Source organism: Brevibacterium moorei (assembly GCF_024580735.1).
GTDB lineage: Bacteria > Actinomycetota > Actinomycetes > Actinomycetales > Brevibacteriaceae > Brevibacterium > Brevibacterium moorei.
Window position 1 is genome coordinate 56,840 of the sequence record NZ_JANIJX010000001.1, and the last position, 230,686, is coordinate 287,525.

General features: G+C 67.1%; 199 protein-coding genes and 8 tRNA genes (2 of these 207 cut by a window edge). 43 read left to right on the forward strand and 164 right to left on the reverse strand.

Annotation, left to right across the window (positions count from 1 at the left end; all coding sequences use genetic code 11):
* Both uvrA and NQ034_RS00285 read right to left on the reverse strand, forming a co-directional pair.
* Positions 1 to 1,409, reverse strand: partial view of an excinuclease ABC subunit UvrA gene (gene uvrA, locus NQ034_RS00280; protein ID WP_257046392.1) — the start only. 1,486 nt of this gene lie to the left of the window's left edge; only the first 1,409 of its 2,895 coding nucleotides appear in the window; the start codon lies at positions 1,407 to 1,409; its stop codon lies beyond the left edge, outside the window.
* Positions 1,410 to 1,418: 9 nt separating this feature from the next.
* Positions 1,419 to 3,941 carry a DEAD/DEAH box helicase gene (locus NQ034_RS00285; protein WP_373456813.1) on the reverse strand — a complete coding sequence of 841 codons (2,523 nt, stop codon included), beginning with the start codon at positions 3,939 to 3,941 and terminating at the stop codon, positions 1,419 to 1,421.
* A 106-nt stretch (positions 3,942 to 4,047) separates the two neighbouring features.
* Between NQ034_RS00285 and NQ034_RS00290 the strand changes: the two genes are divergently transcribed.
* Complete coding sequence (locus NQ034_RS00290; protein ID WP_257046394.1) at positions 4,048 to 4,341, forward strand: YciI family protein; 294 nt, start codon at positions 4,048 to 4,050, stop codon at positions 4,339 to 4,341.
* 68 nt (positions 4,342 to 4,409) lie between these two features.
* Here NQ034_RS00290 and NQ034_RS00295 read toward each other — a convergent pair whose 3' ends face one another.
* From NQ034_RS00295 to NQ034_RS00325, 7 genes are all read right to left on the reverse strand, one after another.
* Positions 4,410 to 5,387: a TerC family protein gene (locus tag NQ034_RS00295; RefSeq protein WP_257046395.1), complete on the reverse strand. Its 978-nt coding sequence runs from the start codon at positions 5,385 to 5,387 to the stop codon at positions 4,410 to 4,412.
* A 202-nt stretch (positions 5,388 to 5,589) separates the two neighbouring features.
* Entirely contained in the window at positions 5,590 to 7,773 is a 2,184-nt protein-coding gene (gene uvrB, locus NQ034_RS00300; protein WP_257046396.1) for an excinuclease ABC subunit UvrB, read from the reverse strand.
* A 75-nt stretch (positions 7,774 to 7,848) separates the two neighbouring features.
* Positions 7,849 to 8,559, reverse strand: a complete 711-nt coding sequence (locus tag NQ034_RS00305) for an ABC transporter ATP-binding protein (protein ID WP_257046644.1) — start codon at positions 8,557 to 8,559, stop codon at positions 7,849 to 7,851.
* Entirely contained in the window at positions 8,546 to 9,409 is an 864-nt protein-coding gene (locus tag NQ034_RS00310; protein ID WP_257046397.1) for an ABC transporter ATP-binding protein, read from the reverse strand. Before NQ034_RS00310 ends, NQ034_RS00305 begins: the two co-directional genes overlap by 14 nt.
* A gap of 1 nt (position 9,410) precedes the next feature.
* Entirely contained in the window at positions 9,411 to 10,601 is a 1,191-nt protein-coding gene (locus NQ034_RS00315; protein ID WP_257046398.1) for a branched-chain amino acid ABC transporter permease, read from the reverse strand.
* Entirely contained in the window at positions 10,601 to 11,581 is a 981-nt protein-coding gene (locus tag NQ034_RS00320) for a branched-chain amino acid ABC transporter permease (protein ID WP_257046399.1), read from the reverse strand. The genes NQ034_RS00315 and NQ034_RS00320 overlap by 1 nt, the downstream gene beginning before the upstream one ends.
* Positions 11,582 to 11,681: 100 nt before the next feature.
* Entirely contained in the window at positions 11,682 to 12,905 is a 1,224-nt protein-coding gene (locus NQ034_RS00325) for a branched-chain amino acid ABC transporter substrate-binding protein (RefSeq protein ID WP_257046400.1), read from the reverse strand.
* A 233-nt stretch (positions 12,906 to 13,138) separates the two neighbouring features.
* On the opposite strand from NQ034_RS00325, the gene NQ034_RS00330 reads away from it, so the two are divergent.
* Positions 13,139 to 13,573 (forward strand): OsmC family protein, encoded by a 435-nt coding sequence (locus NQ034_RS00330; protein ID WP_257046401.1) that lies wholly within the window; start codon positions 13,139 to 13,141, stop codon positions 13,571 to 13,573.
* Here the strand turns inward: NQ034_RS00330 and coaE are convergent.
* From coaE to rpsA, 3 genes are all read right to left on the reverse strand, one after another.
* Positions 13,570 to 14,772, reverse strand: a complete 1,203-nt coding sequence (gene coaE / locus NQ034_RS00335; protein ID WP_257046402.1) for a dephospho-CoA kinase — start codon at positions 14,770 to 14,772, stop codon at positions 13,570 to 13,572. The two genes, NQ034_RS00330 and coaE, sit on opposite strands and share 4 nt — an antisense overlap.
* A gap of 19 nt (positions 14,773 to 14,791) precedes the next feature.
* Positions 14,792 to 16,582, reverse strand: coding sequence for a hypothetical protein (locus tag NQ034_RS00340; RefSeq protein WP_257046403.1), 1,791 nt, complete (start codon positions 16,580 to 16,582; stop codon positions 14,792 to 14,794).
* 128 nt (positions 16,583 to 16,710) lie between these two features.
* Complete coding sequence (gene rpsA, locus NQ034_RS00345; protein ID WP_257046404.1) at positions 16,711 to 18,183, reverse strand: 30S ribosomal protein S1; 1,473 nt, start codon at positions 18,181 to 18,183, stop codon at positions 16,711 to 16,713.
* A gap of 205 nt (positions 18,184 to 18,388) precedes the next feature.
* On the opposite strand from rpsA, the gene NQ034_RS00350 reads away from it, so the two are divergent.
* Positions 18,389 to 19,246 (forward strand): class I SAM-dependent methyltransferase, encoded by an 858-nt coding sequence (locus NQ034_RS00350; protein ID WP_257046405.1) that lies wholly within the window; start codon positions 18,389 to 18,391, stop codon positions 19,244 to 19,246.
* Between the two features lie 7 nt (positions 19,247 to 19,253).
* Here NQ034_RS00350 and NQ034_RS00355 read toward each other — a convergent pair whose 3' ends face one another.
* Both NQ034_RS00355 and polA read right to left on the reverse strand, forming a co-directional pair.
* Positions 19,254 to 19,673 carry a MarR family winged helix-turn-helix transcriptional regulator gene (locus NQ034_RS00355; protein WP_257046406.1) on the reverse strand — a complete coding sequence of 140 codons (420 nt, stop codon included), beginning with the start codon at positions 19,671 to 19,673 and terminating at the stop codon, positions 19,254 to 19,256.
* A gap of 231 nt (positions 19,674 to 19,904) precedes the next feature.
* Positions 19,905 to 22,586 (reverse strand): DNA polymerase I, encoded by a 2,682-nt coding sequence (gene polA / locus NQ034_RS00360; protein WP_257046407.1) that lies wholly within the window; start codon positions 22,584 to 22,586, stop codon positions 19,905 to 19,907.
* A gap of 63 nt (positions 22,587 to 22,649) precedes the next feature.
* Here polA and NQ034_RS00365 point away from each other — a divergent pair, with 63 nt between their 5' ends.
* A complete protein-coding gene (locus NQ034_RS00365; protein WP_257046408.1) occupies positions 22,650 to 23,114 on the forward strand; it encodes a hotdog fold thioesterase in 465 nt (154 codons plus the stop codon).
* 12 nt (positions 23,115 to 23,126) lie between these two features.
* Here the strand turns inward: NQ034_RS00365 and NQ034_RS00370 are convergent, their stop codons facing one another.
* On the reverse strand, positions 23,127 to 23,741 hold the full coding sequence (locus NQ034_RS00370) for an ANTAR domain-containing response regulator (RefSeq protein WP_257046409.1): 615 nt from the start codon (positions 23,739 to 23,741) through the stop codon (positions 23,127 to 23,129).
* A gap of 119 nt (positions 23,742 to 23,860) precedes the next feature.
* On the opposite strand from NQ034_RS00370, the gene NQ034_RS00375 reads away from it, so the two are divergent.
* Positions 23,861 to 23,942 (forward strand) — tRNA-Leu (locus NQ034_RS00375).
* A gap of 60 nt (positions 23,943 to 24,002) precedes the next feature.
* On the opposite strand, the gene pyk is transcribed toward NQ034_RS00375, so the two are convergent.
* The 18 genes from pyk to NQ034_RS00465 all read right to left on the reverse strand — a co-directional run bounded on the left by pyk (position 24,003) and on the right by NQ034_RS00465 (position 43,560).
* The gene (gene pyk / locus NQ034_RS00380; RefSeq protein WP_257046410.1) at positions 24,003 to 25,487 is read right to left on the reverse strand and encodes a pyruvate kinase; all 1,485 of its coding nucleotides are present in this window, start codon (positions 25,485 to 25,487) and stop codon (positions 24,003 to 24,005) included.
* Positions 25,488 to 25,529: 42 nt separating this feature from the next.
* Positions 25,530 to 26,975, reverse strand: coding sequence for a glutamate synthase subunit beta (locus NQ034_RS00385; RefSeq protein ID WP_257046411.1), 1,446 nt, complete (start codon positions 26,973 to 26,975; stop codon positions 25,530 to 25,532).
* A complete protein-coding gene (gene gltB, locus NQ034_RS00390) occupies positions 26,968 to 31,614 on the reverse strand; it encodes a glutamate synthase large subunit (protein WP_373456812.1) in 4,647 nt (1,548 codons plus the stop codon). The genes NQ034_RS00385 and gltB overlap by 8 nt, the downstream gene beginning before the upstream one ends.
* Before the next feature lie 113 nt (positions 31,615 to 31,727).
* Complete coding sequence (locus NQ034_RS00395) at positions 31,728 to 32,093, reverse strand: hypothetical protein (RefSeq protein ID WP_257046413.1); 366 nt, start codon at positions 32,091 to 32,093, stop codon at positions 31,728 to 31,730.
* A gap of 8 nt (positions 32,094 to 32,101) precedes the next feature.
* Positions 32,102 to 32,926: a tryptophan synthase subunit alpha gene (gene trpA / locus NQ034_RS00400; RefSeq protein WP_257046414.1), complete on the reverse strand. Its 825-nt coding sequence runs from the start codon at positions 32,924 to 32,926 to the stop codon at positions 32,102 to 32,104.
* Positions 32,923 to 34,149, reverse strand: coding sequence for a tryptophan synthase subunit beta (gene trpB / locus NQ034_RS00405; RefSeq protein WP_257046415.1), 1,227 nt, complete (start codon positions 34,147 to 34,149; stop codon positions 32,923 to 32,925). Before trpB ends, trpA begins: the two co-directional genes overlap by 4 nt.
* A 45-nt stretch (positions 34,150 to 34,194) precedes the next feature.
* Complete coding sequence (locus NQ034_RS00410) at positions 34,195 to 34,980, reverse strand: indole-3-glycerol phosphate synthase TrpC (RefSeq protein ID WP_257046416.1); 786 nt, start codon at positions 34,978 to 34,980, stop codon at positions 34,195 to 34,197.
* Positions 34,981 to 34,991: 11 nt separating this feature from the next.
* A complete protein-coding gene (locus tag NQ034_RS00415; protein WP_257046417.1) occupies positions 34,992 to 35,276 on the reverse strand; it encodes an HGxxPAAW family protein in 285 nt (94 codons plus the stop codon).
* 88 nt (positions 35,277 to 35,364) lie between these two features.
* Positions 35,365 to 35,862 (reverse strand): Trp biosynthesis-associated membrane protein, encoded by a 498-nt coding sequence (locus NQ034_RS00420; protein ID WP_257046418.1) that lies wholly within the window; start codon positions 35,860 to 35,862, stop codon positions 35,365 to 35,367.
* Positions 35,859 to 37,310, reverse strand: a complete 1,452-nt coding sequence (trpE, locus tag NQ034_RS00425) for an anthranilate synthase component I (protein WP_373566571.1) — start codon at positions 37,308 to 37,310, stop codon at positions 35,859 to 35,861. Before trpE ends, NQ034_RS00420 begins: the two co-directional genes overlap by 4 nt.
* Positions 37,311 to 37,350: 40 nt before the next feature.
* Positions 37,351 to 37,722 (reverse strand): phosphoribosyl-AMP cyclohydrolase, encoded by a 372-nt coding sequence (gene hisI / locus NQ034_RS00430; protein ID WP_257046420.1) that lies wholly within the window; start codon positions 37,720 to 37,722, stop codon positions 37,351 to 37,353.
* On the reverse strand, positions 37,719 to 38,489 hold the full coding sequence (gene hisF / locus NQ034_RS00435; protein WP_257046421.1) for an imidazole glycerol phosphate synthase subunit HisF: 771 nt from the start codon (positions 38,487 to 38,489) through the stop codon (positions 37,719 to 37,721). The genes hisI and hisF overlap by 4 nt, the downstream gene beginning before the upstream one ends.
* On the reverse strand, positions 38,489 to 39,994 hold the full coding sequence (locus NQ034_RS00440; RefSeq protein ID WP_257046422.1) for a carboxyl transferase domain-containing protein: 1,506 nt from the start codon (positions 39,992 to 39,994) through the stop codon (positions 38,489 to 38,491). Before NQ034_RS00440 ends, hisF begins: the two co-directional genes overlap by 1 nt.
* Before the next feature lie 39 nt (positions 39,995 to 40,033).
* On the reverse strand, positions 40,034 to 41,236 hold the full coding sequence (locus NQ034_RS00445) for a CaiB/BaiF CoA transferase family protein (protein ID WP_257046423.1): 1,203 nt from the start codon (positions 41,234 to 41,236) through the stop codon (positions 40,034 to 40,036).
* Positions 41,237 to 41,261: 25 nt separating this feature from the next.
* Positions 41,262 to 41,714 (reverse strand): PH domain-containing protein, encoded by a 453-nt coding sequence (locus NQ034_RS16335; protein ID WP_257046424.1) that lies wholly within the window; start codon positions 41,712 to 41,714, stop codon positions 41,262 to 41,264.
* Complete coding sequence (hisG, locus tag NQ034_RS00455) at positions 41,698 to 42,537, reverse strand: ATP phosphoribosyltransferase (RefSeq protein WP_257046425.1); 840 nt, start codon at positions 42,535 to 42,537, stop codon at positions 41,698 to 41,700. Before hisG ends, NQ034_RS16335 begins: the two co-directional genes overlap by 17 nt.
* Positions 42,538 to 42,608: 71 nt before the next feature.
* Complete coding sequence (locus tag NQ034_RS00460; protein WP_257046426.1) at positions 42,609 to 42,872, reverse strand: phosphoribosyl-ATP diphosphatase; 264 nt, start codon at positions 42,870 to 42,872, stop codon at positions 42,609 to 42,611.
* A 31-nt stretch (positions 42,873 to 42,903) separates the two neighbouring features.
* Positions 42,904 to 43,560, reverse strand: a complete 657-nt coding sequence (locus NQ034_RS00465; protein ID WP_257046427.1) for a nicotinamide mononucleotide transporter family protein — start codon at positions 43,558 to 43,560, stop codon at positions 42,904 to 42,906.
* Positions 43,561 to 43,691: 131 nt separating this feature from the next.
* Between NQ034_RS00465 and NQ034_RS00470 the strand changes: the two genes are divergently transcribed.
* Positions 43,692 to 44,528, forward strand: coding sequence for a hypothetical protein (locus NQ034_RS00470; protein ID WP_257046428.1), 837 nt, complete (start codon positions 43,692 to 43,694; stop codon positions 44,526 to 44,528).
* A 10-nt stretch (positions 44,529 to 44,538) separates the two neighbouring features.
* Here NQ034_RS00470 and rpe read toward each other — a convergent pair whose 3' ends face one another.
* From rpe to NQ034_RS00630, 32 genes are all read right to left on the reverse strand, one after another.
* On the reverse strand, positions 44,539 to 45,204 hold the full coding sequence (gene rpe, locus NQ034_RS00475; protein WP_257046429.1) for a ribulose-phosphate 3-epimerase: 666 nt from the start codon (positions 45,202 to 45,204) through the stop codon (positions 44,539 to 44,541).
* 30 nt (positions 45,205 to 45,234) lie between these two features.
* The gene (locus tag NQ034_RS00480; protein ID WP_257046430.1) at positions 45,235 to 46,677 is read right to left on the reverse strand and encodes an RsmB/NOP family class I SAM-dependent RNA methyltransferase; all 1,443 of its coding nucleotides are present in this window, start codon (positions 46,675 to 46,677) and stop codon (positions 45,235 to 45,237) included.
* Positions 46,674 to 47,618 carry a methionyl-tRNA formyltransferase gene (locus tag NQ034_RS00485; protein WP_257046431.1) on the reverse strand — a complete coding sequence of 315 codons (945 nt, stop codon included), beginning with the start codon at positions 47,616 to 47,618 and terminating at the stop codon, positions 46,674 to 46,676. Before NQ034_RS00485 ends, NQ034_RS00480 begins: the two co-directional genes overlap by 4 nt.
* Before the next feature lie 49 nt (positions 47,619 to 47,667).
* Entirely contained in the window at positions 47,668 to 49,797 is a 2,130-nt protein-coding gene (locus NQ034_RS00490; RefSeq protein ID WP_257046432.1) for a primosomal protein N' family DNA-binding protein, read from the reverse strand.
* Positions 49,798 to 49,850: 53 nt separating this feature from the next.
* The gene (gene metK, locus NQ034_RS00495; protein WP_257046433.1) at positions 49,851 to 51,065 is read right to left on the reverse strand and encodes a methionine adenosyltransferase; all 1,215 of its coding nucleotides are present in this window, start codon (positions 51,063 to 51,065) and stop codon (positions 49,851 to 49,853) included.
* Between the two features lie 11 nt (positions 51,066 to 51,076).
* On the reverse strand, positions 51,077 to 52,312 hold the full coding sequence (gene coaBC / locus NQ034_RS00500; RefSeq protein WP_257046434.1) for a bifunctional phosphopantothenoylcysteine decarboxylase/phosphopantothenate--cysteine ligase CoaBC: 1,236 nt from the start codon (positions 52,310 to 52,312) through the stop codon (positions 51,077 to 51,079).
* 16 nt (positions 52,313 to 52,328) lie between these two features.
* Positions 52,329 to 52,658 (reverse strand): DNA-directed RNA polymerase subunit omega, encoded by a 330-nt coding sequence (gene rpoZ / locus NQ034_RS00505; RefSeq protein ID WP_257046435.1) that lies wholly within the window; start codon positions 52,656 to 52,658, stop codon positions 52,329 to 52,331.
* Positions 52,659 to 53,252 (reverse strand): guanylate kinase, encoded by a 594-nt coding sequence (gmk, locus tag NQ034_RS00510; protein ID WP_257046436.1) that lies wholly within the window; start codon positions 53,250 to 53,252, stop codon positions 52,659 to 52,661.
* The gene (gene mihF, locus NQ034_RS00515; RefSeq protein WP_257046437.1) at positions 53,252 to 53,566 is read right to left on the reverse strand and encodes an integration host factor, actinobacterial type; all 315 of its coding nucleotides are present in this window, start codon (positions 53,564 to 53,566) and stop codon (positions 53,252 to 53,254) included. Before mihF ends, gmk begins: the two co-directional genes overlap by 1 nt.
* Before the next feature lie 44 nt (positions 53,567 to 53,610).
* Entirely contained in the window at positions 53,611 to 54,447 is an 837-nt protein-coding gene (gene pyrF, locus NQ034_RS00520) for an orotidine-5'-phosphate decarboxylase (RefSeq protein ID WP_257046438.1), read from the reverse strand.
* Position 54,448: 1 nt separating this feature from the next.
* Positions 54,449 to 57,727 (reverse strand): carbamoyl-phosphate synthase large subunit, encoded by a 3,279-nt coding sequence (carB, locus tag NQ034_RS00525; RefSeq protein ID WP_257046439.1) that lies wholly within the window; start codon positions 57,725 to 57,727, stop codon positions 54,449 to 54,451.
* 11 nt (positions 57,728 to 57,738) lie between these two features.
* The gene (gene carA / locus NQ034_RS00530; RefSeq protein WP_257046440.1) at positions 57,739 to 58,896 is read right to left on the reverse strand and encodes a glutamine-hydrolyzing carbamoyl-phosphate synthase small subunit; all 1,158 of its coding nucleotides are present in this window, start codon (positions 58,894 to 58,896) and stop codon (positions 57,739 to 57,741) included.
* The gene (locus tag NQ034_RS00535; protein ID WP_257046441.1) at positions 58,893 to 59,387 is read right to left on the reverse strand and encodes a PH-like domain-containing protein; all 495 of its coding nucleotides are present in this window, start codon (positions 59,385 to 59,387) and stop codon (positions 58,893 to 58,895) included. Before NQ034_RS00535 ends, carA begins: the two co-directional genes overlap by 4 nt.
* Positions 59,375 to 60,694, reverse strand: coding sequence for a dihydroorotase (locus NQ034_RS00540; protein ID WP_257046442.1), 1,320 nt, complete (start codon positions 60,692 to 60,694; stop codon positions 59,375 to 59,377). Before NQ034_RS00540 ends, NQ034_RS00535 begins: the two co-directional genes overlap by 13 nt.
* Complete coding sequence (locus tag NQ034_RS00545; RefSeq protein WP_257046443.1) at positions 60,691 to 61,710, reverse strand: aspartate carbamoyltransferase catalytic subunit; 1,020 nt, start codon at positions 61,708 to 61,710, stop codon at positions 60,691 to 60,693. The genes NQ034_RS00540 and NQ034_RS00545 overlap by 4 nt, the downstream gene beginning before the upstream one ends.
* Entirely contained in the window at positions 61,710 to 62,255 is a 546-nt protein-coding gene (gene pyrR / locus NQ034_RS00550) for a bifunctional pyr operon transcriptional regulator/uracil phosphoribosyltransferase PyrR (RefSeq protein ID WP_257046444.1), read from the reverse strand. Before pyrR ends, NQ034_RS00545 begins: the two co-directional genes overlap by 1 nt.
* 138 nt (positions 62,256 to 62,393) lie before the next feature.
* Entirely contained in the window at positions 62,394 to 63,071 is a 678-nt protein-coding gene (locus NQ034_RS00555; protein ID WP_257046445.1) for an HAD family hydrolase, read from the reverse strand.
* A 6-nt stretch (positions 63,072 to 63,077) separates the two neighbouring features.
* Positions 63,078 to 63,476, reverse strand: coding sequence for a transcription antitermination factor NusB (gene nusB, locus NQ034_RS00560; protein ID WP_257046446.1), 399 nt, complete (start codon positions 63,474 to 63,476; stop codon positions 63,078 to 63,080).
* Positions 63,473 to 64,036: an elongation factor P gene (gene efp / locus NQ034_RS00565; RefSeq protein WP_257046447.1), complete on the reverse strand. Its 564-nt coding sequence runs from the start codon at positions 64,034 to 64,036 to the stop codon at positions 63,473 to 63,475. The genes nusB and efp overlap by 4 nt, the downstream gene beginning before the upstream one ends.
* A 64-nt stretch (positions 64,037 to 64,100) precedes the next feature.
* Complete coding sequence (aroB, locus tag NQ034_RS00570; protein WP_257046448.1) at positions 64,101 to 65,204, reverse strand: 3-dehydroquinate synthase; 1,104 nt, start codon at positions 65,202 to 65,204, stop codon at positions 64,101 to 64,103.
* Between the two features lie 4 nt (positions 65,205 to 65,208).
* The gene (locus NQ034_RS00575) at positions 65,209 to 65,886 is read right to left on the reverse strand and encodes a shikimate kinase (RefSeq protein ID WP_257046645.1); all 678 of its coding nucleotides are present in this window, start codon (positions 65,884 to 65,886) and stop codon (positions 65,209 to 65,211) included.
* A complete protein-coding gene (aroC, locus tag NQ034_RS00580) occupies positions 65,886 to 67,076 on the reverse strand; it encodes a chorismate synthase (protein WP_257046449.1) in 1,191 nt (396 codons plus the stop codon). Before aroC ends, NQ034_RS00575 begins: the two co-directional genes overlap by 1 nt.
* Positions 67,077 to 67,086: 10 nt before the next feature.
* Positions 67,087 to 67,791, reverse strand: a complete 705-nt coding sequence (locus NQ034_RS00585) for a prepilin peptidase (protein ID WP_257046450.1) — start codon at positions 67,789 to 67,791, stop codon at positions 67,087 to 67,089.
* Between the two features lies 1 nt (position 67,792).
* Positions 67,793 to 68,650, reverse strand: coding sequence for a shikimate dehydrogenase family protein (locus NQ034_RS00590; protein ID WP_257046451.1), 858 nt, complete (start codon positions 68,648 to 68,650; stop codon positions 67,793 to 67,795).
* Positions 68,643 to 69,809, reverse strand: a complete 1,167-nt coding sequence (gene mltG / locus NQ034_RS00595) for an endolytic transglycosylase MltG (RefSeq protein WP_257046452.1) — start codon at positions 69,807 to 69,809, stop codon at positions 68,643 to 68,645. The genes NQ034_RS00590 and mltG overlap by 8 nt, the downstream gene beginning before the upstream one ends.
* On the reverse strand, positions 69,806 to 70,300 hold the full coding sequence (gene ruvX, locus NQ034_RS00600) for a Holliday junction resolvase RuvX (RefSeq protein ID WP_257046453.1): 495 nt from the start codon (positions 70,298 to 70,300) through the stop codon (positions 69,806 to 69,808). Before ruvX ends, mltG begins: the two co-directional genes overlap by 4 nt.
* Positions 70,297 to 72,954 (reverse strand): alanine--tRNA ligase, encoded by a 2,658-nt coding sequence (gene alaS / locus NQ034_RS00605; RefSeq protein WP_257046454.1) that lies wholly within the window; start codon positions 72,952 to 72,954, stop codon positions 70,297 to 70,299. The genes ruvX and alaS overlap by 4 nt, the downstream gene beginning before the upstream one ends.
* Positions 72,955 to 73,113: 159 nt before the next feature.
* Positions 73,114 to 73,740, reverse strand: a complete 627-nt coding sequence (rpsD, locus tag NQ034_RS00610; RefSeq protein WP_257046455.1) for a 30S ribosomal protein S4 — start codon at positions 73,738 to 73,740, stop codon at positions 73,114 to 73,116.
* Positions 73,741 to 73,946: 206 nt separating this feature from the next.
* Complete coding sequence (locus NQ034_RS00615) at positions 73,947 to 75,329, reverse strand: replication-associated recombination protein A (protein WP_257046456.1); 1,383 nt, start codon at positions 75,327 to 75,329, stop codon at positions 73,947 to 73,949.
* A gap of 8 nt (positions 75,330 to 75,337) precedes the next feature.
* A complete protein-coding gene (gene aspS, locus NQ034_RS00620; RefSeq protein ID WP_257046457.1) occupies positions 75,338 to 77,113 on the reverse strand; it encodes an aspartate--tRNA ligase in 1,776 nt (591 codons plus the stop codon).
* A gap of 88 nt (positions 77,114 to 77,201) precedes the next feature.
* Positions 77,202 to 78,548, reverse strand: coding sequence for a histidine--tRNA ligase (gene hisS, locus NQ034_RS00625; protein WP_257046458.1), 1,347 nt, complete (start codon positions 78,546 to 78,548; stop codon positions 77,202 to 77,204).
* 61 nt (positions 78,549 to 78,609) lie between these two features.
* Positions 78,610 to 79,257, reverse strand: a complete 648-nt coding sequence (locus NQ034_RS00630) for an MBL fold metallo-hydrolase (protein WP_257046459.1) — start codon at positions 79,255 to 79,257, stop codon at positions 78,610 to 78,612.
* 138 nt (positions 79,258 to 79,395) lie between these two features.
* On the opposite strand from NQ034_RS00630, the gene NQ034_RS00635 reads away from it, so the two are divergent.
* Both NQ034_RS00635 and NQ034_RS00640 read left to right on the forward strand, forming a co-directional pair.
* Positions 79,396 to 80,757 (forward strand): DUF349 domain-containing protein, encoded by a 1,362-nt coding sequence (locus tag NQ034_RS00635; RefSeq protein ID WP_257046460.1) that lies wholly within the window; start codon positions 79,396 to 79,398, stop codon positions 80,755 to 80,757.
* A 111-nt stretch (positions 80,758 to 80,868) separates the two neighbouring features.
* Positions 80,869 to 81,438, forward strand: coding sequence for a hypothetical protein (locus tag NQ034_RS00640; RefSeq protein ID WP_257046461.1), 570 nt, complete (start codon positions 80,869 to 80,871; stop codon positions 81,436 to 81,438).
* Positions 81,439 to 81,448: 10 nt separating this feature from the next.
* Here the strand turns inward: NQ034_RS00640 and NQ034_RS00645 are convergent, their stop codons facing one another.
* The 9 genes from NQ034_RS00645 to NQ034_RS00685 form a co-directional block, all read right to left on the reverse strand.
* Positions 81,449 to 83,752, reverse strand: coding sequence for a RelA/SpoT family protein (locus tag NQ034_RS00645; protein WP_257046462.1), 2,304 nt, complete (start codon positions 83,750 to 83,752; stop codon positions 81,449 to 81,451).
* Positions 83,753 to 83,854: 102 nt separating this feature from the next.
* Positions 83,855 to 84,832: a protein translocase subunit SecF gene (gene secF / locus NQ034_RS00650; RefSeq protein ID WP_257046463.1), complete on the reverse strand. Its 978-nt coding sequence runs from the start codon at positions 84,830 to 84,832 to the stop codon at positions 83,855 to 83,857.
* The gene (gene secD / locus NQ034_RS00655) at positions 84,833 to 86,713 is read right to left on the reverse strand and encodes a protein translocase subunit SecD (protein ID WP_257046464.1); all 1,881 of its coding nucleotides are present in this window, start codon (positions 86,711 to 86,713) and stop codon (positions 84,833 to 84,835) included.
* A gap of 73 nt (positions 86,714 to 86,786) precedes the next feature.
* Positions 86,787 to 87,215: a preprotein translocase subunit YajC gene (gene yajC, locus NQ034_RS00660; RefSeq protein WP_257046465.1), complete on the reverse strand. Its 429-nt coding sequence runs from the start codon at positions 87,213 to 87,215 to the stop codon at positions 86,787 to 86,789.
* A 98-nt stretch (positions 87,216 to 87,313) separates the two neighbouring features.
* A complete protein-coding gene (gene ruvB / locus NQ034_RS00665) occupies positions 87,314 to 88,309 on the reverse strand; it encodes a Holliday junction branch migration DNA helicase RuvB (protein ID WP_257046646.1) in 996 nt (331 codons plus the stop codon).
* 62 nt (positions 88,310 to 88,371) lie between these two features.
* Positions 88,372 to 88,965, reverse strand: coding sequence for a Holliday junction branch migration protein RuvA (gene ruvA, locus NQ034_RS00670; RefSeq protein ID WP_257046466.1), 594 nt, complete (start codon positions 88,963 to 88,965; stop codon positions 88,372 to 88,374).
* An 80-nt stretch (positions 88,966 to 89,045) separates the two neighbouring features.
* Positions 89,046 to 89,642, reverse strand: a complete 597-nt coding sequence (ruvC, locus tag NQ034_RS00675; RefSeq protein WP_257046467.1) for a crossover junction endodeoxyribonuclease RuvC — start codon at positions 89,640 to 89,642, stop codon at positions 89,046 to 89,048.
* Between the two features lie 9 nt (positions 89,643 to 89,651).
* Positions 89,652 to 90,410: a YebC/PmpR family DNA-binding transcriptional regulator gene (locus NQ034_RS00680; protein WP_257046468.1), complete on the reverse strand. Its 759-nt coding sequence runs from the start codon at positions 90,408 to 90,410 to the stop codon at positions 89,652 to 89,654.
* A 68-nt stretch (positions 90,411 to 90,478) separates the two neighbouring features.
* Positions 90,479 to 90,997 (reverse strand): NUDIX hydrolase, encoded by a 519-nt coding sequence (locus NQ034_RS00685; RefSeq protein WP_257046469.1) that lies wholly within the window; start codon positions 90,995 to 90,997, stop codon positions 90,479 to 90,481.
* 125 nt (positions 90,998 to 91,122) lie between these two features.
* Between NQ034_RS00685 and lgt the strand changes: the two genes are divergently transcribed.
* On the forward strand, positions 91,123 to 92,019 hold the full coding sequence (gene lgt / locus NQ034_RS00690) for a prolipoprotein diacylglyceryl transferase (RefSeq protein ID WP_257046470.1): 897 nt from the start codon (positions 91,123 to 91,125) through the stop codon (positions 92,017 to 92,019).
* Positions 92,020 to 92,098: 79 nt separating this feature from the next.
* Here the strand turns inward: lgt and NQ034_RS00695 are convergent, their stop codons facing one another.
* The 12 genes from NQ034_RS00695 to NQ034_RS00750 all read right to left on the reverse strand — a co-directional run bounded on the left by NQ034_RS00695 (position 92,099) and on the right by NQ034_RS00750 (position 99,460).
* Entirely contained in the window at positions 92,099 to 94,075 is a 1,977-nt protein-coding gene (locus NQ034_RS00695; RefSeq protein WP_257046471.1) for an alpha/beta hydrolase family protein, read from the reverse strand.
* A gap of 1 nt (position 94,076) precedes the next feature.
* A complete protein-coding gene (locus NQ034_RS00700; protein ID WP_257046472.1) occupies positions 94,077 to 94,655 on the reverse strand; it encodes an HIT family protein in 579 nt (192 codons plus the stop codon).
* Entirely contained in the window at positions 94,652 to 96,643 is a 1,992-nt protein-coding gene (gene thrS, locus NQ034_RS00705; RefSeq protein WP_257046647.1) for a threonine--tRNA ligase, read from the reverse strand. The genes NQ034_RS00700 and thrS overlap by 4 nt, the downstream gene beginning before the upstream one ends.
* 61 nt (positions 96,644 to 96,704) lie before the next feature.
* Positions 96,705 to 97,502: a hypothetical protein gene (locus NQ034_RS00710; RefSeq protein WP_257046473.1), complete on the reverse strand. Its 798-nt coding sequence runs from the start codon at positions 97,500 to 97,502 to the stop codon at positions 96,705 to 96,707.
* A gap of 1 nt (position 97,503) precedes the next feature.
* Positions 97,504 to 98,568, reverse strand: a complete 1,065-nt coding sequence (locus tag NQ034_RS00715; RefSeq protein WP_257046474.1) for a DUF4190 domain-containing protein — start codon at positions 98,566 to 98,568, stop codon at positions 97,504 to 97,506.
* 172 nt (positions 98,569 to 98,740) lie between these two features.
* Positions 98,741 to 98,812: transfer RNA gene (locus NQ034_RS00720), tRNA-Val, on the reverse strand.
* Between the two features lie 26 nt (positions 98,813 to 98,838).
* Positions 98,839 to 98,909: transfer RNA gene (locus NQ034_RS00725), tRNA-Cys, on the reverse strand.
* 48 nt (positions 98,910 to 98,957) lie between these two features.
* A tRNA-Gly gene (locus NQ034_RS00730) sits at positions 98,958 to 99,030 on the reverse strand.
* Between the two features lie 31 nt (positions 99,031 to 99,061).
* A tRNA-Gly gene (locus NQ034_RS00735) sits at positions 99,062 to 99,134 on the reverse strand.
* Positions 99,135 to 99,172: 38 nt separating this feature from the next.
* A tRNA-Val gene (locus tag NQ034_RS00740) sits at positions 99,173 to 99,244 on the reverse strand.
* Positions 99,245 to 99,291: 47 nt separating this feature from the next.
* Positions 99,292 to 99,363, reverse strand: a tRNA-Val gene (locus tag NQ034_RS00745).
* A 24-nt stretch (positions 99,364 to 99,387) separates the two neighbouring features.
* Positions 99,388 to 99,460 (reverse strand) — tRNA-Gly (locus NQ034_RS00750).
* Positions 99,461 to 99,656: 196 nt separating this feature from the next.
* Between NQ034_RS00750 and NQ034_RS00755 the strand changes: the two genes are divergently transcribed.
* The gene (locus NQ034_RS00755; protein WP_257046475.1) at positions 99,657 to 100,181 is read left to right on the forward strand and encodes a TIGR02611 family protein; all 525 of its coding nucleotides are present in this window, start codon (positions 99,657 to 99,659) and stop codon (positions 100,179 to 100,181) included.
* 25 nt (positions 100,182 to 100,206) lie between these two features.
* On the opposite strand, the gene zapE is transcribed toward NQ034_RS00755, so the two are convergent.
* The 8 genes from zapE to hrcA all read right to left on the reverse strand — a co-directional run bounded on the left by zapE (position 100,207) and on the right by hrcA (position 108,024).
* The gene (gene zapE / locus NQ034_RS00760; RefSeq protein WP_257046476.1) at positions 100,207 to 101,223 is read right to left on the reverse strand and encodes a cell division protein ZapE; all 1,017 of its coding nucleotides are present in this window, start codon (positions 101,221 to 101,223) and stop codon (positions 100,207 to 100,209) included.
* 39 nt (positions 101,224 to 101,262) lie between these two features.
* Positions 101,263 to 102,198, reverse strand: coding sequence for a GTPase Era (gene era, locus NQ034_RS00765; RefSeq protein WP_257046477.1), 936 nt, complete (start codon positions 102,196 to 102,198; stop codon positions 101,263 to 101,265).
* Positions 102,195 to 103,487: a hemolysin family protein gene (locus NQ034_RS00770; RefSeq protein ID WP_257046478.1), complete on the reverse strand. Its 1,293-nt coding sequence runs from the start codon at positions 103,485 to 103,487 to the stop codon at positions 102,195 to 102,197. Before NQ034_RS00770 ends, era begins: the two co-directional genes overlap by 4 nt.
* A complete protein-coding gene (gene ybeY, locus NQ034_RS00775; RefSeq protein ID WP_257046479.1) occupies positions 103,488 to 103,967 on the reverse strand; it encodes an rRNA maturation RNase YbeY in 480 nt (159 codons plus the stop codon).
* A complete protein-coding gene (locus tag NQ034_RS00780; protein ID WP_306427828.1) occupies positions 103,964 to 104,935 on the reverse strand; it encodes a PhoH family protein in 972 nt (323 codons plus the stop codon). Before NQ034_RS00780 ends, ybeY begins: the two co-directional genes overlap by 4 nt.
* Positions 104,936 to 105,072: 137 nt before the next feature.
* Positions 105,073 to 105,822: a 16S rRNA (uracil(1498)-N(3))-methyltransferase gene (locus NQ034_RS00785; RefSeq protein WP_257046481.1), complete on the reverse strand. Its 750-nt coding sequence runs from the start codon at positions 105,820 to 105,822 to the stop codon at positions 105,073 to 105,075.
* 9 nt (positions 105,823 to 105,831) lie between these two features.
* Positions 105,832 to 106,965, reverse strand: coding sequence for a molecular chaperone DnaJ (gene dnaJ, locus NQ034_RS00790; RefSeq protein WP_257046482.1), 1,134 nt, complete (start codon positions 106,963 to 106,965; stop codon positions 105,832 to 105,834).
* Between the two features lie 48 nt (positions 106,966 to 107,013).
* The gene (gene hrcA / locus NQ034_RS00795; RefSeq protein ID WP_257046483.1) at positions 107,014 to 108,024 is read right to left on the reverse strand and encodes a heat-inducible transcriptional repressor HrcA; all 1,011 of its coding nucleotides are present in this window, start codon (positions 108,022 to 108,024) and stop codon (positions 107,014 to 107,016) included.
* Positions 108,025 to 108,186: 162 nt separating this feature from the next.
* Here hrcA and NQ034_RS00800 point away from each other — a divergent pair, with 162 nt between their 5' ends.
* The gene (locus NQ034_RS00800; protein ID WP_257046484.1) at positions 108,187 to 109,104 is read left to right on the forward strand and encodes a DUF3097 family protein; all 918 of its coding nucleotides are present in this window, start codon (positions 108,187 to 108,189) and stop codon (positions 109,102 to 109,104) included.
* A gap of 143 nt (positions 109,105 to 109,247) precedes the next feature.
* Positions 109,248 to 109,817: a DUF4870 domain-containing protein gene (locus NQ034_RS00805; RefSeq protein ID WP_257046485.1), complete on the forward strand. Its 570-nt coding sequence runs from the start codon at positions 109,248 to 109,250 to the stop codon at positions 109,815 to 109,817.
* A gap of 97 nt (positions 109,818 to 109,914) precedes the next feature.
* Here NQ034_RS00805 and hemW read toward each other — a convergent pair whose 3' ends face one another.
* Together hemW and lepA are read right to left on the reverse strand one after the other, a co-directional pair.
* Complete coding sequence (gene hemW / locus NQ034_RS00810; protein ID WP_257046486.1) at positions 109,915 to 111,138, reverse strand: radical SAM family heme chaperone HemW; 1,224 nt, start codon at positions 111,136 to 111,138, stop codon at positions 109,915 to 109,917.
* Between the two features lies 1 nt (position 111,139).
* Positions 111,140 to 113,014 (reverse strand): translation elongation factor 4, encoded by a 1,875-nt coding sequence (gene lepA, locus NQ034_RS00815; protein WP_257046487.1) that lies wholly within the window; start codon positions 113,012 to 113,014, stop codon positions 111,140 to 111,142.
* A 75-nt stretch (positions 113,015 to 113,089) separates the two neighbouring features.
* Here lepA and NQ034_RS00820 point away from each other — a divergent pair, with 75 nt between their 5' ends.
* Together NQ034_RS00820 and rpsT are read left to right on the forward strand one after the other, a co-directional pair.
* Positions 113,090 to 113,788: a type II toxin-antitoxin system PemK/MazF family toxin gene (locus NQ034_RS00820; RefSeq protein WP_257046488.1), complete on the forward strand. Its 699-nt coding sequence runs from the start codon at positions 113,090 to 113,092 to the stop codon at positions 113,786 to 113,788.
* Positions 113,789 to 114,010: 222 nt separating this feature from the next.
* Positions 114,011 to 114,271, forward strand: a complete 261-nt coding sequence (rpsT, locus tag NQ034_RS00825) for a 30S ribosomal protein S20 (RefSeq protein WP_257046489.1) — start codon at positions 114,011 to 114,013, stop codon at positions 114,269 to 114,271.
* A gap of 93 nt (positions 114,272 to 114,364) precedes the next feature.
* Here rpsT and holA read toward each other — a convergent pair whose 3' ends face one another.
* The 4 genes from holA to NQ034_RS00845 form a co-directional block, all read right to left on the reverse strand.
* A complete protein-coding gene (gene holA / locus NQ034_RS00830) occupies positions 114,365 to 115,375 on the reverse strand; it encodes a DNA polymerase III subunit delta (protein ID WP_257046490.1) in 1,011 nt (336 codons plus the stop codon).
* A gap of 35 nt (positions 115,376 to 115,410) precedes the next feature.
* Positions 115,411 to 117,687 (reverse strand): ComEC/Rec2 family competence protein, encoded by a 2,277-nt coding sequence (locus NQ034_RS00835; RefSeq protein ID WP_257046491.1) that lies wholly within the window; start codon positions 117,685 to 117,687, stop codon positions 115,411 to 115,413.
* A complete protein-coding gene (locus NQ034_RS00840) occupies positions 117,684 to 118,391 on the reverse strand; it encodes a ComEA family DNA-binding protein (protein WP_257046492.1) in 708 nt (235 codons plus the stop codon). The genes NQ034_RS00835 and NQ034_RS00840 overlap by 4 nt, the downstream gene beginning before the upstream one ends.
* A 127-nt stretch (positions 118,392 to 118,518) precedes the next feature.
* Entirely contained in the window at positions 118,519 to 119,412 is an 894-nt protein-coding gene (locus NQ034_RS00845) for a DegV family protein (RefSeq protein WP_257046493.1), read from the reverse strand.
* A gap of 82 nt (positions 119,413 to 119,494) precedes the next feature.
* On the opposite strand from NQ034_RS00845, the gene NQ034_RS00850 reads away from it, so the two are divergent.
* Positions 119,495 to 120,175, forward strand: a complete 681-nt coding sequence (locus NQ034_RS00850) for a hypothetical protein (RefSeq protein ID WP_257046494.1) — start codon at positions 119,495 to 119,497, stop codon at positions 120,173 to 120,175.
* Here the strand turns inward: NQ034_RS00850 and nadE are convergent.
* Both nadE and leuS read right to left on the reverse strand, forming a co-directional pair.
* The gene (gene nadE, locus NQ034_RS00855) at positions 120,172 to 120,999 is read right to left on the reverse strand and encodes an NAD(+) synthase (RefSeq protein WP_257046495.1); all 828 of its coding nucleotides are present in this window, start codon (positions 120,997 to 120,999) and stop codon (positions 120,172 to 120,174) included. The genes NQ034_RS00850 and nadE overlap by 4 nt on opposite strands.
* 150 nt (positions 121,000 to 121,149) lie before the next feature.
* Positions 121,150 to 124,038, reverse strand: coding sequence for a leucine--tRNA ligase (gene leuS, locus NQ034_RS00860; protein ID WP_257046496.1), 2,889 nt, complete (start codon positions 124,036 to 124,038; stop codon positions 121,150 to 121,152).
* 163 nt (positions 124,039 to 124,201) lie between these two features.
* Here leuS and NQ034_RS00865 point away from each other — a divergent pair, with 163 nt between their 5' ends.
* Positions 124,202 to 126,010: an AMP-dependent synthetase/ligase gene (locus tag NQ034_RS00865; protein ID WP_306428066.1), complete on the forward strand. Its 1,809-nt coding sequence runs from the start codon at positions 124,202 to 124,204 to the stop codon at positions 126,008 to 126,010.
* Here NQ034_RS00865 and NQ034_RS00870 read toward each other — a convergent pair.
* Entirely contained in the window at positions 125,986 to 127,095 is a 1,110-nt protein-coding gene (locus NQ034_RS00870) for an FUSC family protein (protein ID WP_257046497.1), read from the reverse strand. The genes NQ034_RS00865 and NQ034_RS00870 overlap by 25 nt on opposite strands.
* 69 nt (positions 127,096 to 127,164) lie before the next feature.
* Here NQ034_RS00870 and ppk2 point away from each other — a divergent pair, with 69 nt between their 5' ends.
* The 3 genes from ppk2 (at position 127,165) to NQ034_RS00885 (ending at position 130,768) form a co-directional block, all read left to right on the forward strand.
* Positions 127,165 to 128,106 (forward strand): polyphosphate kinase 2, encoded by a 942-nt coding sequence (gene ppk2 / locus NQ034_RS00875; protein ID WP_257046498.1) that lies wholly within the window; start codon positions 127,165 to 127,167, stop codon positions 128,104 to 128,106.
* Positions 128,107 to 128,164: 58 nt separating this feature from the next.
* On the forward strand, positions 128,165 to 129,247 hold the full coding sequence (locus NQ034_RS00880; RefSeq protein ID WP_257046499.1) for a YhjD/YihY/BrkB family envelope integrity protein: 1,083 nt from the start codon (positions 128,165 to 128,167) through the stop codon (positions 129,245 to 129,247).
* An 84-nt stretch (positions 129,248 to 129,331) separates the two neighbouring features.
* A complete protein-coding gene (locus tag NQ034_RS00885) occupies positions 129,332 to 130,768 on the forward strand; it encodes a glyceraldehyde-3-phosphate dehydrogenase (protein WP_257046500.1) in 1,437 nt (478 codons plus the stop codon).
* 66 nt (positions 130,769 to 130,834) lie between these two features.
* Here NQ034_RS00885 and NQ034_RS00890 read toward each other — a convergent pair whose 3' ends face one another.
* The 6 genes from NQ034_RS00890 to dusB all read right to left on the reverse strand — a co-directional run bounded on the left by NQ034_RS00890 (position 130,835) and on the right by dusB (position 138,771).
* On the reverse strand, positions 130,835 to 131,824 hold the full coding sequence (locus NQ034_RS00890) for a D-2-hydroxyacid dehydrogenase (protein WP_257046501.1): 990 nt from the start codon (positions 131,822 to 131,824) through the stop codon (positions 130,835 to 130,837).
* Positions 131,724 to 133,496, reverse strand: a complete 1,773-nt coding sequence (locus NQ034_RS00895; RefSeq protein ID WP_257046502.1) for an MDR family MFS transporter — start codon at positions 133,494 to 133,496, stop codon at positions 131,724 to 131,726. The genes NQ034_RS00890 and NQ034_RS00895 overlap by 101 nt, the downstream gene beginning before the upstream one ends.
* Complete coding sequence (locus tag NQ034_RS00900) at positions 133,493 to 134,170, reverse strand: TetR/AcrR family transcriptional regulator (RefSeq protein ID WP_257046503.1); 678 nt, start codon at positions 134,168 to 134,170, stop codon at positions 133,493 to 133,495. The genes NQ034_RS00895 and NQ034_RS00900 overlap by 4 nt, the downstream gene beginning before the upstream one ends.
* Positions 134,171 to 134,276: 106 nt before the next feature.
* Complete coding sequence (dnaG, locus tag NQ034_RS00905; RefSeq protein ID WP_257046504.1) at positions 134,277 to 136,202, reverse strand: DNA primase; 1,926 nt, start codon at positions 136,200 to 136,202, stop codon at positions 134,277 to 134,279.
* Positions 136,203 to 136,269: 67 nt separating this feature from the next.
* Positions 136,270 to 137,568: a deoxyguanosinetriphosphate triphosphohydrolase gene (locus NQ034_RS00910; RefSeq protein ID WP_373566572.1), complete on the reverse strand. Its 1,299-nt coding sequence runs from the start codon at positions 137,566 to 137,568 to the stop codon at positions 136,270 to 136,272.
* Between the two features lie 3 nt (positions 137,569 to 137,571).
* Positions 137,572 to 138,771 (reverse strand): tRNA dihydrouridine synthase DusB, encoded by a 1,200-nt coding sequence (dusB, locus tag NQ034_RS00915; protein ID WP_373566573.1) that lies wholly within the window; start codon positions 138,769 to 138,771, stop codon positions 137,572 to 137,574.
* A gap of 150 nt (positions 138,772 to 138,921) precedes the next feature.
* Between dusB and NQ034_RS00920 the strand changes: the two genes are divergently transcribed.
* Positions 138,922 to 140,580 carry a thiamine pyrophosphate-dependent enzyme gene (locus tag NQ034_RS00920; protein WP_257046505.1) on the forward strand — a complete coding sequence of 553 codons (1,659 nt, stop codon included), beginning with the start codon at positions 138,922 to 138,924 and terminating at the stop codon, positions 140,578 to 140,580.
* Positions 140,581 to 140,653: 73 nt separating this feature from the next.
* Here the strand turns inward: NQ034_RS00920 and NQ034_RS00925 are convergent, their stop codons facing one another.
* From NQ034_RS00925 to NQ034_RS00945, 5 genes are all read right to left on the reverse strand, one after another.
* A complete protein-coding gene (locus NQ034_RS00925; protein ID WP_257046506.1) occupies positions 140,654 to 141,484 on the reverse strand; it encodes an amino acid ABC transporter permease in 831 nt (276 codons plus the stop codon).
* Positions 141,481 to 142,143 (reverse strand): amino acid ABC transporter permease, encoded by a 663-nt coding sequence (locus NQ034_RS00930; RefSeq protein ID WP_257046507.1) that lies wholly within the window; start codon positions 142,141 to 142,143, stop codon positions 141,481 to 141,483. Before NQ034_RS00930 ends, NQ034_RS00925 begins: the two co-directional genes overlap by 4 nt.
* A 97-nt stretch (positions 142,144 to 142,240) precedes the next feature.
* Positions 142,241 to 143,134: a glutamate ABC transporter substrate-binding protein gene (locus tag NQ034_RS00935; RefSeq protein WP_257046508.1), complete on the reverse strand. Its 894-nt coding sequence runs from the start codon at positions 143,132 to 143,134 to the stop codon at positions 142,241 to 142,243.
* 46 nt (positions 143,135 to 143,180) lie between these two features.
* The gene (locus NQ034_RS00940; protein WP_257046509.1) at positions 143,181 to 143,951 is read right to left on the reverse strand and encodes an amino acid ABC transporter ATP-binding protein; all 771 of its coding nucleotides are present in this window, start codon (positions 143,949 to 143,951) and stop codon (positions 143,181 to 143,183) included.
* Between the two features lie 131 nt (positions 143,952 to 144,082).
* Complete coding sequence (locus NQ034_RS00945) at positions 144,083 to 145,459, reverse strand: glycine--tRNA ligase (protein WP_257046510.1); 1,377 nt, start codon at positions 145,457 to 145,459, stop codon at positions 144,083 to 144,085.
* 336 nt (positions 145,460 to 145,795) lie between these two features.
* On the opposite strand from NQ034_RS00945, the gene NQ034_RS00950 reads away from it, so the two are divergent.
* Together NQ034_RS00950 and NQ034_RS00955 are read left to right on the forward strand one after the other, a co-directional pair.
* Complete coding sequence (locus tag NQ034_RS00950) at positions 145,796 to 147,703, forward strand: DEAD/DEAH box helicase (RefSeq protein WP_257046511.1); 1,908 nt, start codon at positions 145,796 to 145,798, stop codon at positions 147,701 to 147,703.
* Between the two features lie 23 nt (positions 147,704 to 147,726).
* The gene (locus NQ034_RS00955) at positions 147,727 to 148,308 is read left to right on the forward strand and encodes an LURP-one-related/scramblase family protein (protein ID WP_257046512.1); all 582 of its coding nucleotides are present in this window, start codon (positions 147,727 to 147,729) and stop codon (positions 148,306 to 148,308) included.
* 3 nt (positions 148,309 to 148,311) lie between these two features.
* On the opposite strand, the gene NQ034_RS00960 is transcribed toward NQ034_RS00955, so the two are convergent.
* From NQ034_RS00960 to NQ034_RS00975, 4 genes are all read right to left on the reverse strand, one after another.
* Positions 148,312 to 149,097, reverse strand: coding sequence for an isoprenyl transferase (locus tag NQ034_RS00960; protein ID WP_257046513.1), 786 nt, complete (start codon positions 149,095 to 149,097; stop codon positions 148,312 to 148,314).
* The gene (gene recO / locus NQ034_RS00965; RefSeq protein WP_257046651.1) at positions 149,094 to 149,894 is read right to left on the reverse strand and encodes a DNA repair protein RecO; all 801 of its coding nucleotides are present in this window, start codon (positions 149,892 to 149,894) and stop codon (positions 149,094 to 149,096) included. The genes NQ034_RS00960 and recO overlap by 4 nt, the downstream gene beginning before the upstream one ends.
* 83 nt (positions 149,895 to 149,977) lie before the next feature.
* Complete coding sequence (gene leuA / locus NQ034_RS00970; protein WP_257046514.1) at positions 149,978 to 151,747, reverse strand: 2-isopropylmalate synthase; 1,770 nt, start codon at positions 151,745 to 151,747, stop codon at positions 149,978 to 149,980.
* 214 nt (positions 151,748 to 151,961) lie between these two features.
* Positions 151,962 to 152,873 carry a hypothetical protein gene (locus tag NQ034_RS00975; protein ID WP_257046515.1) on the reverse strand — a complete coding sequence of 304 codons (912 nt, stop codon included), beginning with the start codon at positions 152,871 to 152,873 and terminating at the stop codon, positions 151,962 to 151,964.
* An 84-nt stretch (positions 152,874 to 152,957) separates the two neighbouring features.
* Here NQ034_RS00975 and NQ034_RS00980 point away from each other — a divergent pair, with 84 nt between their 5' ends.
* Positions 152,958 to 153,767, forward strand: a complete 810-nt coding sequence (locus NQ034_RS00980; protein WP_257046516.1) for a L,D-transpeptidase family protein — start codon at positions 152,958 to 152,960, stop codon at positions 153,765 to 153,767.
* Between the two features lie 20 nt (positions 153,768 to 153,787).
* Positions 153,788 to 154,561, forward strand: coding sequence for a dihydrofolate reductase family protein (locus tag NQ034_RS00985; protein WP_257046517.1), 774 nt, complete (start codon positions 153,788 to 153,790; stop codon positions 154,559 to 154,561).
* On the opposite strand, the gene NQ034_RS00990 is transcribed toward NQ034_RS00985, so the two are convergent.
* Complete coding sequence (locus NQ034_RS00990) at positions 154,558 to 155,751, reverse strand: alpha/beta hydrolase (RefSeq protein ID WP_257046518.1); 1,194 nt, start codon at positions 155,749 to 155,751, stop codon at positions 154,558 to 154,560. The two genes, NQ034_RS00985 and NQ034_RS00990, sit on opposite strands and share 4 nt — an antisense overlap.
* 144 nt (positions 155,752 to 155,895) lie before the next feature.
* Here NQ034_RS00990 and msrB point away from each other — a divergent pair, with 144 nt between their 5' ends.
* Both msrB and NQ034_RS01000 read left to right on the forward strand, forming a co-directional pair.
* Complete coding sequence (gene msrB, locus NQ034_RS00995) at positions 155,896 to 156,351, forward strand: peptide-methionine (R)-S-oxide reductase MsrB (RefSeq protein ID WP_257046519.1); 456 nt, start codon at positions 155,896 to 155,898, stop codon at positions 156,349 to 156,351.
* A complete protein-coding gene (locus NQ034_RS01000; RefSeq protein WP_257046520.1) occupies positions 156,348 to 156,923 on the forward strand; it encodes a GNAT family N-acetyltransferase in 576 nt (191 codons plus the stop codon). Before msrB ends, NQ034_RS01000 begins: the two co-directional genes overlap by 4 nt.
* A gap of 100 nt (positions 156,924 to 157,023) precedes the next feature.
* Here the strand turns inward: NQ034_RS01000 and hemQ are convergent, their stop codons facing one another.
* From hemQ to NQ034_RS01020, 4 genes are all read right to left on the reverse strand, one after another.
* Positions 157,024 to 157,734, reverse strand: coding sequence for a hydrogen peroxide-dependent heme synthase (gene hemQ / locus NQ034_RS01005; protein WP_257046521.1), 711 nt, complete (start codon positions 157,732 to 157,734; stop codon positions 157,024 to 157,026).
* 52 nt (positions 157,735 to 157,786) lie between these two features.
* Positions 157,787 to 159,214 (reverse strand): protoporphyrinogen oxidase, encoded by a 1,428-nt coding sequence (hemG, locus tag NQ034_RS01010; protein ID WP_257046522.1) that lies wholly within the window; start codon positions 159,212 to 159,214, stop codon positions 157,787 to 157,789.
* A complete protein-coding gene (hemE, locus tag NQ034_RS01015; RefSeq protein ID WP_257046523.1) occupies positions 159,211 to 160,266 on the reverse strand; it encodes a uroporphyrinogen decarboxylase in 1,056 nt (351 codons plus the stop codon). Before hemE ends, hemG begins: the two co-directional genes overlap by 4 nt.
* 79 nt (positions 160,267 to 160,345) lie before the next feature.
* On the reverse strand, positions 160,346 to 160,840 hold the full coding sequence (locus NQ034_RS01020) for a flavin reductase family protein (protein ID WP_257046524.1): 495 nt from the start codon (positions 160,838 to 160,840) through the stop codon (positions 160,346 to 160,348).
* Between the two features lie 155 nt (positions 160,841 to 160,995).
* On the opposite strand from NQ034_RS01020, the gene NQ034_RS01025 reads away from it, so the two are divergent.
* Both NQ034_RS01025 and NQ034_RS01030 read left to right on the forward strand, forming a co-directional pair.
* Positions 160,996 to 161,589, forward strand: a complete 594-nt coding sequence (locus tag NQ034_RS01025) for a DUF3000 family protein (RefSeq protein WP_257046525.1) — start codon at positions 160,996 to 160,998, stop codon at positions 161,587 to 161,589.
* Positions 161,586 to 162,785: an HRDC domain-containing protein gene (locus NQ034_RS01030; protein ID WP_257046526.1), complete on the forward strand. Its 1,200-nt coding sequence runs from the start codon at positions 161,586 to 161,588 to the stop codon at positions 162,783 to 162,785. The genes NQ034_RS01025 and NQ034_RS01030 overlap by 4 nt, the downstream gene beginning before the upstream one ends.
* A 13-nt stretch (positions 162,786 to 162,798) precedes the next feature.
* On the opposite strand, the gene dxs is transcribed toward NQ034_RS01030, so the two are convergent.
* The 7 genes from dxs to NQ034_RS01065 form a co-directional block, all read right to left on the reverse strand.
* Positions 162,799 to 164,697 carry a 1-deoxy-D-xylulose-5-phosphate synthase gene (gene dxs, locus NQ034_RS01035; RefSeq protein ID WP_257046652.1) on the reverse strand — a complete coding sequence of 633 codons (1,899 nt, stop codon included), beginning with the start codon at positions 164,695 to 164,697 and terminating at the stop codon, positions 162,799 to 162,801.
* A 94-nt stretch (positions 164,698 to 164,791) separates the two neighbouring features.
* Positions 164,792 to 165,709 (reverse strand): sensor histidine kinase, encoded by a 918-nt coding sequence (locus NQ034_RS01040; RefSeq protein WP_257046527.1) that lies wholly within the window; start codon positions 165,707 to 165,709, stop codon positions 164,792 to 164,794.
* Positions 165,702 to 166,433: a response regulator transcription factor gene (locus tag NQ034_RS01045; protein ID WP_257046528.1), complete on the reverse strand. Its 732-nt coding sequence runs from the start codon at positions 166,431 to 166,433 to the stop codon at positions 165,702 to 165,704. Before NQ034_RS01045 ends, NQ034_RS01040 begins: the two co-directional genes overlap by 8 nt.
* Positions 166,434 to 166,438: 5 nt before the next feature.
* Positions 166,439 to 166,939 carry a DUF3060 domain-containing protein gene (locus NQ034_RS01050; RefSeq protein WP_257046529.1) on the reverse strand — a complete coding sequence of 167 codons (501 nt, stop codon included), beginning with the start codon at positions 166,937 to 166,939 and terminating at the stop codon, positions 166,439 to 166,441.
* 213 nt (positions 166,940 to 167,152) lie between these two features.
* Complete coding sequence (acnA, locus tag NQ034_RS01055; protein ID WP_257046530.1) at positions 167,153 to 169,834, reverse strand: aconitate hydratase AcnA; 2,682 nt, start codon at positions 169,832 to 169,834, stop codon at positions 167,153 to 167,155.
* A 215-nt stretch (positions 169,835 to 170,049) separates the two neighbouring features.
* Entirely contained in the window at positions 170,050 to 171,411 is a 1,362-nt protein-coding gene (locus NQ034_RS01060; RefSeq protein ID WP_257046531.1) for a class I SAM-dependent RNA methyltransferase, read from the reverse strand.
* Positions 171,408 to 173,444, reverse strand: coding sequence for an APC family permease (locus NQ034_RS01065; RefSeq protein ID WP_257046532.1), 2,037 nt, complete (start codon positions 173,442 to 173,444; stop codon positions 171,408 to 171,410). The genes NQ034_RS01060 and NQ034_RS01065 overlap by 4 nt, the downstream gene beginning before the upstream one ends.
* Positions 173,445 to 173,484: 40 nt before the next feature.
* Here NQ034_RS01065 and NQ034_RS01070 point away from each other — a divergent pair, with 40 nt between their 5' ends.
* The gene (locus NQ034_RS01070) at positions 173,485 to 174,153 is read left to right on the forward strand and encodes a potassium channel family protein (RefSeq protein WP_257046533.1); all 669 of its coding nucleotides are present in this window, start codon (positions 173,485 to 173,487) and stop codon (positions 174,151 to 174,153) included.
* Positions 174,154 to 174,193: 40 nt separating this feature from the next.
* Positions 174,194 to 174,871: a potassium channel family protein gene (locus NQ034_RS01075; RefSeq protein WP_257046534.1), complete on the forward strand. Its 678-nt coding sequence runs from the start codon at positions 174,194 to 174,196 to the stop codon at positions 174,869 to 174,871.
* A gap of 255 nt (positions 174,872 to 175,126) precedes the next feature.
* On the opposite strand, the gene NQ034_RS01080 is transcribed toward NQ034_RS01075, so the two are convergent.
* The gene (locus NQ034_RS01080; RefSeq protein ID WP_257046535.1) at positions 175,127 to 175,912 is read right to left on the reverse strand and encodes a DUF3710 domain-containing protein; all 786 of its coding nucleotides are present in this window, start codon (positions 175,910 to 175,912) and stop codon (positions 175,127 to 175,129) included.
* Positions 175,913 to 175,955: 43 nt separating this feature from the next.
* On the reverse strand, positions 175,956 to 176,393 hold the full coding sequence (dut, locus tag NQ034_RS01085; protein WP_257046653.1) for a dUTP diphosphatase: 438 nt from the start codon (positions 176,391 to 176,393) through the stop codon (positions 175,956 to 175,958).
* A gap of 90 nt (positions 176,394 to 176,483) precedes the next feature.
* On the opposite strand from dut, the gene NQ034_RS01090 reads away from it, so the two are divergent.
* The gene (locus tag NQ034_RS01090; RefSeq protein ID WP_257046536.1) at positions 176,484 to 176,957 is read left to right on the forward strand and encodes a DUF3093 domain-containing protein; all 474 of its coding nucleotides are present in this window, start codon (positions 176,484 to 176,486) and stop codon (positions 176,955 to 176,957) included.
* 97 nt (positions 176,958 to 177,054) lie between these two features.
* On the opposite strand, the gene NQ034_RS01095 is transcribed toward NQ034_RS01090, so the two are convergent.
* Entirely contained in the window at positions 177,055 to 177,354 is a 300-nt protein-coding gene (locus NQ034_RS01095) for a DUF4193 domain-containing protein (RefSeq protein WP_257046537.1), read from the reverse strand.
* 238 nt (positions 177,355 to 177,592) lie between these two features.
* On the opposite strand from NQ034_RS01095, the gene NQ034_RS01100 reads away from it, so the two are divergent.
* Positions 177,593 to 177,811, forward strand: coding sequence for a hypothetical protein (locus NQ034_RS01100; protein WP_257046538.1), 219 nt, complete (start codon positions 177,593 to 177,595; stop codon positions 177,809 to 177,811).
* A gap of 72 nt (positions 177,812 to 177,883) precedes the next feature.
* Here the strand turns inward: NQ034_RS01100 and NQ034_RS01105 are convergent, their stop codons facing one another.
* On the reverse strand, positions 177,884 to 178,954 hold the full coding sequence (locus NQ034_RS01105) for a ferrochelatase (protein ID WP_257046539.1): 1,071 nt from the start codon (positions 178,952 to 178,954) through the stop codon (positions 177,884 to 177,886).
* Positions 178,955 to 179,119: 165 nt separating this feature from the next.
* Between NQ034_RS01105 and sepH the strand changes: the two genes are divergently transcribed.
* Positions 179,120 to 180,163: a septation protein SepH gene (sepH, locus tag NQ034_RS01110; protein WP_257046540.1), complete on the forward strand. Its 1,044-nt coding sequence runs from the start codon at positions 179,120 to 179,122 to the stop codon at positions 180,161 to 180,163.
* On the opposite strand, the gene cydD is transcribed toward sepH, so the two are convergent.
* The 3 genes from cydD to NQ034_RS01125 are packed head-to-tail and all read right to left on the reverse strand — an operon-like array spanning position 180,160 to position 186,270.
* The gene (cydD, locus tag NQ034_RS01115) at positions 180,160 to 183,582 is read right to left on the reverse strand and encodes a thiol reductant ABC exporter subunit CydD (RefSeq protein WP_257046541.1); all 3,423 of its coding nucleotides are present in this window, start codon (positions 183,580 to 183,582) and stop codon (positions 180,160 to 180,162) included. The genes sepH and cydD overlap by 4 nt on opposite strands.
* 4 nt (positions 183,583 to 183,586) lie before the next feature.
* The gene (gene cydB, locus NQ034_RS01120; RefSeq protein WP_257046542.1) at positions 183,587 to 184,684 is read right to left on the reverse strand and encodes a cytochrome d ubiquinol oxidase subunit II; all 1,098 of its coding nucleotides are present in this window, start codon (positions 184,682 to 184,684) and stop codon (positions 183,587 to 183,589) included.
* Between the two features lie 11 nt (positions 184,685 to 184,695).
* Positions 184,696 to 186,270 carry a cytochrome ubiquinol oxidase subunit I gene (locus NQ034_RS01125; RefSeq protein WP_257046543.1) on the reverse strand — a complete coding sequence of 525 codons (1,575 nt, stop codon included), beginning with the start codon at positions 186,268 to 186,270 and terminating at the stop codon, positions 184,696 to 184,698.
* Positions 186,271 to 186,550: 280 nt separating this feature from the next.
* Here NQ034_RS01125 and NQ034_RS01130 point away from each other — a divergent pair, with 280 nt between their 5' ends.
* Complete coding sequence (locus NQ034_RS01130; RefSeq protein ID WP_306427798.1) at positions 186,551 to 186,946, forward strand: BlaI/MecI/CopY family transcriptional regulator; 396 nt, start codon at positions 186,551 to 186,553, stop codon at positions 186,944 to 186,946.
* Between the two features lie 40 nt (positions 186,947 to 186,986).
* On the forward strand, positions 186,987 to 187,799 hold the full coding sequence (locus tag NQ034_RS01135; protein WP_257046545.1) for a M56 family metallopeptidase: 813 nt from the start codon (positions 186,987 to 186,989) through the stop codon (positions 187,797 to 187,799).
* Between the two features lie 6 nt (positions 187,800 to 187,805).
* Here NQ034_RS01135 and NQ034_RS01140 read toward each other — a convergent pair whose 3' ends face one another.
* Entirely contained in the window at positions 187,806 to 189,917 is a 2,112-nt protein-coding gene (locus tag NQ034_RS01140) for a DNA gyrase/topoisomerase IV subunit B (protein ID WP_257046546.1), read from the reverse strand.
* 85 nt (positions 189,918 to 190,002) lie between these two features.
* Between NQ034_RS01140 and NQ034_RS01145 the strand changes: the two genes are divergently transcribed.
* Entirely contained in the window at positions 190,003 to 190,851 is an 849-nt protein-coding gene (locus tag NQ034_RS01145; protein ID WP_257046547.1) for an N-acetylmuramoyl-L-alanine amidase, read from the forward strand.
* A 70-nt stretch (positions 190,852 to 190,921) separates the two neighbouring features.
* Positions 190,922 to 191,677, forward strand: coding sequence for a VOC family protein (locus NQ034_RS01150; RefSeq protein WP_257046548.1), 756 nt, complete (start codon positions 190,922 to 190,924; stop codon positions 191,675 to 191,677).
* Between the two features lie 74 nt (positions 191,678 to 191,751).
* Here NQ034_RS01150 and NQ034_RS01155 read toward each other — a convergent pair whose 3' ends face one another.
* Together NQ034_RS01155 and NQ034_RS01160 are read right to left on the reverse strand one after the other, a co-directional pair.
* Positions 191,752 to 193,173, reverse strand: a complete 1,422-nt coding sequence (locus NQ034_RS01155) for an RNA polymerase sigma factor (protein ID WP_373456789.1) — start codon at positions 193,171 to 193,173, stop codon at positions 191,752 to 191,754.
* A 206-nt stretch (positions 193,174 to 193,379) separates the two neighbouring features.
* Positions 193,380 to 194,546 (reverse strand): DUF4192 family protein, encoded by a 1,167-nt coding sequence (locus tag NQ034_RS01160; RefSeq protein ID WP_257046550.1) that lies wholly within the window; start codon positions 194,544 to 194,546, stop codon positions 193,380 to 193,382.
* 132 nt (positions 194,547 to 194,678) lie between these two features.
* Here NQ034_RS01160 and NQ034_RS01165 point away from each other — a divergent pair, with 132 nt between their 5' ends.
* Together NQ034_RS01165 and NQ034_RS01170 are read left to right on the forward strand one after the other, a co-directional pair.
* Positions 194,679 to 195,470 carry a spermidine synthase gene (locus NQ034_RS01165; RefSeq protein ID WP_257046551.1) on the forward strand — a complete coding sequence of 264 codons (792 nt, stop codon included), beginning with the start codon at positions 194,679 to 194,681 and terminating at the stop codon, positions 195,468 to 195,470.
* Positions 195,471 to 195,540: 70 nt separating this feature from the next.
* Positions 195,541 to 197,790 (forward strand): HelD family protein, encoded by a 2,250-nt coding sequence (locus tag NQ034_RS01170; protein WP_257046552.1) that lies wholly within the window; start codon positions 195,541 to 195,543, stop codon positions 197,788 to 197,790.
* Positions 197,791 to 197,874: 84 nt separating this feature from the next.
* Here the strand turns inward: NQ034_RS01170 and nrdR are convergent, their stop codons facing one another.
* The 22 genes from nrdR to mraZ all read right to left on the reverse strand — a co-directional run bounded on the left by nrdR (position 197,875) and on the right by mraZ (position 223,606).
* Positions 197,875 to 198,369 carry a transcriptional regulator NrdR gene (gene nrdR / locus NQ034_RS01175; RefSeq protein WP_257046553.1) on the reverse strand — a complete coding sequence of 165 codons (495 nt, stop codon included), beginning with the start codon at positions 198,367 to 198,369 and terminating at the stop codon, positions 197,875 to 197,877.
* 50 nt (positions 198,370 to 198,419) lie between these two features.
* Positions 198,420 to 199,730: a histidinol dehydrogenase gene (hisD, locus tag NQ034_RS01180; RefSeq protein WP_257046554.1), complete on the reverse strand. Its 1,311-nt coding sequence runs from the start codon at positions 199,728 to 199,730 to the stop codon at positions 198,420 to 198,422.
* Positions 199,731 to 199,741: 11 nt separating this feature from the next.
* Positions 199,742 to 203,323, reverse strand: a complete 3,582-nt coding sequence (gene dnaE, locus NQ034_RS01185) for a DNA polymerase III subunit alpha (protein WP_257046555.1) — start codon at positions 203,321 to 203,323, stop codon at positions 199,742 to 199,744.
* A 16-nt stretch (positions 203,324 to 203,339) separates the two neighbouring features.
* On the reverse strand, positions 203,340 to 204,269 hold the full coding sequence (locus NQ034_RS01190) for an RluA family pseudouridine synthase (RefSeq protein WP_257046556.1): 930 nt from the start codon (positions 204,267 to 204,269) through the stop codon (positions 203,340 to 203,342).
* Entirely contained in the window at positions 204,266 to 204,805 is a 540-nt protein-coding gene (locus NQ034_RS01195) for a signal peptidase II (protein ID WP_257046557.1), read from the reverse strand. The genes NQ034_RS01190 and NQ034_RS01195 overlap by 4 nt, the downstream gene beginning before the upstream one ends.
* 100 nt (positions 204,806 to 204,905) lie before the next feature.
* Positions 204,906 to 205,730: a DivIVA domain-containing protein gene (locus tag NQ034_RS01200; RefSeq protein ID WP_257046558.1), complete on the reverse strand. Its 825-nt coding sequence runs from the start codon at positions 205,728 to 205,730 to the stop codon at positions 204,906 to 204,908.
* 173 nt (positions 205,731 to 205,903) lie between these two features.
* Positions 205,904 to 206,212, reverse strand: coding sequence for a YggT family protein (locus NQ034_RS01205; RefSeq protein WP_257046559.1), 309 nt, complete (start codon positions 206,210 to 206,212; stop codon positions 205,904 to 205,906).
* 103 nt (positions 206,213 to 206,315) lie between these two features.
* Positions 206,316 to 206,810 (reverse strand): cell division protein SepF, encoded by a 495-nt coding sequence (locus NQ034_RS01210; RefSeq protein ID WP_257046560.1) that lies wholly within the window; start codon positions 206,808 to 206,810, stop codon positions 206,316 to 206,318.
* A 121-nt stretch (positions 206,811 to 206,931) separates the two neighbouring features.
* Complete coding sequence (gene pgeF / locus NQ034_RS01215) at positions 206,932 to 207,690, reverse strand: peptidoglycan editing factor PgeF (protein ID WP_257046561.1); 759 nt, start codon at positions 207,688 to 207,690, stop codon at positions 206,932 to 206,934.
* 9 nt (positions 207,691 to 207,699) lie between these two features.
* A complete protein-coding gene (gene ftsZ / locus NQ034_RS01220; protein WP_257046562.1) occupies positions 207,700 to 208,854 on the reverse strand; it encodes a cell division protein FtsZ in 1,155 nt (384 codons plus the stop codon).
* A 208-nt stretch (positions 208,855 to 209,062) separates the two neighbouring features.
* On the reverse strand, positions 209,063 to 209,872 hold the full coding sequence (locus tag NQ034_RS01225; RefSeq protein WP_257046563.1) for a hypothetical protein: 810 nt from the start codon (positions 209,870 to 209,872) through the stop codon (positions 209,063 to 209,065).
* A gap of 5 nt (positions 209,873 to 209,877) precedes the next feature.
* Positions 209,878 to 211,344, reverse strand: a complete 1,467-nt coding sequence (murC, locus tag NQ034_RS01230) for a UDP-N-acetylmuramate--L-alanine ligase (RefSeq protein WP_257046564.1) — start codon at positions 211,342 to 211,344, stop codon at positions 209,878 to 209,880.
* Positions 211,341 to 212,456: a UDP-N-acetylglucosamine--N-acetylmuramyl-(pentapeptide) pyrophosphoryl-undecaprenol N-acetylglucosamine transferase gene (locus tag NQ034_RS01235; RefSeq protein WP_257046565.1), complete on the reverse strand. Its 1,116-nt coding sequence runs from the start codon at positions 212,454 to 212,456 to the stop codon at positions 211,341 to 211,343. Before NQ034_RS01235 ends, murC begins: the two co-directional genes overlap by 4 nt.
* Before the next feature lie 10 nt (positions 212,457 to 212,466).
* Positions 212,467 to 213,747: an FtsW/RodA/SpoVE family cell cycle protein gene (locus NQ034_RS01240; RefSeq protein ID WP_257046566.1), complete on the reverse strand. Its 1,281-nt coding sequence runs from the start codon at positions 213,745 to 213,747 to the stop codon at positions 212,467 to 212,469.
* Between the two features lie 3 nt (positions 213,748 to 213,750).
* Positions 213,751 to 215,313: a UDP-N-acetylmuramoyl-L-alanine--D-glutamate ligase gene (gene murD / locus NQ034_RS01245; protein ID WP_257046567.1), complete on the reverse strand. Its 1,563-nt coding sequence runs from the start codon at positions 215,311 to 215,313 to the stop codon at positions 213,751 to 213,753.
* Positions 215,303 to 216,397, reverse strand: a complete 1,095-nt coding sequence (gene mraY / locus NQ034_RS01250) for a phospho-N-acetylmuramoyl-pentapeptide-transferase (RefSeq protein ID WP_257046568.1) — start codon at positions 216,395 to 216,397, stop codon at positions 215,303 to 215,305. The genes murD and mraY overlap by 11 nt, the downstream gene beginning before the upstream one ends.
* Positions 216,394 to 217,842: a UDP-N-acetylmuramoyl-tripeptide--D-alanyl-D-alanine ligase gene (locus NQ034_RS01255; RefSeq protein ID WP_257046569.1), complete on the reverse strand. Its 1,449-nt coding sequence runs from the start codon at positions 217,840 to 217,842 to the stop codon at positions 216,394 to 216,396. The genes mraY and NQ034_RS01255 overlap by 4 nt, the downstream gene beginning before the upstream one ends.
* Before the next feature lies 1 nt (position 217,843).
* Entirely contained in the window at positions 217,844 to 219,385 is a 1,542-nt protein-coding gene (locus NQ034_RS01260; RefSeq protein WP_257046570.1) for a UDP-N-acetylmuramoyl-L-alanyl-D-glutamate--2,6-diaminopimelate ligase, read from the reverse strand.
* 3 nt (positions 219,386 to 219,388) lie between these two features.
* The gene (locus NQ034_RS01265; RefSeq protein WP_257046571.1) at positions 219,389 to 221,134 is read right to left on the reverse strand and encodes a peptidoglycan D,D-transpeptidase FtsI family protein; all 1,746 of its coding nucleotides are present in this window, start codon (positions 221,132 to 221,134) and stop codon (positions 219,389 to 219,391) included.
* 351 nt (positions 221,135 to 221,485) lie between these two features.
* The gene (ftsL, locus tag NQ034_RS01270) at positions 221,486 to 222,007 is read right to left on the reverse strand and encodes a cell division protein FtsL (protein ID WP_257046572.1); all 522 of its coding nucleotides are present in this window, start codon (positions 222,005 to 222,007) and stop codon (positions 221,486 to 221,488) included.
* Positions 222,004 to 222,987: a 16S rRNA (cytosine(1402)-N(4))-methyltransferase RsmH gene (gene rsmH, locus NQ034_RS01275; RefSeq protein ID WP_257046573.1), complete on the reverse strand. Its 984-nt coding sequence runs from the start codon at positions 222,985 to 222,987 to the stop codon at positions 222,004 to 222,006. The genes ftsL and rsmH overlap by 4 nt, the downstream gene beginning before the upstream one ends.
* Before the next feature lie 187 nt (positions 222,988 to 223,174).
* On the reverse strand, positions 223,175 to 223,606 hold the full coding sequence (mraZ, locus tag NQ034_RS01280; RefSeq protein ID WP_257046574.1) for a division/cell wall cluster transcriptional repressor MraZ: 432 nt from the start codon (positions 223,604 to 223,606) through the stop codon (positions 223,175 to 223,177).
* Positions 223,607 to 223,923: 317 nt separating this feature from the next.
* Here mraZ and NQ034_RS01285 point away from each other — a divergent pair, with 317 nt between their 5' ends.
* The 3 genes from NQ034_RS01285 to NQ034_RS01295 are packed head-to-tail and all read left to right on the forward strand — an operon-like array spanning position 223,924 to position 228,210.
* Positions 223,924 to 224,880: an AAA family ATPase gene (locus NQ034_RS01285; protein ID WP_257046575.1), complete on the forward strand. Its 957-nt coding sequence runs from the start codon at positions 223,924 to 223,926 to the stop codon at positions 224,878 to 224,880.
* 7 nt (positions 224,881 to 224,887) lie between these two features.
* Complete coding sequence (locus NQ034_RS01290) at positions 224,888 to 226,033, forward strand: DUF58 domain-containing protein (RefSeq protein WP_257046576.1); 1,146 nt, start codon at positions 224,888 to 224,890, stop codon at positions 226,031 to 226,033.
* Positions 226,030 to 228,210: a transglutaminase TgpA family protein gene (locus NQ034_RS01295; protein WP_257046577.1), complete on the forward strand. Its 2,181-nt coding sequence runs from the start codon at positions 226,030 to 226,032 to the stop codon at positions 228,208 to 228,210. The genes NQ034_RS01290 and NQ034_RS01295 overlap by 4 nt, the downstream gene beginning before the upstream one ends.
* A 149-nt stretch (positions 228,211 to 228,359) precedes the next feature.
* Here the strand turns inward: NQ034_RS01295 and NQ034_RS01300 are convergent, their stop codons facing one another.
* Together NQ034_RS01300 and dinB are read right to left on the reverse strand one after the other, a co-directional pair.
* Positions 228,360 to 228,758, reverse strand: a complete 399-nt coding sequence (locus NQ034_RS01300) for a DUF3040 domain-containing protein (RefSeq protein ID WP_257046578.1) — start codon at positions 228,756 to 228,758, stop codon at positions 228,360 to 228,362.
* A gap of 138 nt (positions 228,759 to 228,896) precedes the next feature.
* Complete coding sequence (gene dinB / locus NQ034_RS01305) at positions 228,897 to 230,228, reverse strand: DNA polymerase IV (protein ID WP_257046579.1); 1,332 nt, start codon at positions 230,226 to 230,228, stop codon at positions 228,897 to 228,899.
* An 84-nt stretch (positions 230,229 to 230,312) separates the two neighbouring features.
* On the opposite strand from dinB, the gene NQ034_RS01310 reads away from it, so the two are divergent.
* Positions 230,313 to 230,686 carry the beginning of a polyprenyl synthetase family protein gene (locus tag NQ034_RS01310; RefSeq protein ID WP_257046580.1) on the forward strand. 700 nt of this gene lie beyond the right edge of the window, so 374 of the gene's 1,074 nt are visible here — the first part of the coding sequence; it begins with the start codon at positions 230,313 to 230,315; the stop codon falls past the right edge of the window.

Here is a 230,686-nt window from a genome sequence, read left to right on the forward strand (position 1 = left end):
TGCGCATCCCTGGCGTTGAGGTCCAGTCCGGCCAGGAATGCGGCCGCCTGGTCGATCGCGAGCGCGGAGACCTCGGCGATGGACTTCCCGCCCACTAAGACGCTGAGTGCCTCTGGGCGCAGGCGGGTGCCCGAGCATGCGGCGCAGGGGACTTCGCGCATATACGATTCGTAGCGTTCGCGGGCGTTGTCGGATTCGGTTTCCTGGTGTTTGCGCAGGATGTATTGGAAGACGCCCTCGAAGCCGGTGGAGTAGCTGCGTTCGCGGCCGAAGCGGTTGCGGTATTTGACGTGGACTTTGTAGTCCTTGCCTTCGAGGATGGCTTTGCGGTGGGAGGGTTTGAGGTCCTTCCACGGGGTGACGAGGTCGAAGCCCATGTCGGTGCCCAGGGCGTCGAGCATCCGGTTGAAGTACTGGGAGGTGGTCTTGCCCGATGACCAGGGTGCGATGGCGCCGTCGGCGATGGCCAGGTCCTCGTCGGGGACGACGAGGGTCTCGTCGACTTGGAGTTTGGTGCCGATGCCGTCGCAGACGGGGCAGGCGCCGAAGGGCGAGTTGAAGCTGAAGGTGCGCGGTTCGATCGTGTCGAGGGCCAGGGGGTGGTCGTTGGGGCACGAGAGGTGTTCGGAGAAGGTCCTGGTCGTGCCGTCGTCGACGAATTCGACGTCCATTCGGCCATCTGCGGTGCGCAGCGCGGTTTCCACGGAGTCGGTCAGGCGTTGGCGGATGCCGGGCTTGGCGATAAGGCGGTCGACGACGACGGAGATGTCGTGTTTGATCTGTTTGGCGAGTTTGGGCGGGTCGCTCAGGCTGATCTGGTTTCCGTCGACCACGGCGCGGGAGAAGCCGGCGGCCTGCAGGTGGGAGAAGGTGTCGACGAATTCGCCCTTGCGCTGGCGCACGATTGGGGCGAGGACGAGGAATTTGGTGCGGTCTTCGAGTTCTTCGAGTTGGTCGACGATCTGCTGTGGGGTCTGGCTGGTGATCTGTTCGTGGCAGACGGGGCAGTGCGGTACGCCGATGCGGGCCCACAGCAGGCGCAGGAAGTCGTAGACCTCGGTGATGGTGCCAACGGTCGAGCGCGGGTTGCGCGAGGTCGATTTCTGGTCGATGGAGACTGCCGGGGAGAGTCCTTCGATGAGGTCGACGTCGGGTTTGTCCATTTGGCCCAAGAACATGCGGGCGTAGGAGGACAGGGATTCGACGTAGCGGCGCTGGCCTTCGGCGAAGATGGTGTCGAAGGCCAGGGAGGATTTACCGGAGCCGGACAGGCCGGTGAAGACGACCATGGCGTCGCGGGGCACGCTGATGTCGACATTGCGCAGGTTGTGGGCTCTGGCTCCCTGGACGACGAGTGTGTCGAGGTGGCTGATGCCCTGGGCGTTCGTGGTGCTGGTTTCTGCGGTCACGTCTCAACTCTATTCCGTGGGTCCGACATGGGTGATGGTGAGGACGGGTTCATCGGCTGTATCGGTGGCGTCGAGGTCGACGTCGGCGCTGATGGCCCAGTCGTGGTCGCCGGCGGGGTCGTCGAAGACCTGACGCAGGTGCCAGGTCCGGTCGTCTTTGCGCAGGTGGAATAGTTCGGGCGAGCGCGCTTGGGGCCCGGTTCCCATGGTGTCGTATTCATCGAAGTAGGGTTCGACGGAGTCCTCCCAGGCGTGTGTGTCGAAGCCGTTGTCCGCGTCGAGGGCGCCGAGTGCGTCGTAGGCGCCGCGTTCGGCCAGGATGACGCGGTGGAACATCTCGTTGCGCACCAGGCGGGTCAGCCGGGGTTCGTCTGCGCTGAGCCTGGTGTCGGCCATGTCGAGGGGCAGGGCCTCGGTCTGGGCGCCGGCTGCGCGCAGTTGTTCCCATTCCTCGACGAGGGAGGAGTCCACCCGGGTGATGGTCTCGCCGAGCCAGTCGACGATGCGTTGGAGGTTTTCGTCGACGTACTCTTCTGGGACGTTTTGGACGAGGGCTCGGTAGACGTCGGTCAGGTAGCGCAGCAGGCCGCCTTCGACTCGGGCCAGGCCGTAGTAGGAGACGAACTGGGAGAAGTTCATGGCCTGGTCGATCATGTCGCGGACCACGGATTTGGGTTCGAGGTTGAGGTCGGCGAGCCAGGGGGCGGATTCGACGTAGGTGGAGAAGGCCTCTTCGAGGATTTCGGCGTTGGGTTTGGGGTAGTCGAGTTCGTCGAGGATGGCCATGCGTTCGGTGTATTCGACCCCGTCGGCTTTGAGCAGGGCCAGCTCGTCGCGTTTGATCCGGTCGAGTTGTCCCTTGAGGACGGCGAACTGGACGGGTGTGGTCGCTTCGATGACGCTGAGCACGTCGTAGGCCCATTGGTCGGCGTTTTCCGAGTCGAAGAGTTCGAGGGCGGCCAGGGCGAAGGGTGACAGGGGCTGGTTGAGGGCGAACTGCGGGCCGAGGTCGGCGTCGGGGCGGAATTCCACGATGCCGTTCTCGGTGGGGTGGCGGGAGAGCACTCCGGCGTTCAGCAGGGAGCGGCCGATGCCCAGTGCCCGCAGGTACATGTCGAGTTTGGCGGCTTCCGATTCGTGGGTGGAGTCGATGAAGTCCTTGACCGTCTGCATACCGGCGTGGGGGCGGGCGAGCAGGTTGACCAGGATGGAGTGGGTCATGCGCATGTGGCTGGTCAGTTCTTCCGGGGTGCCCCCGACGAGGTTGTCGAAGGTCTCCCTGGACCAGCCGACGAAGCCGGCAGGGGGCTGTTTGTGTTTGACCTTGCGGCGCTTCTTCGGATCGTCGCCGGCCTTGGCCAGGGCCTTGTTGTTCTCGATCACGTGGGCCGGGGCCTGCGCGACGACGAAGCCCTCGGTGTCGAAGCCCGCGCGGCCGGCGCGGCCGGCGATCTGTTGAAATTCGCGCACGCGCAGGCGGCGGGAGCGTCGGCCGTCGAATTTGGTCAGGGCGGTCAGGACGACGGTGCGGATCGGCACGTTGATGCCCACCCCGAGGGTGTCGGTGCCGGAGATGACGGAGAGTAGGCCCGCGGCGGCGAGGTGTTCGACCAGGCGGCGGTATTTGGGCAGCATGCCGGCGTGGTGGACTCCGATGCCGTGTGTCAGGAGGCGTTGCAGGGTCTTGCCGAAGCCCTTGGAGAATCCGAAGCCCTTGATCTCGTTCTTGATCCGTTCCTTCTGTTCCTTGCCTGCAAGGTTGATGCTGGTCAGGGAGCCGGCCAGTTCGGTTGCGGCGTTCTGGGCGAAGGACACGACGTAGACGGGGCCCTGGCCTGCGGAGACGAGCTTCTGCAGTTCCTCGTGCAGCGGCTCTTCCGAGTATTCGTAGCGCAGGGGCACCGGGCGCTGGGTGCCGGTGACGTAGGCGGTGTCACGGCCGGTCAGTTCTTCCATGCCGCCGGCGATCTTCGACATATCCCCGAGGGTCGCGCTCATCAGCACGAATTGTGCCTGGGGCAGGGTCAGCAGGGGCGTCTGCCAGGCCCAGCCGCGCTGGGGGTCGGCGAAGTAGTGGAATTCGTCCATCACGACCAGGCCGACATCGAGCATGCCGCCGGAGCGTAGGGCCTGATTGGCCAGGATCTCCGCGGTGGCGCAGATGACGGGGGCCTCGGCGTTGACGGAGGTGTCGCCGGTGATCATGCCGACGTTCTCGGCGCCGAGCACTTTTGTCAGGGAGAAGAACTTCTCGCTGACCAGGGCTTTGATGGGGGCGGTGTAGAAGGCCCTGCGGCCGGTGCACAGGGCGTAGTACAGGGAGGCCAGGGCGACCATCGACTTCCCGGAGCCGGTGGGGGTGGCGACGATCGTGTTGTCGCCTGCCAGCACATCGAGGATGGCCTCGTCCTGGGCGGGGTAGAGTTCCAGGCCCAGTTCGGTGCAGTAGTCGGTGAAGGCGTCGTAGACCGAATCGGCGTTCGCGTACTCTTCGGGGATGGGACGCAGACTCGCCACGGGGCACTCTCTCATTCTTCGCGTGCCGTGCGCTTCTTCACCGGCTCGCTGGATAGACTCTCGGTATGGACTCACGGAACACCGTGTGTCTCTTCTATTATTCCCGATCGAAGGAGGGGCCGTGGCAGTTTTCGCCGTGACCTATGAATACGGACCGGATACCGAGAAGCGGATGGCGAACCGTCCGGCTCATCGGGCCTGGCAGGGTCGACTCAACGAGGCCGGTGTCATCCTGGCCTCCGGTCCCCTGGCCGATGATGGTGTCCCCGGCGGACTGTTCGTCATGGAGGCCAAGGACCGCGCTGCCGTGGAGGATCTGCTCACGCAGGATCCGTACGCCAGCCTGGGCGTGATCGCCACGACCACGATCCGCCAGTGGGAGCCGGTGTTCGGCGGGTTCGCCAACCCCGCCTGAGTCGGACGGAGAGTGCATTGGGGCCGCCCTCGGATCTTCGAGGGCGGCCCCAGTGCGTCGCGCGGGGTTTACTTGTCGATCGACCCGAACACCACGGTGGTGTGCGTGCGCTTCATCTTGATGAGGCTGATGATCGTCGCGATTCCCAGGGCCGCGACGATGAAGCCCAGGGACACCCAGGTGTTGATATCCGGCATCCAGGGGAACCAGGTTTCGTGTCCGGCGTGGAGGATGAGTTTGACGCCGATGAACGCGAGGATCGCGGCGATCCCGTATTTGAGGTATTCGAGCGCGTCGAGCAGGCCGCCGAGCAGGAAGTACAACTGGCGCAGGCCCATCAGGGCGAACAGGTTGGTGCAGAAGACCAGGTACGGGCTCTTCGTGATACCGAAGATCGCGGGGATCGAGTCGAGGGCGAACATGACGTCGGTCGTGCCGATCGCGATGAATACCAGCAGCATCGGGGTGAAGTACTTCTGCCCGTCGATGGTGGTGCGCAGCTTGTTGGCATCGTATTCGTCGGTCAGGCGGAAGCGCTTCTTCATGAAGCGCACGATGCCGTTGTCATCGGCGTTCTCATCATCTTCCTTCCCGAAGGCCTGTTTGAAGGCCGTGTAGAGCAGGAACAGGCCGAACAGGTAGAACACTCCGACGAAGGCCTCGATGATCGCAGAGCCCAGCAGGATGAAGGCACCGCGGCAGATCAGCGCGACGATGATGCCGACCATGAGCACCTCTTGCTGGTACTTCTTCGGCACGGAGAACTTCGACATGAGCAGCACGAAGACGAACAGGTTGTCGATGCTCAGCGAGTACTCGGTCAGCCAGCCGGCCAGGAATTCACCGCCGTGGGTGGAGTCGCCCAGGGCGAACAACAGTCCGGCGAAGACCAGCGCCAGCACCACGTAGAGGCCGACCCACAGGCCGGCCTCCTTCATGCTGGGCACGTGGGGGCGTTTGAGGATGATGAGCAGGTCGACCACGAGGATGAGGACGAGGACCACGAGGGATCCCGTCTCGAACCACAGGGGTAGCTGGGTGTGCATTGGGGCCTTTCGGAGGTTTCTGCGCCGTGTATAGCGTGTGCGTCACGGCCGCGAACATGAAAGTCTCTCCCGCGCATACTGGATGCGCCCGCGGCCCCGGACCCCGGTATCAACCGGAGGTCGTGATGACGAGACCGCTGTTGCGGGATACTCCCCTTCCTTGCCCGTATATTCTACACGCGCGCAGACCACCTTGAGGTTCTCAGATGCCCTCGCGCTGCATCTGCCGCAGCTCCTTCTTCAGATCCGCCAGCTCATCGCGCAGCCGCGCGGCCAATTCGAACTGCAGTTCGGCCGCCGCATTGTGCATCTGCTCGGTCAGAGAGGCGATGAGCTCGCCCAGGTCCCCCGTCGGAGTTCCCCCGGCCGCCCGCCCGGCCTTGGCCCGCTGCTCATCGCTGAGCGTCGAGTTGTACCCGCGCTTGCCCTTGCCGTAGTCGAATTCGGTGAGCAGTTCGCGGGTGTCCTCGTCCTCGCGCTGCAGGCGTTCGGTGATATCGGCGATCTTCTTCACCAGGGGCTGTGGGTCGACGCCGTGGTCGATGTTGTACTGGTTCTGCACCGCCCGCCGGCGCTCCGTCTCGTCGATCGCCGTGCGCATCGACGGGGTGATCCGGTCGGCGTACATGTGGACCTCGCCGTTGACGTTGCGGGCCGCGCGCCCGATCGTCTGAATCAGCGAACGTTCGGAGCGCAGGAAGCCCTCCTTGTCCGCGTCGAGGATCGCCACGAGGGACACCTCGGGCAGGTCCAGGCCCTCGCGCAGCAGGTTGATGCCGATGAGGACGTCGAATTCCCCTGCGCGCAGTTCGCTGAGCAGTTCGACGCGGCGCAGGGTGTCGACGTCCGAATGGAGGTACTGCACGCGGATGCCGTTTTCCAGGAAGTAGTCGGTGAGGTCCTCGGCCATCTTCTTCGTCAGGGTCGTCACCAGTACGCGTTCATTGCGTTCGACCCGGGTGTTGATCTCTCCGATCAGGTCGTCGATCTGGCCGCGGGTGGGCTTGACCGTGATCTTGGGGTCGAGCAGTCCGGTCGGGCGGATGATCTGTTCGACGGTACCGCGAGCGCGTTCGGTTTCGAAGTCCCCTGGGGTGGCGGAGAGGTAGACGGTCTGGCCGACGCGTTCGAGGAACTCGTCGAATTTCAGCGGTCGGTTGTCCATGGCGCTGGGCAGGCGGAAGCCGTGTTCGACCAGGGTGCGTTTGCGCGACATATCCCCTTCGTACATGCCGCCGATCTGTGGGACGGTGACGTGGGATTCGTCGATGACCAGGAGGAAGTCCTCGGGGAAGTAGTCGAGCAGGCAGTTCGGGGCGGTGCCGGCGGCACGGCCGTCGATGTGTCTGGAGTAGTTCTCGATACCCGAGGTGAAACCCATGGAGGCCATCATCTCCAGGTCGTAGGTGGTGCGCATCTTCAGGCGTTGGGCTTCGAGCATCTTGCCCTGTTTCTCCAGTTCGGCCAGGCGTGTCTGGAGTTCGTCCTCGATATCGCCGATGGCCCTGGCCATCCGCTGTTCGCCGGCGACGTAGTGGCTGGCGGGGAAGATGTGGATGATCTCCTCGGTGCGCACGATTTCCCCTGTCAGGGGGTGGAGGGTGTAGAGCGCTTCGATCTCGTCGCCGAAGAATTCGATGCGCAGGGCCAGCTCCTCGTATTGCGGGATGATCTCCACGGTGTCTCCGCGGACGCGGAAGGTGCCGCGGGTGAAGGCCATGTCGTTGCGGGTGTACTGCATACCGACGAAGCGTTTGAGCAGGTCGTCGCGGTCGACTTCCTGCCCGACTTCCAGGGAGACCATCCGGTCGACGTATTCCTCCGGGGTGCCCAGGCCGTAGATGCAGGAGACGGTGGAGACGACGACGGTGTCCCGGCGGGTCAACAGGGCGTTGGTGGCGGAGTGGCGCAGTCGTTCGACCTCGTCGTTGATCGAGGAGTCCTTCTCGATGAAGGTGTCCGTCTGGGGGACGTAGGCCTCGGGCTGGTAGTAGTCGTAGTAGGACACGAAGTATTCGACCGCATTGTTGGGCAGGAGTTGTTTGAACTCGTTGGCCAGCTGGGCTGCCAGGGTCTTGTTCGGGGCCATTACCAGGGTGGGGCGCTGGACTTGTTCGATCAGCCAGGCGGTGGTCGCCGATTTGCCGGTGCCGGTAGCACCCAGGAGCACGATGTCCTTCTCGCCGCTCTCCAGGCGCGAGCTGATCTCCCTGATCGCGGTGGGTTGGTCGCCGGCGGGCTGGTATTCGCTGATGACTTCGAAGGGCGCCACCGAGCGGGTCACGTGGGGACGGTGGCCCACCTGTGGACGCGGCTGATCGACGGCTGTGCGTTCACTCGTGTCAACGGGGTGCGCGGGCGTTGTCCCGGTGGTTTCTTCGGCCATGCCACCAGGATAACGCCCGCGCCGGCTATTCGAATATGTTTTCTACCACGGAGTGGTTCTCCCCGGCCCCGTGTCCTATCCGATGCCCAGGTAGGCCTCTTTGATGCTGTCATCGGCCAGTAGTTCGCCACCGGTGCCCGTGCGGGTGATCGCGCCGGTCTCCAGGACCAGGGCGTGATCGGCGATCGCGAGCGCCTGGTTGGCATTCTGTTCGACCAACAGCACCGTGGTGCCCTGCGCGTTGATCTCCTTGATGATCTTGAAGATCTGTCGGATGAACTGTGGCGCCAGGCCCATGGAGGGCTCGTCGAGCAGCAGTACTTCCGGTTCTGCCATCAGTGCCCTGGCGATCGCCAGCATCTGCTGTTCGCCACCGGACATGGTGCCGCCCAGCTGGGTCCTGCGCTCCTTGAGTCGGGGGAACAGATCGAAGACCCGGTCGTAGGCATTCGCCGCACGTTTGCCCGAGCGTGAGTAGGTGCCCATCTCGAGGTTCTCCACCACGGTCATTCCGGGGAAGATCCCGCGGCCCTCCGGCACCAGGGAGATGCCCATGCCGACCCGCTTATGGCCTTTGATCTTCGTGATGTCCTGGCCGTTGAACACGATCGAGCCGCGGGAGGGGTTGAGCAGGCCCGCGACGGTGCGCATCGTCGTCGTCTTGCCGGCGCCATTGGCGCCGATCAGGGTGACGACCTCTCCCCTGTCCACCTGCAGGTCGAGCTTTTCGATGGCCCTGATGCGGCCGTATTTGACTTCGAGGTCGTTGATCTCAAGCACTGGCATCGTCATCTGCCTCCTGTCCCAGGTATGCGGCAATGACCGCGGGGTCCTCTTGAATGGCCTTGGGTACGTCGTCCGCGATCTTCTTGCCGAATTCCAGGACGACGATTCGATCGGTCACGCCCATGACGAGTTTCATATCGTGTTCGATCAGCAGCACGGTGTAGCCCTCGTCGCGGATGGTGCGGATGAGCTCCATGAGCTCTTCCTTCTCCTTGGGGTTGAAGCCGGCGGCGGGTTCGTCCAGGCACAGGATTTTCGGGTCCGTGGCCAGGGCGCGGGCGATCTCCAGGCGGCGCTGGTACCCGTAGGGCAGGTCCTTGGCCGGGTGCAGGGCACGGTCGGCGATGCCGACGAATTCCAGCAGCTCCATGCCCCGGTCGATGATCTGGCGCTCCTCCCGATAGTGCCCCGGCAGCCGGAACATGGCGGAGAACATGCCGGTCTTATGGCGTGCGTCCAACCCGACGGCGACGTTCTCCAGCGCCGACATCTCGGAGAACAGTCGGATGTTCTGAAAGGTGCGGGCGAAGCCGGCGCGGGTGATCTGGTACTTCTTCTTCCCCAGTAGGCTCTTGCCCTCCAGGCGGACGTCGCCAGAGGATGGCTTGTAGACCCCGGTCATGGCGTTGAAGCAGGTGGTCTTGCCCGCGCCGTTGGGGCCGATGAGGCCCAGGATCTCACCGCGCTTGATGTCGAAGGTGACGTTGTCGAGTGCCGTCAGACCGCCGAACTTCACGGTCAGGCCCTTGACCTCGACCAGGGTTTCGCCCTCGGCAACCGCAATCGAGCGCTCGCTGGCGACCTCGGCATCCGTATCGATCTCGAACTCGGGTGTTGTGGTCTCGCTCATCTCAGGCCTCCTCCGCCCCTGGTTCGATACTGGATCTTCTCCCGGCCCGTGATGGACTGCCGTCCTGGTCCTTGCGCACGAATCTGCGGATTCGGGAGCCGAAGGTCAACAGTTTGGCCCGAATCGAGATCAGCCCCTGGGGGCGGAACAGCATGAGGACGACGAGCACGATGCCGAAGATGAGGAATTTGTAGTTCGCGATCTCGGTGAAGCGCATCGGCACGTAGGCGACGATCGCGCCGCCGACGATCGCGCCGAGCTTCGAGCCCTGGCCGCCGAGGACGACGGCGGCCAAGAAGAGGACCGAGGTCTGCACATCGAATTTCTGATTGTTCACGAAGCCCACCTGGCCGGCCATCAGCGCCCCTGACAGACCGCCCAGGGCGGCTCCGGTGGCGAACGCGGCGAGCTTGAACTTGAAGGTCGGCACGCCCATGGTCTCGGCGGCGTCCTCGTCCTCGCGGATCGCGATCCAGGCCCGGCCCACGCGGGAGCGCTCCAAATTGCCCAGCAAAATCGTCACGATGATGATGATGACCAGGGTCAGCCAGTACCAGGGCAGACCGTTGGTGGTGAAGAAGATCGGCTGACCGTCGATCGACCCGGGGGGCGCGCCGATGTTCTGGAAGCCCGACTGGCCCTTCAGCGGCGGCAGGATGGTTGCCAGGATGCGGATGATCTCGCCGAAGCCCAGGGTCACGATTGCCAGGTAGTCCCCGCGCAACCGCAGGGTCGGAATGCCCAGCGCGATGCCGAAGACCATGGTCACGACCATCGCCAGGGGCAACGTCCACAGGTAGGGGATGTGGATCATCGTGGAATCGCTCGAGGTCCACAGGGCCGCGACGTAGGAGCCGACGGCGAAGAAGCCGATGTAGCCCATGTCCAGCAGTCCGGCCATGCCGACGACCACATTGAGTCCGAGTGCGACGAGGGCGTAGACGGCCATGTTGAAGCAGGTGATGGCGAAGTCGTTGCCCGGCTCCGTGGTGATGAACGGCGGGTTGATCACCGGCAGGAGGAAGGCCAGGACCACGGGCACCAGGAGGACCATCCACTGTTGGAACCGGCTGCGGTCCGACCACCAGGTGCGCAGGCCGCCCGGTTTGAGGTCCTTGCGCTCGTGCTTGAGGCTTTTGGCCGCGGCCTTCTGCAGGGCCTTGGACGATTCGTTCGGGTTGTGCATACTCATCAGGCACGCTTCTTTCCGAGGTTGGAGCCCAGGATGCCGGTGGGGCGAATCATCAGGACGAGGATGAGCACGGCGAAGATGATGACGTCGGTCCACTGCGCGTTGCCCAGGAAGGCCGCGCCGAAGTTTCCGATCACGCCGATGAGCAGACCGCCCAGGAGGGCGCCGCGGATATTGCCGATGCCGCCGAGTACCGCTGCGGTGAAGGCCTTGATGCCGAGGATGAAACCACCGTCGTATTTAGCGCCGTCCGGGGTCTTCATCATCATGAACAGGGCTGCCGCGCCGGCCAGAGCACCGCCGATGACGAAGGTCGCCATGATGATGCGCTCCTTGTTCACGCCCATCAGGGTGGCGGTGTCGGGGTCTTCGGCCACCGCGCGGATACCGCGCCCCAGCTTGGTCCGGCCGACGATCTGATCGACGCAGATCATCATCAGCACCGCGGCGATGACGATGGTCAGCTGCAGCGAATCGATGATGCCGCCGAAGATGTCGAAGATCGGCTTGGGGACGAACATCTTGGTCTTCGGCTCCGGGCTGGGCCCGCGCCACAGGAAGAACAGGTACTGGATCACGAAGGACATGCCAATCGCGGTGATCAGGAAGACCAGCCGGGGTGCGCCCTTATCGCGCAGGGGCTTGTAGGCGATGCGTTCGATCGCCAGGGCCACCAGTGCCGATACCGCCATGGCGACCAGCCCGGCCAGCACAAGGTCGAGGACCAGGAGGCCCAATGGCAGATTCGGGGCGGATGCGCCGAAGCCCAGGGCTGTGAGGAAGAAGGAGACTGCGAAGGCACCGGAGATGAAGACCTCCGAATGCGCGAAGTTGATGAGGTTGAGCACTCCGTAGACCAGGGTGTAGCCCAGGGCTACGAGCGCGTAGATGGAGCCCAGGGTCAGTCCATCGAAAATCGTCGACAGGAACAGGCCGGGGTCGGTGAAGACCCCGAAGTCGAATGTCAGCCAAGAATCCATAAGGATCGCTTTCGGTTCGTGGGGACCCGAACCGGAAACCGCACCCTGGGCGTCGCCCGGGGTGCGGTTTCCGCTACAGGTCGTCGTAGTGGAAGGTGGATCAGTCGATCTTGCCGACGGACTTGATGGTGCCCTCGGTGGTCTTGTAGCCGTAGACCGCCTTATCGGTCAGCTCGCCCTTGTCGTCCCACTTGTAGGTCTTGCCGTAGCCGACGCCGTCATAGGAGGTGACGTAGTCCAGCAGACCCTTGCGGTCGGTCTTGCCCGCGTCGATGCCCGAGAGCAGCACGGTCGCGGTGTCGTAGCCCTCGACCGAGTAGGTGCCCGGCGCCTTGCCGTTGGAGACCTTCTCGTAGCCCTCGGAGAATTCGGGGATCAGATCGCCCGGCACGCAGGCGCAGGTGAAGTAGGCGTTCTTCGCGGCATCGCCGGCCTGCTTGACGAAGGTGTCGTCCTTCACGCCGTCTGGGCCGATGAAGACGCCCTCATAGCCCTTGTCGACCAGCGCGCTGTCGAAGGGCGCGCCCTCGGCGTAGTAGCCGGAGTAGATGACGGCGTCGGCCTTGGCCGACATCACCTTGGTCACGGTCGGGGCGAAGTCGCGCTGTTTGGTCAGCACCTTGTCCTCGCACACGACCTTGTCCCCCAGAGCCTCTTTGGTCTGCTTGGCCAGGCCCATGCCGTATTCGGAATCGTCCTGGATCAGGCAGACCTTGGACTTCCCGATCTTCTCCGCCAGCTGCGCCAGGGCCGGACCCTGGACTGTGTCGTTGCCCAAGCCGCGGAAGAAGGTCTTCCAACCGTTTGCCGTGAGGTCGGGACCGGTGGCCGCAGGGGTGATGTGGACCAGACCCGCGTCTTCGAAGACCTTGCCGGTCGACTTCGACTCGCCGGAGAACGGCAGCCCCACGACGCCCAGAACCTTGGAGTTCTTCACGACTTGGGAAGTGGGTCCGGTGGCCTTCGAGGGATCGCCCTCCGTGTCGAGCTTGACGAGCTTGACCTGGCAGTCCTTGTTCGCCTCATTGTGTTCGTTGATCGCCTGCTGGACGCCATTGGAGATGTTCAGGCCCAGCTGGGCATTGTCGCCGGTTTGTGCGCCGACGTAGGCGATGGTGGTGTCGGAGTCGCACTTGGCATCGCCCTTCCCGGCTGCCTTGACGACGTTTTCGGGGACGTCGATCGTGTCGACGACGGGGAGTCCGCCTGCTTCGCCGGTTTCATCGGAGGAGGCGCCACTGGATTGGTTGGCGCAACCGGTCAGGGCCAGGCCCAGAGCGCTCACGGAGGCCGCGAGCGTGATCGCGAGGGAGTTTCTCTTCATCAGGAACCCATATCTTTCATCGTGTAATGCGAGGAGCATCACATTCCAAACATCCAGAATCTCAGGATGTTGTCAGAGTAGCGCATGGCATGAGATATGAGTCACAGGTAGGCCTGATTTGTGATTACAGAATTATAACGCTATGTAACGTGGGCAACAGGTCTCCAGCGAATGCGGGTTTGTGAAAAGCTTGAGTACATCATGACGATCTGTGACATGGAGGATGAACAAGCATGACGCATACTTCGAGCGCCACCGGCACATGGCGCGGCACCCTGGGGACCGGCACCGGCAGCGTCGACCTGACCGGCTCCCGGACGGTCACGCTGCCGCTGTCATGGGAGGCCGGGATCGCCGAGGAGGACCCGGCCAGTGGTACGACCACTCCCGAGGAGTTGCTGGCCTCTGCCCTGGCGGGCAGCTACGCCATGACCTTGGCCAATGCGCTGGCGGCTCAGGGAATCTCACCCGAGGTCGTCACAGCCGGCGCCGAAGTCGAGTTCGATCAGGACAAGGGGGTCACGGGAATCGACCTGACCGTGATCGTGCGAGCCGAGGGGCTGGTGCGGGCCGAGCTGCTCAATTGCGCCGAACGGACCAAACGGGCATGTCCCATCGCCCGTGTGCTGCACCGGGTGCCGCTGCGGCTCAGCGCCGATCTGGCCTAGTCCCCGGAAGGTCGGGACCGCTCGGCGCGGAACCTGGATCGGTAGGCGGGCAGGATAAGAGGAGCGCAGTCCTCGACGAAGCCGCCCCAGTCGTCGGCGCCGGCGTGCTCATCGGCGATTTCGGCCAGCTGGCCGGCGAAGGAGGCGCGCTCGGCGGCATCACTGCGCAGTAGCTCGCGCAGCCACACCGCGAAGTCGAAGGCGCGGGAGCCCGGTTCGCCGACATAGAGCACAGTGGGCCGCCCCGGATCGGCGGAGGCGAAGCGCCGCAGCGCCTCGACGGGTGTTCCGTCCTCCCAGTCATCGGACCAATCCCCCGGTGCAGGCACGAACCCGGCCTGTTCGAGCGCCACTTCCAGGCGCGGGTCCGCAGGCCGGTCCACACGCAGGTGGAACTCCATCAGATCCAGCGCGGGCAAGTCGGCAACGGCCCCCGGGCCGCTCGGCTCGATCCCGGACAGGCCCAGCCGTGCGGTGGCACGTCGGATCCGCGCAACCGTCCGCGCCGTCTCCGCCGGCCAGCTTCGGGGGCGCAGCTCGACGGGACCACGGGCCGCGGCCAGGCCCAAGCGCAGGTTCTCCGCGAACGGCGACAGGCGCAGGTCGAAGATTTTGCCGAAGGCGTCCGTCACCCGGCTCAGGTCCCCCGCATTGTCCAAGTGGATGTCGCACACCGCGCGTCGGGTCTCATCATCGGCTTGGCGTGCGATCCTGGCCTGCGCATCGGCCGGGTCCAGGCCACGCCCGGCGACCAGCCGCTCCAGGCGGATGTCCGCGGGCACATCCACCAGGACCGACAGCTGGTAGTCGGGTGCCAGATCGTTCTCGACCAGCAGGGGGACATCGTGGACGACGATCGAGCTTCGCTCATAACTGGCGAACAGTTCTCGGCTCCGTGCGGCGATTGCCGGATGCATGATCGCATTGAGCGCATCGGTGTGTGCTTGATCGGCGAAGGCCCTGGACGCCAGTTCCGCCCGGTTCAGCCCACCATCGGCATCGAGTACCGCCGGGCCGAACTCGTGTGCGAGGGCCGCCAGCGCCGGCATCCCCGGCTCGACCACCTCGCGGGCCACTCGATCCGCATCGACGACGGGAACGCCGCGCTCGCGGAAGAGCTGGGCCACGGTGGTCTTGCCGGCGCCGATCCCGCCGGTCAGTCCGATCCTGAGCATGCCGTTCTCCTTCGTCTTCGCCACCGGCCCCAGTAGACCGCTGTCATCGTATGTCCACGATATACACCCCGCCGTCGGCTCGTGCCTGGCGCCCCACGGCCTGGGACATGGCACCGGCGAGTTCCGGCACGTCCCAGGGCCGGTACGGGGAGTCCGCGACCAGCAGAACGTACTGGACTCCCCTGGCGCGCAGCTCCGCCACCGCCCGGCGCATCTCAGCGGAATCGCCACTCGGCAGTCGGTGGTCGCGCGACTCGTCGAGCAGGCCGTCGAGGGCATCGGAATCGGCCATATAGCGGATGGGGGCTTGGCTGTCCCCGCCGATGAAATAGCCCCCGGTCTGCCGGAACCGGTTGCCGGCCTCGGCCTGCCAGAGCATGGCCTCGGCCACGCCCGCCTGGTCACCGGCCACCGGGCGCGGCAGGATCTTGACCACGGCGCCCTGCGGCACAGCGCCCGCACCCGCGCGGAAGAACTCTGGGATCAGAGGCGTGCGCACGGGAACGGGCCCGCTCGTGGTCGTCACGAGCACAGCGACCAGGCCGGCGGTGGTCAGCCCCCTGGCCCAGTACGGCCGGGACCACCGGGCTCCGAGGTGCCAGAGTCCGCGCAGGGAGATGGCCAGCAGCAATGCAGCACCCAAGGCGACGGGACCGGCCAGCCGCATGGGCAGTACATTGCCCAATACCGGAAGTGCTTCGACGAGCCCGAACGGGCCCGGGGCCATGGCTCGTCCCCAGGCGAACAGCGGTGAGCCCATCGACAGCAGGAACACCAGGACAGTCGACAGCGCGAGGATCCTCACCGGTCGTCCGTAGACGCGATTGCGCCACAGGACGGGGGTTCCCAAGGCGATGATCATGAGCCACGGAATGCCCAGATATCCGCCGATCTCGGAGGGGTCGAGTCCCGTCACCCGGGGAATCGGGGTCTCGCCACCGCCCAGCAGGGTGTAGCGTCCCGGTACCACGGGATCCAGCAGATCGGCGTTCCAAACCCCATGGGGCCGAATCGCACCGCGGGGCGCCCCCGGCAGACCGAACATCGTCGCCAGTAGGGGCGTGCCGATGGCCAGCGCGATGGCGGCCGCCAGCACCAATCCACCGCACAGCCGCCGGCGGGCCGCCCACAGGCGCCGGAAGTCGCAGCACAGCCAGACCGCCACGACCGCACAGTAGGCCAGGAACGTTCCGGCGAGTACCTCCGTGGAGATGTAGAACTGCCAACCGATGATGATGCCCAGGAAAACAGACCAACCGAGTACCGCACGGTGCCGCCGGGCACGGAGTAGACGGATCAGCCCCAGTCCGACCAGGGGTGCCAGCACCGCGCTGGACAGGTTGAGGTGCCCGGATGACTGGGCGATGACGAACGTGGAGAAACCATAGAAGAACCCCGCAGTGAATGACCAGAACCGGGGTAGGAACTGTGCGGCCAGAGCAGCGGCGGCCAGGGCGCACAGCACCGGAGCCGCCGCGATTGCCAGATTATAGGCCACGAGCGGACCCCACAGCCAGGTCACAGGGGCCAGCGGCAGGGCGATGAGGAACACCGTCGTGTTCCATCCGCCGTTGACCCCGATCGGATAGTTCAACGCGGTCGTATACAGCGCATTGGCCTCGAGGTGGTCCATCCCCAGCCAGCCTGCGGCGACGTCGGCTGCGTGGGCGAACCAGAAGACGAAGAGGGAGGAGTCGTCGTTGTCGGCGAACACCCGGCTGCCCGGATGGGCCAGCAGCGGACCGAAGATGATGAGGTCCCAGCCGAGTAACAGAAGAAGGAAACCGGTCCAGGCGATGAGTGCACGGGAGCGGGCGATTCCTGAAGTCAACACCGAACAACCGTCTCATACCGGGCTGGGAGGAGACGAGGGGACGCGCAAGGGCCCCGCCTCCCGGTTTCCCGGGAGGCGGGGCCCTTGTCACTCAGACCGGCTGGGCCGGTCGGACTGACTCACACGGCTCAGTTGCCCGCGAGCTTCTCGCGCAGAGCAGCGAGTGCCTCATCGCTGGCCAGCGTGCCCGCGTCCGAGGTGGACTCGGAGGCGTAGGACGCCTGGGCCGGAGCTGCCTCGGACGAACCGGTTGCGGCTTCGGCATCGGCGGCAATGGCCTTGGCGACCTGCTTCTTGTGTTCTTCCCAACGGGCCTGGGCTGCGGCGTACTGCTGCTCCCATTCCTCGCGCTGGGCCTCGTAGCCCTCGAGCCATTCGTTGGTCTCCGGGTCGAAGCCCTCGGGGTACTTGTAGTTGCCCTCTTCGTCGTATTCCTGAACCATGCCGTACAGAGCCGGATCGAGGAATTCCTCGGCCTCGGGATCGACACCCTCGTTGGCCTGCTTGAGCGACAGCGAGATGCGGCGGCGGTCCAGGTCGATGTCGATGACCTTGACGTAGATGGTTTCGTCGACCGAGACGACCTGCTCCGGCAGATCGATGTGGCGCACGGCCAGCTCGGAGATGTGGACCAGGCCCTCGATGCCGTCCTCGACGCGCACGAACGCACCGAAGGGAACCAGCTTGGTGACCTTGCCGGGCACGATCTGACCGATGACGTGCGTCCGGGCGAAGTGCTGCCAGGGATCTTCTTGGGTGGCCTTGAGCGACAGGGAGACACGTTCGCGATCCATGTCGACGTCCAGGACCTCGACGGTGACCTCGTCGCCGACCGAGACGACCTCGGACGGGTGGTCGATGTGCTTCCAGGACAGTTCGGAAACGTGCACCAGCCCGTCGACGCCACCCAGGTCCACGAAGGCACCGAAGTTGACGATCGAGGAGACGACGCCGGGACGGACCTGGCCCTTCTGCAGGGTCTGCAGGAAGTCGTGGCGGACCGCGGACTGGGTCTCTTCCAGCCAGGCGCGACGCGACAGGACCACGTTGTTGCGGTTCTTGTCGAGTTCGATGATCTTGGCCTCGACCTGCTGGCCGATGTAGGGGGCCAGATCGCGGACGCGGCGCATCTCGACCAGCGAGGCGGGCAGGAAGCCGCGCAGGCCGATGTCGACGATGAGGCCGCCCTTGACGACCTCGATGACGGTGCCGGTGACGACGCCGTCCTCTTCCTTGACCTTCTCGATGTCGCCCCAGGCGCGCTCGTACTGCGCACGCTTCTTGGACAGCATCAGACGTCCGTCCTTGTCCTCCTTGGTCAGGACGAGGGCTTCGATCGGGTCTCCGACCTCGACGACGTCGGCAGGGTCGACGTCATGCTTGATCGACAGTTCGCGCGAAAGGATGACGCCTTCGGTCTTGTAGCCGATGTCGACCAGGACTTCGTCGCGGTCGACTTTGACGACCGTGCCCTCGACGATGTCGCCATCGTTGAAGTACTTGATGGTCGCGTCGACGGCCGCGAGCAAGTCTTCGGCAGATCCGATGTCGTTGACTGCGATCTGCGAGTTGTTCGCCGTGTCCGGCGTGGTGGTGGTCATGAAGGTAGAGACTCCGTAGTGGACTGACATCCGGTCCAGGACACGAGCGGATCCCGCGGCCCGAATCGAGAAGTTGTTGTTGACAATATGGACGCGTATACACGCACATGCGGCATACAGCTGTCAACTGTAGCATCTTCTACGGAGTTTATAAACCTTCTGTCAGCCTTTCCGGCCGATATCCACCCCGCACTTCGGAGGAACTTTGAACGACGACGACTTCGGCGATCCCCATGAGCCCGACCAGCAGACCATCTCCGGGGGATACCTGGCGATCGACGCGGAATCCTCGGTGCGGGCCAACCGTTCCTACTGGGACGGCTCGGCCGAAGCATATCTGGCCGAGCACGGCAGCTTCCTGGGCGCCAGCGATTTCATCTGGTGCCCGGAGGGGGTCCGCGAAGCCGATGTGCACCTGCTGGGCGATGTGGCCCGCAAACAGGTGCTGGAAGTCGGCTGCGGAGCCGGGCAGTGCTCGCGGTGGCTGGCGGAGAACGGCGCTGTGGCGACCGGTATCGACCTGTCCTCGGGGATGCTCGAACAGGCGTCCCGTCTCCAGCGGGAGAAGCCGCTGAGCCAGGCGGCGACGCCGCCCACCTTCCTCCAGGCCGACGCCAGACACCTGCCTTTCCCGTCCGGCAGCTTCGATATCGCGTTCTCCTCGTATGGTGCGTTGCCCTTCGTCAAGGACGCCGACCAGGTTCTGGCGGAGGTCGCCAGGGTGTTGCGTCCCGGCGGCACCTGGACGTTCTCCGTGACCCATCCGCTGCGCTGGATCTTCCCCGATGTGCCCGGCGAGGCCGGCCTGACCGTCGAGTACTCCTACTTCGACAGAACTCCCTATGTCGAACTCGACGCCCAGGGCAACCCCGTCTACGCCGAGCACCACCGCACGATGGGCGATTGGATCTCCCTGCTCGTCGGCGCCGGCTTCCAGCTCACGAAGCTCACGGAGCCGGAGTGGCCTGCCGACAATACGACCAGCTGGGGCGGCTGGTCGCCGCTGCGCGGTGCCCTGATGCCTGGCACCGCGATCTTCTCCGTCCATCTACCCCAGGACTGATCCCGGCTCAGCGCGAACCGAGTTCCGCCAGCAGGACATCGAGTCCGAGCCTGGCGGATTGGGACAGCCCGGCCGTGAAGTCCGCATCCGCGGCGGCCGCTGCGATAGCCGCGGCGGCCGCGCGATCACGCCCGTGGTCGGTCAGTGCAACCAGTTGCACCCGCCGGTCGGCCTCGCCCCTGGTGCGGGTGACCGCACCGGACGCCGAGAGCTGATCGGTCAGGGTCACCACCAGACTCGGCGCCACGGACAGTGCGCCTGCGATGTCCCGCTGTGACAGTGGCCCCTCCTCCAGCGCCGCCAGATAGGCGGCCTGCCGAGGGGTCAGCCCGACCGATTCGAGGCGTCGGCCCAGCGCCCGCGTGAGTCGTTCCCCCAGTGCCGCCAGGCGCAGACTCGCCGAATCCGCCAACTTCTCGTCCGTCATACGGAACATAATAACAACTGTAATCATTCACAGCTGAATGATTACCCTCAGTATTATATAGCCGATTACCATTTATATCAGGATCATATGGGCGTCCTGGGAGTGCAAAGGCCCGGCGCTCAATGCGCCGGGCCTTCTCAACCGTGTCTCAGGGGTCGGGGGACGCCGGTAACAGCGGTCGGGACCGGCAGCACGTCTGGTGTGCGGGCCCGGCGCCGCCCGCGCCGTTTCTCAGTGGGCGGCGTCCTCCCAGGTCCCACCATGGCCGATGTTGACGGTCAACGGAACCCGCAGGGTAGCCGCCTGGCCCATTGCCTCCGTGACAATCCGGGCGACCTCCTGGCGTTCATCGGCATGGGTTTCGATGATGACTTCGTCATGCACCTGCAGCAGTAGCCGACTGTGCAGACCGGCCTTGTGCAGACCACGGTCCACCCTGCGCATCGCGATCTTCATGATGTCGGCGGCACTGCCCTGGATCGGGGCGTTCAGCGCGGCACGTTCGGCCATCTGCCGCTGCTGCCTGCGGTCGCTGTTCAACTGCGGCAGATACCGTCGGCGCCCGTACATGGTCTCCGTGTACCCGCGTCCGCGCGCCTCCTCGACGATCGCCTCCAGATACTCCTTGACCGCACCGAAACGCGCAAAGTAATCGTCCATCAGCCCCTGGGCCTCCCCCGCCCCGATCCGCAGCTGCCGCGACAGTCCGTAGGCGCTCAGTCCGTAGACCAGGCCATAGGACATCGCCTTGACCTTCGAGCGCATCGCAGGGGTCACCTCGGCAGCGGGCACACCGAAGACCTCGCCCGCGACATAACTGTGCAGATCCTCCCCCGCATTGAAGGCGGCGATCAGACTCTCGTCACCGGCCAGATGCGCCATGATCCGCATTTCGATCTGCGAATAGTCGGCGCTGAGCAGCTCGGTGTAGCCGGCATCGGCCTCGGGCACGAATACGCCGCGGATCCGTTTGCCGGCATCCGAGCGAACGGGGATGTTCTGCAGGTTCGGATCCTTCGAGCTCAGCCGCCCCGTGGCCGCCACCGTCTGCAGATACGTGGTGTGGATCCGGCCATCGCCGGCGACCGTCTTCTGCAGGCCCACCACGGTCTGCTTGAGTTTGATCGTGTCGCGGTAGGCCAATAAGTGGCCCAGGAAGGGATGATCTGTTGAAATGTAGAGATCCGTCAGGGCGTCGGCATCGGTGGTGTAACCCGTTTTCGTCTTCTTCGTCTTGGGCATGTCGAGTTCATCGAACAGCACCACCTGCAGCTGTTTGGGCGAACCCAGGTTGACCTCGTGACCGATCGCCTCGTATGCCTGCTGGGCCGACAAGTCGGCCTGGGTCCCGAACTCGTCGATCAGCGCAGACAGTGCCGGTCCATCGACTCCGATGCCGGCGAGTTCCATCCGTGCCAGCACCTCCTGGGTGGGGCGCTCGATCCGATCGAGCAGGGACACCTCGGCCACCCGGTCCAGCTCCGCGCGCAGAGCGCTCGCCAGGCCGATGACCGCCCAGGCCCGCAACCCCAGCGATTTCCCGGCGTCGAGGTCGAGCGTCCCGGGTTCGGCATCGCCGGTCAGGTCGAGGCCGAGGTGACGCATTGTGAGTTCGGCGAAATCATAGGATCTGGCATCGGGGGTGAGCAGGTACGCGACGAGTTCCGTATCCGTATGCGGTTTGATCTGCCCCAGACCACGGTGGACCAGGGCTTTGACCTGCGGTTTGGCATCGTGGCACGCGAGGTCCTCGGCACCCGCCAGCACGCCGTCGAGGGCGCGCAGTACCGCCTCCGGGAGGGAGTGCAGTTCGATCACGCCGATGTTCCGGTCCTGTGCCAGGGCGAGGACATCGGCGTCCTGGCCGGCCGGATCCGCATCACAGGCCAGGCCCAGGGGCGCAGCCGGGTCGAGACCGTCCAACCATTGCAGAACATCATCGGCAGCCAGCACACGGACCTCGGGTAGTTCGACAGCCGGGGCGCTCGGCGCCCGATCGGCGGGGTCCAGGAACGCGGCGATGCGCTCTCCGAACTGTCTGAACTCCAATTGGTCGAACAGTTCACCGACCCGGGCCCTCTCGCCATGACCCAGGCGAGCGGCCTCGAGGCCCTCGGTCAGCCCGAAGTCCGCCGGTGCCAAATCGTCGATCAAGCGGTTGAGCCGGTAGTTGCGCTCGACGTCGGCCATATGGTCGCGCAGATTCTGACCGGCCTTGCCCTTGATGTCGTCGGCATGGGCGAGAACCCCGGGTAGATCGCCGTAGAGCCCCAGCCACTTCGCCGCGGTCTTCTCACCCACCCCGGGCACGCCGGGCAGGTTGTCAGCCTTCTCCCCCACCAGAGCGGCCAGTCCACGGTAATTCGCCGGGCTGACTCCGTACTTGTCCTCGACGGCCTGCGGGGTCATATAGGTCAGATCCGTGAAACCGCGCTTGGGATACAGGATGGTCACCGCCGCATGGTCCTCGGCTGCTATGCGCGAGAGCTGGAAGGAGTCCTTGTCCCCGGATGCCACGTACGTGTCGTAGCCGGCGGCCGCGCCGACCCCGGCCATGGTGGCCAGAATGTCGTCGGCCTCATAGCCCTTGAGCTCGAGGACCGGCACGCCCAGGGCGCCCAGCACGTCCTTGATCAGTTCGACCTGGCCGTGGAACTCCGGGGCGGTCTTCTTCCGGCCCGCCTTGTACTCGGAGTATTCGGCCAGTCGGAAGGTCTCGCGCCCCAGGTCGAAGGCCACCGCGATGTGGGTGGGCGCCTCGCGTTCGGCTGCGGTGAGCAGCATCGAGGTGAATCCGTAGACCGCATTGGTGGTCTGCCCGGTCGCCGTGGAGAAGTTCTCCATCGGCAGGGCGTGGAAGGCGCGATAGGCCAGGGAATGTCCGTCGATCAGCAGCAGTTTCTCGTCACTCACGCGTCTAGCCTAGCGGGTCGGCGGCCCCTGCTACTCTGAGCAACAGAACCTAGAAGGAGACACATGTCTGATTTCACACTGCCCACGATCGACGCGCAGACCACGGCGGAGGAGTACGCGCAGATCATCGCCCAGTACAACGAAGTCGGCTTCCCCGGCACTCTCAACGCCCGGATGGGTATGGAGTACCTCGAGCTGGGCCATGACTTCATCACTGCGCGCGTCCCGGTCGAGGGGAATCTTCAGCCAGCCGGACTCTTCCACGGCGGTGGCCACGTCGTGTTGGCCGAAACACTTGGGTCCACACATGCCGCACTGCGCGCCGGCGGGCACAATGTGGTGGGCGTCGACCTCAATGCAACCCACCTGCGCTCCATCACCTCGGGCTACGTCTATGGGCGCGCCGAAGTGCTCCACGGCGGTCGCAGCCTGTTCAGCCACGAGGTGCGGATGACCGATGAGGCCGGCCGGCTGCTGTCGATCGTGCGAATCAGCAATATGGTGCTCAGTTCTCAGAAAAAGTACTGAGCACCCGGGCCCTCACTTCTTGGCCTTGCCGATCTGCTCGATCACGGTCTCCGCGACCTCTCGCATCGTCAGGCGACGGTCCATGGAGGTCTTCTGAATCCACCGGAAGGCCTCCGGCTCCGTCAGGCCCATATTGGTGATAAGCGCAGACTTGGCGCGCTCGACCAGCTTACGGGTCTCGAAGCGATCGGACAGGTCGGCGATCTCGGCCTCGAGGGCGGCCATCTCCGCATGCCGACTCAGGGCGATCTCCAGCGCGGGCACCAGATCGGCGGCGGTGAAGGGCTTGACGACATAGGCCATGGCGCCGGCGTCACGGGCCCGCTCCACCAGTTCCCGCTGGCTGAAGGCCGTGAGCAGGACGACCGGCGCGATATGGGCACGGGTGATACGTTCGGCGGCCGAGATCCCGTCGAGCTTGGGCATCTTGATGTCCATCACGACGACATCGGGACGCAATTCCTCCGCCAGGTGGACGGCGGATTCCCCGTCGGCGGCTTCGCCGACCACATCGTAGCCGACCTCCCGGAGCATCTCGACGATGTCGAGGCGGATGACGGATTCGTCTTCGGCCACGACGACGCGGCGGACCGGCTGTTGTTCGGCATTCGTTTCACTGGAAGTCACCGTTACATCTTAAGCCCTTGAGGCCCGAGGACCAATGCCACGGCCCGGTGGTCCTCGGCACGACCCGGGCCGGGATTGGCGCGGTGGCCCCGACATGTGATGTAATTACGGGGTACCCGGCCGGATTGGCGGAATCGGTAGACGCGGCGCACTCAAAATGCGTTATCGAAAGATGTGTGGGTTCGAGTCCCACATCCGGTACGAACACGAGGGGGCCTGCCCGGTTGTTTCCAACCGGGCAGGCCCCCTTTCTCGCGCCTCCTATTTGTATCCGGCCAGCGGATCCTCCGAGGTCACCTGCGAATCGTCATACGCCGGCGCCAGCCCCTTGGCCGCGTCGCCGAGCCGATGCACCCGCAGGGCATTGGTCGAACCGATGATTCCGGGCGGAGAACCCGCGACCAATACAACGTACTGGCCCTCTTCTGCCAGGCCCTCCCCCAGCAGTACGGCATCGAGCTGTTTGGCCATCTGATCGGTGTGGTGAACGGCGGCCACCTTGAAGGCCACAACTCCCCACGACAGGGCCAGCTGATTGCGCACCCGATCGGTCGGGGTGAAGGCGAGGATGGGCCGTGGCGGCCGCAGCCTGGCCATTCGGCGCACGGAATCACCCGACTGGGTGAACGTGCACAGCACGCCGATGTTCAGCTGCTTGGCGATGAGCACCGCCGCAGCCGTGATGGCACCACCCCTGGTGTGGGGCTCGGTGCCCAACGGGGGTACCCGGTCCAGACCGTGGTCTTCGGTCGATTCGATGATCCGCGCCATGGTGCGCACCGAATCCAGCCAGTATTCGCCCACCGAGGTCTCCCCCGAGAGCATCAGGGCGTCGGCGCCGTCGAGCACCGCATTCGCGCAGTCACTGGCCTCGGCCCTGGTGGGACGGGGTTCGCCGATCATCGACTCGAGCATCTGGGTGGCGACGATCACGGGCTTGGCCTGCCTGCGGCACAGCTCCACCGTCTGCTTCTGCACGATCGGCACCTGTTCGAGCGGCAGTTCCACGCCCAGATCGCCACGGGCCACCATGATGCCGTCGAAGGCGTCGACGATCGAGCGGATGTTCTCGACCGCCTGCGGCTTCTCGATCTTGGCGATGATGGGCACCGTGATACCCTCCTCGGCCATCACCGAACGCACCCGGTCCGCATCTTCCGGCGACCGGACGAAGGAGAGGGCGATCCAGTCGGCGCCCATGTTCAGGGCGAAGCGCAGGTCCGCCACGTCCTTCTCGCTCATCGCCGGCACCGAAACCGGCACACCCGGCAGGTTGATGCCCTTGTGATCGGATACCCGGCCGGGGATCTCCACCTGGGTGACGACATCGGTATCGGTGACCTCCACGGCGCGCAGGCGCACCCGGCCATCGTCGATCAGCAGTGGATCGCCGATCTGCACATCGCCCGGCAGGCCGTGGTAGGTCGTGCCCACCACCTCCGCGCTGCCGGGGACGTCCCTGGTGGTAATGGTGAAGGTCTGGCCCTTGACCAGTTCGACCGGGGCGTCCTGCGCGAAGGTCTCCAGTCGGATCTTCGGCCCCTGCAGGTCCGCCAACACTGCAACCGCGCGACCGGTGTCCGCCGCGGCGCGGCGGACCCAGTCATAGAGCCGCTGATGGTCGGCGTGACTGCCGTGACTGAAGTTGAACCTGGCGGCGTTGACCCCCTCCTCGATCAGGGCACGGATGTCCTCATAGGATTTCTGCGCGGGACCCAGGGTCGCCACGATCTTTGCATGCCTCATACGCTCAACCCTATACGCTCCGGTCCATCCGTGTCCGCCCGCTCAGGCTCGCAATGCCTGCTGATCGGGTGTGACGGGAGCCGGCAGCAGGGTCGAACCCGTGAGGTGCTGATCGATTGCGGCGGCCGCCGCACGACCCTCGGCGATCGCCCAGACGATGAGCGACTGCCCGCGCCCGGCATCACCTGCGACGAAGACGCCCTCGGCCGGATTCTGCCACGCAGCGTCCCTGGCAAGGGTACTGCCCTGTGACCGGATGCCCGTTTCCGCAGCCGGCAACTGCGGACCGGTGAAGCCCATCGAAATGAGCACCAGGTCCGCCGGGATCTCCCGCTCGGTCCCCGGGGTGGGAACCCGCCGGCCGTCGACGAACTGGGTTTCGGCAACCTCGACCGCACGGACGTGGCCCGCGTCATCGCCGAGGAAGCGCACGGTCGAGGCCAGGAACTCGCGCGTCCCGCCCTCCTCGTGGCTCGAGGAGATCTCGAAGACGCGCGGCGTGGTGGGCCAGGGCTGTTCGGCCGGCCGCTCGACCGGCGGCTGGGCGCCGATGGCGAGGGTGGTCACGGACTTCGCCTGCTGGCGCAGTGCCGTGCCCAGGCAGTCCGATCCGGTATCGCCGCCCCCGATGACGATGACGTTCTTGCCCTTGGCGTCGATGATGTCGACCTCGTCACCGTGCTGTGCCCGGTTGACCGGCACCAGATAGTCCATCGCGTACTCGACTCCGGCCAGGTCCCGGCCGGGCACCGGCAGATCACGGGGAACCGTCGCACCCGTGCACACGCACACCGCATCGAAGCGCTCGCGCAGGTCGGACCAGGACATATCCGTTCCGATCCGCACCCCGGTGCGGAAGCGGGTGCCCTCGGCACGCATCTGCTCGATCCTGCGGTCGATGGTGGGCTTCTCCAATTTGAAATCGGGGATGCCATAGCGCAGCAGGCCACCGATCCGATCATCGGCCTCGTAGACGACCACGGTGTGCCCCGCCCGGGTCAGCTGCTGGGCACAGGCCAGGCCGGCGGGTCCCGAACCGACGACGGCCACGGTCTTACCCGAGATCCGCTCGGGGGTCTCCGGGCGGACCAGGCCGGCGGCGAAGCCCCGATCGATGATCGTGACCTCGATGTTCTTGATCGTCACCGGCGGCTGGTTGATCCCCAACACGCACGAGTCCTCACACGGTGCGGGGCAGGCCCGCCCCGTGAACTCCGGGAAGTTGTTCGTCGCATGCAGGAGTTTGAGCGCCCGCGGCAGCTCGTCACGGTACATCGCGTCGTTCCATTCGGGGATCAGGTTGCCCAGTGGGCAGCCCTGATGGCAGAACGGGATGCCGCAGTCCATACAGCGTCCGGCCTGCCCGACGAAGGCGGAGTCCCCGAGGTCTGTCGGGATCTCCTTGAAATCGAGCAACCGCAGTGCGACGGGTCGCTTGGACGGCAGTTCGCGGTTGCGAACCTTGAGGAATCCGCGTGGATCAGCCATGAGTAGCCTCCAGAATCTTGTTCCAGGCCTCGTCACCCTCGGGGTCCTGGCCGGAACCGGTGAACATCTGCTGGATCTCCAGCACACTGGCGTAGTCGACGGGAACGAGCTTGGTGAAGCGGCTCATCACGTCCTCGCCGCGTTCGAGCTGGTCCAGCAGTCCGCCGGCCAGCGGGGAATCGGTCCGATCCGCGTGCGCCACGAGGATCTCGCGGATGAACAGCGCATCGGAGTCCGAGAGCGCACTGAGCTGGAATTTCCCGGCCCTCCTGTCCGCCGCGTTGATCCGACCGGGATTGAAGTCCAACATATAGGCGGTGCCGCCGGACATCCCGGCGGCGAAGTTCCGACCGACGGGACCCAGGATCACAGCGGTTCCGCCGGTCATGTACTCCAGCCCGTGGTCTCCGATGCCCTCGACGACTGCGGTGGCCCCGGAATTGCGGACCAGGAAGCGCTCACCGACCTGTCCGGACAGGTAGAGACGCCCACCGGTGGCACCGTATCCGATCACATTGCCGGCGATGACGTTCTCCTGTGGCAGGCCCCGTACTCCGGCAGCGGGCGCCACCGCGATCGTGCCCCCCGACAGACCCTTGCCGACGTAGTCATTGGCGTCACCCCGCAGTCGCAGGGTGATTCCAGCCGGCAGGAAGGCGCCCAGGGACTGGCCGGCGTAGCCATCGAGTTCGACCCTGATGAGGTCCTCGGGAAGGACCTCTGTCCCGCAGGACAGGGTCGCCGTGTGTCCGAGCAGCGTACCGATCGAGCGATCCACATTCGTCGCATGGGCGGTCAACGTCACGGGTTCGCGCGTCTTCAGCGCTTGTTCGACCTCCGCCATGAACTGCTGGTCGAAGTGCTCCTCGATCCGGTGGTTCTGCCCCGTCGTGTGCTTGCGCACCGCGGCGACGGCACCGTCGATGGTGTGCGGGACGTGGAGCACATCGCCCAGGTCCAGTCCCTGCGCCTTCCAGTGCCCGATCGCCCTCTTCATATCGAGACGCTCCACCTGGCCGATTGCCTCGTCGAGGCTCCGGAAGCCCAGTTCGGCCAGATACTCGCGGACCTCCTGGGCGATGAATTCGAAGAAGTTCACGACGAACTCCGGTTTGCCGGAGAAACGCGAGCGCAGTTCTGGGTTCTGGGTGGCCACGCCCACGGGACACGTGTCCCGGTGACACACGCGCATCAGAATGCATCCGGAGACCACCAGAGGTGCCGTTGCGAAGCCGAATTCCTCTGCGCCGAGCAGGGCGGCGATGACGACATCGCGTCCGGTCTTGAGCTGACCGTCGACCTGGACGGAAACGCGTTCGCGCAGCCCGTTGAGCAGCAGGGTCTGCTGTGCCTCGGCCAGGCCCAGCTCCCATGGGGCGCCGGCGTGCTTGAGGGAGTTAAGCGGGCTGGCGCCGGTCCCGCCGTCGTGGCCGGAGATCAGCACGACATCGGCTGCGGCCTTGGCCACGCCGGAGGCGACGGTGCCCACGCCCACGCTCGAGACCAGTTTGACGTGGACCCGGGCCGAGGGGTTGGCCCGCTTGAGGTCGTAGATCAGCTGCGCCAGGTCCTCGATCGAATAGATGTCGTGGTGCGGTGGCGGCGAGATCAGGCCGACGCCGGGGGTGGCATGGCGGGTCCTGGCCACCCAGGGGTAGACCTTCGAGGGTGGGAGCTGTCCGCCCTCGCCCGGTTTGGCGCCCTGGGCCATCTTGATCTGGATGTCGTCGGCCTGCGTCAGGTACAGGCTGGTCACGCCGAAGCGGCCGGAGGCGACCTGTTTGATCGCCGAGCGGCGTTCGGGGTCCATCAGCCGGTCGGCGTCCTCGCCGCCCTCGCCGGTGTTCGACTTCGCGCCCAGGCGGTTCATGGCGATCGCCAGGGTCTCATGGGCCTCTTGCGAGAGTGAGCCGTAGCTCATCGCCCCGGTCGAGAAGCGCTTCACGATGCTGGAGACCGATTCGACCTCGTCCAGGGGGATGGGTCCGTCCGGTCCCGGCTTGAGGTCGAAGAGCCCGCGCAGGGTCATGAGCTCCGCGGCCTGGTCGTCGACCTTCTTCGTGTATTCGCGGAACACGTCCATCCGGCCGGTGCGGGTGGAGTGCTGGAGCTTGAAGACCGTCTCCGGATTGAACAGGTGGGGCGGGCCCTCCCTGCGCCACTGGTATTCCCCGCCGGTTTCGAGCACCCGGTCCTGCAGTCTGGGGTGTTCGCCGGGATATGCCGCGCCGTGGCGCGCCTCGACCTCTGCGGCGACTCCCTGCACGCCCATGCCACCCAGGCGGGCCGAGGTGCCGGTGAAGTAGCGTTCGACGAAATCCTCGCTCAGGCCCAGGGTTTCGAAGGTCTGGGCCCCGTGGTAGGACTGCACTGTCGAGATGCCCATCTTGGACATGATCTTCAGCAGGCCCTTGCCCAGGGCCCTGAGCACTCCGGTGACGGCGGTGGCCTCGTCGATGCCGGGCAGGCGGCCCTGCCTGACCATGTACTCGGCCGATTCCATCGCCAAATAGGGGTTGACGGCCGAAGCGCCGAATGCGATGAGGGTTGCGACGTGGTGGACCTCGCGAACGTCGCCGGCCTCCACGATGATGGAGACCCTGGTCCTGGTGCGCTCCCTGATCAGGTGCTGGTGGACGGCCGAGGTCAGCAGCAGGGAGGGGATCGGGGCGAATTCCGCATTCGAATCGCGATCGGAGACGATGATGAACTGGGCGCCGGCTGCCACTGCGCGGGAGGCCTCGGTGCACAGTTCCTCGATCCGGCGGGCCAGGTTGACTCCCCCGCCGCCGGGCCGGTAGAGCCCGCGCAGCACCTTCGTCGGACTCTGGGCCGAGCGCAGGCCGGCGAACCGCTTGGGGCTCATGTGTTCGAACTTCGCGAGTTCGTCGTTGTTGATCACCGGGTGTGGCAGGAGTACGCGTGCTGTGTGCTCCGGCCCGCCGGAGAGCAGGTTGTGCTCGGAGCCGGTCGAGGACTTCAGCGAGGTCACGAGCTGTTCGCGGATCGCATCCAGTGGCGGATTAGTCACCTGGGCGAAGTTCTGCACGAAGTAGTCGAACAGCAGGCGGGGACGCTGTGCATAGGCGGCGATCGGGGTGTCGGAGCCCATCGCACCCAGGGGTTCGGCGGCGGTGGTCGCCATTGGGCCGATGAGCAGGCGCAGATCCTCCTCGGTATAGCCGAAGGTGCGCTGGCGGCGCTCCACCGAGCTCTGCGGGTGGACGACGTGTTCGCGGTCGGGCAGGTCGGCCAGGTCGATCGCCGCATCGTCGAGCCAGGCGCGGTAGGGCTGGGCCGTGGCGAGTTCGTTCTTGATCTCGGTGTCGGAGATGACCCGGCCGGCTGCCGTGTCGATGAGGAACATGCGCCCTGGCATGAGGCGGCCGCGTTTGACGATCTGCTCGTCCGGCAGGTCGACGACGCCAACCTCGCTGGCCAGTACGATCGTGTCCTCGGTCATCACATAACGGGCCGGACGCAGGCCGTTGCGGTCGAGCACGGCTCCGGCCAGGGTGCCGTCGGTGAACGCGACGCACGCGGGCCCGTCCCACGGTTCCATGAGCATCGAGTGGTATTCGTAGAAGGCCCGGCGCTGTTCGCTCATCAGCGGATCGTTCTGCCACGCCTCTGGGATCATCATCATGATGGCGTGGGGCAGCGAGCGGCCCGACATCACGAGCAGTTCGAGGACCTCGTCGAAGGATGCGGAGTCGGATCCACCCGGATCGACGATGGGGAAGAGCCGGGACAGGTCGCGGTTCGAACCGTCCGACCAGGGGCTGGCCAGTTCGACCGAGGACAGCAGGCTCTCCCTGGCGCGCATCCAGTTGCGATTTCCCCGCACGGTGTTGATCTCGCCGTTGTGGGCGATCATGTGGAAGGGCTGGGCCAGGGGCCAGGACGGGAAGGTGTTCGTGGAGAACCGCGAGTGGACCAGGCCGATCTTGGAGATGAATCGGCCCGACTCCAGGTCCGGGTAGAAGGGCGCCAGCTGGCCGGTGCTCAACATCCCCTTGTATGTCAGGGTGCGACTGGACAGGGAGGGGAAGTACACCCCCGAGTGCTCGGAGCGCTTACGGGTGGCCCAGGCACGGCGCTCCAGCTCCATGGGAGCCGGATTCCCGTGTTCATCGCAGGTCACCGGGATCCGCGGGTCCAGGGCCAGGAATACCTGTTTGAACTGCGGCATTACGGCGCGGGCGCTGCGCCCGACGACGTCGGGGACCACGGGGACGTCGCGCCAGCCGAGGATGCGCAGGCCCTCCTGTTCGGCGAAACTGGTCACCGTCGCCTGGCCCGCGGCCGGATCCGCGGAGTCGAGGAAGGCCGTGCCGACGGCGTAGTGGCCCGGCTCCGGCAGATCGAAGTCGACGACGTCGGTGAAGAAGCCGTGTGGGATCTGGACCGTGATGCCGGCGCCATCACCGGTGCCCTCGTCTCCGCCGACGCCGCCGCGGTGCTCCATATTGCGCAGCGCCGTCAGTGCCTGCTGGACGACCTGGTGGTCGGCCGCACCCCGGTAGCGCACGACCATCGCCAGGCCGCAGGCATCGTGTTCGGCCACGGGATCGTACAGTCCCTGCTTGTCAGGCATATCCGTGAACAAGGGCACAGACGGTCTGGGGTCACCAGTCATAGCACCGTCCTCCAATCACTCGAATCATCTACAAGCGAGGACGGCGCTGTCCCCTAGGTCACATTTTAAAAATGTGGGAGGCCAGGATACAACTATTCGCGTTCATGTCTAATTCACGGTTCATCATTCGGTCTCGAGGACTGCGGCAGACGGTCGACCTGAGGGACGATTGAGATAGCCGAGGTGACGGCTCCGAAAAAGCCAAAAGAACGCTGTCCGAATATCTCGGGGTCCTCTGCCGCGCCGCCGGGAACCTGTGTGGAGCCGCCGGGCTGCAGCATTTCCGGGGTGATCTGCGGCAATGAGGAGGTCTGCGGGCCGAAGCCGACCAGCTCTGGTCCCTGCGCCGCCTGCTGGCGCTCCGCCGCGTCGAGGGCCGCGTCCTCGGCGGCAGCTGCCGCTTTCGACCGCCGCAGGGCCAGGAGCACTCCCGCCAGCACCGCGATGACGAAGACGCATGCGACTATGGCGATCGTCACCGCCGGATTCACCTCCCGACTCCCTCCGCCAGTTCGCGGGCCAAAGCTCCAACGGCCGCCGGTCCTCCACTGCTCAGCGCCTTGACCAGCGCCGAGCCGACGATCACTCCGTCGGCGTACTCGGCGACCTCGGCGGCCTGTGCGGCGCTCGAGACCCCCAGGCCAACGCACACGTGGGCAGCGCCGGCCGTGCGGACCCTGGCGACCAATTCGCGGGCGTGCGTGTCGACGCTGCTCCTGGTGCCGGTCACACCCATGGTCGAGGCCGCGTACACGAAGCCGCGGTGGGCTCCCACGATCGTGGCCAGCCGCTCGGTCGTCGAGGACGGCGCTGCCAGGAAGATCCGGTCGAGATCGTAGGCGTCGCTGGCCGCGGTCCAGGCGCCGGCCTCCTCCGGGATCAGGTCCGAGGTGACGATGCCGGCGCCGCCGGCGGAATCCAGATCGCGTGCGAAGTTCTCCACCCCGTACTGCAGCACGATGTTCCAGTAGCTCATGACGACGGCGGTACCGCCGGCCTCGGCCACCGCTTCGACGGCGCGGAACACATCGCGCGTGCGCACTCCGCCGCGCAGCGCGGCCTCCGAGGCGGCCTGGATGACCGGTCCGTCCATCCCCGGATCCGAATAGGGCATCCCGACCTCGACGATGTCGACCCCGCCGGCGACGAGTTCGCGAACCGCCTCCAGTGAGCCCGGCACATCGGGGTAGCCCACCGGCAGGTAGCCGATCAGGCCCGCGGTGCGGCCGGCGGCCCTGGCCGCGTCGAGGGTCTCGGCGGTACGCCGCCCACGGTGGGTCGGACCGGCGGCGCCTTCGATTGGCGTGCTCATAGCTGCTGTGCTCCTTCGTCGATCAGGTCGAACCATGTGGCAGCGGTCGTCATGTCCTTATCGCCGCGCCCGGAGAGGTTCGCGACGATCACGGCGTCCGGACCGAGCTCCCGGCCGACCTTGAGGACGCCGGCCAGGGCGTGTGAGGACTCGATGGCCGGGAGGATTCCCTCGGTGCGGGCCAACAGCCGCATAGCGTCCATCGCCTCGCCGTCCATGATCGGGGCGTAGGTCGCCCGACCGGTTTCGAACAGATGGGCGTGCTCGGGGCCGACCGAGGTGTAGTCCAGCCCCGCGGAGATCGAATGGGACGGCAGGGTCTGTCCGTCTTCATCCTGCAGCACATAACTGGCCGCGCCCTGCAGCACTCCGGGGCGCCCACCGGCGAACCTGGCCGCGTGACGGCCCGATTCGATGCCCTCGCCACCGGCTTCGAAGCCGTAGAGACGCACCGTGGGTTCGTCGATGAAGGCGGAGAACAAGCCGATCGCGTTCGAGCCGCCGCCCACACAGGCGCAGACGGCGTCGGGCAGGCCCCCGGTGATGGCGGCCAGTTGTGCCCTCGCCTCGGTCCCGATGACCTGCTGGAAACTGCGGACCATCGCCGGGAAGGGGTGCGGGCCAGCGGCGGTGCCGAGCACGTAGTGGGTGTCCTCCACATTCGTCACCCAGTCGCGCATGGCCTCGTTGATCGCGTCCTTGAGCACCTTGGTGCCCTGCTCGACGGCGACCACCTGTGCGCCGAGGAACCTCATCCGGGCCACGTTGAGGGCCTGGCGCTGGGTGTCGACATAGCCCATGTACACGGTGCATTCGAGGCCGAACAGGGCCGCGGCGGTGGCCGTGGCCACCCCGTGCTGTCCCGCCCCGGTCTCGGCGATCAGCCGCGTCTTGCCCAGGCGCTTGGCGATCATAGCCTGGCCGATCGCATTGTTGATCTTGTGGCTGCCGGAGTGGTTGAGGTCCTCGCGTTTGAGGAACACCCGGGCACCGCCCGCATGCTGAGCGAACCGCGGAACCTCGGTGAGCAGACTGGGCCGGCCGATGTAGTCCAGTTGCAGGCGCTTGAGCTCGGCCTGGAACTCATCGTCGACCAGGGACTTCTGCCAAGCCTCTGCGATGTCGTCCAGGGCCGGGACGAGGGCCTCGGGGATGAACCGGCCGCCGAAGTCCCCGAAATACGGGCCACTGGGCAGAGTCGGCGCTGGCACGGTGTCTGACATGGGAGTCACTTTCCTCAGTTGATGGTGGGGGCGGGCCCTGGCGTCCTAGCCGTGCGACGCCCGGGCAGCGGCGGTGAAGGAGGTCACTGCCTCCGCCGGTTCGCCCGCTTTGACCAGGGCCTCGCCGACGAGCACGAGGCCCGCACCGGCTGTGGCGTAGGCGGCGACGTCTGCAGCGGTTCTGACCCCGGATTCCGCGACGAGCACCGGGCCGGTGGGCGCGAGTGCCGCCAGGGGCGCGAATCGTCCGGTGTCCACGCTCAGATCCTTGAGATTGCGCACATTGACCCCCAGCAGAGCGCCGTCGAGGTCCAGTGCGGAGGCCCTGTCGATCTCCTCGGGCGTATGCGTCTCCACCAGTACGGTCAGGCCGAGTTCGCGGCCCAGTCCGTAGAGATGGGACAGTTGGTCGTCGCTCAGCGCGGCGACGATCAGCAGGAGGAGGTCGGCGTCGTGGGCGCGTGTCTCATAGACCTGGTATTCGTCGACGACGAAGTCCTTGCGCAGGATCGGCACGTCCACCGCTGCGCGCACGGCGTCGAGGTCGGCCAGACTGCCGTGGAACCTGCGGCGTTCGGTCAGGACCGAGATCGCGGCGGCGCCCCCGCGCGCATAGGCCGCTGCCAGGGCAGCCGGATCGTCGATGACCGCAAGGGCGCCGGCGGACGGGGAGGCGCGTTTGACCTCGCAGATCAGGCCGGGCCCGGGCCGCAGGATCCTGGCGGGGCCCCGGGTGAGCGCACGGGCGCGGACCTCGGCCAGACCGAGGTCCGCGCGGCGGGCTGCAAGATCGGCGCGGACGCCGACGATGATGTCGTCGAGTACCGTCAACGCAGCCGCCCTCAGCGGTTCAGCGTGTGGTGGTGGGGCTTGGCGCCCAAACCGGCCTTGCTCAGGATGTTGCCCAGCACGAAGCCCACGACCAGGATGATCGCACCGGCCCAGAAGACGGGCCAGCTGAAGATCAGGTTGCCGATCACGCCGACGATGGTGCCGATGAGCATGATCGTCGTGCCCGTCCACCCGGCGATGGAGTGGCCCTCTCCCGGGTCCTGGATCGCCTCGTAGTCGATGCTCGACTTGTCGAGGTCCGTTGCACCGTTGCGGGTGGCCAAAGCTGACATCATTCCTCCAAAGAATTACACAGGGGTCTACGGGGTCATTATTTCACGCGCCGCTGCAGAAGCGAAAAGCCGGGCGCCGAATGTGGACCGATCAGTCCCGCTCGCTGGGATCGTCGCCACGGCTCAGGGCGTCCCAGGTGGCGGCCGGATCATCGGGGTCCGAGCCCACCGTCGTGCGCTCATAGCGCGAACTGGTCTTCCAGGTCCGGGCCGCAGCACAGACCCAACCGGCGGTCCCCGCTGTGAGCAGGCCCAGGACGAGTCCCGCCCAGGGCCACGCGGTGGCGCCGCTGGCTGCGAGCACGGCGATCGCCTCGGCGGCGAAACCCAGGCCCGCCAGGCCCGCCAGTACGCCCATCACCTGGCGTCCGAAACCGCGCAACAGGGCCAGCAGGAGTGCGCACACCGCCACGATCGCAGCACAGGCGATGAGCAGCGGCGACGTTCCGGCTTGGCTGGTCGAGGTCCCGGCCACCCCGGCGATGGTCTGCGCATTGTCGACGACTGCCGGTGTCCAGGGCCGACTCGCAACGATCCACATCAGTCCCGCCGCCACCAACAGCGCCAGGACCCCCCTGCCCTTGGTCATACGTCCTCCTGCAGTCCTGCTGCCGCCGCGGCCGCCCGCAGCACGGCGGCGGCCTTGTTCTGTGATTCCTCGTATTCGGCCTGCGGCACCGAGTCGGCGACGACTCCACCACCGGCGTAGACGTGGACGAGGCCCTGTCTGATGACTCCGGTGCGGATTGCGATCGCCATATCGAGGTTCCCACTGAACGAGAGATACCCCACAACCCCGCCGTAGAGGCCACGGGCGACCGGCTCGAGTTCGTCGATGATCTGCAGCGCCATCGGCTTCGGAGCCCCGGAGAGGGTGCCGGCGGGGAAGGTCGCGCGCAGCACGTCGATGCCGGTCAGCCCTTCGCGCAGGCGGCCCGTGACGGTCGAGGAGATGTGCATGATGTGGCTGAAGCGCTCGATCTCCATGAACTGGGTGACGTCGACGCTGCCGGCGGCGCACACCTTCGACAAGTCGTTGCGGGCCAGGTCGACCAGCATCAGGTGCTCGGCACGTTCCTTCTCATCGGCCAACAGCTCGGCCGCCAGCGCCGCGTCCTGGGCACCGGTGGCACCGCGCGGCCGCGACCCCGCGATCGGGTGGGTCGACAACAGGCCGTCGGCAACGGTCACCAGCGCCTCGGGAGAGGAACCGACGACCGCCAGCGACGGCCCATCGGGCACGGGGATGTCCATCAGGTACATATACGGGCTGGGATTGGTCCGGCGCAGGGCACGATAGACCTCCAGGGGATCGGCGGGGCACTCCGTGGTGAAGCGCTGACCGATGACGACCTGGAAGATGTCACCGTCGACGATCCGGCGCTGGGCCTCGCGCACGGAGTCCAGGTAGTCTGCGTGGGTGGTCGTCGTGGTCACGACCGGGTCCGCCGGGCTCCACTGGGAGATGCTCGCCGGCAGCGGTGCCCGCAGATCGTCCAACAGTCCGTGCAGACGTTCGACGCCGCCGGCGTGGGCTGCCTCGATGCCGGTGTCCAGCCCGTCGACGTTGATGACATTGGCCACCAGTGTCAGCTCGGAGGTGTAGTGGTCGAAGATGACCACGTCTCCGGGAATCGACAGGCTCAACAGCGGCATCGGGGCATCGGCGGCGGGCCCCGGTCCCAAGCGCTCGAAGCGCCGTACCGCATCCCAGCCCAGATACCCGACCAGGGAGGAGATCATCGGCGGCAGATCCGGATGTGGCTCGCTGCGCAGCACGCGCAGCAGCTCGTCGGCGGCGGCGACCGGGTCCCCGGACGTCGGCGCGCCGGTGGGCACCGTGCCCAGCCAGACGAGTTCACCGCCGGCGTCGGCCGTCAGCGTGGCCACCGGGTTCCGGCCGATGAAGGAGTACCGGCTCCAGGCGCCGTGCTGGGCCGACTCCAGCAGGAATCCGCCGGGCCGGCCGTGCGCGATGCGCCGGTAAATGCTCAGAGGGGTCTCCGAATCGGCCAGCACCGTGGTGTAGACGGGCACGACTCGGTGCTCCCGCCCGCTGGCCCGAAAACCCTCGAGATCAGGCGTGATCCGCATCGATACGCCTCCCCGTGAAGCAGGTGGCCGTGCCGGTGTGGCAGGCCGCGCCCGTCTGCTCCACTTCGAGCAGTACGGTGTCGCCATCGCAGTCGACGCTGATCCGGCGCACGTGTTGGACGTGTCCCGAGGTCTCCCCCTTGACCCAGTACTCGCCGCGGGAGCGCGACCAGTAGGTCGCCCGGCGGGTGGCCAGGGTCCGGCGCAGGGCCTCGGCGTCCATCCAGGCCAACATCAGCACGTCGCGGGTGCCCGCCTCCTGCACCACTGCCGGCAGCAGGCCGGCCGAGTTGTAGGTCAACGACTCCGGGTCGAATGCCTCCGGGTCCGGGCCGGACTCCCCCACAGTGTTCATCTGACCTCGATCCCCTCTGCCCGCAGCGCGTCCTTGACCGCTGCAATCGTCATATCGCCGTAGTGGAAGACGCTGGCCGCCAGGACGGCGTCGGCCCCCGCGTGGACTGCGGGGGCGAAGTGTTCGATCCGCCCGGCGCCACCCGAGGCGATGAGCGGGATGTCGACCCTGGCACGGGCGGCGCGGATCAGCTCCAGGTCGAAACCGGCCTTCGTGCCATCGGCGTCCATACTGTTGAGCAGGATTTCGCCCGCCCCCAGTTCGGCGGCCCGGGCGATCCACTCGAGCGCGTCGCGCCCCGTGCCGGTGCGCCCGCCGTGCGTCGTGACCTCGAAGCCGCTGGCGGTCGGCGCAGCGCCCGCCGGCACACGGCGGACATCGGCGGAGAGCACGATGACCTGGTCTCCGAACCGGCGGGAGACCTCGGTGAGCAGGGCCGGACGGGCCAAGGCCGCGGTGTTGATCCCGACTTTGTCGGCGCCGGCCCGCAGCAGCCTGTCGACATCGGCCACGCTGCGCACGCCGCCGCCGACGGTCAGCGGGATGAATACCTGTTCGGCGCAACGGGCGACGATGTCGAGGGTCGGGCTGCGATCGGCCGAGGAGGCCGTGACGTCGAGGAAGGTCAGTTCATCGGCGCCCTCGGTGCCGTAGCGCCTGGCCAGTTCGACGGGATCCCCGGCATCGCGCAGGCCCTGGAAGTTCACTCCCTTGACGACGCGTCCGGCATCGACGTCCAAGCACGGGATGACCCGTACCGCCGGCATTACAACCCCAGCCCGCGGTAGCGCTCAACGCGCTGGAAGAAGCGCCGCGCGGGGTTGATCCGCATCAGTTCGATCAGTTCGTACTCCAAGGTCTGTGCGATCCGCTGCACGAACTCGCGCGGCTCGGCTGCGGCATCGGGGCGTTCCGCGACGATCCGATCGACGATTCCATTGGCCAGCAGCCTATCGGCCTGGACCTGCTGGGCCTCCGCCATTTCGGCCGCGTGCGCGGTGTCGCGGTGGACGATGGCCGAGGCCCCCTCCGGCGGCAGCGGGGAGAGCCAGCCGTTCTGTGCGGTGATGACCCGGTCGGCCGGGATCAGGGCCAGGGCTCCACCGCCGGAGCCCTCGCCGAGGATCACGGAGACGGTGGGTGCCTTGAGCGTCACGAGGTCGCCCAGCGACCGGGCGATCTCCCCTGCCAGGCCGCCTTCCTCCGCACTCTGCGACAGGGCCGCGCCGGGCGTGTCGATGACGGTCACCAGCGGTACTTTGAGCTCCTCTGCGATCGCCATGCCGCGCCGGGCTTCGCGCAGGGCCGCAGGGCCCATGGGAGAGCGCGAGTTCTGCCGGTACCGGTCCTGGCCGAGCACGATGCACGGGGCGTCGCCGAACTTCGCCAGGGCCAGCAGCAGGCCCCGGTCCTTCTCGCCCTGGCCGGTGCCGTTGAGCGGCAGGACGTTGTCTGCCGCCATGCGCAGCAGATCGCGGACCCCGGGCCGCTCGGGATTGCGGGAGGCCGTGATGACGTCCCAGGCGGAGGCGGCTGGTGCGCCGGGATCCGGTGCGGTGTCCGGTTCCGCAACCGGCGCCGGAACCTCCTGGCTGGCCAACAGCACGTCGAGTGCCCGCGAGGCGTAGGCGCCCAGCCGGTCGGGGCTGAGCACGGCGTCGACGAGTCCCTTGCGGAACAGGTTCTCCGCCTTCTGCACGTTCTCGGGGAACTTCTCACCGTAGAGCTCTTCGTATACGCGTGGCCCCAGGAACCCGATGAGGGCTCCCGGCTCCGCCGCGGTGAAGTGGCCCAGCGAGCCCCAGGAGGCGAACACCCCGCCGGTGGTGGGGTGGCGCAGGTAGACGAGGAAGGGCAGTCCGGCGGCGCGGTGGGCTTTGACCGCCGTGGTGATCTTGACCATGGACAGGAAGGCCAGTGTGCCCTCCTGCATCCGCGTCCCCCCGGAGGCTGGGCCGGCCAACAGCGGCAGCCCCTCCGCCGTGGCCCGTTCGATCGCCGTGACGAGGCGTTCGGCCGCCGCCACGCCGATCGAACCGGCCAGGAACTTGAACTCGCAGACGACCAGCGCCACCCGGCGCCCGTCGAGCAGGCCCTCGCCGGTGAGCACCGCCTCGTCCTCGCCGGACTTGCGGCGGGCCTCGGCCAGATCCGCGGCATAGGACTCGCTGATCCCGGCGGCCGGGGTCACCGGGGCGGTGTCCCAGCTGATGAAGCTGCCGTCGTCGACGACCTCTGTGATGAGCTCTCGGGCGCTCAGGCGCTGTGCCATCTGCGTGCCTCCTAGGGGTTCGGGGTGGTTACTGCCGGATCAGGCGTCGAGCCAGCTGCGGATCGCCTGGGCATTGGCATCGAGCAACGGCGGGGCGGTGTGCGCCAGCCGAGTGGTTTCGACCTCGGCGCCGTCTTCGACGTCGAAGAAGCGCAGCGGCGAACCGGGCAGCGCGACCTCGCCGAGGACCGGGTGGTCGACCGTGACCTTGAGGTGCTGGGACAGCGCCTGCTCCCACTCGTAGACCTCCGGAATGGTGCGCACGGTACCGGCGGGGATCCCCGCTTCGCCCAGCTTGGCCAGCAGATCCGCCGCGTTCCAGGAGGCGAAGGCGGACTCCACGACCTCGATCACGGCTTGGCGATTGGCCACGCGCTCGGCGTTGCCCGTCATGCCCTCGGCCTGTGGGTCGAGGTCGAAGGCGGCGCAGAACTTGGCCCACAGGTTCTCATTGCCGACCGAGATCTGCACAGCTCCGTCGGCGCAGCGGAACAGCCCGTAGGGGGCCAGCGAGGGATGGTGGTTGCCCTGCGGTTCGGGGGTCTCCCCGGCGATCGTCGCGCGGGTCCCCTGGAATGCCTGAACGCCCACGATGCCCGCGATCAGCGAGGTCCGCACGATCTTGCCGCGGCCGGTGCGCTCGCGTTCGAGCAGGGCGGCCAGGGCACCGAGCACGCCGTGGATGCCGCCGAGCAGATCGGCGATCGGCACGCCCACCCGCTGCATGTCCTCAGGCCCGGGGCCGGTCACCGACATCAGGCCGGCCTCACCCTGGGCGATCTGGTCGTAGCCGGCGCGCGCGGCCTCGGGGCCGTCGTGGCCGAAGCCGGTGATGGAGACGATGACCAGCCGCGGGTTGAGTTCCATGCAGTGCGCGGTGGAGAAGCCCAGCCGGTCGAGTACGCCGCCGCGGAAGTTCTCGATCAGCACATCGGCGCGCTTGATCAGCTCCGTCAGGGTGCTGTGGCCGTCATCGCTCTTCAGGTCGAGGGCGATCGACTCCTTGTTGCGGTTGCAGGAGAAGAAGTAGGTGGCCTGCGGATCGTCCTCGGGGCCGACGAACGGGGGCCCCCAACGACGCGTGTCGTCACCACCCTTGGGATTCTCGACCTTGATGACGCGCGCGCCCAGGTCGCCGAAGATCTGGCCGCCGTGCGGTCCCGCGAGGGCGCGGGACAGGTCGACGACGGTGTAGCCGCTCAGCGGCAGGCCAGGCGCCCCGGTGGGCTGTGTGTCCGGCATTGTGTCTCCTTCTGTGAATCGGTTGTCAGGGTCTCCCGTGGACATCCACGAGTCTACGCAACTCCCGGCAGGCCTCCTGTGCCCGTTCGCCCTCCGATACCTGGATCGCGTGCAGGGCGAAGGTGGTGCCGTCGCCCAGGTCGAGGACCGCCCAGGGCGAGGTCCCGGCCGGGTGCATGTGCACGCCGACGATGGCGGTCCAGGGGACGGTCCTGGAGGAGAAGAGGTTGCGCACGTGCAGCCCATCGGGATATGCGCGCACCCGGATCGCCCCAAGGCGCCAGATGATGAGTCCGAAGGCGAGTCCCAGGTAGTTCATCCAGACGATGTCGAAGACGTGCCAGCTGCGCCAGCCGATCGTCTCGAGGTAGATCGACAGCGCGGCGAACGCCAGCGTCGTCGCCGGCGCCAGGATCACGGTGAGCGTGCGCACGATGCGCGGGCGCACGCTCAGTAGCGGCTTAGATGCGGCAGGCACCGATGGAACTCACCAGGATCGCGCGGGCACCCAGATCGTAGAGCCGGTCCATCACCGCGTGGACGTCGTCGGCGCGCACCATGGCCCTGGCCGCCACCCAGCCGTCCTCCTCCAGGGGCATGATGGTGGGGCTCTCCAGGCCGGGGGTGATCTCGGTGACCTCTGCCAGGCGGTCCGCCTGGACGTTGTAGTCGACGAGCACGAAGGCGCGGGCGACCATCACCGATTCCATCCGCCGCAGCAGGGTCTGCGCGGCCGGGGCGGGTTCTCCGTGGGAAATCAGGATCCCCTCCGAGGCCAGCAGCTCCTCGCCGAAGATCTCCAATCCGGCCGTGCGCAGCGTGGTGCCGGTCTGGACCACATCGGCGATCGCATCGGCCACGCCCAGCTGGATCGAGACCTCGACTGCCCCGTCGAGGGTGACGATATCGGCTGCGATCCCCCGCTTGTCGAGGTCGGCGCGAACGAGTTCGGGATAGCTCGTGGCAATGCGCTTACCGGCCAATTGAACCGGGTCGGAGAAGCGGCCCTCGGGCCCCGCGTAACGGAACCAGGACTTGCCGAACCCCAGGGGCAGGACCTCCGTGGCGTCGGCCCGCGACTCGGCCAGCAGATCGCGGCCGGTGATGCCGATGTCCAGCACTCCCCTGCCGATGTAGATCGCGATATCGCGGGGCCGCAGATAGAAGAACTCGATGTCGTTGCGCGAATCGACGTGGACCAGGGTCTTGGAGCTCTTGCGCAGGGAATAGCCGGCCTCGCGCAGCATCTCGGTGGCCGATTCTGACAGGGTGCCCTTATTGGGCACTGCGACTCGCAGCATGGGTGGCCTTTCGGTGTGAGGAACCGGGCGGGGATCGGCCCGGTGGGTCTGGGACTGGACGGCTCGGCGGGTCAGAGCACCCGGTAGACGTCTTCGAGGGTCAGCCCACGGGCCAACAGGATGACCTGCAGATGGTAGAGGGCCTGGGAGACCTCGCCGGCGAGTTCCTCATCGGTCTCGTATTCCGCGGCCATCCACACTTCGGCGGCCTCCTCGACGATCTTCTTGCCGATATGGTGGACGCCCTGGTCGAGCTCTGCGACGGTTTTCGAGCCCGCCGGACGTTCTTTTGCCTTTGTCGCCAGTTCCGCGAACAGTTCGTCGAAGGTTTTCACGCTTTCAGGGTAGTACAGTGCGTGCCCGGATTCAGTCCCGGCCCACTTCCTGAGCCGGGACCGCCGGGTGGCTGATGGTCTGGTGTGTCCGCTTGGCCCAGTCCCTGATACCGACGATGACCATGATGAAGAACAGCAGGTAGACGGCTCCGGAGAAGACCAGCCCGCCCATGACCGCCAGCGGGATGCCCACCAGGTCCACGGCCAGCCAGACGAACCAGAATTCGACGATCGCCCGGCCCTGTGCGTACATGGCGACCAGGGAGCCGATGAAGATGTAGGCGTCGGGATACGGATTCCACGACCAACCGCCCCAGGCCAGGACGAATCCGAAGGCCGCGGTGCCGACCACCAGGGCCGCCAGCAGGCCGATCCGCTCACCCCAGCCTGCCCACCTGATGACGACCTCCCCGGTATCCTCACGTGATTTCCTCCAGCGCGACCAGCCCCAGACCGCGGCGATGACGATGACGACCTGGCGGGAGGCATTACCACCCAGATGCGCGGAGATCGAGGCGCAGAACAGGAGTACCGATCCGATGATCTGCACGGGCCAGGACCACAGATTCCGGCGCAGGGCCAGCCACACGGTGGCCAGTGCCAGGATGTTGCCGAAGAAGTCGGAGACGGGCACGGGCTTGCCCAGGAGGTGAAACAGCGGGGCGTTGAGCCAGGTGAGGATTTCCACCGGATCAATGTACCGCGTTTGCAAAGGCGGGCGTATCGCGGACCGGAACCCGGGCGCTACTGCGACTTTCGCGGGATATGCTGTGGGAGCATCGGCCCCATCACGAATCACGGCATGACGGAAGGCTCCATATGTCCCAGCCACCCCAGTTCCCCACGCAGGGGTCCAATCCCCAATGGTCGACCGGTGCACCGGGCAGCGGCCCCGCCGACGACTACGTCAGCGGCCGCTACGGTGTGCCCCAGGCTCCCCGGCCGGCTCCCGAACCGGAGACCATGGTCATCCCCGGCCTCGGTGCCGCGCCGCTGCCTGGCCCGCTGCCGGCTCCGCCCAGCCCACCGGAGGACGAGCAGAGGGCGAAGCGCAAGCGCCTGCTGCTGATCGGGGTCTTCGCGCTCGTGGCGGTCGTGCTGATCGCCAGCGGACTGGGCTACCTGTTCGGCCACGGCGACCGGAAGCCGCAGGCGGCCCAGCCGGCGGCCGGCGCCCACTCGGATTCCGCTGCGGCGCCAGACGACGACGCCGCACAGGACGATTCCGAGAGCACCGAGATCGACGATGCGCTGCGCGCCGACGTCGAGACGGCTGTCAACGACCGGCTGCGCGAGTGCATGAAATCCCATGCCGGCCGGCCCAAGGGCTGTCCCCAGGAGATGACCGCCACGGACTGGGCGCTGGCGGGCAAGCCCGTGCCGGCCGGCGAGGAGATCCGCAGCGGCGTCGATCAGGTCAACCAGTGGTCGATCAACGGGCTGCCTGATTACGAGATGCGTCGCAGCGGGAACACCGTGACGGCCTCGGTGCGCGGGCTCGACGGCCAGGCGACCTATCCGAACAACGATGCGGAATCCGAATACGACTCCTCATCGTCGTTCACCCTGGACTTCGACGCCCGGGTCGACGTGACCGGCGGCAATGTCGGTGAGGTGGCTTTCACCTCGAGCAACACCAGCTTCTCCGGTTACTGAGGGTTCCGAATCAGCTGTGCGCGGCGTGTTCTGCCGCCGCGCGCAGCCCTGCTATCGCCGCGGCCCTGTCATCGGCCCCGTAGACGGCGGAGCCTGCCACGAGCACATCGGCGCCGGCCTCGACGACGCGGTCGATCGTACCGGTTGAGACACCCCCGTCGACCTGCAGGCCGATCTGCAGGCCGGCAGCGCTGATCGCCTTGCGCAGCCTGCGGATCTTCGGCAGGCACACGTCGAGGAACTTCTGTCCGCCGAATCCCGGTTCGACTGTCATGATGAGGACCTGGTCGAACTCCCCCAGCAGATCGATGAACGGTTCGACCGGCGTCGCCGGCTTGAGTGCGATCGAGGCCCGCGCGCCCAGTCGGCGCAGCTCTCGGGCCAGCCGCACGGGGGCGGCCGCGGCCTCCGCGTGAAAGGTCACCGAGGCGCAACCCAGCTCCGCATACACAGGAGCGTTGACATCGGCATCGGTGATCATCAGGTGCGCGTCGACCGGGATCGGGCTGGCCGCGATAATGCGTTCGACCACCGGCGGGCCGAAGGTCAGGTTCGGCACGAAGTGGTTGTCCATCACGTCGACGTGGGCCATATCGGCGGTGGAGATCGCCGCGAGCTCGCCGCGCAGGTCGGAGAAATCGGAGTTCAGAATGCTGGGATTGATCTGGATTCCCATTGCGGGGCCTTTCCTGGAGGTGTTCGGGTATCAGGCGTCTTTGGCGATGAGCGCCAAGAACATTCCATCGGTGCCGTGGAGGTGCGGCCATAGTTGGGCGGCCCTGCCGCCTGCCAGGGACGCTGAGGCGAATTCGCCGGCTGCGGCACCTGTGACCCGGGCCAGGACATCGGCCGCGTCGAGCAGTCGGGCGCCGGGCAGGACGCGCAGGGCGTCTTCGAGTACGACGGTGGTCTCCGCCGCGTGCGGGGAGCAGGTGGAATAGGCCACGACTCCCCCGACGGCGGTGGCCTCCCAAGCGGCTTCCAGCAGTTCCCGCTGCAGGGGCCCCAGCCCGGCGATATCGGCCGGCCGCCGCCGCCAGCGGGCCTCGGGACGCCGGCGCAGAGCGCCCAGTCCCGTGCACGGCGCGTCGACGAGCACGCGGGCGAACTCGCCTGGGTGCTTGCGGGCGAACTCGCGTCCGTCGGCGTTGACGGTCTTGACGGTCCCGCGCAGCGCGCGGGTGGAATCGCGGACGAGTTCGGCCCTGTGCTTGGAGGCATCGGAGGCGACGACGACGCGGCCGAGCTCGGCGGCCCGCGACCCGATCACCGAGGTCTTGCCGCCGGGGCCGGCACACATGTCGTACCAGCTGGCCCCTGCGGTATCCGCCGGGGCGGGCGCCGCCAGCAGTGCCAGGGCGACCAGCTGGGACCCCTCGTCCTGGACCCGTGCAGTCCCCTCCGCGACCTCGGGGACATCGAGCGGGTTGCCGTGGGACAGTTCAACTCCCAGGGGGCTCAGCCGGGTGGGTGTCCCGACCCTGCGAGCCAGCTCGGCGCGGTCGGCGAGCCCGGGTAGGGCGACGAGGTCGACGGCCGCCGGCGCATTGTCCGCAGCCAGCAGCTCGGCGAGTTCGGCCCGGTCCCTGCCGTGGGCGTGCAGAGCCTGCCGCAGTGCTCGGACGATCCAGGCCGGATGAGAGTATTCCAGGGCCAGGCGACCCATCTCGTCGAGCGAGGTGGATACCAGTGTCAGCCAGTCCTCGCGGGTGCGTTCGCTCACCCGGCGCAGTACCGCGTTGACGATGCCGGTGGCCCTGGGCAGGCGTCGTTTGACGATTGCCACGGTTTCCCCGACCGCCGCGTGGTCGGCGATCCGCATGCTCAGGATCTGGTGGGCACCCAGCCGCAGTGCGGTGCGCACAACGGGTTCCATGGAGCTCATGGTGCGTCCGGCCGCGGATTCGATCACGGCGTCGTAGAAGCCCTGGCCCCGCAGGGTACCGTAGGTCAATTCGGTGGCCAGAGCGGCGTCGGCCGGGCTGAGTCGGGCGTGTTTGAGACGGCGCGGCAGCAGCAGATTGGCATAGGCGTCTTCCTTCTCCACCTCGATGAGGACGTCCCAGGCCACGGTCCGCGCGTCTGCCACGGCCGTCCGGCGGGTCGTCCCGCCTCCGCGGAGGGCGGTTGTGTGATTCCTATTGTTCATCGGCTGCTCTCCTGCTGTGCGGTGGTCCAGTCCGTGGCGGCGAATCTGGCATGGGGATGGCCCCGGAGGAAGTCCGCGGCGGCCATCATCGGCTTCCCGAAGGGCTGGACGCGCTGCACTCGCAGGCTGCCGTCCGCGGTGCCGATGAGCAGCGCCGAACCGTCCGGGGCGGTCTCCCCCGGTGCCAGCCCGCTTGTGGGAGCACACGAGGCGCCGGCGAGTTTCGTCTTCTTGCCCTCAAGCAGGCACCAGGCCCCCGGTGCCGGCGTCACCCCGCGGGCGCGGGCGGCCAGCGCCGATGCGGGCTCGCCCAGGTTGAGGTAGCCGTCGGCCTGGGTCAGTTTGGGCGCCTGGCTGCCGTCGGCCGGCTGTGGCCGGAACCGTGCGGTTCCGGCGGCCAGCTCGTCGAAGGCGCGCACCAGCAGCCCGGCACCGCGCTCGGCGAAGTCCGCCAGGGCCTCCCCTGCGGTCATGGTGCCCAGGGGGTACTCTTCCTGGGCGATGATGTCGCCTGTGTCCAGGCCCGCATCGAGTCGGAACACGGTCGCCCCGGACGTGCTCAGACCGTCCATGATGGCCCGCTGCACGGGGGCGGCGCCCCGGTAGTCCGGCAAAAGCGAGAAATGCAGGTTGAACCAGCCGCCGGGGACCGCCGCCAGGGAGCGCGGACCGGCCAGCGCGCCATAGGCGACCACTGCCACCGCATCCACGGCCAGGGCTGCGATGTCCTCGATGATCTCCCAGCGCAGCCTGTCCGCTTCCAAGACGGTCAGGCCGGCTTCCACAGCGGCGGCCTTGACCGGGCTGGGGGTGAGCACGCGTTTGCGGCCCACCGGTTTGTCCGGTCGGGTCAGCACGGCCACGACTTCGTGGCGCGAGCCCACCAGGGCCTGCAAGGACGGGACAGCGGCTTCGGGGGTTCCGGCGAACAGGATTCTCACCCTGGGATTCTATCGTGGAGGTTCCGAGCCCGGTTCCCGCGCCCCGTTTTCACAGGGCGTCGGGGGCGTCCACCCTGACGCCGGGGAGTTCGGCTCTGGCCAGTGACCTGCTGGAGATCCATGCGGCTGCCGCCTCGGTCAGCGCCGGTGCCTCGACCAGGCTCATCCCCAGTGTCAGCCCGGGCGGGTCGAAGTCGTTGAGTAGTACCGTCGGTTCCCCATAGCGGCGCAATTCGGCCAGCAGCGCCTCGCAGGCCTCACGGGACCCGGAGATCCGCATGGTGCGCACCGCCGGGGGCAGACCCAGCCCGCTGCGCTGCGTGGCCTCGTGCGCGGCCCACTCGACGGGTTCGTAGCGGGTCAGGACCCGCAGCAGGTTCGGGTCGTCGTCGAGTACCAGGGCCCGACCGCCCAGGTGGGCACCGCGCACCAGGGACAGGGCCCGCATCCGCCTGGCGATGGCCCGGTCGGCCGAGCGCAGGCTGGGGCCCGGCCACAGGGAGTCCAGCAGTACCGCTGCCGCATAACCGTCCTCGACGTAGGGCTCGGCACCGGTGGTTGCGACCACGATGACGCGGTCGGGGTCGATGCGGGCCAGGACGGCTCCCCCGCCCGAGGCCAGCACCCGGGTTCCGGGGAAGGCCCTGCCCAGTTGCCGGCGCACGGCGTCGAGGCCGTGGACGACGCTGCGCAGCCGGGTGCCGCCACAGTTGGCACAGCGCATCCGGTCTGCACGGAAACCGCACGCGCGGCAGGCGAACGGCCCGCCCGGCCCCGCTGCGGCCAGGGGCCGTGAGCAGGCGGGGCAGCGGATGATTTCATAGCAGGTGTCGCAGGCGACGACCGGGGCGTATCCCACGCGTGGGACCTGGACGAGGACGGGACCGACGGCCTCCCGGTGGCGGCCCCCCGCAAGGGCCGCCCGGGTGATCTCGAAAGCGCGTTCGGGCAGATTGCTGAAGTCGGCCAGGGACCTGGCCGGGGGCGGCTGGAACACCAGGGGCGCCTGGCTGCGCCGCAGATCGCGCGGCGTGTGCACGTCTCCTATCCACCCTGTCGATACCAGTTGGGCCACTGCGACCGAGCGGGAGTAGTCCAGGAACAGCAGGGCACAACCGGCTGCGCGGACGCGTTCGAGCACGATGGCGCGGGCATGGGGGTATGGGGCGCGCTGCTCCTGGTAGGAGTCGTTGTCGTCGTCGAAGCAGATGATCAGGCCCAGGTCGGACAGCGGGGCGAAGGCCGCGGTCCTGGTGCCGATGACCAACCTGGTCCGGCCGGTCAGTGCGCTGACCCAGGCCGACCAGCGTGCATGGGGGCCCTGTTCGGCGGTGAGCACACAGTGGATCCCGCCCAGGCCAGCCAGATGGCGTTCGAGTTCGGCGAGCTCCCTGGCATCGGGCACCAGCCACAGGACGCTGCGGCCGGCGGCCAGGACGGTCTGTGCGGCCTGCAGACCCGCCCTGGCCCAGCCCGTTCCCGGTGTGGCCCCCGGCATCACGCAATAGGCCGCACGCGGGCCGGCGCCGGCAGCCGGCTGGGCCGTATCCCCGTTCGCCGGGGCGCCGGAGGCCGGACCGACATAGGCTTCGAGGGCCTCGAGGTAATCCTCCCAAGCCGGCGGCGCCGGATCGGGATGGGACAGTGCCGCCGCCGATTCCCGCTCCTCCAAAGCGGTGCAGGCGCTCCGCAGGGCTTCCTCGTCAACCCCTTCCGGGCGGGCCAGGACCGCTTTCTCCGCTGCCGCGTGGCGTGGCGGAATGGCCAGGCGCAACACATCGGGCAGGGTCCCGGCGTAGCGGGTGGCGATCGCCCTGGTCAGCGCCAGCAGGTCCTCGCGCAGGACCGGCAGGGCCGAGACGACGCGCTGCAGCGGTGCCAGTTCGCCGACATGTTCGGTCGTCGCCACCCTGGCCAGGATGAAGCCGGAGACCAGGCGCCCTGCGAAGCGCACCCGCACCCGGACCCCTGGCCGGGCCTCGGCGTCGAACTGTGCGGGTACGCCGTAGTCGAAGGCGTGGGCCAGGTGCGGGTGGACCGTCTCCACCAGCACCCGGGCGACGGGATTCGTGGCCGCCGGCTGCACCGCCCCGCGTAGCTTCGGCGGCTGCGGGCCGAGCAGCTCCGAGACCTCCTCTATCGGATCTGCCTGGTCACCCAGCCTCAGTTGTTCGGACACGCCCGCAGTCTATCCGTAGGGCACTGACACGGGGCCGGGGCCCCAGCCCCGTGTCAGTGCGCGGCCGACAGCCCACAGAATGCCGCGAGACGCACGGCGCGGTCGGTGCGTTCCCAGGTGAAGCCGGGCAGTTCACGACCGAAATGCCCGTAGCTGGCCGTGCGCCGGTAGATCGGTCGTTTCAGATCGAGGGCCTTGATGATCGCCGCAGGGCGCAGGTCGAATTCGTGCTCGATCGCAGCGGTGATGGTGGCCACCGGAACGTGTTCGGTGCCGAAGGCCTCCACATAGAGCCCCACCGGCTCTGCCTTGCCGATGGCGTAGGCCACCTGTACTTCGACCCGATCGGCCAGGCCTGCGGCGACCACGTTCTTGGCCACCCAGCGCATCGCATAGGCTCCCGACCGGTCGACCTTCGAAGGGTCCTTACCGGAGAAGGCGCCACCGCCGTGCCTGGCGTATCCGCCGTAGGTGTCGACGATGATCTTCCGGCCCGTCAGGCCGGCGTCACCCATCGGACCACCGACGATGAAGCGGCCCGATGGGTTGATGAGGTATTTCGTTTCGGCCAGGTCCAGGCCCGACTCCGCCAGCAGCGGATCGATCACATGCGTGCGGACGTCCCTGGCCAGTTGGGCCTGGGTGACGTCGGGCGAATGCTGCGTCGACAGGACGACGGTGTCCACGGTCACCGGTGTGTCGCCGTCGTAGCCGATGGTCACCTGGGTCTTGCCGTCGGGCCGCAGATAGGGCAGTGTGCCGTTCTTGCGCACTTCGGTCAGGCGTTCGGACAGCCGGTGGGCCAGATGGATGGGCAGCGGCATGAGTTCGGGCGTGGAGTTGTCGGCGTAGCCGAACATCAGGCCCTGATCCCCCGCGCCCAGGCGGGCGTTCTCATCGTCTGTATCATCGCCGAGCCGGTGTTCCAATGAGGTCGTGACCCCGTCGGAGATATCGCTCGACTGGGAGCCGATGGACACGGAGACGCCGCAGCTGTGACCGTCGAAACCCTTTTCGGAGGAGTCGTAGCCGATCTCGGTGATGATCCCGCGCACCAGGGAAGCGACATCCGCATACCCCTCGGTGGTCACCTCGCCGGCCACGTGCACGAGTCCCGTGGTGACCATCGTCTCAACGGCGACGCGGGCGTCGGGGTCCTGTGCCAGCAGGGCGTCGAGCACGGCATCGGAGATCTGATCGCAGATCTTATCGGGATGGCCCTCGGTGACGGATTCCGAGGTGAAGAGTCGTAGGTTATTCGCAGTCACGGAACTGAAGTCTATCCGGTCACCGTGGGACACACGGCGGAAACGACTTCCTGTGCAACGTTGAGTTTGTCACCGCTGAAGTGGCCCAGTTCGACGGGCTGGCCCGCTTCCCCCTGGCCGAAGAGCACGACTGAGTTGCCGTCGGTTCCGAATGCGCGGCCTGCCGAAACGTCGTTGAACACCAGGAAGTCGGCACCCTTGCGCAGGAACTTCCGCCTGGCGTATTCGAGCGCCGAAACCTCGGCGGATCCGGTTTCGGCGGCGAAGCCGATGATCTTCTGGTCAAGGCCGGCAGCGGTCTTGGCGGCGACGAGTTCGCGCAGCACATCGGGATTCTGCACCAGTCGCAGGGTCAGCCCGTCGTCGCCGTCCTTCTTCATCTTGTGCTCGGCCCGGGTGGCGGGCCGGTAGTCGGCCACCGCGGCGGCCATGATGAGCAGGTCGGACCCGGATTGGGAGTCCAACATCGCGCTGCGCAGTTCGGCAGTCGATTCGACCGGCGTCACGCCGATGTCATCGGGCAGTTCGGCCAGCAGGGCCGCGTCGATGTTCGCGGCCACGAGTTCGACCGCGGCACCGGCCGCCCGGGCTGCGCGTGCAAAGGCGATACCCTGCTTGCCCGAGGATCTGTTGCCGAGGAACCGCACGGGATCCAGCGCCTCACGGGTACCGCCGGCGCTGACGAGGACCCGCCGACCGCTCAGCACGCCGGGCGCGTCCTGCCCGCCGGCGGCGGCCAGGGCGAACTCCACAATGTCCGCCGGCTCCGGCAGCCGACCGGGACCGGAGTCCTTGCCGGTGAGCCTGCCGGAGGCGGGGTCGAGCACGTGCACGCCGCGTGAGCGCAGCACTGCCACATTGTCCACCGTCGCCGGATTGAGCCACATCTCCGTGTGCATGGCCGGTGCCAGCACCACCGGGGCCCGGGTCGCCAGCAATGTGGCGGTGAGCAGATCGTCGGCCCGTCCGGCCCTGATTCTGGCCAGCAGGTCGGCGGTGGCGGGGGCGATCAACACGAGGTCGGCGTCTTGTCCGATCCTCACGTGCTCGACCTCGTCGACCCGCACGAACACGGAGGTCGCCACGGGATGGCCACTGAGTGCCTCCCAGGTGGCGGCGCCGACGAATTCGAGCGCATTGGCCGTCGGAACGACACGGACGCTGTGACCGGCCTCTGTGAGATCACGGAGCACCTGACACGCCTTGTAGGCGGCGATTCCGCCGCCTACGCCGAGCACGATTTTCATCTCAGCGTGAGGCTTCTCACGGCTGTTCGAAGTCGGGGAGGTCGTCGATGCCGACTTCCGGGACCTCGGGGACGACCGGGGCGGCGAAGTCGGCCTCAGTGGCCTCCCGCATCTGCACCTTGCCCTCGTCGATCTCGCGCAGCGCGATCGACAACGGCTTCTCATTGGGTTCCGGGGTGACCAGCGGACCGACGTTCTCCAGCATGCCGTCCTGCAGCTGGGCGTAGTAGGCATTGATCTGGCGGGCACGACGCGAGGATTCGATCACGAGTTCGTACTTCGAGTCCACCCGCTTGAGCAGATCGTCGATCGGCGGATTGGTTACGCCCTCAGGCTGAACAGACACTCATTCTCCATCTTCAAGTTGTGTTGCGCGCTCCCGCTGGTTCGGGATACCCATCAATTCTACTAGTTCGCGAGCGGCAGTGGAAACATCGTGGTTGACGATGGTGTGATCGAACTCGGATTCAGCTGCCAATTCGGTCTGCGCCGTTTCCAGGCGCCTGGCCCGTTCCTCCGGGCCCTCCGTACCACGGCCCACCAGCCGACGGACGAGTTCGTCCCAGCTGGGCGGGGCGAGGAAGACATACCGCGCATCGGGGCGCCGCAGTTTGACCTGCCTGGCGCCCTGCAAATCGATCTCCAACAGGGGCGAACGGCCCTGTGCCAGTGCCTCGTCCAGTGGCGCAGAGGGCGTCCCATAGCGGTTGCGCCCGTGCACCGTCGCATACTCCAACAGTCCACCGTCGGCGATCATCCGGTCGAACTCCTCATCGGAGACGAACCAGTAGTGGACACCGTCGACCTCACCGGGCCGGGGGTCGCGGGTCGTCGCCGAGACCGAAAAGTACACCTCGGGGAAATGTTCCCTGATATAGGCGCTCACGGTACCCTTGCCCACTGCGGTGGGCCCTGCCAGGACTGTCAGTCTGTTATCCACTACTCGCCGAATTTCTCCAATAGTGCTGCCTTCTGATGTTTGCCCAGACCACGCAACCGGCGGGACTGGGCGATCCCCACTTCTTCCATGAGGACCACCGCACGGCGATCGCCCACTCCGGGAAGGGAACGCAGAAGATCGTACACCCGCATCTTCGACAGCGCGTCATCGCCGCCGGCCCGCCCGAGCACTTCGCCCAGGCGCAGCCTGCCCGACTTCAGATCCGTCTTGACATCGGCCCGTGCCTGGCGGGCGGCGAAGGCCTTGTCGAGGGCGGCTCTGCGCTGTTCATCGGTGAGGGGTGCAAGTGCCATGTCAGTCCTTCATTGGATCGGGGAATAGCGGGGATAGCGCCATCCTAAGCCAACGAAGCGCTCACTTGTGCAATCCGGTCCACAATGCGGGCCGGCTCCGGACCAGCCTGCGAGACACCGCGCGAGACGTTGACGAGCACCCGGCCCTCCTTCCAGGAACGGCCGAAGACCTCGTCGAGTTCTGCCGGGCCGGCTCCCTGGGCGCCCACTCCGGGGCTGAGGATCGGTCCGTTGAACTCCCCCAAGTCGATGTCCAGCCGGCGCGCGGCCGAACCGATGGTCGCACCGACCACCAGGCCGAACTGCGCCCGACCCGACTTCTCGTTCTCCGCATGGACCCTGGCCACCACCTCGGCCGCCACGGAGGCGCCCGAGGCAGTACGGGCGTGCTGGAATACCTCCGCCCGCGGGTTCGAGGTCAGGGCGAGCACGAACAGGCCTGCACCCGTCTCCCTGGCCACGGCGAAGGCCGGTTCCAGGGAGTCCATGCCCAGATAGGGCGAGACCGTCAGTGCATCGCAGGCCAACGGAGCTCCCTGGCGCAGATAGGCATCCGCGTAGCCGGCCATCGTCGAACCGATATCGCCGCGTTTGGCGTCGAGCACGCTGAGCATCCCGGCCGCCCGGATCCTGGCCTGGATCCGCTCGAGCTCGGCGATCCCGGCGGAGCCGAAGCGTTCGAACAGCGCCGACTGCGGTTTGAGCAGGCCAACGCGCCCGATGCAAGCGTCCACCAGGACGTCGGCGAAGGCCCCGGCCCCGGCCGCGGTGTCCGGCAGCCCCCAAGCGGCCAGGGAGGCCGGGTGGGGATCGATCCCCACACACAGCGGCGAGGCAGCCACGGCCGCGGGCCAGGCCGCGGCGAAATCGATATCGGTCATCTCAGTTGAAGCCCCAATCCTGCAGGGACCGCACGTCGAAGTCGCCCGCCTGGGAGGCCTCGATCGCGGTGACCGCTGCGGAGAACTCCGCGACGGTCGTCATCAGCGGCAGGGCCGCCGCGACGGCGGCCGCACGGATCTCGTAGCCGTCGGCGCGCTCCGCCCGGCCGGCCGGCACATTGACAACGAGGTCGATCTGGCCCTCCTCGATCTCATCGAGGATCGTCCGCTCGGCCTCACCTGCATCGTGCCACTTGGCCAGCGTCTGACTCGGAATGCCATAGCGGGAGAGCACCGCGGCGGTGCCGGAGGTGGCGACGATCTCGAAGCTCATGTCGACCAGCTGTTTGACCGGCAGCACCGTCGAGCGCTTCTCCCGGTCCGCCACGGAGACGAACACGCGGCCACTGGTCGGCAACTTGGAGCTGGCAGCCAGCTGGCCCTTGGCGAAGGCGACGGGGAAGGTCGGGGCAATGCCCATGACCTCACCGGTCGAGCGCATCTCCGGCCCCAGGATCGAGTCGACGACCTTACCGTCGACCGTGCGGAACCGGCGGAAGGGCAGGACCGCCTCCTTCACCGAGATCGGGTGGTCCAGCGGCAGGTGCGAACCATCGGATTCGACGGCCAGCACAGTACCCCGCAGATCGGCGATCGAGCCGCCGATCGCGATGAGTGCCGCGGCCTTCGCCAGCGGATGCCCGGTGGACTTCGAGACGAAGGGCACCGTGCGCGAGGCACGCGGATTCGCCTCGATGACGTAGAGGACGTCGGCTGCCACGGCGAACTGGATGTTGAGCAGACCGCGCACCCCCGTGCCCTCCGCGATGACCCGGGTGGCGTGCCGCACGCGTTCGAGCACGTGCTCCCCCAGGGTGATCGAGGGCAGGGTGCACGAGGAGTCGCCGGAGTGGATGCCGGCTTCCTCGATGTGCTCCATGATGCCGCCGATGTAGAGGTCGGTGCCGTCGAACAGGGCGTCCACGTCGATCTCGATCGCGTCCTCGAGGAACCGGTCGACCAGCACGGGCCGATCGGCCGAGACCTCGGTGGCCGACTCCATATACGACTTCAGCTGCTCGGTCGAGTAGACGATTTGCATACCGCGCCCACCGAGCACATAGGAGGGGCGCACCAGCACGGGATAGCCGATCTCCAGGGCGATCCGCTCCGCCTGGGCATAGGTCGTGGCAGTGCCGTGCTTGGGCGCCAGCAGTCCGCCCTCGTCGAGCACCCGGCCGAATTCTCCGCGGTCCTCGGCCAGGTCGATGGCCTCGGGCTGAGTGCCCAGCACCGTCACACCCGCGGCCTTGAGCCGGGAGGCCAGACCCAGCGGGGTCTGCCCGCCCAGGGTGCACACGATGCCGGCGACGGGCCCTGCCTGCGACTCCGCGTGGTAGACCTCCATCACGTCCTCGAAGGTCAGCGGTTCGAAGTACAGGCGGTCGGCGGTGTCGTAGTCGGTCGACACGGTCTCCGGATTGCAGTTGACCATGATCGTCTCATAGCCCGCATCCCGCAGTGCCATGGTGGCGTGGACACAGGAGTAGTCGAACTCGATGCCCTGCCCGATCCGGTTGGGTCCCGAACCCAGGATGATGACGGCCTCGTGCTCGCGCGGGGCGACCTCGCTGGTGGCGTCATAGCTGGAGTAGTGATAGGGCGTGTGGGCGGCGAACTCGCCGGCGCAGGTGTCGACGGACTTGAACACCGGGCGCAGACCCAGCGCATGGCGCACCCCGGTGACCACCGCTTCGTCCAGATTGCGCAGGGCGGCGATCTGCCGGTCAGAGAAACCGTGGTTCTTGCCCAGCTCGATGACCTCGCGGGTCAGTTCGTCCGCCTGTGCGATTTCGCCGGCGACCTCGTTGATCAACTGGATCTGGTCGAGGAACCACGGGTCGATATCACAGGCCTCATGAACCTCGGGCACCGTCATGCCGGAGAGCAGTGCGCGCTGCACCGTCTGGATGCGGGTCGTCGTCGAATGTCCCAGCTTGCGCACGACATCGGCGCGCACCGCGGGATCTGCCAGGTCGAAGCGGATGTCGAAGCGGAACTCCGAGCCCTTCTGCTCAAGAGAGCGCTGGGCCTTCTGGAAGGCCGTGGTGAAGTTGCGCCCCAGGGCCATCGCCTCGCCAACGGACTTCATGGTCGTCGTCAGCGTCTCATCGGCTGCGGGGAACTTCTCGAAGGCGAAGCGCGGGATCTTCACCACGACGTAGTCCAGGGTCGGCTCGAAGCTGGCCGGGGTGACCTCGGTGATGTCGTTCTTGACCTCGTCGAGCGTATAGCCGACTGCCAGGCGGGCCGCGATCTTGGCGATCGGGTAACCCGTGGCCTTCGACGCCAGGGCCGATGAACGGGAGACCCTGGGGTTCATCTCGATGACGACGATGCGGCCCGTGTCCGGGTCGATCGCGTACTGGATGTTGCAGCCGCCGGTGTCGACGCCGACCTCGCGGATGACGGCGATACCGATATCGCGCAGTTTCTGGTATTCGCGGTCCGTCAGGGTCAGTGCCGGGGCGACCGTCATGGAGTCGCCGGTGTGCACGCCGACGGGGTCGATGTTCTCGATCGAGCAGATGACGACCACATTGTCATTGCGGTCGCGCATGAGTTCGAGCTCGTATTCCTTCCACCCCAGGATGCTCTCTTCGAGCAGCACTTCGGTGGTCAGGGAGTCGTGCAGGCCGTCGCCGGCGATCCGGCGCAGATCGGATTCGTTGTAGGCCATGCCCGAGCCCAGACCGCCCATGGTGAAGGACGGCCGGACCACCATCGGATACCCCAGATCACCGGCGGCCGCCAGGCAGTCCTCCATGGTGTGGCAGATGCGCGAACGGGCGACCTCGGCGCCGATGCCCTCGACGATCTCCTTGAACTTCTGCCGGTCCTCGCCGCGGTTGATCGCGTCGACGTCGGCGCCGATGAGTTCGACGTCGTACTTTTCCAAAGTGCCGGCTTCGAACAGGTTGATCGCAGCGTTGAGCGCGGTCTGGCCGCCGAGCGTGGGCAGCAGGGCGTCGGGCCGCTCCTTGGCGATGATCTTCTCGATCACCTCGGGGTCGATCGGCTCGACATAGGTCGCATCGGCGACTTCCGGGTCCGTCATGATCGTGGCGGGATTGGAGTTGACCAGGATAACGCGCAGGCCCTCCTGTTTGAGGACGCGGCACGCCTGGGTTCCGGAGTAGTCGAACTCGCAGGCCTGGCCGATGACGATGGGCCCGGAGCCGATCACCATGACCGAGTGCAGATCTTTACGAATGGGCAAGAAAAAACTCCTTATTCGGCCGCGGTCTTGGCGGTGGTGGTCATGAGGTCGACGAAGCGGTCGAACAGGCCGCGCGAATCGTGCGGGCCGGCCGCGGACTCGGGGTGGAACTGGACCGAGAAGGCCGGGATGTCAAGGCAGCGCAGGCCCTCCACCACATCGTCGTTGAGCCCGATGTGGCTGACCTCGACCCGCCCGAAATCGGCGTTCGCCGGTGCGGTGACGACCTCGTGCAGGGGCGCGTCGACCGCGAAGCCGTGGTTCTGTGCGGTGATCTCGACGCGCCCGGTGGCGGTGTCGAGCACCGGCTGGTTGACGCCGCGGTGGCCGAAGCGCAATTTGTAGGTGCCGAAGCCCAGGGCCCTGCCCAGCAGCTGGTTGCCGAAGCAGATGCCGAAGAACGGGATACGATGGGCCAGCACCTCGGTCAGCACCTCGATCTGCGCGGTGGCCGTCTCCGGGTCACCGGGTCCGTTGGAGAAGAACACCCCGTCGGGGCCCAGCTCCTGCAGCTTCTCGAAGGGGTAGTCCGCCGGCACCACGTGGACCTCGATGCCGCGTTCTGCCAGCTGCTGCGGGGTCATGGCCTTGATCCCGAGGTCGTAGGCCGCGACCGTGAACTTCTTGGGTCCCACCGCTTCGACGATGTACGGCTCGTCGGTGGAGACCTCGTCGGCCAGCTGAGCGCCGGTCATCGCCGGGGTCTCGCGCACGATCGTGAGCAGCTCGCCGACCGGGCGGCCGGCGTCCTCACCCGAGAAGATGCCGACGCGCATCGCGCCGGCCTCGCGCAGGTGCAGGGTCAGTGCGCGGGTGTCGACATCCTGGATCCCGACGATGTCCAGCCTGCGCAGCCGGGCCTCGAGGTCCTCGGTGGCGCGCCAGTTCGAAGAGATCCGGGCGGCATCACGTACGACGTAACCGGCGACCCAGTACTTCAGCGATTCGTCGTCGACGTCGTTGACCCCGGTGTTGCCGATGTGCGGAGCAGTCTGCACGACCACCTGTCGGTGGTAGGACGGATCGGTCAGCGTCTCCTGATAACCGGTCATCGCGGTGACGAAGACGGCCTCGCCCAGCCCACGGCCGGTAGCGCCATAGGCGTGTCCGGCGAACGTCGTGCCGTCCTCTAAGACGAGGATTGCCTTGGGGCGGTCCAATAAGCTCATGCGTGATGTCCAATCAGTTCGTCTACCGCGGCGATCGCGGGCTTGGTCTGTGCGTGTTCCCTGGGCCGGAAACCGGTGTCGACACGGGTCCCTCCCAGATTCCAGCGGATGATGATGAGGCCGTCGCGCTCGACGAATTTGCCGATCATGCCCGATCCGGCATGTGCCTGTTCCACGGCGGCCGCGGGGATGAAGATGTCATCGGCGCCCTCGCGCTCGATCGCCACGCCCTGGTCGCCGACGAACAGGGCACCGTTCGTCCGCACCCCCAGGGCGTGCACATTGATCCGCTCCAGGTTCTCCCCCGCGTGTGTGGTGGCGACGTACATGCCGGGCACCGGGGTCAGCTCGGCGGTGTAGCCGGCCGGCGGCGCAGCCGGCGCTGCGATCCCCGCCTGCCGGTGCTGCCGACCCCGCCAGCCCCAGTACATGAGGCCGAAGACGCCGACGACGACGATCAGGATGACGATGCTCGGGGTCAGGCGATCCATGCGCCGTCCCCGGCAGCCGGATGCGGCTGTGCCAACTGCCCGTCGGCGACGACCCTGGTCCCGTAGAGGAAGGTGTCGACGATCCGGGTGGAGACCTCCACGCCCTTGAACGGATTGTTCCGGCCCAGCGTCGCGTGGCCGGCCGGATCGATCCGGTGCGGGGCCCGCGGATCCACCAGAACAAGGTTGGCGGGCTGCCCGACGGCCAGTGAACCGTGCGCGGTGAGACCGGTGATCTGGGCCGGCCGGGTACTCATCACCCTGGCGACGTCCTCCCAGCCGAAGTCGTAGTCGGCCATGGCCTCGACCACGATCGGCAGAGCGGTCTCCATCCCGACCATGCCCATCGCCGCGGCGGTCCATTCCGAACACTTGTGTTCGGCCGGATGCGGTGCGTGGTCGGTGCCGATCACGTCGATCGTCCCATCGGCCAAGCCGGCGCGCACGGCATCGACATCGCGTTGGGTGCGCAGTGGCGGGTTGACCTTGTAGACGGGGTCATAGCTGCGAACCAGCTCATCGGTCAGCATCAGGTGGTGCGGGGTGACCTCCGCGGTCACCCGCACCCCGCGGGCCTTGGCCCAGCGGACGATGTCCACGGACCCGGCGGTCGAGAGGTGGCAGACGTGCAGGCGGGAACCGACGTGTTCGGCCAGCAGGACGTCGCGGGCGATGATCGCCTCCTCCGCCACCGCGGGCCACCCCGGCAGGCCCAGCTCGGCAGAGACGACGCCCTCGTTCATCTGCGCGTCCTCCGTCAGCCGGGGATCCTGGGAGTGCTGGGCGATGATCCCGTCGAAGGACTTCACGTATTCCAGCGCGCGGCGCATCAGCTGGGAGTCCGAAACGCACTTGCCGTCATCGGAGAACATCCGCACCTGTGCCGCGCTCGCGGCCATGGCGCCGAGTTCGGCCAGCTGGGCGCCGTCCTGGCCCAGTGTTACAGCGCCCACCGGACGGACCTCCGTGAACCCGGCGGAGCGGCCCAGCCGCCATACCTGTTCGACCACCCCGGCGGAATCGGCGACCGGCTGGGTGTTGGCCATCGCGTGGACGGCCGTGTAGCCGCCGCGTGCGGCGGACTGCGAGCCGGTCAGCACGGTCTCAGCGTCTTCCTTGCCCGGCTCGCGCAGATGCGTGTGCATGTCGACCAGGCCGGGCAGGGCGACCAGGCCGGCCGCCTCGACGACGGTATCGGCCGATTTCGAGGCCTCGGGCGTCGGTTCGCTCAGGCGGCCGTCGACGATCAAGAGATCACGTGCGGCGCCTCCGAGTACGGACGCACCGCGGATCAGTGTGCTGCTCATGCGTGTGGCTCCTCCATCGGGTTGACGACTGCGGCGGGGTCGGGGCCCCGGCCGGTCAGAAGTTTGTACAGTGCCGCCATGCGCACGGACACGCCGTTGGCGACCTGGTCGCGCACCACCGCGCGGGGCGAGTCGGCTGCCACTGCGCAGATCTCGAATCCCCGGTTCATGGGCCCGGGGTGCATAATCGCCGTGTGTTCCCCCAGGTCGGCGTACCGGCTCGGGGTCAGACCCCACATCCGCGAATATTCGCGCGGGTTGGGGAAGAACGCCGCGTGCATGCGCTCCAGCTGGACGCGCAGCATCATCACCGCGTCGAAATCACGTTCGGCCAGCGCCTGGTCGAAGTCGTAGTAGATCTCGACGGGCCAGGATTCCACGCCCCAGGGCAGCAAGGTGGGCGGGGCGATGAGGGTTACTCGGGCCCCCAGGGTGACCAGCAGGTGCACATTCGAGCGGGCGACACGCGAATGCAGAACGTCGCCGACGATCGCGATCCTGGCACCGGCCAGGTCGGTTCCCCGCGTCCCGGACCCTGCGGACAACGGCCCGGAGGCCGGCGCGCCGGTCAGGACGCGGCGCAGGGTGAAGGAGTCCAGTAGTGCCTGGGTGGGGTGTTCATGCGTACCGTCACCTGCGTTGAGGATGGGCAGGTCGATCCAGTCGCTGGCCGCCAGCCGGTGCGGGGCGCCGGATCCGGGGTGGCGGATGACAACTGCGTCTGCACCGATCGCGGCGAGCGTCTGCGCGGTGTCCTGCAGGCTCTCGCCCTTGGACACCGAGGAGCCCTTGGCCGAGAAGTTGATGACATCGGCGGAGAGCCGTTTGGCGGCGGCTTCGAAGGACATCCGCGTGCGGGTCGAGTCCTCGTAGAACAGGTTGACCACTGTGCGGCCGCGCAGTACGGGAAGTTTCTTGATCTCACGGGCCTGGGCGGCAGACATCTCCTCGGCGATGTCGAGCAGTTCGACGGCCTCGGCGCGGCTGAGATCTTTGGTCGACAGCAGATGACGCATCAGGCGGCACCCCCTGTGATGATCACCGAATCGGCTCCGTCGATCTCCTGTAGGGTCACCGAGACCCGTTCGTCGGTCGAGGTCGGCAGGTTCTTGCCCACGTGATCGGCGCGGATCGGCAGGGCCCGGTGGCCGCGGTCGACCAGGACCGCCAGGCGCACCGCGGCTGGCCGACCGATATCGGTCAGGGCGTCGAGTGCCGCGCGGATGGTCCTGCCGGAGTAGAGCACGTCGTCGACCAGGACGACTGTGCGACCGTCGATGCTCCCGGGGATCGAGGTGGGTTCGGGGGCGCGCAGCCGGCCCGTGCGCAGATCGTCACGATACATCGTGACGTCGAGGCTGCCGACGAGTTCGGTGGCTTCCACCGTGGGCTCGATCTGGGCGATCCGCTCGGCCAGCCGGTGGGCCAGCGGGACCCCGCGGGTGGGGATTCCCAGGATCAGCAGGCCCTGGGCACCCTTGTTGTTTTCCACGATTTCGTGGGCGATGCGTGTGATGGCCCGCGAGATCTCGGTCTCGTCGAGCACGGTTCGTGTGCGCATGCGTCCCCCTTCTCCGCCTCACGGGACGGTGCTTAAAGGAGTAGATACGCCTCTACTATAGCGAGGTCCCGGTGTGCCCGGGGCATCCCCGGACACACGTGTGTCCGATCCCATAGCCCAGCGCCACTGGGAGGGGGCTCAAGGACGCAGCAGCTCGGCCGCGTCCGGCAGCGAGGCCACCACCCGATGTGCTCCGGCGGCACGCAGATCCGCCCCGGAGAAAACCGTGGACAGACCGATCACGTAGCCGCCGGCGGCGACGCCGGCCTTAACGCCCGAGGGAGAGTCCTCCAGGACCGCGAACCGTCGACTGGGCGGGTCGAAGGAGGCCGCGGCCGCACGATAGACATCCGGAGCCGGCTTCGGCTGCGGCATGTCCATCCCGCTGAACACATGGGCCGCATGGAACACCTCGTCCAGGGCCGTCCGACGCAATTGCATATCGAGTTTGCCCCGCGGGGAGTTCGAAGCCACCCCGACCCTCCCCTTGAACCGGCGCAGGGCCGCGGCGAGCATCCCCGCCACGCCGTGCATGGGACTCAGCCGCGCGGCCAGCTCGGCATCGCGGCGGGCCCGGTAGGTTTCAACCCAGGAGGCGTCCGGCCGGTCTCCCTGCGCTGCGAAGTGCTCGGTGACGATCTTCACGGTGTCGGGCAGAGCGTGTCCGACGAAGGTCCGGTGTGCCTGGTCCTGGCTCATCGCCCAGCCCAGCTCACCGATCACCTCCCTGAGCACCTCATTGGCGATGGTCTCCGAATCGACCAGCACTCCATCGCAGTCGAAGACCATCGCATCGCAGTCGCGCAGTTCGACCATGGCGGCTCAGGCCTCCAGCTTGCGGATCCGGTCGAGCACGCCGTTGATGAACTTCGGGGAGTCATCCGTCGAATACTGCCTGGCCAGGGACACCGCTTCGTCGATCGCGGTCTTGGCATCCACGGAATCGTTGAACAGGATCTCCCACAGGCCCATCCGCAACAGGGCCCGGTCCACCGCCGGCAGTCGGTCGAGTTCCCAGCCCTGCGCGTGCGTCGCGATGAGTTCGTCGATCTCATCGCGGTGGCTGACCACCCCGTCGACGATTTCGACCGCATAGGGCTTCATCGGGTAATCGGGGTCGTGCGACCGCAGCTGTGTCAGCTCTGCTTCGTCCATTGCCCGCTGTTCGGACTCGAAGAGGATCTCGAGTGCCCGGCGGCGGGCCCTGCTGCGCGAACTCACTCCTTGACGCGCCCCAGGTAGTCACCCGAACGGGTGTCGACGCGGACCTTAGTGCCCTCTTCGAGGAACAGCGGCACCTGGATTTCATATCCGGTCTCCAGCGTCGCCGGCTTCGATCCACCGGTGGAGCGGTCGCCCTGCAGGCCGGGCTCGGTGTGGGAGATGACCAGTTCCACCGCGGCGGGCAGTTCGATGGCCAGCGGGGTGCCCTCGTGGAAGGACACCTGCACGATCTGGTTCTCCAGCATGAAGTTGGCCGCATCCCCGACCAGCTCCGGGCTCAGGTTGACCTGGTCGTAGTCCTTGGCGTCCATGAAGACGTAGTCGGTACCGTCGTTGTACAGGTACTGCATGTCACGGCGGTCGACGGTTGCGGTTTCGACCTTGGTACCGGCGTTGAAGGTGCGGTCGATGATCTTGCCCGAGAGCACGTTCTTGATCTTGGTGCGCACGAAGGCCGGTCCCTTACCGGGCTTGACGTGCTGGAACTCCAGCACCTGCCACAGCTGGTTGTCCAGGTTGAGAACCAGGCCGTTCTTCAAATCGTTGGTCGTTGCCACAGATTTTCCCTTTGTCTAGTGGGTAGGATTCGGAAAGACAATCCGCTCAAGTCTAGCAACTGTTTTACAGTCGCCGCGCCGGGGCGTCAATCCCAATCGTCTGATACGCGGTGAACAGCAGGCTGGGGTCCGGGTTCTCCAGCAGTTTCGGCCTGCCCAGGTCTTCGAGCACGATGAAGCGCATGAGCGAACCGCGGGACTTCTTGTCCCGCCGCATGGTCTCCAACAGCTGCGGCCATTTGTCCCCACGGTAGCCCGTGGGCAGCCCCAGATGTTCCAACAGCGCACGCAGCCGGTCGACGAGCGCGGGGTCGAGGTTCTTCGTCAGGGTGCTCAGTTCGGCCGCGAAGACCATACCGACGGCCACGGCGGCCCCGTGGCGCCACTGATAGCGCTCCTGCCGCTCGATCGCGTGCGCCAGCGTATGTCCGAAGTTGAGGAATTCGCGCCGACCGGATTCTTTGAAGTCCTCCCCGACGATGGCGGCCTTGACCGCAATCGCACGGCGCACCACTTCTGCCAGCACGGGCCCGTGCGGATCCTTGATCTGCTCGAGACTGTGCCCTTCGAGCAGATCAAGGATGACGGGGTCGGCGATGAAGCCGCACTTGACGGCTTCGGCCAGCCCGGTGAACAGTTCGTGATCCGGCAGGGTGGCCAGGGTGTCCAGATCGGCCAGAACGCCCGCGGGCGAATGGAAGAAGCCCACCAGGTTCTTGCCCTCGGCGGTGTTGATCGCGGTCTTGCCTCCGACCGCCGCGTCCAGCATGCCCAGCACCGTGGTCGGGATGTTGACATAGCGGATGCCGCGCAGCCAGCTGGCCGCGACGAACCCGCCCAGATCGGTCACGGCTCCTCCGCCGACGGCGACGATCGCGTCCGAGCGGGTGAAGTCCGACTGCCCCAGGATCTGCCAGCAGAACGCGGCCACCTGGACGTGCTTGGCCTCCTCGGCATCGGGGATCTCGGCGGCCAGTGCCTCGAATCCCGCCGCCTCGAGGTCATCGCGCACGACCTCACCGGTGGTCCGCAGGGCGCGCGGGTGGATGACGAGCACCTTCTTGACCCGGGCGCCCAGGAGCTCGGGCAGCTGCCCGAGCAATCCGTGGCCGATCCGCACGGGATAGTCCCGCTCGGCATGCACGTCGATCTGGATGGTTTCGCTCATGAGTTCAGTCCTCTTCCCCGGTCGGCTCGGCCGACCCTTCCAATGGCACCCCGGCGGCAGCGCCGAGGTCCCCGTAGCGTTTGAGATCCTCGGCCCGTTGCATCCCGGCGACGATGTCGACGATTCGGTTGACGATCGTCGAGGGCGGATCGTTCGTGGCCGAAACGCTCAGCGTCGCGACCGAGCGGTACAGGGGCGCACGCTCGGCCTGCAGCCGTTCGAAGGCCTGCAGCCTGTCCGCGGCGTCGTCGAGCAGTGGCCGGCGCGAACCGCCCAGCCGTTCCAGGGCGGTCTGTGCATCGATGACGATGTTGACGACCTTGATCGCCGGGTGCTTCAGCTGTGCGCGAGTGCCCGGGTTCAGAATGGCCCCGCCGCCCAGGGAAACGACCCCGGGTCCGTCGAGCAGGCCGCGCAGGGCCCGGCGGACCACCTCGCGTTCGATCTCCCGGAACCGGGCCTCGCCGCGCTCGGTGAAGATCTCCTGGATCGGGCCATAGCGGTCGACGATCCGCTGATCCGTGTCGATCAACGGGATGTCGAGCCGATCGGCCAACAGCCGGCCGATCGTCGACTTCCCCGCGGTCGGCGGACCGATCAGCGCCAGTCTGGCCCCGGCGGCCGGCAGCGGGTCCACCGGTGCGGCCGGGCGCGGCAGGGGCCCCTCCTCCGGTGGTACCATCACGAACCCAGCAGCCTGGGGTCGAGGGAAGCGCGGTAGGAGTCGAGGTTCCGGGAGACCTCGGCCACCGAGTCGCCGCCGAACTTCTCCATCACGGCTTCGGCGAGGACCAGGGCGACCATCGCCTCGGCCACGACGCCGGCGGCCGGGACCGCACACACATCGGAGCGCTGGTGATTCGCCTTCGCGGCCTCCCCCGTGCTCACATCGACCGTGCGCAGGGCGCGGGGGACGGTGGCGATGGGCTTCATTCCGGCTCGCACGATGAGTCGCTCGCCGGTCGACATCCCGCCCTCGGTGCCACCGGCACGGTTGCTCGAACGGGCCAGGCCACCGCCGTCGACCAGGATTTCGTCGTGGGCGGCGGAACCGCGTCGGCGCGTCGTGTCGAAGCCGTCGCCGATCTCCACGCCCTTGATCGCCTGGATGCCCATCAGGGCTCCGGCCAGGCGGGAGTCGAGCCTGCGGTCCCATTGGATATGCGAACCCAGGCCGATCGGCAGGCCGTCTGCGATGACCTCGACGACCCCGCCGACGGTGTCCCCCGCCTTCTTCGTTGCGTCGATTTCCTCGATCATCCGTGCGGAGAGTTCGGAGTCGAAGCAGCGCACGGGATCCGCATCGAGCGCCGGGACGTCGGCGATCCTCGGCCGCGGCAGGTCCCGTCCTCCGTCAACGGGGCCGATGGCCACGGTGTGCGAGAGCACCGTGATGCCCAGCTCGGCCAAGAACCGCTGCGCCACAGCGGCCAGCGCCACCCGCATCGCGGTTTCCCTGGCCGAGGCGCGTTCCAGAATCGGGCGGGCTTCGTCCCAGCCGTACTTGAGCATCCCGACCAAGTCGGCATGACCGGGCCGCGGCCGGGTCAGCGGCGCATTGCGCGCCTGCTCGGCCAGCACCTCGGCGGGTACCGGATCGGCGCTCATCACCTCCTGCCATTTGGGCCACTCGGTGTTGCCGACCTCGATGGCGATCGGCGAACCGAGGGTCTCACCGTGGCGCACCCCGCCGAGCATCCGCACCGCGTCGGCCTCGAACTTCATCCGCGCTCCGCGTCCGTAGCCCAGCCGGCGACGGGCCAAAGCCGTCTGGATGTCCTCGGTGGTCACGGGCACGTGCGCCGGCAGCCCCTCGATGATTCCGATCAGAGCCTCACCGTGGGACTCTCCTGCACTCAGCCATCTCAACATGCTTATGAGTCTACAAAAGCGGGGCACCGGCCAGGACCGCCGTCCACGTGCCGATCAGCATATGGGGGCCGTACGCCAGGCTTCCGCCGGGGCGGGTGCGGGTGCGCACCCAGCGGTAGAGCAGGAAGACGAGGGCGGAGACATTCATCACGACCAGCGCGGTCAGGGGTGCCCACGGCTCGACCCCCGCGGCCAGCGCGCCCAGCGGCACGGCGAGTTTGACGTCGCCGAGGCCCATCGACTCACCGGCCAGCAACCGGCCCAGGACGGCGATGAACGCGAAGAACAGGCCCAGCCCCACCGCCCCAGCCAGCATCCGCAGGCTCAGGCCGGGGGCGGCCTGCCAGGCCGCTACCGCTGTGACCAGGACCAGGATCGCCAGAGGTCCGACGATCCGATTGGGCAGGCGGTGGACCCGCGCGTCGATCAGGAAGAGCCACCCGGTGGCGCCGGCCAGCACCCCCAGGATCAACACGAGGCAGGTGCGAGTGGCAGTGGTGGATTCCATACCGGTGGACAGGGCCCACGTCACGAGCAGGGACAGCAGCGGTCCCAGGGCGACGGCGCCGAGCAGATACGTCCGTCCCGCGGTGCGCACCCGCAGGGTGTGCGCGGGGTCGGCCAGCAGCCGGGGCAGGCGCCACCCGATCGCCAGGGCCACGATGAGCGAAACGCACACCGACACGGCGCCGGCCGACCCCGGCAGGGTCGTCATCTCAGACCGTGCGCCGGGCGCCGGCGGCGTCCATCGCCGTCCGAATCGCAGTGGCGTCCCCGGCCGGCAGGCCCGCGGCCTCGCGAAAGGCCTGGAACTGGGCGACTGCCTGGTGGACGAGCATCCGGGTGCCCGCCAGGCCACGGGCCCCGCGCTCGGTGAACATCCCCGTGAGATCGAGCGAGCCCACGGCATAGGCCACGTCGAGCACCGCGGTGGATTCCGGCAGCCGGGCCGGCCAATGCCAGGTGTCGGCCGTCAGCACCCCTGCGGGCAGAGTGGAGATCACCAGGTCGGCGGCACCCGGCTGCAGCTGCGCGATCGGCTCCGTGGTGACCTCGGCTGCGCCCAGGCTGTGCAGGAAGTCCGCCAGCGCAGAAGTCCTGCGGGGGTTGCGCCCGTAGACTGCGAAATCCCGCCCGCCGGCCAGGCGCGCCGCCAGGGCAGCCGAACGGGCCGTTGCCCCGGTGCCCACGATGGCGACACGGCCCGGCTGGATTCCGGCCTCGGCCAGGGCACCGACGATCCCCTGCACATCGGTGTTGAGAATGCGCGGACGACTGCCGCCGACCCAGGTGTTCGCGACCCCGGTCAGGGCTGCGGTCTCGTCTACGTCCCAGCCGTGGACGGCGGCGAGCCTGACGAGTTCCTCCTTCAACGGCATGGTCGCCGAGTAGCCCGCGATGTGCGAATCGGCCCCCAGCAGCACGCCCTCGAGTTCGTCCGCAGTGGTCTCCCTGCGGTCGTAGGACCAGTCGTCCATTCCCAGCGCGGCATATGCCGCGGTGTGCAGCAGCGGGGACAGGGAATGGGCGATCGGCGAGCCGAGCACAGCGGCGCGATGCCGGGCCTCAGCCATCCGAGCCGTCCGCTCCGGACCCCGCGCCGGGAGACTGACTGTTGTGTTCGCGCAGCCAGGCCTGGTACTCCTTGACGTTCGCCTGGTGCTCTTTGTAGGTCTTGGCGAACTTGACCTCGCCGGCATCCGGATCGGTCGCCACGAAGTACTGCCAGTCACCGGTGGCCGGCCGCTTGGCCGCCAGCAGCGCCGAGCGGCCGGGACTGCCGATCGGACCCGGCGGCAGTCCCTTGTGCACATAGGTGTTGTACGGGTTCTTGCTCGCGCGCTCCTTGGAGGTGGTCGTCAGATCGCCCCTGGCGCCGAAGATGTAGGCGACCGTCGCATCGGACTGCAAGAGACCGCGGGTCTCACTGGCCTTGCCCATCCGGTTGAGGAAGACGCGCGCCACCTTGGCCTGGGTCGCCGGATCCTCATTCGATTCGACCTGGACCAGGCTGCCCAGGGTCAACAGACGATTGGCGTCATCGTTGTTGATCGCCAGTTCATTGAACTCGCCCTTCGTGCGATCGACCATATCCTGGACCATCGCAGTGGCCGAGCTGTCCTTCTGCACGTCATATGTCGCAGGGAACAGGTATCCCTCCAAGCTGGGGGCCTTGATCTCGAGTCCGTAGTCCCTCGGCGATTTGTCGTCGATGGCGGCGTCGACGTCGTCGGCGTCCAGCCCGGCCGCGACCATCTTCGGCTTGATCTGCTTGATCGTCTGCCCCTCGGCCACGGTCACCCGATTGGCGGCCTGCCCCTTCTGCAGCAGGTCCAGCGCTGCGGCCGAACTCATCTGCTTGTGCATCCGGAAGGTGCCCGCCTGGATCGTGAAGTCGCGTTCCTCGACCAGTTTGAGGAACGGTCGGGCGGCCTGAATGACCTCCTGGTCGACGAGCTGATTGGCCACGGCCCGGGCAGAGGTCCCCTGTTCGATCGTCACGACGACTTCACCGGTTCCACTGCCCTCGTAGTCTGCGTTCGAACCGAATACCTCGCCGAAGGCGCCCTTGGCGGTGAAGACAGCGAACACCCCGCCGCCGAGCAGCAGGACCGCCGCGACGACGATGATCGCGACCATCCGGCGACGTCGGAACTTCCTGCGGCGCTCTCTGGCCCTGCGGGAAGTCCGGGTCTCCTCACCGAACTGGGCGAACTCTTCGTGCAGTGTCACAAGTGGTCTCCCCCAGGTGGCTGGCTTTCGTGCGGCAGCGGATCGCCTGCGGGCGATCCCGTGGTCTTCTCGGCCTCGAGTGCCGATTGCAGGATGACGACGGCGGCCACAGCGTCGACGCGCTCGCGCCGCTGCCGGGAATTCCTGCCCGCCGACTGTAGCATGCGGTGGGCCTCCGTAGTGGTGAAGCGCTCGTCGAACAGGCGGATCGGAACACCCGAGGTTTCCGCTATCAGTCGGGTGAATTCAAGGGCCGTCGCCGCCGACTTGCCCTCCTGCCCGCGCAGGGTCTTCGGCTTACCACAGACGATTTCGATAGGTTCGACTTCGTTAATGAGATCGCGGATCTCCCGCAGCGCGCGTTCGTCCCCATCGCGCCGGTAGACCGTCGCCAGCGGGGTGGCGAGAATCCCGTCGGGGTCGCAGTAGGCGACCCCGACGCGTACGCTGCCGACGTCGATGCCCAGACGTCTGCCCCTGCGGAAACTCACGAATGAGATCCGGCCAGGCGGGCGATCTCCTCCAGAGCCGCAGCGGCGCGGCCGTAGTCGCTGCCGCCGCCCTGGGCGATATCGGGCTTGCCGCCACCGCCTCCGCCGAGGACCGCAGAGGCGGCCCGCACCAACTCGCCGGCCCGCAGACCCAGCGCCTGCGCCGCATCGTTGACCGCGACGACGACCGCGGGCTTGCCAGCGGCATCGCCGATCCCGGCGATCACCGCTGGTTCGGCGCCCAGGCGTCCGCGCACATCGAGGACGAAGGCGCGTACGTCACCTGCATTGGACACGGCCCCCAGATCCGTACCGGAGAACCGGATGCCGGCCACCTCGCGGATGGAGGCGACGGCGGAGGCCGCCTGGCCCAGGACCCGTTCGGAGTTGAGCTTCGCCAGTTCGCGTTCGGTCTCCTTGATCCGCTCCAGGAGTCCCGCGACCCTGGCGGGGACGTCCGCGCCCGGCACGCGCAGCATCTCCGAGACCGAGGACAGAATCGTGCGTTCCTTGGCCAGATCGCGGAAGGCCTGCAGACCGACGCTCGCCTCGATTCGCCTGGTACCCGATCCCACGGAGGATTCGGCGATCACGGAGATCGGCCCGATCTCACTGGTCAGGCCCACATGGGTGCCGGCGCACAGCTCACGCGAGAACGGCCCGCCGATGTTCACCACGCGCACGATTTCCGGGTAGCGCTCACCGAACAGCGCCATCGCACCGGACTTCTTGGCCTCCTCGAAGGGCATGTACTGGTAGTCGACTTCCAGATTGTCGCGGACGGCGACATTGGCCGCGTCCTCGATCTCGGCCCTGGCAGCCGCCGAAAGCGCATCGGGGAAGGAGAAGTCGAAGCGCATATAACCGGGCTGGTTCAGCGAGCCCGCCTGGACGGCATTGGGCCCCAGGATCTCCCTGAGTGCCGCATGGACCAGGTGGGTCGCCGAATGCGCCTGCGCGGAGGCGAAGCGATGGGCCGGATCCACCGCGGCCAAGACGTCGCCGCCGGCGCGCAGCTCGCCCTCGAGCACCTCGACCTTGTGGGCGCGCAGGCCCTTGACGGGGCTCTGCACATCGGTCACACGGGCGGTGAAGCCATCACCGGAGATCAACCCGACGTCCGCGCGCTGGCCGCCGGCCTCGGCGTAGAACGGGGTGGTGTCGAGCACCAGGTCCACGGTGTCCCCGGGCCGGGCGACGTCGACGAACTGCCCAGCGGAGACCAGGCCACGCACCGTGGCGCCCGATTCCAGGGTGTCGTAGCCGACGAACTCCGTCGCCCCGCCGTCGAGCAGTTCGCTGAATGCCGTGACGTCGGCGTGGCCGCCCTTCTTCGATTTGGCATCGGCCTTGGCACGCTGTCGCTGCTGCTCCATCAGGGTCCGGAAGCCCGCCTCGTCGACCTCGACGCCCTGTTCGTGGGCCATCTCCAGGGTCAGGTCGATCGGGAACCCGTGGGTATCGTGCAGGGCGAAGGCCACCTCGCCGGAGAGCTCGTGTCCGCCGTGTAGGTGTGCCACCGACTTATTCAACAGCTCGGTGCCCGATTCCAGCGTGCGCCGGAAGGCCTTCTCCTCAGCATAGGCGACCCGCGAGATCCGCTCGAAGTCGGTCGCCAGTTCCGGATAGGACTCGGCCATGGCATCGCGTGAAACGGGCAGCAGCACGGGCAGGACGGGTTCGCTCACACCCAGCAGGCGCATCGCGCGCACCGCCCGGCGCAGCAGGCGGCGCAGAATGTAACCGCGACCCTCGTTCGAGGGGCGGACCCCGTCGCCGATGATGATGAGAGAGGAACGGATGTGGTCGGCGACCACGCGCATGCGCACATCGTCGTCGTGATCGGCGCCGTAGGTCTTGCCGGCCAGTTCGCAGGCCGCCGCGAGCACGGGATAGACCTCGTCGATCTCGTACATGTTCTCCACGCCCTGTTTGAGGAAGGCGACGCGCTCCAGCCCCATGCCGGTGTCGATGTTCTTCGCGGGCAGTTCCCCCGCGATGTCGAAGTCGACCTTGGTCCGCACGGCCGAGAGCTCGAACTCCGTGAACACGAGGTTCCAGATCTCGATGTAGCGGTCCTCATCGGCCTCCGGGCCGCCCTCGGCTCCATAGGCGGGCCCGCGGTCGAAGTAGATCTCCGAGCAGTACCCACCGGGACCGGGCTGGCCCGTGTGCCAGAAGTTGTCGGCGTTTCCGCGCTTCTGGATCCGCTCGATCGGGATCTCCGACTCCTCGAGCCAGATCCCGATGGACTCTTCGTCCTCGTGGTGGACGGTGACCCACAGCCGTTCGGGATCGAAGCCCAGGCCGCCATCGGCCTCGGGAGTCGACAACAGCTCCCAGGCGTACTGGATCGCCTCGCGCTTGAAGTAGTCGCCGAAGCTGAAGTTGCCGTTCATCTGGAAGAACGTGCCGTGCCGGGTTGTCTTACCCACCTCTTCGATATCGCCGGTGCGCACGCACTTCTGCACGCTCGTCGCACGCGGATAGGGCGCGGGTTCGCGGCCGGACAGGTAGGGGATGAAGGGGACCATACCGGCGATGGTGAACAGGACCGAGGGCTCCGGGCTGATGACCGACGCACTGGGCACGACGGTGTGTCCCTTGGATTCGAAGAATTTCAGCCAACGACGCTTGATTTCAGCGGTCTTCATTCCCAACCTTCCGGTTTTCTTAGCAGGGGGTGCGCCCGAGCGCCGTGGGACCGGCTGCGCGGACACTGTGTCAACACCCGATCGATTCTACGGGATGACACGACCGCCCCGACACCACAGTGGGTGCCGGGGCGGGGTGACGCTACCTGTGCGCGGCGATCAGCGCGAGTAGTGCTCGACGACCAGCTGGACGTCGCAGGTCACGGGGACCTCTTCACGCTTGGGCCGACGCAGCAGCGTGGCCTGCAGGGCTTCGAGGTTCACGTTCAGGTAACCGGGGACCGCGGGCAGCACATCGCGGTGCGCACCGGCGGCGGCGACCTGGAACGGATCCATATCGGCCGAGCGGGTGTGCACGGAGATGGTCTGGCCTTCCTTCACGCGGAAGGAGGGGCGGTCCACGCGCTGGCCGTCGACGCAGATGTGACGGTGCACGACGAACTGGCGGGCCTGGGCGATGGTGCGGGCGAAGCCGGCACGCAGGACCAGGGCGTCCAGACGCATTTCGAGCAGCTCGACCAGGTTTTCACCGGTCATGCCCGGCTGGCGGTGGGCTTCCTTGTAGACCTTGAGCAGCTGGGCCTCGCGGATGCCGTACTGGGCGCGCAGACGCTGCTTCTCCTTCAGGCGGATCGAGTAGTCCGAGTCGTTGCGACGACGGGCACGGCCGTGCTCGCCGGGCGGGTACGGACGACGCTCGAAGTACTTTTCGGCCTTCGGGGTCAGGGCAATGCCGAGGGCGCGCGACAGGCGGACCTGACGGCGCGAACGCGTTGCATGAGACATGTGATGTCTACCTTTCGTATGTGCATTGAGCTTCGACGCCTGTGCTCCACGGGAATCCGCGAGTACTGGGCTCGGCCGGCGTCCAAGCGGCTGTTTCCCAGGGTGGGAAGGCAATGGTCCGGCTCGAGTCAACCGGGCAAGGCCGCCTTTAAGGTGCAGGCACAGCAGTAGACAACTCTACCGCACCCGGACCCCTGCAAGCCGCCTCACCCCTGTGGTTTGCGTCTCGCCTCGATATGGCGCAGGCGCTCGGCCATGTTCCTCTCCGCCCCGTTGCCCGTCGGCCGATAGTAGCGAGCGGCTTCCAGGGACTCCGGCAGATAGTCCTGCGGTGAGATCGAGAAGGGGTAGTCGTGGGAGTATTTGTATCCGTCCCCGTGTCCCAGGGCCGCAGCCCCCGGATAGTGCGCATCGCGCAGATGAGCTGGGACCTCCCCCGCCTTGCCCGCTTTGACATCGGCGATGGCCTCGTTGATACCGGTGTACGAGGCATTGGATTTCGGTGCGGCCGCCAGGTAGACCACGGCCTCGGCCAGGGGGATCCTGCCCTCGGGCATGCCGATGCGCTCCACGGCGGTCTGCGCGGCAACGGCCAGGGTCAGCGCCTGCGGATCCGCCATGCCGATGTCCTCGGCCGCCGAGATCACGATCCGTCTGGCGATGAAGCGCGGGTCCTCACCGGCGACGATCATCCTGGCCAGATAGTGCAACGCGGCATCCGGATCCGAGCCGCGAATCGACTTGATGAAGGCACTGATCACGTCGTAGTGCTGATCCCCTGCCCGGTCGTAGCGGACCATCGCCTGGTCCGCCGCCTCGGCGGTGAAGGCCGCCGTGATGACGGGGGTCCCCTCCCCCTTGGTCCGCGCCTGGGCGATCGCCGCAGCGGCCTCGAGCACGGTCAGGGACCGGCGCGCGTCTCCCCCGGCGATCGCCACGATGTGCTCCCTGGCCTCGTCCTCGAGGACGAAACCGCCGGCCAGTCCCCGGTCGCTTGACACCGCGTGCTCGAGCAGGTGGGAGATGTCCTCGGGCGTCAGGGGTTTGAGTGTGAGCACCAGCGAGCGGGAGACCAGGGGTGCGATCACGGAGAAGGACGGATTCTCGGTGGTCGCCGCCACCAACACCACCAGACGGTTCTCCACGGCCGGCAGCAGGGCATCCTGTTGCGCCTTGGAGAACCGGTGGATCTCATCGAGGAACAGCACAGTGGTGCGCCCGTGCAGGTCCCGTTCGTTGCGCGCGTTCTCCACCACGCGGCGCACGTCCTTGACCCCGGCTGTGATCGCGGAGAGCTCCACGAAGCGCCGGTCCCCGGCATGGGAGATGACGTGCGCCAGGGTGGTCTTGCCCACGCCCGGCGGACCCCACAGGATCACGGAGGACGCGCCCGCCTTCGAACCGGCCTGTGCGCCGGCCAACTGCTGCAGTGGTGAACCGGGGAACGTCAGGTGTTCCTGGCCGACCACCTCGTCCATGGTCCGCGGGCGCATCCGCACCGCCAGCGGGTCCAGTGCGGATCCGGAGCCGGCGAAGGCCGGGGACGGCGATTCGTCGTCCCCGGCCTCCTGGTTGAACAGGTCCGCCACGATGGGTGTCAGTCCTCTTCTTCTGCGACGTAGTCCACGCCGGCTTCCTTGCGCTGGTGCTCGGTGATCGCACCGGGTGCATCGGTCAGCGGGTCGTAGCCGCCACCGGACTTCGGGAAGGCGATGACGTCGCGAATCGAATCGGAGTGGGTCAGCAGCGAGACGATGCGGTCCCACCCGAAGGCGATGCCGCCGTGCGGCGGGGCGCCGAAGGCGAAGGCGTCGAGCAGGAAGCCGAACTTCTCACGCGCCTCGGCCTCGGAGATGCCCATCACCTTGAACACGCGCTCCTGGATGTCCGGGCGGTGAATACGGATGGAACCGCCGCCGATCTCATTGCCGTTGCACACGATGTCGTAGGCGTAGGCCAGCGCGGAACCCGGATCCGTGTCGAAGGTGTCGAGGAATTCCGGCTTGGGCGAGGTGAAGGCGTGGTGCACCGCGGTCCATTTGCCGGCGCCCACGGCCACATCGCCCGCTGCCACCGCCTCTTCTGCGGGTTCGAACAGCGGAGCGTCGACGACCCAGACGAAGGCCCAGGCGTTCTCATCGATCAGGCCGGAGCGCGCGGCGATCTCATTGCGGGCTGAACCCAGCAGGGCGCGGGCGGCCTTGGGCTTGTCCGCTGCGAAGAAGATCGCATCGCCGGGGACGGCGCCCACCGCTGCGGCCAGTCCGGCCTTCTCGTCCTCCGAGATGTTCTTGGCCACCGGTCCGCCCAGCGTGCCATCGGCCTGGACCTGTACATAGGCCAGGCCCTTGGCTCCGCGCTGCTTGGCCCAGTCCTGCCAGGCATCGAACTGCCGACGCGGCAGCGAGGCCCCACCCGGGTAGACGACCGCGCCCACATAGGGCGCCTGGAACACGCGGAACGGCGTGTCCTTGAAGTATTCGGTCAGATCGGTCAGCTCCAGGCCGAAGCGCAGGTCCGGCTTGTCCGAACCGTACTTCTCCATTGCGTCCTTGTACGTCATCCGGGCGATCGGCGTCGTGATGTCGTAGCCGATGAGCTTCCACACGGCCTTGAGGACGTCTTCGGCCAGGGCGATGATGTCGTCCTGATCGACGAACGAGGCCTCGATGTCGAGCTGGGTGAATTCCGGCTGGCGATCCGCTCGGAAGTCCTCATCGCGGTAGCAGCGGGCGATCTGGTAGTAGCGTTCCATCCCGGCCACCTGGAGCAGCTGCTTGAACAGCTGCGGGGACTGCGGCAGCGCATACCAGTTGCCGGGGCGCAGACGCGCCGGAACCAGGAAGTCGCGGGCGCCCTCGGGGGTGGAGCGGGTCAGCGTCGGGGTCTCGATCTCCGTGAAGCGGTGGGCCTCGAGGACCGTCCTGGCCGCCCGGTTCGCCTCGGAGCGCAGGCGCAGGTTCGCGGCCTGGCCCTTCCGACGCAGATCCAGGTAACGGTACTTCAGCCGCGTCTCCTCGCCGACCTGGCCGGCGTCCTCGGCATGTTCGGAGACCTGGAAGGGCAGGGGCGCGGCCTCGGCCAGGACTTTGACCTCGGTGTCGACGATCTCCACATCGCCGGTGGCCAGGTCCGGGTTGGCGTTGCCCTCGGGCCGCTGGGCCACGGTTCCGGTGACCTGCACGACGGTCTCATTGCGCAGCTTGTCCGCGACGTCCTCGCGCACGACGACCTGGACGATGCCGGAGGCGTCGCGCAAGTCGATGAAGGCGACCCCACCGTGGTCGCGGCGGCGGTCCACCCAGCCGGCCAGGGTGATGGTGGTTCCGGCATCCGACAGCCGCAGGCTGCCTGCCTCATGCGTGCGTAGCACTGATCAGTCTCCTTGGTAGTTCGACTCTTGCACAAGAGTTCGCGATACAGCGACTAAGTCTAGTCGCAGGTCCCCGACGGCCCGGACCTCAGGCTCCGGCCGCGGGATTGACGACTCGGGGCCACAGGTCGTCTGCGCCCGGCGCCCAGATCTCCGGATCGGCCGGCGCCTGCACGCCGGTGCGGATGTCCTTGACCTCGTTCCCGGTCTCTCCGTCGAGGAACCAGACGAACGGGATACCGCGCTTATCGGCGAACTTGATCTGTTTGCCGAACTTCGCGGCACTCGGCGCCACGTCGGTGGCGATCCCGCGGGAGCGCAGCACGGCGGCGACCCGGTTCGCATCGGCCCGGTGGGATTCTGCGGTGACGGCCACCAGCACGGCGGTCGGCACGGACCGGGTGGCCCGCAGCGCCTGGTTGCGGCCGATGAAGCGCGAGAGCAGGCGGGAGACGCCCAGGGACATGCCCACGCCCGGATAGACCTTCTTGTCCGTTTTGGCCAGGGCGTCATAGCGTCCACCGGAGGCCACGGAGCCCAGGCCCTCGTGTCCGATCAGCTGGGTCTCGTAGACGGTGCCGGTGTAGTAGTCCAGACCGCGGGCGATCTTCAGCTGGGCGACGACCTTGCCCGGGGCCAGCTCATTGGCCGCATCGAGCAGTTTGACCAGGGCTTCGAGTCCCTGGTCGAGCAGGTCGTCGTGAACCCCCAGCGCGGTGACGCGGTCCGCGAATCCGGCGTCCGTCGCCTCGATCTCAGCCAGGGCCAGGCACGCCCGCTGCTGGGCGGGGCTCGCCCCTGCCTCTGCGGCCAGGAGTTCGCCCACCGCGGCCGGGCCGATCTTGTCGTACTTGTCGATGCAGCGCAGCACTGCGGTGATGTCGCTCAGCCCGATCCCACGGGCGAAGCCCTCCAGCAGCTTGCGGTTGTTCGCCAGGATCCGCACCGGCGGGATACCCAGTTCCCCAAGCGCCTCGAAGGCCTGCAGCATCACCAGCGGGACCTCGACCTCGTAGTGGTCCGGCAGGGTCCCATCGCCGATGACGTCGATATCGGCCTGAATGAATTCTCGGTAGCGGCCCTCCTGGGGACGCTCGCCGCGCCAGACGGGTTGAATCTGATAGCGCTTGAACGGGAAGTCCAGATGTCCCGCGTTCTCCACCACATAGCGCGACAGCGGCACCGTCAGGTCGAAGTGCAGGCCCAGGGGGTTCTTCTCCTCGCCCTCGGCGTGCAGCCGGCGCACCGCGAAGATCTCCTTGTCGATCTCCCCGTCCTTGGCCAGTGCCGTCAGCGGTTCGACCGCGCGGGTCTGGATTCCGGCGTAGCCGTTGAGCTCGAAGACATGGCGCAGATGATCGAGCAGCCGTTCCTGGACGATCTGATCGGCTGGAAGCCATTCTGGAAAGCCGGAGAGTTTGGCCGCCTGTGCCATGAGTGCTTCACTCCTAGTGTGATGCCCGCCGGGGCGGGTTGGGGTGGTTAATGGATCTCTATCATTTCAGGAAGGGATTGCCGGCCTGTTCGCGGGCCATCGTCGTGGCCGGCCCGTGGCCGGGATGGACGGCACCGTCGGGCAGACCGCGCAGTACCGCAAGGCTGTCGACCATGGCACGCGCACTGCCGCCCGGCAGGTCGGTGCGTCCCACCGAACCGGCGAACAGGATATCGCCGGAGAAGTACACCGTCTCCCCCGTGTCCGGCAGGCCCGCGGCGATCAGTGTGGAACCCTCCGTGTGCCCGGGCAACACCGTGAAGTCGAAGTCGAGCCCCGCCAGGCTGAGCCGCTCCGGCAGTGCCCGCGCCACCGGCGCCGGCCAATCGGGCACGGCGCGTGCCACCACCGCGGCGAAGTCACCGGTCATCGTGGCCGCGGGATCGGCCAGCCGGTAGTGGTCCGCGGCGGCCAGGTAGACCGGTACGTCCCAGGACTCAAGGTATGCGGGCAGTCCCAGCACGTGGTCGGGATGTCCATGGGTCAGCAATACCGCCACCGGGTGCAGGCCCGCGGCCTCAACCTGGGCGCGTACCCCTTCCGCGCCGCCGAGGCCCGCGTCGATCAACACGCACTCCTGCGATTCTGCGGCGGAGACGACATAGCAGTTGACGCCCAGAAACGGGGCGACAGTGGTCAAAACGCGCATAGCCCGATTCTATCCACGAGGCGGGCGCAGTGGACGGATTGGCCCTGCCCCGGACCACAACGGCTAAGCTGTGGGGGTACTTCAACCGCATAGTCGAGTGATCCGTGTGATTCGACCGACGACAGACAGGGAATCTCCATGACTGATTCGAACCATCCCGTTCCGAAACCAGGCCCCCGCCCGGGCCCGAAGCCCTCGGCGCTGGCGCCGGTGCCGGCGACCGAGCACCGCGACCGCAGCGCAGAGCTGGCCGCCGCCACCGCCTTCGGCCGGGTCGATGAAGCGCAGACGGTTTTCGTCCGGACGGCCGAGGGCGAACGCCCTGTGGGACAGTACCCCGACGCCGATGCCGCAGGCGCCCTGGAGTACTTCGCCAACAAGTACCTCGACCTGGTCGACGCGGCGGAGCTGCTGGGCCAGCGCCTGGCCGCCGGTGCGCCCGCCGATGCGATCCGGCGTTCCGCCGCCGCCCAGCGCGAGGCCCTGGCCGGCGCGGACGTGGTCGGGGACCTGGCCGGACTCGACGAGCGCCTCCAACAGCTCGCCGCACGTGCCGACACCGCTGCCGCCGCGGCCCAGCAGGAGACCGAGGCAAGGCGCGAGGAGGGCCGTCTGCGCCGCCGGGAGATCGTGGACGAGGCGGAGCGGATCGCCGCCCAGGATTCCGCCAGGGTCCAGTGGAAGCAGTCCGGCGCCCGGATGCGGGAACTGTTCGCGCGCTGGAAGGAGGTGCAGGCCGCCAGCCCGCGCCTGCCGCGGTCGGAGGATCAGGAACTGTGGGGACGCTTCGCGAAGGCCCGCAACGGGTTCGACCGGCGCCGCAAGGAGTTCTTCGCCGAGCTGGACGCCCACAATGCCGAGGGCAAGCGGCTGAAGGAGAAGCTGGTCGCCCAGGCCGAGGAGCTCTCCGGTTCCACCGATTGGCGCGAGACCGCAGGGCGGTTCCGCGACCTGATGGACAAGTGGAAGGCCACCCCGCGGGCGGGCCGCAAGGACGACGACGCCCTGTGGGCCCGCTTCAGGGCCGCACAGGATGTCTTCTTCGCCGCGCGCAAGGCCGAGAACGATGCGATCGACGCCGGCTATGCGGACAACCTGGTGGTCAAGGAGGCTCTGCTCGAACGCGCCAGGGCCCTCCTGCCGATCACCGACATCGATTCAACCAAGCAAGCCCTGCGGAAGATCCAGGACGAGTGGGAGGACGCGGGCCGGGTCCCGCGCGCCGATATCAGCCGGATGGAGAACGGTCTGCGCGAGGTCGAGTCGGCACTGTCCGCAGCAGAGGACGAGCGCTGGCGCAAGACCAACCCGGAGACCCGGGCACGGACCAGCGGAGTGCTCTCCCAGCTGACCGATCAGCTCGACGAGTTGCAGGCCAAGCTCGACGCCGCCGAGGCCGCAGGCGATCAGAAGCGCATCGCCAAGGCCGGCGAGGAGCTCGAGACGAAGCGTAAATGGTATGAGCAGTTGGCCCGCACTGCCGAGGAGTTCTCCGACTAAGGCATCAGACATCTGTGGATAACCGGCCCGCAGCGGTGGGCTCCGGGCCGGTTATCCACAGATTCCCCCGGGGGTCTGGCCTGGTGGCCAATGAGCTGCCAGGCTTTCCTCATGTCCACCTGCGAAGAATCAGCCCCCGTCGACGGGCTGTTGCGGCCGACTGCCGACGTCGACCGCGATACCCTGCGCTCACTGGCCCTCGACGGACTGCTCGTCCAGCTGACCGAGGACTGCTGGGTCGCCGCCGACGCCCCCGCCGGGCCGCGGCTGCGGGCGGCCGCGCTCGGCCCGCCCCAACTGGCCGACACCGCCTATTCCCACGCCACCGCGCACTGGGTCTGGTGGGGCTCCGGGCGCAGCCCGGTCACCGTGCACCTGACGACCCTCAAACGCCGCAGACTGCGCGGGAACTATGCCGCTCACACCTTCGAACGCACCTTGGGCCCCTTCGACGTCTCCCGCCCCGCAGCGGTGCCGGTGACGACTGGAGCCCGTACCCTGTTCGACGAGGCCATGGCGATCGAGACGCGGGACCCCGCGCGGCTGGCGGCGGCGATCACCACATTGCTCGTCGATGTGGGCCGCGCCGACCGACTGGCCTTCGGCGAATACGTTGACGGGCTCTACCGCCGCTCCGGGATCACCGTGCTGCGCCGGGCGCTGGAACTCGTCGAGCTGTGACCCCGCCGACTCAGCCGGTGATCCGGTAGACGTCGAACACGCCGTCCACCTGCCGTACCGCCGAGAGCACGCTGCCCAGGTGGGTGGAGTCCCCTATCTCGAAGACGAAACGAGACTGTGCAACCCTGGCGCGGCTGGTCGCCACGGAGGCCGAAAGGATGTTGACATGGTAGTCACTGAGCGCCTTCGTGATATCGGAGAGCAGACCGGCACGATCGAGCGCCTCGACTTGTATCTGCACGAGGTAGAGTCCGTGCGACTGCCCCGTCCATTCGACCTCCACCAACCGCTCGGGCTGGCGTTCGAGTGAGGCCATGTTCTTACAGTCCTTGCGATGAACCGATACTCCACTGCCGCGGGTGACGAAGCCGATGACGTCATCGCCGGGCACCGGGGTGCAGCAGCGCGCCAACTTCACCAGGATGTCGTCCATCCCCTTGACGCGCACGCCCTCGGTCGAGGAGTGGTGCCCGGAGGACCTGCCCGTCTTGTTCTGTGCGATCACCGGGGCGGGCTCCGGTTCGGCCTGTTCGCCCTGGACGTGTTTGGCCAGTAGATCGACGATGTGCGCAGCCGAGACGTTCCCATTGCCGATCGAGGCGTAGAGCGAATCGACGTCCGGCAGGTGCTGTTCTGCGGCGACGAGCTCCAGGGTCTCGTTCTTCATCAGCTTCTCGGCACTGATATGGTGACGGCGCATCGCCCGGGCCAGCTGGTCGCGCCCGTTGTCGATGGCCTCCTCCCTGCGCTCCTTGGAGAACCACTGTCGGATCTTGTTGCGTGCCCTGGGACTGGCGACGAAGGTCAACCAGTCACGGCTGGGACCGGCGTGTTCGTCCTTCGAGGTGAAGACCTCGACGACGTCACCGTTGTTCAGCTCTGTATCCAGCGGCACCAGCCGGCCGTTGACCCTGGCGCCCATCGTCTTGTGCCCGACCTCCGTGTGTACGGAATAGGCGAAGTCGACCGGCGTCGAATGCTGTGGCAGCGTGATGATGTCGCCCTGCGGGGTGAAGGCGTAGACCTCCTGGCTGCGTACCTGGTAACGCAGGTTGTCCAGGAACTCGTCGGGGTCCTCGGTCTCCTGCTGCCAGTCCATGATCTGGCGCAGCCAGTTGACCTGGTCGAGTTCTCCGGAGTCCGCCACCTTGACGGTCCGCCCGCCGGTGCCGGATCCCGCGGCCGTCGCCTTTGCCCGGTCCTTGTAGCGCCAGTGCGCGGCCACCCCGTATTCCGCCCTGGTGTCCATTTCATAGGTTCTGATCTGGATCTCCACCGGCTTGCCGTACGGGCCGATCACGGTGGTGTGCAGGCTCTGGTACATGTTGAACTTCGGGACCGCGATATAGTCCTTGAACCGCCCCGGCACCGGCGTCCACTTGGCGTGGACCAGCCCGAGCACCCCGTAGCACTCGTTGACCGTCGAGACCAGCACGCGCACACCGACAAGGTCGTAGATGTCGCCGAACTCGTGCCCGCGCACCACCATCTTCTGGTAGATGGAATAGTAGTGCTTCGGCCGGCCGGTGATGGTCGCATCGATCTGCGCTCCGTGAAGCACATCGCCCAGGTCCTTGGACACGATGCCCAGGTACTTCTCGCGTTCCGGGGTCCGCTCGGCGACCAGTCTGACGATCTCGTCGTAGACCTTGGGATAGAGCACTTGGAACGACAGGTCCTCGAGTTCCCATTTGATCGTGTTCATCCCCAGGCGGTGCGCCAGCGGGGCGAAGATCTCCAGGGTCTCCCTGGCCTTGCGCTCACTTGAGGAAGCCGGTACGTACTTCCATGTGCGTGCATTGTGGAGCCGGTCGGCCAGCTTGATGACCAGCACCCTGATGTCCTGACTCATCGCCACGATCATCTTCCGCACGGTCTCGGACTGGGCCGCAGCCCCGTATTGGATCTTGTCCAGCTTCGTGACCCCGTCGACCATCAGCGCTATCTCATCGCCGAAGTCAGTGCGCAGGTCCTCCAGGCTGTACCCGGTGTCCTCGACCGTATCGTGCAGCAGGGCTGCGGCCAGGGTCACCGGGGTCATGCCGATTTCGGCCAGGATGGTCGCAACCGCAACCGGATGCGTGATGTAGGGATCACCGCTCTTGCGGGTCTGGCCGCGATGCCATTTCTCCGCCACCCGATAGGCCCGCAGGACGATGTCCGGATCGGCCTTCGGGTGGTTCTTCTCCAGCGCCTGCAGCAGGGGCCCCAGGGCCGGGGGGAACTGCGGCGAATTCTGGCTGCGCGCCGTCCAGAACGCCAATCGGGACAGGCCCCGCTGGCGCTTGTTGGTGCTCTTCGCCTGATCGCTCATGACCCGTCACCCTCCCTGGGAACACCTGCGGGTTCCACGCGAATAAAAGAACCACCGGTGAGCGGACTCACCGGTGGTTCAATACTACAAGGAACTTCGTGCTCAAGCCGCAGGGCGGGCCTCGAGCACTCTGGCCTCCTGCTCCTTGACCTTCTTCTCCGTGGAACGCAGTACCGCGTACAGCGGAGAGGCGACGAACAGTGTCGAGGCCGCAGCGACCACGGTGCCCACGAACAGTGACAGCGAAATATCCGTCAGCGTGCCCGCGCCGAGCAGGAACACGCCGATGAACAGGATCGCGCCGATCGGCAGGGCCGCGATGATCGTGGTGTTGATCGAGCGCACAGTGGTCTGGTTGATGCCCAGGTTCACCAATTCGGAGAATGTCCTGTCCTTTGCACTCCCGAAGTCCTGGGTCGTCTCCCTGATCTTGTCGAAGACCACCACCGTGTCGTACAGCGAGAAGCTCAAGACCGTGAGGAAGCCGATCACCGCCTCCGGGGTGACCTCGAAGCCGGTGGCCGAGTAGATCCCCATGGTCAGGACCATGACGAACACCAGGCCCAGGATCGCCGCCAATGACATCTTCCAGGTGCGGAAGTAGATCGCCATGAACACCATCGCCAGGGCCACGAAGATGATGAGCGCACGCGCCATCTTCTGGGTGACGTCCGCGCCCCACTGCGGGCCGATGAAGTTCGATGTGACATCGGAGTTGTCGACCTGCAGATGGCTCACGAGCGAGTCCCTGACCTGCTGCATCTGCTCATCGCTGAGCTGGTCGGTCTCGATCTTGAGGGTGTCATTGGTCGTCGGGACCACGGAGGGATTCGCAGCGCCCACCGCATCGGTCACCGCCTGTGAGGCCGCGTCGACCTTGTCGGTGGCCACGTGGTCGACCTGGAACTGGGATCCGCCGCGGAAGTCGATGCCCAGGTTGAACCCGCCGAAGACGGGGACCAGGATCGACAGGACGGTCAGCACGGCCGCGATCGTCAACCACAGTTTGGACTTCCCGACGAACGGGATGGACGATTCACCGGTGTGGAGCCTGTTGCCCCATTCGAAGAAGCGTTTCACTTACTCGTCCTCTCCCGACTTCAAAGCGGCCTTGCGTTCGGCGATCGACATCCCGTCCTCGGCCTTCCGGTCGGTCCGGGCCTGCCGCCTCTTCGCCTCCTTGAAGGACTTGCCCTTCTTCGACTTCTCCTTCGCACGTTCCAAATCCAGGCCGAGGGCACCGCGGTAGGCAGCGGGCTTGACCCCGAGCAACCGCGGATCCATCCCGGACATGGGGTGGCCGTTGCCGAAGAACTCCGTGCGCGCCAGGGCCTGCAGCATCGGATGGGTGAACAGGACGACGACGAGCACGTCGACGATGACTGTCAGACCCAGGGTGAAGGCGAAGCCACGCACCGAGCCGACTGCCAGGATGTAAAGAATGACGGCTGCGAGCATGTTGACCGCCTTGGACGCGTAGATCGTCCGGCCCGCACGCGACCAGCCGACCTCCACCGCGGATTTCAGAGGTCTGCCGTCGCGCAATTCATCTCGGACACGTTCGAAGTAGACGATGAACGAGTCGGCGGTCATGCCGATACCCACGATGATGCCGGCGACGCCGGCCAGGGACAGCCGATAACCGTACCGCCACGATACGAACAGCAGGAGCAGATAGGTCAGGATTCCAGCGACGACCAGGGAACTGACCGTCACCGAGGCCAGGGCGCGGTACTGGAACAGCGAGTACACGATGACCAACAACAGGCCGATACCGCCAGCGAGCAGGCCCTTCGAGAGGTATTCCGAACCCAGGGTCGGGGAGATCTGCTCCTCGGACTGGACCTGGAAGCTGATCGGCAGTGCACCGTTCTTCAGCTGGTTGGCCAGGGTCTCGGCCTCCTCCTGCGTGAAGCTGCCGGTGATCTGCGCCCGCCCATCGGTCACGGCCGACTGTGAGACGGGTGCCGTGAGCACCAGCCCGTCGAGGGTGATGGCGAACTGGTTGTAGGGCTGCTGCTGACCGGTGATGGCACTGGTCACCTTGCCGAAGACGTCACGGCCGGTTCCGTCGAACTCCATGGACACGGCCAGATTGTTCGTCTGCTGGCCCGAGGAGGAAGTCTCGTAACCGAAACTGGCGTCCTTGACATGCGAGCCGTCGAGCTCTACCGGGCCCAAGACGTACTTCTCCTGTCCGTCCTTGGAACACGCCACGACCGGCTGATCGGGGTTCAAGCGCTTGCCACCAGTCCGGTTCTCCGGATTCGTGCAGTCCAGTTCGGCGAATTGCTTCTGGATTTTCTCGCTGGCCCAGGACTGATCGGCTGCCGGATCGAAGCGCGGAATCTTCTGTGCCTCGGTGGAGTCCTGCTGTTTGGCCGTGGGCGAGGCGCTCGGCCCGCCGGCCGGAGCCGCGGAGGCGGCCTGTTTGGACACCGTACCGCCGGCCTTGCCGGTCTCCGACTGCTTGCCCAGCAGATCCTCGAGCTTCTTCTTCTGTTCATCGGTCATCTCCGGCGATTTCGACTCGCTCGGACTCGCCGACTCCTGCCCTGCGGGTTGCGGGGCGCCGACGGCCGCGACGCGGCGGAAGGCCAGCTGAGCCGAGGACCGGACCAGACCGCGGGTCTGCTTATCGGGGTTGCCAGGCAGGTTGACGACGATGTTCTGATCGCCCTGCGTGCTGATCTCGGCCTCCGATACACCCGTCGAGTCGACACGCTGCCGGATGATCGCCACAGCCTGCTGCAGCTGCTCCTTGGAGATCTTGGCGCCTTCGTCCAGCTGTGGTTCGAGGATGATCGAGGTTCCGCCCTCGAGGTCGAGTGCGAGGTTGGGAGTCCAACTCGCCTTGCCCCAGATGGACCCGGCGGCGATAATCGCGGCCACGATCGCCGTGATGACGATCAGCCACGTAAAACGCAGCCCGGGCCGGGGCTTGTTCTCTGAAGATGACACGGAAGTTCTTTCGATTGGGAGCACCGCGCTTTCAGACCAGGAGCCCGACGCGGTGTGGGTGGGAGGACCTGATTCAGTCCTTGTCCTTGTCGGCGGAGTCCTTCCCCTGCTGGGAGTCGGAGTCCTGTTCGGGCGATTCGCGCTTGGCCGCGTTCATCGCGTCGAGTTCGGCGTCGGTGATACGCGGGGACTCGGAGTCCGCTGCGGACTCTGCCGGTTCGTCGGACGCGGGCTCTGCCGGCGCCGGGTCGGCCTGAGCGGCCTGCACCTGGCCGATGGCCTGCTTGTGGAAGACCAGGATGGTGCCGGGCCCCGATTCGATGGTGACCTTGTTATCGGCTTCGTCGACGGACACGACGGTGCCGTAGATACCGGAACTGGTCATCACCGAGGCGCCGGGGACCAGATCGTTCTTCATCTGTTCGGCGCGGGCCTTCTGTTTCTTCTTGTTGCTGAACATGAAGAAGATGAGCATCGCCGCGACGACGACGATCAGAATCATGCTGGGATCCACGGAGGTACGACCTTTCAGAGAATGGGCAGATCGGTCGCTAGTCTAGTTGGGACCACCTAAGGATGACCAATCCCGCGGCCCCGGAATCAGTCCACCCGCTCCTCCGGCGGAGTCAGGCCCAAGTGCGCCCAGGCCTCGCGGGTGGCGATCCGGCCGCGTGGCGTCCGCGATATCAGCCCTTCGCGAACAAGGAAGGGCTCGGCGACCTCTTCGACGGTCTCGGCCTCCTCCCCCACCGATACGGCGAGGGTGGACAGTCCCACCGGACCGCCGTTGAATCGGCGGCATAGGACCCGCAGAACGGAGCGGTCGAGCCGGTCGAGTCCCCGTTCGTCGACCTCATATACCTTCAGCGCCTCCTGCGCCGCGTGTTTGTCCACGACTCCGCTGCCGCGCACCTGCGCCCAGTCGCGCACCCGCCGCAGCAGCCTGTTGGCGATGCGCGGGGTACCGCGGGAGCGCATCGCGATCTCGACCAGGCCGGCCGGCCTGGCCTCGATGCCGATCATCTGCGCCGAGCGGACGAGGACCCTTTCGAGATCCTCATCGGAGTAGAAGTCCAGGTGCCCGGTGAACCCGAAGCGGTCGCGCAGCGGCGCCGGCAGCAGCCCCGACCTGGTGGTCGCGCCGACCAGCGTGAACGGCGGAAGTTCGAGCGGGATCGCGGTGGCGCCGGGGCCCTTGCCGACGATGACGTCGACGCGGAAGTCCTCCATCGCGACGTAGAGCATTTCCTCGGCCGAACGCGACATCCTGTGGATCTCGTCGATGAACAGGACCTCGCCCTCCTCCAGCGAGGACAGGATCGCCGCAAGATCGCCGGCGTGCTGGATCGCCGGGCCCGAGGTGATCCGGATCTGCGCGCCCATTTCGGCAGCGATGATCATCGCCAGTGTGGTCTTGCCCAGTCCGGGCGGCCCCGAGAGCAACACATGGTCCGGCGTCCTGCCCCTGGCCCTGGCTGCATCGAGGACGAGGGAGAGCTGTTCGCGCACCAGTGGCTGCCCGACGAATTCCGCGAGCCCCTTCGGCCGCAGAGCAGCTTCCTGAGCCCGCTCCTGGGCTCCGGCACCGGTGCCCATCAGGCGCTCGAGTTCCGCGCCGGTCGGGTCGTCCGAACCGAAGTCGATTTCGTAGCCGTCGGTCACTGGCGGCCCCCCAGAACCCGCAGACTGGCCTTGAGCAGAACCGGTACGGAGGCCTCGGGCAGATCTGCGCGCACCGCGGAGACGACGTCGAGCGCTTCCGCTTCCTTCCAGCCGAGCCCGGTCAGGGCCAGCACGACCTCGTCGTCCGCGGCGGTGTGCACGGGGGCCCCCGCAGCAGCGGCCGCCGGCAATCGGTCGAGCCGGTTGCCCAGCTCCAGCATCATCCGGGCCGCGACCTTCTTGCCGATACCCGGCACCCGGGTCAGAGCGGCCTCGTCGCCGGCGGAGACCGCGGTGCTCAGTTCGGCCGGCCCCAGCACGCCGAGCACCGCCAGCGCCAGTTTGGGGCCCACCCCCGAGATACCGGTGAGGACTTCGAAAACCGATTTCTCGTCGGGTGTGGGGAAGCCGAACAGCGTCAGGGAGTCCTCGCGCACCACCAGGATCGTGTGCAGCGCCAGCTCCATTCCCGGTCTGGTCTGCAGTGCAAAGGCTGGGGTGATGTGAACTTCACGACCGACGCCGTAGGTCACGAGCGTCAGTGTGTCGGTCGTGACCGCGTGGACGGTCCCTGCAAGATAGGTGAGCACAGTGCTTCTCCGTGGAAGGGCTTATGTGGGAACAGATGTACGATTTCTCCCTAGCCTAGCGCACGCACGGCAGGTCCGGCTCAGCGATTCCTCCGGATCGCCGCCGCCCACTGTTCCTGTGCCCGGGTCAGGCCCGAGCCCTGCCTGCCGGCCGCCTGGCGGGCCAGTAGGTCCTTGGTGGGGCCCGGGGTCGAGGTGGCCGCGGTCGCCCCGCGCCACAGGTGGCAGATAGCGATGGCCAGGGCGTCCGCGGCGTCCGCGGGCTTCGGTGGGGCGTCGAGCCGGAGGATCTTCGTGACCATGGTGGTCATCTGCCGCTTATCGGCCCTGCCGTTGCCGGTGATCGCGGCCTTGACCTCGGAGGGTGTGTGCATGGCTACGGGGATGCCGCGGCGGGCGGCCAGTCCCATGGTCAGTCCGGAGGCCTGTGCCGTGCCCATGATGGTCGACACGTCGTTGCGGGCGAACACCCGCTCGATGCTGACGACATCGGGACGGTAGTCGTCGAGCCAGGTGTCGAACACCTCGGCGATGCGGCCCAGGCGGACGTCCACCGCGTCCGAGGCGGGGGTCCTGGCCACACCCACCGCCACCATCCGTGGCTGGTGCGCCCGACTGGACTCGACGACCCCGAGCCCACAGCGGGTGAGCCCGGGGTCGACACCGAGGATGCGCACGACGGCGGCCTAGTCGGATTCTTCCAACTGCGCCATGACCTCATCGGAGACATCGGCGTTGGTGTAGACGTTCTGCACATCGTCGCTGTCCTCGAGCGCATCGATGAGCTTGAACACCTTGGCCGCGGTCTCCGCGTCCAACGGGACCTCGAGGTTGGGCACGAAGGCGGCGTCGGCACTCTCGTAGTCGATCCCGGCGTCCTGCAGGGCAGAGCGCACTGCGACCAGATCAGTGGCCTCGGAGATCACCTCGAAGGTATCGCCGTTGTCCTTGACCTCTTCGGCTCCCGCGTCCAGGGTCGCCTCGAGGATCGCGTCCTCGTCTGCGTTGTCCTGCGAGACCACGACGACGCCCTTGCGTGCGAAGTTGTAGGCGACCGAACCGGGGTCGGCCATGTTCCCGCCGTTGCGGGTCACGGCCACACGCACCTCGGCTGCGGCACGGTTGCGGTTATCGGTCAGACATTCGATCAGCAGGGCCACACCGCCCTGGGCATAGCCCTCGTACATGATCGTCTCGTAGTCGACGCCCGAGCCGTCGAGGCCACCGCCGCGCTTGACCGCGCGATCGATGTTATCGGCGGGAACCGAGTTCTTCTTGGCCTTCTGCACGGCGTCGAAGAGAGTCGGGTTGCCAGCGGGGTCCGGTCCGCCATTCCTGGCCGCGACCTCGATGTTCTTGATCAGCTTGGCGAACAGCTTGCCGCGCTTGGCATCGATGGCCGCTTTCTTGTGCTTGGTGGTGGCCCACTTGGAGTGACCTGACACGGGATTTGCTCCTCTTCACCGATAATGCGACGCCGCTAGGCGGCGTCGACCTCTTCCAACGATTTATATTACAGGCGCCCGTTGCGCAGCCGCAGCGGCATGTCCGGGACGAGGCCCGCCACTACCAACCGGGCCAGTTCGCCAACGGCCACAGGCCGCATCACCCCGACGGCCGAGGTCCCCTCGGGTCCGACGACCACGGCGTCCAGGTCGAGCCAGGCGGTCTCCAGGATCGCCTTCTTCTCCAGGTCTGTGCGCAGTGCGTTGTCGAGGTCCTCATCGTCACTGCAGAGGAGTCCGTAGAACACCTCATCCTGGATGTGGACGCCGTCGGAGAGCGTGATGCTGGCCCGGTGACTGGCCAGCGGGCCGGTCAATTCCATCGGCTCGCACTCGATGCCGGTCTCCTCGGCCAGTTCGCGTACCGCTGTCCGCCGGGGGTCCTCCCCCAGTTCGGCGCCCCCGCCCGGGGTCTCCCACCACGTCCGGGTGGGGTCGTAGATGTCGCGCACGTGGATCATGAAGACCTGCGCAGCAGGGTTGACCACGATGACGCGCGCCGCCTGGCGGACGGTGAGTTCGCTCATTTCCTGCCTTCGTCTCGTCCCGATCTCCCCGGATTCCTATCAAGGGTGACCCGATCGAGCATACCCGCTCGGCGTGCCGAGCGTGAATGCGGCATCCCATCGACGCCGGTCATAGACTGGTCACCATGCCATCGACCACCGATATCCAGCTCCTGGCGTCAATCCCATCGCCGAGTGTATCCTCCTTCCAGCTGGGACCGCTGACCATCCACTTCTACGCGCTGTGCATCCTCGTGGGCATCATTGTGGCGCTGTGGTTGACCGACCGACGGCTGCGGGCCCGTGGGACCCAGGACTGGCAGATCGTCGACGTCGCGGTATGGGCGATCCCCCTGGCCATCGTGTGCGCCCGCGTCTACCACGTGCTCAGCCATTTCGGCGACTACTTCGGACCGGGGCGCAACCCCTGGAACATCACCGAGTACGGCTCGGTGTGGGCGATCTGGGAGGGCGGCATCGCGATTTTCGGTGCCCTCTTGGGCGGGGCCCTGGGCGTGTTCATCGGCTGCCGCCAGACCGGCCTGCGATTCACCGCCGTGGCCGATGCCCTGGCTCCGGGGTTGATCCTCGCGCAGGCCTGCGGACGCTTCGGCAATTGGTTCAATCAAGAGCTGTTCGGACGCCCCACCACCGTGCCCTGGGGACTCGAAATCGCGGCGGGAAATCCCGCCATTCCGGCGGGCACCCCCGCGGGAACCCTGTTCCATCCCACGTTCCTCTACGAAGTGCTGTGGAACGCCCTCGGCGTCGTGGTGCTGTTGTGGTTGGGCCGCAGGGTCTACTTCCAGTGGGGCCGGCTGTTCGCCGTCTACCTCATCTGGTATGGCGCCGGGCGCACGGTCTGGGAGAACATCCGGATCGATCCCAGTCAGTTCTACCTGGGCATTCGCACGAACGTGTGGGCGGCACTGGGTGCGATCGCCCTGGGCCTGATCATCCTGGCCGTGCAAGCCCGCCGACACAACGGGCCCGAACCCTCGCCCTATCTGCCCGGGCGCGCTCCGGCGGCCGAGCAGGACTGAACCGGAACGCTCGCAGCACAAGGGGCGGGCCCGTGGAGATGATCTCCACGGGCCCGCCCCTTGTTACCGGAAAACCGCCTCAGGCCACCGGCAGGTGCTTCGACCACCACTCCAGGACCGCCTCGAAGCGCTGCACCCGGTGCCTGGGCCGGCCCGCCCTGGACAATTCGTGGTTCTCGCCCGGGAAGATCAGGAACTCGGCCGGAACACCGGCCCGGCGCAGTGCCGCATAGTACTGCTGGCCCTGTTCCAGCGGGCACCGCAGGTCCCGCTCCGAGTGCATCACCAGGGTGGGTATCCGGACCAGGGCCGCCCGCTCGATCGGCGACTGGCGCGCGATGTCCTCGGCCGCCGGGCCCGTGTACTCATCCGTGAAGTAGCGGCCGATGTCGCTGGTTCCGTAGAACGAACCCGGCACGAGGTAGCCGCGTTCGACGATCGCCGCCGAGAACCTCGTGCCCTCCTGCGAGCCGATGAGCATCGCGGTCAGGTAGCCGCCGTATGAACCGCCCTGCACACCGATCCGGGTCCCGTCGAGCTCCGGATGTGCCGCCAGCGCGGTGTCGAGCACTGCCAGCACATCGGCGGCGGCGGGCTCTGCCATATCGCCCTTGACCGCCAGCCCCCAGTCCCGGCCCCTGCCATTGGACCCGCGTGGGTTGGAGTACACGACGGCGTAACCCGCCGCCACCAGTACCTGGGTCTCGTCGAACAGCGCATGGGTGTACTGGGAGAAGGGACCGCCGTGGATGTTCAAGATCACCGGGTGCGGACCAGGACCCCGGGGCACTGCTACCCAGCCGTGCACCTCCCCGCCACTTCCGTCCGCCTTGATCGCCTCGGGCACCACCGCATCGGGCACGCCGCCGAAGTCCGTCAGAGCCTCAGGGGCGATGCCGGCACCTGTGGCGGACTCGGCGTCGAGGGCGGCTGCGGGCACTCGGAAGAGTTCGCCGAAGGAGTCCGGGACAGCCGCCGTGAACACCAGCGATCCGTCGGCGGCGAAGGCGAACCCGGAGACCACCGCGTCCGCCGGGGTCAGGAAGTGCAGATCGCGCAGGGTCGCGGGCCCTACTGCGTCCAGTTCGAGTGCCGTCAGTCGGATCGCGCCGTCGGTGACGACCCCGAAGTACACTCTCCCATCGACGAGCTGCAGCAGGCCACCAGCGGCGTCGACGCTCGCGGCATCGGTCAAGCGCTCGGTGGCGCCCGTGGCGGTGTCGTGGACGTAGACCCCGGAGAGCTGGGCGATGAAATCGGTCGGTCCATCCGTGAAGTCCTGGGCGACGAGCACACAACGCGTGTCGTCGATCCAACGGTGGCTGTGCACTGCCAGGGACTCGGGAATCTCAAGGGCCCTGGGACCCTCTGCCGTGTACACCCACACGGTGTCGCGCAGATCGACCTCATCGATGTCATCGTGCCGGCCGGCCACCGCCGAACGGATCAGACCCGACGGGGAGTACTGCGGATCCGAGGTGTCCCCCGGCAGTTCCGGCAGGACCTCGGGCACCGGGTAGGAGTCGATGCCGTCCACCCCGACGGGTTCGACGCCGGCCTCGGGGATCGCGATTTCGAATACCACGGTGCCCCTGTCGCGGAAGTACCCCAGCCCATTGTGCAGGTACTGCGGGTGGGTGATCCGGCGCGGCGCCTCGGCATCGGCCGAAACCTCAGGATCGGTGCCGTAGCGGCCCTCCTCCGGGATCCGGGCCAGGACCAGGGCGGAGTCACCGTTCGGGGACACCGCGAAATCGTCCACGCCCAGATCCACGTTCGTCAGCACCCTGGTGGCACCAGGGTGTTCGCCGATGTGCAGCTGGGCCACGCCACCGCGGGCTGCGCGCAGTAGGGCGAAGCCACCGGCACACGAACGCAGGTGCGAATCGTTGAACCCGTGGCTGATGCGCCGGGTGACCGCTCCATCGGTGGCGAAGACCTGGCCGGTATAGGCGTCCTGGGCCGTCTGGGGCCGGCGCAGGGTGAACAGCACACGCTGCCCCCACGCCACCGGGTCGGCCAGCTGGTGGACCGCGTCGATGTCCTCTGGTGTCATCTCAGGCGACTTCCTTCCATGCGCTCGAATAGAGTTCCCGCACCTGCCCGTGGACCTGCGGCAGAGCCTTGGTGTGGGCGACGATGGGCAGGAAATTGGCGTCCCCGCTCCAGCGCGGCACCAGGTGCTGGTGCAGATGGGCGGCGATTCCGGCTCCGCCGGCCTCACCCTGGTTGATCCCGATGTTGAAACCGTCGGGCCCGGACACGTGCCTGATCATCCGCATCGCGTGCTGCGTGAAATGCGCCAGCTCGAGGGTTTCGGCCTCCGTCAGATCCGGGTAATCGGCGACGTGGCGATACGGACAGATGAGGAGATGACCCGGGTTGTACGGATACAGGTTGAGGATCGCGAAAACCGTCTCACCACGTGCCACGATGAGCGACTCCTCGTCACTGTGGGCCGGTCCCGCACAGAACGGGCATTGATGTTCGGTTGCATCCTTCGGCTTGTCCTGCCCACCGATGTAGACCATCCGATGCGGGGTCCAGAGGCGTTGCAGGCCGTCCGGCTCCCCGGGGAACCCTGCAGCCGCCTCGGGTTCGGGCATTACGTTGCCGGCCCCATCGCGGACCGTCATACCTGGGCCTTGGTCTCGATGGCCTCGCGGATTCGGGCCACTGCCGCATCCACTGGCACCCCGTTGTCCTGGCTGCCATCGCGGAACCGGAATGAAACGGCTCCCGCGTCACGGTCCTCGCCGCCGACGATCAGCGTGTAGGGCACCTTCGACTTGCTGGCGTTGCGGATCTTCTTGGGGAAGCGGTCGTCGGAATCGTCGACCTCGACGCGCACCCCTGCATCGCGCAGGCGGGCGGCGATCTCCTGTGCGTAGTCCAGGAATTCCTCTGCCACCGGCACCAGGGTCGCCTGTACCGGCGAGAGCCAGACGGGGAAGGCCCCGGCATAGTGCTCGGTCAGCACCCCGAGGAACCGTTCGATCGAGCCGAACTTCGCGGAGTGGATCATCACCGGCTGTTTGCGGGTGCCGTCGGCCGCCTGATATTCCAGGCCGAAGCGCTCAGGCTGGTTGAAGTCCAGCTGGACGGTGGACATCTGCCAGGTGCGGCCGATCGCGTCTCGGGCCTGGACGGAGATCTTGGGACCGTAGAAAGCCGCGCCGCCCGGATCCGGGACCAATTCGAGGCCGGATTCGCGCGCCACCTTCTCCAGGGTCTCGGTGGCCTCACGCCACTGCTCGTCCGAACCGATGAACTTGTCCTTCTTCTTCCCGTCCTCATCGCGGGTGGACAGCTCGAGGTAGAAGTCGTCGAGGCCGAAGTCGCGCAACAGGCTGAACACGAAGTTCAGCAGATGACGGATCTCATCGGCCGCGCCCTCCTGGGTGACGTAGGAGTGTGAGTCGTCCTGGGTCAGCGCCCGGACGCGGGTCAGTCCGTGCACCACCCCCGAGGCCTCATTGCGATAGACAGTGCCGAATTCGAACAGGCGCAGCGGCAGTTCCCGATACGAGCGCCCACGCGACCGGTAGATGAGGTTGTGCATCGGGCAGTTCATCGCCTTGAGCCGGTACGGTGTGCCCTTCTTGAGGACCTCGCCGTTCTCACCGAGCACTTCGTCGACCGGCAGGGCTGGGAACATGTCCTCACCGTAGTAGGGCAGATGCCCCGAGGTGTAGAACAGAGTCTCCTTCGAGATGTGCGGGGTGCCGACGTATTCGAAGCCCTCTTCGATGTGCCTGCGGCGGACGTAGTCCTCCATCTCACGTTTGATCACCCCGCCCTTGGGGTGGAAGACGGGCAGCCCCGATCCCAGTTCCTCCGGGAAGGAGAACAGGTCGAGTTCAGCGCCCAACTTACGGTGGTCGCGGCGCTCGGCCTCCTTGATCCGGTCCTGGTAGGCCTTGAGTTCGTCCTTGGTCGCCCAGGCCGTACCGTAGATCCGCTGGAGGCTCGCATTGTCCTGGTCACCGCGCCAGTAGGCGGCCGAGGACTTGGTGACGGCGAAGCCGTTGCCGATGTACTTCGTCGAGGGCAGGTGCGGGCCACGGCACAGATCCTGCCAGACGACTTCGCCCTTGCGGTTGCGGTTCTCGTAGACGGTCAGCTCGGCACCGCCGACCTCCACCGAGGACTCATCGTTCCCATGGCCCTTGTCGGTGATGAGTTCCAGTTTGAACGGCTCATCGGCCATCCTGCGACGGGCCTCAGCTTCATCGACCACGACGCGGTTGAAGGTCTGGCCCTCCTTGACGATCCGCGCCACCCGCTTCTCGATCTTCTTGAGGTCTTCGGGGGTGAAGGGGTTCTCCACCTGGAAGTCGAAGTAGAAGCCGTCGGTGATGTAGGGCCCGATTCCCAGTTTAGTGCCCGGGAACAGTTCCTGCACGGCCTGGGCCACCGCGTGTCCGGTGGAGTGGCGCAGGATGTCGAGTCCGGCCTGGTCGGCCAGGGTGATGGGGGCGATATGGTCGCCGACGGACAGTTCCCTGTTCAGATCGGCCGGCGCCCCGTTGAGCATGATCGCCACAACATCCCGACGATCCTCGAACACCGTTGTGCCCGTCATTCCCTCTACGAACGGAATGGGATTGTCGTCAAGGTACATGACTTCTGACACGGATGTACTCCTAGGTGATGAGAGTCGGACTCTAATGGATACGTCGATTCTATCCGCGCACGCGGTAGGGATTGTCGCGGGCACCGTCGAAGGTCAGCCGCAGGTCCAGGGAACCGATCGCTTTTTTGGGCACCGCGTAGGCCATTCGGAAGGTCTTCGACTTGCCGGGGGCGATCGATTCGTTGAAGGGTTCGACGCCGGAGAGCGCCATGGCTTCCGAGTACACGTCATAGCAGTGTTCCCCTGCGGCACGGCAGTACATTGCGGGATAGCCGGGGGAATAGGAGCGCTTCGAGTCGTTGACGATGCGCACGTAGACCATCGCGACGGTCTTACCCGCATATTTCCCAGGCTGGGCGTCGTCCGGAGCGGACTCCGCACGGACCGCCGTGCGCAAGGTCACACCCGAGTTCAGGTGTGCCCGATGTGCGTCCTGCGGGAAGTCGATCCCCGTCTGCGGACGAGTCCCCTGTGCAGTGGGCGAGGGTTCCGCCCGTGGCTCGTCGGCCTCATCGGTACCCAGCCGTTTATGAGCGGCGTTGAAATGGTACCCGGGGACCTCATGACCGAACATCCCCGCCATGGACAACCCCACCTGGCCGACCATGGTCAGGCAGCCCAGCCCCACCGACAGGGCCGTCAACCCAGCCACCCACGCGGTACGCCGGCCCCGGCCGACCCCGGCCAGTGTCCCCAGCACCACGGCTGCGGCCCCCAAGCCGATGACCAGGGCATCGAACCGACTCGTCGCAATACCCCAGCCCGCGGCCAGGGCCGTTGCCAGGCCCGCCAGCCCGAGCAGCCCACGAATCACTCCGGCCACCGGAGTCTCACCCCTGCCGGTCATCTCAGCCGGCGAAGGTGAACTTCAGGGTTTTGCTGCCATCGGCACCGCCGACGAACCGATACTCCAGCGCTACGTCCTTCTGCTGATCGGCCGGAACCGTATAGGCAACCTCGAAAGTACGGGATTGGCCGGCCGCGACCTCCTTGGTGAAGCTCAGCTGGCTGATCAGTTCACCGTCCTTGAAGTCGGTGACAGCCTTGCACTCCTTACCGCCATAACTGCACTTCGCGATCGGGAAGGAGGGCTTGTACGTGCTGCTGGTGGTGTTCTTGAGCGTCACCGTCGCCAGGGTCACCTGCTTGCCCGCAATGTCCTGCGGTTGCGCCGACTGGCTTGCGGTGAAGGAGGACAGTTTGACCGACATGCTGACGCCCTTGGCCAATTCGGCGGTGCCGTTTTCGGCTTCCACCGCGTCGTCGCCGGGGGCCGGCTGCGCAGCGGGCGCCGTTGCCTGATCGTCCTCCCCACCGGGGGCGGCGGCCGGGGCCTGTGTCGGCTGACCGTAACCGTCGGCGGTGGACTCCTTGCAGGTGTTCTCCGAGCTCGACCAGTAGTGGCCGGGTTCGTTGCTGCACTCCTCGGCCTTGCTCGCAGCGCCGAGTCCCACGACCACGCCCACGATCAGCACAATGGTACCCAGTAGGCCCAGCACCGTGGTGATGGCGCCCGCGATAACACCCGTCAGCGCCTGTCCCCGGTTGTTCGCCGTACCGTTCTTGACATTCTTCAGGCCGATGCAGCCCAGGATCAGACCGACCACGCCGGCCAACCAGATGAGGATGCCGACGAGGCCCAGGATCATCGCCCAGAGGCCGACGCCGTTCTTCTCCGAACCCGCCTGCGGGCCCTGCGGACCTCCGGGGTAACCGGTCGGACCATACGGCGGATAGTCCCCTCCCCCGTAATTACCGCCCTGATAATCGCCGGTGGTGCCATACGCCTGAGTTCCGTAGTCCGCCTGCGGTTGCCCATACGGGCTGCTCTGTCCCGCGTACGGATCCGTCGGACCGCTGCCCTGCGGCACCCCATACGGGTTGGGCTGATTGGGATCGTAAGGCTGACTCATCGAATACTTCCTCGTCTACAAGAACCTGGTAGGGATGCCGCGCCGATCAAGGGGCCACCGGGATCGCGGACGATGCACCACTACCCTACCCGACTGCGTTCGGGGGCCCACGAACCGGGCGAACATACAAAAAAGCGGCCCCGTAGGACCGCTTGACTGAGCACACTGTGTGTGCGCGATACTGGGATCGAACCAGTGACCTCTTCCGTGTCAGGGAAGCGCGCTACCGCTGCGCCAATCGCGCTCATGACGAGCTATTCAGTTGTTACGAGGTGGCGACGGGATTCGAACCCGTGTATACGGCTTTGCAGGCCGCTGCCTCGCCTCTCGGCCACGCCACCAGGTTGGGTTGCGAACCCACTACCAAGAGTCTGAAACTCCGGCACGCGAGCGGATGACGGGACTCGAACCCGCGACCCTCACCTTGGCAAGGTGATGCTCTACCAACTGAGCCACATCCGCATGATTGTGCCCGGGGTTTGAACCCCACGCGAGCGGATGACGGGACTCGAACCCGCGACCCTCACCTTGGCAAGGTGATGCTCTACCAACTGAGCCACATCCGCACTGTTCACACTGGCGTCGATGACTTCCGACACCATCGTGCGCGATACTGGGATCGAACCAGTGACCTCTTCCGTGTGAAGGAAGCGCGCTACCCCTGCGCCAATCGCGCATGATCGAATCATGCATATTCTATTATCACAGTGAATCTCTTCACCGTGCGCGATACTGGGATCGAACCAGTGACCTCTTCCGTGTCAGGGAAGCGCGCTACCGCTGCGCCAATCGCGCCCATGTTACACCGTAGGGCAACCGAGCGGATGACGGGACTCGAACCCGCGACCCTCACCTTGGCAAGGTGATGCTCTACCAACTGAGCCACATCCGCATGTCGTTCCGGCCGCCTTTCGGCTTGCCTCGCAACGAAATTAAACTCTATACGACGGTATCCGCACATGCCAAATCGTGTGGACATGACCCTGATCACAGAGATGCCGAAGGGTGGGCATTCAACGCGCAGGATCTCATCGACCGTCCACCGGATTCCCGGGAAACCACGACCGTGGACCAGTAAACTGCCGACTATGAGCACCGATGAGGCGACCACCCGCCCGGTCATCCCCCCTGCGGACACCCGCGTACCGGCACCGGCTTCCCCCACCGCGGCGCGCCCCACGCGCGGTGTGCCGGCCACACGGGCCCAGTGGTTCCGCGTCACCCGCCTGCATGCGCTGCGCACCCGGCGCCGGATCCACTCCAACCGACACGTCTCGCGGGTCTACCGTGTCAGCGTCGGTGTGGTGGGGGCACTCGTCATCGTCGCCGGCCTCATCATGGTCCCACTGCCCGGACCCGGCTGGCTCGTGGTCTTCTGCGGCATCGCGGTCATCGCCAGCGAGTTCGCCTGGGCGCACCGGTTGCTGTGCTGGGCGCGCCTGAAGCTCCATGTCTGGACGCGCTGGTTGGCAGCCCAACCCCGTTGGGTGGGTCTGCTGATCGGCACCGCCACGTGCGTGTGCGTGTGCGCCTGTGTCTGGGGTGTGCTGCGCCTGGCGGGGATCCCCGATTGGGTCCCCGCCCGGCTGGCCCACCTCACCCTGCTCGACTGAGTACCGGTGAGCCGACCCCGCGTGTTCAGGACTCCGCGTTGGCCAGCGCAGTCAGGCGCGAAAGGCAGCGCAGGTACTTCTTCTTGTATCCGCCGGCCAGCATCTCGGGGGTGAAAACCGCATCCAGCCGGGCTCCCGTGTTCTTGATCTCCACGGCGCGGTCGTACATCCGGTCCACCAGTGCCACGAAGCGCAGTGCGACATCCTGACTGGGGATCGTGGCGACATTCGACCAGGCCGCAGCCGTGACGGTGCCGAGCATACGCCCGTACCGTGATGGATGGACCTGTCGCAGGTGTTCCAACAGCGCCTCGAAATCGTCGACCGCGACCTCGCCGTCGACCGTGCCGACATAGTCGGACAGGCCCTGCGCATCCAGGGGTTCGGGCGGGGTGGGTGCGCCACGGTGGCGGTAATCATCGCCGTCGATCGAGAGGATTTCGAACTGATCGGCCATCGCCTGGATCTCGCGTAGGAAGTCCTGGGCTGCGAACCGTCCCTCCCCCAGCGCACCGGGCAGGGTGTTGGAGGTCGCGATGATCTTGACCCCGGCATCGGCGATCTCCCGCATCAGGCGGGTCATCATCATGGTGTCACCCGGATCGTCGAGTTCGAACTCGTCGATGCACACCAATCGCATCCCAGACAACACGGTCTTCGCCTGCTGGAATCCCAGGGCGCCGATCAGGTTCGTGTACTCGACGAAGGTACCGAAGGCAGCCGGCTTGTCGTTGGCGTGCCAGGCCGAGGCCAGCAGGTGGGTCTTGCCCACACCATAGCCGCCGTCGAGGTACACCCCGCGAACGGCCGGGGCCTTCTTACCGCCGAAGAGCCGGCCCAGCAGGCCGGGGCGCTTCGCGCCGGCACCGGTGAAATCGCTCAGCTTGTCCCGCGCAGCGCTCTGACTCGGCTGCGTCGGGTCCGGTCGGTAGGAGTCGAAGGAGACGTTCTCGAACTGCGGCGGGGGCACCAGCCCCGCCACCAGTTCGTCCGGGCTGACCCGGGGATTACGGTCGATCAGGTGCACAGTCGTAGAACTCACAAGCAACCAGTGTAGCCGGGGGCCCGACCACCGGATCCGCTAGGAGAAGTCAAAGCCCAGACGGCCCAGCTGTTTGGGATCCCGCTGCCAGTCCTTGGCGACCTTGACGTGGAGGTCCAGATAGATCGGCGTGCCCAGGATCGCCTCGATCTCCGAGCGCGCCTGTGACCCGATCTGCTTGAGCCGTGTGCCCCGCCGACCGATGATGATGGCCTTCTGGCTGTCGCGCTCCACATAGAGATTCACGTGCACGTCCCACAGGGGGCGGTCCTGGGGCCTGCCCTCGCGCGGGCCCATCTCCTCGACCTGCACAGCCAGGGAGTGCGGCAATTCGTCGCGTACCCCTTCGAGGGCGGCCTCCCTGACCAGCTCGGCCACGAGCACGGATTCGGGTTCATCGGTCAGGTCCCCGTCGGGGTACAGTGGCGGGCTGTCCGGCAGGTGTTCGGACAGCACCCGATCGACGGTATCGACCTGGAAGTCGCCCACGGCCGAGACCGGGACGATGTCGGCGAAGTCGTAGAGTTCACCGACGGCCAGCAGTGCTGCGCCGACCTCCTCCCGCGAGACCTTGTCGGTCTTGGTCACCAACGCGACCACCGGGGTGCGCCCGGCCACCTTCTTCAACTCCGCTGCGATATAGCGATCGCCGGGGCCGATCTTCTCATCGGCCGGCAGGCAGAACCCGATGACATCGACCTCGGACAACGTCATGGCCACCAGGTCGTTGAGCCTGGCCCCCAACAGGGTCCGTGGTTTGTGCAGCCCTGGCGTGTCCACCAATACGGTCTGATGATCCGGCCGGTGGACGATCCCGCGGATCGTGTGCCTGGTGGTCTGCGGTTTGGCCGAGGTGATGGCCACCTTGGCGCCGACCAGGGCATTCGTCAGGGTCGACTTGCCCGTATTGGGCCGTCCGACGAAACAGGCGAAGCCGGCCCGGAAGCCCTCGGGGACTTCGGCGAATAGGCTCATTGGTGTTGTCCTTCCTCGGTGTGTGCGGCCGGAGGTCCCACACGGGTGATGATGACGTGTTCGACGCGGTGGCGTCTGCCCTGTCCGGCCTCGGCGGTGATCCGCAGACCGGCGATCTGCGCCGTGGATCCGGCGATCGGCACCAGCCCGATGAGCGTCGTGAGCAGGCCGCCGACCGTGCTGACGTCCTCCTGATCGATGCGGACGTCGAAGAAGTCGGCCAGGTCCTCGATCTGCATGCGCACGGAAACGCGGAAGGTCCCGGGTTCGAGCTCTTCGATGTCGGCATCCTGATGGTCGTACTCGTCGTCGATCTCGCCGAAGATCTCCTCGACGATGTCCTCGATGGTCACGACCCCGGCGGTACCGCCGTATTCGTCGACGACGACCACCACGTGCCGGCTCTCGGCCTGCATCCGGTGCAGCAGCGCGTCGACGGCGACCGTGTCCGGGACGAAGGGGACCTGCCTGGCCAGCATCCAGGCCGGCTCGGCATCGTCCTCGGGATGGACGTGGACGCGCCTGACCACGTCCTTGAGGTAGAGCACCCCGCGCACATCGTCCATATCCTCGCCAATCACCGGGATCCGGGAGAAGCCCGAGCGCAGGAACAGGCTCAGCGCCCTGCGCAGCGGCGTTTCGGCGTCGAGCACGACCAGGTCGGTGCGCGGCACCATCACCTTGTAGGCCCTGGTGTCGCCCAGATTGAACACGCTTTCGATCATGTCGCGTTCATCGTCCTCGATGACGTTTCCGGCACTCGCCCGGTCGACCAGATCGCGCAGCTGGGACTCCGAGACGAAGGGACCGTCACGATAGACCCGATCGGGGGTGAGCATATTGCCCAGCCACACGAACACCCTGGCCACAGGCCCCAGCGCCCGGCGGAGTCCGAAGACGACTCCGGACAGGGCGAGGCTGACCTGCGTCGAGCGGCGCCGGCCGATCGTGCGCGGCGAGACCCCGGAGATCACGAACACCGCGATCGCAGCGGTCAGCACGCTGGCCAGCATCACCTCCCAGGCCTGCCCGAATGCACCCGTGTAGCCATAGACGATGAACACCGTGGCCCCGGCCTCGAAGAGCATCCGGGTGAAGATGAGCACATTGAGGTGGGTTGGCAGGTCGCCGAGGATCCGCAGGGTCCGGTCGGCGGCCCGGCTGCCCTCGGCGGCCAGGTCGGAGATCTCATGATGGCTGACCACGGAGAGCGCGGCGTCGACCGCCGCCAGGCAGGCCGCCAGGCCCAGCGCGCCCAGCGCCGCCAGGAAGAACCAGAGGATCGTCACCTAGTCCTCCGTGGGTTCCGGAATCGAGGTCCGGCCGGGTTCGCGTTCGGCGAACCAGGTCAACAGCAGTTGACGCTGATACCCGAACATCTCCGCCTTCTCCTGCGGCTGCGCGTGGTCAAACCCCATCAGGTGCAGCATCCCGTGAACGGTCAGCAGAAGGATCTCGTCCATCGTCGAGTGCCCGGCGGCCAGCGCCTGCCGGCGCGCCACCTCGGGATCGATGACGATATCGCCCAGCACTCCCTCGCCCTGTTCGCCGGGCCGCAGCTCGTCCATCGGGAACGACATCACATCGGTGGTGCCGGGCAGATCCATCCAGCGCATGTGCAGATCGGCCATCGCCGCATCGCCGATGAAGGTCACCGAGACGTCCACCAGCGGATTGATCCGCATCTGCGCCAGCACATGCGTGCACAGCCGGTGGACCTCGTCGAGGTCAACCGCGGAATCGGTCTCATTGGCCAGCTCGATGCTCATCGGCTTCTTCTCCCCTTGTTGCGCGGATGGTTCTCCCCCGGCGTGTGCGCCAGCGTCCAGTGGTCGTAGGCGTCCACGATCGCCGTCACCAGGCGGTGGCGCACGACGTCCTTGCTGGTCAGTTCCATGAAGGCGATGTCATCGACGCCGGAGAGGATGTCGCCGGCCGCGCGCAGCCCAGAGCGGGTGCCGCCCGGCAGGTCGACCTGCGAGGTGTCGCCCGTGATCACCATCGTCGAATTGAGGCCCAGCCGGGTCAGGAACATCTTCATCTGTTCGAAGGTGGTGTTCTGTGCCTCATCGAGGATGATGAAGGCGTCGTTGAGGGTGCGCCCTCGCATATAGGCCAGGGGCGCCACTTCGATGACCCCGGTGTCCAACAGCGTCTTGATGTGGTCGGGATCGATCATATTGTGCAGTGCATCGTAGAGCGGCCGCACATAGGGGTCGATCTTCTCGTCCAGGGAACCGGGCAGGAAGCCCAGGTGCTCCCCCGCCTCGACGGCCGGCCTGGTCAGGATGATCCGCGCCACCTCACGGTGCTGCAGAGCGGTGACGGCCATGGCCATGGCCAGATATGTCTTCCCGGTACCGGCCGGGCCGGTGCCGAAGGTGATCGTGTGGTTCCGGATCGCATTGACGTACTGGTGCTGGCCGAAGGTCTTGGGCCTGATCGACGTGCCCCGGTGGGACAGGATGTTCGCCCCCAGGACGTCGGCGCCTGCCGCGGGCTCGCCCCATAGGCGTTCCACGGTCTCCGGATCGTTCGGCTGGCCCGCCGCCGCGAGTTTGCGCATTTCACCCAGGACGCGGACCGCTGCGTCGACATTCGCCTGCGATCCGGTGACGGTCACGTCATGGCCACGGACATGGAACCGGGTGTCGCCGGCCAGGGCCTCGAGGCGACGCAGTCCCGCATCTGCTGGACCGAACATCGCGACGGGGTCGACCTGGGCTCCGATGCTCATGCGCACCGTGACGGCCTCGGCCGGAGTCTCCGTGGTGCTGGGGGTCGTGTCTGCTGACTGAGTGTGCAGGGGGTTGTCCTTCCTGATGAGCCCGCCGGATTCCGCGCCCAGTCTACCGGTCCCGGCCACGCCCGGAATCATGCCCAACGGCCCAGGGCGACCTGGGCGATGCCGAGTGCGACGGGTCCTGCGGTCGAGGCCCGCAGAATCGTCGTGCCCAGCAGCGCCGGCCGGGCTCCGGCCGCCTGCAGCGCGGCGAGCTCGGCATCGGAGATCCCGCCCTCGGGTCCGACGACGAAGACGATCCTCTCCAGGTCCTCGGGCAACTGTGCCAATACCCGCGGCAGGTGCTCCTGCGCTGTTTCGTGCAGCACGATGCAGGCATCGCCGGGCCCCAGCTTGCCGGCCAGCGAGGTGCCACGGACCAAGTCGTGCAGAACGGGGACCCTGGACCGGCGGGCCTGCAGGGTGGCCGCCCGGAGAGTGTTGAGCCACTTCGCATGGGACTTCGCGGCCTTCTTCGCCGGCCAGTCGACGATCGAGCGCTGGGCCGCCCACGGCACGACCTCGTCGACGCCGACCTCGCAGGCGGCCTCGATCCCGGCCAGATCGCGGTCGCCCTTGGCCAGGGCCTGGACCAGGACCAGTGCGGGGCGCGGGGCGGGCTCCTGCACACAGGTGCGAACCCGCAGGCTCAGTGCCTCCGGGCTCGCGGTCTCGATGACTCCGCTCAACCGCAGACCGGCGCCGTCGATGATGTCCACCTCAGCGCCGGGGCCGAGTTTGCGCACGCGCACGGCATGGCCGGCCACTTCCGGGCCGAAACCCAGCAGATCGCCGACGGCGCCCGGCTGGGCGAAGGTCGACAGGAAAACGGGAGCTGTCATGTGCGCGCCTCAGCGTCCGGCGAACTTGTCGCGCAGGCGGGAGAAGGGGCCCTTGGCGTGCTTCTCGGCACTGGCATCGACCAGGCCGGAGGCATCGTGCTCGCCGCGCATTCCGGCGAGGCGCTCGAGCAGCTCCCGCTGTTCCTCGGTGACCTTCTGCGGAGTCTGCACCAGAATCGTCAGGACCAGATCGCCGCGGCTGTTACGGCGCAGCCGGGTTGCGCCCAGGCCGGCCAGCCGGGTCTGCGTGCCCGATTGGGTGCCGGCCTCGATGTCGACCTCGCGCGGCCCGTCGAAGGTGTCCACCGTGACGCTTGTGCCCAGGGCCGCTGCCGTCATCGGCACCCGCAGGGTAGCGCGCAGATTATCGCCATCACGGCTGAACACGGGGTCCTCGGCGACGGCGACCTCCAGGTGCAGATCCGCCGCGGGGCCGCCCCATGGCCCGACCTCGCCCTGCCCGGTCAACAGGATCCGGGTGCCCTCGCGGACTCCACCGGGGATCTTGACGCTGAGCGTGCGCTCGGTGCGCACACGGCCCTCGCCATGGCAGGAATTGCACGGATCGGGGATCACGGTGCCGAAACCCTGGCAGTTCGAGCACGGCTGGTTCGTCACCATATTGCCCAGCAGGGTGCGGGTCGTCTGGCGCACGGAGCCCTGCCCGTGGCACAGCGAGCAGGTGTCGTAGTCGGTACCGGGGCGGCAGCCGGAGCCGTCGCAGGTCTCGCACCGGGCCGCGGTCGAAATCGACAGTTCCTCGGTCCCCCCGAACACCGCGGTGCGCAGGTCGATCTGCAGGTCGACCAGGGCGTCCTGACCGCGCTGCGCGCGCGGGATCGGGCCACGGCCGGCTCCTGCTCCCCCACCGAAGAAGGTCTCGAAGATATCGCCGAAGCCCCCGAAGCCGGCGCCGCCGAAACCACCGGCCGCCTGGCCGTACTCGCCACCGCCGTTATCGTAGTTGCTGCGCTTGACCGGATCGGAGAGCACCTCGTAGGCCACGGAGACCTGTTTGAACTCCTCTTCGTGTCCGGGGTTGACGTCCGGGTGGAGCTTGCGCGCCAACTTCCGGTAGGCCTTCTTGATCTCCTCGGGCGCCGCGTCGCGCGCCACGCCCAAGGTCTCATAGTGATCGCTCACGTGTTTCCTTCGTCTTGAGTCGTATCGGATGCTTGTCTCCGCGCCCGCCTAGTCGGACAGGATCACGGATACGTACTTGGCGACCGCGCGCACCGCGGCCATCGTGGTCGGGTAATCCATTCTGGTGGGGCCGAGCACCGCCAGCCTGGCCCCGGCTTCCGGCCCCCCATAGGGACTGGCGATCACGGAGGTCGAGGAGAAGGACTCCAGGTCGTTCTCATGACCGATCCGCACCGCCACGGGTTCGGAATCCTGGGCCATCGAGGACAGCAGCCGCAGGAGCACGACCTGCTCCTCGAAGGCGTCGAGCAGCGGGGCGATCTGCGAGAAGAACTCGCCGCCGGCGCGCGCCAGGTTGGCGGTGCCCGCCATCAACAGACGGTCCTGCCTGCCGAGTCGGGCCAGGTCCTTGAGCACCTCGGCGAGCCGGGCGCCGGCCGCTGCGTGCTCGGCGGGCACCTGGAGGTCGTCCAGGGCTGTGTCGATCCGGGCCAGCCGGACCCCGCGCAGCGCCCGATTGACACCATCGCGCAGAGCCGTGGGATCCACCGGCACCACGTCATCGCCCAAGTCGACCACGCGCTGTTCGACCTGGCCGGAATCCGTGATGAGGACCGCCAGCAGGCGGCCCGGAGTCAATTCGACCAGTTCGACGTGGCGCACCCGGGTCTGCGAGGCCGTCGGGTACTGGACGAGCGCGACCTGGTGGGTCAGCCCCGAGAGCAGCCGAACGGTGCGCTCGAGCATATCGTCGATGTCGACCGGTGCCTGGAGAACCCGGGAGATGGCACGGCGTTCGGCCGTCGACAGGGGCTTGACGTCGTCGAGTCTGTCGACGAACACGCGGTAGCCCTTATCGGTGGGAATCCGGCCGGCCGAGGTGTGGGGCTGGGCGATCAGACCGTCCTGTTCGAGCGCTGCCATGTCATTGCGAATAGTGGCCGGGGACACCCTCAACCCGTGCCGGTCCACCAGCGCCTTCGAGCCCACCGGTTCATTGGTCGCCACGTAGTCCTCGATGATCGCCCGCAATACCCGATTCCTGCGGTCGTCGTTCACGGCCCCTCCTCAACTGACACGGTGTCGGCGGCTGCGTCCCCCACATTGGCACTCGAACACCCGGAGTGCCAATTCTACGCCGCGGACCCTGCGGGCCAAAATATCGTCGCTCACATCGGGTGGCTCCCACACCCGAACGGGGAACCGAGCTAGATTGGTGGGGTGACATTCACCGATCCCTATGGCCGCGATGTGCTCTCCGGAGGCCGCAGCGCCCACCGCAGGCCGAGTTCCCAAAAGGTGCCCGCCGACCCCGGCCTGGTCGTCGAGGAGGTCGCCACCGGTTTCGTCGGCGCGATACTGCAGGTGCAGAAAGCCCCCGGGGGCTTCTCCGTGGTGCTCGAGGACCGCATGGGCACGCGGCGCGCCTTCGAACTGGGCGCAGGCTTCTGGATCGACGGCCGTCCGGTCGAATTAACCCGGCCCAAGCACAGGGGACCCGAATACAGGATCGGTGCCGATGGCGCACCGGGAGCGCGCCGGACCCAGGCGGGGCCCCCTCCGGGGCGGACCGCCTCCGGGTCGATCGCAGTACCCGAGAGCCCCGCCCGTGTGGCCAGGCCCAGCCGGATCTGGGTCGAGGGAAAGCACGATGCCGAACTGGTGGAGAAGATCTGGGGCGAGGACCTGCGCTATGAGGGCGTGGTCGTCGAACCCCTGGGCGGCCTCGACGTGCTCGCCGAGCGGCTCGCCGAGTTCCGGCCCGATGCGCAGCACCGGGTCGGAGTGCTGGCCGACCACGTGGTCAGCGGCTCGAAGGAGTCCAGAATCGCCGCCGAGGTCATGTCCCACCGCGCCTACTCCGGCAGCGTCCACATCATCGGTCACCCGTTCATCGACATCTGGGCCGCCGTCAAACCCGCGGTGGTCGGCATCCGGGCCTGGCCCGAGGTCCCCAGGGGCGAGGACTGGAAACTGGGCACCCTGGCCCGGATCGGCTGGCCCCACGCCGACCACCGCGATACGGCCAGGGCCTGGGCGAGGATCCTGCGCAGTGTGAGCACCATGGGAGATGTCGATCCCGCGCTGTCCGGCCGGGTCGAGGAACTCATCGACTTCGTCACAGTCGGGCACTCCTGAACACGCGCCCCGACCTTGGAAAAGGCTTTGAATAGCACTCGTAGCGCCGGATTTGCCAAACCCCATGTGGTACCCGGCGTGGTGCGCCGGGTAGGGTGTGCTCAGTACGACACCGTCCCGCAGCCGATTCGAGGAGGAAGACCATGAGTCAGGACCCCCACAACGAACAGCCCGAGCAGAACGCTCTCGGACAGAACTACGGACAGGGATACGGGCAGAACCCGGATTACGCCCAGAATCCGCAACAGAACTACGGCCAGCCGGGCTATGGACAGCCCGGCGCCCAGTCCTACTACCAGCCGGGCCAGCAGCCCTTCACCGGCCCGCAGGCCTCGACCCAGTTGCCCGAGGGCGTCTACGGCGAGGGCTCCGAGGCCTTCTGGCGGGCCAGCCCGAACGATCGCACCACAAGCCTGTGGGTTGGGATCGGACAATTGTTGACCGGCTGGATCGTGCCCCTCATCCTCTTCCTTGTAAAGAAAGATGAGTCAGCATTCGTCAGGGAACACAGCAGGCAGGCGCTGAATTTCGGGATCACCATTGTCATTGCCAATGCTGCAATCTCCATCATCACAGTGGTCACATTCGGCATCGGTGGGATTCTCTACTTCGCAACAGCAATCGTGCAGATCGTCTTCGGCATTCTGCAGGCTGTTGCCGCCAACAAGGGCCAGGGATACCGTTACCCCATGACCATCCAGTTCATCAAGTGAACGCACCGCGAGTGTGAGCCGCACCTGCGCAACCGAGGGCCCCGGAGTAATCACTCCGGGGCCCTCGGTGTTCTGTGCCGGGGCCGCCGCATGGCGTTCAGATCAGCAGATCGCTCAATTCCCTGACCATGTAGTCGGCCATCAGGCGCCCGGAGACAGTGGGCGCGAACCAGATCGGATCGTCCTCCAACAGACCCATCCGCTCGAACCGGTTCAGGTACGCCGTGGCCCCATCCGGCAGCGAATCGCGCCGCAGGCCATGTTCGATCCGCGCTGCCAGCATGATCCGCTCGACTTCCCGGGTGTCCGGTCCGAGGACTTCCCGGCCCACTGCCGGGGACTGGCCCGCTGCCAGCCGGGCCGCCCAGGCACGCGGATGCTTCGCGTTCCAGAATCGGGTGCCGCCCACATGCGAATGGGCGCCGGCGCCGAACCCCCACCAGTCGCCCTCCTGCCAATAGGCGAGGTTGTGCCTGCAGCGGGTATCCGGGCCAGTAGAAAAATTGCTGACCTCGTACCAGTGCAGTCCAGCGGCCGCGAACAGCGCGTCCGCCAGTTCGTACTTATCGGCCAGATCGTCCTCATCGGGCATCGGGAGTTCTCCACGGCGCACCTGCGACCCCATCTTGGTGCCGGGCTCCACGATCAGCGAGTACGCCGAAATATGGTCGGGCTCGTTGGCCAGGGCGACTTCCACAGAGCGCCGCCAGTCTTCCAGTGACTCCCCCGGGGTGCCGTAGATCAGGTCGAGGCTGACCTGCAGGCCGGCGGCCTTGATCCACTGCACGACCTCGGGAATGCGCCGCGGATCGTGGGTCCGATCCAGGGTCTCCAGCACGTGCGGCACCGCCGATTGCATGCCCAGGGAGATCCGGGTGAAACCCGCGGCGGCCAGGGTGTCGATGTACGCAGGTGTCAGGGTGTCGGGGTTGGCCTCGGTGGTGACCTCGGCCCCGGCGGCCAGGGGCCAGCGCTCCTGCAGGTTCTGCAGCACGCCGGCCAGCACCTCGGCCGCCAGCAGGGTGGGCGTGCCGCCGCCGAAGAACACGGTGTCCAGGGGCCGCCTCGCCACCCCCGCCCGGTTGAGCACTCCTGCGGCAAGGTCCATTTCCGCGGCGATCCCCGCCCGGAAGTCCTCCCGGTTCGCACCGGGGCCCAGATCCGTCGAGGTATAGGTGTTGAAATCGCAGTACCCGCAGCGCACGCGGCAGTAGGGCACGTGGACGTAGGCGCTCCAGGTCCGTTGTGCACTGCCCTGTGCCACGCCGGCGGGCAGAGCGCCCGTGAGCGGCGGGATGTCGCCGATGGGCTGGGCCGGCACCCTACTTGTCCTTGCCCTTGCCGTCCTTGGAGCCGCCGCCATCGGAGGACAGGGCTGCGATGAAGGCCTCCTGCGGGACCTCGACGGAACCCACCATCTTCATCCGCTTCTTGCCCGCCTTCTGCTTCTCCAACAGCTTGCGCTTACGGCTGATATCGCCGCCGTAGCACTTCGAGAGCACGTCCTTGCGCATAGCCCTGATGGTCTCGCGCGCGATGATGCGCGAGCCGATGGCCGCCTGGATCGGCACTTCGAACTGCTGGCGCGGGATCAGGCCGCGCAGCTTCCCGGCCATCTCCACCCCGTAGGCATAGGCCTTGTCCTTGTGCACGATCGCGGAGAACGCGTCCACTGCGTCCCCGTGCAGCAGGATGTCGACCTTCACCAGGTCCGCTGCGGCCTGGCCGTCGTCGTTGTAGTCCAGCGAGGCGTAGCCCTTGGTCCGGGATTTGAGCTGGTCGAAGAAGTCGAAGACGATTTCGGCCAGCGGCATCCGGTAGCGCAATTCGACACGGTCCTCGGACAGGTAGTCCATCCCCTGCATCTGTCCGCGCTTGGACTGACACAGCTCCATCACGGCGCCCACGAACTCGCTGGGGGTCAGGATCGTGGCCTTGACCATGGGTTCGCGGACCTCTTTGATCTTGCCGTCGGGATACTCGCTGGGGTTCGTGACCTCGCGGGCACTGCCGTCCTCCAGCGTCACCTGATAGACCACGGATGGGGCCGTGGCGATGAGGTCGAGGCCGAATTCCCGCTCCAGCCGCTCCCGGATGATCTCCAGGTGCAGCAGGCCCAGGAAACCACAGCGGAAGCCGAAGCCCAGGGCGGCCGAGGTCTCCGGTTCGTAGACCAGGGCGGCATCGTTGAGCTTGAGCTTGTCAAGGGCATCGCGCAGGTCCGGATAGTCCGAACCGTCGATCGGGAACAACCCGGAGAACACCATCGGTTTGGGATCCCGGTAGCCGCCGAGGGCCTCTTCTGCGGGCTTGCGCGCATTCGTCACGGTATCGCCCACGCGGGACTGGCGGACGTCCTTGACGCCGGTGATGAGGTAACCGACCTCGCCCACGCCCAGTCCATCCGAGGGGTGAGGCTCCGGGGTCGAGGCGCCGATCTCCAGCAGTTCGTGGGTGGCGCCGGTGGAGAGCATTTCGATCTTCTCGCGCGGGGCCAACTTGCCATCGACCACGCGGACGTAGGTGACGACCCCGCGGTAGGTGTCGTAGACGGAGTCGAAGATCATCGCCCGGGCCGGCGCATCGGGGTCGCCCACCGGCGCGGGGACCTCGCCGACGATCTTGTCGAGCACCGCGTCCACGCCCTCGCCGGTCTTACCGGACACGCGCAGGCAGTCCTCGGGCTCGCAGCCGATCAGATTGGCCAGTTCCTCCGCGTACTTCTCCGGCTGCGCCGCCGGCAGGTCGATCTTGTTGAGCACGGGGATGATCGCCAGATCGTTCTCCAGCGCCAGATACAGATTCGCCAGGGTCTGGGCCTCGATACCCTGTGCCGCGTCGACCAGCAGCAGAGTGCCCTCGCAGGCGGCCAACGAGCGGGAGACCTCATAGGTGAAGTCGACGTGACCGGGGGTGTCGATCATGTTCAGCGCGTACGGGGTGCCGTCGACCTCCCATGGCATGCGAACGGCTTGGGATTTGATCGTGATGCCGCGTTCACGTTCGATGTCCATCCGGTCCAGGTACTGCGCGCGCATATCGCGGGGCTTGACGACGCCGGTGATCTGCAACATCCGGTCGGCCAGGGTCGACTTCCCGTGATCGATATGGGCGATGATGCAGAAATTGCGAATCAGTTCGCTGGGCGTGGCGGCGACGCGAATTCGCGCGGCTGACGCCTCACTCACCTGGGGCATGTGGCGTTCATTCCTTTACTCGATGGGACATCCCATTGTTTCACGAACCGGGTGCGCACACATAACCTTGAGGACATGGATTGGAAGAAGCTAGGGAATCGACTGCTGCGCGCCGGGGCCAAGGAGGGCGTCAAGCTCGCCAGGAAGGCGCTCGAGGATCCGAAGACCCGCCAAAGCGTCGCGGGCCTGCTCACCGGACCCGCTCGCGACACCGACAAGGACACCCGTGGGGACACCAGTTCCAAGCCCCCGCGCGCCGCGCAGCAGAACACAGGACGGACTACCCCCGCGGTCACCGGGCGCGAGGATTATCAGAGTGGTCGGACCGCGCAGCGCTCCGCTCCCAAACAGGGCTTCCCGCACCGCCCGTCCGGGGGCTACCCTGGTGATTTCACCGGTACGGTCAAGCCCCAGTACGCCCCCGACCTGGACGGCGACGCCGATCCCGGCGAGGTCGTGTGGGCCTGGGTGCCCTTCGAAGAGGACCCTGGACAGGGCAAGGACCGTCCGGTGTTGATCGTCGGCCACGACGGACGCTGGCTGCTGGGCCTCATGCTCTCGAGCAAGGACCACGTGCCCGGCGGGGTCGGCGACATCGACGAGACCCGCAACGCCCGCTGGCTCAATGTGGGCGCGGGCGATTGGGACGCGCAGCGGCGGCCTTCGGAGATCCGGCTCGATCGGATCATCCGGATCAGTCCATCCGGGGTGCGCAGGGAGGGCGCCATCCTCCCGATGGAGCTCTACTCGCTGGTTGCCAAGAACATCGAATGAGCGGCCGCGGCGCTAGTCGCGCACAGCACATCCGCTGAGCCCTGCGCAGCCGGTCCGCCATGTAGAATAGGTGATTGTGTATCCGCCAAGGCGTGTGTCTCGCCGTGGTCGGGCGGAATCACCCCGGTACGTCTGGGGCCGTTGTGTTTCCCCGCAGCGGGCCCGCGCAGTCGTCCGGGAGCCCTCACGACCAAATGTAAGCCGATAAGCAAAGGTACTAAATTGGCAAATATCAAGTCCCAGATGAAGCGGATCCGCACGAACGAAAAGGCCCGCCTGCGCAACAAGTCCGTGCGCAGCGAGGTCCGTTCCGCCATCCGCGCCGTCCGTGAGAACATCACTGCCGGTAAGAAGGACGAGGCACAGGCCACTCTCCAGGTTGCTTCGCGCAAGCTGGACAAGGCCGTTTCCAAGGGTGTGCTGCACAAGAACAATGCGGCCAACCACAAGTCGAAGCTGGCCAAGCAGGTCAACGCCCTCTGATCGTTGATCCGCTGAACAGCTGTTCGGCCCATGGGGGTTCGACCCCTGGAGACCATCGGCGCCGTCACCTCGGGTGACGGCGCCGATGTGGTTTCACCGTCGGGTCCGCGCCAGCTGGGAGACCCTGAACACCAGCCGTTCGACCGCATACACGGGGTCGCGACCACCGCCCTTGACGGCTTCGTCGGCGGCTGCCGCATGCAGGATCGCCTCCCCCAGCGCCACTTGGTTCCACGAGCGCAGGTCCCGCTTGGCCCGATCGATCTGCCAGGGCGCCATCTTCAGTTCCGCCGCGTTCTCCCCCACCGAACCGCTGAGCCCCTGGACCTTCGCCAACTGACGCAGTTTGAGCGCTACCGCGGCGACGATCGGCACGGCATCTGTGCCGGTGGCCAGGGCGTGGCGCACCAGGGTCAGGGCTTCGGCGGTGTGGCCGGCCACCGTGGCATCGGCGACCTTGAACCCCGTGGCCTCCACCCGCCCGCCGTAGTATTTATCGACCAGTTCGGTCGTGATGACGCCATCGGTATCGGCCACCAACTGGTCGATCCCGGCGTCCAGTTCGCTCAGGTCGGATCCGGTGGCCACCAGCAGGGCCTCGAGCGCCTGGGGGTCGATCTTGCGCCCGGCCCTGGTGAACTCCCTGGCCGCGAAGTCGTGTTTGTCCTTCTCCGTCTTGACCGCCAACGCGTCGACGGCGGGATACCCGGCACGTTCCAGGGCCTTCGTGAGCTTCGCCCCACGGTTGCCACCGGAGTGTTTGAGGATGAGCACCGCGTCCTCGTTGACATCGTCGAGATAGGCCAGGGCGTCGGTCAGGAACGCGTCCGACATCCCCGCCAGATTGTCGACGATGACGAGCTTGTCCGCGGAGAACAGCGAGGGCGCACAGGCCTGCAGCAGATCCCCGCGTTCGCACCTGGCCGCATCCAGCCGGGTCGTCTCGAAATCCCCCTGTTTGCGCACGGCGCCCACCAGACGGTCCTGAGCTTTGCGCACCAGCACCGCTTCCGGACCTGAGATCAGGATCACGGGCGCCGGCTTCGCCTTCTGCCAGGGAATCAGGTTCGATTTCTTCGCGGATCTCGCATTCTTCGCTGCCACATACCCAAGCGTAGTGCCATGGCCGGACACGCCCGTCATCCCCCACAACCACGGGTTCCCCGCAGGCCACCGTCGACATCGAGGACGATCGTGCCGCACACGTCGGTGCGCAGCACCGGAACCTGTCCGAAGGCCTCCAGCGCGGCCCGGGTCGGATGGCCGTAGCGGTTCTCCCCCACCGAGACCACGCCGGCGGCCGGACCCGCCCCAGCGAAGAAACCCGGATCAATATCGGCCGATCCGTGGTGTGGGGCGATGAGGACGTCCACCCGCCCGAAGGTGCCGGCGAGACGACGCTGTTGAGCGGCTCCGATATCGCCGGGGACCAGTACGGTGCGGTCGGCCACCATGATCAGGAAGACCAGGGACTCGGCGTTCCCGTCGGCCACCCGGCCGTCGGCTGCCGGGACGGTGCTGTCGGGACGCGGCCACAGGACCCGCCAGGATACCTCGGTACCGGGCAGCGAGAACGCGGCACCGGCGCGCAACGGCTGTGCCGACCGTCCGGTGATCGCCTCGGCACGGCGGGCGCGGTCATCGTCGGCCAGGGGCGCGCTGATCCACAGTGCTTCCACCGTACGCCCCCTGACCGCGCCCGACAGCCCCTGCACGTGATCCGCATCGAAATGTGAGAGGGCGACCCAGACGTGCTCGGCCCGCAAATCGCGCAAGCAGGAGTCGACTGCGGCGGGGTCGCGCCCGGTGTCGATCAACAGAACCCGGCCGGGGCCCAACGAGACCGCGGTGGCGCTGCCCTGACCGACATCGCAGACTGCCACCGTCCAGTGTCCGAGCTGGGCCCGGGGCGCCAGCGGGAGCACCAGGCCGGCAACCAGCGCCGCCGCTGCCACGGGCAGGCTCCAACGCCACAGCCGCAGCCTGCGGAGACAGGCTGCGGCGAAGGCCGCAGTGATCAGTCCGGCCAGTGCCAGGCCCAGGGGACCCGCCGGCCAGGGCAGCACGGCCCCTGGCAGCTCCGCACCGATCCGAGCGAGTTCGGCGATCCACCAGGACGGCAATGCGCCCAACTGGGCCAGCGCCCACCCACACCAGTCGATGCCAGGCAGCACACCGGAACCGAGGCCGCAGACCAGCGCGCCGAGCCCCAGAATGGTCGCAGGGGCCACCGCGGGCCCCGCCAGCAGATTTGCCACGACCGACCATGCACTGGGTGCCGAACCCAGGGCCACGAGCACCGGCAGCACCGCTATCTGCGCGCACAGTGGAACGGCCAGTGCCGCGGCAACCGGAAGCGGCAGGCGGGCCCGGCGCAGGGCGTCCGTAACGGGCCGGCCCAGCACGATCAGGCCCGCGGTGGCAGCAGCGGAGAGGATGAAGCCCGCGCTGACGGCCAGTTGTGGAGCGACGATGACGAGGACGAGCAGGGCGGTGCAGAGCACGGCAGGGGTATTGCGGCCGGTCTTCCGGGCCAGGGCCAGGGTGCCGGCCAACCCCATGGCGGCCGCGCGGAGGGCCGATGGTTCCGGTCCGACGATGAAGACGTAGGCCAGGCCGATGGCAGTGGAGACGGCCAGAATCGCGCCCCTGCGCCGGGTCAGGTGGCGTAGGACCCAGACCGCGGTAACCGTGATGAGGGTGATGTTGGCCCCGCTGACGGCCATAACATGGCTCAAGGAGACGATCTTCATCTGTTCGGCCAGCAGTTCGTCGACCGCAGCGGTATCGCCGATCACGAGGCCAGGCAGCAGGCGGGTGCCCGCGTGCCCGGTACCCGCGGCATCCGCCAGGAAACTGCGCAGGTGCGCGCGCAGACGCCAGGGAGCACCGGGCGGACCGAGGGTGGCGGGCCGGCTGTCGGTGAATGCCGTAATGCGCGGCCCGGCTGTCTTCAGGTCGGCGTCGAGCATGATGCGGCTGCCCGCCGGCGGGAGTCCGGCACGGCTCAGAATCTCCAGTGAACCACGCGGGGTGTGAACCGATCCCCGGTGCATACCGCCGGGCGTCTGCACGGGGTCGGACACGATGAGGGCCGCGCCCCGGTAGTGGTCGTCACCTGTCGGCATGGCGAGCAGGTGGGCCGCGACGAGACCCGCGGCCAGCGACGCCAGCAAACAGGTGGAGGCCGCCCACGCCGCCGGACGGGTCCGCCGCCGGCGGAGTGCGAGCGCGGCCAGGATCGCACAGACCACGGCGAGCAGAGCGGTGTGGCGGGGGTTCCCCGGTACTGCCGCCGCCGACCAGGCGGCCACGGTAGCCACCAGGAGGCGCCAGGTGGCCGCCCTGTGCAGGAGCGCCGCGCTCAGCCGTCCGCCGGCGGAGTCAGGGTCCCGGGGTGCGTGACGCCGTCTCATATCCGGGCGCGGTCCTTGAGCCCCTCGACTGTCTTCTGACCGATGCCGGAGACCTCGGTGAGTTGGTCCACACTCGTGAAGGGGCCGTGTTCCTCGCGGTGGGCGACGATCGCTGCGGCGGTCACGGGTCCGATGCCGGGGAGCGCCTCGAGCTCCGCTGCTCCCGCTTTGTTGATGTCGACGCTACTGTTGTTCTGCGTTCCGGACACCGCGCTGTTCTCCGCACGGCCGGTCGGCGGCGACCCGCGGGGTGTGACGACGATCTGTTCCCCGTCCACGAGGATGCGGGCCTGGTTGATGGAGGCCTCATCGGCTTTCTTCGTCATCCCTCCGCAGGCCCGCAGGGCTTCGGCCACGCGCGCCCCGGCAGCCAGTTCGACCACACCGGGCCGGGCCACCTCGCCGACGATGTGGACGGTCACGGCACCGGCCCGGTCGGCCGTGGGCCCGGCAGTGGAGGTCACGATCGGGGCCGGCGCCTCCGTAGTGGTCTGTGGCGGGGCGTTGAGGTACCGCAACAGGAGCAGCCCGATGACGGCGGCGAGGACCAGCGCGCCGATGAGGAGGAGCACCCGACGGCTGGGGACGGGGCGGGTGGCGGGCAGGAGGTCCGCGAGTTCCGGATCCTCGTCGGCCGGGTCCCAACCATCGCGGCGGGTGCGGCCCAGCAGGCTGGAGATGCGGTCTTCGGGCGATCGTGACATGCCGCAACGCTAGATCCGCGGATTCCGGCCCGCCAGGACGCCCGGTGCGCCTGTGGACGCCAGGGAGTTGTCAACAGTCCGGTGATGCGCTGTTGCACCCTCCTGTGACCTGCGGCGGGTCCGGTGCTCAGGGCAGGGTCTGGACGATGATCCCGGTGGTTCCCGGCCCCACATGGGCGGTGATGACGGTGGACAGGATCTCCTCGCGCACGCGCGTGCCTGTCGGGAGTTCGGCTTCGTCCACAAGCTCGCGCAGCCGGGTGAAGCCCGCACCGGCCTCTGCTGCACTCGCCTCCGCGTGCAGGAGGACGCATTCGATTCGGCCACCGCCTGCGGCGAGTTCGCGCGCCCGCCCGACGGCCGAGTCCACCAGGCGGGCGATCGCCCGGGAACTGGTGCGTACCCGGGCCAACGGGGTGACTTCGCCGGCGTCCAGGGTCAGGACGGGCACGATGGACAGCGCCCGGCCCAGCAGACTGGCCGCCCGGCCGATCCGCCCGCCGGCTCGCAGGTACTCAAGCGAAGCGGGCACGAAGTAGGCGCTCGTCTCCTCCGCACACCAATCGCGCAGGGTTCGTTCCAACACGGAGGCCCCGGTGTGTCGACCGGCCACCGCAATCGCCACGGCTCCGGCCAGACCGGCCGCGGCGGTCTGCGAGTCCACCACGACGACGGGGACCTCGCCGGCGGCGCCGGTGGTGCTGCTCGCGGCCGTATGGGTGCCGGAGAGCCTGGCCGAGAGAGTGAGCACGACGATGGCCTCGGATCCGGCTCGCACGAGTTCGCGGTATGCCTGTGCGAAGGCCGCCGCAGGAGGCTGCGACGTCGTCACGCGGGCCCCCGAGGCCATCGCGGTCGTGATGTCGTGGGCGCTCCACTGCCGGTCCGGGCGCTCGACTCCGGCCACGGCAACGGTCAGGTCCACTATGCGCAGGCGCCCGTCGAGCTCTGCGGTGAAGGTCTCCACCTGTTCCTCGCTCAGGCGGGCTGTCGAGTCGACGACCAATCCCAGTTTCTGCATGGTGCCCAGCCTAGTCCGGAATTCCCCGGCTTTACGGCAGGCCGGGCACGGCTGCGCGTCGTTCCTTGGATACGCTGGTGGGGTGAAGACCCTCTTGGATTACCTCGTCAATTCCCCGACTGCGGCCGTGTCCGGTGTACTCGGCATAGCGGGCGTCGTCGTGGCCCTCATTCCCGGGCTGCACTCCTGGGCCTGGTTGTTCCTCCTGGTACTGGCGCTGCTGCTCCTGGCCGGTCTATTCGCCTTGGCAGGCGAATGGCGCAGGACACAGGCCAAGATCGACGATCTGCACACCGAGCTGGCCACGGCACGCGCGCAGATCGGCGGGTTGACGGCCGTCAGCTCACCGGAGGACGACGAACAGATGGATCAGGCCCCGGCCCGGGAGATTCTGGGGCTGCTGCCGACTAGCGGCGGGATCATCGAGCACCTGCGGATCCAATCGGGTCCCTCGGGCTTCACGACGGCAGAGCTGGCCCCGGTGCGCACCCTGGTCGACGATTACACGAAGACGGCGTTCAGCACGCACGCGCTGCACGCGGCGTTCATGGAACTCTATCGGTGTTCGGCGGCACTCTTGGCGTGGATCGACAAGCAGACGAAGTCGACCGAGGACGGACTCGAGCTCATCCCCGGTGATCAACGCGATGGCGGGTGGCGGGAGTTCGCGCAGGTGCGGACCCGCGGGGCGGATCTGGCCGGTGATTTTCTCGCTGCGCGACAGGCCTTCGAGACCGCCGCTCTGGAAGCCGAGGTCCTCTAGAACCTGATCCACCAGTTGTCCCCCGGACACACCGGGGGGCGGCGTTTGTGCACCGTGTTCTGGAACCTGATTTCAAGGGCCTCGGTGACCGCATCGGCCACGGGGGCGCCTTCGAGGAAGTCGTCGATCTGCGCATAGGTCAGGCCCAGGGCCTCCTCATCGGGCTGACCAGGGGCACCGTCGAGCAGATCGCCGGTGGGTTCCTTGACCCACAGGCGCTCCGGGGCGCCCAGGTGCTCGAGCAGGCTGCGACCCTGGCGTTTGTCCAGGCCCGCGAGCGGGCTGACGTCGGATCCACCGTCACCGTGCTTCGTGAAGAAGCCTGTCACCGCCTCGGCGGCATGCCCTGTGCCCACGACCAGGAGGTTGTGCTCGCCGGCCAGTGCGTAGAGCGCCACCATGCGCATTCTGGCCTTGACATTGCCCTTGGTGAAATCGCTCATGGCCGTGCCCACGCTATCCGCGAACTCGGCGGACAGTCCGTCGACGGCGCCTGCGACGTTGAATGCCAGCTGCTGGTCGGGCCGGATGAAGTCCAGGGCGGTGCGCGCGTCGTCCTCATCGGCCTGGACCCGGTAGGGCAGGCGGACCGCCAGGAGAGCGGCGTCTTCGCCGCGCCTGCGCAATTCTTCTGCGGCCAGCTGGCACAGACGTCCGGTCAGGGCGGAGTCCTGCCCGCCGGAGACGCCGACGACGAAGCCCCGTGCACCGGTCGTCAGGCAGTACTCGACGAGGAACTGCACGCGGTGCGCCACCTCGAGCGCCGGATCTATCCGGGGCCGGACACCCAACAGCGAGCGGATCTCTGCTGCGGAAAAACTCATGCTCTTACGATATCCGCGTTCTGTATCCCAAATGTTTCCCATGCTGTGATCTTTGGCACAGGAAGTGTTCATCCTCTGTTCATCTACGCAGCAGGGGCACCCCCGGCAGGCATAGTCCCGCCGGCGGTGCCCCTGTGAACGTGCAGCCGATCAGGCCTCTGGAACGATGTTGACCAGCTTCGGTGCGCGCACGATCACCTTGCGCACCCCGGCACCGGCCAGGGCCCGCAGCGCGCCCTTGGACTCCAGGGCCAGCGCTTCGAGTTCCTCGGCGCTGATATCCGGAGACACCTCGAGCCGATCGCGTACCTTGCCCTTGACCTGGACCACGGCGGTCACGGTCTCGGCGACCAGGTAGGCCTCATCGTAGACGGGGTACGGCGCATACACGACCGTGTCCGCATGTCCCAGCCGATGCCACAGCTCTTCCGCCAGGTGCGGGGCCAGCGGACCGAGCATGGTGATCAGCGGTTCCAGCGCCTCGCGCGGGGCGCTGCCCGCCTTGGTCAGATGGTTGACCAGCACGATCAGCTTGGCCACGACGGTATTGAACCGGAAGGCGTCCATATCCTCGCGAACGCCCTTGATCGTCGCGTGCAAGACCTTGCGGGTCGCCTCGTCCGCCGGCTCCTCCGAGACCAGGGACGCACCGGTGGATTCGTCGACGGCCAGGCGCCATACGCGCTGCAGGAAACGCTGTGCACCGACGACCGCGCGGGTCTCCCAGGCCCTGGAGTCCTCCAGCGGGCCCATCGACATCTCGTAGACGCGGAAGGTGTCCGCGCCGTAGTCGTCGTACATCTCATCCGGGGTCACCATGTTCTTCAGCGACTTGCCCATTTTGCCGTATTCGCGCGCGACCTGCTCGCCCTGGTACCAGAACGTCGAGGTGCCGTCGGCCCCGGTCCGTTCGGTGACCTCGGCGGCCGGAACGTAGACGCCGCGGGCGTCGGTGAACGCATAGGCCTGGATGTAGCCCTGGTTGATCAGCTTGTGGAACGGTTCGAAGGACGATACGTAGCCCAGGTCGAACAGCACCTTGTGCCAGAACCGGGAGTACAGCAGGTGCAGCACCGCGTGTTCGACTCCGCCGACGTACAGATCCGCGCCGCCCGAGGCACCGGGGGTGCGCGGCCCCAGCCAGTAGGCCTCGTTGATCGGATCGACCAGCGCCCGGTCGTTGTGCGGATCGGCGTAGCGCAGCTGGTACCAGGAGGAGCCGGCCCAGTTGGGCATTGTGTTCGTCTCCCGGCGGTACCGCTTGGGCCCGTCGCCCAGGTCCAGGGTCACGTTCACCCATTCCTGGGCCCGGCCCAACGGGGGCTCCGGTTCGGAGTCGACGTCGTCGGCTGCGAAGGTGCGCGGCGAGAAGTTATCGACCTCCGGCAGGTCCACAGGCAGCATGTCCGCCGGCAGGGCGTGCGGGGTGCCCTCTTCGTCGTAGACGATCGGGAAGGGTTCGCCCCAGTAGCGCTGGCGGGAGAAGAGCCAGTCGCGCAGCCGGTACTGCTTCGTCTCCTGCGCCTGCCCCTTGGCGCCCAACCAGGCGAGGACGCGTTCCTTGGCAGTGGCGATGTCGAGTCCGTTGAGATCGATTTCGGCGTTCGCCGAGTTGATCTTCTCACCCGCGCCCGTATAGGGGGCGTCCTCATCGTGCTCGGCGCCCGGTGCAACGGTGCGCACATAGGGCAGGCCGAAGGCCTTGGCGAAGTCCCAGTCGCGCTGGTCCTCGGCCGGCACGCCGTAGACGGCACCGGTGCCGTAGCCCATCAGCACGTAATCGGCGACGAACACCGGCATCGCCCGGCCCGTGGCGGGATTGGCGACATAGGTGCCGGTGAATACGCCGGTCTTCGTCTTCTCCTCCTGGCGCTGCACCGAGGTCTTCGCCGCTGCCGCTCGCTGATAGGCGGTCACCGCCTCGCCCGGCGTCTGTGCCCCGTCGGTCCACCGGGAATCGGTGTCCGCCGGCCAGGCGGCGGCGGTGAAACGGTGCACGTCGGGGTGTTCGGGGCTGAGCACCAGGAACATGCCACCGAAGATCGTATCGGGGCGGGTGGTGTACACGCGGATCGCGTCCTCGCCCAGGGCGGCGCCGGAGGCGTCGGAGACCAGGAAGTCCAGATAGGCGCCCGTCGAGCGGCCGATCCAGTTGCGCTGCATGTTCTTCACCGCCTCCGGCCAGTCGACCCGGTCCAGGTCATCCGCCAGCCTGTCTGCGTACGCGGTGATGCGCATATTCCACTGCTTGAGCTTGCGGGTGAACACCGGGAAGTTCCCACGTTCACTGCGCCCCTCGGCGGTGACCTCCTCATTGGCCAGCACCGTGCCCAGACCCGGGCACCAGTTGACCGGCGATTCGGAGACGTAGGCCAGCCGGTAGTCCTGCAGCACCCGTTCCTGCTGCGTCGGGGTGAGCGCACGCCAGTCACCCAGGCCCGTGGCGCGCTCGCCCGTGGCGAACTGGGCGATCAGATCGGCGATCGGCCGGGCGGCGCCGCGGCCGTCGGCGGCCTGCGGATCGTACCAGGAGTTGAAGATCTGCAGGAAGATCCACTGGGTCCACTTGACGAATTCCGAGTCCGTCGTCGCGAAGGTCCGGCGGGCGTCGTGGCCCAGCCCCAGCCTGCGCAGCTGCCTGCGCATATTCGCGATGTTCTCCTCCGTGGTGATCCGTGGGTGCTGCCCGGTCTGCACCGCGAACTGCTCCGCCGGCAGGCCGAAGGCGTCGTAGCCCAGGGCGTGCATGACGTTCTTGCCCAACATCCGCTGATAGCGGGCGTAGACATCGGTGGCGACATAACCCAGTGGATGGCCCACATGCAGTCCCTTGCCGGAGGGGTAGGGGAACATGTCCATGAGGTACACCGGCTCGCGGTCCTCGGCACTGTAATCACGGGGACTGTCGGCCAGGTCGCCGACCGGATTGGGTGAGGCGTAGGTGCCCTCGGCCTCCCAGGCGTCCTGCCATTTGAGCTCGAGGGTGCCCGCCAGCTCAGCGTCGTAGCGGAACTGTGCCTGCTCGGCGGCAGAAGTCATGGGGGTCCTTTCCAATGGATCGTGCACATCCGGACGTCCCACGGTGGGAGATCCGGGAAAGATACCGGATCATTCTATCGCGCTGTCACCGGCGCCCGGCGACCTCCCGGGGCCCGAGCACGTACGATGGGTCCAAGCGCCGGCCGTTTTCAAAGGAGATCCCATGACCGGATGGATGCGTCAGTCCGCCACCCCAGCGACCTACTCCCCCGATGACACCTCGACGATCACCGACTGCTTTCTGCGCGCACTGGCCGCCGACCCCGATGCCCATGCGCTGAGCATCGTGCACGAACGGACGGAGGAGGCCATCACCCGCGCGGAATTCCACGCCGATGTCATCGCAGTGGCCAAGGGCCTGGTGGCGGCGGGTATCGGCCCGGGTTCCCGCGTGGGGATCTTCGGCCCGAGCAGTTACCGCTGGGCCGTCGCGGACTTCGCGATCTGGTTCGCCGGTGCCACCAGCATCCCGTTCTACGACACCGCGAGCGCCGAGCAGATCGAATGGATGCTCGCCGATGCCAGGCCCGCGCTCATGCTGGTCGCCGATGCCGGGCACCGCGAGGTGCTGGCCGGGGTGCCCGCCGCCGCCGGGCTGCCGGTCCATATGTGGGACGACGAGGACTCCCTGGCGCAGTTGCACCGGGCGGGGCGGTCCGTCACCGACACTGCGCTCGACGCGCAGCGGCGCCGGGTGGGGCCGCAGGATGTGGCGACGATCATCTACACCTCGGGCACGACGGGAAGGGCCAAGGGGTGCCTGTTGACCCACGCGAATTTCGTGCTCACCGCGCAGGCGGCGTCCCGGTCCATGCCCGAGGTACTCGCACCGGGTGCCCGGTGCCTGCTGTTCATCCCCACGGCCCATGTGTTCGCCCGGTTCATTCAGGTCATCTCGATCTGTGAGGGCGTGGTGTTGGGCCATCAGCACGACTTGGGCAGGTTGACCGAGTCCCTTGCGGTGTTCCGTCCGACCTTCGTCTTGGGTGTGCCGCGGGTCTTCGAGAAGGTCTTCAACGCGGCCAGGGCGAAGGCGCAGTCCGGCGGTCAGGGCAGGATCTTCACCCTGGCCGAGATCACCGCGGTGGCGTATTCGCGCGCCGCTGATGCCGGCCGGGTCCCCTGGGGGCTGCGCCTGCGCCATGCGTTGTTCGACCGGCTGGTCTACGCCAGGCTGCGCGCGGTGCTCGGCGGCAGGGCGGAGTATGCGATCTCCGGTGGTGGGCCGTTGGGCGAGCACCTGGGTCATTTCTTCTCGGGGATCGGTGTCAGGGTACTCGAGGGCTATGGGCTCACGGAGACGACCGCGCCCGTGACGGTCAACCGACCGGGTGCCTCGCGCATCGGCACGGTCGGGGTGCCCCTGCCCGGATGTGCGGTGGCGGTGGCCGGCGACGGGGAGGTCCTGGTCCAGGGCCCGCCGGTGTTCTCGGGCTATTTGAACAATCCCGAGGCCACGGCGGCGACATTCCGCGGCGATTGGCTGGCCACCGGCGATCTCGGCTCGCTGGATGAGGAGGGCTATCTGTCGATTACGGGGCGGAAGAAGGAACTCATTGTGACCTCGGGAGGGAAGAATGTGGCCCCGGCGCCCTTGGAGGACGTGATTCGCCGCCATCCCCTGGTGGGCCAGCCGGTCGTCGTGGGTGAGCAGCGGAAATTCGTCGGGGCTCTGATCTTCCTCGATCCGGAGATGCTGCCGGGTTGGTTGGAGGCCCACGGTCTGCCACCGCTGTCATTGGACCGGGCAGCGGCGCATCCGGCGGTGCGTGCCTCGATCCAGGCCGCGGTGGACCGGGCGAATGCGCGGGTCTCCCGTGCCGAGGGCATTCGGGCGTTCCGCATCGTGCCGGTGGAGTTGACCGAGGCCGCGGGTTATCTGTCCGCCAAGCAGTCGGTCAAGCGGCCGGTCGTGCTGCAGGACTTCGCCGCAGAGCTCGAAGCGCTCTATTCCACGCCGCGTCCGGCCTGAGCCCCCCGCCGCTTGCGGGCCAGCCGGGAGACCAGGAGAAGGGCCAGCACGACCAGGCCGCCGACCAGCGTGTCGGTGAAGCGCTCCGGGAGCATCCGGTGCACGGGATAGTGCGCCGACAGCTGACTCGATACCAGTGCCAGTGGGGTGACGAAGAACATCGCCAGCCAGTAGACCTGGCCGACGAAGAGTTCGGCGAGGAGCTGGGCGATGCCGACGACCACAATGCACATCCACACCGGGGGCTCGAACACGAGGATCCCGGCGGTGACCAGGACCCCTCCCGCCGTGCCGATGACGCGGTGGGCGATCCGCGAGAGGCTCAGGGGCTGTCCGGGCCGCGGCATGGTCGTGCACACTGCGCAGGCCGCCCAGTAGGCATGTCCCAGGCCCAGGCCGGCAACGGCCAGGGTGGCCACCGCCACGGCCCCGGCGGTCGTTCCGGCCGAGGCCCAGACCGCGCGGTTGCGCAGCGCACCCAGATTGCGCCCCGGCACGTGCAGGTCCCCTCTGGCCACCCGGTTGTGTTCGTCGAGCGCCCTGACGAGTCCCCCGGAGAGGCCGATGAACAGGCAGAACAGGCAGCAGCCCAGTGATACCAGGAACCTGCTGAGAACCTGCCCGGGGGCAACCGGCACGGAGGAGACGACGGAGAACGCGAAGACGAAGAAGATGGAACCGTAGGGCACCCAGTTCATCACCGCCGACAGGAGCATGCCGACGCCGGAGACCACGACGAGGATGAGCACGAAGACCAGGGGTACCCCGCCGAGGCGCGGACCCGTAGCCGCGGTGCCGAACGCCGAGTACAGCAGGCCGGCCAGGATACACGCCGACAGCATCCCGGCTGCGACCAGCAGGGTGCCGGTGCGGTGCTTGTAGGTCTCATAGCGGCCGTAGAGGGAGGTGAAGGCCGCGAAGGAGACATACGCTGCCAGGTCCATCCGTCCCAGTGCCAGCAGGACCAACAGTGGCACGGTGACGCACAGTGCCGCCCGCAGCGCCGCCTCGACGTCGAGGCGCAGCAGCCTTTCCGGCCAGATCATGATCGGGCCGAGGAATCGGGCAGCGGATCGTGTGGGCACGGGTGTCCCCTCCTATTCGACGGTGAAGAAACGGCGGTGCACGGGATTGAGTTCCCATAGACTGGCAGCATGAGCGAAACCGGCGGTAAACAGCACGTGGAGCGGATCGAGGATCCCCAGGACGAACAACGGCGGGCGCAGGCCCAGGCGCTTGCGGACAGCCTGCGGGGTGATTCGGAGGCGGCCGCCTGGAAACAAGATTACCCCTACGACAAGAAGCTCTCGCGGGCGGACTACGAGGCGCAGAAGCGACTGCTGCAGATCGAGTTGCTCAAGCTGCAGGCATGGGTCAAGGAGACCGGCCAGAAGCTCGTGCTGATCTTCGAGGGCCGCGACGCCGCGGGCAAGGGCGGGGCGATCAAGCGCTTCACCGAGCACCTCAACCCCCGCGGCGCACGGGTTGTGGCCCTGGAGAAGCCCACGGAGCGCGAGCTCACCCAGTGGTACTTCCAGCGCTATGTCGCGCATCTGCCGGCCGGGGGCGAGATGGTGCTGTTCGACCGGTCCTGGTACAACAGGGCCGGGGTGGAGCGCGTCATGGGGTATTGCACCGATGAGCAGTACGAGGAGTTCATGTGGGAGACGCCGCGGTTCGAGCGGTTGCTCGTGCGTTCGGGCATCACACTGGTGAAGTTCTGGTTTTCCGTGGGCCGGGAGGAACAGCTGCGCCGGTTCGGCGACAGACTGACCGATCCGGTCAAGCAATGGAAGCTCTCACCGACCGATCTGGCCAGCCTGGACAAGTGGGATGCGTACACCGCCGCCAAGGAGGCGATGTTCCAGGGCACCGATACCGACTATGCGCCGTGGACTGTGGTCAAGTCGAATGACAAGAAGAGGGCCAGGCTCGAGGCGATGCGCCATGTGCTCGGCCTCTACGACTACCCGGACAAGGACCCGGAGGTGGCTCTGACCCCCGATCCCCTGTTGGTCGGCGCCCCCGATCGGATCTACGATTCCGGCGAGTCCCCCACCGCGCGGGCGAAGAAGCACAAACAGCACCGCGGCTGAGAGCGCACCGGCCACATCGGCTCCGGTCCCGCCGGCGCCCGAGAGGAGACCAGACCACATGGATACCCGCATCAGCAGCCTGCTGGCCGAGGAGTCCGATCTGCAGCGCAGATCCCGGCAAATCACGCACAGACCTGGCATCGTCCACATCCGCGACACCATGAGCAGGTACTCGGCCCGGCTGGGCAATCAGTTCGCCGCCGCGATCACCTACTTCCTGATCCTGGCGGTACTGCCGATGCTCATGTTCGCCTTCGCCGCCCTGGGGTTCGTCCTCGATGTGGCCCGCCCCGAGTTCATTCCCGTTGTCGAGGACTGGATCGGCAGGCTGGTGCCGGGCCAGGATAAGCTGGTCGACCTGTTGCACTCCTACCTGTCCAATTGGGCCGGGGTGGGCATCCTGGGCATCGTCTCGGCGCTGTACACGAGTCAGGGTTTCATCGGCAATGTCAAGGACGCCGTGCGCGCCCAGCTGACTCCGAACATGGATGACATTCCGAAGGAGTCGTTCGTCCGCCGTTTCCTGACCAACACCCTGACCCTGGTGGGCATCCTCATCGGGGCGGCCCTGACAGTCGCCGCCACCGTTCTCGGCACCGGGCTGGCGACGTGGATCATCGACCGGGCCGCGCTGCCCGGCTGGTTCTACGGCGTGGTGACCCCGGCTGGGCTGCTCATCTCACTGGCCGCCGCCTGGACCCTGTTCTTGTTCATCTTCACCCTGTTGCCGGCCCGGCCGGTGCCCATGCGCACCCGGATGATCGGCTCGGCCCTGGGAGCCGTCGCGCTGACCGTGCTGATCAACCTGGCCACCGTACTGATCGGGGCGTTCTCCTCTTCGCCCACTGCGGCCCTGTTCGGCCCGGTGATCGCGATCATGGCCGTTCTGAACGTGTTCGCCCGGATCATGCTGGTGATCGCGGCGTGGATGGGCACCGGAATCGACGGGCCCACAATCGTCGCCGAGGTTCCCGCCACCGCCCCCGCCATCGCTCCGACGCAGGGGACGCCCGGTCGGCTGCGGCGCTCGACCGAGGCAGTCGCCGCTCTCAGCCTGGGCAGCGGAATGCTGGCGCTCGCCTTCACCGGCCTGTATCGGATCCGCAAAAGCAGTCAAAGTCACATCCCCGGCAGGCGCTGAGCGGAGCACCTGGGGCCGAAACCCGCTTCCACTCCACGTAGAATGGGCCCGACGCATCCTCAACCCAACGAAAGGGACTGACCCGTGAGTGATCTCGCCACAGCGAAGATGCAGGAGTGGACCGCCAAACAGGACGCAGCGGAGCAGCTGCTGCCGATCGTGGGCCGCCTGCACCGGAACAACGAGGTTCTGCTGACCGTGTACGGTCGGAGCCTGCTGAACAAGTCGGTCACCGGCATCATCAAGGCACACCGATACGCCCGACACTTCGATACAACCGATCTGGACCTGGGCGAGACGCTGGCCATCGCCGAAGTACTCGAGACCTTGGACCTGGGCGCGGCCCGGATCGACCTGGGCCGTCTGGCAGCGGGCTTCCGCACCACCGGCGGTGAACTCGCCGACTACCTGCGCTCCGAGCTCGCCCCCGTCGTCGGCGCTCACACCGCCGCCGGTGCCCCCCGCGATGTCGTGCTCTACGGCTTCGGTCGGATCGGCCGACTGCTGGCCCGCATCCTGATCGACCGGGCGGGCAATTCCGGTATGCGCCTGCGCGCCGTTGTGGTCCGCCGCAACAGCGATGACGACATCATCAAGCGCGCCTCCCTGCTGCGCCGCGATTCGATCCACGGCAAGTTCGACGGCAACATCGTCGTCGACGAGGAAGCCGAGACGATCCTGGCCAACGGCGTGCTGATCCAGGTCATCTACTCCAACGATCCATCGACGGTCGACTACACCGCCTACGGCATCGAGGACGCCCTCGTCATCGACAACACCGGTAAGTGGCGCGACGAGGCCGGCCTGTCCAAGCACCTGCAGTGCCCGGGCGCTGCGAAGGTGCTGCTGACGGCACCTGGCAAGGGCGCGCTGAAGAACATCGTCTTCGGCGTCAACAACGATTCGATCACCGATACCGACACGATCCTGTCCGCGGCCTCCTGCACCACGAACGCCATCACCCCGGTGCTCAAGGTCGTCAACGACGAATTCGGCGTGGTCAACGGGCACATGGAGACCGTCCACTCATACACCAACGACCAGAACCTGGTCGACAACTTCCACAAGAAGGAGCGCCGCGGCCGCGCAGCCGGGCTCAATATGGTGCTCACGGAGACCGGTGCCGCCACCGCGGTTGCCAAGGCGCTGCCGGAACTGGCCGGCAAGCTCACCGGCAATTCGATCCGCGTCCCCACCCCGGACGTGTCAATGGCCGTGCTGAACCTCAACCTGGCCAAGGAGACCACCGCAGATGACCTCAACGACTTCCTGCGCCAGGTCTCACTGAACTCGCGGCTGCGCAACCAGGTCGACTACATCGCCTCCCCGGAGGTTGTGTCCACCGACTTCGTCGGGTCCCGGCGGGCGGGTGTCGTCGACGGCCTGGCCACGATCGTCGAGGGCAACCGCGCGGTTCTCTACGTGTGGTATGACAACGAGTTCGGCTACTCCTGCCAGGTTGTGCGCATCGCCGCGCAGATGACCGGGGCAGCGGCCCCGGCCTTCCCTGCACTGGGCTGAGCTAAGAGATGCGCAGGGGGCGCCGCCCCCGTGTCGGCGCCGCGCCCCCTGCGCATGTCCCGGGGATCACGCCCGGGCGTAGCCGCGGGCCACATCGACGGGGTTGAGCAATTCCCCACCGGTCTGGAAGCGCTCCCAGTTCTCGATGAACTGGTCGTTCACGCGCTCCTCGGAATCACGCAGGTCACCGCTCATGTGCGGTGTGATAACGACCCCGGGCGCGTCCCACAGCGGGTGGTCGGCCGGCAGCGGCTCCGGATCGGTGACATCGAGGATGGCCCCGGCAATGGTTCCCGCCTCAAGCGCACCGACGAGGTCATCGGTGACCACGGACGCCCCCCTGCCCAGATTGACCAGTACCGCGTGTGGCGCACAGGCCTCCAGCACCCGGGAGTCGATGAGTCCACGGGTCGCCCCGGTCAGTGGGGCAATGTCGATGATCCAGTCGTATGCACCGACGTGCTCGGCCAATCGGGCGGAATCGACGATGGTCTCGAATTCCGCATCGCCCGCCCTGGCGTGGGTGCCGGCGCCGGAACAGGAGACCCCCACCGCGCGCAGCGCCCTGGCGATCGCGCGCCCGATCGAGCCCACTCCCACGATCAGCGCCGACGTTCCCGCGAGCATTCCGGTGGGTCGGTAGGCCCACTCGTGGGCGGCCTGCTGTCGGGCGAACCGTGCATGCTCCTTGACATGGGCGAACAGGTGGGACAGCACCCATTCGGCCATCGGCTCGTCGAACACTCCCCTGGCATTCGTCACGGCCGCCCCCAGCGCTGCGATCCGGGGATCGCCCAGGTGATCGACTCCGGCTGAGCCGGTGTGAATCCAGCGCAGCCCACCGGCCGTGTCCACGAGCTCGGGGAGCTCGCGGGCGGCCCGTGGGCTGCGGATGAAGAGCACCTCGGTGCCGGGCAGCAGCGCGGCCAGATTGTCCGCGTGCGCCCAGCGCACCTCAGTGCTTAGGCCCGCTAGGCGCGGTGACCTCTGCAGCTGGGGATCCTGCACGATGGTCAGGACCGTCTCCGGGGTTGGCTTCTGTGGCGTCTGCGTCATGCAGTGCCTCCTCGATTGCGTCGGCTGTGGCGGGCCCGTCGCCCACCACCGCCATCGTATTCGTATCGAGGATCTCCCGGTGGGCTTCGGGCGTATCCTGGACGATCTTCGTCGCCAGCGCCTTCTCCTTGACCCACAGCAGGATGATCGCACCGATGAAGGCTGTCGGGCTGACCCACATGAACACCGGGACCAGCGCATCGGCGTAGGCGTGGGTGATCATATCGTGGACAGGATTGGCCAGGGTCTTGACGAAGTCAGGGGTCAACGAGTTCGCCCCGCCACCGGACATGGCCTTGGCGGCCTCGGGTCCCAACTGTTTGAGCCCGTCGCTGAGGTTGTTCGTCAGCCGGTTGGTGAACAGCGAGCCGATCACCGACATCCCCAGGGTCGCGCCGATCTGACGGAAGAAGTTGTTCGAGGCGGTCGCGGTACCGACCATGCTCACCGGGAACGAGTTCTGCACGATCAGCACCAGGGTCTGCATGCCCAGGCCAAGGCCCAGACCCATCACACACAGATAGCCGATCATCACCCAGGCGTTCTGGTCGGCGGTGACGGTGCCCAACAGGACCAGGGCGACGCCCACCAGGGCCAGGCCGATAACGGGGTAGAACTTGTAACGGCCGGTCTTGGACACGAGGAAGCCCACGATGATCGACACCGGCAGCATCACACCGTTCATCGGCACCATCATCAGGCCGGCGGGCGTCGGGGCGATGCCGTGGACCATCTGCAGGAAGGTCGGCAGATAGGACAGGGCGCCGAACATGCCGATACCCACGAAGATGCCGGAGATGGTGCACAGCACGAAGTTCCGGTCCGTGAACAGGCTCATCGGGATGATCGGGTTGTCCACCGCGTTCTCCACGAACACGAAGACGACTGCGCTGGCGACTGCCACGCCCAGCAGGGTGACGATGACCGGGTCAGTCCATTCGTACTGGTGGCCGCCCCAGGCCGTGGCCAGGATCAGCGCCGAAGTGAACTCGGCGATGAGCACCATACCGGCGATGTCGAGCTTGCGGTCTTTGCGCCCGTGGTTCAGGTGCGGAACCTTGAGGAAGATGATCGCCGAGATCAGCGCCAGAATGCCCAACGGGATCATCAACGCGAAGTTCCACCGCCAGCCGGGGCCCTCGGTGATCCAGCCGCCGATCAGGGGGCCGGCGACGGAGGACACCGCGAAGTTCGCGCCCATGATGCCCATGTACTTACCACGCTGTCGGGCAGGCACGACAGCGGCGATGATCGACTGCGAGAGGATCATCAGGCCACCGCCACCGATCCCCTGGAGCACACGGCCCAGGATCAACAGTGCCATGTTGTGGGCGAAGAAGGCCACGATCGACCCGGCCAGGAACACCACAATGGCCGCGATGAAGATGTACTTCCGGTTGAACATATCGGAGAGCTTGCCGTAGATCGGCATCATGATCGTCGAGGCCAGCATGAAGGCCGTGGAGACCCACAGCATCTGATCCACGCCGTTGAGTTCGCCCACGATGGTCGGCAGCGCGGTGCCCAACATGGTCTGGTTGAGCGAGAACATGAGCATCGCGATCATCAGGCCCACGAACAGCAGGATGATGCCGGACTGGCTCATCTCACCGTCGCCCGGGTGCGAGTGCCGCGCCTGCGCCCTCCGGGCAGTTGACTCTGGGGTACTCATTTCATCCTTTCGATGACGGTTTTGAACATGGCCACGGATTCTTCGAAGGCCGAGTCCATCTCCTCTTGATTCAGTTCACGGTCGAGTTCGACCTTCGCGGATCTGAAAGCGTGTTGCAGGGGCACGGTGCACAGCAGGGTGAGCATCCGGGCCAGACGGTCCGCCCGTGCCTCGTCGGCCGGTTCGATCCCGCGGGTCTTGATCCTGTCGCGTACGCCGGCCACGATGTCCTCGTCGAAGCGGCGCACGGCCTCCATGTTCAGCAGGACCAGCTGCGGGTACTGCACCAGCAGTGCACGGACCCGCGGGCGGGTCGCCGAGGCGGGTCCGACGAATTCGAAGGCGTGGCGCACCACGTGGGCGATGTCCTCGGCCAGGTCGTCCCGGCGCGGTTGGAAGTCGCGGATGAAGGCACGCAGCTCACTGCCGTCGGATTCGTGATCCCCCTGGTCGAGGATCGCGGCCTCCTTCGACGGAAAGTAGTTGAAGAAGGTCCGCTTGGAGACCTCGGCGCGCTCGGCGATCTGTGCGATCGTCACCGCGTCGAGGCCGGCATCGCCGACCAGGTCGACGGCTGCGGCGTGGATGGCGTGGCGACGTTCGCGGGTCTTGCGCTCACGCAGTGATTCGCCACAGTCCTCCGGCTCGGAAGGATAACGGGGTTCTGTAGTCACCAGATCATTATGCACGGTATGCAAGTTTGCAGCAAGCGCAAATCTGCAGACCGTGCAAGTTTTAAAGGCAGATCACATATACACCCTGGTCACATGGCCGGTCGGATCACATCTGCTGCCGCAGCCGGGAGCGCTGCACCTCGAGCACTGTGAGCTGTTCGAGCAGTTTCGCACTGGTGGCGGCATCGGCCGGGTCGGTGCGCTGCAGCCGCGAGTGCAGCAAACCGGAGATCCGCACCATGTCGTTGTCGAACAGCCGGGCGACGATCCCCCTGGCGTAGCGTTCGACCCCGTCCTCCCCCTGCGCCGGCAGCGGGGATACCGCGAGTTCGCCCACCAGGGGCCGCAGGTCCTCTCCGGCCGATTGCATCACGGCCTCCGGCCAGGCCGGCCCCACCGCGATCGCCCGGGAGATCCCACCGCAGGACACCATCGCCCGGTGCACCGCCCGCAGCCGCGGATCGCGGAAGGTGTCGGGGCTCAAGGCGTCGAACAGTCGGGCGTTGACGAACTCCGGGCGTTGCAGGGCCACTTGCAGGGCCCCGCGCTCGACCCGGAGAGCGGTGGCATCGGCCGGGGACAGTTCCTCGGCATAGGCCGCGATCGTCTGGGACACCGAACCGGGCGAAGACCCGGGGGCAGCTGCCGGGGTCGGCTCGACCGGGCGGTGCCGTTCCGGTTCCGAACGGCCGGGTGAGCCGTGCCTGCGGGACCGCGCGGCCCGCACCGCCCTGGCGACCTCCGCGGTGTCCACGCCGAGATATCCGGCGACGAAGCGCTCATAGCCCGGGCGCAGCGCAGCATCGCGCAGACCCGCCACCATCGGCGCAGCAGCCCGGATCGCACCCACCCTGCCCTCGACCGTGCCGATGTCGAAGGTGTCCACCACCGAGGTGATGGCGAACTCGACCAGGGGCCTGCGACCGTCGACCAGCTCCCGCACGGCGGCATCGCCCTGGGCCATCCGCAGCTCGCACGGATCCATCCCACCGGGGGTGATGGCGACAAAGGTCTGCGAGACGAACTTCTGGTCCTCCTTGAATGCCTTGAGAGCGGCATTGCGCCCGGCCTCATCACCGTCGAAGGTGAAGATCACCTCGCCGTGGGCGCTAGCGTCATCGCCCATCAGCCGCCGGACGATCTTCACGTGCTCCTCGCCGAAGGCGGTACCGCAGGTCGCCACAGCCTGGGTCACACCGGCCAACTGGGCCGCCATCACATCGGTGTAGCCCTCGACGATGACCACGCGCTTGGTCTTGGCGATCGACTTCTTGGCCAGGTCGAGCCCGTAGAGGACCTGGTTCTTGTGATAGAGGGGGGTCTCCGGGGTGTTGAGGTATTTCGGACCCTGATCGTCGGGCAGGATCCGCCGGGCGCCGAAACCGATGACCCGGCCGGAGACATCGCGGATCGGCCAGGTCAGACGACCGCGGAACCGATCGTAGACCCCCCGCTTGCCCTGGACCACCAGACCGGCCTTGAGCATATCGTCGGTGGTGAAACCGCGCCCGGATAGGTGCCGGGTCAGATTGTCCCAGCCGGGCAGGGCGAAGCCCACCCCGTAGGTCTGGCAGGCGGTCAGGTCGAAACCGCGCTCGCTGAGATAGGCCCGGCCGGGTTCGGCCTGGGGTGCCCCCAGGTTCTCCCGGAAGAAGTCCGCGGCGACCTGGTGCATGTCGATCAGGCGCTGCCTGCTCCCCTGTTCGCGCCGGTCGGGACCCTTGCCATCCTCATAGGTCAGCTGCAGTCCGGCCTTCTCGGCCAGCCGTTCGACCGACTCGGTGAAGCTCAGGCCCTCGACCTTCTGCAGGAAGGTGAACACATCACCGGACTCCCCGCACCCAAAGCAGTGGTACAGGCCCATACTGGGGCGCACGTGGAAGCTCGGGGTGCGCTCATCGTGGAACGGGCACAGCCCCTTGAGCGAGTCGACACCCCCGCTGCGCAGGCTCACATGGTCACCGACCACCTCGTCGATGCGCGTGCGGGCGCGGACCTCGTCGATGTCCTCGCGCCGGATCAATCCCGGCATGTGCACTCCTTCCGCGCTCGCGCGCCCCGTTCCATTCCCCGCAGACCCCACCGCGCCCCGGCGCGGCTCACAACAGGCTGCCGGTGTCGTTCTGCATCGTGTGGTAGTGCGCCCAGGCCGAATGATCGGTCAGGGTCGCCACCTGGTCGACGACCACCCGCAGCCGCCCGGCGTCGTCCGCGGCGTCCCGATGGTCGAGGAAGAACATCCTGTCCATCGCCTCCGGGCGCTCCGCGAAGTACTCGCACAGCTGCCCGATGACCCGTGCCTGGATCCGCTGCAGCCGCAGGCGGTCCTGGGCGACCATGACGGTCACGGTGGCCAGCCCCTTGAGCACCGCGATCTCGATCCTGGTGTCGTCTGGAACGATCAGCCGGCCGTCGTAGCGGCCCAGCGGCTCCCAGCCGTAGACCGCGTGGGTCGCGGCCTCCGCGGCACCGGCGAACCGTCCGATCAGCTGGCTGGTCATATGCTTGAGCGCTGCCTGGGCGCGGCGGGAGCCGTCGAACTCGCCGTGGGGCCAATACGGTTGCGCGCGCAGCCGTTCGAGCGCCGCCAGCAGTGGGGCGTCCTCGATCTGGGGCAGATACCACTGCCTGGTGATGTCGAGCAGACCGGCCAGGGCATGATCGTTGCGGTAGGCGTCCAGGTCGAGGAAGCCCGAGTTGATCGCGTCCTCGACGTCGTGCACCGAATAGGAGATGTCGTCGGCCAGATCCATCAACTGGGCCTCGATGCACCTGCGCCCATCGTCGCGCCCCGCGCGGACGAAGTCGAAGACCTCCCGATCGTCGGCGTAGACGCCGAACTTCCTGATCGTCGCACTGGCGGTATCCGGCGTGGGCGCCGCGGAGCGCGGCCAGGGATATTTGATGCACGCGTCGAGGGTGGCGCGCGTCAGGTTGAGGCCGGCGGGCCGGCCGCCGGAGCCGAGCACCTTGGGTTCGAGCCGGGAGAGAACGCGCAGCGTCTGCGCATTGCCCTCGAATCCGCCGATGTCGCGGGCGATCTCGTCGAGCACCGCTTCGCCGTTGTGGCCGAAGGGCGGGTGTCCCAGGTCGTGGGCCAGGCAGGCGGCGTCGACGACATCGGGATCGCTGCCCAGGTAGCGGGCGAGTTCGCGGCCCACCTGTGCCACCTCGAGTGAATGGGTCAGGCGGGTGCGCACGAAGTCGTCACTGCCCGGCGAGACCACCTGGGTCTTCGCGCCCAGCCGACGCAGGCCCGAGGAGTGCAGGACGCGCGCCCGGTCCCGTTGGAACGCGGAGCGGCGCGGACTCTTCTGCGGTTCGTGGACCCAGCGCGCCCGGTCGTCAAGGCTGTAGCCCGCCACGCCCTGGGGCAGGGCGCCCGGCATCGCGGTCATCCCTCAGCCCCCCGAAACGTCGAGTTCGGCCTCGGCCAGGTCGGCCCGGTGCTCCTCGTGCAGGGTCCGGGAGTCCAGCCATCCTTCGGGCAGGTGCGGCTTCTTCGCCCGCGAGGTCCGCCCGCGCGAACCCTCGGCGTCGGCACCCGGATAGGGGGCATCGAGGTCGAGGCGCTGCAACAGGCCGCGCAGCTCGTCCAGCGAGGACACCTTGGCCAGCTGCGAGCGCAGCTCCCCACCGACCGGGTAGCCCTTGAAGTACCAGGCGATGTGCTTGCGCAGATCGCGCACTCCCATGAATTCGTCCTGGTAGTGCTCCATCAGGTAGACGCCGTGCCGGTAGACGGTCTCGGCGACCATCCGCAGATCGGGGCGGATCCGCTGTTCGGAACCGCGCAGGGCATAGGCCAGATCGCCGAACAGCCAGGGTCGGCCCATGCAGCCGCGGCCCACCACGACGCCATCGCAACCGGTTTCGGCCATCATCGCCCGGGCGTCCTCGGCGGCGAAGATATCGCCATTGCCCAGGACCGGCACCCGGTCGCCGATGAGGTCCTTGAGGCGTGCGATCGCCTCCCAGTCGGCGTGGCCGGAGTACAGGTCGGCGGTGGTCCGCCCGTGCAGGGTGATGGCCGCGACCCCGGCCTCGGCGGCGATCGGGCCGGCCTCCAGGTAGGTCAGATGGTCCGCGTCGATTCCCTTGCGCATCTTGACGGTCACCGGTACATCGCGGCGGGAGGCCTCGCGCACGGCCGTGGTGACGATATCGGTGAACAGGTCGAGCTTCCACGGCAGGGCGGACCCGCCGCCCTTGCGGGTGACCTTGGGGACCGGGCAGCCGAAGTTCAGGTCGATGTGGTCGGCCCTGTCCTCCTCGACGACCAGCCGCACCGCCTGGCCGATGGTCTTCGCATCGACTCCGTAGAGCTGAATCGAGCGCGGGGTTTCGAAGGGCTCGTGGTGGATCATCCGCATCGTCTTGGGATTGCGTTCGACCAGGGCGCGGGTCGTGACCATTTCGGTGACGTAGAGGCCGGCTCCGTACTCCCGACACAGCCTGCGGAAAGCGGTATTGGTGATGCCGGCCATTGGTGCCAGGACGACGGGAGAGCTCAGCTCGATGTTCCCGATGCGCAAGGCCGGTTGCCGTCCGGGCGCGGCGGCCCCGGAGGATGCTTCGATGGTCTGATACGAGGTGGTCACACCCCCATTATCCACCGCGCGTCAAATGCCCGTCTTAGTATGCGGATGAATCGCCGTACCAGCATTCGGACGGCGCCGTGAGCGGTCGGCGAGACGAACGTAGATTGATCGAAATCCTCCGCCGCATATCCCTTTTAGCAAGGAGTCCCTATGACAAGCGCACCCTCTGCGCTGACCACGTCCGACCGGATCTCGGCCGGCCACATGATGATCAAGGCCCTCGAGGCCCACGGAGTCGAGCGCGTCTTTGTCGTCCCCGGCGAAAGCTACCTCGACATGCTCGATGGGCTCTACGACTCCTCGATCGAAGCGGTTGTGTGCCGGCACGAGGGAGGAGCGGCCTATATGGCGGAGGCCGTCGGCAAGCTCACAGACACCCCCGGGGTGGCGATGGTCACCAGGGGCCCCGGGGCCGCGAACGCTCATGTGGGCCTGCACACCGCCTGGCAGGATTCGACCGCCATGGTGCTCTTCGTCGGGCTCATCCCCTTCGAACACCGGGAGAAGGAGGCCTTCCAGGAATTCGATCCGAAGGCCTGGTTCGAGACCGGCGCCAAGCGCGTGATGGTCCTGGACCATCCGGAGCGCGCCAGCGAGATCGTTGCCGAGGCTATGTTCGCAGCGCAGTCGGGACGGCCGGGACCGGTGGTCGTCGGCGTCCCCGAGGACATTCTGCGGATGGGCAACGACGGAGTCATCCACCCCACCATCCCGGTGGCCGAGGGCGGAATGACCGTGGATGACTGGAAGGCACTCAATGCCTCCCTGTCCAGGGCCGAGCGGCCCCTGTTCGTCTTCGGCGGCAACGATTGGGATACGGACACCGCACAGGACTTCACCGCCTGGCTCGAAACCCACAATCTGCCGGCGGCCGCCGAATGGCGCTGTGAGGGCACGGTCCCCTTCGACTCCCCCAGCTATGTCGGTCCGCTGGGCTACGGCCGGCCCAAGCAGACCAGGCGGCTCTTGGACGACTCGGACCTGTTGGTCTTCGTCGGCACGGTTCCCGGTGACGTCGTGACCGACGGGTTCCGCAACCGGCAGGCCTGGGACAAGGAGAACTTCATCGTCACCATCGACCCGGCGCTGCGCGGTCGGTCGGGCCCGGTGACCAAGCAGATCGTCGCCAAGCCGGCCTCCTTCGTCCGCGATCTGGTCAGGATGGACCTGCCGGTCCAGAACTCCTGGCGGGAATGGACCTCGGGGCTGCGCGCCGAACAGCAGGTCTTCGCCTCCCTGCCCGATGCCTCGACCGCGGGGCCGGCGACCATGGACGCCCTGATGGCGCACCTGGTGCCGCGCCTGGACGCCGATGCGATGGTCACCTTCGGTGCCGGCGAGCACACCAACTGGGCACACCGGTATTTCCCGACCCGCGGCTACGCCTCGATGATCTCGGCGCGCAATGGCTCCATGGGGTATTCGATCCCCTCGGCCGTGGCCGCCTCCCTGCTGTATCCCGAGCGCCAGGTGATCTCGATCGCCGGCGATGGGGAGTTCCTGATGAACGGGCAGGAACTGGCAACGGCTTCCCAGTACGGTGCCCACCCGCTGGTCGTGCTCATGGACAACCAGGAGTACGGCACGATCCGCACCCACCAGGAACGCGAGTATCCGCACCGGGTCTCCGGGACTCAGCTGCACAATCCTGACTTCGCCAAGCTGGCCGAGGCCTACGGCGCCGTCGGGATCCGCATCGAGCACAATGCCGACCTGCCCGCCGCACTCGACACCGCCTTTGCGACGATCGCCGAAGGACGCACCGCGCTCATCCACCTCGTCGTAGCCCAGCGGCAGAAGGCCTACTGAGCGCCGGTGGGACAGCGCGGCCCCGGTACGCCTGAACTTCAGGCGTACCGGGGCCGCGTCGTTCGCGCCGTGCTCAGCGCACCGCTGTGCCCTTGGCGCTTTCGGTCTTGGCCGCCGTCTTGCGCTGCAGACGGCGTTCAAGCCAACTGGCCAGGCCCGCGATGAGCATGTTGAGAATGATGAACAGGACCGCGCCGACGATGAAGGTCGGCAGCAGGTTCTGATAGTTCCGCCCGATCTGGTTGACCTGGTAGAGCAGGTCCTGATAGGTCACGATATAGCCCAACGCCGAGTCCTTGAGCAGGACGACCACCTGGGCGACGATCGTGGGCATCATCGCGCGGAAGGCCTGCGGCATGAGCACCAGGCGCATTGTCTGGGAATCGCGCAGGCCGATCGACATGGCCGCCTCCCGCTGCCCGCGTGGGACCGCGACGATTCCGGCCCGGATGATCTCCGCGAGCACCATGCCGTTGTACAGCGCCAGACCGCCGACGACGGCGACGAACGGAGTGGTGGAGAACATCAGGTACAGCGCGAAGATGAGCAGCAACACCGGCACGCCGCGGAAGAACTCCAGCAACGCGGTCGCGGGCACCCGGATCCAGGCCCGGCCGGATAGCCGCAGCAGGGCGAAGACCACGCCGATGACCAGGGCCAGCAGAGTCGCGATGACCGCCGCCTTGATCGTCGACCACAGACCCTTGAGCAGTGCCGCCTGGATCACCGAATAGGTGAAGGGGCTCCACTTGGCGCCGGTCAACTGGCCCGCCGCACCGAACCGGTAGACGATATAGGCGATGATCCCCAGGATGGCCAGTGCGGACACGATCGACAGGATGACGTTGTTGCGCCGGCCCTTGGGCCCGGGCGCGTCGAACAGCACGGTGGTGGGGGCGCTCATCGTACGATCACCCACTTCCTTTCCAGATACGTGAACAGTCTGCCCAGGATGAGCGAGAGCAGCAGATAGGAGACGGCGGTGGCCAGCAGGATCACGATGGTCAGATCGCCGCGCAGCTCGATCGCCCCGCGCATCGCGGAGATGAGTTCGCGGTTGTTGAACCCCGAGGCGATCGAGGTGTTCTTCAACATCGCGATAAGCACACTGCCCAGCGGCGGGATAACGGTGCGAAACGCCTGGGGCAGGACCACGAAGCGCAGCGTCTGGCCGAATTTCAACCCGATCGACCGCGCGGCCTCGGCCTGGCCCACCGGCACCGTGGAGATCCCCGAGCGCAGGGTTTCGGCCACGAAGCACGAGGTGTAGGCGATCAGCGCCACCGTCGCCATGAAGAAGGAATTGATCCCCGCGTCCTTGCTGGCGCGGATCTCCAGGAACGGCAACCCGAAGACGCAGAAGAACATGACCAGGGTCAACGGCGTATTGCGGACGACGTTGACATAGGCTGCGGAGGCCGCGCGCAGGACCGGGGTCGGAGAGACCCGCATGGCGGCGAGTACCGTACCGCCGAGCAGAGCGCCGACGGCGGTGATAAGGAAGAACTTGACGGTTCCCCACACACCCGAGGCGAAGAGGTCGAATAGTGCTGCAGTGTTCACGTCTGACCTTCGGTGTCGATTACGGAAAGGGGCCGTCCCCGGCCGGCCGGAGAGCATGCTCGGCCGGCCGGGGACGGTTCAGGTTGGGCAGTGGGCCTCAGTACCGGTCCACCTTGGGCATCTCCACTCCGTCGGTGGAGCCCAGGGTCGCCTCGAATGCCTGCTTCCAGACCCCGTCGTCCTCGGACTTCTCGATCGCATCGTTGACGGCACCGCGCAGTGCACTGTCGCCCTTTGGCAGGCCCACCCCGTAGGGCTCCTCGGAGAAGGGCTTGCCCACGACCTTGAACTTGCCGTCGGACTGCGCCGCATAGCCGCGCAGGATCGCGTCGTCGGTCGTCACCGCGTCCACCGATCCACTCTCCAGATCCGTCACACACTTGGAGTACGTGTCGTAGGTGACCAGCTGCGCCTTGGGGTAGTCGGATTTGATTCGCTGAGCCGGGGTCGAGCCGTCGACCGAGCAGACCTTCTTGCCGTCGAGGGATTCGGGCCCGGCGATGTCGGAATCGGCCTGGACCAGCAAATCCTGGCCCGCGACGTAGTAGGGACCCGCGAAGTCGACGACCTTCTTGCGCTCGTCGTTGATCGTATAGGTCGCGATCACCAGATCGACCTTCTTGTTCTGCAGGAAGGGTTCGCGATTCGCCGAAACGGTCTCGACCCAGTCGATCTGATCGGGTCCGAAGCCCAGGGACGCGCCGATCATCTTGCCCATCTCGATGTCGAAACCGGCCGGCACGTCCGACCCGGGAGTGACATTGCCCAGGCCGGGCTGGTCCTTCTTCACCCCGATCTTCAGTTTGCCCGCCTTCTTCGCAGCTTCCCAGGTCTTCGATCCGTCCAGCTTGACGTCGTCGGCGACTGTATAGGTGGGGGCGGCCGCGGAGCCGGATGCGCCGCCGGCATCGGGGGTGCCGGACTGGCCGCAGGCGCTCAAACCCAGCAGGGCGATGGCGGTTCCGGCGATGATTGTACTCAGGCGTTTCATCTGTTTCTCCTTCATTGGAATCGGTTGCGGGACGGGGTCGGGCCGATCAGTGGCCGAGGATCTGGGCCAAGAACGTCTGCGCACGCTCCGAGCGAGGATTGGTGAAGAACTCCTCGGGCGTGCCCACCTCCACGATCTGCCCATCGGCCATGAACACCACCCGATCCGCGGCCTTGCGCGCGAACCCCATCTCATGGGTCACCACCACCATCGTCATCCCCTCCTTGGCCAGGCCCACCATCACATCGAGGACCTCGTTGATCATCTCCGGATCCAAAGCCGAGGTCGGCTCATCGAAGAGCATCACCTTCGGCTTCATCGCCAAAGACCGCGCAATCGCCACACGCTGCTGCTGCCCACCGGAGAGCTGCGCGGGATACTTCTGCGCCTGATGATCCACCCCCACCCTGGCCAACAACTCCATCGCCTCGGCCTCGGCCTGTGCCTTCGACAGCCGGCGCACCCGGATCGGACCCAGGGTCACGTTCTCCAGAATCGTCATATGCGCGAACAGATTGAACGACTGGAAGACCATGCCGACCTCCGAGCGCAGATTCGCCAACGCCGCGCCCTCGGCCGGCAGAGGCGCACCATCAACGGAAATCGTGCCCGACTCGATCGTCTCGAGCCGGTTGATCGTCCGGCACAGGGTGGACTTGCCCGACCCCGAGGGCCCGATCACCACCACCACCTCGCCGACATGGATGTCGAGGTTGATGTCGGTCAGGGCATGGAAATCGCCGTAGTACTTCTCAACGTGGTCGATGCTCACAAGGACGGGGCGGGAATCCTGATCACTGGTGGGGGTGTGGTCCATGACACTGATACTAAACCACGTGTGACGGATTTTACAGTTGGAGTACAGGTCGCGTGCAGGCCGGGCACAGACACAGCGGGCCCCGGTATCCCGCTATGGGATACCGGGGCCCGCTGCAGCGTGGCGCCCGCTCAGCAGCCCAGGCCGGCTGCCAGATATGCCTCGACACGGTCCAGGGGAACGCGCTCCTGACTCATATCATCGCGCTTGCGAATCGTCACAGCCGCATCGTCGAGCGAATCGAAGTCGAAGGTGATGCAGTACGGGGTGCCGATCTCATCTTGCCGGCGGTACCGGCGGCCAATCGCGCCCGCGTCGTCGAAGTCGACGTTCCAGCGCCGGCGCAGGCGCGCGGCCAGCTCCTTGGCCTGCGGGGAGAGCCTCTCATTACGCGACAGCGGCAACACCGCGGCCTTGACGGGAGCCAGGCGCGGATCGAGTTTGAGCAGCACACGCTTGTCGACGCCGCCCTTGGTGTTCGGCGCCTCGTCCTCCGTGTAGGCGTCGACGAGGAAGGCCATCATCGAACGGGTCAGGCCGAAGGAGGGCTCGATCACGTACGGGGTGTAGCGCTCATTGGCCTGCTGGTCGAAGTACTGCAGCTTGGCACCGGAGGCCTGGGAGTGATTGTTCAGATCGAAGTCGGTCCGGTTGGCCACACCCATCAGCTCACCCCAGGAGTTGCCCTGGAATCCGAAATCGTATTCGATGTCGATGGTGCCAGCCGAATAATGGGCGCGGTCCTCCTTCGGAACGTCGAAACGGCGCATGTGCTCCGGGTCGATGCCCAGATCCACGAACCACGCCCAGCAGGCCTCGACCCATTCCTTGAAGTACTGCTCGGCCTCATCGGGCTTGGTGAAGAACTCGATCTCCATCTGCTCGAATTCGCGGGTGCGGAAGATGAAGTTACCCGGGGTGATCTCATTGCGGAACGCCTTGCCGATCTGGCCGATGCCGAACGGGGGCTTCTTCCGGGCCGAGGTGACCACGTTGTTGAAGTTCACGAAGATGCCCTGGGCGGTCTCCGGACGCAGGTAGGCCAGGCCGGACCCGTCGTCGACGGCGCCCAGGAAGGTCTTCATCAGGCCGGAGAACTGCTGAGGTTCGGTCCAGGCGCCGGGCTGGCCGGTCTCCGGATCATTGATGTCGGCCAGACCGTTGACCGGCGGATGACCGTGCTTGGCCTCATAGGCCTCGAGCAGGTGGTCGGCGCGGTAGCGCTTGTGGGTGTGCAGGGATTCGACCAGCGGATCGACGAAGGTCTCGACGTGCCCGGAGGCCTGCCACACCTCCTTGGGCAGAATGACCGAGGAGTCCAGGCCGACCATATCGGCGCGCCCGCGCACGAAGGTCTGCCACCAGTTCGCCTTGATGTTCTCCTTGAGCTCGACGCCCAATGGGCCGTAGTCCCACGCGGACCGGGAACCGCCGTAGATCTCCCCCGCCTGGAAGACGAAGCCACGCCGCTTCGCCAGGGTGATGACGGAATCCAACTTCGATGCCACGAATTTCTCCTCATGTCACGCTGCGGCCTGGCTGGCCGCACGCAGGTTCTCCCCAAGCCTACCGAAGAACCCACTGTGAGTTAGAACGCCCCCGAACGGGGCCCATCGGCGCAGGGCCCCGTGTAGACTTATCGGAGCACCCAAACCTATCCCGGGAACCCCGTCGTTTCGAAGCCGTCGCCCCTTGCGCGACCGGATCATCCGGCTGTTCCGATATAAAGGCCCCTTGTGCGTTGATGAGTGCACGCCGGCCTGTAGGTGATTTAAGGTCGGTCGCCAATCCAGTTCACTGCGACCAAGTGTGTGATGCGTTCAACGCCTGACGAAGGGTTCTTCATGAACACCACGGAAACAGCCGCGCCCGAAATCCCGGACACCGCGGAAACCACCACCCCCGAGGCCGGCACCCGGTTCGCCGATTTCGACCTGGCCGCGCCCATTCAGCGCGCGGTCGAGGACCTCGGGTACGAAACCCCCTCCGCGATCCAGGAGGAGACGATTCCGCTGCTGCTCGACGGCCGCGACGTCATCGGCCTGGCACAGACCGGCACCGGCAAGACCGCCGCGTTCGCTCTGCCCCTGCTGTCCGACTTGGCCAAGCAGGGTCCCTCGCCCGAGGGTCCGCGCGGCCTGATCCTGGCCCCCACCCGTGAGCTCGCACTCCAGGTGGCTGAGGCCCTGACCAGCTTCGCGAACCATCTGGCCGATTTCTCGGTCCTGCCGATCTACGGTGGTCAGTCCTACGGCCCGCAGCTGGCGGGCCTCAAGCGCGGCGCCCAGGTCGTCGTCGGCACACCCGGCCGTGTCATCGACCACCTGAAGAAGGGATCCCTGCGTTTGGGCGCCCTGCGCCACCTGGTGCTCGACGAGGCCGATGAGATGCTCAAGATGGGCTTCCAGGAGGACATCGAGGAGATCTTCGACCAGAAGCCCGAGGACACCCAGGTCGCGCTGTTCTCCGCCACGATGCCCCGCTCGATCCACCGGATCGCAGGGCAGTACCTCAACGATCCCGCCGAGGTCAGGGTCAAGTCGAAGACGACGACCGGGGCGAACATCCGCCAGCGCTACCTGACGGTGATGCACAGCCACAAGCTCGACGCCCTGACCCGGATCCTCGAGGTCGAGGAATACGACGGCATCATCATGTTCGTGCGCACCAAGCAGGAGACCGAGGAGCTGGCTGAGAAACTGCGCGCCAGGGGCTTCCGAGCCTCGGCCATCAACGGCGACATCCCCCAGCAGGCCCGTGAGCGCACCGTCGAGCAACTGCGCGACGGCAAGATCGACATCCTCGTCGCAACCGACGTCGCAGCCCGTGGCCTCGACGTGGAGCGAATCTCGCTGGTCGTGAACTACGACGTGCCCCACGACACCGAATCCTATGTTCACCGGATCGGCCGGACCGGCCGCGCCGGGCGCTCCGGCGAGGCGATCCTGTTCGTCACCCCGCGTGAGGATCGGATGTTGCGCCAGATCGAGAAGGCCACCAGGCAGAAGGTCGAACCGTTGGTCCTGCCGACGGTCGAAGAACTGACCAACACCCGCGTCGAGAAGTTCAAGACCCGGATCAACGACGCCCTGACCACTCAGGATCTCACCGAGGTGCGCCCCGTGATCGAGGCCTTCGAGCGCGAACACGATGTGGACGCTCGGGAGATCGCCGCTGCACTGGCCGTGCTGGTGCTCGACGGGGAGAAGCTCACCGCCGAACCTCTGCCGGAACCGCGCGGACGCAAGGACCGTGACCGCGGCGGCGAGCGGGGCGGCCGTGACCGCGGGCCGCGGCCCGGCATGCGGACCTACCGGATCGCGGTGGGCCGCAACGACCGGGTCTCCCCCGGGGCGATCGTCGGCGCGATCGCCAATGAGGGAGGACTGGGCTCCGGCCAGATCGGCCACATCGACATCCGCTCGAACCACACACTGGTCGATCTGCCCGAGGACCTGGGCCAGAACGTGTTCGACCGGCTGGAGAACACCCGCATCCAGAACCGCCGGATCGACCTGCGGGTGGACGCGGGCCGCCCGGGCCGCCCGTTCAAGAAGCGCACGGGCGATCGCGGACCCGGTGAGGGCCGCTCGTTCAAGAGCGACCGGGGCGAGCGGGACTTCCGCCGCGACGACCGTGGCGGTTACGACCGTGGCTCACGCGGCTACGACCGCGGTGGTCGCGGCAACCGGGACTTCCAGGGCGGCAAGCGCGATGGCGGCGGTTTTAAGAAGAACGGCCGCAAGTACTGAGTCCGGTCTGACACAATGAGGCCATGACCTCACCAGACGGCCCACCCGCACGACCCCTGCTGCAGCAGAACACACTTGTGATGCAGCAGGTCACGGGGTTCATGAGCAATGATTTCGGCATTGTGAATCCCCAGGGCGTGCAGGTGGGCCGTGTGCACACCATCGGGTCCGGTGCCAAGCGCTTCTTCATGGGCTCCCGCGAATTCCAGCTGTTCGACGCCGACGGTGGCTATCTGTTGGGCATCAAGGATCTCGTCACCTTCGGCCGCGACCGCTGGGAACTGCGCGACACCGCAGGCGCTCCCCTGGCCGATATCGTGCGTCGGTTCACCTTCTTCATGAAGAAGATCGATGTGCAGGTCGTAGACGGCCCCCTACTGCAGGTGCAGGCCGCCGATATCTTCGACTTCGGCTTCGGTATCACTGCGGATGGGGTGGAGATCGCCCGGACCTCTCGACAATGGGCGGGCGTGGGCAATACCCTGCTGGGCCGCGACCGCTATGTGTTGAACTTCCGGCCCGATGTCCGCCCGCGCGACCGGGTGGCCATCATCGGCGCGATGATCGCCCTTGACCTGATGAGGCAGAAGGACCAGTCGAGCTGAGTCTCAGGCTTTCCCCGGCCTGTCCACTGCGGCGCCGAACCGGCGGTCGCGCCTGGCGTACTCCTCGATCGCCGCCCACAGCGTGCGCCGGTCGACATCGGGCCAGAGCACGTCCTGGAAGACCATTTCAGCATAGGCCGACTGCCACAGCAGGAAGTTCGATGTGCGCTGTTCCCCCGAGGACCGCAGGAACAGGTCCACATCCGGGACCTCGGGGGCATACAGGCGGGCGGCCACGGAGCGGTCGGTGATCTTGCCCGGTTTCAGCCTGCCAGCGGCGACGTCGGCGGCGATCGCGTTGACGGCGTCGACGATCTCCGAACGTCCTCCGTAGTTCACGCAGAATTGCAGAGTCAGGCCGGTATTGTGCTTGGTCGTCTCCTGTGCATATTCCAGTTCCCTGATCACCGAGGACCACAGTCGGCCCCGCCGGCCGGCCCAGACGATGCGCACACCCAGTTCGTTGAGCTCGTCCCGGCGCCGGTGGATGACATCGCGGTTGAAGCCCATGAGGAAACGGACCTCTTCGGGTGAGCGCTTCCAGTTCTCCGTGGAGAAGGCATAGGCGGACAGGTAGTCGACGCCGATCTCGATGGCGCCGTGGATGACGTCGAGCAGGCTCGCCTCGCCGGCCCTGTGGCCCTCGGTTCTGGGCAGCCCCCGGTCATTGGCCCAGCGGCCGTTGCCGTCCATCACAACGGCCACATGACGCGGCACGAACTTCGCGGGGATGCGCGGGGGCCGGGCTCCGGAGGGATGGGGTGGTGGGGCCGGATAGGATTTCTTCACCCGGCCAGTGTATCCGTCCGACTCGCAGCCAGGTCGAGGATGTCCCGGCCCACCCTGCTGCGCCCCTGTTCCAGCAACCCCAGGGAGCGCACATGGCGTTCCAGATGCCACTGCACATGCGCCGAGACGACACGGGATCCCTGCACGGCTGTGCCCATATCGGAGCCGTCCGCAGTGGCCCAGTCACCTGCCAGCAGCGCGCCGAGGTGGACCAGCACATCGGAACCCGGCAGCAGCACTCCGTGCTGCGCGCCGGCCCGGCAGTCCGGACACAGGGCACCGCCGGCCGCCGGGGAGAAAGCGCGGTGGGGCCCTGGCGCCCCGCAGACGGCACAGTCGATGAGGCTGGGGGCCCAACCGGCGATCGCCACGGCCCGCAACAGGTAGGCGTCCAGGGACAGCCGGGGGGCGTGTTCACCCTTGCACAGGGAGCGCACCGCCGATACCGCCAACAGGTACTGGTTGCGGGGACGCGGTTCCGTCTCCGTGAGTCGCAGTGCCGTCTCCGCGAGCACACAGGCCGCCTGGTAGGTGTCGTAATCGGCCACGATGGCACGGCCGAAGGGCTCGATCAGCTCGACCTGGGTGACGGTATCGAGGTTGCGGCCGATATGGCACTGTAGGTCCACGAGCATAAAGGGCTCGAGGCGCGAACCGAACCGGCTCTTCGTCTTGCGCACGCCCTTGGCCACGGCCCGTACGAGGCCGTGGTCGCGGGTCAGCACGCTGACGATGCGGTCGGCCTCCCCCAGTTTCTGTGTGGTCAGGACGAGGCCGGTATCCCTGTAGTACTTCATCATGGGACATTATCCTCCCCCGCACTGACATGGGGCTGCACACCGTGGTGTGCAGCCCCATGTCAGTGCGGGTCCGGGAGGCTTCAGGCCCCTTCGCGTTCCGCGCGGTTGACCGCGGAGATGATGGCCTTCAGCGAGGCCTTCGTGGTGTTCTCGTGGATCCCGGCGCCCCACAGCACCCGGTCGCCCACGGCCAGTTCGATATAGGCCGCGCCCTGGGTGTCGGCGCCGGTACCCACCGCGTGTTCGGTGTAGTCCTGCAGGCGGATGTCCAGGTCGAAGTTGTCGTTGAGGATGTTGACCATCGCGCTGATCGGACCGGTGCCACGGCCCTCGAAGGTGCGTTCCTGCCCGTCGACGAGCATGTCGACCTGCAGGATCTCCCGATTCCTACCCGATTCGGTGTCGTCCTCGTGCGTCGATTCGGTGCGCAGCGCCAGCGCCCTGAACCTGCCCCAGCGGTTGTCCTGCTCGTCCGCGGGCAGGTATTCGTCGCTGAACAGCTTCCACAGGGCCGGGGCTGTGACCTCGCCGCCGGATTCCGTATGGCCCTGGACCACCTTGGAGAATTCCACCTGCATGCGCCGTGGCATGTCCAGGCCGAACTCGCTGTGCATCAGATAGGTCACGCCACCCTTGCCGGACTGCGAATTGACACGGATGATCGCCTCGTAGCTGCGCCCCAAGTCCTTCGGGTCCACCGGCAGATAGGGCATATCCCATTCCATCTCGGCGATCGGGATACCGGCTGCGGCCGCACGCGCCTCACGGTCGGCGAATGCTTTGTTGATCGCGTCCTGGTGCGAACCGGAGAACGAGGTGAAGACCAGATCACCGCCGTAGGGGTGGCGTTCATGGACCCCGATCTGGTTGCAGTATTCGACGGTGTGGATGACCTCGTTGATATCGCTGAAGTCCAGTTCCGGGTCGACTCCCTGCGTGTACAGGTTCATCGCGACCGTCACCAGGTCCAGATTGCCCGTGCGCTCACCGTTGCCGAACAGGCAGCCTTCGACGCGATCGGCGCCTGCCATCATGCCCAGCTCCGCAGCGGCGACCCCTGTCCCGCGGTCATTGTGCGGGTGCAGCGAGACCGCCACATCGTCGCGGTAGGGCATATTGCGGCAGAACCACTCGACATGGTCGGCATAGGTGTTCGGGGTGCCGCGCTCAACGGTGGCCGGCAGGTTGACGACGGTCTCGCGACCGGCGGTCGGCTGCCACATGTCCAGCACATTGCCCACGACGTCGAGCGCGAACTCCGGTTCCGTATCGACCCAGATCTCCGGGGAGTACTGGTAGCCGAAGTTCGCATCCGACAGCAGGGATTCCGCGTGCTTCATCACGGCCTGGGTTCCGCGCAGTGCGATGTCGCGGGTCTGATCGTAACCGTCCCCGTCGAAGCCGAAGACCACCTTGCGGAACACGGGTGCGGTGGCGTTGTACATGTGGACGGTGGGGTTCTTGGCGCCCACCAGGGATTCCACCGTGCGCTCGATCAGGTCTTCGCGGGCTTGGGTCAGCACCGAGATGCGGACATCGTCGGGGATCGCGTCCTCTTCGATGATCTGGCGGACGAAGTCGAAATCGGGCTGGCTGGCGGCGGGGAATCCGACCTCGATCTCCTTGAATCCCAGCTTGACCAGCAGATCGAACATCTTGCGCTTGCGTTCGGTCGTCATGGGATCGATGAGCGCCTGATTACCGTCGCGCAGGTCGGTCGACAGCCAGCGTGGGGCCTTGTTCAGTCGCTTGTCCGGCCAGGTGCGATCGTGCATGTCCAGCTGAATCCGGTCGAAGTACGACTTGTACTTCTTGAAGGGCATGGGGCTGGGCTTCTGTAAATCGACCACGGGATGACTCCTTAGAAATCCTTGGAAAATGTCTGGCGACCCCATTGGGGGCCGGAAGCGACCGGCAGCGCAGACTCCGCGGTGAGGATCCGGCCTCTTTCAGGCCTCACCGCGGCAACTAAGGAGGAGCATGCCCCGAAATGTCATACTCCAACCGTAGACCCGCCCGACACCGATCGACAATCCGTGTCACATTGTGGGAAAACGTCCGGCCTCAGCGCTTCCAGCCGATCCCGGCCTGGGCCACCGAGAATCCCCTGCCCGATTCGGTGGCGTAGCAGGAGACACCCGTCTGCGAGGAGGTGCACTTCATCCCGGATTTCGTGATCGAGTCGTCATAGCCGAGTTCGGATCCGCCCGAGGGCATGGAGGTGTCGTGGCAGTTGAATCCGACCTCGGCGTCGGTGGCGACGAGCACTTTGCCGTAGTTGGCGGCCTGGCACTGTTCGGGCGCTTCATCCGGGGTGAACTGCACGGTGTTGATCAGACAGCGGGCGTAGGAATCCCCGATCTCGCAGGTGATGTTCCCGCTGGGAGAGTGGAAACTCGTCAGGTCCGCCGGCTTGTCGACGTCCTGCCCCTCGTCCGGCGCACCGAGGCCGCCCTCATCGGACTGCCCCGCGTTCTCGTCGTCACCGGCTGCCGGGGCCTGCGCGCTGGGGGCGGTGCCCGCGGAATCCGAACCGCGGGCAGAGCCCAGGGAGTCGACTGCGATGAAACCGACGACGCCGAGCACCACCACAGCGGCCAGGGCGATCAGGGCGATTGCGAAACCGGGCAGCCGCCTCTTCTGCGGTCCACCGGAGCCACCGGTCGGCGTACCACCACCCGGCGGCACCGGGCCGCCGGGCCCCGCCGGCTGAGCCGGTGCGGGATACTGCGGGCCGGGCCACTGTCCCTCGGGCTGCTGTGGGGGCCGTTGGGGTACCTCGTAGCGGGCTGCGGGCACAGCATCCGCCCACCCGGGACGGCCCTGCGATCCCACTGCGGGCTCCGCCGGATCCGTCCGGGGCAGCGCCTGTGTCGGTTCCCCGGCCGCGGCCGGAGAATTGAAGTTCAGGTACCCCGACTGCTGTCCCGAGTCCTGGGGCTGCGATGGACGGGGGGAATTGGGCGCTTGACTCATATGGGTCATTCTACCGAGTCCTCCGGCTCGCCCGATGATACCGTCAGTGCCCCGGCCCGACCCGGTCCATGACAAAATGGGGTCATGAGGTTCAAGCACGTGCACACATTCTCCGGAGTAGCACTGGCCGCGTGCGTCCTCGCGGGCGCCACCGCCGTGTCGGGTCCGGCCGCCGCAGCCGATCTCGCCGCACCCACCGTCCGCTCCCCCGACGACCTGCCGGCGCCCCAGGTGCGCAGGGCGACTCCCCTTCCGAAGGCATCCCCCAGCGCCGAGGAGCGCTCACAAGCGGGCTCGGCCACTCCGGCGCTGCCAGGAGTCGGCCCGCAGCATATGGCGGACCTACCGGCGGACACCACCCAGGTCCTGATCGCCTCGACCCCCAAAACGGGCGACGACGACGCCCGGATCGCCTTCTACACCCTGGACGACGGCCGTTGGAGGGAAGAACGGTCATTCAAGGGGCACAATGCGGTCAAGGGCTGGACAGACACGAGCAAGAAGCGGGAGGGTGACCTGCGGACTCCAGCTGGGGTGTTCGCGTTGACCGATGCCGGCGGCTACCTGCCCGACCCCGGGACGAAGATGCCCTATACCCGGGACCGCAGCCTGAAGAACGGGGCGGCCGGCGCCTACGGACCGCGCTATGCCAATGTCTTCGACTATGTGCTGGCCATCAACTACAACCGCAAGACCGGAGTCTCGCCGAACGAAAAGACCCGACCCCAGGGGTGGGACAAGGGCGGCGGCATCTGGTTGCACCTGGACCACGACGACGGCACCCACGGCTGTGTGACACTCAAACGGGCCGATCTCAAGTGGGTCCTGCGCCAGCTCGATCCGCAGGCTTCACCCCAGATCATCATGGGCGCCGCCCCGGACATCGCGAAATGAGCGCCGCCGCTCCTCTGCATATGTTGTTCGACGCCACCGGGCACCTCCCCGCCGGCGCCATCCCGCCGGCCGTCGGCGAACCACTGCTCAGCGGGCTCTACGACTCCGGCGCCTTCGGCGAACACACGCCGGGCCTCCGGGTGCAGGCGAATATGGTCGCGACCGTCGACGGACGCATCTCCGGCGCCGACGGCCTTTCCGGCACCATTTCCACGCCGGCGGATAAGCGGGTCTTCTCCGTACTCCGGGCCCTGGCCTCGGCAGTGGTGGTGGGCGCCGGCACAGTGCGCGCCGAACGCTATACCCGACTCAGCGCCAAGCCCGCCTTCGCAGCGGCCAGGGCGGGCCGCGGGCAGGAACCGTGCCCCACTCTGGTCATCGTCTCCGACTCCGGGCGCGTCGACATCGACCGGCTCGATTCGGCCGGGACCTCCCCCGTCATCGTGCACACGGGACCCACCGCGACTACGGGGATCCTGCGGGACCTGCGCGCGGCCTTCGGGGACGACCACGTCATCTCCCACACCTGCCCCGTGGAACCGGCACAGGTCCTGGCTGATCTGCGCGAGCGCGGTCTGACCCGCGTCCTGACCGAGGGAGGGCCGGGCCTGCTGGGCCAGTGGGTGGCCCAGCGCGCTGTCGACGAACTGTGCCTGACAGTCTCCCCTCTGCTGCTCGGGGCTCCCGCCCAGAGCATCCTGGGCGATACCCGACTGCCCCGAGCGGTACCCACGGTGCCGCGGTCCCTCATCGGCGACGCCGCAGGTCTGATCTGCCGCTTCGGACTGGACTAGAGGACCCGGGTCTCCAAGAAGTTCGCGACATCGTCGTTCCAGCGCTCGGGATCGACGTTGTACTCCTTGGTGTGCCTGGCTCCTGCGTAGGAGGGCATGGTGACCAGGTCGGACCGCACCCGGGCCAGCGCGTGCGAGGGCCCCGACGGCACGAACTCGTCGTCATCGGAATGGATCAGCAGGACCTCTTTGTCCAGTTCCCTGGCCCGCTTGACCCAGTCCAGGCGGTCCAGGTTCACCGGGGTGTCCAGGCCGGTGATCCGACGCGCCCAGGGGCGGGTGATCATCGCCAGGGTCAAGCGGGCGATGGGCGTGGGCAGGAAGTTCTCCTTCGCCTGGTGGTCGAGCACGTCGTACCAGTCGACGACCGGACCGTCCAGAATCAGCGCCGCGATGTCCTCGCGGTGGGCACCACGGGCGGCGGCCTGGAACACGATGGCCCCGCCCATCGACCAGCCGATCAGCACAACGCGCTTGGCCCCGTTGTCCAGGGCATAGGCGATCGCGGCATCGACGTCGCGCCACTCGGTGTCGCCGAGTCCGTAGCGCTGTCCCGTGCCCGTGCGCAGCTCCGCGTCATTGCGATACGACATCGCCAGGGCGGGGATGCCCAGCTGATCGAGCACGGGTGCCGCGCGCAGCCCCTCGGCTCTGGTGCCACCGCGCCCGTGGACGAGGATCGCCCAGGTGTCGCGCGGTTCCCCGGCGTTGGTGGGCAGGTACCAGGTCGGCAGGACACCCGCATCGCTTTCGATCTGCACTTCGGCGTAGGGCAGGTCGAGCACATCGGGGTGGGAGTACACGGTGCCGCTCATCCGGCCCCACCTGGCGCTGCGCAGGTCGCCCGAGTCGATGCCGAGCACGCGCCGCGAAACGGTCCGGGAGACGGGATCGTATTCCTCGATCGCGCCGATCCTGGCATGGCCGTGGCCGGCGTCGAAGAACAGCCCGTACACACCGGGCGCCAGGGTCTCCTCTGTCGCCGAGAGCTGCACCCGCATATCGTCACCCAGACCGGAGACGTGGAGGATCTCCACTTTCTCCGGCGCCAGTTCGGGGATGACGATCCGGCGGGCGAAATAGGCCGCCAGGCCCGATGAGGCAATGGACACCACCGCAGCGGCCCCTGCACCCAGCCCGAGGGCCAACAGCCCGGTCCGCACGATCCCGGTCTTCACGCTCGTTGCCATAACCCGCTTCCCTCTCCTCGTGCCTCTATCGTATCCATCGGAACCGGGCCCCGACAGCAGGCGCGACCGGTACGCTGGGGAATTGCGCCACCGCATGTGGTGTTGGACTCAGCGGCACACCGATTTCGAATAGGAAGTGGACTCATGGACAAGCAGGCCGGCACACCGGCGGACACCCGCAGCGAGGTGCAGTGGCAGCAGATACTCGCTCCGGACGAATACGCGGTGCTGCGCCAGGGAGCGACCGAACGGCCGTACACCGGCCAGTACACCGAGGTCTTCACCCGTGGCACCTACCGGTGCAGGGCCTGTGATGCCGCACTGTTCTCATCCGATACGAAGTTCCCCGCCCACTGCGGCTGGCCCGCGTTCTTCGCGCCCCTGGCCCGCGAGACGGTCGTCTACATCCGCGATGAGTCCATGGGCATGGAACGCGTCGAGGTGCGCTGTGCGAACTGCGGGTCACACCTGGGACACGTCTTCCATGGCGAGGGCTACGGCACGCCGACCGATGACCGTTACTGCATCAACTCGATCAGCCTGGTGCTCGACGAGGCGACCGGCCCGGCCGCCGCCACACCACCGGAGGACGAAGAATGACGACTGAGCCCGCAACCGAATCCGCCGCCGGCGTCGCGGCCTCCGCCCAACACCTGATCACCCGGGCCTTCCCCGAGCTCACCGGCACCGAGCTCTACGGGCTGCTGCAGCTGCGCAGCCAGGTCTTCGTCGTCGAACAGGACTGCGTCTTCCTGGACCTGGACGGCGTGGATATGCTGCCTGACACCATCCACGCGTTCATCCCGGCACCCGCCTTCGGCCTACCCGAGGTCCGGCCGATGGTCGATTCGCACGGCGCGCCGGCCGGCCTGTGCGCGATGCCGGCCGCCTATGCCCGCGTCCTGCCGGCGGGTTTCATCGACGGTCCGGCCGGCGAACCCGCCTCGCGCAGTATCGGACGGGTCGTGACCGATCCGGGCATCCGCGGCAAGCGCCTGGGCTCGACGCTGATGCGCTCCCTGGTGGCCCGGTTCGGACCCGAGACCGTGCTGACACTCAACGGGCAGTCCCATCTGCGGGGGTTCTACGAAACCTTCGGTTTCACGGTCTCCGGTGACGAGTTCATCGAGGACGGCATCCCGCATCTGCCGATGCGCAGGCCCCGCGGCTGAACCGGCTCCTCCACGCCGAACAGCGCCGCCGCACCCCTTATCGGGGTGCGGCGGCGCTGTTGTTGCTGGGCCGAAACCGCCGGAGTCTGCTGCGGGCGGCTCAGCGCCAACCGGTGACGATGTCCTCGAGCGGCTTGAGGGGACCGGTGAAGAACGGGATCTCCTCGCGGACGTGGCGGCGGGCCTCGGTGGCCCGCAGATCGCGCATCAGATCGACGATGCGGTCCAGGCTCTCGGCCTCGAAGGCCAGCAGCCATTCGTAGTCGCCCAGGCCGAAGCTGGCGATGGTGTTGGCCTTGATGTCCTTGTAGCCGGCTGCCGCGATTCCGTGGTCGCGCAGCATGGTGCTGCGTTCGGCGGGATCCAGCAGGTACCAGTCGTAGGAGCGTACGAACGGGTAGACGCACAGGTACGGATTGGGTTCCGGGTCCGTCAGGAAGGCCGGGACGTGGGACTTGTTGAACTCCGCGGGCCGGTGCATGCCGACGACCGACCACACGGGTTCGAGCACGGCGCCCAGATCGGACTTGCGGAGAATGGAGTTGGCCTCCTGGAGCAGTTCGACACTGGGGGCGTGCCACCAGATCATGAGGTCGGCGTCTGCCCTGGTGACGGACACATCATAGGTGCCGCGGACCACCAGTCCGCGCTCGGCCAGCGCGTCGAGTCCGTTCCTGACTTCGGCGACCAGGGCTGCGCGGTCGGCGTCGCCGATCTCCCCGACAGCCTGGAAGACGGTGTAGGCGACATAGCGGATGTCGGTGTTGGCCTGCTCGATCTGTTCGGGCGTCGGGGCCTTGAAATCGGCCATGGGGTGTTCCTTTCCTCGTCGGATTGCAATGAAGTCGATGTGGAGCGGGGCCTCAGGCGCTCAGCCGGGCGGCCTCGGTGGTGGCGCGCTTGATGCAGGCCGGGATGCCGACCCCGTCGAAGGCCGAGCCGACCAGTCCCAGGCCGGGGATGCCGGCCAGGTCAGCGTCGAGTTCCGCTATGCGTTCCAGATGTCCGGGCAGATACTGTGGCAGGGCCTGGTTCCAGCGTTGGACGCCGGCGTGGACCAGTTCGTCGTGGCGCCCAGTGATCCGCGACCAGTCGGCCACTGCGCGGTCGATCAGTTCCGCATCGGACAGCTCGGACCAGGCCGAGGCCGGATCGCCGTAGCGCCCGATGCTCATCCGCACCACCGCCAGCCCCTCGGGCAGGGAATCGCGCAGCCACGGCCACTTGTTCGAGGCGAAGGTCGAGGCCTTGATGAAGGCCGGTTCCGCCGGCGGCACCAGGAAGCCCGAACCCGTCAGTTCCCCGTCCAGGCACAGCACCGTGTTCACCAGTGCCGAATTCGCATAGGGGATGGCGCCGAGCCTGCCCGCGATGCGTTCGGCCGCCGGTTCGTCCATGGCCCGCAGCAGCCCGGCCGCCGCATAGGCCGGCACCGCCAGGACCAGGTTGGCTGCGCTCATGGGGTGCCCGCCTGCCGTCGTCACGGACCAGCCGTTCTCACTCCGGGCGATCTGTTCGACCTCAGTGGCGGTCAGCAGTTCGACTCCGGCGCCGCGCAGCCGGGTCGCCAGGGCGTCCACGAGTCCGTTGATACCACCCGGCAGGCTCATGAAGGTCGGTGGGGCGTCGGCGGTCTGGGTGCCGGGAACGTTTGCGCCGCGGGTCGCGGTGCGCCGGGCCAGGGTCTGCCTGACCGTCTCAAGGACTCCGGCGCCGGTATTGGCAGCCGGCAGCAGGGCGGGCACGGTGGCGGCCATGGACAGGTCGCGGCAGCGGCCGGAGTACACGCCGCCGAGCAACGGATCGATGAGTTTATCGACGACCGCATCGCCCAGGCGGGCGGCGAGGAACTCTCCGACGGCCACGTCGCCTGCCACCGGATCGGTGAGCTGTTCGTGGGCCACGCGCTCGATTTCGGGCTCGCTGAGGATCCCGTGCAGCGACTGCGGATCGCCCGGCACCCCCATCAGAGTGCCGGCCGGCATCTCATGCAGACGCCCTCCGACGAACAGCTGTGAGTGCTGGGACCGGTCCGGATAGACCGGTTCCAGATCCAGCTCCGCGGCCAGGGCGCGGGTTTCCGGGCGGACGTAGAGGCTGGCCTCGGCGCCCACATCGGCGCCGAGTCCGGCGTAGCCGCCCAGCTCATCGCGCTTGAGGCAGCCGCCCAGTCGAACACGCCGTTCGATGACGCGGATGCGGGCGGACGGCTGGGCCGTGTGCAGGCGCCAGGCGGTGACGAGTCCGGAGATCCCCGCGCCGACGATGATGAAATCGGCGGGCGCGCTCATGCGGCCTCCCCCGCCCTGCGGGCTGCGATGAGTTCCGCGCTGACCCGATGGACCTCGTCGACGATGAGGCCCGGCACTGCCGGATCGGTGTTCGGCAGGACGCCGTGGCCCAGATTGAACACGTGGCCGCCGTGGTCCAGGCCGGCCTTGACGATATCGGCGATGCGCGGGCGCAGCACTTCCCAGGGAGCGAACAGCAGAGCGGGGTCGAGGTTGCCCTGCAGCGCCTGGCCCGGCTGCACACGCGCAGATGCGTCGGCCAGCCGGACCCGGAAGTCCACGCCCATGACATCGGAGCCCGCCCGCGACATCGGTTCGAGCAGTTCGCCGGTCTGCACGCCGAAGTGGAAGCCGGGGACGTCGTAGGGCCGCAGGGCCTCGAAAACCGCGGTGGAGTGCTCGAGCACGGAGCCGATGTAGTCGTCGGGTCCCAGGTAGCCCGCCCAGGAGTCGAACAGCTGGAAGGCGGAGGCCCCCGCGGCCAGCTGCACCCCGATGAAAGTCGCGGAATAGCCGGCCAGGCGTTCCAGGATGTCGTGGAACAGGGCCGGATCGCCCAGCATCATCGCCTTGGTCTTCTCGTGGTTCTTGCTCGGCCCGCCCTCGATCAGGTAGCTGGCGACCGTGAACGGCGCACCGGCGAAACCGATCAGCGGGGTCTCGCCCAGTTCTGCTGTGATCCGGGTGACGGACTCGGTGATGTCCGCGAAGTGTTCGGCGCTCAGCTCCGGCAGCCGGTCCAGATCGGCCCGCGAGCGCACGGGGTGGTCGATGACGGGCCCGACGCCCGGTTTGATCTCGACGCCCACCCCCGCGGCCTGCAGGGGCACGACGATATCGGAGAAGAAGATGGCCGCGTCCACGCCGTGCCGACGGACCGGCTGGAGGGTGATCTCGGTGACGAGGTCCGGGGTCCGGCAGGCCTCGAGCATTGCATTGCCGCGGCGCAGCTCGCGGTATTCGGGCAGGGACCGGCCGGCCTGGCGCATGAACCAGACCGGGGTGAAGTCGACGTCCTGGGAACGTGCGGCGCGCACAAGAGTGGAAACCATATGCCCTATCGTCTCAAATCCGGTTGCCCGCCGCGGACGGTATCGCGGTGTGACCTTGAAGATCTCATCCGGCGGATGGTCAGCCGATCACGTGTTCGGCGTCCAGGGTGTAGAAACCACGGTCCATATAGACCAATGGGTCCCCTGCCGCGTCGACGACGACGTCCTCGACACGGGCGACGATGCACGTCGAGTTCCCGATCGCGACCTTCTCGAACGGCGTACAGCGCAGTGCGGCGTGCACCCCGGACAGGACCGGCTCGCCCGTCGGCAGGGTGCTCCAGCCCTGCTCCGTGGTGAACCGCGGAGCGCCCGGCTTGGCGAAGGACTGGGCGATGGGCAGTTGGTCTGCTCCCAGCAGGTTGACCACGAAGCTGTCCGCGGCCAGGATCTTCGAGGCCGAGCCCCGGCTGGTGCTCAGGGAGAACAGCAGAGCAGGCGGATTGACGGAAACGCTGGCGACCGAGGACACCGTCAGTCCGGCGGGTCCGTCCGGGCCCGCCGCAGAGATCACCGCGACCCCCGCCGGGTGGTGTCCGAATGCGTGCTTGAATGCCGCGGGCTCAACTGCCATGGTTCTTCCTTCCGTAGATCTTCGAAGACAACACGTCTCGACATCAACATATTCCCACCCCGCCGCCCCGGCGGGCGTGTGAGTCATATGACGCCACACCGTGCGGTCGGCGAGCCGGACGCACGGGGTCCGCGGCCAGGTCTTACAGTTGCAGAGTGGACCAACCCATGCAGCTGAGAAGAATCCCGGAGCCGTTCGAGCGCGCTCATCGGGCTCTGGCACAGGCCGGCAGCGCCGGCCCGGTGACCCTCGAGGAGGTTTCCGCACCCGGCGGGCTGGCCCCCTGGGCGGCAGCGCTGAGTGCCCGCGTATCCGGCGGGGCCGTTCCGGCTGTCATCGGCACGGGCCGGATGGCCCTGCTCTACGATGCCTCGGCCCCCCGTGAGTGGGGCGGCGAATTCCGGATCGTGACCTACATCCGGTCCGAACTCGAGCCCGAGATGGCAGAGGAGGTCCTGTTGGGCCCAGTCGCCTGGTCCTGGCTGACCGAGGCGTTGAACCGACACCACGCCACCGTCGAGCGCGTGGGCGGGCAGACCACCCGGGTGCTCGCCGAGAGCTTCGGCATCCTGGCCGAAAGACCCGACACCCGCGATCTCGAACTGCGCGCGTCCTGGACTCCCATCCTCGCCGCCCCGGAGGACGTCGCGGACCACATCGACGCCTGGCTCGACCTGCTCTGCACGGTCGCAGGCCTTCCACCACTACCCGAGGGCGTCAGCGCCTTCCCAGGGAGCAACCGCCCATGAGCAACCCCCAGTCCGACGATTCGCTTGAGGCCCTGCCGCTGCTGGCCGAACCCGAGGCCGGCGTACCCGAGGTCGTCGACACGCCCGCTGCACTCGCCACCGCCGTCGCGGCTCTGCGGTCCGGGTCCGGCCCCGTGGGCCTCGATGCGGAGCGCGCCTCGGGGATCCGCTACGGCCAGCGCGCCTTCCTGATCCAGCTCAAACGCGCTGGCGCGGGCATCGTGCTCGTCGACCCAGAGGCCCTGCCGGATCTGCGCGAGGTCTCCCGTGCCCTGGATGGGGTCGAATGGATCCTGCACGCCGCCACCCAGGATCTGCCGTGCCTGGCCGAGCGCGGAATGCACCCCGATGCGCTCTTCGACACCGAACTGGCCGCCCAGCTGCTGAACTTCGAGCGGATCGGGTTGGCCAGCGTGGTCGGTGGCCTGCTGGGCGTGCGCCTGGCCAAGGAGCATTCGGCCGTGGACTGGTCCCACCGGCCCCTGCCGCACGACTGGCTGGCCTATGCAGCTCTCGATGTTGAGCTACTGCCCCAGCTCGAGGAGCTGCTGTGGCAGCGGCTGCGCGCTGCGGGCAAGGACGGCTTCGCCGTCCAGGAGTTCGCCCATCTCAAGACCTTCGAACCGAAGGTCTACGCCGAGCCCTGGCGCCGGGTGCACGGTCTGGGTGCGCTGAAGTCGCGCAGACAACTGGGCCGGGTGCGCGCGATGTGGGCGCTGCGCGACGATTTGGCCGAGGACCGCGATGTGGCACCGGGGCGGGTGGTGCCCGATAAGAAGCTCGTGGCCATCGCCGCAGGCCATGTCCGTTCCCCCTCCGACATCCTGCACCTACCGGGCAAGGGCCCGACTCCCGCGGATGCCAGGGAGTTCTACTCCGTGCTCAAGGCCGCCGATAAACTGCCCGAGTCCTCCATGCCGGGTCGCAAGGCCGATGCCAAGGCCGGGCCCCGGGTCGACAAGGACCTGGTCAAGGCCCGGCTCGAGGCGCTGCGGGCCTCTCTGGGGCACGTCGCGGCGGAGCTCGACATGCCCAGGGAAATCGTCCTGGCGCCCAAGATCCTCAAGGAGCTGGCAGGCCTGCCGAGCATCGGCGATGGGGCCTTCATCGCCGATTTCCTGGCCGCGCATGCCGCCAGGCCCTGGCAGATCGAGTACGCAGCGGACCCGCTGGCGAGGGCATTGGCGAACCTCTAGTCGGCACCGGGCTTCAGTCGGTGCCGGCCAGGTGGCCGGTGATCCGGCGCACCATGGTCTCGACGTCGAGGCCGGCCAGCTCGAGGATCTCCTCACGGGTGCCGTGCGGGAGGAATTCGTGCGGCACCCCGAGTTCGAGCACCCCCGTGCGGTGCTCCTCATCGCGCAGGTCCTGGCGCACCTGTGTGCCGATGCCGCCTAGTTTGACCCCATCCTCGATCACCACGACCAAACGGTGTGCGGCCCCATCTGCCACGACCGGGGCCGGGACGGGCAGAACCCAGCGGGGGTCGACCACACTGGCCCCGATTCCGGCTTCCGCCAGCCGGGCGTGCACGGCCAGCGCCCGGTCGGCCAGGGCGCCGACGGACACGATGTAGACATCGGCGGCCAGGCCGGCGGGGACCTCGGCCAGGGTGTCGACGCCACAGGCGTCGCGGTGCAGCGCGACGATCTCCCGACCGACAGTGCCCTTGGCGAAGCGCACGATGGACGGCCCGTCCTCGATGGTCACCGCCTCGTTCAGTTCCTCCCGCAGGCGTTCGGCGTCGCGCGGGGCGGCCAGGCGCAGGCCTGGCACGATCCGGGCCAGCGCCATGTCCCACACGCCGTGGTGGCTGGCCCCGTCCGGGCCGGTGATCCCCGCCCGGTCGAGCACGATGGTCACTGCCTGCCGGTGCAGGGCCACGTCCATCAGCAGCTGGTCGAAGGCGCGGTTGAGGAACGTCGCGTAGACGGCCACGACCGGGTGCAGGCCGCCGTAGGCAAGGCCTGCGGCAGAGGCCACCGCGTGCTGTTCGGCGATGCCGACGTCGAATACCCGCTCGGGGAACTCGGTGGCGAAGGGGCGCAGCCCGACCGGGTCCAGCATCGCCGCGGTGATCGCCACGATATCCTCGCGGCGCCGGGCGATCTCGAGGATCTCCTGGCCGAACACCTGGGTGTAGGAGGTGCCGGTGCTGGGCTGGGCCCGGCCGGTTACCGGGTCGATCACGCCCACCGAGTGGAACTGATCGGCCTCATCGGCCACGGCCGGGCCGTAGCCGTGGCCCTTCTCGGTCAGTGCGTGCACGATGACGGGCCCCTGGGTGTAGCCCTTGGCCCGCTCCAGCGCCTTCTCCAGGGCGAACTGGTCGTGGCCGTCGATCGGCCCCATGTACTTGATGCCCAGGTCCGCGAACATCCCGGCCTCGGGGGCGGAGAACATGTCCTTGAGTCCGCGCTTCATCCCGTGCATCGCGGTATAGGCGGCGCGTCCGGGGATTCCCGAATGGTGCAGCGCCTCCTTACCCCAGTCCAGTAGCTGTTCATAGGCGTTCGAGGTGCGCAGCGCGTCGAGGTGTTCGGCGAAGCCACCGACGGTGGGCGAATAGGAGCGACCGTTGTCGTTGACGACGATGATCAGACGCCGGGCGGGTACCGATTTATCCGCTGCGATCGTGTTCAGCGCTTCCCAGGCCATACCCCCTGTCAATGCCCCGTCACCGATCACCACGACGACGTAGCGCTCGGACTCCCCGCGCAATTGGTGGGCCTTCGCGATCCCGTCGGCCCAGGACAGCGCGGCCGAGGCGTGCGAGTGCTCGAGCACATCGTGGTCGCTTTCGGCACGGCTGGGGTAGCCGGAGAGCCCGCCGAATTGTCGCAGGGTCTCGAAGCGCTCAGCCCGGCCGGTCAGCAGCTTGTGGACGTAGGCCTGGTGGCCCACGTCGAACAGCAGGGTGTCCCGCGGTGAGTCGAAGGTGCGGTGCAGGGCCAGGGTGAGTTCCACGACCCCGAGGTTGGGGCCCAGGTGCCCGCCGGTGCGTGCGACGGTGTCGACCAGCACGTCGCGGATCTCCTTGGCCAGTACCTCGCATTCGGCCGGGTCCAGGCGTTTGAGGTCCTGTGGAGAGGCGATATCGGAAAGAATGGGCGGCCTCCTTGCACGGTCACGACCCGCCGAATACGAGCCGCGTCCATCCTATCCTCGTCCTGCCAGGGCCGGTTATGAGCCGACGCTCAGCTCAGTGCCCGGTGGGCAATGGCAGGGCCAGGCGGACGCTGGTGCCCTCCCCCAGCCGTGAGCGCAGGGAGACGGTGCCGCCGTGGCGCGCGACGATCACCCGCACCAGGGCCAGGCCGACCCCGGAGCCGGGGCGATCGAGCGCATTCGAAGCCCTGCCCAGCTCTTCGAAGACCGTCGCGACCTCGGCGGCGGGGATGCCCCGGCCGGTGTCCGCAACCTCGATGACCACCCAGCCGTCGGCCTCGCTGCCGCGCACCTCGACCCTCTGCCCCACATCCGTGTACTTCACGGCATTGCTCACGAGGTTGCCGATCGCCAGGCGCAGCAGGTCCGGGTCGCCAGGACACAGCGGCAGGGGCCAGGGCGCCGATGGCAGCTGGATCGAGATCCGGGCGCGGGGGCCGGTGCCCGTCTCCTCGGCGAGGTCCTCGACTGCTTCGCGGATCAACAGGCCCGGATCGACCGGTTCGACCGCCAGGGGTGTCTCCTCGAGTTCGGCCAGCGCGCGCAGATCCCCGACCAGGCGCGCCATCCGGTCGGCCTGGCCGCGCACCCCGGCCCACGCCGGATCGCGTTCGGCCCGTTCGGCCGCCAGGGAGCGCACCACCGTCACGGGGTTCTTCAGCTCGTGGTCGAGCCGGGAGAGGAACCTGCGGCGCGCCTGGGCCGCGGCCTCGCGCTCGGCCGCGCGCGCCCGGTCGAGCCGCGTCGCCGCACGCCTCCCCGCGATCGCCAGGGCGGTGTATGCGCAGAGCACAAGCACCCCGGCTCCTCCGATCACGGCGCCCAGTGGGGCCGAGGCCGACAGCCAGGTCGACGGCGCCAGCAGCCATACGAGAATCCCGCTGGTAAGCAGTGCGCAGACCAGGAGCAGGGCCGTCCAGTCACCGATCCGCAGGCCTCGGCGCTCAGCCACGGCGCACCGCTGCGATCAGCCGGTAGCCACCCGGCACCGTGCGGATCAGAGTGGGGTCGGAGGCGTCCTCGTGCAGCACGCGGCGCAGTTCGGCGATCCGGTGGTCGACGGCGCGCGAGGCGACGACGGATTCGAATCCCCAGACCCGCTCGAGCAGGGTTTCCCGACTGTGGGTCTCGTCCGGGTGCATCATGAAGAAGTCGAGCAGAGCGAAGGCCCGCGGTGTCAAGGAGACCTCCGCGGGCCCCAGGAAGACCCGCCGGCCTTCCCGTTCGAGCCTGACCTCCCCCGTGGAGCGGGGGCCGGCCACCAGCACATCGGCCACGGGCCCCGGTGCAGGCCGGCTGCGCCGCACCAGCGCCCGGATGCGCGAGGCCAACTCCTGGGGTTCGAAGGGCTTGTTCAGATAGTCGTCTGCGCCTTCGTCGAGTGCCGCGGAGCGTTCAGCGGCCTGGCCCACCCGGGTCAGCAGGAGGACCGGAGTCCAGATCCCGGCCGCGCGCATCCGCCGCAGCAGTTCGCGGCCGTCGAGGCCGGGCATCATGACGTCGGAGACGACCACGGCGGGCCCGGAGCCCTGGCCCGCGGCCAGCTGGGCCAGGGCCTCGAGTCCATCCGCAGCGCAGAAAACGGCGAACCCGGCGCGCTGCAGGAAGGATCCGACGCTGTCCCTGATCGCCGGATCGTCGTCGACCAGGAGGATCCTGGTGCCCCCGGTGTCCACCGGCCTCAGCCTTGCAGGGGCGTGGTCGAGACCGTGTTGTCGACTCCGTCGCCGCTGGTCTGCGGAGCGGGACCCGCATAGGCCACGGTGTTATCCGAGCCGGACATGTTCACCGACTCGACTGCGGACGTGGCCACAGAGTTCCCGGCACCGGTGATGATCAGCGCACCGATCCCGTGCGGGGCCAGGACGACGGCGTCGGCGGCCGAGACGGTGACGTTCGCGCAGTGTTCGATCAGTTCGACCACCGCGTCGGTCTCGCCGATGTCAATGCTGCCACCGGCACAACCCGTGCGGGAGGTGACCGCGGCTCCGAAAGTGCTCGCGGCGGGGAGTTCGCCCGTCGTGGTCCCAGCTGCCGGAGCTGACGCCGCCGTGTCGTCGCCGCCCGGTGGGGCGGAGTCGGCCGACTGGGAGCCGCGCTGGTCGACGGTCATGCAGGCGCTCAGGGAGAGTGCGACGGCGGACAGAGCGGCGGACAGGATCAGGGGCTTGCGGGCTTTCATGGGAGGCTCCTCGGTAGTCGGGAGTGATCGGGGTCCGATCGGCTCATGAACCACGTTATGGGGAATGGTTCGCCGGTTGATCGCAAGCGTGTCGCAGCCCTGTCTCAGATCTGCGATACGCCTGCGGCATGATCACAGTATGCCGGAAACGGCGCGGGGCCGGAGGGACATGATGTCCCTCCGGCCCCGCGCCGTAGCGATGCTACCGAACGATCACTTCACGAGCGAACGCAGCACGTACTGCAGGATGCCGCCGTTACGGTAGTAGTCGGCCTCCCCGGGGGTGTCGATGCGCACGACCGCGTCGAACTCCGTGGTGGAACCGTCGGCCGCGGTTGCGGTGACCTTGACGGTCTTCGGGGTGGTCCCGTTGTTCAGCTCCGTCAGACCGGCGATATCGAAGGTCTCCGTGCCGTCCAGGCCCAGGGTCTCGGCGGATTCGCCTGCCGGGAACTGCAGCGGGACGACGCCCATGCCGATGAGGTTCGAGCGGTGGATCCGCTCGAAGCTCTGGGCAATGACGGCGCCCACACCGAGCAACTTGGTGCCCTTGGCGGCCCAGTCACGCGAGGAGCCGGTGCCGTATTCCTTGCCACCGAGGACAACCAGCGGAATGCCGGCGGCCTGGTAGTTCTGCGAGGCGTCGAAGACCGTGGTCTGCGGGCCGCCTTCGAGGGTGAAGTCGCGGGTGAAGCCGCCCTGCACACCGTCCAGCAGCTGATTGGCCAGGCGGATGTTGGCGAAGGTGCCGCGGATCATGACCTCGTGGTTACCGCGTCGCGAGCCGTAGGAGTTGAAGTCCTTGCGCTCGACGCCGTGCTCGACCAGGTACTTGCCGGCCGGGGTGTCGGCCTTGAAGGAACCTGCGGGCGAGATGTGGTCGGTGGTCACCGAGTCGCCCAGCTTCAGCAGCACGCGGGCGCCGCTGATGTCGGAGACGGGCTCCGGTTCCGCGGGCATGCCGTCGAAGTAGGTGGGCTTGCGCACATAGGTGGAGTTCTCGTCCCACTCGAAGGTCTTGCCCTCGGGCGTGGGCAGGGACTGCCAGCGCTCGTCACCGTCGAAGATCGTGCCGTATTCCTTGTCGAACATGGCGGTGTCGATCGAGGAGTCGATGACCTCCTGGACTTCCTCCGGCGAGGGCCAGATGTCCTTGAGATAGACGTCCTTGCCCTCGGAATCCTGTCCCAGGGGCTGGTTATCGAAGTCGAAGTCCATCGTGCCGGCCAGCGCATAGGCGATGACCAGCGGCGGGGAGGCCAGGTAGTTCATCTTGACGTCGGGGCTGATGCGGCCCTCGAAGTTGCGGTTGCCCGAAAGCACTGCGGTCACGGAGAGGTCGTTGTCCTGGATGGACTGCGAGATCTCGTTCTCCAGCGGGCCGGAGTTGCCGATGCAGGTCGCGCAGCCGTAGCCGACCACGTAGAAGTTCAGCGCTTCGAGGTCCGGAATCAGGCCGGCCTTGTCGTAGTATTCGCTGACGACGCGCGATCCGGGTGCGATCGAGGTCTTGACCCACGGCTTGGTCTTCAGGCCCAGCTTATTGGCCTTACGTGCCAAGAGGCCTGCGGCCATCATCACCGAGGGGTTCGAGGTGTTGGTGCACGAGGTGATCGAGGCGATCGCCACGGCGCCGTTCTTCAGTGCGAAGTTGCGTCCATCGCCCATCGCGACGTCTGCTTCCTTCGCCTCCTCGCCCGGCTTGGCGTAGTTGTGGATGTCCTTTTCGAACTGTGCCTTGGCGTCGGTCAGCTCGATCCGGTCCTGAGGGCGCTTGGGCCCGGAGATCGAGGGGACGACGGTGCCCAGGTCCAGTTCCAGGTACTCCGAGTAGTCGACCTCGACAGACGGATCGTGCCACAGGCCCTGTTCCTTGGTGTACTTCTCCACCAGGGCGACCTGCTCGTCGGAGCGGCCGGTCAGGCGCAGGTAGTCCAGGGTGACGTCGTCGATCGGGAAGATCGCAGCGGTCGAACCGAACTCGGGGCTCATATTGCCGATCGTCGCACGGTTGGCCAGCGGGACCTCGCCCACGCCCTGGCCGTAGAACTCCACGAACTTGCCGACCACGCCGTGCTGGCGCAGCATGTCCGTGATGGTCAGCACGACGTCGGTGGCGGTCACGCCCGAGGGGATCGAACCGGTCAGCTTGAAGCCGACCACGCGCGGGATCAGCATCGACACGGGCTGGCCCAGCATGGCGGCCTCGGCTTCGATGCCGCCGACGCCCCAGCCGAGCACGCCCAGGCCGTTGACCATCGTGGTGTGCGAGTCGGTGCCGACCAGGGTGTCGGGGTAGGCGCGCATGACACCGTCGGTCTCACGGGCCATGACCACGCGGGCCAGGTGCTCGATGTTGACCTGGTGAACGATGCCCATGCCCGGGGGAACGACCTTGAAGTCGTCGAAGGCGGTCTGGCCCCAGCGCAGGAACTGGTAGCGTTCCCCGTTGCGCTGGTATTCGATGTCCATATTGCGCTTGATCGAGTCCTCGGAACCGAAGGAGTCGATCTGCACCGAGTGGTCGATGACCAGTTCGGCCGGTGCCAGCGGGTTGATCTTGGTCGGATCGCCGCCCATGTCCTTCACGGCTTCGCGCATCGTAGCCAGGTCGACGATGCAGGGCACGCCGGTGAAGTCCTGCATGACGACGCGGGCGGGCGTGAACTGGATTTCGACGCTGGGTTCCGCGCTGGGATCCCAGTCGGCCAGGGCCTTGATGTGGTCTGCCGTGATATTCGCACCATCTTCGGTGCGCAGCAGGTTCTCCAGGAGTACCTTGAGGCTGTACGGAAGCTTCTGCGAGCCGTCCACCGCATCGAGGCGGTAGATCTCATAGCTGTTGCTTCCGACCTCAAGAGTGCTCTTGGCTTTGAAGCTATCGACGTTGCTCATCGTCACTCTCCTGATCGGTTATCCAAGATCCTATTTAGGTCACAATCCGCTGGCCTAAACTATCTTGACATCAAGATAAATTCTAGCCCATTCGGGCCCGGCCCGCCACTGCGGATCACAGAATGAACGGCGCGGATTCTAGGGGATTGCGAGGGTTTCGGCTCTACCATCCCGCATCGGCGTGGTGAGCCTCAAGCTGGCGCGCCCTGAGGGAATTAGCGAACAAATTCACTGAAAAATTCCACATGCGCCGTCAGTGGGAACAGATCGTGCCCCTCAACGGTCTCCAGCCGCCAGCCGCGCTCCAGCAGGTTCTTCGCATCGCGGGCGAAGGTGCCGGGATCGCAGGAGACGTAGAGCAGCCGTCCGGCTCCGGTTCCGGAGATCAGGTCGACCACTTTCTGGCCCAAGCCGGCCCGCGGCGGGTCGACGATCACGGTGTCGGCACCGGGCAACTCGGTCAGCCGCTCGATCCGGGCGGTGCCGAATTCGGCGCCGGTGCTGCCCGCGCCCAGCAGTCGCTGCGCATTCGCCCTGGCGTCCTCGACGGCACGCGCCGAGCCCTCCAGCCCGATCACCGGCACACCGAGTTCATGCGCCGCACGCAGGGAGAACAGGCCTGCACCGCAGTACAGGTCGAGCACGCTGTCGGTACCGTCGATGCGTGAGAGCACCCGGTCCGAGAGCACCTCGGCGGCATCCCGGTGGACCTGCCAGAAACCCTGGGCGCTAACCCGGAAATCACTGGCGGCAACCCGCTGGAGCAGTGTCGTCTCCCCCAGGGTGATAGCACCCTGGGCGGTATCCGAACCCGGCTTCGGGCGCCGGGCCCGAACCTGTTTGCCACCGCGCTGGCGCCGTCCCGCGCCCGCCACCCTGCCGTGGGAGGAAGCTACTAACAGGCTGAAGCCCGAGGCCTCGGCGATCGAGCGCAGCGCCGCGGTTGCCTGTGCAGAGGGCCGACCGGTCGCCACGATCGTCCCGCACCCGGTGCCGGCTGCCAGCTCGATCCGGGACACACCGGGGAAGACGCCGTGTTGGACCCCCAGGGCGTCCAGTTCCCCGACCGCCAAGGGCAGCCGGTCGACGTCGACGACGTCGTGCGTGCCCGCGCGGTACATCCCGGGGCGCCCGTCGGGGCGCACCGCCAGTTGGACACGTGTCCGCCAGGCCTGTCCGGCGTCCTGTCCCCCGGTGGCCTCCAGGGGTGCGGGAGCCACGCTCAGCTCGGTTTCGATCCCGCCGATGCGGGCAAGCTGATCCCGGGCCGCCTGGGCCTTGAGGTCTCGGGAGGTCGCCAAGTCGACGTGGGCGAATTCGACGCCTCCCACGCCCTCGGCACCCCAGGCCACCCGGCGATCGGGTACCCGTGCTGCAGCGGCGTCGAGCGCCTCGACGGTTGCGGCCCTGGCGAAACGCGGCTTGACCTCGGTGATCCTGGCCCGCACGGTCTCGCCGGGCAGGGTGCCAGTGACGAACACCGTGCCGTACTCCCCCGTCGCCACCGACTCCCCGCCGGCGGCGGGTCGCAGGACCTGTAATTCGAGTTCGTCTCCGAGCTGCGGGCGCTCGTTCATATCTGGTCTCCCCATGTGGTCTCCGACTGATCGCGCGCAGGGCGCAAGGGTTCAATATACGCGTCCGGACCCGCGGTGAACGACTGCAGACGCCACGGCACGGTCGCCACCACCACATTGGGCACGATGAGCAGGCGTGATTTCAATCTCAACACGGTCTGATTGTGCAGCAGGTGCTCCCACCACCGGCCCAGGATGAACTGTGGGATGAACACGATCACCAGATCCTCCGGATTGTCACGGCGGATCCGCGCGATGTGGCCCAGCACCGGGCGCACCAGGGCCCGGTAGGGCGAGGCCAGGATGGTCAATGGGACCGGCAGCTCCATCTCGTCCCACCGGCGCTGCAGTTGAGCCGCCGCGTCCTCGTCTACGGCCACCGTGATCGCTCCGATGAACGTCGGCCGGGTGGCGCGGGCGAAGGACAGCGCGCGCAGCGTCGGCTTGTGGATCTCCGTGACCACGACCACCGCGTGGGTGTTCGGCGGCAGGCGCTGAGCGGGATCGTCGGGCGCCGCCGCCAACTCCGAATCGACCCGCTGGTAGTGCCTGCGCACAGCGCCCATGATGAGCGAGAGCACCACCATCGCCACAAGCGCCAGCCAGGCGCCGTGGGTGAACTTGGTGACCACCACGATGAGCAGCACCGCGCCGACCACGACCAGGGAGAATCCTGCCACCAGGCGCGCGGCCAGCATCCGGGTGCGCGCCGGCGAGGACACCATCCGGCGCACCCTGACCGTCCAGTGGCGCACCATGCCCAGCTGCCCGATCGCGAAGGAGAAGAACACTCCGACCAGGTACATCTGCACCAACCGGGTCGGCTCCGCCCCTGTGGCCACGACCAGCACCACGGCGGCGCCGGCCAGCAACAGGATGCCATTGGACAGGGTCATTCGGTCCCCGCGCTGGGCGAGCTGGCGCGGCAGGAAGCCGTCACGCGCCAGCCGAGAGGCCAGACCGGGAAAGCCCTCGACCGAGGTGTTGGCCGCCGCCAGCAGTACCAGTGCTGCGATGATGATCACGCAATAGCCCAGCGCCGGCGCGAAGTCGAAGACGCCCAGTGCCAGCTGCCCCAGCACGGGGTCCTGGGCGTAGTCGCCCACCGGCGTGCCATCGGCGCGTAGCAGCGCCTGTTCCGGCCGCTCGACGTATTTGACACCGGTCACCCCGGCCAGCCACGTCAGTCCCACCAACAGCACGATCGAGAGCACCCCGGTCAACAACAGGGTGTTGCCGGCGTTGCGCCCGCGCGGCTTGCGGAAACTGGGGACCGCCGTTGCGACGGTCTCCACCCCCGCCAGCGCCACCGACCCCGAGGCGAAGGACCGCAGGAAGAGCACCAGCAGGCCGATCCCCGTCAGTTGGGCGCCGGGGTCAGCGGGATCGGCGATGTGCAGCTGCGAGCTGGCGGTGCTCGGGGGGTCCCCGGAGAGAACCCGGATCGCACCGACGATCAGGGTCAACCCAACCGCCGCGATGAACAGATAGGTGGGGGCGGCCAGAAGTTTCCGGCGGGAGCGCCAGCCGCGCAGGCCCAGCAGTGTCACCAGCGCGATACCGGCCACCGCGATCCACACGGTATGCGGCGCCAGCACGGGCCAGGCCGCGGCCAGATAGGCCGCGAAGACCGCCATCGAAACCGCCAGGGTGAGCGTGTAGTCGACCAGCAGGGCCGAGGCGACGAACAGGGAGGGGCCGCGCCCCAGATTCTTCGCGGCCACCTCGTAGTCCCCACCGCCATCGGGATAGGCACGCAGGTTCTGCCGATAGCACAGCACCAATAGGACGATGACCACACCGACGCCCACGCCCACCCACGGCCCCAGGTGCAGTCCGGCCATGCCAGCCACCGCCAGACCCAGCAGGATCTCATCGGGGGCATAGGCCACGGATGAGAGCATGTCGGAGGCGAAGACCGGCATGGCGATGCGCTTGGGCAGGGCCTGGACACGGTAACTGTCGCTGCGAAACGGCCGCCCAACGAGTAGTCTTTTGACGGCATCAGAAATACTGCTTGCCACGACAGCCATCGTAGAGCACTCCCGGGGTTTCCGGGCCTGGAGGGACCTCGTGCACTTCGTCATCATGGGATGCGGGCGGGTCGGGGCGCTGCTGGCGCGCACCCTGGACAAGAACGGCCATACGGTGGCCGTGGTGGACCGTGACCCCGATGCCTTCACGCGCTTGGGCAAGGACTTCTCCGGCTCAACCGTCACAGGGATCGGTTTCGACCGCGACGCCCTCTCGCGTGCGCGCACCGGCGATGCATACGCCTTCGCGGCCGTCTCCAGCGGGGACAACTCGAATATCCTGGCCGCCCGGGTGGCCAGGGAGACATTCGGAGTGGCCAATGTGGCGGCCCGGATCTACGATCCGCACCGCGCCCAGGTGTTCGAGCGCCTGGGCATCCCCACCGTCGCCACCGTTCGGTGGACGGCCGATCAGATGATGCGCCGCCTCATCCCCTCCGACTCGGTCAGCGAGTACCGCGACCCCTCGGGGCGCATCGTGATCGCCCAGGTGCATCTGCACCCGGCCTGGGTCGCCCGACCATTCAAGGAGATCGAAACCGCCGTGCGGGCACGGGTGGCTTTCGTCACACGCCTCGGCGATGGAATGCTGCCGGGACCCGACGATCTGGTCCAGCAGGGCGATCAGGTGCATCTGAGCTGTGAACGCTCCGGGCTGCCGGAGATCACCCGGGTACTGGACCGCCCACCGCGAGACGACGAGGAGTGACGGTGCGCCGTGAGCGCTCCGCCGAAACAAGGGGAAGACGATGCGCGTTGTGATTGCCGGCGCCGGCTCGGTCGGTCGGTCGGTGGCCAGAGAGCTGCTGGAAAAACACCACGAGGTCCAGCTGATCGACCGGAACAAGGATGCCATCCGCCGCGACCGGGTGCCAGGTGCCACCTGGCTGCGCTCGGACGCCTGTGAACTGACCGGGCTGTCCGAAGCCCGGCTCGACACCGCCGATGTGGTGGTCGCCGCAACCGGCGACGATAAGACGAATCTGGTTCTCAGCCTGCTGGCGAAGACGGAATTCGCGGTGCCGCGCACCGTGGCCCGGGTGAACAATCCCCGCAATGAATGGCTGTTCGACGACAACTGGGGCGTCGATGTGGCGGTATCCACTCCACGGCTGATGACAGCATTGGTCGAGGAGGCCGTCGAGGTGGGCGGACTGGTGCGGTTGATGAACCTGGACCGGGGCCGGACCGGGCTGATGGAATTCACCGTCGCCACCACCGACCCGGTGGCGGGGCAGCGGATCGGGCAGCTGCGCTGGCCCGGGGACACCGCACTCGTGGCTATCGTGCGCAGTTCCAAGGCCATCGTCCCTGGACCCGACGTTCAGCTGGTCACCGGTGATGAGTTGTTCTTCGTCTGCCCACCCGACGATGAGGCCCCTCTGCTGGGGCTGCTGACCGGTTCAGCAGACGATATACGGGATTGAACACGATGAGACCGCCGGCGCCCACATCGGCGAAACGACCGGTGATGACCACCCGCCGCCCGGGGAACAGCCCCGGCACCTCACGTTGGCCGAGGAACCGCACGGCCACGGTTCCCGTCCCGTCGTCGACGTCGAGATCCAGGCGCGGGCGCGAGCCGGGCACCGACCGGGTGACGGCGACGATATCGCCGATCACCGTGGCCCGCTGTCTGTCCCGCAGCCCGGCGATCGAAGTGTCGCCAGACCGCCCAGGGGTCATCTGACCTCGGCGATCTCGGGACCGCGGGCGAACGGATTGGGGTCCTCATCGGCGTCCTGTACCTCACCCTCACCGTCGTCGACCCTGGGGGCCGACAGGAGCAGCACCTCGCGCGGGGGCATCGCCTGGTCGCCACGCTCGACGATGGTGCCGCGGAAGATCTTGAGGAACAGCTCGGCCGCCTCGTCATCGGTCGCCGCAGCGTCGGTGAGCACTGCGCGCAGGAACCAGCGGGGCCCGTCGACTCCCAGGAACCGGGCCGGATGCAGATGCGCCCGTCCGGAGCGGTCGGCCACAGGCACACCCGCGACGATCTCGTAGCCGTGCTCGCCGAACGCCTCCCTGGCCTTACCGCCCGAGGCCGTGATGCCCTCGATCAGTGAAGCCCTGACCTCGCCCCACAGCCCTTCGGTCTTGGGCGCGGCAAAGGCCTGCAGTTGCATCTTGCCCTCACCGTAGACAACCGAAGCCGCCATGATCGTCTGCTCGTCCTCGGCGGTCTCCAGCTGGAACTGCAGTCCGTCGACCACCGGGATCCGTAGGGCGCCCAAATCGATCCGATTGCCGTCCAGGGCATCCTCTGCGGCGTCCCACGGCCCGTTCTCGGACCGGTCGCGCGGAGCCTGCTTGGCGAACTCCTCGTCCTCCGCAGGGGTCTCCTGCTCTGCCGGGACCGGCTCGGACGACCCCGCGGTGTCATCCGCCTCCTGTGCCCCCGCCGCCGCGTTCGACGGCTCCTGCGATTCCTCGTGCTTCTTCCGGAACCGATCGAAGAGTCCCACTGCGTCCTTCTTTCCTCGCCTGCGGACCGGTGCGGTCCGCTTTTCAGTCTCCCATATCGAATCCGCCGGTGGAACCGAAACCGCCGGTACCGCGCTGGGAATCGTCCAGGCAGTCGACCGGGGTGAAGTCGACGCGGACGACGGGCTGGACCACCAGCTGGGCGATGCGATCGCCGCGGGTGATGCTCACGGCCTCCACCGGGTCCAGATTGATCAGCGGCACCTTGATCTCGCCGCGATAACCGGAGTCGATCGTGCCGGGGGAATTGACGACCGTCACGCCCCGCTTCGACGACAGTCCCGAGCGCGGGTGGACGAAACCGGCCAGCCCGGCGGGCAACGCGATCGCGATGCCCGTTCCCACCGTGCGCCGCTCAAACGGCTGCAGGGTGAAGTCCTCCGTCGAATATAGGTCGGCGCCCGCATCGCCGACGTGTTCGTATGCGGGGCAGGGCAGACCCTTGTCGATCTGCTTGAGCATGACGTTCGTAACGTGTTCCACGGCTGGCCACTCTACCGCCGCCGCTGCCTGTGCCCAAGCCCGGAAGGACCGATGTGGGAGAATCGACGTATGTCAAACGTTCCCACGTCCGCCTCCGGCGTCCTGTATCGTGACCGTGCCTTCCCACCTGTGACCTGGTGGATCGTCGCGGCGCTGATTTCCGGCATGACCTCACTCATCGTCCTGCCGGTCTGGCCCCTGGGCGGGCTCCTGGTGCCCATCGTCATCTGCATCCTGGTCTTCTTCGGACTGGCCCGGCTCTCGCCGACGGTGATCGTCACCCCGGATGCGCTGTACGCGGGCCCCGCCCATATCGACCGCAGGTTGGTGGGCACGGCCACCGCCCTGGACCGGGAGAAGACCAGGTGGGAGTGTGGCCCCGGTCTGGACGCGCGCGCATTCATCTTCATCCGCCCTTGGATCCGCACCGCGGTTCGCGTGGAACTGGATGATCCGGCGGACCCGACGCCGTACTGGATCGTCTCCAGTCGTGATCCGGAGGCCTTGGCCGCCGCAATCAACTCCGGATCGCCGACCGCCTGAGAGCATCGGGGACATGGACAAGGAGCCCGGATCCCCCTGCGGGGATCCGGGCTCCTTTACACATCCATGGAACGGACCATATCGTTCCGGTATCGGCTCAGCCGGCGCAGTCGGTGCACACGAGCACACCGCCATCGTCACTGGCCAGCTGCGAACGATGCCGCACCAGGAAGCACTCCATGCAGGTGAATTCGTCGTTCTGCTTCGGCAGAACACGCACCGAGAGTTCCTCGTTGGACAGGTCGGCACCCGGCAGCTCGTAGCTGTCGGCTACCGCGGTCTCGTCCTCATCGACCTGGCTGGCCTGCTTCTGATTGCGCTGCGCCTTCAGCTCCTCTAGCGAATCACTGTTGACGTCCTCGTCCTGCTTCCGAGGCTGATCGTAATCTGTTGCCATAAGAGACCACACTCCGCGAGTTCATTTGGTGTACATACAAGGGATATCGTTTCGACGTCTCAAGCATTGTCTACCGTTCGAACACTTTGCGCAAAAATTTATGCCCATCCGATATATGACGTTGCTCACAGAGTATTCGCAAGCGCGGTTTCTAGACTGGAGGACATCGCCGAACCGGCGATTTCCGCCCTGCCTCCGGATACCCCGGCCGGGGTATCCGACCCTGAAAGGAGTGACGATGAGCCAATTCGAAACCGAACTCGACAACAGGGTAACCGATCTACGCCAGATGCTCGCGGACGCCCGCGCCGCCGACGACGATTTCAAGGCCGAGGCCCTGCTCGAAGAACTCGGGTCCCTCGTCGGCCTGGCCGATGACAACGATGTCGACACCTCGCAGATGCGCCACGTGCTGGCCGTCGAAACGGGTGCGATCCCCATTGTCGAAGAGGCCTGATCGACAAAATGCGAGGGGGCCGGTCCCGCACTCAAGGTGCGGGACCGGCCCCCTCGCTTTCCGATGCCCTCTTCAGGCTGCGCGCCAGGGCTCGCCGTCACCGCCGTCCAATGGACCCTGTGGAGTCACGGCAGGCCTTTCCGGGCTCTTCCCCGAGGCCTGGGCCGCGCGCTCCTCCAGCAGGTCGACCAGGCCCGCAACGAACCCGGGAGAGGTCGAGACCGTGGCAGCACGGTGGTAGTCCAGGCCCAACTCCGCAGCGGTCTGGGCGGCCTCCGTGTCGAGGTCGTATTTGACCTCCATATGGTCGGACACGAAGCCGATCGGCACCGCTACGACGCCGGTGACGCCCTGTGCGGAGAGCTCGCGCAGCCGATCGTTGATATCGGGTTCCAGCCACGGGCTGCCGGGGGCGCCGGAACGCGAACAGAAGACCAGCTCGGTCGGCAGCGTCAATTCGTCGGACAGCTGTTCGGCCACGTAGTCGATGAGCTCCTCGTGCTGATGCAGATAGCCGTGCGACCGGGTCTCCGATTCGGCCTCCATCGGGTCGGGGATCGAGTGCGTGACGTAGAGCAGGCGGTGGTGCTGCGGGTCGAGTCCGCCCACCTGCCGGTCCAGAGCGGCCAACCCCGAGCGCACGATGTCGACCTCGGTGTCGGCGAAACCGGGATGGTTGAAGTATTGGCGAATCGCGTCGATCTCGACCTCGATGCCCTCGGAGGCCAGTTCCTCGCGGGTCTTGGCGAAGTAGTCGTAGTACTGCCAGACGCTCGAATAGGAGGAGTATGCACTGGTCAGAATCGCCAGGTAGCGCTTCGCGCCGGTGGCCCGCGAGTGTTCGCGCAGCGCATCGGGCAGATACGGCTCCCAATTCCGGTTGCCCCACAATAGCGGAGTGGAGATGGAGCGGGAGTCCAGTTCGGCCCGCAGCGCAGCCAACAGGGCCCGATTCTGGTCGTTGATCGGCGACTTACCGCCGAATCCGTAGTAATGCGCTCCCACGACCTCCAGCCGCGCATCGGGAATTCCCCGACCACGGGTCACGTTCTTGAGGAACGGGAGGACGTCGTCGGGCTTCTCGGGCCCTCCGAAGGACACCAGTACAACGGCGTCGTAGGGACTCAGTAAGGATTCGGTCATACCCCTACTGTACCCAGCGCACCCGGTCACCGCGCTCGACGACCAGGTGTGGAACGCGGCGTCCCGAAACGTGATCGATCGGGCCGATCGGCGACTCGCCCGGCGAATGCCGCGCGGATCCGCCGGACACATGACACTCTTGGAGATGGAAGGAAAGGTACCCATATGACCGATTTGACACTGCACGCCATCGCGTCAAGCGGTCGTGCCATCATCCTGACCGACGACGCGGGCGGCGAATACCGGCTCGAACTCACCGATGAACTCTACGCGCTGATCGGACGGGCCAGGGCCCAGTTGGCCGGGGCCAAGGCCGGTGAACCGGTCCGGCCGCGCAACATCCAGGCGCTCGTGCGTTCGGGTATGAGCGCCGAAGACGTGGTGGAGGCCACCGGAGCCGATCTCGAGTACGTCCGCCGTTATGAGCATCCGGTCCTGGCCGAGCGCGCACATATCGCCCATTTGGCCGGCCAGGTGCCGATCTATCCCGACACCGGCTCCGATGGCGGACCCAAGCCCTTGGCCGAGCTGGCCGCCGAACGCCTCGCCCTGCGCGAGGTCCCATCCGACTCCCTCCGGTGGGACGCCTGGAAGAACTCCGGGGGCAGCTGGCACATACAGCTGTCCTTCACCGCAGCAGAGACTGCGCTGAGTGCAGCGTGGAAGTACGAACGGGGAACCGTCACCCCCCTCGATGAGGAGGCCGGCTGGCTCTCGGACTCCGGGCCGACCGATTCCGGGCCGATTCCGACCCTCGGTTCGTTCCAAGCCGACCGACCCGGCGCCGAGGCCCCCGTCGAGCAGCGCGGACAGCAACGCCTGCGGCCGGAGTACACCGCGATCCCAACGGAGCCGATCCTGACCAGGGAGACCCTGGACAATCAGGCCGAGACCGGTCGGATCCTCGAGAGCTTGCGCAAGCGCCGCGCCAAGGCGGCCGCACAGCCGACGGAGGCGCAGGGGCGATTGCGCTCCGTGCCCGATGAGCCGACCGGCCCCGATGCACCCGACGGGGCGCACACCGCGCTCTCCCGCCCCGACGACGCAGCCGACGACGGGGTTCTGCCCCTGCCGGCCGACGACGGGCGGAAGGACGATTCCACCACCGGCGCCTCCGCCGATGAGCCGGGGACGGGTGAGGTGCGGCGCAAGGGCCGTTCCTCGATCCCCAGCTGGGATGACATCATGTTCGGACCGAAGAAGGACTAAGCGCGGGCGGGCAGCCGCACCACCAGGTCCTCGGCTGCGATCTCGGTCGGGTCGTGCGTGACGTCGATGACAGTGCGCTCGGCCAGGCTCTCACGCAGGTCCTTCAGTACCGTTGCAGAGGTCGCCGCATCCAGGTGTGCAGTGGGTTCGTCGAGCACGACGACCGGAGCTCCGGTGAGCAGGGTGCGCGCCACCGCCAGACGCTGTCGCTGACCGCCGGAGAGGGCCGAGCCCGCAGACCCGATGCGCCCGTCCAACCCGATCTGGTCCACCAGATCCGTCAGGCCGACTCCGGCCAGCACTTCCCGCAGCCGGTCGTCATCGGGGGCCTGTTCCACCGGACGGGCCAACAACAGGTTCGCGCGCAGGCTGGAATCGAAGACGTGCGCTTCCTGCGGGCACCATGCGATGGTCCCCGAGAGTTCCCGGGCATCCAATCGCAGGGCGTCGAGGCCGTCGATCCGGTAGCGTCCGGCCGTGGGGTCGAGAAATCTCAGGATGACCGAGAGGGCCGTCGTCTTACCCGAGCCGGACGGACCGGTCAGGGCAGTCCACCGACCGGGACGGGCCTGCAGGTTCAGGTGTTCGAACACCTCGGTCGCGCCCCACGACGTGCTGATATCGTCCAGCTCCAAGTGCCGGCCGAGGCTCTCCGGACGGCTTTCTGGTGGATCCTCCTCCACCGGCCGGCCGTCCAATTCCTCCAGACCGGCCAGACCGGCCGCCAGAGCCGGCCACTGCTGAATGGCGCTCAGGGCCTCGAGCGCACAGTCGATGAGCGACAAGGGCAGCAGCACGGTCACGGCGAACAGTGCCGGGCTCAGGGCGCCCGCTGCCACATCCGGTCCCAGACCGGCGATCATGGCAACGCTCGTCGCCACGCCCGCCGCTGTCACCAGCCCCTCCCCGAGTCCGGTCGCGCGAACCGCCCTGACCTCTGCCGCGCGGGCTCTGTGATCCTCCGCGAGGACGCGCTCGACTGCCCGCTCGGCCACACCACCGGCCCGCAGGTCCGCGCGGGCTGCGAGCAGGGAGGTAACCCGCTGGAGCACTGCCGACCGGATGCGCAGACGCGCTCGACTGGCACGGCGGTCCGCCCACAGGGTGATCGCGGGGGCGAACACGAGCATGCACACCAGCCCGAGGCAGGCGATCAGGCCGGCGTGCGGGCTGATGAGCAGCAGGGCGACGACGGCGGCCACTGCGACGACCAGTGCGACCAGCGGCGGCAGGACCACCCGCGGTGCCAAGTCGCGGACATCGTCCACATCGCCGACCAACCGCCGCAGCGCGATGTCCCCGCGTAACAGCGACCTGTCGGCGGTGCCCCTGCCGGCGAAGCCGTGCCAGATGCGCACGCGCAAGGCTCCGAGCCCGGCCAGGACCGCATCGTGCAGGTTGAGCTGTTTGGCATAGGTGAATGCCGAACGTGACAGGCCGAAGAAACGGACGCCGACGATCGCAACCATCAGATACATGATGGGCGGACGATCCGCCGCGTAGACGATCAGCCAGGCCGAGACACCGGTCAGGGCGGAGCCCGCGGCGATGGCGCAGACACCGCACAGGGCGGCCAACCAGAACCGGCCGCTGCCCACGTTCGCGACCCGCGCCAGGCGGGCGAGCAAACGCTCGAGCGGCACCTCGGGCACGGCGGACTCGGCCGTGGTCGGCTCCCCGGCAGATTCCCGGTGCGTCCCAGGGGCTGTCTCCACAGCCGGCAGAGGAACCCGAACGGCGACGCTCGGAGCCACAGTGGCCACTTCGCCGGAGACGGTTCCCGCTGAGCCACTCCACCCCATATGCCCAGTGGGATCGGCGGGGTGCAGCTCGACGCGCTGCCCGCACGCCAGAAGCTTACGATCATGGCTGGCCACGATGACGGGGATGGTCAGCGCGATCTCCTCGACGCTCCTCCTGACCCGCCCGGCGCTGTTCGCGTCGAGGTGTGCCGTCGGTTCGTCGAGCAACAACAGGTCCGCGCCCAGCTCGACCTGGGCGAAGGCGCGGGCCAGCGCCAGACGGCGCAGCTCTCCCGGGCTCAGGGCAGCGCAGGCACGGCCGGGTTCGACGTCGAGCCCGGCCCGTTCCAGCGCACGTTGGCTCAGCCACTCGATTCGTTCGGCCGGCACCTCCCCGGCCCACTCCGGGGCACAGTACAGAGCCAGTTCCCCACCCACCGTGTCCGCATAGGTACGGGGGGTCTGAACCGCCTGGGCGATCCGCCGCGGCACCCCGGTGATCCGACCTGAGATCTCGACCCCGTCCTGAGCGCGAACACCGCCGCCGAGCACACCCAACAGGGTGGTCTTGCCGCTGCCCGACTCCCCCGCCAGAACCGTCAGCCCCGGTCCGGGGACCGACAGGTCCACCGGGGCGCACACGGGCCGGGGCCGGCCGGGATAGGTCACCGTGAGCGACCGGATTTCCAATGCCGTATCCGCGCCGGCGGCCGGTGCGCCACACGGCTCGACCACCGGCTGGTCCGTCAGTTCCCGGGTCCGGTGGTAGGCTGCCAGTCCGTTCTCCGAGGCGTGGAAGGCCGCGCCCAGCTGGCGCAGCGGGAGGAAGCACTCGGGTGCCAGGATGAGCGCCAGCAGGCCGTCCGCGAGCTCCATCTCACCGGCGACCAGTCGGACTCCGATGAAGACGGCTACAAGGGCCACGGAGATCGTCGCGATCAGTTCGAGGGCCAGGGCCGACAGGAAGGCGACCCGCAGCGTCTGCATCGTGGTCGCCCGGTAGTCCTCGGAGACCCTGCGCAGTGCCCGCTCCTGCGCATTGGCCCGGCCCAGCCCGATGAGTACCGGCAGGCCCCGCGCCAGTTCGACCAGGTGGGTCGAGAGCTGATCGAGCGCATGGGTCGCATCCGAGACGCGATCAGCCGTGTATTTTCCGATGAGGACCATGAACACGGGCACCAGTGGCAGGGTCACCAGGAGGACCGCCGCCGAGACCCAGTCGGCCAGCAGGATGCGCACACCGATGAGCAGTGGAATGGCCAGAGACCCCGTCAGCGCGGGTAGCACGGAGGTGAAGTAGTCGTCCAAGTCGTCGAGGGACCGGGTGGCGGTCACCGCCAGCGCCCCGTCGGACAGTCGTTGGTCGTCCCCCGTCCCGGCGGTCGCCCGCCGCAGCAGACCCGCGCGCAGCTCCGCTTTCGCAGCCACCGCTGCGCGGGCTCCGACGACGCGGGTCAGCCAGAGCGCCACACCGCGGATCAGCGCGCCGACAGCACCCAACCAGACCGGTTCGGGGTCGACGGATCCGGCGGCCAGACCGATCACCGAGCGTGCAATCGCCTCCGCCACCAACACGAGGCCCACGGCCTTGAGAACGGACAACAACCCGAGCAGGTAGAGCGCCCTGGCCCCGCCGGCGGTGGAGCGGGCGGGGGCCAGGGGCGAGGCGGAGCTCATTGGCTCAGTGCTTTCCGTCGGTGTCCGCGGCCAACAGTCGGAGCGCACCAGCAGCCGGCTGCGCCGTAGCGCCCGCGCCCCTGATCGCCACGGGGACCAGATGGGCCTCCGGAATGTGCGCTGCGGTCAGCCGGGTGGTCCAATGGCTGTAGGACCAGCTCTGGTAGATCAACACGATCGGGACGAACACCGCGGCCACAACCAACATCACCGCCAGGGTGTACGGCGAGGAGGACGCCGAGCCGGCAGTCAGGTCGAACCGGGGGTCGACTGTCGATGGGAGTACGACGGGGAACACCGCGGTGAAGATCGCGGCGACCCCGGCTGCGAGGAACAGTCCCTGGCAGACGAACGCCGACAGTTCCCGGCCCAGACGCACCGCCCACCAAGCGGCGGCCAGGCCCAACGCGGCCACGACCAGCAGGATCCAGCTCAGCGGAGTGCCGGACTTGACCTGCACTATGACCGCCCATGCGACCAGTGGCACCGCGCACACGGGACCCCAGGTCCCGGCCAGCGCACGGGCGCGCAGACGCAGCGGTCCGTCGGTCTTCAACGCGATCCACACGAGTCCGTGCAGCAGCGAGAAGCCCACGACGCCCAGGCCACCGACCACCGCGTAGACATTGAGCCAGGAGAAGGGTCCACCGGTATCGTCCCCGTTGGCGTTCAGGGGCAGTCCGGTGGTGGTCACGGCCAGCATCGCGCCGACACAGAAGGCCGCGACCGTGGAGCCCGCGGCCAGGCACCAGGTCCATCCGGTGCGCCATGCCTCGCTGTGGCCCTTGCCCCGGTATTCGATTGCGACGGCGCGCACGATCAGGCCCAACAGGGCCAGGGTCAGCGGCAGGTAGAGCGCGGAGAACAGACTGGCGTACCACAGGGGGAAGGCCGCGAAGGTCGCGCCACCCGCAGTCAGCAACCACACCTGGTTGCCATCCCAGACCGGGCCGATGCTGTTGAGCAGCACACGGCGTTCGCGCTCATCGCGGGCGAAGCCCTTGAGCAACATGCCCACGCCCAGGTCGAACCCCTCGAGGAAGAGGTAGCCGAACCACAGGACTGCGATCAGGGCGAACCAGATTGTCGGAAGGAATTCCATCTCCAGCTCCCTCAGTAGGCGAACGACAGGACGTCGTCATTCTTGGATTCGACGGTGGGTTTGACGTTGACGGTGTCGAGTTCCGGCATCGCCGAGGCCACCCCGCCGCGGATGTATTTGATGAGCAATCGCAGTTCGAAGACCATCAGCACCCCGTAGAGCAGGGTCAGGCTGATGAGCGAGAACAACATCTCACCGGCAGAGACCGAGGGACTCGAGGCGGCTGCGGTGAACAGCATGACGGAATCCGCCCCCGCCGGGTTGTCCGGGTTCGGTGCGACGACGAAGGGTTGGCGGCCCATTTCGGTGAACACCCAGCCGGCGGAGTTGGCGATGAAGGGCGCGGCGATCCCCCAGAGTGCCAGGCGGTGCCAGAACCAGCCGTCGGGCACCGTGCCCTTGCGGGTGGCCCACAGGGCGTAGGCCGCACCGAGGAAGGCCAGGCCTCCGAAGCCGATCATCAGGCGGAAGCCCCAATAGGTGACAATCATCAGCGGCTGGTAGTTCACCTGCTGGCCGGAGTGATCTCCGTACTTGGCGTCCTGGGGCAGGGTGGTCCCGTACTTGTCCTGGTATTCGGGGATCAGCGAGTTCACGCCGGGCACATCCGAGGTGAAATTGCTATGGGCCAGGAAGGACAGCAGGCCCGGGATCTCGATGAGCGGGGTGACGTCCTCGCACTTGTTCGAGTTGAGGTCCCCGACGGTGAGCACGGAGAAGGTCGTGCCATCATGACAGGCGGCCTCGGCCGAGGCCATCTTCATCGGCTGTTGATGGTACATCAGTTTGCCCTGGATATCACCGGTCAATGCGACCCCGGCGAAGGCGATGATGGCCGCCCAGGCACCGATGCGCAAGGAGGTGATCCAGACCCGGTAGTCCGTCTTGTCCCGGCCGGGAACGTCGGTAGCGGCTCCCACGACCACATGCCCAGAGGCGTCGACGGTGTCGATCCCATCGTGGCGGCGGCGCCACAGGTGGTACCAGGAGATGCCCAGCAGGAAGGCCGCACCCACTGCCACGGCGCCGCACAGGGTGTGGGCGTAGGCCGCCAGCGCCGTGTTGTTGGTCAGCACGGCCCAGACATCGGTCATCTTGGGCCGTCCGTCGACGACCTCGACGCCCACCGGGTGCTGCATCCACGAATTGGCGACGATGATGAAGTAGGCGGAGAGCCAGGAGCCGATGACCGCGGCCCAGAGCACGCCCAGGTGGAGTTTGCGGCCCAGCCGGTTCCACCCGAAGATCCACAAGCCCAGCATGGTCGATTCCAGGAAGAAGGCGACGAGTGCTTCCATCGCCAGTGGCGCACCGAAGACGTCGCCCACATAGCGGGAGTACTCACTCCAGGCCATGCCGAACTGGAATTCCTGCACGATGCCGGTGGCCACGCCCATGATGAAGTTGATCAGGTAGAGCTTGCCCCAGAACTTGGTGGCGCGCAGCCACGCCTCGTTCCCGGTGCGGTGGTACATGGTCTGCAGGATCGCGACGAGCAAGCCCAGACCGAGTGTCAGGGGAACCATCCAGAAGTGGTAGACGGTCGTGATGCCGAACTGCCATCTGCCTACGAGTACAGGGTCCACGATAAGCCGTTCCTTTCGGCGCCGCGACGGTGATGCCCTGACGACGGCAATGCGGCGCACGTATTTCTACACTCCGTAGAATAGTCGCTGCCCCGACGTCGGGCACATCGGGAGCGCTCGCTTCAGGGTAACTTTCCTCACATTGTGCGCGCCAGGACACTTCCACAGCCCCCTGCCGGCACCTCCGAGGTTCTACCGCACGTAGTGAAACTTGACAGGCGTAGCATTGTGCGCTTGGAAACCGGACACCGCCCGACTACAATGGGTAGATGCTTAGCGGATGTCTCCGCGGCACCGTGGGGAAAGGACGGCATCGCAAGTGGCAAGTCTCGGTGAATTGGAACGTAGCGTGATGGACTGTCTATGGGACAGTCCGGCCGGCATGTCAGCGGCGGATCTGCGGTCCGCACTGTCCGATCGTGGTCTCGCGCTTACCACCGTGCACACAGTGCTGACCCGCCTGGAGAAGAAGGGTTTTGTGCAGCGCACCACCAATTCGCGCCCGCACCTGTACTCCTCCACCTCGACGCCCGAAGAGCACATGGCCGACCTGATGAACGAAGTCCTCGAGCAGGCCCCGAACCGCCAGGCGGTCCTCGCCCGCTTCCTGGGTACCGTGTCCCCCTCGGACACCAAGTTCCTCACACAGCTGTTGGCCAACAGCGCGGCTTCCTGAACACCCGCATTCCGCACCGGTCGAAGGCCAGGCACATCCCATGATGACCTTTACCATCATCGGCATCTGCCTGGCCGTTCTGGCCATTGCCCTGGCATGGCCGTTTCCCAGTGCCATGGCGCGCGCCACGCTGGCCCATCGGCCAGCCGTGCTTATGGCCCTCTGGCAGTTGTTGGGGCTCTCCGGTGGCATCTCGCTCATCGCGGCCGTTTCCATGCTCGCCCTGGCCCCCTCGCTGCACACACTGCGCCAGGCCACCTCGGACGGGCTGACCGACAGCCACATCATCGCCTCCCTGTCCTGGTGGCAGTGGCTGCTCCTCCTGCTGGCCCTGGGCATCCTGACCCGACTCCTGTACTGTCTTGCGACCCAGTACGTCAACGGCAGGCGGGCCCGCCGCAAACACGCCGACCTCGTCGGACTGTTGACCAGTCCCTCCACCCGGGACCCCGGAACCCGAGTGTTGCGCTCGGACGTCCCCATGGCGTACTGCGTGCCGGGCGAGGGCACCACGGTCCTGTCCACCGGGCTGATCGAACGGCTCGACGATGCACAACGCCACGCCGTGGTCGCCCACGAGATGTCACATCTGCGCTACCACCACGATCTGTTCGTCATGCCCTTTGCGGCCTGGCACCGCGCCCTGCCCCTGCTGCCCGCCACGGCTACCGCGCTGTCGGCGGTCTCCACTCTCATCGAGTTGATGGCAGACGACAGAGCCAGGGCATTGGTCGGCGACGAGGTCCTGGCCGAAGCGATCGACCTGACCGCGGGAGTCCACCCCGGTGAGACCAGCGATGCCCTGACCCTGATCAGGGTGCGCAGGCTGCGCGCTTCCACCGCCGGGGTCTGAGTCGGATCAGGCGTCGATGCGCTCGGCGTCGAGCACTGCGGCACCGGAGACGATGAACTGCTTGCGCGGTGCGACCTCGGAGCCCATCAGCAGTCCGAAGGTCTTCTCCGCGGCTTCCGCATCGGCCATCGTCACCCGGCGCAGCAGCCGATGCTGGGGCTCCATCGTGGTCTCCGCCAGTTGGTCGGCGTCCATTTCCCCCAGGCCCTTATAGCGCTGCGGTGTCTTATAGGACTTGCCCCGCTTGTCGAGCTTCTTGATCAGCGAATGTAGTTCGGCCTCCGAATACGTGTACTCCACATCGTTGGCCTTGCCCCGGTTGACGATCTCGACCCGGTGCAGCGGAGGTACCGCCGCAAACACCCGTCCGGCTTCGACCAACGGCCGCATATAGCGGAAGAACAGCGTCAGCAGCAGAGTTCGGATGTGCGCGCCGTCGACGTCCGCATCCGTCATGATGATGACCTTGCCGTAGCGTGCCTGCGCAAGTTCGAAGGTGCGCCCCGAACCGGCTCCCACCACCTGGATGAGCGCCGCGCATTCGGCATTGCCGAGCATATCGGCCACGCTGGCCTTCTGGACGTTGAGTATCTTGCCGCGGATCGGGAACAGGGCCTGGTTCTCCGAATTGCGGGCAGCCCTGGCCGTTCCCATGGCGGAATCGCCCTCGACGATGAACAGTTCCGAGGCCTTCACATCGGTGGCCCGGCAATCGTAGAGCTTGGCCGGCAGGGATGAGGATTCCAGGGCCGTCTTCCGGCGTTGGTTCTCCTTGTGGGTGCGCGCGGAGATCCGCGCCTTCATCTCTGCGACCACCTTCTCCAGCAGAGTCCCCGCCTGCTTGCGTTCAGGACCCTTTGTGGAATCCAAGAGCGCACTCAGTTCGCGTTCGACGGTCTTCGCGACGATCTGCCTGACCGCGGCGGTGCCCAGCACCTCCTTGGTCTGGCCCTCGAACTGGGGCTCGGCCAGAGCTACCGTGACGACCGCGGTCAGTCCGGCCAGCACGTCGTCCTTCTCCACCTTGTCCTTGCCGACCTTGAGCTTGCGGGCATTGGCCTCGACGGCTTTCCGCACGGTCTTCAGCAGGGCCGACTCGAACCCCGCCACATGCGTACCGCCCTTCGGCGTCGCGATGATGTTGACGAAGCTCTTGACCCTGGTGTCGTAGTCGTTCGACCAGCGCAACGCCACGTCCACACGCACATCCCTTTCGACGTCGGTGGACACCATATCGCCGTCGGGACCCAGCACCGGCACGGTTTCGGTGAACGTCGATTCGCCCTGCAGCCGCCACACATCGGTCAGTGCGGCACCGTGAGACAGATAGTCCACGAATGCCGAAATGCCCCCGTCGAAGCGGAAATCCTCTGTGCGTTCGGCGATCGGAACACCCTCGGCATCCACTCCGCGGCCCGACCGGTCCACGATCCGCAGGCGGAGCCCGGGGACCAGGAATGCCGTTTGCCTGGCACGATCTATCAGGCCGGTGTAGTCGAAGGCCGCATCGGCGAGGAAGATCTGCCGGTCCGCCCAGTAGCGGATCTCCGTTCCCGTGACACCGCGCTTGGCCTTGCCCACCACAGCGAGTTCGGCAACTCCGGTGAACGGGGTGAACGGGTTCTCCGGCGAGACTCCGGCGGAATCCTCGAAGCGGCCGGGGTGGCCGCGTTTGAAGGACAACTGGTACACCTTCGAACCACGAGTCACACGGACGTCCAGCCGTGCGGACAGGGCATTGACGACCGAAGCCCCCACGCCGTGCAGTCCGCCGACCGCGGCGTACGAACCGCCGCCGAACTTACCGCCGGCATGCAGCTTCGTCATCACGAGTTCCACGCCGCTCAGGCCCGTCTTCGGCTCGACGTCGACCGGGATGCCCCTACCGTGGTCGGCCACCGTGACCGAGGAATCCGGATGCAGCGTGATGTCGATATCGGTTCCGTATCCGGCCAGTGCCTCGTCAACGGAGTTGTCGATGATTTCCCACAGGCAGTGCATCAGACCCCGTGAGTCCGTTGAGCCGATGTACATGCCAGGACGCTTGCGCACCGCATCCAGGCCTTCAAGCACCTGGAGCTGCCTGGCCCCGTAGGACTCCCCCGCTTTGGTCGCCACAGTCTTCCCTCTCATTGACAGCAGTGCCCCCATTTTATACGTATACGTGTTCGATAGCCCGTAGCGGGCCCGCTAGTATGACACCATGCGCCGACTCATCACCTCCGCCGCCCTTATGGCCCTGGTCCTCACGGCCTCAGCCTGCAGCCCGACGGGTACCTCGTCCGAGCCCACCGCCTCCCCGAGCAGCTCCGGCACGGGCCTCATCGGACCGAGTGCGCGCACGGGCTCCGCCCCGACGGCCGTGCCGGGTCCGAACGACTCCGAGCTCACCGCGGCCCAGCGGGAGGCGCTGAACCAGGCTACGGTGGCGCTGGACCCCGGCCACAACGGCGGTAACGCCAAACACCCGGCGCGGGCCAACGCCCCCGTCCCCGACGGACGCGGGGGAACGAAACCGTGCAATACCACCGGCACCGCGACCGACGCCGGCTATTCCGAGCATCGATTCAACTGGCAGGTCGCGCAGCTCGTACGCACCCAGTTGCGCGATGCGGGTGCGACCGTGAAGCTCTCACGCAAGAACGACACCGGTGTGGGACCCTGCGTGGACCGCCGCGGCCGTTTCGCCGATGGAGCCGATGTGCTGGTCAGCGTGCACGCCAACGGCAGCGACTCCACCAGGACGAAGGGCTTCCACGTCATCGCCAGTCCGTCGGGGAAGAATGCGAAGGCCAACCGACGGCTGGCGACGTCCATGGTGAAGGCACTCAAGGCCCAGGGATTCACACCCAACCGGGCATATGGCAAGGACGCCGTATCGATCCGCACGGATCTGGCCGGGCTGGAGAACGCCCGAGTTCCCGCCGTCATCGTCGAGTGCGCGGAGATGCGCAACCCACAGGAGGCCAAGACAATGACCACCGCGGCCGGGCGCCTGCGCTATGCACACGCCCTGACCGCCGGCACAGCGGAATTCCTGGCCGACCGGTAGCGCGGGTAGAGTTGGCCCGGAAAGTTGAATTGGACGCCGCCAGAGTGTCCACACCGTTGGAGGATGACCCATGCCGGCACTGCTACCCAATCAACCATGCTGGATCGAGCTGAGTGCGCCCGACCCGCAGGCCGCAATCGACTTCTACGGCACGGTGTTCGGCTGGGAATTCTCCATCCCGGGGATCATGGGCATGGGCCACCGGGCCGAGGTGGCGGGCCATCCGGTCGCCGGCATCAGCCCGCAACCGAGTGAGGCCCCGGAGGGGCAGCCCGCCTTCTGGTCCGTGTACTTCAGGGTCGCGGACACCGCCGATTTCCTCGAACGGACGACGACTGCCAAGGGCCAGGTCTTCGCGGCCATGCCCCTACCTACCGACGGCGCCACCATCGCACTGCTGGCAGATCCCACCGGAACCGGCTTCGGGGTGCTGGAGTACCCCGATGATCTGGGCTTCGACGGCTATCACGGACCGGGCGCGGCAGCGCTCTTCCAGCTTCAGACCCAGGATGCCTCCGTCGCCCCGTTCTATTCCTCGGTCTTTGGCTGGACGTTCACGCCCTCATCGGATCCGAACAGTTCGAAGTATCAGGAGATCTCGTTGCCGGACCCGGGGGCCCAGGCCGGGATGCTCGACATCGCCGGTGCCCGTATCCCCTCCCATTGGCGCAGCTACATCGCAGTCGACGACGTCGACCACACAGCTCGCCTAGTGGAGTCGGCCGGCGGTGCACTGTTGGCCCGGCCGGCGGATACCGCCTTTGGACGGATCGGACAGTTCATCGACAATCAGAACGCGGCGTTCTCCGTCATCCAGACTCGTTGAATTCGACTCCGAACAGCAGACGGCCCCGGAACTCCTGAAAGTTCCGGGGCCGCATCGCCGGTGCGCCGGCTCACTCAGTCCAGGTAGTCCCGCAGCACCTGCGAGCGGGATGGGTGGCGCAGCTTGGCCATGGTCTTCGACTCGATCTGGCGGATCCGCTCACGGGTCACCCCGTAGACCTTGCCGATCTCGTCGAGGGTCTTGGGCTGCCCGTCGTTGAGTCCGAAGCGCATCGAAACGACACCGGCCTCGCGCTCGGAAAGCGTGTCCAGGACCGAGTGCAGCTGCTCCTGCAACAGGGTGAAGCTGACCGAGTCAGCGGGGACCACTGCCTCCGAGTCCTCGATCAGATCGCCGAACTCCGAATCGCCGTCCTCACCCAGCGGGGTGTGTAATGAGATCGGCTCACGTCCGTACTTCTGCACCTCGACGACGCGTTCTGGCGTCATATCGAGTTCCTTGGCCAGCTCTTCGGGAGTGGGTTCGCGCCCCAGGTCCTGCAGCATCTGACGCTGCACGCGGGCGAGCTTGTTGATGACCTCGACCATGTGCACGGGGATGCGGATCGTCCTGGCCTGATCGGCCATCGCACGGGTGATCGCCTGGCGGATCCACCAGGTGGCGTAGGTGGAGAACTTGAAGCCCTTGGTGTAGTCGAACTTCTCCACTGCGCGGATCAGGCCCAGATTGCCCTCCTGGATCAGATCCAGGAACAGCATGCCGCGACCCGTATAGCGTTTGGCCAGCGAAACGACCAGTCGCAGATTGGCCTCCAGCAGGTGGTTCTTGGCGATCCGGCCGTCGTGGATGATCCACTTGTAGTCGCGCTGATCGCGGGCCTCGGTGACCTTGCCCTCGCCCAGCAGATGCTCGGCGTACATTCCCGCTTCGATCCGCTTGGCCAGGTCGACCTCTTCCGCCGCATTGAGCAGCGCAACCTTGCCGATCTGCTTGAGGTAGTCCTTGACAGGGTCCGCCGTGGCCCCTGCCGTGGCAACCTGCTGGGCCGGCTGATCGTCGTCGTCGGCGTCGGAGACGACGAATCCGCCCTTGTCCTTCACCGACTGATTGCGTCGTGCTTCGACGGCGTTCTTCGTCTCGGTCTTCTCGTCGGGCACACCTTCCGGCTCCGCCTCGACAGTGGGAGCGAGCTCGACCAAGTCCAGATCGTCCTTCTTACGCCGCCCCCTGCCGCCCTTCGCGGTCGTGGACTTCCCCGCTGCGGTCTTGGTGGTCTTGCGTGTGGTCGACTTCGCCTTGGTCGTCGTCTTAGTCGACTTGGCCGCGGTCTTGCCCGCAGTCGACTTGGCCGTGGTCTTGCCCGCAGTCGACTTCGTCGTGGTCCTGCGCGTTGTCGTCTTCTTCGCTGCGGGTGCCTTCTCTGCGGTACCCGCCGCCTTGGTCGTGGTGGACTTCTTTGCGGGCGCCTTCACGGTGGCGGTGGTTTCGGCTGCAGCGCTCGAATCCTTCTTGGTCGGCAAGAGTGCACCTTTCAACTTTTCTGCGGACGGTCCCTGTGCGTTCGGGAAACACGAAGACCCTGGTCGAGTTCCGCGGGGCTTCTGGACATAGGCCTGCCTGTCGCGGGACGCAACCGGGTCAACACCGCATTCTGCCACGATATTCCCACGCCCGCGAATCGGCTCCGCCCGGATTTCCGGGACTCCTGCCACACTCCTCCCCAGTCAGCATGTGAGGAGTCTCATATACGACGGTTCCACTTCCCCGGACTCATCCAACACGGACTCAGGCCGGCCTGGACCGCAGTGGACACCAACCGGGCCAGGGATTCCCCCGGGTCCGCCCGCAACGCCAGGGCCGCATAGTGGTCTGCGAAGGACCCTGCTCCCCTGGCCCATTCGAACCAGGCGATGACACCCAGGACCCGCGGGACGGCGGATTCACGACAGTGCACCAGCACCGTCCGCAAGATTTCGACCGCAGCTGACAGCCGTACCGCGTCGGGCTTTCGGGCTGAGAGCCCTGGCAGGTGCGCAGCGGCCGTGTGAGAGGCGAACACGGGTAGGCCGCGGGCCAGCAGTTCGACCCCGTCCAGGCCCGCCAGCTCCTGCACCGGCAGATCGGGGTGGTCCAGGCACAGCAACATCTCCAGTCCGTCACGGGTGACCTTGGTAGAAACCATCCATTCGACCGCCAACACCACCTGTGCGGACACGAACCCGGTCGGCTCCCGGACTTCTCCCCCTTTCGCCAGGGCGGTGGCCAGCCGTCCCAATTGTGCCACCAGCGCCTCCAACAGCTCCGGTGGTTCCGGCCGCACCGCGCGCCAGTGTGCGAGGTCCTCCAGCAGATCCGAATCCGGCGGCGGCAGGGCCACGACATCATCGAAGGTCCGCCCCGCCTGGGAACCGCGTACGATCATCTCGGTTGCCGCCGTACTGCTGCGGGCCGCCTGCCGGGTCTGCAGGATACCCGGCGGGAGCAGCGAGCCGATGTGCTCCGCCCCGACCCACAGGGGTGAGTAGACCTCATAACCGGAGCGCACGAGCTCATCGCACAGCCCCTGAATGGGACGGGCGAAATGGGCGAACAGCCTCGGAGACTCCAAGGGCCCATCGTCGCCGCCATACGCCCGGGCCACGTCCTCGCTGAACAGAACGGGAATCACCTCGACGATGTCCGGGCCCGATTCCAACAGTTCGACGATCCGGCCGTAGTCCCGCCCGCGGATCCGGTCGGCCTGGACGAAGTCCATATCCAGGCGCATCACGGGTCCCAGTCGGGAGCGCCCCGTCGTGCCGACGACGGCGGCCAGAACCAGGCTGTCCTCCGGCTCGTAGCCCAGGATGTGGGGGATGGCGCCGACGATATCGGCCTGGCTGCGGATGACTGCATCATGGGTTTCCATACCCATACCGTCCCCCGTCGGCCACCGCCTGGCCATAGCCCTCCCAGGGCCTGTGGATTCCCGGCCCGGTGTCCACAGGTGCTGATGCGCCGGTCGACCAACCTGTGCCACACGGTCGGTAGGCTTTCACCCATGGGACGCAAGCGCACACGGACACAGGACATCAGAGAATTCGACATCGACACCGGTACCGCGCGACTTGAGCCGGTCGCGGGCGAGCCCAACAGCTGGGTACTCTGGGTCAACGGCGTCCCCTCCTCACCCGTGACCATCGGGGAGCCGACCCGACTCGACTTCGAATACCTCGACTGGATGTCGCGCATTCTGGAGGTCCAACTGGGCACAGACCACCCCAGGATGGTCCATATCGGCGCGGCCGCATGCGCCCTGCCGCGTTGGGCCGCCGCCCGTTATCCACAGGCCAGGCAGACGGCGGTCGACATCGATGCGAAACTACTGACTCTGGTCCGCGAATGGTTCGACCTGCCCCGGGCACCCCGCCTGGCGCTGCGCCCGGGCGACGGGGCCGCGGAGATCGCGACGTTCGCCCCCGGCAGCCTCGATGTGGTCGTCCGAGACGCCTTCGCAGGGGACACCACACCCCCTGCCCTGGCCGACGACGCCTTCTTCTCCGCATGCGCCCGCGCACTCAAGCCGACCGGCGTCTACCTGGCGAACATCGCGGACCGGCCCCCACACGATGCCCTGCGCTCCGAGGTCCTGCGAATGCGCTCCCGCTTCGCCCACGTCGCACTGGCAGCCGATCCCGGACAGATCAGGGGCCGCAGGTGGGGCAACGTAGTGGCGCTGGCCACCATGGAGGAACCCGATCTGATCGCGATTGCCAAGGCCCTGCGCAGGGGGCCGGCCCAGGCCGCCGTTCTCACCGGAGGGGACCTGGACCGATACTGCGGCGCGAACTGAAACAGGGCGAACTGAAACAGTTGGAACGCTCCACCGCCCCCTTGACCCACAGGATAGACTTGTAGGCCGATTGGAAAGGGCAATGGTGGGCGAAAACAACGAACGTGAGCTCGAACAGCACAATCTGGACAAGCTGTACTCCCGGGTCGACGAACTGCGGGCCGAGGCCACGCGCGAACTGGCCAAGGTACGCATCACAGAGGTCGGGGGCAATAGGCAGAACCGCAGTGAGCGCGACGCCTTCGCCACCCTGTACGAAGACCAGCTGCTGCGGTTGCGCGGAGCCGAGGAGGGTCTGTGCTTCGGCCGGATCGACACCCTCGATTCCACGACGACCTATATCGGACGCATCGGTATCTCCGATGCCCAGCATCGACAGTTGCTGATGGACTGGCGGGCACCCGCCAGCGAGCCGTTCTATCGGGCCACCGCGGTGGACCCGGGAGACATCGTGTTGCGCCGCCACCTGGGCACGCGCTCACGACGGGTGGTCAGCATCGAGGACGATGTCCTCAACGCCCAAGCGCTGGCCGCCACCGGTGGCACCCACCTGCAGGGCGAGGGTGCGCTGATCGCCGCGCTCGAAGCCGGCCGGACCGGGCGCATGTCCGATATCGTCGCGACGATCCAGGCCGAACAGGATGCGATCATCCGCAAGCCGCTGGACCGCGTCGTGGTCGTGCAGGGCGGCCCCGGTACGGGAAAGACGGCCGTCGCCCTGCACCGCGCCGCTTATCTGCTCTACCAGCACCGCAAGCGGATCGAGAACTCCGGCGTGCTCATCGTGGGCCCCTCCCCCACGTTCCTCCGTTACATCGAGCAGGTCCTGCCCAGCCTGGGCGAGACCGGCGCCGTCCTCCTGACCCCGGGCCAGCTCTACCCCGGAGTGGACACGACACTACTGGACGCGCCCAGGGCCTCGCGCGTCAAAGGCGATCTGCGCATGGTCGAGGTCATCGAGCGCGCCGTCGCGGGATATGAGCGCGTCCCGCGCGAACCACAGCGTCTGGCTGTCGGGCGCAAGTCGGTGTCGCTGACGCCGAAGATCGTCCGCTCGGCAATGCGCGCCGCCCGCTTCCACTCGATCCACCACAACGAGTCCCGTGACGTCTTCGCCTCCGCCGTCGTCGACGCCCTGGCCGGTCAGCTGGCCGCGCCGAAGTCCCTGGGCGAGTTGAGCGCGGAGAAGCGCCAGGAGATTTACGACGATCTGCGCATGTCGCAGGCGGTCAAGATCGCCATCAACCTGTGCTGGCTGCCCCTGACGCCCCGTGGGGTGCTCGATGCGCTGCTGAGCAAACCGGCGAAGCTCGTCGCTGCCGCCGACGGCATCCTCGAACTCACGGAAATGGCTCTGATCCGTCGGGAATCGGGAGCACCCATTACCGTCGAAGACGTACCGCTGCTCGACGAGATCGCGGAACTCATCGGCACTTATACCCCTCCGCGGCGGACCGGTGGCGGGGACGAGGACGAATACGCCGCCGCGGTGCTGGAGAACACCGGCACCGGCGCCTGGCTGTCCGCGTCCCAGCTGGCAGCCAGGCAGCGCGAGTCCACCGACCGCGGCACCGTAGCCGAACGCGCGCTCGAGGACCGCGAATGGGCCTTCGGACATCTGGTGGCCGATGAGGCCCAGGAGCTCTCCCCCATGCAACTGCGGTTGTTGTTCCGCCGTGTGCCGTCGAAATCGGCGACTCTGGTGGGCGACCTGGCCCAGGCCAGACACGTCGACGTCGACCGGACCTGGAGCAGTGTCCTCTCGCCCCATGTGGGAAAGCGCTTCGAGCTCGTCGAGCTCACGGTCTCCTACCGCACCCCGGGCCGGATCCTCGAACCCGCAAACGCGCTACTGCGGCACTTCTTCCCGCAGCTGAGCCTGCCCACCCCGGTTCGCCGGGGTGAGTCCGATCCATGGCGGCTGCGGTTGCCCGACATCGCGGCGATCGCCCATCGTCTGCCCGAACTCATCGCCGCCGAGACAGCGGCCGTATCCGGCGGCAAGGTGGCTCTTATCGTCCCTGCCGTCCATCTGCGGCGGGTCGAGGAGGCGCTCACCGGCAGCGGACTCGACTACGGGATGGGCACCAGCGGCCTGGACCATACGGTGGCGGTCCTCGACCCCACCGCGGCCAAGGGACTGGAGTTCGATTCCGTCGTCATCGTCGAACCGGGACTCATCGCCCCGTCAGGAGACGTCTCCGGGGTCGGCGAACTCTATGTCGCGCTGAGCCGCTCGACTGCCCGACTGGGCATCCTCGACACCGCTGAGTCGGTACTCGACGAAGTCGGCTTCACCAGCGCAGCGCTCGCGGCGTGAAAAACCGCGGGCGGCGTCGGCTTCCCCTCCGATGCCGCCCGCGGCGGGTGCACGTCACGTGCACAGCACCATCATACATACATTTCAGGATGTTTCCGCATTCGCGCTCTGTTCACCCTCGGCCGAGCGCAGCTCATGATCGTGGCGCAGCCCTGCGATCTCCGCTTCGAAGTCCTCCAGTGAGTCGAAGCCCTTATAAACACTTGCGAAGCGCAGATAGGCGACATTGTCCAGTTCCCTCAGGGGCTCCAGGATCGCCAGGCCCACCTCATCGGCTTCGATCTCCGCGATTCCACGGGAGCGGATCTTCTCCTCGACGCGCTGTGCGAGCTTCGCCAGGTCGTCTTCGCTCACGGGCCGCCCTTGGCATGCCTTGCGGACTCCTGCGACGACCTTCTGACGGGAGAACTCCTCGGTCACGCCCGAGCGCTTGATGACCGATAGGCTGGTCGCCTCGATCGTGGTGAACCGTCGCCCGCATTTCGGACACTGCCGGCGCCTGCGGATCGACCCGCCGTCATCGGTCGTGCGGGAATCGACGACACGGGAATCGGGGTGGCGGCAGAATGGGCAGCGCATGGTCCCTCACTTGGGTAGGTTGCTTGACTCGTTGCTGGCGGTTCGCCCTCTCAGGCGAACCGGATTGACACGGCCCTGCCGTGTGCGGGTAGGTTCTCCGCCTCCGCCAGGGCCTCGATGCCGGCCGCGACCTGCTCCAGACCGGCCCGGGAGTAATCGATGATCTGGCTGCCCTTGAGGAACGACTGCACTCCCAGTGCCGAGGAGAACGCCGCCGTGCCCATGGTGGGCAGAACGTGGTTCGACCCGGAGCAGTAATCGCCCAGGGCCACGGGGGAATACGGGCCGATGAAGACCGAACCGCCGTTGCGCAGCGCCACGGCGGCCGCAGCCGCATCGGCGACCTGTAGCTCGACGTGCTCGCCGGCGTAGGCATTGAGAACCGTCAGGGCGGCTTCCCTGTCGTCGGTCAGGACGATCGCAGACTGGCTGCCGGCCAGCGCCTGGGCGATCCGGTCGGCGTGCCGAGCCGCCGGTGCCTGCTCCGCGATATGCGCGGAGACGGCCGCTGCCACGGATTCCTCCGCGGTGACCAGCACGGCCGCGGCATTCGGATCGTGTTCGGCCTGGCTGATCATGTCGGCCGCCACATAACGCGGATCGGCGGTGGAATCGGCGAACACGATGATCTCCGTGGGACCGGCCACCGCATCGATGCCGACAGTCCCCTGGACCTGGGCCTTGGCCGCGGCGACATAGGCGTTGCCCGGCCCCGTGATCAGGTCTACGGGTTCGAGTTCCTCACCGTCGGAGAACCCGTAGGTCAGCGCTGCGATGGCCTGGGCGCCGCCGATCGCCCAGACCTCGTCCACCCCGAGCAGCCCTGCGGCTGCGAGCACCGTCGGGTGTGGCAACCCGGTATCGGCCTGCGGTGGCGAGGCGATGGCCAGCGATCCGACACCGGCGGCCTGGGCCGGCACCACGTTCATCACAACCGTCGAGGGGTAGACGGCCAGACCGCCGGGCACATAGAGACCCACACGATCCACCGGCAGCCACCGGGTCGTCACCGTCGAGTCCGGCCCCAGCTCGCTCGTCACGGCTGTCCGCCTATCGGCCTCCGCCACGATCCGCGCGCGTCGAATCGACTCGCGCAGGGCGGAACGGATCGCCGGGTCGAGCCCGGCGACCGCCGCCTCGATGTGCTGCCCGGCGACTCGCAGGGCGCTGGGTCGGACCCCGTCGAACCGCTCCGTGAAGTCGAGTACGGCCGCCCGGCCCTCGGCTGCGACCCGGTCCAGAGTCCCCCGCACCGCCTGTGCGGCCGCTTGCCCGGTCTCCTGGGCGCGCGGCAGATGCCGGCGCAGGGTGGCCCGGTCCAGGCGCATACCGCGCAGATCGATTCGTCTCAGCTCGTACATCGTCTACCTTTCTATGCGGCGCCCTGGCCGCCGTGGGTGCTCAAACAGCGGGGGCCGAGCAGTGCTTTGAGGTCCCCGAACAGGCTGGGGCCGGGGGTCACCCTGACCGATCGGTCCAGCCTCATCACGGTGCGCCGCCCCGGCTGGGTCAGGTTCAACAGCACCTCGGTGGGACCGGAGTTGGCGCGCAGCACATCGCCCAGGCGCTCCACCAGTTGCGGGGTGCAGCGTTCCAAGGGCAGTGACACGTACAGGGGCCGATCGGCCGGATCGGTGACATCGGGAATCGTCATGGAGCGCGCCATGAGCTCCGTTGGGCGCTCATCCGATTTCCTGATGACGCCGGTGACGGTGATGACCAGGTCGTTTTGCAGCAGGCTGGCAACCGGCTCGTAGACATCGCCGAAGAACATGATGTCGATCGAGGCCTCGAGGTCTTCGACGGTGACGATCGCATAGGGCTTGCCCGAGTTCTTCGAAACGCGGCGTTGCAGGGTCGTGATCATCCCGCAGACCTTGACGGTGGAGCCGTCGGGCCGGTGGTTCTCCGGGTTCATCAGATCGACGATCGGCAGATCCGCCTCCTGGCTCAGCACGCCCTCGAGCCCATTGAGCGGGTGGTCGGAGACGTAGAGGCCGATCATCTCGCGTTCGAACGCCAGCTTCTCCTTCTTGTCCCACTCCGGACGGTCGGGCACCGGAACGCTGAAGGCGTTGGCCTCGTCCTCGTCATCGTCACCGAGGCCGGCGAACAGATCGAACTGTCCGGCGGCCTCCTGCCGTTTGACTCCGATGACGGAATCGACGGCCTCTTCGTGGATCTCCACGAGCGAACGGCGGGTATGACCCAGCGAGTCGAACCCACCTGCTTTGATGAGCGATTCGATGGTGCGCTTATTGCACACGTTCTGCGGCACCTTGTCCAGGAAGTCCGAGAAGCTGGTGAACGCGCCCTTCTCCTCACGTGCCTGGCGGATTCCCTCGACGACGTGGGAGCCGACATTGCGCACCGCGCCCATCCCGAAGCGGATGTCCTCGCCGACTGCGGCGAAGTTCTGCTGGGATTCGTTGACATCGGGCTGGAGCACCGTGATGTGCATCTTGCGGCACTCGTTGAGATACAGCGCCAGCTTGTCCTTGTTGTCTCCCACACTCGTCAACAGGGCCGCCATGTACTCGGCCGGATAGTGGCACTTGAGGTAGGCGGTCCAGTACGAGACCAGCCCATAGGCTGCAGAATGGGCCTTGTTGAAGGCGTACTGGCTGAACGGCACCAGAATGTCCCACAGGGCCTGGACCGCCTCCATCGAGTAGCCGTGTTCCTTCATCCCCTCGGAGAAGGGGCCGAATTCCTTGTCCAGAATCGACTTCTTCTTCTTACCCATGGCGCGGCGCAACAGATCGGCCTGGCCCAGGGAATAGCCGGCCACCCTCTGCGCAATCTGCATCACCTGCTCCTGGTAGATGATCAGACCGTGCGACTCCGCCAGAATGTCCTTGAGCGCTTCCTCCAGTTCCGGATGGATCGGAGTGATCTCCTGGCGCCCGTTCTTGCGCAGGGCGAAGTTCGTATGCGAATCCGCACCCATCGGGCCGGGCCGGTACAGGGCGATGGTCGCCGAGATGTCGTCGAAGTTGTCCGGCTTCATCAGCCGCAGCAGGGCCTGCAGCCCGCCGCCGTCGAGCTGGAAGACCCCGATCGTATCGCCACGGCCCAGCAGCTCGTAAGAGGGCCGGTCGTCCAGCGGCAGATGTTCCAGATCGAGGTCGAAATCCCTGTTGAGCTTGATGTTGGACAGGGCGTCGGAGATGATCGTGAGGTTGCGCAACCCCAGGAAGTCCATCTTGATCAGGCCCAGGCCCTCGGCGATCGGGTATTCGAACTGGGTGATCACCTGGCCGTCCTGGAAGCGGCGCATGATCGGGATGACACTGTCGACGGGCGCCGAGGACATGATGACCCCCGCTGCGTGCACACCCCACTGCCGCTTCAGGCCCTCCAGGCCCAGCGCCGTATCGAAGACCTCGCGGGCCTCCGGTTCGGTCTCCAACAGCTCCCGGAATTCCCCCGCCTCGTTGTAGCGCGGCGCGTCCGGGGTGATGATGTTCTTCAGCGGGATGTCTTTGGCCTGGTCCGCCGGGGGCAGGGCCTTCGTCAGGCGTTCGCCCAGGCTGAAGGGCTTGCCCAACACCCGGGCCGAGTCCTTGAGGGCCTGTTTCGTCTTGATCGTACCGAAGGTCACGATCTGGGCGACGTAATCCGCGCCGTAGCGCCGGGTCACATAATCGATCGCCTCGGTGCGCCGCCGATCGTCGAAGTCCACGTCGAAGTCGGGCATCGAAATGCGATCGGGGTTGAGGAACCGTTCGAAGAACAGGCCGTGCTCGAGCGGGTTGAGCTCCGTAATGCGCATCGCATAGGCGACCATGGATCCGGCACCGGAACCGCGGCCGGGTCCCACCCTGATCCCGTTGTCCTTCGACCAGTTGATGAAGTCCGCGACTACCAGGAAGTAACCGGGGAATCCCATCTGGATGATGACGTCGAGTTCGTAGTCGGCCTGTTTCCTGGCGTCCTCGGGCACACCGTCCGGGAATCGGTAGTGCATGCCCTTATCGACCTCTTTGATCAACCATGAGGTCTCGTCCTCACCCGGTGGGCAGGGGAACTTCGGCATGTAGTTGGCGGTGGTGTCGAAGGACACCTCGCACATCTCAGCGATTCGCAGGGTATTGTCGCAGGCTTCGGGGAAATCCTTGAACAGCGCGCGCATCTCCGCCGGAGACTTCAGATAGTAGCCCGACCCGTTGAAGGCGAAGCGCGAACCGCCCTGGTCATAGGTCGGCTCGATCAGCTTGGAGCCCGACTGGATCGCCAGCAGGGCCTCGTGCGCCTTGGCGTCGGATTCGTGGGTGTAGTGCAGATCGTTCGTGGCCACCAGGGGCAGGTCCAGCTCACGGGCCAGGCGGATCAGATCGCCCATCACGCGGCGTTCAATCGAGATCCCGTGGTCCATGATCTCGCAGAAGTAGTTCTCCGCCCCGAAGATCTCCCTGTACGTCCCGGCCGCCTTGCGCGCCTCCTCGTACTGGCCCAGGCGCAGGCGGGTCTGCACCTCACCCGAGGGGCAGCCTGTCGTGGCGATCAGCCCCTCACTGTAGGTGTCGAGCAGTTCGCGGTCGATCCTGGGCCATTTGGCGAACACCGAATCCAAGGAGGCCAGGGATGAGGCCTTGAACAGATTGTGCATACCCGTGTTGTTCTTCGACAGCAGCGTCATATGGGTGTACGCGCCGCCGCCGGAGACGTCATCGCCGCGCTGGGACTCATCGGTCCGCCATTTCACACGGGTCTTGTCCCCGCGCGCGGTACCGGGGGTGACATAGGCCTCAACCCCGATGATCGGTTTGATCCCGGCGGCCGTCGCCTGTTTCCAGAAGTCGAAGGCACCGAACAGATAACCGTGGTCGGTGGTCGCCATGGCCTTCATGCCCATTTCATTGGCGGCCTTCATCAGGTCGCCCAGGCGGGCGGCCCCGTCCAGCATGGAGTATTCCGTATGGACGTGCAGGTGGACGAAATCGTCTGCCATTTTCCCCTCGCAGAAATCAGGCCCGCGGATCGCGCAGCACGTCGAGGGCGTGTCGCAGGTCCGCGGGATATTCGCTTTCGAATTCGACCCACTCCCCGGTCTCCGGGTGGGTGAAACCGAGCCGGACGGCGTGTAGCCACTGGCGGTTCAATCCCAGGCGGGCGGCCAACACCGGATCGGCCCCATAGGGCAGATCGCCACAGCACGGGTGCTTGGTCGCCGACATGTGCACACGGATCTGGTGGGTCCGACCGGTTTCCAGGTGCACTTCGAGCAGGCTCGCAGAGCGAAAGGCCTCCAACAGTTCATAGTGGGTCACCGCATGCTTGCCGTCAGTGCGCACCGCATAGAGCCCGTCGCGCCGCGGATTGCGCCCGATCGGGGCCTCGATCGTGCCGATCACCGGATCGGGCAGCCCCTGGACCAGCGCATGGTAGGTCTTCGAGACCGTGCGCTCCTTGAAGGCGTGTTTGAGCACGGAATAGGCGTGTTCGCCCTTGGCCACGACCATCACACCCGAGGTCCCGACGTCGAGTCGGTGCACGATCCCCTGTCGTTCGGGCGCACCCGAGGTGGCGATGTGGTATCCCGCGGCGGCCAAGCCGCCGATCACGGTGGGACCGTGCCAACCGGCTGCAGCATGTGCCGCGACGCCCACCGGTTTGTCGACGACGACGAAGGCGTCATCGTCGTAGATCACCCGCATGCCCGGAACCGGCTCGGCCACAATGCGCGGGGCCGGCTTCGGTTCTGGCAGTTCCACGTCGATGCGCACCCCGGAGCTCAGCCGGTCCGACTTGCCCGCAGGGCGGCCATCGACGACGATCCCCCCGGCCTGTGCGATCTGGGCGACCGCGGTCCGGGACAACCCCAACAGGCGGCTCAGAGCCGCATCGACGCGCTCCCCCTCGAGTCCGTCGGGGACCAGAAAAGAACGTTCCGTCATACCGGATCTACCTCCTGCTGCGCGTGATCGGAGTGCGTGGCGACCCCGAACGGGATCCCCTTGAGACTCGCGATGATGATGAGGACCGCTGCCCCCGTGATGGCGATATCGGCGACATTGCACACGAAGAAGTACAGATCGATGAAATCCACGACGGCCCCGTGGAAGACACCGGGTGCGCGGAACAGCCGATCGATCAGATTACCGACCAGTCCGCCCAACAACAGGCCCAGGCCCGCGCCCCACGTGACCGAGCGCAGGCGGCGGACCGAGATGAGGATGGCCGCGAACACGATGATCGCAATGACCGCGAACAGCCAGGTCGTGTTCGAACCCAGCCCCAGTGCCGCACCCGGGTTGCGCAGGAACGTCAGCCCGGCCAGATCGCCGAGCACCGGCACTCTGGGTCGCCCCGCCAGGAATGCGACGGCCAGGGCCTTCGTCGCCTGGTCGGCCAGCACCACCAGCAGGGCCACCGCGAACAGCCAGATCCGTGGACGCCCGATCCGGGCGCCGTCTTGTTTGTCTACCACCACTCACCCAAGTCTACCGGTGCGCTCCCCGTGAACCATACAGGCGGGGCCGCCCCTCCCTCGGGAAGGACGGCCCCGCCTGCGAACCAGAACCTGGAACAGGTCAGAGCGAGTGCTTTGCGTTACCCGCCTGGCCCAGGGTCTCCGGGGCCAGGGAGCTGGAGTTCTCCAGTTCGCGTAGCTGATCGCTCAGGTAGCTCTTCAAACGCGTCCGGTACTGGCGCTCGAAGTTCTGCAGCACGTCGAGCTCACGTTCGAGGTTCGACTTCTGGGTCTCCAGCTGGTTGAGCGTATCGTCGCGCTTCTTCTCCGCGGCCGTGACGATGCCGGAGGCCTCCGTCTTAGCATCCGCGATGAGCTTGTCACGGGTCTTCTTACCCTCTGCCACATGCTCGTCGTGGACCTTCTGCGCCAGTGCGATGAGCCCGGCTGCATCGCCGCCGGCGTTCGCCGCCGGTGCAGGAGCCTCTGCCTGCTTCGGTTCTGCCGCCTTGGCAGGCTGCGACTTGGCCTCTTCCTTCGGCTCCTCCTTGGCCTCCTTGGCCGGTTCCGGAGCCGGCTTGGCCGGGGCCGTGGCCGCTGGAGCCGCCGCCGGGGCCTGCGGGGCCACGACCGGCGAAGCCGGTGCGGCTTCCTTCTTCGGCTCTTCGACGGGCTTGGCCGCGGGCATCGCCTGTGTCGCCTGCGGATCCTCAACCTTGGGCGCAGCAGGCGCCGCTGCGGCCTTTCCGCCGTCCTTCTGGAGCTCGGCTGCCTTGGCCTCGGCTTCCGAGAGCTTCTGCCGCAGCGAGTCGTTCTCCTGATAGAGCCGACGCAGTTCGACGACGACCTCGTCGAGGAAATCGTCGACCTCGTCCTGGTCGTATCCTTCGCGGAACTTGACGTGCTGGAACCGCTTGTTCACTACGTCTTCAGGCGTAAGCGCCATGAGGCCACCTTCGGTTGAGTAATAGTCCACTGCCCTGCACGTCAGTGCAGATGCCTAACAATTTCATCACTGTACAGCACGACCGTTGTTCTTGTCTTGCAGCCAATCACATTAAACGACGTGAAGCAGCGGTCCTGCAACGAGTCCATCATAGGCACAGAACGCTGAGAACTTCAGCCCAGGGCGATCATGGCCCGGCCCGCATTGAGCAGCAGCGCGGAGAGGAATTGCACAACCATATACAGGACGATGAAGCCCAGGTCAAGGGCGACGGTGCCCAACCGCAGCGGGGGGATGATCCTGCGCAGCAGATTGATGGGCGGATCAGTCAGGGAATAGACGAGTTCGCAGACCACCAGCAGGAAGCCCCTCGGCCGCCAATCACGGGCGAAGACCTGGATCAGGTCGATGACGACACGGGCCAGCAGAACGAACCCGTAGAGATTGAGTGCGAAACCCAGGATGTAGAGGACGATGCCCACGTGTTATGACGCCTTCCGTCGTAGTTCTCGCCACCGGTCATACAGCGACCGGCAGACCACCCCATGGTAGCCTGCCGGTCGGTCAGCGGTGGAGACGAAACTCTCAGCTCTGGTTGAAGAAACCCTTCTGCTCCCGTTCGGGCTCCGTACCGTTGGCCACCTCGTAGTCCTCGGGCGTGAGAAGGAACACTGAGGTCGTCACCTTCTCGAGATTACCGTGCAGGCCGAAGGTCAGTCCGGCCGCGAAGTCGACAAGGCGCTTGGAGTTCACATCGTCCATGGCGCTGAGGTTGATGATCACGGGGATCCCCGCGCGGAAGGCCTCGCCGATGGCAACGGCGTCGTTGTAGCTGCGGGGATGAATGGTCTGAATCCGGTGTACGGGTTCCACGGGTGTCGTCTCCACGGGTCGCATCGAGGCGCGAATCGGGGTGACCGCCGCATCGATCTGGGGTTCGTCCATCAGTTCGTCCTCCGGCGGTCCCGATTCGTAGGCCGGCTCATCGTAGTCGCGGTCGCGTGGAGTGTAGGCGTCATCCTGCTCATACCCCTCTTCACCGAATCCGAAGTAGTTGCCGATCTTCTTGAAGGCAGACATAGCTTTCTCCTGATCTCCACCGGGCCCTTCGGCCCCCTGCTGTCACCTACGAAACTATCCCAATGCAAACGACACGCCCCGGTAATCCGTAGGCGTGTCGCAAGGTGTGCCAACCGCGGACTCAATCCGGGTGGGGTGCCAGCCAGCCGATTCCGGCGAATCGGCCGGTGGCGCCATCCCTGCGATACGAGAACAGATCCGGGTCCTCGAAGGTGCAGCTGCGGTCCCAATGGACGATGCGCACCCCGCGGTCCGCCAGCTGGGAGACCACTCCTGCGGAGACATCGAGTGCGGGGGTGCCCGACCAGGTGATGGCCCCTGCCACGGGATGGAGCGCGGCGACCTCATGACGCAGCTCGTCGGGCACCTCGTAGCAGCGCCCACAAATCGACGGACCGACGATGGCCGAGACCCGGGTGGCGCCACGGCGCTCCATGGCCTCGAGGACCGCTCCGACCACTCCGTCCGCCATGCCCCGCCGTCCCGCATGTGCTACGGCCACCAGGCCCGCGTCGGGATCGGCCAGGACCACCGGGGTGCAGTCGGCGACCATCACGACCAGGCCCACCCGTTCCTCACCGGTGACCTGGGCGTCGGCCTCGACCACCGTGGCCGGCACCGAGGCACTTGACGAGTCGAGGTCCACCATGTGGACCCGGGTGCCGTGAACCTGTGAGGTAAAGCTCAGCCGATCCGCCTGCAGCCCCAGCACGGACCCCAGAGCCGCCCGATTGGCCGTCACAGCCGAATCGACGTCTCCGACGTGCCGGGCCAGATTGAAGCTGCTAAAGGGGCCCTCGCTGAAACCGCCGCGGCGGTCGGTGAACGCCACATGTGCGTCCACCGACCGCCCCGGAATCACGAACCTGCCACCGAGCATCGCGCGCTCCTACTTGAGGAAGTCGGGCACGTCGATGTCGTCGCGCCCGTTGTAGGTACGCTGTTCCTCCGGCAATTCGACCGGCACATCGGCAGGCTGGCGCTGCGGCAACGGAGTCACAGGGGCGATCTGTTCGGCCCCGGTGTCGGCGGACTGCTTGGGCTCGGGCGCCGGTGTCGAAACCGCGGGTTCGGCCGGGACCGATTTGATGGTGTTGTCGTTGTTGTCGAAGCCGGCTGCGATCACCGTGATCCGGCATTCGTCGCCGAGGTTCGGGTCGATGACCGTACCGAAGATGATATTGGCCTCCGGGTGGGCTGCCTCCTGCACCAGGCGAGCGGCCTCGTTGACCTCGAACAGACCCAGATCCGGTCCACCCTGGATCGACAACAGCACCCCGTGCGCACCCTCGATGCTGGCCTCCAGCAGAGGCGATGCGATCGCGGACTCCGCGGCCTGCACCGCCCGGTCGTCGCCGACTGCGGAACCGATGCCCATCAACGCGGTACCGGCGCCCTGCATCACGGACTTCACATCGGCGAAGTCCAGGTTGATCATCCCGGGGGTGGAGATCAGATCGGTGATGCCCTGGACACCGGAGCGTAGGACCTCGTCGGCGGACTGGAACGCCTCCATTACCGTGACATTGCGATCCGAGATCGACAACAGACGGTCGTTGGGGATGACGATGAGGGTATCGACTTCTTCGCGCAGCGCGGCGATACCCGATTCCGCCTGCGCCGACCGGCGCCGGCCCTCGAAGGTGAACGGTCGCGTCACCACGCCGATCGTCAGCGCGCCCAGGGACTTCGCGATCCTGGCGACCACCGGGGCCGCACCGGTCCCGGTACCACCGCCCTCACCGGCGGTGACGAAGACCATATCCGCACCGTCGAGCGCTTCCTTGATCGCGTCTTCGGAGTCCTCGGCGGCCTTCCGGCCGATCTCCGGGTCGGCACCGGCGCCCAGACCGCGGGTCAGATCGCGGCCGATCTCCAGTTTGGTGTCAGCTTCCGATAGCAGCAACGCCTGGGCATCGGTGTTGATGGCGATGAACTCGACTCCACGCAGACCGACCTCGATCATGCGCTGGACCGCGTTCACACCACCGCCGCCGGTACCGGCGACCTTGATGTCGGCTCCGGATTGCGGGAATTCAGCCAAGTCGGTTCCTCTTTCGATGCTCTAGTGTCCGGCAGACCTGTTCAACGGGCGGGACGTCCGGGATACGGCCTTTGCCATGACGTTATTGTGTCCGACGCACCGGTGCAAGAACCTGCCCGGAGTGTCGCGGCGCTTTAATCGTTTCCGCCCCAGGTTATAACGTCGCGCCCGCCGCCGCCGACGCGCCCGGAGGCTGGATGCCGCGGGTTCAGCCGGTCACTGGTCTCTCGGGCAGGCTCACGTCGATCCGCTGCGCCCCCGTTGGCAGGAGGGCGCGGGCGATGCGGAACTTCCGCTGCACATCCGCGGAGGTCCCGAATACGATCGTGACATCTCGCCCGGGCTGGGCCCGCTGGGTCTGTGTGGCCGAAGGCGCGGCGGACGCGGTGGCCGAGGTGCTGCGGTCTGCCAGTTCCTCCCCCGTCGCGGCGTAGACGATCGATAGAGTGCCCGAGCGATCCGTACGGATCGTGCGCACCCGCTGCGCCGCTGCGTCGTCCAGGCCGGTGATGAGTTCGACGGCCGAGCGCACGCTCTCCGCCGGCGCCGTGCCCTCGGCCTGCAGGAGCGGCAGTTCCGGTTTCCGGTTCACCGTGTCGATGGCGTTGCCGGACTCGTCGAAGCGCTGCCACCGTTTGCCCTGGGCCACTGCCAGCGCGGGCTGCCGGTCGACGATGACGACCGTCAGACTGCGCGGGCCCGACCAGCGCAGGCGCACTTCGGACGTTTTGGGAAACCGCTCGTGCAGCTGCGCGGATATTGCACCCAGGCGCAGGCGCGGCAACGGCGTTCCCCGATGGTCCTGGAGTACCGCCTGCTCGACCGCCCCCGCGTCCGTCAGACTGGCGCCCGTGACCGTGACCGACTGCAGCGCCAGCGCCGGGGTGAACCAGCCCAGCAGACCGCAGCCGAGCACGACGACGAGCACTGTGCCCGTAATCCACCACGGACGGGACCGCCTGGCCCTGCGGGTGGCGATGACCTCGGTGAGATCGGCAGTCTCATTGCCCTGGCCCATCGGGGTCAGGACTCCGTCGCGGCCCGGCTCGGTACCGACTCGCCCGTGCCCAGTGCCACCAACAGCTCGGGCCCCAGCATGGTGACATCACCGGCCCCGGCGGTGATGACGATGTCCCCGGGACGGACCCTGCCGGCCATATAGGGAACGGCGTCGCGGAAAGCCGGCAGAAAGGCCACCTTGTCCTCCGGCAGGGGGACCTCGGCGGCGATGAGGTCACCGGTCACCCCGGGGATCGGATCCTCACGTGCGGGATAGACGTCGAGTACCGCCACATCGTCGGCCAGGCCCAGGGCCTGGCCGAACTCGTGTTTGAAGGCCCGTGTCCGGCTGAACAGGTGGGGCTGGAAGATCACGTGCACTTGCCGGTCCTCGGCGACGATCTCCCTGGCCGCCCGCAATACCGCGGTCAGTTCGGTCGGGTGGTGGGCGTAGTCGTCGAAAACCCGTACGCCGTTCGCGGTTCCCCGCAGATCGAATCGCCGTCGGGTCCCCGAGAAGCCCATCAGGCCGGCTTCTGCGCGTTCGTCATCGAGCCCCAGTTCGACTGCCACGAGGAGCGCCGCCGTCGCGTTGAGCACATTGTGCAGACCCGGCTGGCCCAGGGAGACGGGCCCGAGAACCCGCCCGCCGTAGGCCACCGAGAAAGTAGCGCCCTGCGCATCGTGACTCAGCTCGACCACCCGGGCCGAGGCGTGCTCGGACTGTCCGTAGGTGACGACCCGGCCGCCGGCCGCGGCCGCGGCCTCTGCGATCCCGGCCGCGCCGGGATCGTCGGCGCAGGCGATGAGCACCCCGGAATCGGCCGTGACGTTGGCGGAGAACTCCACGAACGCCGCCCGTACCCTCTCCCAACTGCCGTAGAAGTCCAGGTGATCTGGTTCGGCGTTCGTGATCACCCCGATCACCGGGTCGTAGAGCAGGAACGAGCCGTCGGATTCGTCGGCTTCTGCCACGAACACATCGCCCGAGCCGGCGTGCGCGTTCGTCCCGGTCGCGCTGAGCACACCGCCGATGACGAAGGACGGGTCCGCCCCTGCCGACTGCAGGGCCACCGTGGTCATCGAGGTCGTGGTGGTCTTGCCGTGCGTCCCTGCGATCGCGACGGCCCGCCTGCCCACCATCAGACCGGCCAGGGCCCGGGACCGGTGGACGACCCGGATACCCGCGGCACGGGCTGCCGCCAGCTCCGGGTTCGACTCGCGGATGGCCGTGGACACGACGACTGTGTCCGCGCCGGCGATGTGCTCGGCGGCATGGCCGATGTAGACGGTCGCCCCCTGCGCGCGCAGAGCGGCGACAACGGATGAGTCCTTAGCGTCAGAGCCGGAGACGGTGATGCCGCGGTCGAGCATGACCCGGGCGATGCCGGACATGCCGGCCCCGCCGATTCCGATGAAGTGCACCCGGCCCAGGTCTTCGGCCGGAATCACCGGCCCCTGATTCTGATCGACGTCGAGTGCATGGTTCATGCGTCTCCTTCGAGTGTCAGGCCCGCGGTACGGGCGATGGTCGCGACCATGGCACGGTCCGCGTGCCGTGGGAAGTCCATGGCCGCCAGTGCGGCCTCCATCCCTGCCAGGGCGGCGGAATCGGCTGCCAGGGGCACCACTGCGTCACGGACGAAATCCTCGTTGAAGGCACTGTTGTCGATCAGCCTCGCCCCGCCCGCTGCCACCGGTCCGGCGGCGTTCTTCGCCTGCTCGCCGTTGCCGATTGGCAGCGGTACGTAGACGGCGGGCAGTCCGACGGTGGTGACCTCGGCCACTGTTCCCGCGCCGGATCTACACACGATCAATGAGGCCGCCAAGTAGGCGTTCTCCATTCCATCGACATAGTCCACGACATGGTAGGCGGGGTCGCCGGCGGCCGCGGCGCGCACCGCTTCGCCCTTGCCGGCTCCCGTCACGTGCAGGACCTGCAGCCCGGCTGCGGTGAAGGACGCGTGGGCCGCAGCGCATGCCTCGTTGATGGCCGCCGCTCCCAGGGACCCGCCCGTGATGACGACGGTGGGCAGGTCGGGACGCAGGCCCAGGCGGGTACGGGCCTCTGCCACGGCCGCCGACTCATGCCTGTCGGCGGCCTCGATCTCCGGGCGCATCGGCATGCCGACGGCGTGCCCGGCCAGGGGTGTGCCGGGGAAGGTGAAGCCGATATTGGCCGAATCCGTCAACTTCGCCCCCAGTTTGTTGGCCATTCCGGGAACCGCGTTGGCCTCGTGGATGACGATCGGCAGGTGACGTTTGCGGGCGGCCAGATAGGCGGGTGTGGCGACGTAGCCGCCCACACCGACGACCACGTCGACATCGTTCGCATCGATGATGCCGATGACCGATTTCACAGCGTGGCTGAAGCGCTTCGGGAAGCGCAGCGCAGCACCGCCGAGCTTGCGCGGCGCGGGCACCTTCTCGATGGTCTCCAGCGGGAATCCGGCCTGCGGGACCAGGCGGGTCTCCAAACCCTCCGGGGTGCCGAGCATGGTCACGGAGGCGTTGGGCACACGCCGCACCAGCTCCCTGGCTATTGCGAGCATGGGCGAGATATGGCCGGTGGTGCCGCCACCGGCGAACAGGACTGAGACCACGATTGTCAGATCACTTCTTTCTGGCTGGGGTACGGGCGAAGAACGACAGGGAGGCACGCAGGCGCGTGCCCTGGGCGCGCAGCGCATCGGCTGCGCCGGGTTCCGCGCGGGCGAAGGACAGCAGGATACCGCTGGCCAACAGGGTGGAGATGAGGGAGGACCCGCCATATGACACGAAGGGCAGTGGCACGCCGATGACGGGCAGTACACCGGTGACGACCAGCAGGTTGACCGCCGCCTGTCCCAGGAACCACATGAAGATGCCACCGGTGGCGGCCTGGACGAAGCGATCGGTTGAGCGCAGGATCAGTCTCACGCAGCCATAGGCCAGCAGGGCGAACAGCAGGAGCACGATGAGGGAGCCGAAGAAACCCAGCTCCTCGCCGATGATCGCGAAGATGAAGTCGTTGTGCGCCTCTGGCAGCCACGACCACTTCTCCCTGCTGCCGCCCAGACCCGTGCCGAACCAGCCACCGGAGGCCAGGGCGTAGAGACCGTGGTCGGTCTGCCAGTGCTGGCTGAACTGCGAATCGGCGTCGGTGGCGCCCGAACCCCGCGCGAACAGGGCTTCGATCCGGCCCAGCCGGTTGTCGTTGGCGACGACGTACACGGCGACCAGGACCCCTGCGATGCTCACCAGCGAGGTCAGCCAGCGCCAGGGCAGACCGCCGACGAACAGGGTCGCCAGGATCACCGCGAGCAGGATCATGCAGGACCCAAGGTCCTTTCCGGCCAAGACGATGGCCACCATCGCAGCCAGCGCGGCAAATCCCGGGAGCACATGGCCGAAGCGGTAGAAATCGCGTTTGGGATCGGCCATGAAGTGTCCGAGGAACAGGGCCATGGCGAGTTTCGAGATCTCGACGGGCTGCGCCTGCAGCGGGCCGATCCGGATCCAACCGGTGTTTCCGCCCACGCTGGCTCCCAGCGCTGGGATCAGCGGTAGGGCCTGGAAGGCCAGTGCGGCCACCAGCAGAATGGGCGCTGCGGCGGAGAAGAAGCGGCTGGGCAGGCGGGAGGCGAGGAAGAGCAGCGCGAAGCCGCCTGCTGCGAATCCCGCCTGTTTGAAGAACAGGGAGAACGAGGAGATCTCCCGGCCATCGTAGAAGCTGATCGACGAAGCCGAGAGCACCATCACCAGGCCCAAGCCGGTCAGCGTCACCACGGAGAGCAACAGGATGTAATACGTGGCCAGGGGCAGGTCGAGGACGACCCGGGCCCGGTTCATAAAACGGCGCAGGGCCGAATCCGAACCGGTGCCCCGGGCCGTAGTACGGGTGCCGGAGGCCACCGCTCAGTCCTCCAGGTCCCGCACGGCTGCGGCGAACAGGTCGCCGCGGGTCGCATAGTTCAGGAACTGGTCCATACTCGCCGCCGCCGGCGCCAGCACGACGGGTATTCCGGGCCCTGCCAGTTGTGCGCCCGCGCGCACGGCGGCGCGCATCACCTCTGTTCCCCTGGCGGCCGGATCCGCGGGATCCGCCGGCAGGGACGCCGGATCGATGCGCACGACCGGGACCCGGGGTGCGTTCTCGGCCAGGGCCGAGGCGAAGGGCGCCGGATCGCGGCCGATCAGCACCACGCCGGCCAGCCTGGCCGCGTGCTCGGCCACCAGGTCGTGCATGTCCGCGCCCTTGGCCAGTCCCCCGGCGACCCACACCAGACGCTCGCGCGCAGCGAGGTCGGCGGCCGCCGCGTGCGGATTGGTCGCCTTCGAGTCATCGATGAATGCCACACCGTCGACGGTACCCACAACGGTGCCACGGTGGTCCCCCGGATGGTGGGCCAGCAGGCCGGCGCGTACGGCCGCGGGCTCGACGCCGAACGAGCGGGCCAATGCGGCGGCGGCCGCTACATTGGCCACATGGTGCGGTGCCAGATGGTCGGCCGGGACCCCGAGGGCCACCGACACGTCGTCGAGCGTTGCCAGCTCGGCTGCGGCCGAATAGCGGTGCGGGGTGAATGCCCGGTCGACGAGGATGTCCTCGATCAGACCTATCTGGCCGACCAGGGGTGCCCCGACGGTGAAGCCCACCGCCCTGGCACCGGGCAGCACCTCGGCCTGCTCGACCATGTGCAGGGTGGCCGGATCGGCGGTGTTGTAGACGGCGGTGTGGCCCACATTGGCATAGACCTTGGCCTTATCGGCGCCGTAGGCGGCCAGGCCACCGTGCCAGTCGAGGTGGTCCTCGGCAAGATTGAGCACCACCGCCGAATGCGCGCACATGGAGTGTTCCCAGTGCAGTTGGAAGCTCGAGAGTTCGATCGCCAGGACCTCGGCGGTCGGGTCGAGGACCGCTTCGAGCAGGGGCGCCCCGATATTGCCACAGGCCCGGGCCTCGCAGCCCCCGGCGGTCAGCATCGCGGCCAGCAGGCTCGTGGTCGTGGTCTTGCCGTTGGTGCCGGTGACGACCAGCCACGGCGCCTGGTTCGCACCGCGCACCCGCCAGGCCAGCTCGACCTCGCCGATCACGGGGACACCGGCGGCGCGCGCCGCCAGCAACAGCGGCTGATCGGGCCGCCACCCCGGGGAGGTGCAGACCAGCTGAGGCGGGAGCCCGTCGAAGTCCGGCAGAGTCCGCGTGTGCTCGACACCGCGCCGGATATCGACGTCGAAGACCTCCAGGATCCGGATGTGCTCACTCAGATCGCGTTGGGTGTCGCCGTCGACGACGATCACGCGGGCGCCGCGTTCCGCCAGGTGAACGGCCATCGGATACCCCGACACGCCAAGCCCCGTGACGACGACGCGCAGACCGTCGAGATCGGAATCCGGGCCCACCAGGATCTCCGGGATCCGCTCGGCCAGGGGGTAGGGCACCGGAGTCGCCCCCGCGGGTACCAGCTCAACGGCCATAACGAGCCAGCCAATCCGCGTAGAACAGCCCGACGGCCAGCACCACGAAGCAGGCGGCGATGATCCAGAAGCGGATCACGATCGTCACCTCGGCCCAGCCCTTGAGCTCGAAATGGTGCTGCAGGGGTGCCATCCGGAAGATCCGTTTGCCCGTGAGCTTGTATGATCCGACCTGGAGCATGACCGACAGGGTGATGATGACGAACAGGCCGCCCATCACGACAAGCAGGATCTCGGTGCGGCTCATGACCGCCAACCCCGCAATCGCACCGCCGATGGCCAGGGAACCGGTATCGCCCATGAAGATCTTCGCAGGGGCGGCATTCCACCACAGGAAGCCGATGCACGAGGCGGCCATGACCGCACCGACCATCGCCAAGTCGCGAGGATCGCGCACGATGTAGCAGCCGGCCTCGGCGTGGCTCATCAGGTCGCAGTTCTTCACCGACTGCCACAGACTGATCACGACATAGCCCAGGAAGACGACGACGGCCGAACCGGCTGCCAGGCCGTCGAGCCCATCGGTCAGGTTCACGGCATTGGACACCGCCGTGACGATGAGGTTGGCCCACAGGATGAACAGGATGAAGGTCACGATCGCCGCACCGGTGAAGGCCAGGTCGATCGGTAGATCGCGAACGAAGGAGATGGCCGACGAGGCGGGGGTGCGGCCGTATTCGTTCGGGAACAGCAGCGCGCCGATGGCGAAGGTGATGCCGACGAAGCCCTGCCCCGCGATCTTCGCCTTCGGACTCAGGCCCAGGGAGTTCTTCTTCGCGATCTTCTTGTAGTCGTCGAGGAAGCCGACGCCGGCCAGGCCGACTGCCAGCCACAGCACCAACATGCCCGAGGGCGTGGGCGCGGACATGGTCACGAGGTGCGCCAGGAAGTAGGCGACCACGGCCGAGGCGATGATCACCACCCCGCCCATGGTCGGGGTGCCGCGCTTGACCAGGTGGGTCTTGGGACCGTCATCGCGGACGAACTGACCGTAGCCGCGTTTGACGAGCACCCGGATGAACGCCGGGGTCCCGAAGATCGTGAAGAGGAAGGCCAGAACGCTGGCCACGACTACGGCGATCATGCGCCGGACACCCCCGAGATCTCATCGCCGAGGAAGCGCAGGCCGGCGTCACGCGATGATTTGAACAAGACGATGTCCCCCGCCTTGAGTTCGTGCTGGAGCATTTCCCTGGCCTCCGTGACGGTGGGAACCCATGCTGCCTCCGAGCCCCAGGAGCCCTCGAGGTTGGCCGACTGGTAGATCGGCTTGGCCCCATCGCCGACGGCGATGGTCTTCGAGATGTTGAGCCGGACGACGAGCTCGCCGATGTCCGAGTGCGCTTGACGCGACTCGTCACCGAGCTCGAGCATTTCGCCGAGCACCGCGATGGTGCGCCGCGGTGGGTTGTCCTCATCCCCCCTGCCCATCGCGGCCAGCGTCTTCAACGCCGCGCGCATGGATTCGGGGTTCGCGTTGTAGGCGTCGTTGAGGACCGTGACACCGTTGGGGTTGTCGACGAGCTCCATCCGCCAGCGGCTGGCGGCGCCCGAGGTGGACAGGGTGGACACGATGGTCCGCGCGCCAACGCCGCACAGCCACGCCACACTCGCGGCGGCCAGGGCATTGGCGACGTGGTGGGAGCCCAACAGTGCCAATTCGACCGCGGCGGGCTCCTCCTGCGGTAGGTGCAGGGTGAAGCTGGTACGCCCCGAAGCGTGGGTGGTGACGTCCTCCGCCCAAATCAACGGGGTCTTATCCGTCACCCCCGAGGTGGAGAACCAGGCGGTCTCCACCCCTTCGGCCAGCACCGAGGTCATGGCGGCGACCCGCTGGTCGTCGGCATTGAGCACGGCCGTTCCACCCGCGATCAGCGAGGCGACGAGTTCACTCTTGGCCCGCGCCGTGTTCTCGATCGAGCCGAAGACCCCGGCATGGGCCGAACCCACATTGAGTTCCACGGCGATATCGGGCCGGATCAACGAGGTCAGATAGGCGAGGTTGCCGATCGACCGGGCACCCATCTCGAGGACCAGGAAGCGCGTATCGGGCGTGGCGCGCAGCGCGGTCAGCGGCACCCCGACCTCGTTGTTGAAGGAGTTCGGCGGCCAGATCGTCTCACCCTGTGCGCTGAGCAGGTCACCGACCAAGTCCTTGACCGTCGTCTTGCCGGCGCTGCCGGTGATCGCCACGACGGTCAGCTCCCCGGCCTCCCGCAGCGCCGTGACGTTGTACCCGGCCAGCCGGCCCAACGCCTCGGTGGCGTCGGATACGACGATGCTGGGCAGGATCTCGCCGTCGACGCTGGGGATCGCCTCGGCGATGATGAGCGCCGCCCCGGCGGTCCGGGCCGCGGGCGCGAATTCGATCCCGTCGACGTTCTCCCCCTTGCGGGCCACGTAGATGTCTCCGGGGGTCACCTCGCGCGAGTCGGTCACGACGCCGCCCGACAGCGGGGTCGAGCCGGCGATCGCGTGCAGTTGGCCGCCGATGGCGGTTGCTATTTCGAGCGCAGAAAATTCCTTCATATCACTTCAAAACAATACTCGGTTCGGTACCCAAGTTCGCCTTGGGCAGCGCCTTGCGGGTCTCTTCACGGTCGTCGAAGTGATGTTTCACTCCGTTGACCTCTTGGCCGGTCTCATGCCCCTTGCCCGCCACCAGCAGTGCTCCGGCGGTTCCGGCTGCCTCCACCCCGGCTAGGATGGCGGCCCGGCGGTCCGCGATCTCGCGGATTTCAACGGTGCGCGCCGGGTGGCACGCCACGTAGTCCTCGGCACCGGCGCGAACCGCGCCACGGATCTCGGAGGGGTCCTCCGTGCGGGGATTGTCATCGGTGATGATCACCACATCCGCATATTGTGCGGCTGCGGCACCCATTTTGGGCCGCTTGCCCTGGTCGCGCGCTCCGCCCGCACCGCACACGATGACCAGGGGGCCCTCCGGATGATCCGCCCGCAGACCCGAGAGCGCCTTGACCAGGGCATCGGGGGTATGGGAGTAGTCGACGACGGCCAACGGGCCGCGCTGCCGGATGACCTCCATCCGGCCGGGGACCGTTGCGGTGAACGTGGGAGCGACCCGGGCCAACTCCTCCACCGGCCATCCGCAGGCGGCCAGCATCGTCAGGGCCAGCGCGGTGTTCGCGGTGTTGAAGTCCCCCGGCAGCGGGCTGTGTGCCGCCAGGACCCCGCCGATTGGCTCGAACGGCGCACCGTGGAGTTCGAACCGGCCCGCCGTCCCGGCCACCAGCAGTACATCGGGGGCGTCATCCGGGTCCGCCGAGACCGTGAGCAGCGGGATCGGCGCGGTGTCCGCCAGGCGCTGAGCCCAGGCGTCGGCCAGGTAGATCACTCCGCGGTCGGCGAATTCCGGGGTGAACAGCTGCGCCTTTGCCTCGAAGTAGGCTTCCATCGTCTTGTGGAAGTCGAGGTGGTCCTGAGTCAGATTGGTGAATCCTGCTACTGCGAAGTGCGCCCCGTCGACCCGGTGCTGCACCAGGGCGTGGGAGGAGACCTCCATCGCACAGGTGCGCACACCGGCGCTGCGCATGTCGGCGAACAGCCGGTGCAGATCGGGAGCTTCCGGAGTGGTCCGCACAGCGGGCACGGAATCCCCTGCGATACGGGTGGCGACGGTCCCGATGACCCCGGTGGTGCGCGGTCCGTCGATGGCGGCGAGCAGGGCCTCGAGCAGGAAGGTCGTCGTGGTCTTGCCATTGGTCCCGGTGACGCCCAGCAGGGTCGGTCGTCCTGGTTCGGTGCCGTAGACCGCCGCGGCGATCGCCCCCAGGCGTGCCCGGGGATCCCCCACGCACACGATGGTGGCATCGGCGGGGACCTCCCCGGCCGCCTCGATGATGTCCAGCCCGGCGGAATCGGTGAGGATGCAGCGCACCCCCGCGGTGAAGAGATCGGCGACGAAGACCGCACCGTGGACGTTCGCGCCGGGCAGGGCCGCGTACATCCACCCCGGGGCCACACTGCGCGAGTCCAGGGACACCCCGGTGACATCGACCGTGTCCGGCCCGCGCACCTCGGCCGGGCCGAGCGGCAGTTCGCTTAAGCGCATGTGCTATTTCCACTTCCTCTTGGGCAGTTCGGGTTTGCTCGTCGACGGGGGTACCCCCAGCTGACGCAGGGCATAGCCCGCGACGTCCGAGAATACCGGAGCGGCGGCGGTTCCGCCGTAGTAGCCCTTCTTGGGCCGCTGCAGTGTCACCGATACCGCCAGTTGCGGGTCCTCCGCCGGCACGGCTCCGGCGAAGCTGGCCGTATAGCCCTTGTAGCCGGAACCGTCCTCGGTCGGCGCCTGGGCCGTACCCGTCTTCCCGGCCACCCGGTAGCCCGGAATCTTGCCGGCCTCGCCGGTGCCGTCGGCAACCACCGACTCGAGGATCCGCATGAGCGAGTCGGCGGACTTCTCGCTGATCACCTGGGATTCCACCTTCGGTGCGATCTCGGTGACCTTTCCGTCGTCGTCGACCGTGCCGCTGACCAGCTGCGGAACCATTTTCTTGCCCCCATTGGCGATCGTCGCGATCACCTCGGCGTTCTGCAGCGAGGTACTCGCCACGCCCTGGCCGAACAGCACAGTGTACTTGGTACGGCCGTCCCAGGCGGACGGCTTGCGCAGAATGCCCGAGGCCTGACCCGGGAAGGCCAGCGCGCTCTTCGTCCCGAACCCGAAGCGGTGTAGATAGTCGTAGCGCTGCTGCTCGCTCAGCTGCTGACCGGCCATCACGGTTCCGGTGTTCGAAGAGTCCATCATGATGCCCGCGAACGTCAGTTTCTCGGTCTTGTGCTCATGCGAATCCTTGAACTCCTCGTCGTTGGGGGCCTTCCACTTGTACGGCACGGTGAACCGGGTCTCCGGAGTGACCTTGCCCTCTTCGAGCAGAGCCGCCGCGGTAACCATCTTGGCGGTGGAACCCGGTTCGAACGAGGCGTTGAAGATCCGCGAGCCACGATCGTCGGACCCTACCCTGCCCGGATTGTTCGGATCTACGCTCGGCGCCTCCGCCGCGGCTATGATCCGGCCCGTCTTCGCCTCGAACATCGTCACGGTGCCCCATTCGGCCTGGCGTTCCTTGACCGCCTGGGCGATCGCCTTCTGCGCGTAGTACTGGATGGGCAGGTTGAGGGTGGTCCGCACCCCGGTGCCGTCGACGGCCGGGACGTTCTGGTTCTCCCCCAGTGGGATCTCGTCGCCGGAGCGGCCGCGCTCATAGCGCTGCTCGCCGTCCACGCCGGCGAGCATATCGCGGTACTGCAGCTCCAGCCCGGCCAGGGGCGCGCCATCGGAGCCGACGAATCCCACGATGTTGCCCGCCAGAGCGCCATCGGGATAGGTCCGCACCGAGTACTGTTCGACCGTCAACCCGGGGATGTGCAGCGCGTCGATCCTGTTCCACACCTCGGAGGTCAGCCCGTCGGCGATAGGCGACCAGCGCCTGTCACCGTCGAGCCGCTTGTACAGAATGCCGGCATCGGTCTGGAGGGGGCCCGCCAACGCCTTGGCAGCACCCCAGGCGCCCAGGGGCTCGGTCGAGACGACCTTGCCCTTGGCATCGCGGTTCTTCTTCTCGTACCCCTTGACGTTGACCTGGTCGGCCACCAGCCGGTACCGGTCGGCGTTGTCGGCCAGCACCCGCCCGTCGGATCCCAGAATCACGCCGCGATGGGCCGGGATGGGTTTGACGGACAGCCGGCTGGCCAGCGCCTTCTGTGCCAGGGCGGCCGTATCCATCCCCTGGATGGTGAAGAGCTTCCACGTCAGCAGCGCCAGAATGCACAGCACCGCGATCAGGATCCACAGCACACGGCGCCGCGGATCCGCGGGCGCGCGTACCGGGGCGGGACGCCGCGGGCCCGCAGGACGTTTGGGGGCCTGCTGCGCCGGTGCTTTGCGTCCGGCGGCCTTCGAACCCGAGGACCGCTGTTTGGATGGTGCACCCCGGCCGCGGGAAGTCGCACGCGATGGTGTGCCCGCGGCGCCGGTCGACGTCTGCCGAGCACTCCGTGCATCACCGGCCTGGCCGGTCCGCTGTCGATCGGATCCGGCCTTTGGCCGCTGAGCGCCCGCGCGCCCACCGCGCGACCTATCGGACCGGTTGCCCGGGTTCCGGGACTGTGGAGCCATCCCTTGGGTCCCCCTCGTTACCGTCGTCGTTCATCGTGGATTCCGGATCGCCGGAGCCGGCAGATCCGAATCGTCTGTGCCGACCGCGGGAAGCCGGTCATTCGATCGCAGATTGGGTCTGACGTCCTCGCGGGTGTCAGCTCTGGGACCCGGGACTTTGGTGGTCCTGTCCGCCACCGGCGGGACGACCGGGTTCTGTTCGACTTCACCGGTGGACAGGTACAGATAGCGTGGATTGACATCGCGGACCAGGCCCTGTGCTTTGGCCGCGCGTTCGATGTTCTGCGGGCTCGACCGATACGAGATGTCCTCCGAGAGCCGGTTGCGGTCTTCCACCAGCCGGGTGTTCGTCTTCTGCAGTTCCTCGGCCTTGAAACTCGTATGGGCGATGTAGATATTGGCCACAAGGGAGCCGAACAGGCCCAGCAGCAGAATCGCCACCACGATGAATGGGGTGGGCACCCGGCGCCGGGCGATCTGCGGGACTATCAGCCGCAGCCGTGGCGCATGGGGTCCCTCGGTTCGTCTCCGGGTCTGCGTCGCCTGGCTCATGAACGACGCTCCGCGGTCTTGGCCACTGCGCGCAGCCGCACGCTCGCTGCTCGAGGATTGGCTTCGATTTCGGCGGTATCGGCCTTCTGCGCACCGCGCACGATCTCCTCAAGCCACGGTTTCATCGATTCCGGGACGACCGGCAGGTCCGGAGGCGCCTGTGTCGTGGTCCCGGCGCGGAAGACCCGTTTGACGATCGTGTCCTCGAGTGACTGATAGGACTCCACCACCGCGACTCCGCCGATCGCCAACGCATCGAGGGCCGCGGGCAGAGCGCGCTCGAGGATGCCCAGCTCATCGTTGACCTCGATGCGCAGGGCCTGGAAGGTCCGCTTCGCGGGATGAGAGCGCTTGCGCTTGCCAGCCGGTTCGGGGATGACCCGGGTGAGCATCTCCGCCAGTTGCGCAGTCGACGTCCAGGGCCGCTGGACCCGGTCCGCGACGACCACCCGCGCGATGCGCGCCGCCTGGCGCTCCTCGCCGTATTCGCGCAGGATCCGCCGCAGCTCGGCCTCGGGGTAGGTATTGAGGACCTCCGCCGCGGTCAGCGGGTTGGTCCTGTCCATTCGCATGTCCAGTGCGGTATCGCGGGCATAGGAGAACCCGCGTTCGTCGTCGTCGAGCTGCAGAGAGGACACACCCAGATCGAACAGGGCGCCGGCCAGGGCGCCGACCCCCAGGGATTCCAGGACCGCGGGCAGTTCATCGTCATCGGCGTGGACGGCCGTGAAGCGGTCTTCGAACCCGGCCAGGCGGCGGGACGCGATGGCGATCGCATGTTCGTCACGGTCGATGCCGATGACCCGGACGTCCGGGGCTGAGGCGAGGATTCCCTCGCTGTGTCCCCCCATGCCCAGGGTCAGGTCGAGCACGCAGGGCACCGAGCCGGTCGCGCGGACCGCATCGATGCCCACCGTGAGAAGCTCCACACAGCGGTCCAGGAGGACGGGGACATGCGGGTAGGCGGCGTCATCGGTCATTCCGTTCCCTTCCATAACCTCGTATCGTCTTCCAACCGGCGTACACCGGTGCTGCTGCGTCCAGAACCTTGACCGCCCGTTCGGTCGGGCCTGCCACCGGGGAAGTGAGTCAGGACCACCGTGGGCTTTGGGACCGGGGAAGTACCCCAAAACCCTGCGGGCGGGCAAGGATCTGGATCCAGCAACCTCAGAAGACGCCGGGTATCACCTCGTCTGTTCTGTCCGCGAAGCCGTCCTCCGAAGAGGCCAGGTAGGCCTCCCAGGTGGGCGCATCCCAGATCTCGGCGTGATCGCCCACCCCGATCACCGCGATATCGCGGCCGAGCGACGCATACCTGCGCAGGATCTGCGGAACCGTGAACCGGCCCTGCTTGTCCAGCTGTTCTGCCGCTGCACCGGATAGAAACACACGCAGGTAATCACGTGCCTCCTTACTGGTCATCGGAGCCTGCCGCATTCTCTGGTGGACGGACTCGAACTCCCCCGCGGAGAACAGTGTGAGACAGCGTTCCTGCCCACGGGTGATGACCAGCCCGTCCGCCAGCTCCCTGCGGAACTTGGCGGGCAGAATGAGCCGGCCCTTGTCGTCGAGCCGCTGCATATGCGTACCCAAGAACATGCCGTCTCACCCCTCTCGGAACTCCCTGTCGCTCCGATTGGCTCCACTCTACTCCACTTCCCACCACGATCCCCCCGATTCACCCTCAGGCGGGCGTGTTATGCATCATCTCCCCAGGTCAGACGAGGTGGTGGCCGGTGGACCGCCCGCGCGCCGCGCACCGCAGATCGTGTATTCTCAGGGCTCTTCCGGCCCTCTTGCGCGGCAGGGCCGAGCCGGTGGGGCACCACTTTGGTGGAAAGTGGAGGAGGGCCGTGGGATCGGGCCTCCGGCAGCGTCCAGGCACTTCCCCAGGCCGATATGGGAGGATCGGGCCCATGAGCGCTGATCCCAACACCACCGTCGATACCGCGGGGCTGACAGACCTGGCCCGCGGTATCCGGACCAGAATGGCCCAAGTCGTCACCGGCAAGGACAGGGCGGTGACACTGAGCGTCATCGCCCTGTTCGCGGGAGGACACCTGCTCCTGGAGGATGTGCCCGGCGTGGGCAAGACCCTGGTCGCCAAGGCCCTGGGCCGATCGGTCGGTGGAACCGTCAGGCGGATCCAGTTCACCCCCGACCTGCTGCCCTCGGACGTCCTGGGCGTCAATCTTTTCAATCAGGAGACCCGGCACTTCGAGTTCCGACCAGGAGCGGTGTTCTCCAATATCGTCATCGCCGACGAGATCAACCGGGCCTCGCCCAAGACGCAGTCCGCAATGCTCGAGTGCATGGCGGAGGGCCAGGCCTCGATCGACGGCACGACCTACCTGATGCCCGACCCCTTCATGGTCGTCGCCACCCAGAATCCGATCGATATGGAGGGCACCTACGCCCTGCCGGAGGCACAGCGCGACCGTTTCATGATCCGCACCTCGATGGGATATCCGGATGCCCAGGAGGAAGTCGAGATGTTGGGCGGGGGCAGCGCCCACCGCGCGCTCGACTCACTGGCTCCAGTGGCAGCGCTCGACGACCTGGTCGCCGCCCGTGAGGCGGTGCGTCTGCTCCACACCTCCCCGGCACTGCGCGGCTACGTCGTTTCCCTGCTGGCGGCCACTCGGCGCGGCGGGGACGTCCTGCTGGGCGCATCACCGCGGGCCGGCCAACAGCTCCTCCATGCGGCCCAGGCCCATGCGGTGTTGGCCGGCCGCGACTTCGTCACCCCCGACGATGTACAGTCCCTGGCCGAGCCGGTGTTGGCGCACCGCCTGGTGATGCGCAGTCGAGACGCCAGGGCCGCCTCGGAATTCGTCTCGCACCTGGTCGCGACCGTTCCCGTCGAGGGCTGAGGCTACGATGCGCCTGAGCACATCCGGAATCGTCTTCACCGCGCTGGGTATCGCCTGCATCATCGCAGCCTATCGATTCGGTCTACCGGGCCTGTTGCCCCTGGGCATCCTGCTGCTGGGACTCGTCGTCTGCTCTGGACTCGGCGTCTGGCTGTTGGCCGGACGCGTGACCGCCGAAGCCGAACTCGTCGGGTCGGCGTCCTCCCCTCCGGTCGTGCGCGCGGGCTCGACCGCCCACATCCGCGTCCATGTGCACAACCCCCTGCCACTGCCCGCGCCCGCCTTCGTCCTCGCCCTCGAGCCGGTCAAGGGCTTCGGCGCGCAGCTAAGCGCGGGTGTCCCGGGTCTGGCCGGACGGGGGTGGGCGGCCGTCGACGCCGAGTTCCATCCCCTGCACCGTGGAGCCTCGGGATTGCGCAGGATCTCCACGGTGTTCTCCGGCGCCTTCGGCCTGGTCACACGATCGGCACGCCTCGCGGGCCCCTTCGAGGTGGCAGTCGCACCCGCAGACCTCGCCGTCCACGCCCCCGCCACCTTCGGTGGTGACCCCGCGGTATCCCACGGCGCCCGGTTGACCCGCGGCACAGGAGGCCGCGACTTCCATACCCGCGAATACGTGCCCGGCGATGATCTGCGCCATGTCCACTGGACCTCGAGCGCCCGGACCGGCGAGCTCATGGTGCGGGTCGAGGCCAGGGAGGAGGACCCCCTGCTGACCGCCGCTTTCGACCTGTCCCATGCCGACCCGGCCACCGAGGCGGTGCTCGCCCAATTCGCCGCACTCGGCAGAACGCTGCTGAACACGGGGGTGGCCGTGACCGCCGTCGCCACGGACTCCGACGGCCCCATCCACGAATTCGCCCCCGGCGAAGAGGCAGCGTTCGACCGGTTCCTGGCCCTGTGGGAGCCGCGCGGGCTCGAGGACTGGCCGGCGGAACTGTGCGGGGGTGCAGGCCGCCCGGCACCCGAACGCATCCTCGTCCTCTCTGACTCCCCCACCGCGCACGATCACTTCGCGCAGTGGTTGCCCAGACAGACCTCCTGTCAGGTGTGGTCCACGGCCGACCTCACCGGACACATCGACGCCACCCGGCTGGGCGAGGTCGATGCTCCGGTCCTGCCGTGGCATCTGGATCGGAGGTGGGGCCGGTGAACCGTGCCGTCGAAACGCTGCTGCGCTGCCTGCTCGTCCTCTGTGCCGCAGGCCTTGCGGTCCTGCCCACCGGCGCGATCTTCTCCGATCCCGGCTGGCGCTCCCCCGCACTGATCATGGTGGGGCTCATCGTCGTCAGTGGTGGCCTCGTCCGTCTCATACCCGCTGTGGCCCGACTGCGGCTGGCCCCTCTCGTGCAGCTCGTGGTGGCGCTTGTGGCCCTGCCCTATCTGTGCACGCCCCATCTACTGGCCGGCGGGATCCTGCCGGGGCCCGCCGCCTACGGGGCCGTTGTCGACCAGATCTCCGAGGGCCGCGAACAGGTCTTCCACACCGTTGCGCCGACCGCCACGACTGCGGGGTTCACGACCATGGTCGTGCTGGGCTTCGCAGTCCTCGTCATCGTGCTCGACTGGTGTGCCACCGACCTGCGCGTCCCGAAACCCGCCGCCTTCATCGTCCTCCTGGCATGGCTGGTCCCGGTCTTCCTCGCGGGCGGGCTGGTCTCAACCTGGCACTTCGTCGGCGCGGGCGTCGCCTTCGTCCTCGTGCTGTTGACCGGATATGTGGGGCGCATCCGCGTGCCGCTGACAGCGCTGGGAGCCGGAGCCCTGGCTCTGCTGCTGGGCGTGGGCCTGCCGATTCTACTGCCCGATGTCCCCGATACCCACCGCAACAGGCTGGGCACCGGCGATCTCAAGGTCGCCAACCCCTTCCTCGACCTGCGCAAGGATCTGGCACGACAGGACGACACCCCGCTGCTGAACTATACGACCGACGCCAAGACCCCCGAGCCCGTGCGGATGACCGCTGTGGCCGACTTCGACGGGCGCACCTGGTCGCCCGAGGACTTCACCCTGCGCAACGACAATGCGGTGACAGCGGGGCTGCCCGAACCGGAATCGACACCGGCCGGGCAAACCACGGCATCCCGCACGACGTTCACAGTACGGGCCCTGACCGGAAACTACCTGCCGACCGTCTACTCCCCCGTGGCCGTGGAGGGCGCAGGGGAGGACTGGATCTACGATCCGAAGACCCTTGCCATCGTGGGACACACCGGGCTGCGCGCCGATCAGACCTATACGGTGGACTCCCGGACCGCCACCCCCGAGCCGCAGGAGCTGGCCGCCGCGGGCACCGCGGACCGCACCCGGTTCGCCAGTGAACTGTCCCTGCCCGATTCACTGCCGGAATCCGTCACCAGAACGGCCACGCGAGTGACCAAGGGCGCGGACTCCGCCTGGGAGAAGGCCGCCCGAATCCAGGCGTACCTGCGCTCGGACGACTTCACCTATTCCCTCGATGCTCCGGCCCAGGCCAGCGATTCGGCCATTGCGGACTTCCTGCGCGATAAGCGTGGCTACTGTGTGCAGTTCTCCGCGACGATGGCCGTGTTGGCGCGGGTCGAGGGCATTCCGGCCAGGATCGCCGTGGGTTACACGCCCGGGCAGCCCGACGACGACGGTTCCTACACCATCACCGACCGCAACGCCCACGCCTGGCCGGAACTGTACTTCCCCGGTTCCGGCTGGGTCCGGTTCGAACCGACTCCGGGCACCGGGGAGACTCCCCCACCGTGGACCGGGGCCCAACCCGGGGACACGGGGCAACGGGACGAAGCCACCCCAACACCCACCGCGCAGGCCAGCGAGTCCGCCGGTGGGGATGAGTCCGCCCCCGCAGTGACCGAGGAGGCCGGACCCGCCGACTCCACCGGACCCGCCGAGGCGGCCGAACCGGACACTTCTGCCGGGCTCCCAGCGTGGCTGCTCCCCTGCCTGGCCGCGGTGCTGGTGCTGTTGGTCCTGGTGCTGGCACCGCGGACCATCCGCAGTATCCGGCGGGCGCGCCGCCTGCGCGATCCCGTCGACCCGGAGGCCGTGTGGAGCGAGTTGATGGCCCTCCTCGCCGATTATGGCCGGCCGGCGGACCCTGCGGGTACGGTAGCCGGTGCCACAGGTATCCTGTGCGACCTGACCGGGAGCGACCAAGCTGCAACCCGCGCGGTCGAACGGATCGGTGCCGCGGTGGAGGTCTCCCGCTATGGCAGGGACAGCGCTGAGAAGGTCATGGACCGCTCGACTGCTCGTGTTGCGGTGGCAGGAGTCAGGGCTGGCCTGCGCAGTGCCGCCGGTTGGCCCACCCGCTTCCGGGCGGAATGGCTGCGGCTGTGACGGGCCGCAGACGGGGGCGTGGGAAACGGCGGAAAAGCGCGGACCGCCGCAACACCTTTCTGGTGTTGCGGCGGTCCGCGCTTGGAATGAAGCCCCGGCCTTCGCCCGGTTTCAGCGGGTAGGGCCCCAGAACCGGACGAATCCCGTGGTCAGCGTTCCTGGCGCTTGTCCCAGCGGTCCTCCATGTTCTTCATGAAGCCCCCGGCGCTGCCGGCCGGCTTGGCCGGCTTGGAGGCACCGGAACCGGTGGTCTGTGCCGGGCCCCGTTTCGTTCCGGTCACCGCCCAATAACCCCCGAACACCATGATCGCGAAGCCCAGCACGCCGACGACGACGTTCCACGGCGCCGGCAAGGAGAACAACGAACCGACCGCGATGGCGACCCCGGCGACCAGGACGAGCACACCGGCGACGAAGTGCTTCGCACTCAGCGAACCGCCCGCCTCCTTCGGCGCTGCGGAGATGTGCTGGACGAACCGAGGGTCCTCGCGGTACAGCTGCTTCTCCAGTTCGTCGAGCAGTTCTTGCTCGTGATCAGAAAGTGGCATCCCGAACCCCCTACAGGCCTGTTTGAAAACTCCTGTCATTCTAGTCGTTGTCGCACCCGGCGACTAGCCGGGGTGACCTTTCTAACGCAGTCACCCAACATTCGCAGGATATTGCGATCCTCCTCTGTGCAAATTCCCTCATTCGCTCCCCTCCCCGCTCCGGGATTCCCCGGTGCTCTCGGACATCTCCGGGTCCCGCCCCAGTAAGGAAGCCGGGGCGATCGCCGCCCTGCCGAAACGCTTGCGCACCAGATCCGCCGCCACCTCGGCCTGCCTGTTGGCCCCGGGCGCCGCCCGGCCCGGACGCATGGACGCCGCCTGCCCGGACGCCGGTTCCGCCTCGGGGTCGAACAGCGTCTCCTGGCGCCCTGCGATCTGCGCGTCGAGCAGGCCTCCGGCCCGTAACCCCAGCAGGCGCACCCCGTCCCGGTTCGCCGTGTGCAGGGCCCGCAGGCTCGGCAGCAGAGCCCGGTGCAGTTCCGCGGCCACATCGCTGGGCGCGGGCAGGGTGACCTGGCGACTGGAGGTTTTGAACTCGCCCGTGCGGTACTTCAGGCCGACCCCCGATGCGACCTTGCCCTCGGCCCGCAGACGCGAGGCCACCGTATCGGCCAGCCGCAGCAGTTCGCGCACCAGCACCGTGGGATCGTAGACGTCCTGCTCGAAGGTGTGCTCCGCGCTGATCGAATGGTCCTTCGCCCGCATGTGCACGGTGCGCTCATCGTGCCCCCGGGCGTATCCGACCAGGGTCCGACCCGCCGAGCCCAGCACGCGCTGGGCCCATCCGGGATCGCATTCGGCCAGGCGGCCGATCGTCGTGATACCGTAGCCGGCCAGTATCTGCTGGGTCCGCCCGCCCACCCCAGGCAGTGCTTCGACCGGCATGGGTGCGGTGAACGCGGAGACCTGGTCGAGTGGCACGACCAATTGGCCATTGGGCTTCGCGCGGGCCGATGCCATCTTCGCCACGACCATGGTCGTGGCGATGCCCACCGATGCATTGAGCCCGGTCACAGCTCTGATCCTGCGGCGCAGTTCCCAGGCGATGCGCGCAGGCGACCCCAGCCGGCGGATTGCCCCTGACACGTCGATATAGGCCTCGTCCACGCTGACCTGGGCGACATCCGGAGTGACTTCGGACACGACGTCGAACACAGCCCTGGAGTACTCCCGGTACTTCCCATGGGATGGCTCTATGACGTGGGCCATGGGACACAGGCGGATCGCCCTGGCCATCGGCATCGCCGCGTGCACACCGTACTCACGCGCCTCGTAACTGGCCGAGGTCACCACCCCGCGGCCGGACCGGCCGCCCACGATGACGGGCAGGCCGACCAGTTCCGGACGGGCCAGCAATTCGACGGAGACGAAGAAGGAATCCATGTCCAAATGCAGGATCACACATCCGGTGTCGTCCGTTCCCAGGGCACGCAGGTCCCCGCCGCTGCGCGCCAACTGCTTCCTGCTCATGCCACCAACCTAAACCGGTAGGCTGGGGAATCGGTGCGCACCCCGCACACCACCCGATACACCCGCCAAGGAGCTGAATACCGCATGCTGAGTCCGGCCGTGAAGATCGTCTCCGCCGTCAACGCGGCCATTGACCAGGTGATGGAGGAGCGTGCGAATGCGCTGCGGGCCCTGTCCTCGCATGCACCCCGGTTGATGGAGCCGATCGTGCGGATGACTGCCGGGGGAAAACGGACGCGGGCCCTGGCCACCTGGTGGGGTTTCGAAATCGGGCAGGGGTCGAGCGCCACGACGCCCGGCATCGAGCGAATCGCGGCTTCCGTGGAGCTCTTCCATGCCGCCGCGCTCATCCACGACGACATCATCGACGGTTCGGAGACCCGCAGGGGCATGCCCGCCGTGCACGCGGAGTTCCGCTCCGAACACCGTGCGGCCGGGGCCGGCGGCTCCTCCGAACG

Coding starts and splice junctions, on each gene's coding strand:
- NQ034_RS00285 (WP_373456813.1), bottom strand. CDS start 3,941: ATGAGAGAGTGCCCCGTGGCGAGTCTGCGTCCCATCCCCGAAGAGTAC.
- NQ034_RS00295 (WP_257046395.1), bottom strand. CDS start 5,387: ATGCACACCCAGCTACCCCTGTGGTTCGAGACGGGATCCCTCGTGGTC.
- uvrB (WP_257046396.1), bottom strand. CDS start 7,773: ATGGCCGAAGAAACCACCGGGACAACGCCCGCGCACCCCGTTGACACG.
- NQ034_RS00305 (WP_257046644.1), bottom strand. CDS start 8,559: ATGCCAGTGCTTGAGATCAACGACCTCGAAGTCAAATACGGCCGCATC.
- NQ034_RS00310 (WP_257046397.1), bottom strand. CDS start 9,409: ATGAGCGAGACCACAACACCCGAGTTCGAGATCGATACGGATGCCGAG.
- NQ034_RS00315 (WP_257046398.1), bottom strand. CDS start 10,601: ATGAGTATGCACAACCCGAACGAATCGTCCAAGGCCCTGCAGAAGGCC.
- NQ034_RS00320 (WP_257046399.1), bottom strand. CDS start 11,581: ATGGATTCTTGGCTGACATTCGACTTCGGGGTCTTCACCGACCCCGGC.
- NQ034_RS00325 (WP_257046400.1), bottom strand. CDS start 12,905: ATGAAGAGAAACTCCCTCGCGATCACGCTCGCGGCCTCCGTGAGCGCT.
- NQ034_RS00330 (WP_257046401.1), top strand. CDS start 13,139: ATGACGCATACTTCGAGCGCCACCGGCACATGGCGCGGCACCCTGGGG.
- rpsA (WP_257046404.1), bottom strand. CDS start 18,183: ATGACCACCACCACGCCGGACACGGCGAACAACTCGCAGATCGCAGTC.
- NQ034_RS00355 (WP_257046406.1), bottom strand. CDS start 19,673: ATGACGGACGAGAAGTTGGCGGATTCGGCGAGTCTGCGCCTGGCGGCA.
- NQ034_RS00365 (WP_257046408.1), top strand. CDS start 22,650: ATGTCTGATTTCACACTGCCCACGATCGACGCGCAGACCACGGCGGAG.
- pyk (WP_257046410.1), bottom strand. CDS start 25,487: ATGAGGCATGCAAAGATCGTGGCGACCCTGGGTCCCGCGCAGAAATCC.
- NQ034_RS00385 (WP_257046411.1), bottom strand. CDS start 26,975: ATGGCTGATCCACGCGGATTCCTCAAGGTTCGCAACCGCGAACTGCCG.
- gltB (WP_373456812.1), bottom strand. CDS start 31,614: ATGACTGGTGACCCCAGACCGTCTGTGCCCTTGTTCACGGATATGCCT.
- trpA (WP_257046414.1), bottom strand. CDS start 32,926: ATGAGCACGCCAATCGAAGGCGCCGCCGGTCCGACCCACCGTGGGCGG.
- trpB (WP_257046415.1), bottom strand. CDS start 34,149: ATGTCAGACACCGTGCCAGCGCCGACTCTGCCCAGTGGCCCGTATTTC.
- NQ034_RS00415 (WP_257046417.1), bottom strand. CDS start 35,276: ATGATGTCAGCTTTGGCCACCCGCAACGGTGCAACGGACCTCGACAAG.
- NQ034_RS00420 (WP_257046418.1), bottom strand. CDS start 35,862: ATGACCAAGGGCAGGGGGGTCCTGGCGCTGTTGGTGGCGGCGGGACTG.
- hisI (WP_257046420.1), bottom strand. CDS start 37,722: ATGAACACTGTGGGGGAGTCCGGCCCGGACCCGGAGGCATTCGACCCG.
- hisF (WP_257046421.1), bottom strand. CDS start 38,489: ATGCCGGCGGTACGGGTCATCCCGTGCTTGGACGTCGATGCCGGACGC.
- NQ034_RS00440 (WP_257046422.1), bottom strand. CDS start 39,994: ATGGCACAGCGCCTGAGCGCCCGAGAGCTCATCACAGAGGTCGTCGAC.
- NQ034_RS00445 (WP_257046423.1), bottom strand. CDS start 41,236: ATGCCGGACACACAGCCCACCGGGGCGCCTGGCCTGCCGCTGAGCGGC.
- hisG (WP_257046425.1), bottom strand. CDS start 42,537: ATGCTGCGAGTCGCAGTGCCCAATAAGGGCACCCTGTCAGAATCGGCC.
- NQ034_RS00470 (WP_257046428.1), top strand. CDS start 43,692: ATGTCCCAGCCACCCCAGTTCCCCACGCAGGGGTCCAATCCCCAATGG.
- rpe (WP_257046429.1), bottom strand. CDS start 45,204: ATGGGAATCCAGATCAATCCCAGCATTCTGAACTCCGATTTCTCCGAC.
- NQ034_RS00480 (WP_257046430.1), bottom strand. CDS start 46,677: ATGAACAATAGGAATCACACAACCGCCCTCCGCGGAGGCGGGACGACC.
- coaBC (WP_257046434.1), bottom strand. CDS start 52,312: ATGAAAATCGTGCTCGGCGTAGGCGGCGGAATCGCCGCCTACAAGGCG.
- mihF (WP_257046437.1), bottom strand. CDS start 53,566: ATGGCACTTGCACCCCTCACCGATGAACAGCGCAGAGCCGCCCTCGAC.
- pyrF (WP_257046438.1), bottom strand. CDS start 54,447: ATGACCGATATCGATTTCGCCGCGGCCTGGCCCGCGGCCGTGGCTGCC.
- carA (WP_257046440.1), bottom strand. CDS start 58,896: ATGAGCTTATTGGACCGCCCCAAGGCAATCCTCGTCTTAGAGGACGGC.
- NQ034_RS00535 (WP_257046441.1), bottom strand. CDS start 59,387: ATGGATCGCCTGACCCCGAGCATCGTCATCCTGATCGTCGTCGTCGGC.
- NQ034_RS00540 (WP_257046442.1), bottom strand. CDS start 60,694: ATGAGCAGCACACTGATCCGCGGTGCGTCCGTACTCGGAGGCGCCGCA.
- NQ034_RS00545 (WP_257046443.1), bottom strand. CDS start 61,710: ATGCGTCATCTGCTGTCGACCAAAGATCTCAGCCGCGCCGAGGCCGTC.
- pyrR (WP_257046444.1), bottom strand. CDS start 62,255: ATGCGCACACGAACCGTGCTCGACGAGACCGAGATCTCGCGGGCCATC.
- NQ034_RS00555 (WP_257046445.1), bottom strand. CDS start 63,071: ATGGTCGAACTGCGCGACTGCGATGCGATGGTCTTCGACTGCGATGGA.
- aroB (WP_257046448.1), bottom strand. CDS start 65,204: ATGAGCGAAACCATCCAGATCGACGTGCATGCCGAGCGGGACTATCCC.
- NQ034_RS00575 (WP_257046645.1), bottom strand. CDS start 65,886: ATGGTACCACCGGAGGAGGGGCCCCTGCCGCGCCCGGCCGCACCGGTG.
- aroC (WP_257046449.1), bottom strand. CDS start 67,076: ATGTTGAGATGGCTGAGTGCAGGAGAGTCCCACGGTGAGGCTCTGATC.
- NQ034_RS00585 (WP_257046450.1), bottom strand. CDS start 67,791: ATGACGACCCTGCCGGGGTCGGCCGGCGCCGTGTCGGTGTGCGTTTCG.
- NQ034_RS00590 (WP_257046451.1), bottom strand. CDS start 68,650: ATGGCTGAGGCCCGGCATCGCGCCGCTGTGCTCGGCTCGCCGATCGCC.
- alaS (WP_257046454.1), bottom strand. CDS start 72,954: ATGAAGACCGCTGAAATCAAGCGTCGTTGGCTGAAATTCTTCGAATCC.
- rpsD (WP_257046455.1), bottom strand. CDS start 73,740: ATGTCTCATGCAACGCGTTCGCGCCGTCAGGTCCGCCTGTCGCGCGCC.
- hisS (WP_257046458.1), bottom strand. CDS start 78,548: ATGGCACAGGCGGCCAAACTCTCCGGCTTTCCAGAATGGCTTCCAGCC.
- NQ034_RS00630 (WP_257046459.1), bottom strand. CDS start 79,257: ATGCGCGTTTTGACCACTGTCGCCCCGTTTCTGGGCGTCAACTGCTAT.
- NQ034_RS00635 (WP_257046460.1), top strand. CDS start 79,396: ATGACTGATTCGAACCATCCCGTTCCGAAACCAGGCCCCCGCCCGGGC.
- NQ034_RS00640 (WP_257046461.1), top strand. CDS start 80,869: ATGTCCACCTGCGAAGAATCAGCCCCCGTCGACGGGCTGTTGCGGCCG.
- NQ034_RS00645 (WP_257046462.1), bottom strand. CDS start 83,752: ATGAGCGATCAGGCGAAGAGCACCAACAAGCGCCAGCGGGGCCTGTCC.
- yajC (WP_257046465.1), bottom strand. CDS start 87,215: ATGATTCTGATCGTCGTCGTCGCGGCGATGCTCATCTTCTTCATGTTC.
- ruvB (WP_257046646.1), bottom strand. CDS start 88,309: ATGGGCACCGGTGCCGGAGCCCAGGAGCGGGCTCAGGAAGCTGCTCTG.
- NQ034_RS00685 (WP_257046469.1), bottom strand. CDS start 90,997: ATGAGCGAACTCACCGTCCGCCAGGCGGCGCGCGTCATCGTGGTCAAC.
- lgt (WP_257046470.1), top strand. CDS start 91,123: ATGCCATCGACCACCGATATCCAGCTCCTGGCGTCAATCCCATCGCCG.
- NQ034_RS00695 (WP_257046471.1), bottom strand. CDS start 94,075: ATGACACCAGAGGACATCGACGCGGTCCACCAGCTGGCCGACCCGGTG.
- NQ034_RS00700 (WP_257046472.1), bottom strand. CDS start 94,655: ATGACGGTCCGCGATGGGGCCGGCAACGTAATGCCCGAACCCGAGGCG.
- thrS (WP_257046647.1), bottom strand. CDS start 96,643: ATGTACCTTGACGACAATCCCATTCCGTTCGTAGAGGGAATGACGGGC.
- NQ034_RS00710 (WP_257046473.1), bottom strand. CDS start 97,502: ATGACCGGCAGGGGTGAGACTCCGGTGGCCGGAGTGATTCGTGGGCTG.
- NQ034_RS00715 (WP_257046474.1), bottom strand. CDS start 98,568: ATGAGTCAGCCTTACGATCCCAATCAGCCCAACCCGTATGGGGTGCCG.
- NQ034_RS00755 (WP_257046475.1), top strand. CDS start 99,657: ATGAGCACCGATGAGGCGACCACCCGCCCGGTCATCCCCCCTGCGGAC.
- era (WP_257046477.1), bottom strand. CDS start 102,198: ATGAGCCTATTCGCCGAAGTCCCCGAGGGCTTCCGGGCCGGCTTCGCC.
- ybeY (WP_257046479.1), bottom strand. CDS start 103,967: ATGAGCATCGAGCTGGCCAATGAGACCGATTCCGCGGTTGACCTCGAC.
- NQ034_RS00780 (WP_306427828.1), bottom strand. CDS start 104,935: ATGAGCATCGGAGCCCAGGTCGACCCCGTCGCGATGTTCGGTCCAGCA.
- NQ034_RS00785 (WP_257046481.1), bottom strand. CDS start 105,822: ATGACAGCTCCCGTTTTCCTGTCGACCTTCGCCCAGCCGGGCGCCGTC.
- NQ034_RS00805 (WP_257046485.1), top strand. CDS start 109,248: ATGAGTCAGGACCCCCACAACGAACAGCCCGAGCAGAACGCTCTCGGA.
- lepA (WP_257046487.1), bottom strand. CDS start 113,014: ATGCCCCAGGTGAGTGAGGCGTCAGCCGCGCGAATTCGCGTCGCCGCC.
- NQ034_RS00820 (WP_257046488.1), top strand. CDS start 113,090: ATGGATTGGAAGAAGCTAGGGAATCGACTGCTGCGCGCCGGGGCCAAG.
- NQ034_RS00835 (WP_257046491.1), bottom strand. CDS start 117,687: ATGAGACGGCGTCACGCACCCCGGGACCCTGACTCCGCCGGCGGACGG.
- NQ034_RS00840 (WP_257046492.1), bottom strand. CDS start 118,391: ATGTCACGATCGCCCGAAGACCGCATCTCCAGCCTGCTGGGCCGCACC.
- NQ034_RS00845 (WP_257046493.1), bottom strand. CDS start 119,412: ATGCAGAAACTGGGATTGGTCGTCGACTCGACAGCCCGCCTGAGCGAG.
- nadE (WP_257046495.1), bottom strand. CDS start 120,999: ATGAGTTTTTCCGCAGCAGAGATCCGCTCGCTGTTGGGTGTCCGGCCC.
- leuS (WP_257046496.1), bottom strand. CDS start 124,038: ATGACTTCTGCCGCCGAGCAGGCACAGTTCCGCTACGACGCTGAGCTG.
- NQ034_RS00865 (WP_306428066.1), top strand. CDS start 124,202: ATGACCGGATGGATGCGTCAGTCCGCCACCCCAGCGACCTACTCCCCC.
- ppk2 (WP_257046498.1), top strand. CDS start 127,165: ATGAGCGAAACCGGCGGTAAACAGCACGTGGAGCGGATCGAGGATCCC.
- NQ034_RS00880 (WP_257046499.1), top strand. CDS start 128,165: ATGGATACCCGCATCAGCAGCCTGCTGGCCGAGGAGTCCGATCTGCAG.
- NQ034_RS00890 (WP_257046501.1), bottom strand. CDS start 131,824: ATGACGCAGACGCCACAGAAGCCAACCCCGGAGACGGTCCTGACCATC.
- NQ034_RS00895 (WP_257046502.1), bottom strand. CDS start 133,496: ATGAGTACCCCAGAGTCAACTGCCCGGAGGGCGCAGGCGCGGCACTCG.
- dnaG (WP_257046504.1), bottom strand. CDS start 136,202: ATGCCGGGATTGATCCGGCGCGAGGACATCGACGAGGTCCGCGCCCGC.
- NQ034_RS00910 (WP_373566572.1), bottom strand. CDS start 137,568: ATGACCGCGATGCCGGGCGCCCTGCCCCAGGGCGTGGCGGGCTACAGC.
- NQ034_RS00920 (WP_257046505.1), top strand. CDS start 138,922: ATGACAAGCGCACCCTCTGCGCTGACCACGTCCGACCGGATCTCGGCC.
- NQ034_RS00925 (WP_257046506.1), bottom strand. CDS start 141,484: ATGAGCGCCCCCACCACCGTGCTGTTCGACGCGCCCGGGCCCAAGGGC.
- NQ034_RS00935 (WP_257046508.1), bottom strand. CDS start 143,134: ATGAAACGCCTGAGTACAATCATCGCCGGAACCGCCATCGCCCTGCTG.
- NQ034_RS00940 (WP_257046509.1), bottom strand. CDS start 143,951: ATGGACCACACCCCCACCAGTGATCAGGATTCCCGCCCCGTCCTTGTG.
- NQ034_RS00950 (WP_257046511.1), top strand. CDS start 145,796: ATGAACACCACGGAAACAGCCGCGCCCGAAATCCCGGACACCGCGGAA.
- NQ034_RS00955 (WP_257046512.1), top strand. CDS start 147,727: ATGACCTCACCAGACGGCCCACCCGCACGACCCCTGCTGCAGCAGAAC.
- recO (WP_257046651.1), bottom strand. CDS start 149,894: ATGAAGTACTACAGGGATACCGGCCTCGTCCTGACCACACAGAAACTG.
- NQ034_RS00975 (WP_257046515.1), bottom strand. CDS start 152,873: ATGAGTCAAGCGCCCAATTCCCCCCGTCCATCGCAGCCCCAGGACTCG.
- NQ034_RS00980 (WP_257046516.1), top strand. CDS start 152,958: ATGAGGTTCAAGCACGTGCACACATTCTCCGGAGTAGCACTGGCCGCG.
- NQ034_RS00985 (WP_257046517.1), top strand. CDS start 153,788: ATGTTGTTCGACGCCACCGGGCACCTCCCCGCCGGCGCCATCCCGCCG.
- NQ034_RS00990 (WP_257046518.1), bottom strand. CDS start 155,751: ATGGCAACGAGCGTGAAGACCGGGATCGTGCGGACCGGGCTGTTGGCC.
- msrB (WP_257046519.1), top strand. CDS start 155,896: ATGGACAAGCAGGCCGGCACACCGGCGGACACCCGCAGCGAGGTGCAG.
- NQ034_RS01000 (WP_257046520.1), top strand. CDS start 156,348: ATGACGACTGAGCCCGCAACCGAATCCGCCGCCGGCGTCGCGGCCTCC.
- hemQ (WP_257046521.1), bottom strand. CDS start 157,734: ATGGCCGATTTCAAGGCCCCGACGCCCGAACAGATCGAGCAGGCCAAC.
- hemG (WP_257046522.1), bottom strand. CDS start 159,214: ATGAGCGCGCCCGCCGATTTCATCATCGTCGGCGCGGGGATCTCCGGA.
- hemE (WP_257046523.1), bottom strand. CDS start 160,266: ATGGTTTCCACTCTTGTGCGCGCCGCACGTTCCCAGGACGTCGACTTC.
- NQ034_RS01020 (WP_257046524.1), bottom strand. CDS start 160,840: ATGGCAGTTGAGCCCGCGGCATTCAAGCACGCATTCGGACACCACCCG.
- NQ034_RS01030 (WP_257046526.1), top strand. CDS start 161,586: ATGAGCAACCCCCAGTCCGACGATTCGCTTGAGGCCCTGCCGCTGCTG.
- NQ034_RS01050 (WP_257046529.1), bottom strand. CDS start 166,939: ATGAAAGCCCGCAAGCCCCTGATCCTGTCCGCCGCTCTGTCCGCCGTC.
- acnA (WP_257046530.1), bottom strand. CDS start 169,834: ATGAGCAACGTCGATAGCTTCAAAGCCAAGAGCACTCTTGAGGTCGGA.
- NQ034_RS01060 (WP_257046531.1), bottom strand. CDS start 171,411: ATGAACGAGCGCCCGCAGCTCGGAGACGAACTCGAATTACAGGTCCTG.
- NQ034_RS01065 (WP_257046532.1), bottom strand. CDS start 173,444: ATGGCTGTCGTGGCAAGCAGTATTTCTGATGCCGTCAAAAGACTACTC.
- NQ034_RS01075 (WP_257046534.1), top strand. CDS start 174,194: ATGCGCGTTGTGATTGCCGGCGCCGGCTCGGTCGGTCGGTCGGTGGCC.
- dut (WP_257046653.1), bottom strand. CDS start 176,393: ATGCTCAAGCAGATCGACAAGGGTCTGCCCTGCCCCGCATACGAACAC.
- NQ034_RS01090 (WP_257046536.1), top strand. CDS start 176,484: ATGTCAAACGTTCCCACGTCCGCCTCCGGCGTCCTGTATCGTGACCGT.
- NQ034_RS01095 (WP_257046537.1), bottom strand. CDS start 177,354: ATGGCAACAGATTACGATCAGCCTCGGAAGCAGGACGAGGACGTCAAC.
- NQ034_RS01100 (WP_257046538.1), top strand. CDS start 177,593: ATGAGCCAATTCGAAACCGAACTCGACAACAGGGTAACCGATCTACGC.
- NQ034_RS01105 (WP_257046539.1), bottom strand. CDS start 178,954: ATGACCGAATCCTTACTGAGTCCCTACGACGCCGTTGTACTGGTGTCC.
- sepH (WP_257046540.1), top strand. CDS start 179,120: ATGACCGATTTGACACTGCACGCCATCGCGTCAAGCGGTCGTGCCATC.
- cydD (WP_257046541.1), bottom strand. CDS start 183,582: ATGAGCTCCGCCTCGCCCCTGGCCCCCGCCCGCTCCACCGCCGGCGGG.
- cydB (WP_257046542.1), bottom strand. CDS start 184,684: ATGGAATTCCTTCCGACAATCTGGTTCGCCCTGATCGCAGTCCTGTGG.
- NQ034_RS01130 (WP_306427798.1), top strand. CDS start 186,551: ATGTCTCCGCGGCACCGTGGGGAAAGGACGGCATCGCAAGTGGCAAGT.
- NQ034_RS01135 (WP_257046545.1), top strand. CDS start 186,987: ATGATGACCTTTACCATCATCGGCATCTGCCTGGCCGTTCTGGCCATT.
- NQ034_RS01145 (WP_257046547.1), top strand. CDS start 190,003: ATGCGCCGACTCATCACCTCCGCCGCCCTTATGGCCCTGGTCCTCACG.
- NQ034_RS01150 (WP_257046548.1), top strand. CDS start 190,922: ATGCCGGCACTGCTACCCAATCAACCATGCTGGATCGAGCTGAGTGCG.
- NQ034_RS01160 (WP_257046550.1), bottom strand. CDS start 194,546: ATGGAAACCCATGATGCAGTCATCCGCAGCCAGGCCGATATCGTCGGC.
- NQ034_RS01165 (WP_257046551.1), top strand. CDS start 194,679: ATGGGACGCAAGCGCACACGGACACAGGACATCAGAGAATTCGACATC.
- nrdR (WP_257046553.1), bottom strand. CDS start 198,369: ATGCGCTGCCCATTCTGCCGCCACCCCGATTCCCGTGTCGTCGATTCC.
- hisD (WP_257046554.1), bottom strand. CDS start 199,730: ATGTACGAGCTGAGACGAATCGATCTGCGCGGTATGCGCCTGGACCGG.
- dnaE (WP_257046555.1), bottom strand. CDS start 203,323: ATGGCAGACGATTTCGTCCACCTGCACGTCCATACGGAATACTCCATG.
- NQ034_RS01190 (WP_257046556.1), bottom strand. CDS start 204,269: ATGACGGAACGTTCTTTTCTGGTCCCCGACGGACTCGAGGGGGAGCGC.
- NQ034_RS01200 (WP_257046558.1), bottom strand. CDS start 205,730: ATGGCGCTTACGCCTGAAGACGTAGTGAACAAGCGGTTCCAGCACGTC.
- NQ034_RS01210 (WP_257046560.1), bottom strand. CDS start 206,810: ATGTCTGCCTTCAAGAAGATCGGCAACTACTTCGGATTCGGTGAAGAG.
- pgeF (WP_257046561.1), bottom strand. CDS start 207,690: ATGCTCGGTGGCAGGTTCGTGATTCCGGGGCGGTCGGTGGACGCACAT.
- NQ034_RS01225 (WP_257046563.1), bottom strand. CDS start 209,872: ATGGGCCAGGGCAATGAGACTGCCGATCTCACCGAGGTCATCGCCACC.
- murC (WP_257046564.1), bottom strand. CDS start 211,344: ATGAACCATGCACTCGACGTCGATCAGAATCAGGGGCCGGTGATTCCG.
- murD (WP_257046567.1), bottom strand. CDS start 215,313: ATGGCCGTTGAGCTGGTACCCGCGGGGGCGACTCCGGTGCCCTACCCC.
- mraY (WP_257046568.1), bottom strand. CDS start 216,397: ATGATCGCCGTAGTCGTGGCCAGCGTTCTGGCCTTCCTCTTCACGATC.
- NQ034_RS01255 (WP_257046569.1), bottom strand. CDS start 217,842: ATGAAGGAATTTTCTGCGCTCGAAATAGCAACCGCCATCGGCGGCCAA.
- NQ034_RS01260 (WP_257046570.1), bottom strand. CDS start 219,385: ATGCGCTTAAGCGAACTGCCGCTCGGCCCGGCCGAGGTGCGCGGGCCG.
- ftsL (WP_257046572.1), bottom strand. CDS start 222,007: ATGAGCCAGGCGACGCAGACCCGGAGACGAACCGAGGGACCCCATGCG.
- rsmH (WP_257046573.1), bottom strand. CDS start 222,987: ATGACCGATGACGCCGCCTACCCGCATGTCCCCGTCCTCCTGGACCGC.
- mraZ (WP_257046574.1), bottom strand. CDS start 223,606: ATGTTCTTGGGTACGCATATGCAGCGGCTCGACGACAAGGGCCGGCTC.
- NQ034_RS01285 (WP_257046575.1), top strand. CDS start 223,924: ATGAGCGCTGATCCCAACACCACCGTCGATACCGCGGGGCTGACAGAC.
- NQ034_RS01290 (WP_257046576.1), top strand. CDS start 224,888: ATGCGCCTGAGCACATCCGGAATCGTCTTCACCGCGCTGGGTATCGCC.
- NQ034_RS01300 (WP_257046578.1), bottom strand. CDS start 228,758: ATGCCACTTTCTGATCACGAGCAAGAACTGCTCGACGAACTGGAGAAG.
- dinB (WP_257046579.1), bottom strand. CDS start 230,228: ATGAGCAGGAAGCAGTTGGCGCGCAGCGGCGGGGACCTGCGTGCCCTG.